Raw genomic sequence first — 197,988 nt, forward strand, 5'->3', positions numbered from 1 at the left:
GGGAGGCCCGTGGCGGCGTCGCCACGGGCCTCCCGTCCGCCACCTGGTCGCGCTGGGCGACGGGGCGCTACGCGCGCGACGGCAGCAGGTGGATGGCCTCCATCGCGAGCTCTGCCGCGATCGGGTCCTTCGCCAGGACGGCAGCCTTGAGGTTCTCGAGTTCGGGCAGGATCACCGCGGCCGGGATCAGCTCGGCGAGTTCGGGGACCCGGAGCTTGAAGGACAGCCCGTCGGTGGTCGACCGGCAGAGCTGCACGAGCGACGGGTTGCCGCAGGCGTCCGCCCACTGCGAGTAGATGTCGGCGCCGTTGCGGGCGACCTGGTCCTGCTCGTCGGCGCCGACCCGCGCGATGACGTCGTCGAGCATCTTCACGATCTTCTTGCGCTGCGGCTCGGTGAAGTTGGGCACCGCGAGGCGCACGACGCCCCCGTAGATGACGCCGAGCGTGCGGTAGGCGTCGAGGAGCTCGTCCTTCGTCGGGGCCGCCACGCGGGTGTAGCGGTTCGGTGCCATCTCGATCAGGCCGGCGCGGGCGAGTTCCGCGAGCGCCTCGCGGATCGGGGTGCGGGAGACGCCGAGCCACGCGATCAGGTCGTCGTCGTTGAGTCGCTCGCCGGGCTCCAGCGTGCCGTCCATGATCGCGTCGCGGATCTTGTCCTGCACGGTGTCACGGAGGAGTTTGCGCTCGGCGGCGGGCTGCGTCGAAGGAACTGGCATGCACCCAGCGTGTCACATGTGATGGTTCGCGCGCGAGAGGCGCGACGGCCACCAGGCGCGCCGACCGAGGTCGTACGCGATCGCCGGCACGAGCAGCGAACGGACGACGATCGTGTCGAGCAGGACGCCGAACGCCACGACGAACGCGATCTGCACGAGGAACAGGATCGGGATGACGCCGAGGGCCGCGAACGTCGCCGCGAGCACCACCCCCGCCGAGGTGATCACCCCGCCGGTGACCCCGAGTCCGCGCAGGACCCCCTCGTGCGGACCGTGCCGCAGCGCCTCTTCCCGCACCCGCGTCATGAGGAAGATGTTGTAGTCCACCCCGAGCGCGACGAGGAACACGAACGAGTACAGCGGCACGCTCGGGTCCGCGCCGGGGAAGTGGAACACGTGGTCGAACACGAGCGCTCCGACGCCGAGTGCGGCGGCGAACGACACGATCACACTGCCGATGAGCACGAGCGGGGCGACGACGCTGCGGAGCAGGAGCATCAGGATGAGCAGGATCACGACCAGCACCACGGGGATGATCAGCGTGCGGTCGCGGATCCCGGTGTCGTTCGTGTCGACGGCCGTCGCGGTGACGCCGCCGACGACCGCGCCGGGATCGACCCGTTCGACGGCCGTGCGGAGGTCGCGGACCGTCTGCTCGGCGGCGTCCGAGTCGGCGGGGTCGGACAGCGTGGCCTCGAGCAGCACGTCCCCGCGCGACACCGTCGGAGCGGCGGCGGCTCCGCCGCTCGAGGTCGGGTCGCCCGTCACGGGCACCGTGCCGGACGGGGCGTCCTTCGCGGCGGCGACGACCCCGTCGACGCCGTCGACCCCTGTGACGGCGTCGACGAGTGCGTCGAGGTCGCGTTCCGACCCGATGACCTGCGCCGGGCTGCCGGAGCCGCCGGGGAAGTGGTCGGCCAGGACGTCCTGCCCGTCGCGTGCCTGTGAGGCCCCGATGACCAGGTCGCTCTGCGGGACCCCGTCGGCCTTGAGCCCCACCAGTCCCGTGCCCATCGCGAGCAGCCCGACCGTGCAGACGATCCACACCACCCGGGAACGCTTGGCGACGAGCCGACCGACGCGGGCCCAGATTCCGCGGGCGTCCGGACCGGTGAGGACCGGATGGGCGCTGCCGTACGCGGGACGGAGCGGCCAGAACGCGGCGCGACGGAACGCGAGCAGCAGGGCGGGCAGCAGCGACAGGGCGGCGAGCAGGCTGAACGCGATGCCGATCGCCGCGACGGGACCGAGCGCCTTGTTCGAGTTGAGGTCGGAGAGCAGCAGGCAGAGCACGCCCACGATGACGGTGCCGCCCGAGGCCAGGATCGGCTCGAGACTCCCCCGCAGGGCCGCCTTCGTCGCACCCCAGCCGGTGCGGTGGTCGCGCAGCGCCTCGCGGAAGCGCGCCGTGTAGAGCAGGGCGTAGTCCGTCGCGGCGCCGATCACCAGGATCGACAGGATCCCCTGCACCTGGCCGTTGACGGTGACGATGTCGGCCTTGGCGAGCCACCACACCACGAGGATCGAGGCGCACAGGGCGAACGTCGCGTTGCCGAGCACGAGGATCGGCAGCAGCGGTGACCGGTAGACGATGATCAGGATCACGAAGACCGCGGCGAGCGCCACCCCGAGCAGCAGGCCGTCGATGCCGGCGAACGCCTCGGTCAGGTCGGCGGTGAACCCGGCGGGCCCGGTGACGTACCCGCTGACGCCGCTGGGCAGGGCGTCGTCGACGTCGGCGCGGATCGCCTCGACCGCGTCACCGGTGTCGGCTGCCGTGGTGAGGGTCGCGACGATCTCGACCGCGTCGCCGTCCTCGCTCGGGATCACCGGGCTGACGGCTTCGACGTCGTCGCGGTCACCGAGCTGGGTCGCGAGGTCCTTCGCCGCGCTCAGGTCGGAGGACGACATGCCGCCGTCGCGCTCGAGCACGATGATCGCGGGTGCGCCCGACTCCTGCCGGAACTCCGACGAGCGCTCCTGCACCTTCGTGGCGTCGGCCGACGCCGGCAGGAACGAGGTCTGGTCGTTCGTCGACACCTCGGAGATCTTGCCGAAGTACGGACCGCCGACGGCGGCGATCGCGAGCCAGACCACGATGACGAGCGCGGGGAGGACGATGCGGAGGAAGCGGGACACGACGGTGAGCGTACACCGGTCGTCAGCATGCTGATTACTAGACGGATGCGACGCCGGTCGCGATGCCGACTGCGACGCCGACTGCGACGCCGACCGCGACAGCTGGCGACCGTAGACTGCGCCCATGGACGACACGACCGAGCAGTGGCCCCTCGGCCGGCTGTTGTCGGCCGCGGCACGCTCGGTCGAGCGGGACTGGGATGAACGCCTCCGCGCCATCGGGCTGCCGCACGCAGCCCTCATCGCGGTCGACATCCTGATCCGCACGGGCCCCACCGGTGCCGACACGATCGCCCGCACGGCACGGGTGCAACCGCAGACGATGTCACGGACCCTCGAGCGCATGGAGCGGGACGGCCTGGTCGAGCGCACCCCGCACCCCGACGACCGACGCCGGCGCCTCGTGACCGTGACCGATCACGGACGCCGAGCGTGGGAGACCGCTCGACACATCGAGCGCGAGGTCCTGCCGGACGACCCGGCACTGCGGACGGCACTCACGGAACTGCTCGGGAAGTCACGGCAACCGAACAACTGACACGCTGTACCTGAAATACCAGATGCGGTACGATGGGTCGGTCGGTGGCACGCCGACGCGAACCCGTTGGAGTCCCGCATGTCCGAACGACGGGCGGCCCGCCTGGCCGCCGACACCGCCACCCGAAGCGGACGCCACCCGCGGCGCCGACGCCCGCTCCTCGTCGCACTGCTCGCGACGGTCGGCTCGCTGGTCGGCATCGCCACCGTGATCGCCGTCGTCGCGAGCATCTTCGTCGGCGGCCTGGCGCGCAGCTTCGACGCCCGCCACGACACGATCGCGAACCCGTTCCCGAGCGGGACCCGACCCGCTGCGTCCGGCGGCGAGAACATCCTGCTCATCGGGTCCGACTCACGAGCTGCACGCGGACCGGACGGCAAGCCATCCGAGGCCGGTGGCCGTTCGGACACCCTGATGCTCGCGCACGTCCCGGCCGACCGGCAGGCCGTGTACCTGATGTCGATCATGCGTGACTCGTGGGTCGACGTGCCGGGTCACGGGAGCGCCAAGATCAACGCCGCGTACGCGTGGGGCGGCGTCCCGCTCACCGTGCAGACCGTCGAGCAGCTGCTCGACGTCCGCATCGACCACGTCGCCGAGATCGACTTCACCGGGTTCAAGGACATGACCGACGCCCTCGGCGGTGTCACGGTCGACTCCGGGCAGGCGTTCGCCGCAGGCAAGCACGAGTTCGTCGCCGGCGCGAACCGGCTCGACGGCGACGCCGCACTCGCGTTCGTGCGCGAGCGGTACTCGTTCGCCGACGCGGACCACACCCGCGTGCTGAACCAGCAGGCGTTCATGCGCGGGGTCGTCGGCGGGCTGCTCTCCCGCGGCACGATCACGGACCCCGGACGCATCCAGGACTTCGTGACCGCGACGAGCGAGCACCTCGCCGTGGACGCCGGACTCTCGTTCCCCGCCCTGGTCGGCCTCGGGTGGTCGCTGCGCGACGTCCGGACCGACGACCTCAAGACGTTCACGGTGCCGACTGCGGGCTCCGGAACCTCGCCGGACGGGCAGTCCATCGTCATGCTCAACGACCTGGCGGTCGGCTCGCTGTCGCAGGCGTTGCGCTCCGACGACGTCGCGGCCTGGTTGGCCGACAACCAGCAGTAGCGCTCCCGTCCCTCCCGACACGCACCACGCACGGCGACGCCCCGCGACCGAGGTCGCGGGGCGTCGTCGTGTTCGTCCGGTGGAACGATCAGGCGGGGAGCTGCAGCTCCTGGCCCGAGTAGATGAGGTTCGCGTCGTCGATGGTCGACGTGTTCGCAGCCCACAGCTTGTTCCAGCCACCGTCGATCTTGAGCTTGGTGGCGATGGTGTCGAGCGTGTCGCCCGAGGCGATCGTGTACGTCTTGCCGCTCGTCTTCACGGCGGCGGGCTTGCTCGGCGTGGTGGCTGCCGGGGCGGCCTCCTGCGCGGGTGCCGGAGCAGGAGCCGGGGTGCTCGGCGCGGCCTGCTCCGGGGCAGCGGGGGCCGGTGCGGCCTGCTGCGTCGGGGCCGGAGCAGCGGGGGCTGCCGGAGCCGGAGCAGCGGCGGCCGGTGCGGCACCGCTCGTGCCGCTCAGTCCGAGCTGGGCCGAGCAGGCGGGCCAGGCGCCCCAGCCCTGCGTGGCGAGGACACGCTCGGCGACGGCGATCTGGGCCTCGCGGCTCGCGCCGGCGGGGCTGCCGACGCCACCGTTCGCCTGCCAGGTGCCGAGGTTGAACTGCAGGCCGCCGTAGTAGCCGTTGCCGGTGTTGATGGCCCAGTTGCCGCCGGACTCGCACTGCGCGAGGGCGTCCCAGGTCGAGCCGGACGCAGCGTTCGCGGGGGTTGCCGCGAGGCCGACACCGGTCGCGGCGATGCCGGCGAACGCGAGGCCGCCGACGATGGTGCGGGTACGGGAAAGCTTCTTCATGTGATTGCTCCACCGGGGTCACGAGCCGCTTCGAACGCGGAATCCACTGCCCACCCCGACCGATCGCGGTCAGTTGTGGGGTGCGCCACCGGGGGCAGTGGTCATCGGGCCGGCGGCACCTCGGTCGGCAACCATAGGAAACTCTTCACCGTTATCAAACCGAGACAAACGGTTCTACCCGTTGGTGCTATGTACCCCGCACTCGAACCTGTACGCCTCGATGCCCATGGCCATGGTCATCGACCCGTACCCGGGTACGTCACCTTGGCAATTCCCTGGCAATGCCGGCCAGGAGGCCCGGATCACGCCCGCGACAGCAGCGTGACGGCCTCGAGATGGCCGGTCTGGGGGAACATGTCGAGCACACGAGCGCGGCGCAGCCGGAACGAGGGCATGCGCGCGAGGTCCTTCGCCAGGGTCACCGGGTTGCAGCTCGAGTAGACGACGTGCTGCACGTCGGACTCCTCGAGCCAGGTCGACAGCGCCTCGCCGATCCCGCGTCGCGGCGGGTTCACCAGGACGAGCTCGGGCACCGTGTCGGGTCGGGCGCGGAGTGCGTGCTCGGTGGCGTCGTCGGCGGCGAACCGGAGCCCCTCGAGCCCGGCCTCGCGCGCGGACTGCTTCGCCGAACGGATCGCCTCGGCACTCGTCTCGATGCCGGTCACCGCTCGTCCCGGTCGCGCAGCGTGCAGGGCGAACCCGCCCACGCCGCAGTACAGGTCCCACATCGACGCCGGGTCGAGCTCGTCGATCCACGCCGAGGCCTGCGCGTACAGCTCGGTGGCGACGGCGGTGTTGGTCTGGAAGAAGCTCTGCGGCCGCAGGTGCATCGTGATCCCGCCGAGGCGCATCGGCAGCGTCTCCTGCTCGGTGAGCACGATCTCCCGGTCGCCCTCGGTCACGGCCTTGTGCTCGGGAAGCAGGTTCACCGTGACGACCACCACGTTCGGCAGCGCGTCGCGCAGCACATCGAGGTACTGCCGGATCCGAGCCACCTGCCCCTCGGACCGCAGGACGAACCGCACCATCAGTTCGCCGTCGGGCGACTCGGTGACCAGGACGTACTTCAGCTCGCCGCGTCGGGCAGCGACGTCGTACGGGATCAACCCCGCGGTCTGGACGAAGTCGGCGAGCAGGGGCAGCGCGTGTCGGATGCCGGGCGTGCAGATCCCGCAGTGCCGCAGGTCGACGCCGCGCTGCCGGTGGTCGAGGATGCCGACGGTCGGGTGCTCGGTCGAGCCGCCGACCACCATCTTCGCCTTGTTCCGGTACCCGGACTCGGGGCTCGTGATCGCCGGTGCCCACGTGACGGCTCCGGGGCCGCCAGCCGCCTCGACGGCGTCGTGCAGGAGTTCGCGGGTGCGGAGCTCCTTGTCGAGGACCTGGTCGGCGTAGGGCTGCCCCATGAGCGTGCAGGACCGGCACACCCCGCGGTCGAAGTAGTCGCACTGCATGGCCGAGTCAGGATACGGCAGCGTCCCGCGTCGTCGTGGCGATCCGGTACACCGACGTCGTCGCCGTCAGGAACAGCGTCGTGCCGTCGCCGCCGCCGAAGCACAGGTTCGACGTCACCTCGGGGACGGCCACCTCGCCGATCCGCTCGCCGGAGGGGTCGAACACCACGACGCCGCGGTGCGACGACGACCACACGTTGCCGTGCTCGTCGACCCGGATGCCGTCCGGTGCGCCCTCGCCCGGCTCGAGTCGCGCGAACACCCGGCCGTTCTTGAGCAGGTCGCCGCTGTCACCGACGCGGTCGTAGGCGCGGATGACCGGTTCGTCCCCCGACGAGCTCGCGATGTAGAGGACCTGCTCGGACGGGTCGAAGGCGAGTCCGTTCGGCTCGTCGACGTCGGTCGCGACGGGGCGCAGGTCCTCACCGGACGGTCCGCAGCGGAACGTCCAGTGGTCGCCGTACTCGCGCACGCCGGGGTGACCCTCGCGCGGCTGGGTGATGCCGTAGGCCGGGTCGGTGAACCACACACTGCCGTCCCGGGCGACGACGACGTCGTTCGGCGAGTTGAACCGCACGCCGGCCCAGGCGTCGACGATCGGCGTGACGACGCCGTCGCGGTCGCGCTCCACCCGCCGGAGTCCGTGCGAGCACTGGACGACACTGCCGTCGCGGTCGAGCGTCCGGCCGTTGGTGAACTCGACGCCCTCGGCGTACGTGGAGGTCTCGCCGGAGTCGGCGTGCCACTGCAGGACCCGGTCGCCGGGGATGTCCGACCAGCGCAGGGTGCGGGACGCCGGGATCCAGCAGGGTCCTTCGGCCCACGTGCTGCCGGTGGCGATGCGCTCGAGCGCGTCAGGGTCCGGTACGAGGTCGTCGAGCAGCACGGGTTCTCCTTCGAACGGTGTCCCCACCCTACGTTCGTCAGGCCGCAGCCGCCGCCTCGCTGCGTCGTCGCACGGCCTTCTCGATCGCCGAGATCGCGAGGCCGAGCAGGATCGACGCCACGACCGCGAGGGTCGTGACGAGGAAGGGCTGCTCGCGGCTCCAGCGCCCGGTGGCCGCCGCGATGCCGACGCAGTACGCGGCCCACACGACGTCGGCGAGCACGCAGCTGACCAGGAACCGCCGAACGTCGAGCCCGCTGTCCGCGCCGACCAGGTTCGTCGTCAGCCGGCCCATCGGGATGAAGCGTCCGAGGACCGCGATGCGCCCGGGAGCGGCACGGTAGCGGCCGTCGATGGCGTCACGGGCCTTGCGGACCTTCGGACGCGCGAACCACGACCTCGAGCCGAGGTCGACCGAGCGCGCCAGGTGGTACAGCCCGAGGTCGCCGAGGACCATGCCGATCGAGGCCGCGACGACGAGGACGAGGACCGGCAGGAGGCCGCCGTCACCGCCCACCAGGAGCGTGCCGACCGCGACGACGAGCGCCTGGCTGGGGAGGAAGACCGCGACACTGCCGACGGCGAGCACGAGGCCGACCACGACGAACGTCCACGGGGTGCCGATGAGCTGGACGACCAGGTCCTGTGCTGCGTCCACGCTCACCCTCCACGGGCGCCGGAGGAGCGCACCGGACTCCATCTTCCCAGGTCGGCGGGGCACCGCTCACGTGCGCTCGACGATCGCCCGCATCGCCGCGGCCGCGTCGTCCGGGTGGCCGTCGACGACGGCACCGGCGAGCGCGAGGTGGAGGCCGACGTCGTGCCGGTCCGGGCGGATGCTCCCGCGTTCGCGCAGCACCTGGCCCACGACGCGGTGCAGGCGTCGGTACAGCGTGTTGTCGGACAGGTCGAGCACGAGCGCGTGGAGCCGCACGTCCGCGGCCACGAAGTCGAGGCGGTCGTCCCGGGCCGCCGCGGCGGCGAGCTCGTCCGCGGTGGTGCGGAGCGCCTCCCGTCGGTCCGCGCACTCGTCGAGGGGCGCCCGCCGGGCTGCTGCGGCGGCTGCGGCGGGTTCGACCGCCGCGCGGAGTTCGCGGAGCTCGACCGCCACGCGGTCACCGTCCGGGCCCCGGAGCCGCCACCGCACGACCCGCGGATCCAGGACGTCCCACTCCAGCACGCCGAGGACGGTCACGCCGACCCGGCGCCGCGCGGTGACCAGGCCGAGGGCGACGAGGACGCGGACGGCCTCGCGGACGATGCTGCGACTGGCCCCGGTCGACGCCACCAGGTCGTCGATGCTCCGGCGGCTGCCCACGGCGATGGCGCCGGAGACGACGTCGGCACCGATCTGGTCGAGGACGCGGTCGAACGTGCTGGTCACCGCTGGGACACCGGGCTGACCACGAGTTCGTCGACGCGCATGTACGACGGCGCCTCGAGCACGAACGACACCGCGCGGGCGATGTCCTCCGGCTGCAGCATCGCCGATCGTGCGGCGGCGTCGGGCACCGACGGCCGCTGGTCGAGGAAGTCGGTCGCGACGTCACCGGGGCACAGGTGCGTCGCCCGGACCCCGTGGTCTGCCTCCTGCTGGTTGAGGCTCCGGACGACCGAACCGAGCGCGGTCTTCGAGGCGGAGTACGCGACGCCGGCGCCGGGCTGGAAGGACCACCCGGCGTAGGACGACACCACGACGACCACGCCGCCGGACTCGCGGAGCGCAGGCAGTGCGGCGTCGACGACCGCGACCACCGCGGTGAGGTTCGTGTCCACGATCGCGCGGAAGTCCGGCAACGACTGGTCGTCCCACCGGCGCCGCGGCGCGTTCAGCCCGGCGGCGAGCACGACCGCGTCGAGTCGTCCGAACCGCTCGAGCACGGTGTCCCGCGCAGACGCGACGGCAGCGGGATCGGCAGCGTCGAGGGGCAGGACCGCCGCCGTGCCGCCGGAGGCCGTGATCGTCGCCGCGACCTGCTCAAGCCGGTCCACGCGCCGCCCGCTCAGGACCACCGTCCACCCGTCGCGCGCAGCGGCCTCGGCACTCGCGGCGCCCATGCCGCTGCCGCCGCCGGTGACCCAGAGCACCCGTTGCTTCGCCATGCTGCAATAGTATGCCTATTGCAGTGACCAACGACAGGAGCAACGATGCACCTCGACCTGACCGACCGTGTGGTGGTCGTGACCGGCGCAGCACGCGGGATCGGACGCACGCTCGCCGACCGCTTCGTCGCCGAGGGGTGTCGCGTCGTCGCCCTCGACCTGGCCTTCGAGCCCGACTTCCCGCTCGACCACGTCGTGTGCAACGTCGCCGACCCCGAGTCGGTCCGGGCCGCCGTCGACGAGGTCGTCACCCGGCACGGCACGATCGACGTGCTCGTGAACAACGCCGGCATCAACGTCGAGGGCACCGTCGCCGAGCTGCAGTGGGATGCCTGGCGCCGGTGCATGGACGTCAACCTCGGCGGCACCTTCCTGATGAGCCAGGCCGTCGCGCCGGTGATGCAGGCCGCGGGACGGGGGCGGATCATCAACGCCGCCTCGTTCGCCGCGATCGTCCCGAGTGTCGGCAGCGCTGCCTACGCGGCGTCCAAGGCCGCGGTCGTCTCGTTCACCCGGGTGCTGGCGTCGGAGCTCGGCCCGTGGGGCATCACCGTCAACGCGTACGCGCCGGGCATGGTCCCGACGGCGATGAACGGGTTCGCGACCATGCCGGCCGAGGCCCAGGACCGCCTGCTCGACACCCTGTCGCTGCGCCGGTGGGAGACCGCGGACGACGTCGCCGACCTGCTCGTCTTCGTGGCGAGCGACGCCTCGGGCTACGTCACCGGCACCCTGCTCGACGTCTCCGGCGGCAAGCTCGCGACACAGATCCCGGCACGCGCGCACGGCCGCTGAGGGTTCAGCGCAGCATCCGCTCCAGGAGTGCGCGCAGCTGCCGCCGGTCCCGCTCCGGCAACCGGGCGGTGAGCGGCAGCAGTGCATCGCGGATCGCGCCCTCGAGCGAGCGCGCCACCTCGAGACCGGCGTCGGTGATCACGACGTCCACCGCGCGGGCGTCGTCCGCGTTCGGCTGCCGCGCGAGCAACCCCTTCTTCTCCGCGCGCGCCACCAACCCGGTCATCGTCGACTTCTCGAGCCCCAGGTACTGCGCCAGGTCACCGATCCGCAGACGACGGTCACGCAGGATCGCGAGGACCCGCAGCTGCGTCAGCGACAGCCCGGCATCGGCCGCGAGCCCGGTCAGCGGCCCCATCGTCCGGAACGCGGCCTCGCCCAGGGCATCGACGAGCTGCTCGTCCTCGGTCATCTCCTGCACCATTCCAGCCTAGTTGACGAACTTCGTGATGCGAACTACTTTGTTCGTAACACGAAGCAAGTGGAGGACACCATGCACGCAGCAGTCGTCACCGAGTTCGGCCACACCCCGACCTGGCAGGAGTTCGACGAACCGACTCCCGGACCCGGCGAGGTCGTCGTCGACGTCGTCGCGGCCGGTCTCCACCCGCGGGTCCGCTCGCAGGCCGACGGTTCGCACTACACCAGCGAGGGCGCGCTCCCCCTGGTCCCCGGCGTCGACGGCGTCGCCCGGTTCCCCGACGGCACGCTCCGCTACGTCGCCGTCGCGAGCGACACCCGCGGCACCATGGCCGAGCGCGTCGCGGTCGACCCGCGGGCGAGCGTCGTCCTGCCCGACGGTGCCGACCCGGTCACCGTGGCCGCCGGCGTGAACCCGGTGCTGTCGTCGTGGGTGGCCCTGCGCCGGCGGATCGACTTCGCCCCGGGCAGCCGCGTCCTCGTGCTCGGCGCGACCGGGGCCTCGGGCACCGCAGCGGTGCAGGTGGCGAAGCACCTCGGTGCCGCACACGTCGTCGCGAGCGGGCGCAACCCGGAGCGGCTGGCGGCGCTCACCGCCCTCGGCGCAGACGTCGTGCTGCCGCTGACCGACGTCGACGCCCTCGGCGCAGCGGCAGCCGACGTCGACGTGGTCATCGACTACGTCTGGGGCCAGCCCGCGGCCGACGTGATGCGCGCCGTCGTCACCGCCCGCACCGAACCGGGCCGCCGACTCGACTGGATCGCGATCGGTTCCACCGCGGGCCACGAGGCGACGATCCCGTCCGCGGCACTGCGCGCCTCGGGCCTGACGATCGTCGGCAGCGGGCAGGGGTCGGTCGGGCGTGCCGGTTTCGTCGCCGAGCTCCCGGGCATCGTCAGTGCGATCGCGGACGGCACCGTCCGGGTGGACGCGACGGCCGTGCGGTTGGCGGACGTCGAGGCGACGTGGGCCGGACAGCCCGCCGGGAGCACGGGCAGAGTGGTGTTCACAGTGTGAACCGAGCGCGAGCAGGCTGTCCGGTCGCACAGGTTCTCCACATCCCACTCTTCGTAGGCTGTGAGGGCCCAGTGAGCCGGACTGCAGCCCGACCCCGAGGAGGTGCCCGATGGTCCTCGTCCTCGTCGCGTTCGCGATCGTCGCCCTGATCGTCCCCGCCCTGACCCCCGTCCTCGGCCGCCGCGTGTTCACCGTGGCCGCCCTCGCGCCCGCAGCCGCCGCCGTGCTGACGGTGCTGCAGACGGACGCAGCGCTGCACGGCAGCGTCGTCGAACGGCACCGGTGGGTCCCGCAGCTCGACCTCGAGATCACGCTGCGGATGGACGCCCTGTCGTGGGTGCTCGCGCTCGTGGTGTCGATCGTCGGGGCCCTCGTGCTCGTCTACTGCGCCTCGTACTTCGGGCGCGACGAACCGGGGATCGGCCGGTTCGCGGGCGTGCTGACCGCGTTCGCCGGGTCGATGTTCGGGCTCGTCCTCGCCGACGACGTCATCGTGCTCTTCGTCCTGTGGGAAGCCACCACGGTCTTCTCCTACCTGCTCATCGGACACGACGCCGACAAGCGTGCGAGCCGTGCGGCCGCGATGCAGGCCCTCGTCGTCACCACCGCCGGTGGTCTGGCGATGCTCGCCGGTCTGGTCATGCTGTCGGTCACGGCCGGCACGACCTCGCTCTCCGGCATCATCGCCGCCCCGCCGACCGGACCGATCGTCACCGTCTCGGTGGTCCTCGTCCTGCTCGGCGCGCTGACGAAGTCGGCGATCGTGCCGTTCCACTTCTGGTTGCCCGCGGCCATGGCAGCTCCGACCCCGGTCAGCGCGTACCTGCACGCCGCAGCGATGGTGAAGGCCGGCATCTACCTCGTGGCCCGGCTCGCTCCGGCGTTCGCACTGCTCGACGGCTGGCGCGAGACGATCACCGTGCTCGGTGTCCTCGGCATGCTCATCGGTGGCTACCGGGCGCTCCGCCAGACCGACCTCAAGCTCCTGCTCGCCTACGGCACCGTCGCGCAGCTCGGGTTCCTCGTGCTCGCCGCCGGGTGGGGCGCGCCCGCGGTGGCACTCGGCGGGGTCGCCCTGCTCGTGGCGCACGCCGCGTTCAAGTCCACGCTCTTCCTGGTGGTCGGTGCGATCGACCACACCACCGGCACCCGCGACCTCGGGCGCCTGAGCGGCCTCGGCCGGAAGGCACCGTGGCTGGCCGTCGTGGCCGCCCTCGCGCTCGTGTCCATGGCCGGCATCCCGCCGACGATCGGCTTCGTCGCCAAGGAAGCCGTGCTGACCGGCTTCACCGAATCGCTGCACGGACCCGACGCCGGCTGGGCCTGGTTCGCCCTCGTCGGCGTGACGCTCGGCTCGGTGCTCACCGTGGCGTACTCGCTCCGCTTCTTCTGGGGAGCGTTCGCCCGCAAGCCCGACGTCGCCCAGACGGCACCGCACGCCCTGCACGGTCTGGGTGTGGTGCCGTCGATCCTGGCGCTGACCGGTCTCGCCCTCGGCCTGCTGACCCCGGTCGTCGCGCACGGCATCGAGCCCGCGGCGACGGCGGCCTCGCTCCCCGGCGAGGAAGTCCCCCACCTCGCGCTCTGGCACGGCCTCGAACCGGCGCTCGGCATCTCGGCCGTCACCCTGGTCGGCGGTCTCGCACTGTTCGCCCTCCGACGTCCGGTCGAGGCGCTGCAGCACCAGCTCGCCGGGTTCCCGAGCGCCTCGGGCACCTACCGGCACCTCATGCGCGGCCTCGACCGGTTCGCGACGGGCCTGACCGCCGGTGTCCAGCGGGGTTCGCTCCCCTACTACCTGACGGTGATCCTGTCGGTGTTCGTGGCGGGTGCGCTCGCGAACCTCGTGCTCGGCGGGCCGTGGGAGTTCCACGTCCGGTTCTCGGACTCGTGGGGGCAGATCCCGGTCGTCATCGTGATGTCCGTCGGCGCGATCGCCGTCCTCACCGCGAAGACCCGGTTCGCCGCCGCCGTGTTGGTGGGCGTGACCGGCTACGGCATGTCCGTCCTGTTCGTCCTGCACGGTGCGGTCGACCTCGCGCTCACGCAGCTCGTGGTCGAGACCGTCACCCTCATCGCGTTCGTCCTGGTGCTCCGGCGGCTCCCCCCGCGCATCGCGACGACGAACCCGAGCCGGTTCCGCATCGTCCGTGCGCTCTTCGCAGGGCTGGCCGGCCTCACGCTGGCGATCGTCGTCATCGTCGCCGCCTCGGCACGCACCGCCGACCCGATCTGGCCGGACCTGCCGGCGCTCACGAGCTCGTTCGGGCACGGCCTCAACGTCGTGAACGTCGCCCTCGTCGACCTGCGCGGCTGGGACACCCTCGGTGAGCTCACCGTCGTCGTCGCCGCGGCCACGGGCGTCGCGAGCCTCATCTTCGTGAACTCCCGCGAGGACACGCTGCCCCGGCTCCGTGACCTGCCGGAGAAGCTGACGGCGGACGGCCAGCGCACCGACGGGGAGCCGCGCGCCTGGCTGCCGACGAGCGCCGCCATCCCGACCGGCCGCTCGGCACTCCTCGACGTGGTGGTCCGACTGCTGTTCCACGGGCTCATCGTCCTGTCGGTCTACCTGCTGTTCGCCGGGCACAACGCGGCCGGCGGCGGCTTCGCCGGTGGCCTCGTCGCCGGCATCGCCCTGGCGGCCCGGTACCTGGCGGGCGGCCCGGCCGAACTCGGCGCCGCCGCCCCGGTCCGTGCCGGTCGACTGCTCGGGCTCGGTGTCGCGACGGCGGCGATCACCGCGATCGTGCCGCTGTTCTTCGGCCGCGAAGCGCTGTACTCCGAGTTCTTCGAGGCGACCGTCCCGATCCTCGGTCACGTCGAGTTCGTCACGGCCACGTTCTTCGACATCGGCGTGTACCTGGTCGTCGTCGGCCTGGTGCTCGACGTCCTCCGCAGCCTCGGCGCCGAGGTGGACCGGCAACGCCTCGAGGATGCCGGGGCACCCACCCGCGACACCACCGAGGGGTCGGTCCGCGACACCCTCGAGGCCCCCACCCCGGAAGGGAGCGCCACATGACCGTCACCCTCGTCCTCGTGATCGCGATGGCCGTGCTGTTCTCCTGCGGCGTCTACCTGCTGCTCGAACGGTCCCTGACCCGGATGCTGCTCGGCTTCCTGCTGCTCGGCAACGCCCTGAACCTGCTCCTGCTGGTGATGTCGGGCGCCGCCGGCAACCCGCCGATCGGCAAGTCCTCCGAGGGCATCACCGACCCGCTCCCCCAGGCCTTCGCCCTGACCGCGATCGTCATCACCTTCGCCGTCAGCGCGTTCCTGCTTGCCCTCATCCACCGCTCGTGGCAGCTGTCCCGTGCCGATGAGGTCGAGGTCGACGAAGCGGACGTCGCCATCGGCCGCACGCGCGACGACCCCGACGACGACCCGGAAGCCGACTTCGACCCGAAGTCCCCCGAAGACGCTGACGATCCGCACGAACACCAACCGCACCAGGACGGAGTGAACCGATGACCTGGCTCGTCCCGCTCCTCGTCCTCGTCCCGCTGCTCGGCGCCGCCGTCGCACTCGGCCTCCTGCGGCACCAGAAGCTGCAGCGAGCGATCACCGTCGTGGTGCTCGTCGTCGCACTCGCCGTCGCCGCGACCCTCATGGTGCTCGTCGACCACCACGGCACCATCGTCGTGCAGGTCGGCGGGTGGGACGCCCCGTACGGCATCTCGCTGGTGGTCGACCGCCTGAGCGCCCTGCTCCTCACGGTGAGCGCCAGCGTGCTGCTCATCGTCCTGCTGTTCTCGATCGGCCAGGGGCTCGCAGCCGACGACGGTGAAGCTCCGGTCACGATCTTCTACCCGACCTACCTCGTGCTGGCCGCGGGCGTGCTCGACTCGTTCATCGCCGGCGACCTGTTCAACCTGTACGTGGCGTTCGAGATGCTGCTCGTGGCGAGCTACGTGCTCATCACCCTGGGCGGCAGCGAGCAGCGGGTCCGGGCCGGCACCACGTACATCGTCACGAGCCTGATCGCGTCGGCGATCTTCCTCGCCGCGATCGGCCTGGTGTACGGCGCGACCGGCACGGTCAACATCGCCCAGATCAGCGAGCGCGTCGCCGATCTGCCCGAGCACGTGCAGCTGCTCCTGCACACGATGCTGCTCATCGGCTTCGGCATCAAGGCGGCGGTCTTCCCGCTGGCGTTCTGGCTGCCGGACTCGTACCCGACCGCCCCGGCCCCGGTCACGGCCGTCTTCGCCGGTCTGCTGACGAAGGTCGGCATCTACGCGATCATCCGCCTCGAGACGGTCATCTTCCCCGGGCCGCAGTTGAACAACGTGCTGCTCGTGGTGGCGGTGTTGACGATGGTCGTCGGGGTGCTCGGTGCGGTGTCCCAGACCGACGTCAAGCGCCTGCTGTCCTTCACGCTCATCAGCCACATCGGCTTCATGGTGATGGGTGTCGGGCTCGGGACGGTCGCGGGGACGGCGGCCGCGGTGTTCTACACGGTGCACCACATCGTCGTGCAGACCACGTTGTTCCTGGTGTCCGGCCTGATGGAGCGCGTCGGGGGGACCACGTCGACCCGGTCGCTCGGCGGGTTGTTGAAGGCCGCGCCGCTGCTGGCCGCGCTGTACCTGATCCCGGCGTTCAACCTGGGCGGCATCCCGCCGTTCTCCGGCTTCATCGGCAAGCTCGGGCTCTTCCGCGCCGCAGCCGAGGACGGCTCCCCGTTGGCGTACGTCACGATCGCCGCCGGCGTGGTCACGTCGCTCCTCACGCTGTACGCGCTGATGCGCGTGTGGGACGCCGCCTTCTGGCGGCCGAAGCCCGCGGCCGAGGCCGCGGCGCCGCACGCGACGACCGCCGAACCGCACGCAGCCCTGCGGTCGCCGGAACCCGCCCCTTTGACCGTCTCCGAGGAGACGGGTGAGGCCTTCCACCCAGGAGGCTCGGTGACGGTCACCGACGCACCCCACGCGAGCAGTGCCTCCCGTCCGACCACCGGGTCGACCGAGACGGTCGGCGAAGCGCCGACCAAGGTCCGGCTGCCGCGCATGCTCGTCGGTGTGACGACGGTCGCGGTCCTCGGATCCGTCGCCCTCACCGTGGTCGCGGGCCCGCTCTACGGGTACGCGAGCCGCGCAGCGGAGTCGCTCGAATCGCCGGACCGGTACGTGCAGGCCGTCCTCGGGGGTGACCGGTGAACACCGACACCCGACACGTCGCGAACGCCCGCCGCATCGCGGTGGCGTGGCGGTACGACGTCCCGCTCGTCGCCGGACTGACCGTCCTGTGGGCCCTGCTCTGGGGCTCGTGGACGCCACTGACCCTGCTCTGCGGCATCGTGGTGGCGCTCCTGGTCACCCAGGCGCTGCCGCTCCCGCCGGTCCCGCTGTCGGCCCGGTTCTCGATCGTGCACGCCGTCCGGTTCCTCGTGGTGTGGTCCGGACTCGTCATCACGGCGTCGTTCCGGGTCGCCTGGGTCGCGTTCCGCCCGCGAGGTGTCCGCCGCAGCTCCATCACGCTCGTGCAGCTGCACTCCACCGCCGAGATGACCTTCACGCTGGCGACCCTCGCGATCTCGCTGGTGCCCGGCTCGTACGTCGCCGACGTCGACCTCCGCCGCCGGCGCCTGCTGCTGCACGTGCTCGACACCGAGCGGGTCGAACAGGTCGAGGCCGCCCGTCGCGAGGCCCTCGGCATCGAGGCCATGGTCATCCGTGCCCTCGGTTCGAAGCAGGACGTCTCCGAACTGTCCGAACCGCTGCCGGAGGTCACCCGATGAGCGCCGCCGTCGTCGTCATGGGGATCGGCATCGCCCTGGTCCTGGCCCTGCTCGGCGCCACCCTCGCGCTCGCGGTGTTCCGGATCGTGCGCGGCCCGACGATCCTCGACCGGATGATCGGATCGGACATGGTCCTGACGACCGTGCTCGTGGTGATCGCGGCGTCGATGGTGGTCCGGCGCGACCTGACCGGGATCCCCGTGCTCGTGGTGATCGCGGCGACGAGCGTGTTCGCGACCGTCGCGGTGGCCCGAGCGGTCACGCCGTCGTCGGACCCGTCGGACGAGGGCCTGAGCGTCACCACCCCCGAGCACGCCGCCGAAGCAGAGGAGCAGTCGTGACCGAGATGATCCAGGCGTTCCTCGACGGCGCCGGTGTGCGGGCGTGGATCGCGCTCGCCCTGCTGCTCATCGGCTCGCTGCTGTCCCTCGGCGCCGGGGTCGGCATCGTGCGCTTCCCGGACCCGCTCGTCCGCCTGCACGCCATGGCGAAGCCGCAGGTGCTCGGGCTGGCGTTCGCCCTGGCCGCGATCGTCGTCGCGGTGGGGACCTGGACGGCGTTCTGGGTCGTCCTGCCCATCATGGTGTTCCAGCTGTTCCTGGTGCCCGTCTCGACGCACATGATCGCGCGCGCCGGGCTGCGTGCCGACGACTACCGGCACGAGGACCTGTTGGTCGACGACACCGAGTCCTGATCGTCAGGCGGGGGTACGGCGCCGCAGCAGCAGGTTGACGACGGCCGCGAGCACGACGACCGCTGCCGAGGCCGCGGGGAGCACCATCGCGACGGACGTGCCGTGCTGCTCGGCCAGGTCGCCGGTGATGGCGGAGGCGATCGACTGCCCGACGATCACGGCGGATCCGAGGATCGTCATCGTGGTCGCGGACCGGCCGACCGGTGAACGGTCCGAACCGAGGCTGTACTGGGCGACGAGGGTCGGGCCGATGCCGACGCCCATGATCGCCAGGACGATGCCGACCGCCATGACGGAGTCGGCCTGCGAGAACGCGATCGCGCCGCCGAGCAGGACGACACCGAACACGAGCCAGCGCCAGCCGAGGCCGAACGACCGCGGGAACGCTGCGGACCCGAGCGCGAGTCCGGCCGAACCGATGCCCATCAGGCCGTAGAGCAGGCCGGCCTGGGACGCCTCGCCGTGGGGCTCCATGAACGCCGTCAGCGACGTCAGGGTCGAGCCGAAGAACAGGCCGATGCCGAGGATCCCGACGACCACGACGACGAGCCGCGGACGCAGGAGCTGGCGGGCCGGGGCCTGGGTCAGTTCCTCGTGCTGCCCGAGCACGAGCTTGCCGGTGGGGTGCAGCGCGAAGGCGGTCACGAACACGAAGGTCAGGGCCGAGGCGCCCGCCACGGCGACCCAGGGGGCGATCGCGCTGGCGAGGATGCCGACCAGGAACGGGCCGATGATGAAGACGGTCTCGTCGGCGGCCGACTCGTACGCCATCGTGCCGCTGAGGGTCTTCTCGCGGCGGGCCGGTCTCATGCGCTGCGCGATGATGGCGACGAGCCGGGTCCGGGACATCGGCGCGACCTGGGGCGCGGACGCCCCGATGCAGAACGCCATCGCGAGCACGGCGAGGTCCGGCGCGCTGCCGCTGACGACGAAGGGGAACGCGCCGAGCAGCGCCGCGTTGACGAGGCCGACGGGGACGAGCACGGCACGCTGGCCGAACCGGTCCGCGGCGGCACCGACCATCGGTCCGAACACCGCGGCACCGATGCCGACCGAGGCGGAGTTGACGCCGCCGAGGGCGACGGAGTCACGCGCGGCCACGACGAGGGTGAGGACCCCGACGACCATCATGGCGAACGGCAGGCGGGCGATGAACGCCACCGGGAAGTACCAGCGTCCGGCGAGGGAGACGAGCGAGGCGTCTCCGGCGGTCGCGGTGTCCGTGCGCTCCGGGGCGGGCGCGGACGGGGTGGGACTGGTGTGGAGCATGGGGGTGTGCCTTCTCGGCCCGGCCCGGTTCGGTGGGGGCGGACCCATCGGGTGCCGCCGTTGTCCGCCGGGGAGCCGGCGGCCGGTAGATACACACTGCGTGTTTCAGAACTGCGCCCATCGTACCAACCGTTCCGGTCGGGGCCAGGGGTAACGCTTCGTCACCGGACCGTCCTGCGGCCCGCACGGCCCATATCGTGGCGCGCATGGAACAGCGACGCATGGGGCGCACGGGGGCGCCCGTCAGCTCGCTGACGCTGGGGACGCGTGCCGTCGCCGGCGTCGCGGCCCACGACCCGTCGGCCGGTGTGCCCCTCGTGCTCGAGGCGCTCACCCGCGGCGTGACGTCGGTCGACGTCTCGGACGCTGACGGCGCGGGCCTGGCCGAGACCGCGGTGGGTGCGGCGATCGCCGGACGGCGCGAGGACGTGTTCCTGTCGGTGCGGTTCGGCGCCCCGGTCGACCAGGACCCGGCGCACCGCGGCAACGGGCGGCGGTGGATGTTCCGTGCCGTGGAGCGGAGCCTGCAGCGACTCGGCACCGACGTCATCGACCTGTACCAGCCGGCGCTGCCGGACCCGGCGACGTCGCTCGACGAGACGCTCGACGCCCTCGCCGACCTGGTCGCACAGGGCAAGATCCGCGCGTTCGGCCTCCCCGGGTTCCCGGCCGAGGAGCTCGTCGAGGCGCAGTGGCTGCGGTCCGGGTCGAAGAGCGCCACCGCGACGCACGTGCCCTACTCGATCCTCACCCGCACGGCGGAGCGCACGGTGTTGCCGGTCGCCCGTCGCTTCGGTCTCGGGGTCCTGGCCGGAGCACCCCTCGCCGGCGGCTGGCTCGCGGGCACCTACCGCAACGGCACCGTCCAACCACGCTCACCGCACGTCGACGAGCACCCGGACGCGTACGACATCGGCGCCCCGCGGAACCGTCGGAAGCTCGAGGTCGCCGACCGGCTCGGACGCCTGGCCGACGACTCCGGCTTCACGGTGTCGGAGCTCGCGGTCGCCTTCGCCCTGACCCACCCGGACGTGTCCTCGGTGGTGATCGGGCCGCGCACCGTCTCGCACGTCGACGCCTACGTGCAGGCGTCCGAGATCGTCCTCGACGACGGGCTGCTCGACGCGATCGACGCGATCGTCGCGCCGGGCACCCACGTGCTCGAACGGGACACCGGGTTCGCGCTGCCGGCGCTCAGCCGCGAGCGACTCCGCGGTCGCACCCCGGTGGGCGCCGGACCGAACCGCTCGTAGGTCCGCGGTCAGGAGACCTCGCCGGCACGCGCTCCCGCCCACAGGTCGACGTCGGTGATGCCGACCGAGTGCTCGTCGATGGTGCGGAGCTCCTCGTCGGTGAACGACGTGTTCGCCAGCGCCGCGACGTTGTCCTCGAGCTGCGACACCTTCGACGCCCCGATCACGAGCGAGGTCACCCGCTCGTCACGGAGCGCCCAGGCCAGGGCGAGCTGCGCCAGGGACTGTCCACGAGCCGCGGCGACGTCGTTCAGCGCCCGGAGGTGCCCGACGACCTCCGAGGTGATGCTCGACGCGTCGAGCGACTTGCCGGCGGCGGCTCGGGAATCAGACGGCACCCCGTCCAGGTACTTGCCGGTGAGCAGGCCCTGCGCGAGCGCAGTGAACCCGATCACGCCGAAGCCGAGCTCGCCGGCGGCGTCGAGCAGCCCCTCGGTCTCGATCCAGCGGTTGAGCATCGAGTACGACGGCTGGTGGATGAGGAGCGGGGTACCGAGGTCGCGCAGGATCGCGGCGGCCTGTCGGCTGCGTTCCGCGTCGTACGACGAGATGCCGACGTACAGCGCCTTGCCCTGCTGGACCGCGGTGTGCAGCGCGCCCATCGTCTCCTCGAGCGGGGTCGAGGCGTCGAGTCGGTGCGAGTAGAAGACGTCGACGTAGTCGAGACCCGTCCGCTGCAGGGACTGGTCGAGCGAGGCGAGCACGTACTTCCGCGAACCGCCGCCCTGGCCGTACGGACCCGGCCACATGTCCCACCCGGCCTTGGTCGACACGACCATCTCGTCGCGGTACGGCCGGAAGTCCTCACGCATCAGGCGCCCGAAGTTCACCTCGGCGGCTCCGTACGGCGGGCCGTAGTTGTTCGCGAGGTCGTGGTGCGTGATGCCGAGGTCGAAGGCCCGACGGCTGATCGCGCGCTGCGTCTCGAACGGCACGTCGTCACCGAAGTTGTGCCAGTACCCCAGGGAGAGCAGCGGCAGGTCGAGCCCGGAGCGGCCGGTGCGGCGGTACGTCATCGAGTCGTAGCGGTCGTCGCTGGCGATGTAGGTCATGGTCCGAGCCTGCCACCAGCGCCATCGGACGAGCGCAACGAGCGTGATCGGACGAGCGCCACGAGCGTGATCGGGTGCATGATCGACGCACCGACACGGAAGGGCACCACCATGGCACGGACGACGAAGACCGAGGGCACCTTCACCGACGAGGAACGCGCGGCGATGCAGGAGCACGCCGCCGAGGTCAAACGCACCCGAGGCACGAAGGGCACCAAGGCGGAGAAGGCGGCAGCGGACGCCGCCGCGGTCGAGGCGAAGATCACCGAGATGCCCCAGCCGGACCGCGGTCTCGCGGAACGCATCCACCGGATCGCGCTCGAGGTCGCGCCCGACCTCGCGCCGAAGCTCTGGTACGGCATGCCCGCGTACTACCAGGACGGCAAGGCGGCGTTCTTCTTCCAGGACGCCGCGAAGTTCAAGGCCCGGTACGCGACGCTCGGGTTCCAGGACTCTGCCGCACTCGACGACGGGACGTTCTGGCCGACGTCGTGGGCGATCACGCCGGAGTTCTCCGAGGCGGACGAGGCGACCGTCGCCGACCTGATCCGCCGCGCGGTCGCCTGACCCCGCGGCCGGTACCGTGAGCGCATGACCGCGCTCCGTTCGGCCGACCGATGACCTCCGTGGGGGTGCCGGCCTGCTTCGCGCTGGTCTTCCTGCTGCTGTACGTCGCGAGCAGGCGGCGTGACCCGCGGATGCTCCGGAACGGGGTGTTCCTGACGGCGGCCGCGTTCTTCGCGCTCGCGACGGCCGTGACCGCGCTGACGCTCGTGGTCCCCGGGTTCAGCCTGGTCGTCGGCACCGTGCTGCTGCTCGTCCCGCTCGCGGTGGTCGTCCTCGGTGTGGCCCTCATCGCGAACGGGTTCCGGATGCTCCGCTCCGAGGGGCGCAGTCTCGGCAACACCCTGTCGTTGGTCGCGGGGGTGCTGGTGTTCGTGCTGCCGGCGGTGGCGATCGCGCTGTTCGTATCCGCGAGCGGCGAGGGGTTCACGCTCTGGGACGGCGCCCGGATCGCGGTCGCCGTGCTGATGGTGTTCGTCTGCGGGTACTTCGCCGCGTCCCTCGTCGCGTTCGCCGTGTACTCCGTCGTCTACGGCCGGATGCGTCACGGCACCGTGCCGGACACGATCGTCGTCCTCGGTTCCGGGCTGATCCGCGGTGAGGTGCCGCCCCTGCTCCGCAGCCGCCTCGACCGCGCACTCGTCGTGTACCGCGCCGAACGAGCCGCCGGGCGTCGGCCGCTGCTGATCCCCTCCGGCGGGCAGGGCGACGACGAACCGCGCGCCGAGGGCACCGCGATGGCGGAGTACCTCCTGGCGAACGGGGCGGACCCCGACGACGTCCGGCCCGAGACCGAGTCCCGCAACACCCGCGAGAACCTGCGGCTCTCGCGCGCCGTGCAGGCCGAGGCCGGGCGCGACGGTCAGGTCGTCGTGGTCACGAACGACTACCACGTGCTCCGCGCCGCCACCCTGGCCCGCCGGCTCGGCCTGCCGGCGCAGGTGGTCGGCTCGCCGACGGCGCCGTACTACGTGCCGAGTGCGTTCCTGCGCGAGTTCGTCGCGGTGGTCGTCGAGCACCGCTGGCTCAACGTGGTGGCGTGCACGCCGTTCGTCCTGTTCACCGCGTTCCTGCTCTGGGAGTCGTTCCAGCAGCGGTAGACGCGACCGACGGACGGACGGGAGGCCCGTGGCGGGCCCGCCACGGGCCTCCCGTCCGCCCGTTCGTCGCGTCGAGATCCACCGTAGGATCTCGACCATGGTCGAGATCCAGCCGCCCCGCCCGACCGACCTGCTCCCGATCGGCGAGATCGTCCGACGCACCGGCGTCGCCGCGTCGGCCCTGCACTTCTACGAGCGCAAGGGCCTGATCCGGCCCGAGCGCACCGACGGCGGCACCCGGATGTACCCGCGGCACGTCGAACGGCGGATCGCGATCATCCAGGTGGCGAAGCGCCTCGGCATCCCGCTCAGCGAGGTCGCCGAGCAGTTCGGCACGCTGCCGGCCGACCGGATGCCGTCCTTGCGCGACTGGAACCGGCTGAACGAGCGGTGGCGTGCACGACTCCGGGCCCGCCAGCTGGAACTCGAGCGGCTGCAGCAGGAGATGACGCAGTGCATCGGGTGCGGCTGCGTCTCGCTCGGGGCGTGCTCGGTCGTGAACCCGGGCGACACGCTCGGCGACGAAGGCCACGGCGCTCGGCGGCTGCTGCCGATCGAGGACGACGCCCCGCAGGACTAGACCCCGCGCAGCCCCTCGTCGATCCGGTCGAGCAGCGCGAGCGCCCCGGGCAACCCGGCGTCGTCGTCGCCGAGCGCGTCGCGGAGCTTGCCGGCCCAGTGCGCGCGGAGGCGTCCGATGCTCTCCCGCGCCACGTCGGTCGAGTGCAGCTGCACGGTCCGCGCATCGTCCGGGTCCTGCCGACGTTCGACCATCCCCTTCTCCACCAGGGACCGCAGCGCGACGCTGAGGTTGCTGCGCTTGAGTGCCGTCGCCTCGGCCGTCGCGCTCGGCGAGGTGCCGGGGTTGCGGTCGACCCAGCGCATCACGAGCGCCTCGGTCCCGGTGAGCGGCACGATGTCGAGCGCCCCGGCACCGTGCGGGTCGATCTCCCGCGAGATCCGCAGCACGACGTCGGCGAGGTCGGCGAGGACGTGGTCGGACACGGCGGAGTGCATGTCCGTACTGTACCGAGGATCGGCAATGAGTTATGCTTTCATAACAATGACCACGGACACCGGAACCATCCGCGCGCACGCCGCGACACCCACGACCAGGCAGCAGGGCATCACGACACCGCTGCTGCTGGTGCTCGGCCTGCTCAGCGCCGTCGCCCCCTTCGCCACCGACCTGTACCTGCCGGCGTTCCCGCAGATGACCACCGAGCTCGGTGCGAGCGCCACCACCGTGCAGCTCACCCTGACCGCGTTCCTGGTCGGCGTCACGGCCGGCCAGCTCGTCTTCGGCCCGCTGTCCGACCGGTTCGGCCGCGTGCCGCCGCTCATCGCCGGCGCGGCACTGTGCGTCCTCGCGAGCGTCGCCGCCGTGTTCGCACCGAACATCGGCGTGCTCATCGCGGCCCGACTCCTGCAGGGCCTGGGCGGTGCAGCCGGCATGGTGATCAGCCGTGCGGTCATCTCCGACCTGGCGACCGGCAAGCCCGCAGCCCGCGCGTTCTCGCTCATGATGATCGTCGGCGGGGTCGCCCCCGTCGTCGCTCCGCTGCTCGGTGGCCTGCTCACCGGTCCGATCGGCTGGCGCGGCCTGCTGTCGATCGTCCTCGGCCTGTCCGTGGTCATGCTCGTCGCGGTGCTCGCCGTCATCCGTGAGACCCACCTGAAGGCGCACCGCGACGTGCTGCGCGAGGAGCGGAAGAGCTCCGGTTCGCCGCTCCGTGCGCTGCGCTCCCGCACCTTCCTCGGGTACATCGCCGTGTTCGGCTTCGCGTTCGCCGTGATGATGGCGTACATCTCGGCCTCGCCGTTCCTGTACCAGGACATGATCGGGCTCGGCACCGTCGGCTACGGTCTGGCGTTCGGGCTGAACGCGCTGGCCCTGATGGGCGTGAGCATCGTGTCCGCCAAGCTCACCGAGACGCGCTCGGTCACCGGCGTGCTGTCGCTCGGCATCGCCCTGGTGTTCGCCTCGACGGTCGCGTTCGCGCTGCTCGTCGTCTTCGCGGCGCCCGTGTTCTGGCTCGCGGTCCCGCTGTTCACCGCGGTCGGCTCGCTCGGCCTGGTGCTCGGCAACGCCACGGCGCTGGCGCTCGGTGCGGTCCCCGCCGCTGCCGGCAGCGCGTCGGCCGTGCTCGGTGCGCTGCAGTTCGGGCTCGCGGCGCTGGTGTCCCCGCTCGTCAGCATCGGCGGCTCGGTGACGGCGGCACCGCTGGCGATCGTGATGCTCGCGTCCGCCGTGGTGGCCGTCGTGGCACTGCTCGTCGCCCGCGGTCGCACCCGCCTGGCCTGACCCGGTCGGTCACCGACCCCGCAGGAACGGGATCCGCGGCATGAGCCAGTCGACCCACACCACCCGCACCCCCGGGGCCACGGCGAGCGCCCACAGGATCGAGGCCACCGCGTCGGTCGGGTAGTGCACCGCGTCGATCGACACCGAGAAGAACACCACCACGATCGCGACGACCCCGAGCGTCAGTGCGAGTCGGTGCCACCGGGTCTCGCGCAGCAGCCAGATCAGCGCGATCACGAACGCCGTGATGTAGACGGTGTGCCCGCTCGGGTACCCGGGGTCGGGCTGCACCGGGAACGGGTGCGGCAGCACGGCGACGTCGGGCCTGGCGCGGTGGACGATCTCCTTCACGACCGCGGACGGCACCCACGTGATGGCGATCGTGCCGCCGAAGGCCAGGGCCGGACGGAGACTCCGGGTGCGCCACCAGATCACGGCCACGACGACGACGGTGATCCCGATCGCCGGCCCAGGACTGATGACGTGGTAGACCGCCGTGGTGAACGCCCCGATCGCGCCGGTGTGCAGGGCGTTCAGGGCCTTCGACAGTCCGAGGTCAACCGTGCCGAGGGCGAACCCGACGAGCGTGATGACGACCACGGCGATGACCGCGATCGCGACGGAGACGAGCGGGTAGGGCGACGGCTCGAGGATCCCGGTGCCGTCGGACTCCGGTCGGCGGGGGCGGAGCAGCGGCGCGTCGGTCATCCGACCATCGTCCCAGCCCGGACTCCGACCACGGGTCCGGCGAGCCTCTGAAAGCACTCAGCGCAGCCGCCCGCGAGTAGACAGGAGGCATGCCAACCGTTGCCGAGAACATCGTCGCCACCCTCCGCAAGAACGACGTCGCCCGCGTCTACGGCCTGCCGGGGGACTCCCTCAACGGCTTCACCGACGCCCTGCGAAAGGACGGCACGATCCGGTGGGAGCACGTCCGCCACGAGGAGGCCGCTGCGTTCGCCGCGAGCGCCGAGGCCGAACTGACCGGCGAGCTCGCGGTCTGCGCCGGCAGCTGCGGCCCGGGCAACCTGCACCTCATCAACGGCCTGTTCGACGCCAACCGGTCGCGCGTCCCGGTCCTCGCGATCGCCGCGCACATCCCCACCGCCGAGATCGGCTCCGGCTACTTCCAGGAGACCCACCCGCAGGAGCTGTTCCGCGAGTGCTCGGTCTACGTCGAGTACGTCGCCGACCCGACGCAGATGCCCCGCCTGCTCGAGATCGCGATGCGCGAGGCCGTCGAGAAGCGCGGGGTCGCGGTGCTCGTGATCCCCGGCGACGTCCTGCTCGCCGAGGCGAAGGACGACCGCACCACCCGCATCGAGCGCACGACGCCGCGCATCGTGCCGAGCGAGGCCGAGCTGCTCCGCACCGCCGAGCTGCTGAACGGTGCCGACAAGGTCACGATCCTGGCCGGTGCCGGTGTCGCCGGGGCGCACGACGAGGTCATCGCGCTGGCCGAGCGGCTGCAGGCCCCGATCGTGCACGCCCTGCGGGGCAAGGAGCACATCGAGTGGGACAACCCCTACGACGTCGGCATGACGGGCCTGCTCGGCTTCGCGTCCGGGTACCGGGCGATGGAGGACGCCGACGTCGTGCTCATGCTCGGCACCGACTTCCCGTACCAGCAGTTCTTCCCCGCCAAGGCGAAGCACGTGCAGGTCGACATCCGCGGGTCGCAGCTCGGCCGGCGGCACCCCGTCGACATCGGCCTGGTCGGCACCGTCAAGGACACCGCGCTCGCCCTCATCCCGCTGCTCACCGGTTCGCACCCGACGAAGCACCTCGAGGAATCGCTGAAGCGCTACCGGAAGACCCGCGAGAAGCTCGACGACCTGGCCGTCCCCGCAGGCCGGAAGAAGCCGCTGCACCCGCAGTACGTCGCCCGGGTGCTCGACCGGATCGCCGCGCAGGACGCCGTGTTCATCCCGGACGTCGGCTCCCCCGTCGTGTGGGCGTCGCGCTACCTCACGATGAACGGCAAGCGTCGCCTGATCGGCTCGTTCGTGCACGGCACCATGGCGAACGCTGTCCCGCAGGCGATCGGTGCGCAGACGGCGTTCCCGGACCGCCAGGTGATCGCGCTCGCGGGTGACGGCGGCCTGACGATGCTGCTCGGCGAGCTCATCACGATCGTGCAGAACAAGCTGCCCGTGAAGATCGTCGTGTTCGACAACTCGTCGCTGAACTTCGTCGAGCTCGAGATGAAGGCCGCCGGGTTCGTGAACTACGGCACCGAGCTGCAGAACCCGGACTTCGCCGCGGTCGCCGAGGCGATCGGCATCAAGGGCTTCAAGGTCGACGTGTCCGACGACTTCGAGGACGCGATGGCTGCCGCGCTCGCGCACGACGGCCCCGCGCTCGTCTCGGTGCGCGCGAACCGGCAGGAGCTGTCGATGCCCCCGGCGGTCACGCTCGAGCAGGCGAAGGGCTTCACGCTCTACGCCATCCGCACGGTGCTGTCCGGTCGCGGCGACGAGCTGCTGGACCTCGCGTCGACCAACGCGCGCCAGCTGCTGTAGACGCGACCGCACGGCGGACGGGAGGCCCGTGGCTGCGCAGCCCCTCCCTCGCAGGCTCGGTCGGCGCGCCCCGCACAACGCTTCGCGTCGCCGCTGAGCAGGGCGCGCCCGTCCGCTCTGTCGTCACCACCCGAGCGGCTGGCCGTCCTCAAGGAACACGCCGGTCGGGCCCTCCGGGCCCACGCTCGCGGCGGCCGCGACGGTCGCCGCGCTCACCTCGACGGGGCGACCGTGCGGGTTCGGCACCCCACCGAGCTCGGTCGCCGTGTAGCCGGGCTCGAGGACCACGAAGCGCACCTCGGGTGCGATGCGGGCGTACTGCACCGTGAGCATCGAGACGGCCGACTTGCTCGCGCCGTAGACCGCGGCCTGCACGGTCGACGCCGCACTGTCCGGGTCGTGGACCGCCGTGAACGAGCCGAGTGCGCTCCCGACGTTGACGACGAGGGGGCTGGCCGATCGGCGCAGGATCGGCAACGCGGCCTCGGTCGTGCGGACGATCCCGACGGCGTTCGTGTCGAAGACGGCGAGCGCGTCCGGACCGTTCAGACCCCACATCGCGATGCCGGCGTTGTTGACCAGGACGTCCAGGCCGCCGTTCGCGTCGATGTGCGCGAAGGCTGCGGCGACCGAGTCATCGTCGCGGACGTCGAGCTGGACGGAGCGTGCGCCGATCTCGGCGGCGACGGCCGCTCCCTGGTGGGCGTCGCGAGCGCCGATCCAGACGGCGTGGCCGGCTGCGACGAGTTGGCGGGCGGTTTCCTTGCCGAGGCCACGGGTGGCGCCGGTGATGAGTGTCGTTGTCATGGGTCCAGCGTCACGCTCGACGAGGTCGGCAGGGAGTCGCCCGGTTGTCGTAGGACTGGTGGGGCCAGGACGGGGCCGCGACGTGCGCGCAGACTGGTGGCATGGCGGACACGGACTTCGGGCACACCCTGCGACGGCTCCGCGACCACGTGACCCCGGCTGCCGCCGGCATGACCGTCGGGCCGCGGCGTCGCGCGGCGGGACTGCGGCGTGAGGAACTCGCGGGCCTCGCGGGGATCTCCGCCGACTACCTGACGCGCTTGGAACAGGGTCGCGCGACGTCGCCGTCCGCCCAGGTGGTCGAGGCGCTGACGCGTGCCCTCCGGGTCTCGGACGCCGAACGCGAGCTGCTGTACCGGCTCGCCGGGCACGCGGCCCCGGGCGCGGACGTCGTGCCGTCGCGGATCCCGCCGAGTGTGCAGCGGCTGCTCGACCGGCTGGCGGACACCCCGGTCGCGGTGCTCGACGCCGCCGGGAACCTGCTCGTGACCAACGCTCCGCACGAAGCCCTGATGGGACCGATCGGCGGGATGCGCGGGAACGAACGCAACACCGCCTGGCGGCACCTGGTCGGTGCCGGCAGCCGCGCCGTGCACACGCCCGCGGAACAGGCGGCGTTCGAGGAGAACCTGGTCGCCGGACTCCGGATGACCGCGGCCCGCTACCCGCTCGATCGGCAGTTGCAGCAGCTCGTGCGGGACCTGCGGGCGGCGAGCCAACGGTTCGTCGAGCTCTGGGACTCGGGTGCGACGGCCCTGGGCGAGACGGCCCGCCGCAAGGTGATCGACCACCCCGACGTCGGGCTCATCACACTCGATTGCGACACCCTGGTCGTCGGGCCGGAGGACCTGCGGATCCTGGCGTACACGGCGGTGCCGGGGTCGGTGGACGCCGAGCGGTTGGCGCTGGCGATCGTGCTGGGGACGCAGTCGTTGGTGGAGTGAGCACTCGCCCCCAATTCGTGGGGGATGCTCGCGACGAGGTCCACAGCGCGCTCCAAGGTTGGCTACGATCCGAGAGCGCCGGCTTCCGGCGATCTCAGACGTCCGGTCTCCTGCCGGACTGCACACCCGAGGGGACCACCCTTGCAGCACAGCACTGCAACACTTCGACGCGCCTGCGCGATCGGCGCGACCATCGCCGTCATCGGCCTGAGCACCGGCTTCGGCGCGTTGACGGCCACGACCGCCTTCGCCGACGAGCAGCCCGTCGCGCCGACGAGCACCGCGACCGCGTCCCCGGCGCAGGGCACTGACAGCACGGCTGACGGCGCTGACGAGTCGGCTCCGCCGGTTCCCGGGTCGACGTCCGCGCCGACGGCCGAGGCGACAGCTCATCCCACCGCGGAACCGTCCCTGCCGGTCAGCACGCCGGCCGCGACTGCGACTCCCGATCCCACCGCGCCCGTCGCAGCCGAACCGGCAGCGTCGCCGACCGTGACGATCACCGGGGACGCGACCGTCGGCAGCACCCTGACGGCGACCGGGCACGACTTCACCGGCGACCTGGCCTACGCGTGGACCAGCGGTGACACGTCGTTGCCGGTCACCGCCGACTCGTACGTCGTCGCTGCATCGGACGCCGGCAAGACCATCAGCGTCACGATCACCAGCGACACCGACGAGTCCGCGACGACCACGACGGCCGTCGTCACGCAGGAGGCGGCCTTCCCGGAGGCCTCGACCGAAGACGACCCGATCACGTTCTCCGCGGTCGCCGGTGAGCGTTTCACCCACACGTTCGCCGCCGAGGGCTTCCCCGCACCGACGTACTCGGCCGCCTACTACTCGCTCGACGATCCGTACGCGAGCGAGGACGACGGTGACGAGTCCGGGTACCTGCCGTACGGCCTGTCCCTGGACCACGCCACCGGCGCGCTCTCCGGGAAGCCCCGCTACTCCGGCACCTACGCGTTCCGCATCGTGGCGACGAGCGGCACCACGACCGCCTCGCAGTACGTCAACATCACGATCGACGCCGCCGCACCGCTCGGCGTGGAGGTCACCGCCGAGGACAAGGACACCTTCCTCACCGCGCACTCCACCAGCTGGGTCATCGAACGCGACGGCACCGTCTGGACGTTCGAGAACGAGACCACCCGTCAGCCCGACGGTGGGTACATCGGGTTCGGGGTCGGGTTCGAGGGCGGCCAGCCCACCATCGACCAGGGCGGGACCCTGCTCGTCAGCGGCCACCTGGTCGACCGCTTCGGCAACGAGGTCGACGACGCCGACGGCTACCCGGTGTCGTTCACGGTGACCTCGGATCACGCTTCCGACGTCATCACGCCGAGCCGCGATCCGTGGGTCGCGACCGACGTCACGTTCCCCGAGGCGTCGACGCACTCCCTCGAGGTCGCCTCGAGCGGGTTCGCGACCGCCTTCACGGTCGATGTCCAGCCCACCGCGGCTCTGGCCGTCTCCCCCACGGGCACGGTCGCCACTCCGACCGTGACCACGGGCGAGCTCGCCTACACGGGGTCGGACGCGATGCACCTGCTCCCCTGGGCCGGCGGCCTCGCCGTCACCGGTGCCGCGGTCATCGCACTGCAGGCCTCCCGCCGTCGGAAGCAGCACTGACGTGGCGACGAAGAAGCTCATCCCCGAAACCGCGCTCGTCGCCTACCTGGTCGGCGTGCCCCTGGCCGCGATGGGTGCGATCGCGGCGCTGAGCCTCGGCGGTGTCGAAGGTGCCGTCGCCGGAGCATCGGCGTTCATCGGCGGCGTCCTGTTCGTGTGCACCGGCATGGTCGTCAGCGCGGTCGACCGGCGCTGATCCGTCGTCAGACACTGCGGGCGAGATGGCCCGCGAGGTGATCGAAAACCACGACGTCGGGCGCGACTGCGAGGAACACGGCGCGATATCCACAGGAGGATCGCGAGTCGTCGCAGCCGTGCCACGCTTGGGAAGTGCTGATCGCGTACGTCGACGAGTCGTACGACCGCGACTTCTACTTCATCGGTGCCGCCGTCGCGAGCATCGAGCAGTGGGAGCATCTCTCCGATGCCTACGGCTCAATTCGACGCCGAACTGCCGCAGAACACGGCACCGATCCCCGCATCGAGTTCCACGCGCACGAGCTGATGGGCGGCAACGGCGCGTGGGCCCGGTTTCGTGGGCGACACCGAGAAGCAGCTGGTGTGTACATCGCCGCTCTGCGGGCATCGAGGGAATGTGGCGTCCGCTACCTCTTCCGCGGGGTCGACGTCGCGCGTCTGAACGCTCGGTACCGCTATCCGCCGCAGCCTCACGCTGTCGTGTTCGAACACCTCCTCGAACAGATCGACGCCTACACGGTCGCATCCGGAGGAGACGAACAGACCATCATCGTGGCGGACCAGATCGCAACCCAGAACGATCATCAGCGCGCGTTCGCGGGGTACCAATCGGCGGGACGCGACGACGCCCGGTCGTCTCGACTTCGACACATCTCCGCGCCGATCAACTTTGCGTCCTCTGCCGGTTCGGACGGGCTCCAGGCGATCGATCTCGCTGTCTACGTCCACTTCCGGCGGGAGCGGATCGACAATGCGCACCCCGCCGCACAGAGGACTCTCGCTCGACAGTGGCGCCAGGTCGAAGCGGTGCTCACGCACGATCACACGTGGCGTCCCTGACGCAGAGCTGGTGGAAGAACGAAGGCCCCGCGAGCGGGGCCTTCGGCTGGCGACGTTCCGGTAGCCGGCCCGTCGTGCTTCCATCGTACCGGTCAGCGCAAGGCGTCGGCACCCCCGATCCAGTCCGGACGAAGGCGCTGCCGGCTACGCCGCGTCCTCGACGTCGAACACCACGACCCGGGCACTCGCCCCGCCGATGAACTCCGCCACCGGCTGGTGCTCCGGGTGCGGCAGGTACCCGGCGAGCGCCGCCCGATCGCGGAACCGGACCACGAGCATCCACTGGAACCCGCCCTCCAGCCCCTCGGTGCTCACGCTCGTCCCCGACTGCACGGACTCGACACCGTCGATCAGCGGCAGGTGCTCGCGCGACAGGGCGTCGGCCTCGGACGACCGGTCCGCTCCGTCCCACTCGACCAGCACGGTGTGCGTCACTCCTGACACGTGGTCTCCTTCGTCTGTCACGACGCCGATCAGAACGCGGGCGTTCCGCCGGCGATCGTGATCGTCGACCCTGACTGGTAGCTCGACTCCGGGCTCACCAGGTGCACGTACGCGGCACCGAGCTCGGCCGGCTGTCCGGGGCGGCCGAACGGCGAGGTCTCGCCGAAGTGCGACACGGTCTCGGCGTCGTCGGATCCCGGCTGCAGCGGCGTCCAGACCGGTCCGGGGGCGACGGAGTTCACACGGATGCCCTTCGGTGCGAGCTGCTGGGCGACGGCCTCGGTGAAGAGCTTGATCGCGCCCTTCGACACGGCGTAGTCGATCTTGTCGGCCGAGGGCGTCGATGCCTGGATCGAACCGGTCGTCACGATGGTGGAGCCCGGCTCGAGGTGCGGCACCGCTGCCTTGGTCAGCCAGAACAGCGAGTAGATGTTGGTCTTGAACGTCGAGTCGAACATCGACGTGTCGAGGGTCAGGATGTCCTCGTTGCTGTCCATGCGGCCGGCGACCATGACCAGGGTGTCGAGACCGCCGAACTCGTCGACGCCCTTCTGCACCAGGTCCGTGCAGTACTGCTCGTCGGAGATGTCCCCCGGGAACAGGACGGCGCGACGCCCCTCGGACTCGAGCAGGTCGCGGACCTGTTCGGCGTCCTGCTGCTCGTCCGGCAGGTAGGACAGCACCAGGTCGGCACCCTCACGCGAGAGGGCGATGGCGGCGGCGCGACCGATGCCGGAGTCGGCGCCGGTGATGATGCCCCGGTAGCCGGTGAGGCGTTCCCGGCCGACGTAGCTCTCTTCGCCGTGGTCGGGCTTCGGGTCCATCTTCCACGCGGCACCCGGCAGCGACTGCTCCTGCTTCGGGTACGGCGGGGCCGGGTAGAGGGTGTTCGGGTCGCGCTTGTCGTACTGGCTCATGCGTTCCACTGTCGTCGTCGCGCGTGGACGCGCGTTCAGCCGCTGCGGTCCTGGGACACGGCTGATGACGGACGGGAGGCCCGTGGCGGCGTCGCCACGGGCCTCCCGTCCGCCACGTGGTTCAGACGCCGGCCGTGGTCCGGATCCAGGACGAGGCCTGCGACAGCAGGGCGTAGTTCGAGCCGGCCTTGGTGTCGGCGCCGGGGTCGGCGCTGTCACCGGTGGAGCAGACGGCGACGACCTTGCCGTTCACGAGCAGCGGGCCGCCGGAGTCGCCGTGGTTCGAGGCACCGGTCACGCCGGTGAGGTGCTGCGCACGACCGCTGTACGCGTCGGTGCTCGCACCGGTGAGCGAGACGGTGGCCTGGTAGAGCCCGTCGGACTGGGTCGCGTTCGCGCGCAGGCCGTAGCCCTGGATGGTGCCGGTGCCGCTCGACTTGGCGGTCGCGGTGAGGTCGAGCGGGGCGTAGGTGGACAGCGAGTAGGCGCTCTTCAGGTGCACGAGCGCGATGTCGCCGGCCGGTGCGGCGGAGACCCGGTCGACGGCGACGGCGGTGCCCCGGTTGGTCGTGGAGTTCGAGTGGTAGACGTTCATCGCACCGATGCCGTCGATGCAGTGACGGGCGGTGAGGATCCACGAGGCGTTGATCTGCTCGCCCGTGCAGTTGCTGACGTAGCCCGACGGGATGGAGCCGCCCGACGCTTCGAGCTGGACGGCCCACGAGGTGGTGGGGGCCTTCTCGCCGCCGACGACCTTGGTGCTGGCCGGTAGGGCCGAGGCGGGTGACGCGGCGAACACGCCTGCGGTGATGACGGCTGCCGCGGCGAACGCGGCTGCGATGGACTTCTTCATGACGACTCCTCTGTCGGGGGAAGCACCTGACCCGTTGCGCTGTGCAACTAGGCAGCATCCTGACCCTCGTTCGGGGGCCGCGCCAGTCCGCACTTCGGCGGACGGGGCCGCCCTAGGATCGTGTCGACCGGGAAACCGAAGGAGCGACATGAGCACGAACACCGCTCGGAGGACGCGCCCGACCGTCGTCACCATCGCGTCCGGCATCTGGTGCGCTGTGGTGCTCGTCCGCCTCGGGTTCCTGGTCGTCGCGGTGGTGAACACCGACGGTGGGCTCGCCGTCGCACTGGTCGGCGCGATCATCGGCCTCGCCTTCGCGGCCCTGTTCGTCTGGCTGGCGATCCGGATGGCCCGCGGATCGGAGTCCGCACGGCTCTGGCTCGCCATCGTGGCCGGCTTCGCCGTGGTGAACACCGTGGTCGGGCTCGCGCTCGGCGCGGGGGCCGTGGGCTTCCTCTACCCGATCGCCCTCGTCGCCGCGACGGTCCTGAGCTACCTGCCGTCCACGCGAGGGTTCTTCCCGAAGACCGAGCGCCGCGTTCGGCCTGCCGAACCCCGCACCGTCGGCTGGGACCCGACGACCGGTGAACGGATCACCGAGCCGGCACCCACCGACGGACGCGCCGGCTGACGCATCAGCGGCCCCCGTCAGCGGGTGCTCCAGAACGAGATCGAGCGGCTCTCGTCGCGGATGACGATCGTGTGCGACGCCGCACGGTCCGCGACGGGCCGGTTGCCCTCGCCGCCGTACCAGTACGAGACGTACCGGCGCTGGGTCGGCGACCAGCCGACGACCTCGACCTTGTAGCGTCCGGGGCTCAGGACTGCGCCGAAGGTCCCGCCCCGACCGGGCGACCAGTAGCTCAGGTGCGTGTCGAAGGTGCTGCCGATCGACTCGCCGTACACGTGGACCGTGGCCCCGGTGAAGTCGGTGTCGAGCTGCGGGTTGAGGATCCCGGTCAGGGTGACGCCCCGGGTCGAGCTCGCATCGATGCCGTCCACGACCGTCTCGGTGCGGCCCCCGGCCTGGTGCGCGACCCGGACGTACGAGCGCTCCGCAGTGGAGCCGGGATCGCGGTGGAAGCCCCACGACTCGTTGCGCAACGCCGGCCACGAGTCGAGCGTCTCGTCGTGCGCGTTGACCTGCACGCTGTAGTCGTCGCTCGGCAGCCCGTGCACCCAGTAGTGGCCGTCGGGCGAGGTGACGGTCCGCCGCACAGTGCCGGTGTTCCAGCCACGGACGACGACCGCTGCGCCGGACAGGTCCGCGCCGTACGGGTTGTGGGCGGTGCCGCCGATCGAGGCACCCCGCCGCACCACCAGCACGACGGTCTCGTGCCCACCGGCGCTGACCACGACGCCGGTCCGCTCCGCCGGGACCACGTCATCGAAGCCGTACGAGCCCTCGCGCTCACCGTGCAGCGTCCACGTGCCGGCCGGGACGGCGTCGAACGTCATCCGGCCGCGGCGGTCGCTCGTCGCCGAGTCGGCGGTCCCGCCGTCCGGGGTGCGGAGGTCGACGACCACGCCCTCCATCGCGAGCGGCCGCTTCTCCGGGTCGGTGAGCATGACGGTGAGCGCGCCGTCGTCCGGAGCGGCCACCGCCGCGGTGACCGGCGTGACGAGCACGCCGATCAGTGTGAGTGCGATCGTGATCCCGACCGTTGCGCGTCGTCGTGCCGTCATGGTGTGCCCCTGGTCCCCTGGTGGGGCCGCCCCTGGCCCCGGTGGAGTGGAGCGTAGCCGCGACCCGCGCGGAGCGCGCGGTCGCTCTCCGCTCAGCTCACCAACCGCGACGCGTCGCGTTCCGTGCCACAGCGTCGGCGAGCTCTCGACCGAATGACTCCTCCACCGTTGCCGCCGCCTGCGCGAACGCTGCGGCGACGCCGGAGGTGATGTTTCGGTAGCGATCGGTTGCCTCGTCCGGAGCGATGTCCAGGGACCTGCCGATGTCACGGAACTGCTCCTCACCGATCCCGTCGAAGCGGTACTCGTCGCCGACGGACATCGCGCCGCGCAGCGTCGAACCGTCAGCTGACGGGTACGCAGCGTGTGAGCCGAGGTCGTACAGAGGCGCCAGGCGGACAGAGGGGCCGTCGAGGAGGAGCGAGTAGTTCTTCGCGTGGGCATCCGTTCCGAGCATCGCGACGTTCAGCACCAGCGCCTCGAAGAACCGTCGCTGCGCATCACGGCGTTCGTCGGGCTGCGCGATGGCTCCGCGGAGGAGCACCGCGATCTGCTTCGCCGATGGTCCGCCCTCTTCCTGGTACTTCCTGGACGGGTAGACGGACAGCGCTTGGCAGAGGTCCTCCTGGTGGAGCCGACGCCATGACCCGTCATCGTCACGGACTCGGTCGTACCGCTTGCTGACGAACACCCGGGCGCCGGTTGAGGTCCGCAGCAACTCGTGGTCCGCGACCTGCAGTCCGAGGAGCCGAGCGGCCTCCATCGACACGTACTCGTTCACGTCGTGGTCCGGCATCGTCGCGATGGCGGGCTTGATGATGTGGGTCGTCGGGGTCGAGTCCTGCGGCACACCCCAGGTCCCGTCGTCGAAGCGGAACAGGGCGGCTTTGCTCTGCGCGCCCGCGAGCGACCACCGTCCGGCGTTCATCGTGCCGCCCCACGATCCCGGGTTGCGCGCGAGCGCGTCGACCAAGCCGTCGAAGTCGTCGTCCGTCAGGCGGTGCACGGCACCACGCCGGACCGCCGCGTCCGAGGAGTCCGTCGCCGGAGGGAGCAGCTGCACGGCACCAGCGGCATCACGGCCGAGGCGCTCAAGCAGCCGGAACGGGTTCTCGGTGACGTGGTGCTCCGAAGCGAGTTCGCGCAGCCGCTCCGGGCTGTCGGGAAGCAGTCCCGCGAGGAACGGTCCGGCCGCCTTTGCCTTCCATCTGGCGCGGCCGGTTCGCATCGACAACGACACCGGGGTCGCGTCGGGCAGGTTCCGATACGCCTCGTCGTAGGTGAAGGTGGTGTTCCCACCGGTGCTCATCTCGAAGGTGCCGACCGGCACACCGTCGAGGAACGCGCGCAGCTCGCTCATCGGTCACGCTCGTTCGCCTCGAGGACCAGGCCGAGGACGGTCAGCGCGTCGAAGGCCAGACGGAGCTGCGCGGTGCCCTTTCCGCCCTCGAACTCGTTGACCCATCTGCGGCTGACACCCATCCGCTCGGCGAGTTCAGCCTGGGACCAACCGAGACGCGTGCGGCGTTCGTGCACGAGATCGCCCAGTGCAAGGGCAGTGTCGACTCGCATGTGCGCCTCCGCTGTAATCGTCCGGTTACAGCGTAACCCTGTCACCGATCGCTTACAAGTACCATCAGTAACCCATCGCTTACACAACGTGTTCGGAACCGATCGATCCCACGGAGCCTTGTGGTCGTGGTGGTCGCCGTGGTCGGCATGCCCGTGGCGATCGTCGTCCTCGCTTCACGATCGCGCAGTCCTGAACGACGCACGAGGGCCCCGCGACCGGAGTCGCGGGGCCCTCGCTGGTGCGTTGGTACTACTTGATGACGATCGACTGCACCGGGCTGGTGCTCGTCGTCAGGGTGTCGGTGCCGGCGAAGACGGCGTGCAGCTTGTGCGTGCCCTTCTTCAGCGCGAGCGCCGAGGTGACCTTGCCGTTCTTGACGGTGACGGTCGCCAGGCGCTTCGTGCCCTGGTAGATCCGCGCGGTGCCGTTCACGGTGAAGCCCGTGGCCTTGACCTGCACGGTCGCCTTGCCGCCGCTGTACTTGAGCGCCGTCCGGGACGGGGCCTTCGTGACGGTGACGGTGGTGGCCTTCGCGGTCGCCGAGTCGGTGCCCGAGAAGGTCGAGTCCGCGTTGACGAACTTGGCGGTGAGGGAGTGCGTGCCGATGGCCAGGGCGCTCGGGAGCGTCATGGTCGCGGTGCTGTTCTTGACGGGGACGGTGCCGAGAACCTTCTTGCCGTCCGAGACCGTCAGCGTGCCCTGCTGCTTGCCGATGCCACCGGCGATGGTCGCGGTGACCGTGGCCGGCTTCGCCGCGTTGACGGTCTGCGACGCGGCGGAGACGGCGAGCGTCGTGGTCGTCGCGGGCAGCGTGGCGTGCAGGTCGAACTGGTCGACGGTCGATCCGATCGCGGCCGGGTCGGCGTTGGCGGTCGGCTGGAGCGTCACGCCGCAGCTGTCGACGTTGCCGTGCTGGACCGCCGAGTTGAGCGTGGTGCAGTCGCCGGCGCGGATGTCCTGCACGGAGAGCTTCTCGTCGGTGACCGAGACCTTGACGAAGGAGCGGACGTGCTCCTGGTTCTCGACCGAGTTGGCCCAGTGGCGCTTGCCGGTCGGGTCGAGCGGGTCTGCGCCGTAGCCGCTCTGGGTGGCGTCCGGAGCGGTCAGGTCGTAGTACTTCGAGCCGGAGGCCGAGTTCGCCGTCATGTAGATGACGCCGCCGGGGCCGGAGAAGACCTCGGGAGCAGCGGGCTGCTCGTTGACGTTGGCCTTCTTGCCGTTCTTGATCGCGTAGCTGCGCGAGTAGGAGTGGTCGTGGCCCTGCAGGACGAGGTCGACGCCCATGTCGGAGAACGCACGCGTGAAGTCGAACCGGCGCTGCTGGTTGTCCTTGTCGTTCGCGTGGTCGGCCGGCGAGTAGATCGAGTGGTGGTAGACCAGCGTGGTCCACTTCGCGTCGTCGCCGTAGCGGTTGATGACGTCGCGCACGTAGTTCACGTGGGCAGCGTCCGATCCGGCCGCGTACGCGTTCGAGTTGATGTCGATGAACAGGACGCCCTTGTACATGTACCAGTAGTCACCACCCGAGTTCGCGGTGGTGTTGCCGCCCGGGTAGAAGTCCGGCACCTTGAGCGAGTTCGGCACCTGGTTGTGCTGCTCGTACGCCTTGCCGCCGACGTCGTGGTTGCCGATGGTCGAGGCCCACGGGTAGCGCTTGAGGACGTCGCTGCTGTCGGCGAACGCACCCCACTCGTACTCGTTGTTGGCGTGCTCGATCTGGTCGCCACCGGAGACCAGGAGCTCGGCGTCCGGCTCGGTCGTCGTGGCGTACCGCAGCGTGTCCGCCCAGCCGGCGCCGTCGTCGTCGACGTAGCCCGACGAACCGATCTGCGGGTCACCGAAGAACAGGAAGTCGAAGTCGCCGGAGAAGCTCTTCGTGGTGAACGTGTACGACGCCGACCAGGCCGACCCGTCCGCCGCACCGACGTGGTACGTGTACGAGGTGTTCGGCTCGAGGTCCGAGATCGTGGCGTGGGCGTTGATGTAGCCCGACTCGGCGGCGATGCCGTCGATGCTCTTCGTGTTCGAGTCCGTCGTGCTCGTGTCGACTGCGGTGTTCGCGGCCTTCGACGCGGCGATCGTCGACTTGGCGTCGGTGAAGACCCCGTCGGTCATCGACGCGGTCTTCTGGATCTCGAGCGACTGCGCGACGTTCGTCGGGAAGTACCACGAGGCGATGCGCTGGCTCTCGGTGGCACCGACGCCCAGCAGGATGTGGAGCGGGCCGCCGGTGGAGATGTTGGTGGTGGGGGTGTTCGTCGCGGCGGATGCGACGTTCGTGCCGACCATCGAGGCACCGGCGATGAGCGCGGCCCCGAGGACGGCTCCGCACACGCGGAGGGTGGTGGTTCTGCGCCGTGTGGTGGCGCCGGACAGGAGACTCATGGCGGTCCGTTTCTCAGACGTGGGATGGTGCAGCACGGAAGACTCTGCATGCACTGCGAAACGTCTTGGTAAACGCTGAGTGACAAGTCGTCGCTGTTCAGGAGCGGACCACCGTCATCCCGCCGCGAGTCGCTCGACGAACCAGATCATCCCCATGACGAACACCCCGGCGGTCACGAGTCCGGTGACCCAGAGCGAGACCCGGTGGGCCTTCCGACGCAGGAGGGACAGCGGTGGGAAGACGATGACGATGATCGCGAGCTGCACCGCCTCGATGCCGACGTTGAAGATGAGGAGCGACACGAGCAGCTGCCACGAGAACGCCTCGTGGATGCCCAGCGCCCCGGCGAACCCGAGCCCGTGGATGAGCCCGAACGCGAACACGACGGCCAGGCGTGTCCAGCCGGCCCGGTCGAGCGAGAAGTGCCCGTGTTCACCGACCACGAGTTCGTCGGCCCGCGACCGGCGCCGCCAGAGCCGCCACAGGTACCAGCCGGCCACGGCGGCGATGGACAGGGCGATGAGCGGCTCGACGACGATCGCGGGCGGGCTCACCACCCCGAGCGCGGCGAGGATGAACGTGATCGAGTGCGCGATGGTGAACGCCGACGCGGTGTAGACCACCTCGCGCAGGCGCCGTGACCCGGCGATGAGCGCGACGAGGAACAGGATGTGGTCGATGCCGGTCAGCAGGTGCTCGGCACCGAGGCGGAAGAACTCCCAGAAGCGCTGCCCGGCCGACTGCTCGGTCGAGAACGACGGCTGCGAAGCGTCGAGCGTCGCTGATCCCTGCTTCGCGTCGACGTCGTAGGTGACGATCGTCTTGGTGTCGCGCACGAAGGTCTCACTGTCCGGGAACAACGTCGACGTCACGACGTGTCCGGTCTGCGTCTCCGACGGCTCCGGGCAGGTGAAGTCCGCCGTCACGTGGGCGTACGGCACCTCGTCCTGCAGGTCGACCGTCACGGTCTTCCCGAGCACGGCCGTGCAGCGCTGCCCGCCGGCCCCCGTCACCGTGAACCGGTCGGACACGTACTTCCCGAGCGCGTCAGTGTGCGCCTCGGCCGCCGACACCATCCCCGGGAAGTCGCCGTCGTCCCAGGCCGCCTGCCCCTGCGTGTGGAATGCGTCGTCGTGCTCGCTCGTGGCGACCGACACGAGCATCAGGTCGTACTCGAGCCCGAGCTCCGCGTGCACGACGGTCGGTTCCGTCGACGTCACCTTCGCGTAGACGACCGAGCTGAAGCCGTGCGCCGACGCCGGTGACGCCCCGGCCAGCACGCCGACGACGACCACCCCGAGCAGCAGGAGCGCGGCGACGACCCGTGCGATCAGCGCGGACGGGTGGGACGGACGGGCAGGGCGGGCGCGCAGCAGCGCGACGGGGGTTCCGGAAGGCACGCGCAGACGATCCGGCCCTCGGACGACCGGCAGGTGAACAGGTGGTGACCAGCAGTGGGACAGGTGCCGGACAGCCGCCGGAGCCGGCCCGGTGCGGCACACCGACGTGTTTCGATGATGCAGTGACCCGCCTCGCTGCCCGGACGACCGTCCTGCTGACCACCGTCGCCCTCGTCGGCACCGGCGTCGCCCTGCTGGCCGGGTGCTCGGCGACACCCGGCGGGACCGACGCAGGAGCCGGAACCGACGCCGGCACCGGCACCGGCACGTCGGCGACGGCGCGAGCCACGGCCGGTGCCCTCGGCGCGGGCTTCTCCGACCCGACGCAGCCGCCGGCACCCGAGGCCACCATCCACCCGGAGCCGGGTTCGTGGTCCGGGGTCCACGCCCCCGACGACTACGACGTCGTGCTGCTGTCGGACGCCGGTGACGCCCACGACGCCCCGACCCGGACCCTGCTCGACGCCGTCGCGTCGTGGGCGGCGGACGAGGACGTCACCGTCACGAGGGTGTCGGCGACGGACGCCGACGACCGGATCGCGGCGGTCACCCGGGCGATCGACGAGCGGTCCGACCTGGTGATCAGTGTCGGCAACCACATGGTCGACCCGCTCGCCGCGGTGTCGCCGACGGCGCTCCACCAGCAGTTCCTGGTCGTGGGTGCCGAGATCGCCGAGCCGACGTCGAACGTGACGGCCGCGGACTGGACCGGCGGCGGCTTCCGTGGCGAAGGACTCGGACCGTCGAGCCACTACGACCCGTCCACCTTCACGGAGGAGCGCGCCGCCCGCGCGCTGCGCGCGGGTCTGGCGGCCGTGCTGCACGACCTGCGCGGCATCGTCGTCTGGGTGCGCTGACCCGACCCGCCCCGGGTCCGTCGCTACGCCGGCTCGGCCTCGAGCACGAGCGCGCGCACCTGCGACGCGGCACCGAGCGCCACGGCGTCCGACCCGAGGGTCGACTGCGCCAGCCGGATCGTCGCGCCGCTCACCGGGGGCTCGGCCGCGATCGCCGCGGTGATGGCCGGTTCGAGCAGGTCCCACGACCGCGCGATGCCGCCGCCGATCACGATCGTCGTGACGTCGAGGATCCCCGCGGTGAGCAGGGCGGCGCGCGCCAGGCCCCACCCCGCGGCCTGGAAGACGGCAGCGGCGTCCGTGTCACCGGCGCGTGCGGCGACGGCGACGTCACGCGCCGACAGCCGCCGGCCGGATCGTTCGGCGTACCGGTCGGCGATGCCACGCGCGCCCGCGATCGTCTCGAGGTGTCCGATCTGTCCGCAGGTGCACAGCGCGTCACCGAAGCCCGGCACGTGGCCGATCTCACCGGCGGCGCCGCGCGGCCCCGCGAACAGCCGTCCGCCGAGCACGAACGCACCGCCGACCCCGGTGCCGAGGGTCATCCCGAGCACGTCGGACTCCCCCGCGACGGCACCCGTGGCGATCTCGCCGAGCAGGAACGCGTTCACGTCGTTGTCGAGCGTCGCCGGCACGCCGAGGGCGTCGTTGACCGCGCGGGTCACGCCGTAACCGGCCCAGCCGGTGAACGAGTTGCCCGTCACCAGGACGGTGCCCGTGGCCGCGTCGACCACGCCGGCCGCGCCCACCCCGACACCCGTCAAGGAGGCCCGGTGCCGGACGAGCAGGCCCGTCACCGCCCCGACGGCGGCCGTCACGATCGCCGCCCCACCCGCGTGGGCGGGCGTCGGCAGATCGACGCGGTCGATGACCTCGAGGTCGGGGGTCGTCAGCACGACCTTGGTGTTCGTGCCGCCGACGTCGACGCCGGCGATCACCCGGGTCACGCGGTCACCGCCGCGAGCGAGGCGAGACGCTCCGTCCGGCGCTGCCGTTGCAGGACGGGGTCCGGCACGGGTACGGCGGCGAGCAGGCGCCTGGTGTAGTCGGTGGTGGGGTGGAGCAGGGTCGTGCCGGTGGTGCCCTGCTCCTCGACGACGCCCTGGCGCATCACCACGACGCGTTCGGCGAAGTGTTGCACGACGGCCAGGTCGTGCGAGACGAACAGGCACGCGAACCCCAGGTCGTCCTGCAGTTCACCGAGGACCTCGAGCACGGTCTCCTGCACGCTGACGTCGAGCGCCGAGGTCGGTTCGTCGGCGACGAGCAACCGCGGCTCGAGCACCAGGGCACGGGCGAGCGAGACCCGCTGGCGCTGCCCGCCGGAGAGTTCGCGCGGGGCACGGGACGCCAGGGTCCGCGGCAGCCGGACGGCGTCGAGCACCTCGTCGATCCGCCGACGACGGTCCGCCGACGACATCCCACGGCGGTGCACGGCGAGCGGTTCGGCGATGCACTCCGCCACGGACATCCGGGCGTCGAGCGAGGCCACCGGGTCCTGCAGCACGACGCCGATGCCGGACCGGAGCGCCCGGCGATCACGACCACGGGCGCTGCGCAGGTCCTGCCCGAACAGCGACACCGTGCCGGACGTCGGCGTGATGAGCCCGAGCGCCACCCGGGCCGCGGTGGACTTGCCGGAGCCGGACTCGCCGACCAGGCCGACCGTCTCGCCCGCGTGCACGGCGATGTCGATCCCCTGCAACGCGTGGACGGCGCGCGCCCCGCGCCCGAACGTCACCGTGACGTCCCGCAGGTCGACCACCGGGGCCGCACCGGGCCTCCCGGCCGCCGCGTCAGCGGACCCCGTGTCGACCGGAGCGGCGGGACGGTCGCCCGCCACGTCGAGCCGCGGCACCGCGGCGAGCAGCCGCTTCGTGTACTCGTGCTCCGGACGGAGCAGGACGTCCTCGACGCTGCCGGTCTCGACGATCTCGCCCTGCAGCATGACCGCGACGCGGTCTGCGAAGTCCGCGACGACGCCCATGTTGTGCGTCACGAGCAGCACGCCCGTGCCGGTGTCGACGGCGAGCTTCCGGAGCAGTTCGAGGATCTCGGCCTGCACGGTCACGTCGAGGGCGGTCGTCGGCTCGTCCGCGATGAGCAGCTTCGGCGAGTTCGCGATCGCCATCGCGATCACCACGCGCTGGCGTTGCCCACCCGACAGCTGGAACGGGAACGACCGCGTGCGCGACTCGGGGTCGGGGATGCCGACGCGGCGGAGCAGGTCGACGGCCTCGGCCGCGGCCTGCGCGGCGGTGACCGTTCGGTGGTTCCGGATCACCTCGGCGATCTGCGCGCCGACCCGGGTGAGCGGGTCGAGGGCCGTCGCGGGCTCCTGGAAGACCATCGAAACCGTCGAGCCCCGCAGGGCACGGAGCGACGGTTCGGGAGCACCGACGACCTCGTGACCGGCGACGAGCGCGCTGCCCGTCGCCGTCGCGTTGCCGGAGAGCAGCCCCATCGCGGCGAGCGCCACCGTGGACTTGCCGGAGCCGGACTCGCCGACCAGGGCGAGCGTCTCGCCCGGCGCGACCGTCAGGGACACGCCCCGCACGGCCGACACGGTACCGGACTCGGTGCTGAACGAGACGCCGAGGTCGGTCGTCCGCAGGATCGGTTCGGTGGTCATCAGCGGCCCCTCACGTCGAAGGCGTCCCGGAGTCCGTCGCCCACGGCGTTGAACGCGCAGACGATCAGGATCACGGCCAGACCCGGGGGCACGATGAGCCACCAGCGTCCGGAGTACGCGGCGGTGAGTCCCGCCGAGAGCATGCCGCCCCAGTCCGTCGCGGGCGGCTGCACGCCGAGCCCGAGGTACGAGACGTAGGCGACGAGCAGGATCGCGTCGGCGACCTGGAAGGTCGCGGCGACGACGATCGTGGACACCGAGTTCGGCAGCAGGTGCTTGCCGATGGCGCGGGCGTGCGAGCCGCCGATCGCACGCAGGGTGAGCACGTAGTCGCGGTTCTTCAGCGTCAGGGTCTCGGCGCGGATCAGGCGGGACGGCACCAGCCACGACACCAGCCCGAGGATCAGGATGAGCCCGGCGACACCGGGGGTCGTGATGGCCGAGATGACGAGCAGGATGAACAGCGCCGGGATCGCGATGCCCGCGTCGACGACGCGCATCATCAGCGCGTCGACCCAGCCGCCGACGTAGCCGGCGACCGAACCCCACAGGGTGCCGACGACCGTGGCCAGGACCCCGGCGGCGATGCCGACCATGAGCGAGACCTTGCCGCCGTACATCAGCCGGCCGAGCACGTCGTGGCCGACGGCGTCGGTGCCGAGCCAGTGCGCCGCGCTCGGACCCTGGTTCGCCTGCTCGAGCAGGGTGTGGGTCTGGTCGGTCGGGTACAGGAACGGCCCGACGAAGCAGAACAGGACGATGACGACGATCACGGCCAGGCCGATCACGGCGAGCGTGTTGCCGCGGAACCGACGGGCGGCGAGCCGGAACCCGGTGGCCGCGACGGTGACGGGAGCGCCCGGTGCTTCGGGTGCCAGTTGTACGGCGCTCATGCGCGGCTCGCCTTCACTCGCGGATCGATGAGGGACTGCGCGACGTCGGCGAGCAGGGTGCCGATGACGGTCGCGATGGAGATGACGAGGACGCAGCCGAGCAGCGTCGGGTAGTCCGACGACTGCGCCGCGTTCCAGAACAGGAGCCCCATACCGGGGTAGTTGAACAGCTGCTCCGTGACCAGGGCACCGCCGAACAGCACGGGCAGGTAGTAGCCGAGCATCGCGACGACGGGCGTCAGCGAGTTCCGGAACACGTGCCGGCGCAGGATCGTCATCGTCGACGCACCACCGGCGCGGGCGGTGCGGACGTAGTCCTCCTGCAGGTTCTCGAGGGTCGAGGCCCGCATGTACCGGCTGAACACGGCGATCATCGCGAGCGCTCCGGTGACGACGGGCAGGACGAGCCCGGCGGGGTCCTGGAACACCTCGGCGAGCGTGGTGCCGCTCGGCGCCTGCGACGGCAGCCACGGCAGCTGCTGGCTGAACACGATGATCAGGATGAGGCCGAGGAAGAAGGCCGGCGTCGAGTAGAAGACGAAGGCCAGCGCGGTGGCGGCGTAGTCGACCGCGCCGTTGCGGCGGGCGGCCTGGAGCATGCCGACCGGGATCGCGATGACGAGGCCGAGGACGGCGGAGATGCCGGTGAGGACGAGGGTCTTCGGCAGGCGTTCGGCGATGAGCTGCGACACCGGTTCGTTGAGCGTGTACGAGGTGCCGAGGTCACCGGTGAGCAGGCGGCCGAGGAACCGCAGGTACTGCACCGGCAGGGCCTGGTCGAGTCCCTGCGCCTGGTTGAACGCGGTGATCTGCGCGGGCGTCGCGGAGACGCCGAGGACACCGCGGGCGGGTCCGCCGGGCAGCGCGTGCAGCAGGCAGAACACCACGATCGTGACGATGAGGATCACCGCGAGCGCCTGCAGGACGCGCCTGGTGAGGTAGAGGACTGTGGTCATGCGGCTTCCGTCGTCTGGGTTGTTGCGTCGGAGCGGACGGGAGGCGCGGTGCGCGTCGGGCGCACACCGCGCCTTCCGTCCGTGGTCACGTTCCTACTTGGTCCACTTCCACTGGGCCGGGTGGAAGTTGGCGAGCGAGTCCTGGTCGAACCCGGACAGGCCCTTCTTGACGACCGAGATCTGGTAGTCGGGGCTCGGCAGCCAGATCACCGGCAGGTCCTTCGCGACCGCGGCGCTGTAGTCCTGCACGGCGGTGGCGTCGGTCGAGGTGGTGGTCGCGTCGATGAGGTCGTCGACCTGCTTGTTCGAGTAGCTGCCGAAGTTCGCCGAACCCCCGGTCGAGAAGAGCGACTCACCGGTCGGGTAGGCCGGGAAGTACCAGCTGCCCGCGGTGCCGAAGAACGACAGGTCCCAGTCGCAGCTGGCCTCGTCGCTCGTGCAGGTCGGGGTCTGCGAGAGCACGCTCGACACCGGCGCGGTCTTGATGGTGAAGCCGATGCCGGTCTTCGCGAGCGAGGACTGGATCGCGCTCATCATGTTGTCGGTCACGGTCGAGCCGGACTGCGACAGGACACCCATGGTGAACTTCGTGCCGTTCTTCACGCCCTCACCGCACTGGCTGTCGGACGTGCCGGGGTCGGTGCAGACCATCGTGCCGCCCTGCTCCTCCCAGCCGTGGCTGGTCAGCAGGTCCTTGGCCTTCGACGTGCTGAACGGGTACGGGTTGTCCTTCTGCACGTCGGAGACGTAGTCGGACTCCTGCGCCTGCGGGATCGGGCCGTAGGTCGAGGTGGCGGTGCCGTTGAAGACGACCTTCGACAGGGACTTCTGGTCGATCGACATCTGCACGGCCTGGCGGGCGTACAGCTGCTTGAAGACGGCGCCCATGTCCGGGTTGTTGAAGTTGTACGGCATGTACGTGATGGCCCAGCCGGTCCACGGCTCGACCTCGTAGCCCTTCGCCGTGAACGAGGACTCCTGGTCCATGTCCGTGGCGTTGATGTAGCCGTAGTCGACCTCGCCGGAGCGGACCGCGTTCACCTCGGCGTCGGCCGTCGTGAACGGCAGCAGGTTGACGGTCGTGATCGAGGGCTTCTCGCCGCCGTCGTACTTCGTGTTCGCGGTGAGGGTGACCTTGCCGGCGGTGGTGAACGCCTTCACGCCGTAGGGACCGGAGATGGTCTTCCACAGGTCGTCGGTGGCGTAGTCGGAGATCTTGCCGGCCGCGGTGTTCAGGTACTTCCAGACCTGCTTCGCGCCGGCGGTGGTCTCGTCGGCGTCGGTGACCTTGGCGCTCGCGCTCGTCTTGTCCCAGGCGTGCTGCGGCAGCGGGATGATGTGGCTCAGCTGGTTGGCGAGCATCCAGTCCGAGTTGTACGCCTTGTCGAACGTGATCGTGAAGTGGGTGTCGTCGACGGTCTTGAACGAGGTCCAGTTGTCCGGCGCCTTGCCCTTCGAGTACGAGCCCCACTGGTCCTTGTTCGCCTTGATCAGGTTGAACCAGAACTCGACGTCGCGGCTCGTGATCGCCTCGCCGTCGGACCAGTGCCGGTCACCGAGGGTGATCTCGACGCTCTTGCCGTCGTCGGCGAACTCCGCGTCCGTGGCGACGGACCCGTCCTTGTTCCACGCGATCTTGCCGGTGGAGCCGTCGTACGCGACGAGCGGCTCGTACAGCGACTGCGCGATGGAGCCGTTGTTCGTGTTGAGGTGCGCGGCGGTGCCGATCGGCAGGATCCAGTTGGGCGTGAAGTTCGCGGGAAGGGCGTAGTTGATCTCGTCCGGATTCGCGTTCGAGGTGGCGGAACCGCCCCCGGAACATCCGGCGAGCAGGGCGCTCACGGCGATCGCTGCTCCGGTGAGGAGCGCCCAGCGGCGGGGCTTGGTCATGTGTGTCTCCTGGTGCGTGGGAGTTCTGGGGAGGTGGAGCACGCGTGCCGAGCGGCACGGACACAGTCAATGGCCAAAGCCGTTGGAAAAACAAACATCTTCGTGTAAAAACTGCGTTTCTGCCGTTTGGACGAAAGGGTGAACGGGCCGTTCCGCCGGTTAGGCTCCGGGTGTTCGGTCGGTTCGACCGTCGTTTCCCCCGGATTGGAGAAAGTCGTGACGGACCTCTCTGCTCGCGTCCTCGAACTCGTCGCGTCGGGTCAGGCCGCGAGTCGCACCGAGATCGCCACACTGCTCGGCGCCGCTCCGTCGACGGTGTCGCACGTCGTCACCCAGCTGCTGTCGCACGGGCTGCTCGCAGAAGAGGGCACCGACGTCTCGACCGGCGGGCGTCCCCGCAAGGTCCTCCGCATCGGCGGCGTCGACGAGTACGCGGTCGCCGCGGACGTCGGCGGCGGGCACGCGCGGGTCGGGATCGTGCTGCCGGGAGGCGCGCTCGAGTCGGTCGCGAACGTCCCGTTCGCACTCTCCGACGGTCCGACCGCCGGCCTGCAGCGACTGGCCGGCCTGCTCGAGCGGCTCGCCGACGACCGTGGCCGCGCCGGTCTACGCGGGGTCGGGCTCAGCCTGCCCGGTCCCGTCGACGTCGAGGCCGGTGTCGTCGACCTGCCGAGCCGGATGCCGGGCTGGAACGGGTTCCCGGTGGCCGCCTGGCTGTCCGACCGCTTCGGCCTGCCGGCGATCGTCGACAACGACGCGAACTGCATGGCCGCCGGCGAGCAGAGCGTGCAGCCTCCGGGACGCCGGCAGACCATCACGATCAAGGCCGGATCGGCGATCGGCGCGGGCATCGTCATCGACGGCCGCCTGTACCGCGGGTCCACGGGTTCGGCCGGGGACATCACCCACGTGCGGATCGACGCCGCCGGTGACACCCCCTGCTCGTGCGGGAACACCGGGTGCCTCGAGACCGTCGCGTCCGGAGCTGCCCTGGTGCGGATCCTGTCGGGCGCCGGGGTCGACGTCTCCTCGACCGCCGACGTCGTCCGACTCGCCTCGGACGCCCACCCCGAGGCCACCCGTGCCGTGCGCCTGGCCGGTCGGTACCTCGGCGAGGTGCTCGCGGCCAACGTGAACTTCTTCAACCCGGACGCCGTCTACCTGGGCGGCATCCTCTCCACCCTCGACCCGTTCATCGCGGCCGTGCGCAGTCAGCTCTACGAGAGCTGCCACCCGCTCATGACGCAGCACCTGGCGATCGAGCCGGTGTCGCTCGGTGCCGATGCCGGGCTCGTCGGTGCCGGGCAGTTCGCACTGCAGCGGGGCCTCGCCGCGTCGCTCGAGGAGCTGTCCACCCCCATCCCGCAGTCCACCACCAGGAACAGGAGCGTCCGTGTCTGAGACCGTGCCCGCCACCCCCGCCGTCCCCGCCGTCCCCGCCGGTGCCCGTCGTCCGGTCGTCGCCATCGCCGGACTGGCCATCGAGACGTCGACCTTCACCCCCACCCGCACCCACGCACCGGCGTTCCACCCAGACCGTGGCGACGAGGTCGTGGCGCGGTACCCGTTCCTGTCCGCGATGTCGGACGCGGCGGACTTCCGCGGGGCGCTCATCGGGCACGCGCTGCCCGGCGGCATCGTGGACCGGGCGTCGTACGAGGAGCTCGCGGCCGAGATCGTCACGCGACTGCGCGCGATCGTCGACGCCGAGCACGTGGACGGCCTCTGGTACGACATCCACGGCGCGATGGTCGTCGAGGGCCTCGACGACGCCGAGGCGGACCTGCTCGGCCGGATCCGTGCGGTGATCGGCCCGGACGTCATCGTGTCGGCGTCGATGGACCTGCACGGCAACGTCACGCGCGAGCTCGCCCACCAGGTCGACCTCGTCACCTGCTACCGGATGGCCCCGCACGAGGACGCCATGGAGACCAAGGAACGTGCCGTCCGGAACCTGGTCGACGTGCTCACCGCGCGTCCTGCCGGAGCGCAGCGCCCCGTGAAGGCCTGGATCCCGATCCCCGTCCTGCTGCCCGGCGAGCAGACCTCGACCCGCCTCGAACCCGCCGCCTCGCTGTACGCCCAGGTGCCGCTCGTCGAGCAGACCGACGGCGTGCTCGACGCCGCGATCTGGGTCGGCTACGCCTGGGCGGACCAGCCCCGCGACCAGGCCGTCACCGTCGTCACCGGGTGGGACGAGGCCGCCGTCGCCGCCGGGGCCGAGCGCCTCGCCCGTGCCTTCTGGGACGTCCGCGAGGACTTCGTCTTCGTCGCACCCACCGGCACGTTCGACGAGTGCCTGGCCGCCGCGCTCGCGCCCGGCGCCGCACACCCCTACTTCGTGTCCGACTCCGGCGACAACCCCACCGCGGGCGGCTCCGGCGACATGACCTGGGGTCTGACACAGGTGCTCGCGAACCCGGCCTTCGCGAGCGCCGACGGCCCCACCCTGATCTACGCGAGCGTCCCCGGCGCCGCCGCCGTGGCGACCGCGGTCGAGGCCGGTGTGGGTGCGACCGTCACGGTGACCGCCGGTGCGTCGGTCGATGCCGTGCACGCCGGACCGATCACCATGACCGGGCGGGTCCACGCGGTCAAGCACGGCGACCGCGACGCCGAGACCGAGGTCGTGCTGCAGGTCGGCAGCGTCTTCGCGATCCTGACGAAGCTCCGGAAGCCGTACCACCACGAGCACGACTTCACCGACCTCGACCTGGCACCGCGGCAGGCCGACGTCGTCGTGGTGAAGATCGGGTACCTCGAGCCGGAGCTGTTCGACATGGCCGCCGACTGGATGCTCGCGCTCACCCCGGGTGGTGTCGACCAGGACCTGCTCCGCCTCGGGCACCACAGGATCGAGCGGCCGATGTTCCCCTACGATCGAGTGTTCCCCGAGGCCCCGGACCTGACCGCCAGGATCATCCCGGCCTCGGACCAGCCACTCGGAGCCTCTGCATGACCCCTTCGCCCGTTGCACTCGAGATCGCGGTCACCTCGCCGCAGGGTGCGGTCGTCGCACGGGACGGCGGGGCCGACCGGGTCGAGCTCTGCGTCGGGCTCGAGCTCGGCGGGCTGACCCCGTCCCAGGCCCTGGTCGAGACGACCCACGAGACCGGGATCCCGGCGCACGCGCTGGTCCGGTGCCGCCCCGGCGGGTTCGTGCACACCCCCGACGAGGTCGAGCTCATGGTGCGCGAGGTCCGGACGGTCCTGCGCTCCGGTGCCGCCGGTGTCGTCGTCGGTGCGCTGCGCCCGGACCGGACCCTCGACGAGGACGCCCTGCGCCGCTTCGTCGACGCCGCCCGCTCGGTCAGCACGACCGCCGAGATCACCCTGCACCGGGCGATCGACCACGCGGTGGACCCCGTCGCCGCAGCAGCCACGCTCGCCGCCCTCGGGTTCACCCGCGTGCTGACCTCCGGCGGCGCTCCCACCGCCGGAGCCGGCGCTGCCACGATCGCGCGAATGGTCGACGCCGCCGGGCCGGTGCAGGTCATGGCCGGTGCCGGTGTCACCCCGGCCGACATCCCGGCGCTCGTCGCGACCGGTGCCGCCGCCGTGCACCTGTCGGCCAAGCGTGCCGCGCCGGACAGCGCCCACGCCGGGGTCCCGATGGGCGGCGCCGACGACGGTTCCGCGCACTTCGTCACCGATGCCGAGGTCGTGACGGCCGCGCGACGCGCCCTCGACGCCTGACACTGGTCCGATCACGACAGGTCGCGGGAGGACGTCGGCATCCTGAGGATCGGCCGATCGGCCTGCTCGATCGCGACGGCGATCGTGTAAGCCCGCTGCGCCGTCACCTCACCGAACGCGACGAGTTCCTCGAGGACAGCACGCGTGTCTCGAGTGACGATGCCCCTGCGCCCGGCCACTCTGAGCGACCCGCCGTCCTCACTCATCCAGACGCTTCCCGCGAACTCCGCGCGGGTCCGGAGCAGGTGGAGCGTCTGACTCTCACCGAGGTGTTCGAGGGGCTTCTCGTCGCCACCGCCGAAGCGAGCCGTGCGCACCGCTTCGATCTGCAGCTGATCGACTACATCGCGGAACTCGATCGCCGGACCGAACCAGTCGTGGAGGTCCAGCCGGGCGAGGTTCGGAACATGGGCTGTGGAACGCTCGATCTCGAACGCAACGGCTTCCACAACCCTCCCTGCACCGTGGAGGCTGGCACGCAAGAGGTCGAGTTCGTCGACGGCAGCGAAGTTGCAGATCAGCGAGTTGTCCGGAAACCAGTGGAGCGCCACGATCAGTTCTCGGTCATGCCGGCTTCTGGGACCGGTGTCGATCCGTCGTCCAGCGCGAAGAACTCCTCGGCATCCTGCGGTGCCCACCCAAGGAGCGTCGCGACGGGCTTCACCGTCGTGTCGCCGTCGCGGTAGGCATCGAGGGCAGCGTTGACGAGCAGCCAACTCGGACGTGGCTCCCCCGCAGCGTGCGACAGGTCGACGTACTCGGCCGCTTTCCCGAGCCGCATGTAGATCGAGCGAGCGCGCAGGCCGATCAGACCTGCTCGGTCGGTCTCGCCGATGTGCTTCTCGTTGAAGAGCCGCCATGCCATCGACTCGGGCGAGAGCTGGAAGTGCCCGACCAGCTCCGGGAACGCCGCTGCCGTCGAGCGCCCGCCGATCGCCGCGCTGAGTTCGTCCGCGGGGGCGAGGAATGCCGCGGCGAAGCTGTTCGCGCGCCGCTCGACGTTCGAGCGCGCCGTCCCCATTCGTTCCTGGAGCATGCCCTGACGAGCATCACCGAAGGCGATGTGCGCGAGTTCGTGCGCGAGCGTGAACCGCTGACGCAGGGGCCGGTCGGTGGTCGCGAGGAGGATCACCCGGCAGTGCGCGTCCTCGTACGAGAGACCGTCGATCCCCTCCGGCAGGTCGGTGACGACGACCATCACGCCGAAGACGCGTTCGATGGCCGAGATGAGATCGTGCGTCGACAGGCCGCCGAGCGGTCGACCGATCGCCGCGACGAAGCGACGCGCGAGCTCAGCCGCCTCGACCGTGTACCAGCTCGACCGTTGGGCGAGCTGCGGGAGCTCAGGCAGGACCAACGGGCGGTCGACCGCTGCGAGGCCACGAACGCCAGTGGCGAGGAGTTCGACCGTCCTCGCCCCCGCTTCGTCATCGACACCAGCGAGCCGGGCGCGCTGGGCGAACACCGGTCGGAACGGCTCACGTCCAGTGATCAGCCAATCGACGCTGCGACGGCCCACGTCGGCGATCCTGGCCAGTTCAAGGGAGGAGAACCGTCGCCGACCCGAGAGCGACTTCGAGAGTTTGCTCGCGTCGATGCCGATGGAGGCTGCGAAGTCCGCTCGCCCGAGGTCGACCGATGTGATGACGGCTTCGACACGTTGTTCCAGGGATCCGGCCATGTCGCTAGCGTACTTGCGATTATCGCAAACGGCAGCACATCACATGCCGCGCTTGCCAGCGTGACCGAGCAACGGACGGGAGGCACGGTGCCAGCTGGCACCGTGCCTCCCGTCCGCCGTCAGCGCGTCAGCGCTGTCAGCCCTTGACCGGGATCGACTGCGCCTTGAGCGCCGCCACCGTCTTGGACTGCCCGGACTCGAGTGCCTCGAGCAGCGTGCCGTCACCGGACGCCGCCGAGCCGAAACCGTCGGAGACGTCCGAGTAGGTCTGCGTCATCGTCGGACCCCAGGTGAAGGGCTGGATGTCCTTCGCCGCGGTCGCGAACTCCTCGTAGATCTTCTGGTTGCCGTAGAACGGGAGTCCCTCGGTCAGCGCGGGGAGCTCGGCACCGGTGGAGGACGCCGGGTAGAGGTTGGCCTCCTTGTTCAGTGCGGACAGCGCCTCGGTCGATGTGTTCAGCCAGACCAGGAACTTCGACGCCTCGGCGGGGTGCTCGCTGCCGGCGAAGACGACGTTCGACGAACCGCCCCAGGCGGCCGACTTCGACTCGCCCTCGCTCCACTGCGGCATCGGCGCGACGGCCCACTTGCCGGAGGTCGACGGCGCACCGCTCGAGATGGTGTTCGCACCCCAGACGGCGGAGACCCAGGTCCAGTCCTGGCCGCTGTCGTACGCGGCGTTCCACTGGTCGGTGAAGCTCGGCAGGGTGTTGACGAGCTTCTTGTCGATCAGGTCCTGCCAGTAGTCAGCGACCTTCTTCGACTTCGCGTCGGTCAGGTCGACCTTCCACGAGTCACCCGAGTTCGCGAACCACTGGCCGCCGGCCTGTGACACGAGCCCGGCGAACTGGTTGACGTCACCCTTGGCGAAGTTCGTGATGTTGCCGCCGAGCGCCTTGATCTTGACGGCGTCCTCGGCGTACTCCTCCCACGTCTTCGGGGCGTCGAGCCCGGCCTTCTCGAACAGGTCCTTGCGGTAGTACAGCGCCATCGGACCGGAGTCCTGCGGCACGGCGTAGACGGACTTCGACTCGCCGAAGGTGACCTGGTTCCAGAGGCCGTCGGAGAAGTCCTTCTTCGCCGCCGAGATGCCGGAGCACGCACCGATGTCCTCGAGGCCGCCCTGCACCCGGAAGGCCGGCAGGGTGTCGTACTCGACCTGGCCGATGTCCGGCGCCTGCTTTGCCTTGAGCTGGTTGAAGAAGTTCTGGTACGTCCCGCTGTTGCCGTTCGCGACGATCGAGGTCTTCACCTGGATGTCCGGGTTCGCCTTGTTCCAGATGGCGACGACCTTGTCCATGTTCGGCACCCAGGTCGTGAAGTCGAGCGTGACCTTGCCGCTCGAGGGCTTGCAGCTCGCGGCTGCGGTGTCGGAGGAACCGCCGCCGCTGCCGCTGCCGCCGGCGCTGCAGCCGGCGAGGGCGACGGTCGCGGCGACCGCCAGGGCGGCGACGCTGAGGAACTTCGTTGTCTTCATGCTGTTTCCGTTCGGGATGTGGTGTGGCGAGGGCTGGTGTGCGGAGGGAGTGCTGGTCGGGTGGCTACTTCAGACCGCCGGACCCGAGGCCGGAGCGCCAGAAGCGCTGCAGGCTCAGGAACGCGATGAGCAGCGGGATGATCGAGACGAACGACCCGATGAGCACGAGAGTGCGCAGGTCGGGGTACTGGTTCACGCTCGAGTTCCACGTGTAGAGGCCGAGCGTGACGGGGAACAGCGACGAGTCGCGGAGCATCACGAGCGGCAGGAAGAAGTTGTTCCAGACGGCGACGAACTGGAACAGGAAGATCGTCACGAGCGCCGGCGACATGAGCCGGACGGCGACGGTGAAGAACGTGCGGACCTCGCCGGAGCCGTCGATGCGCGCGGCCTCGATGATCTCGTCGGGCACGCTCGACGCCGCGAACAACCGCGACAGGTAGACGCCGAACGGGCTGACGATGCTCGGCAGGAACACCGACCAGAACGTGTCGGTCAGGTCGACCTGGCTGAAGATGAGGAACAGCGGCAGGGCGAGCGCCGTGGCCGGCACGAGGACGCCGCCGAGGAACGTGTTGAACAGCGCCTCACGCCCACGGAACCGGTACTTGGCCAGGGCGTACCCGCACATCGCCGACAGCACGGTGCCGAGCAGCCCGGCGACACCGGCGTAGGCGATGCTGTTGAGCAGCCAGCGCAGGTAGATGCCGTCCTGCCGGGTGAACAGCTCGGCGAGGTTCGCGAAGAAGTCCTGCACCGAGGTCGCGCTGAACCACAGCGAGAACGTGGTGTTGAAGTTCGCGGCCGTCTTGGTCGACGAGACCAGCAGCCAGAAGATCGGCAGCAGGAAGTACAGGGTGAAGACACCCATCACGATCATCGCGGCGCTGCGCGAGATGACGCTCTCCCGCGGCCCGCGTGCACCGTGCTGGTGCGGACGGGAGGCCCGGTTCGGCTCGAGCGGTCGGCCCGCGTCGCGCACGGTGTCGCCCGGGGTGGGTGCGTGGACGGTCACTGGGCGGCCTTCCGCTGGGTCAGTCGGAGGAACCCGATCGACAGGATGAACGTGGCGAGGGCGAGGACGACCGAGAACGCGGCCGCCAGGTTGAAGTTCGGCACCGACGAGGTCGAGTAGACGAGCATGTTGGGCGTGAACGTCGACGAGATCGTCGAGGTGAACTGCCGGAAGACGGTCGGCTCGGTCAGCAGCTGCAGCGTCCCGATCACCGAGAACACCGCGGTCAGCACGATCGCCGGCACGACCAGGGGGATCTTGATCGACAGCGCGATCCGGAGCTGCGAGGCCCCGTCGAGCTTGGCGGCCTCGTATATCTCGGCCGGGATCGCCAACAACGACGAGTAGATGATGAGCATGTTGTAGCCGACGAAGACCCAGGTCACGACGTTCGCGACGGCCCAGAGCACGGTGCCGGACCCCAGGAAGTCGACCTTCGAGGTCACGGCGGAGAACGGCGACAGGTCCGGGGCGTAGAGGTAGCCCCACATGATCGCGGCGATGACACCGGGGACCGCGTACGGCGCGAAGAAGGCCAGGCGGAAGAACCGCTTGCCACGCAGCAGCGGGGAGTCGAGCAGCAGCGCGAACAGGAGCGCGAGCCCGAGCATCACGGGGACCTGCACGACACCGAACAGCAGCACGCGGAGCACCGAGTCCCAGAACGCGCTGTTCTGGAACACGAGCGCGTACTGGCTCAGCCCGCCGAACACCTGTGTCGGGGCGCCGAACGTGCCCTGGCGCTCGATCTTCTGCAGCGACTGCCACACGGCGTACAGGATCGGGACGAGGTAGAACGCGGTGAACAGCAGGGCGAACGGGACCACGAAGATCGCGATCGCCAGGCGGTAGCGGGAGCCCCCGCCCCGACGACGGACGGCGCGGGGCCGCTGGGTGGTGGTGGTCATGATCGGTTCCTGTCGGTGCGGATGATCTGGGTGCTGCCGGCGTCGAGGACGGTGACGCCGTCGACGGGTCGGTCGGTGACGAGCTCGTGGCCCGTGACGGTGTGCGAGGCGGGCTGGTCGGAGTGGTTGAGCAGGAACACCCACTCGTGCTGGTCGTCGCGGCGCCGGACGACCTCGACACCCGGTGCGGTCGCGGGATCCGGGGAGACGCCGGCCTCGGCGAGCACGCGGCGGAGCAGGTCGCGCAGCGCGTCGGCCTCGAGCACGGTGGACGTGTACCAGGCGGATCCGGCGCCGTGGTCGTTGCGGGTGACCGCGGCGGAGCCGGCGAGCGGGCCCTCGGCGTACTCGACGACGCTCGTGGCGCCGCGCAGCGCGACGGGCTCCGACCACACGGTGCCGGTGGTGCCGTCGGACAGCGCGATCGCCTGGTCCGCGGCGAGCGGCAGGAACTCGTCGACCCGGATGCCGAGCAGGTCGCGGAAGGCGCCGGGGTAGCCGCCGGTGCGGACCCGGTCGCGTTCGTCGACGATCCCGCTGAAGAAGGTGACGACCGCGTGGCCACCGGCGGCGACGTGGTCGGCGATCACGGCGGCGTGCTCGTCGCGCACCAGGTAGAGCTCGGGGACGACGACCGCGGCGTAGCCGTCGAGCGGGGCGCCCGGCGCGACGACGTCGACCGTGACCCCGAGGTCCCGGAGCGCGGCGTGGAACGCGTGCACCTGCTGCAGGTACCGGAGCGCAGTGGTGGGGTGGGCCTCCAGGTCGGCGGCCCACTGGGTCTCCCAGCTGAAGACGAGCGCGACCTCGGCGACGACCCGGGATCCGCGCAGTTCGCCGAGCCGCTCGACGAGCGACCCGAGGGCGACGACCTCGCGCCAGGTGCGCGAATCGGTGCCGGCGTGCGGCAGCAGTGCGGAGTGGAACTTCTCGGAGCCCTGCACCGACGCGCGCCACTGGAAGAAGCAGACGCCGTCCGCGCCCCGGGCGATGTGCGCGACGGTGTCCTGCAGCATCTGGCCCGGTGCCTTCGCGACGTTGTGCGGCTGCCAGTTCACGGCGCCGGTCGAGTGCTCCATCAGCAGCCACGGGGCTCCGCCGGCGAGTCCGCGGGTGGTGTCCGCGGCGAAGGCGAGCTCGGCGTGCGGGCGGGGCAGGCGGTGGTCGAGGTAGTGGTCGTTCGCGATGACGTCCATGTCGGCCGTCCACGACCAGTAGTCGAGCGCGGTGATGTGCGCGGCGACCATGAAGTTCGTGGTGACGGGCTTGTCGCTCAGTTCGCGCAGCACGGCGGCCTCGGCACGGTGGTGGCCGAGGAGTTCGTCGGACGAGAACCGGTCGAAGTCGATGGTCTGCGCGGGGTTCGTGGACGACAGCGTCGCGCGGGGCGGCAGCACCTGCTCCCACGCCGAGTACCGCTGGCTCCAGAACGAGGTGCCCCACGCGGCGTTCAGTTCGTCGACGGTGCCGTAGCGGGCACGGAGCCAGCCACGGAACGCCTCGGCCGAGACGTCGCAGAAGCAGTGCGCGTTGTGGCAGCCGAGCTCGTTCGACACGTGCCAGAGCTTGACCGCGGGGTGGTCGCCGTAGCGCTCCGCCGTGGCGCGGACCAGGGCGAGGGCGTGCTCGCGGTACACCGGGGAGCTCGGGCAGAACGCCTGGCGACCGCCGGGCCAGCGGGTGGTGCCGTCGGCGACGACCGGCAGCACCTCGGGGTGCAGCGTGGTGAGCCACGGCGGGGTCGAGGCGGTGCCGGTGCCGAGGTCGACGCCGATGCCCGCGCCGTGCAGCAGCTCGATGACGGTGTCGAGTGCGGTGAAGTCGTACTCGCCCTGGCGAGGCTCGACGTGCGACCAGCCGAAGACGTTGATCGCGACCAGGTTCACCCCGGCCTCGCGCATCAGCCGGACGTCCTCGACCCAGACCGCAGGGTCCCACTGCTCGGGGTTGTAGTCGCACCCGAAGGCGAGCCCGGTCGAGCCGAGCCCGAGCGCCCCGGTGGCGGGCGTCGGCAGGGTGGTCGTGGTCACGTCGGGGTCCTCGCTGATCGGGGCGACCGCTGCCGCTCCGGTCGTTGACGACCCCTTCGACGGCGAAGGTCACCCAGGTTCTGGGAGCGCTCCCAGTCCAGTCGGATCGAACGGATTCGGATCGTTCTGGGAGCGCTCCCAGAGTGAACACCAGAAGCGGACCGCTGTCAACAAGACGCGTGCTGGAGCCCGTCGCGGGACGGATATGGTTGCCGCATGTCCGAGGTCCGAACCGCACGCCAGCGCGCCACGATCCAGGACGTCGCCGACGAATCAGGACTCTCCCGGGGCACCGTCTCACGGGTCCTGAACGACGAACCGTACGTGTCGCCCGAAGCCCGCGAAGCCGTGCAGGCAGCCGTCCGGCGCGTCGGCTACGTCCGCAGCGCGGCGGCCCGGAGCCTGGTCACCCGGCGCTCCGGAGCGATCGCCCTGATCGTGCACGAGCCGTCGGTCCAGGTGCTCGACGACCCGAACATCGGCAACATCCTGATCGGCACCAACACGGTGTTGTCGCAGGCCGACCAGCAGCTCGTCACGATCATGGTCGACTCGGCCCGCGACAACGAGCGCGTCGTCGAGTACCTGCGCGGCGGGTTCGTCGACGGTGCCATCGTGCTGTCCGCCCGCGACGGCGACCCGATCACCCGGGCGATCGAGGAGATCGGCATGCCGGCGTGCTTCGTCGGCCACCCGTCCGACGCCGCGAACATCTCGTACATCGGCATCGACAACCGCGCGGCCGCCGAGCAGATCACCCGGCGCCTGGTCGCCACCGGCCGGAAGCGGATCGGCATGCTCGCGTCCGGGCTCGACCGCGACTCGGGGCAGGACCGACTGGCCGGCTTCACCGCGGCCCTCGGCGAACGCTTCGACCCGGAGCTGGTGGCCCGGAACCCGCTGTTCAGCTACACCGCAGGCGCCGAGGGCATGCGTGAGCTCCTCGACCGGGCCCCCGACCTCGACGGGGTGTTCGCCGCCTCGGACGCCGTGGCCGCCGGCGCGATGGACGTCCTGCAGCGCAGCGGCCGGTCGGTCCCCGGTGACGTCGGCGTCGTCGGCTTCGACGACAGCGCCTGGGCACTGCGTTGCGACCCGCCGCTGTCGACGGTCCGACAACCCGCGCACACTCTCGGCGAGAGCGCGGCGCAGCAGGTGCTCGCGCAGATCGCCGGGTCCGACGAGGGGCCCCACGGACTCATCCTGCCGACCGAGGTGGTCTGGCGCGGGTCAGCCTGAGCACCACCCTCCGACCCCGGCTCGGTAGCATGGCCCGGTCCCCGTCACCGTCGACCGGCCCACCCCGCGAAGGAGCCCCGATGCCCCCGACCCCTCCCCGGATCGGCCTCGTCGGCGCCGGCGGCATCGCCCACGCGCACATGCCCGGCCTGCTCCGCCTCGGCCCGGTCGTCGTGTACGCGCAGGACGGTGCGCAAGACCTGGCCGCCGCGTTCGCCCCAGCCGCAGCCGCCGCGGGCGCGTCGATCACCGTCGTCGACTCGCTCGACGATCTGTTCGCGGTCGTCGACGTCGTGGACGTGGTGACGCCGACCTTCGCCCACGCCGAGGTCGTGCGCGCCGCCCTCGCCGCCGGCAAGGACGTCGTGTCGGAGAAGCCGCTCGCCCGGACCGACGCCGACGCTGCCGACCTGGTGGCCCGTGCGCAGGACGCCGGCCGACAGCTCTTCCCGGCCCACGTGGTGCGCTTCTTCCCCGCCTACGTGCGCCTGCACGACGCCGTCACCACGGGCCTCCTGGGCGACTTGGCCGTCCTGCGGTTCGTGCGCTCCGGGGCCTTCCCGACCCGCACCGCGTGGTTCGCCGACCGGGCGCTGTCCGGCGGCATCGTGATGGACCAGATGATCCACGACCTCGACATCGCGCGGTGGGTCGCCGGACCCGTCACCACGGTGTCGGCGGTCGGCGTCCGTGCCGGCACCGAGGCCGAGCCGGTGGAGGCAGCACACGTCCTGCTCACGCACGAGTCCGGGGCGATCAGCCACGTCGCCGGGATCTGGGGACCGCAGCACCTCGCGTTCTCGACCGAGTACTCGGTGACGGGCACGCACGGCAGCCTGGCGCACCGGTCGCTCGACGAACAGGACTACGTCGCCGACCTCGCGGTGCCCGACGCCGCGGACGGCTTCCTGCCCGAGGTCGACCCCGCCGACGACCCGTACGGGCTCGAGCTCGCCGAGTTCCTCGGGGCGTTCGCCGGCGGTTCCGCTCCGCGGGTGACGGCTGCGGACGGCGCCGAGGCGGTCCGGATCGCGAACGCGGCACTCGAGTCGATGGACACCGGGCAGCCGGTGTCCCTGACGACGGGGGCTCGCGCGTGACCGCCCTGAAGATCGCCGTGATGTCGTTCGCCCACACCCACGCGATCGGCTACCTCACCGCCCTCGCCGCGATGCCCGGGGTCGAGGTCCGCGGTGCCGACCCGGGCGGCGTCAGCACGGGCGAGACGGTCGTCGAGCTGCGCGGCCGCGACCTGGCCGACGAGCTCGGGGTCGACTACGCGGAGACGTACGACGAGCTGCTCGCCTGGGGCCCGGACGCCGTCGTCGTCACGAGCGAGAACGCCCGGCACCGCGAGCTCGTCGAGGCCGCCGCCACCGCCGGTGCACACGTCCTGTGCGAGAAGCCGCTCGCGACCACGTGGGAGGACGGCCTCGCGATCCGCGACGCCGTCGAGGCAGCGGGCGTCGTGCTCATGGTGGCGTTCCCGGTGCGGTTCACCTCGGCGTTCGACAAGCTCCGTGCGGCGCACGACTCCGGAGCGCTCGGGCAGCTGTTCTCGGTCCGTGGCGCGAACAACGGCATGCTCCCCCTGACCCGGTCGTGGTTCACCGAGCCGGAGCTGTCCGGCGGCGGCGCGATCGTCGACCACGTCGTGCACATCGCGGACCTGCTCGAGGGCCTGATGGGGTCGGCACCCGTCACCGTGACCGCGGTGGCGAACCGCACGCTGCACGCGGCCCGGGCACAGGCGGAGACCGCCGGACTCGTCACGATCACGTACGCGAACGGCGTCGTCGCCGCGATCGACTGCTCGTGGAGCAAGCCGGACACCTCGGCGGTGTGGGGCGGACTGACGCTCGACGTCGCCGGGACGGGCGGCACGGTGTCGCTCGACTTCTTCGGGGCGGCTGCTCGCGGGATCGTCGCGGAGACCGGGCTGCCGATCGAGTCCCGTTACGGCGCCGACCCCGATGCCGCGATGCTCCGGACGTTCGTCGACGCCGTCCGGGCGGGCGTGCAGCCGCAGCCGGACGTGCACGTCGGGCTGCGGACCCTGTCGATCGTGCTCGCGGCGCAGGAGTCGGTGGTGTCGGGCCGCACCGTGCCGGTACCCGCCGAGTAGCGACACGACACGCGGGAATGGCCCGCGACCGGCACTGCTTGACGAACCCATGACCTCGTCAGCAGAGCGCCGCGGGTGGCTCGGTGTCACGTCCGTCGCACTCGGATCCTTCGTCCTCGTGCTCTCCGAGTTCCTGCCGATCGGACTCCTGCCCGCCATCGCCGCCGACCTCGACGTCGGGATCGGCACGGCCGGGCTCATGGTCGTCGCCACCGGGCTGGTCGGTGCCGTCGCGGCGCCGGTCGTCACGGTCCTGACCTCGCGCGTGGACCGCCGTGTCGTGCTCGTCTCGCTGACCGTGCTGCTCGTCGTGGCCGACGGGCTCGCGGCGATCGCGCCCTCGTTCGGTGTGCTGCTCGTGGCGCGCATGCTTCTGGGCGTCGGCATCGGCGGGTTCTGGGCGATCGGCGCCGGCATCGCTGGTCGACTGGTCCGGCCGGCCGCCACGATCCGGGCGACCTCGCTCATCACCGCGGGCGTCTCGGTCGCGACGGTCGTGAGCCTGCCGCTCGGCGCCCTCGTGTCGTCGCTCGCCACCTGGCGGCTCGCGTTCGTCATCGGCGGTGTGCTCGGTCTGGTCGCGCTCGTCCTGCAGCTCGCGATGCTGCCGCGCATCCCCGCGCAGCAGCAGGTCCGGTTCGCGACGCTCGTCTCGCTGCTCCGCGTCCCCCGTGCCCGTGTCGGTCTGATCGCCGCCGCGTTCCTGTTCGCCGCACAGTTCGCCGCGTACACGTACATCGCGCCGTACCTGCAGGACCTGGTCGGGGTCGGCCCGGACACCGTCACGCTCGCGCTCCTGGTGTTCGGCGTCGCGGGGATCGTCGGGAACTTCGCCGCCGGCTTCACCCTGGGACGGAGCGTGCTCGGGACGATCAGCGTGTCGAAGGTCACCCTCGCGGTCGCCGTGGTCCTGCTCCCCCTGCTCGCGCACTCCGTCGTCGGGGTGTTCGTGCTGCTCGTGGTGTGGGGGCTGGTCTGGGGCGCGTTGCCGCTCGGCATGCAGACGTGGATGTCCACGGCCTCGCCCGCCGGGTCCGAGACCGGGCTCGCGCTGTTCGTCACGACCATCCAGCTCGCGATCGCCGCGGGGTCGGTGCTCGGCGGCGCAGCGGTGTCGTCGTTCGGACTCGCCGCGGACTTCTGGTTGTCCGGAGGGGTCGCCGTCGTGGGCGCGATCGTGCTCGTCTCCCTCGGGCTGCGCCGCTCGAGCGCAGCGCCGGTCGCCGACGAGGCTCCGGCACCCGTTCCGGTGACGACCTCGACGGGTTCCGTCGCCGTCGCCTGCCCCTGACCGCCGCCCGCGCCGTCAGAGCGCGGGGAGGGTGACCACGGCGTCGGCTGCGGCGATCGCCACCGGATCGTGTGCGGCGTGCACGACCACCACGCCGTCGGCAGCCTCGGCGGCGAGCGCCGCCACCACGAGCGCCGCGGACGCCGCGTCGACGCCGGCCGTCGGTTCGTCGACGAGCAGCACCCGCGCCCGCTGCGCCAGCCCGAGTGCCACGAGCGTGCGCTGCCGCTGGCCGCCGGACAACGCGTCGAGCGGGCGGTCGGCCAGGTCCGCGATCGCCATCCGCTCGAGCTGCGCGTCGACGACGACGCGGTCGTCGCGTCCGAGCGGACGCCACCAGGCCCGGTGACGCCACCGCCCCATCGCGACGGTCGCGCGGACCGTGAGCGGGAGCGTGGTCGGCGGGACGGACTGGCTCACGTGGGCGACGCCGTCGGACGGGAGGCCCGTGATGCGCCCGGCGGTCGGCCGCAGCACGCCAGCCACCACGTCGAGCAGCGTCGACTTGCCGGATCCGTTGGGTCCGGTCAGCGCGGTGACCCGGCCGGCCGGGAAGGCCGCGTCGAGGCCGTCGAGGACGGTCCGCTCCCCGCGCAGGGCGGTCACCCGCTCGAGGCGGACGGCTGGTCGCGTGTCGACTGCTGGCACCTGAACACGCTATCAGTATCGATAGTCGTTTTCATGTAGCGTCTCGGATCGTGACCTGGCTGACCGACCCCTTCACCGTCGACTTCATGGTGCGCGCCCTGACCGGCGGCGCCCTGGCCGCGGTCCTGTGCGCCGTCGTCGGCACGTGGGTGCTCGTGCGCGGGATGGCGTTCCTGGGCGAGGCGCTGTCGCACGGCATGCTGCCCGGCGTCGCGATCGCAGCGCTCACCGGAGTCCCCGCAGTGCTCGGCGCCGCCGTGAGTGCCGGGGTGATGGTGTTCGGCGTCGGGGCGCTGCGACGGCGCGGTGGCCTGTCCTACGACACCTCGATCGGGCTGCTCTTCGTCGGGATGCTCGCGCTCGGGGTCATCATCGTCTCGGCGTCACGGTCCTTCGCCACCGACGTCACCGCGATCCTGTTCGGCGACGTGCTGGCCGTCACCCGCGCCGACCTCGGCGGCCTGGCGATCGCGGTCGCCGTCGCCCTGCTCGTTGCGGCCGTGTTCCACCGACCGTTCACGGCGCTGGCCTTCGACGTCAGCAAGGCCGCGACGCTCGGCCTGCACCCCCGCCTCGCCGAGGTGGTCCTCATCGGCCTGGTCACGCTCGCCGTCGTCGCCTCGTACCGCGCGGTCGGCACCCTGCTGGTCGTCGGGCTCCTGCTCGCACCGGCCGCCGCGGCCCGCGCCTGGACGAAGCACGTCGCCTCGACGATGCTCCTCGGCGCGGTGCTCGGCGTCGCCGCCGTCCTGGTCGGCCTGCTCGTCTCGTGGCACGCCGGCACCGCCGCCGGCGCGAGTATCGCGGCCGTCGCCGTCGCCGGGGTCGCCCTGTCCCGCGCCACCGCCGCCGTCGTCCGCGGGGTCGCGCGCACCACCGCACGGAGCGACGCACACCCCGTCGACCACCCCGTCGAACACCCCGTCCGAGCACCAGCACGAGAGGCACCATGAACCACGACCCGACCACCGACCGCCCACGCACACGACTCCCGCGACTCCTGGGAGCCCTGGGCCTGACGACCGGCCTCGCGCTGACGGCCACTGCGTGCTCCACCGCGTCGACACCGCCGGCCGACGACGCCAGCGCGACCACGGCCCCGCACGGCTGGGTGGCGGGCGCGACCGAGTCCCAGGAACCCCAGCTGGGCCTCCTGGCCGTCTCCGCGACCGGCGAGACAGCGTTGCACGACCTGCTCACCGGCGAGACCACCGACCTGGACCGCGTCGGCGCAGCCGAGCACTCCGCGACCGACGGTCGGTTCCTGGTGACGAGCGACGGCGACCGCACCACGGTCGTCGACGGGGGCTCCTGGACCGTCGACCACGGCGACCACACGCACTACTACGCCGCCGAGCCGCGCGTCGTCGGGACGCTCGAGGGCGGCGGTCCGGTCCAGGTGCACTCGTCGGAGACGATGACCACGATCGCCTGGCCGGAGCGCGGCGAGGCGGTGGTGCTCGACCGCGCAGCACTCGGGCAGGGCGAGCTCGACGAGACCGCACGACTCGACGCGACCGTGCTGCTGCCGCTCGGCGAGCACCTGGTGGCTGCCGAGGGCGACACCGTCCGCGTCCTCGATGCCGACGGAGAGCAGACCGGGTCGACCGGGTCGACCAGCGCCGGACAGGCCTGCACCGACCCCGCTGGTGGGATCGTCACCCGCGCCGGCGCCGTGGTGGGCTGCGCTGACGGAGCGGTCGTCGTCGACGATGCCGGTGCGACCTCGTTCGTCGCACTGCCGGACGACGCCGAGCGTCCGACCGCCTTCGCCGCACGGGCCGGCCGCCCCACGGTCGCCGGACTCGCGGGCGACACCGGCTTCTGGTTGCTCGACGTCCGACAGGGCTCCTGGCAGCACGTGCCGACCGAACGGCCGCTGCGTGCGGTGGTCGCCGTCGACGACCAGGACGAGCACGTGGTCGGGGTCGACGACGCCGGTCGGGTGGTCGTGGTGACCGCCTCGACCGGGAAGGTCGCGACGACCGACCCCTTGGTCGCCAGCGACACCGACACCACGCCGCTGCTGCAGCTCGACGCGCAGCGCGCCTACGTGGCCGACCCCACGGCCGCCGTCGTGCACGAGGTCGACTTCGCGGACGGCGCCCGCGTGGCCCGGACCATCGAACTCCCGTTCGCGCCTGTCGCGTTCGCCGAGGTGGGACTGTGAGCGGAATCACGCCTGTGCGGCGCACCGCGCGGGCGGTGGCGGTGGCCCTCGTCGCCACGGCCGTTGCCGTCACGACAGCCGGCTGCACCACGACCGCGTCGGACCGCCCGCTGGTCGCCGTGACGACGAACATCCTGGGCGACGTCGTGACCGAGGTCGTCGGCGACGGCGTCGACGTCATGGTGCTCATGCCCCCTGGCGGCGATCCGCACTCGTTCGAGGTGTCGGCGCAGCAGGCGGCGCGACTCCGGAGCGCAGACCTGGTGGTCGAGAACGGCCTCGGGCTCGAGGAAGGGGTGGCCCACCACGTCCGCGCCGCGGCCGACGACGGCGTGGCCGTCTTCACCGCCGGTGACGCGATCGACGCCCTGGAGTGGACTACCGACGACGACAGCGGCCCGGACCCGCACTTCTGGACGGACCCCGCGCGCATGGTCGACGTGGTCGAGGCCCTCGACGACGAGCTGGACGCCGTCGGCATCGACACTCCCGGCACCGAGGCCTACACCGACCGGCTCGATGCCCTCGACGACGACATGACCGCCGCGTTCGACACCATCCCTGCCGATCGCAAGGCCCTGGTGACGAACCACCACGTGTTCGGCTACCTCGCCGATCGCTACGGGTTCCGCGTGGTGGGCGCAGTGATCCCGAGCGGCACGACCCTGGCGTCCCCGAGCGCCGCCGACCTGCGTGACCTGGCGGACGCGATCGAGCAGGCGGGCGTCCCGACGATCTTCGCCGATGCCTCGCAACCCGCACGCCTGGCCGAGGTCCTGGCGGACGAGGTCGACGTGCAGGTGTCGATCCGCTCGCTGGCGACCGAGTCCCTGACCGAGGACGGCCCTGCGTCGACCTACCTCGGGATGATGCGCTCGAACACCGACTCGATCGTCGACGGCCTGACGCCTCCGATTTCTAGATGAGAATGAGAATCAGTACAGTGTTGTCCATGACCAGAACCAAGACCCTCCGCGCCGCAGCACTGCCGGCCGCGCTGCTCGGCACCGTTGCCCTGGCCCTGACCGGGTGCACCACGAACGCCGCCGACGCCGAGAGCAGCACCTCGGCCCCGAAGGCGGACAGCACCCGCATCACGCTGACCTACGACGGCGGCCTGCTCGTGCTCGACCGGGACCTGCAGGTCGTGGCCGATGACGCCATCGACGGCTTCACCCGCGTGAACCCCGCCGGCGACGGCCGCCACGTGCTCGTCACGGTGCCCGAGGGCTTCCGGGTGCTCGACACCGCAGCGGACCCGGCCCTCACCGACGCGGTCTTCCCGGCCGACACCGGTGGGCACGCCGTCGTGCACGGCGACCGCACCGCCCTGTTCGCCGACGGCACCGGCGACGTGACGACCTTCGACAACACCGACCTCGACGGCGACGCCCTGCCCGACGCCCGGACCACCGAGTCCGAGGCGGCGCACCACGGCGTCGCGATCGAGCTCGAGGACGGCACGCTCCTGACCACCATCGGCACCGAGGAGAGCCGGAGTGGCGTCCGAGCCCTGGACGCCGACGGCGAGGAACTCACCCGCTCCGAATCGTGCCCGGACGTGCACGGCGAAGGTGCGGTCCAGGACGAGGTCGCGGTCTTCGGCTGCACCGACGGCGCGCTCGTCTACGCCGACGGCGCGTTCGAGAAGCTCGACGCCCCGACCGAGTACGGCCGCACCGGCAACCTGTTCACCACGGACACGTCGTCGGTCGCGGTCGGTGACTACAACGACGACCCGGACAGCGAGGGCTACCTGCTCGACCAGATCGCCCTGATCGACGCGGCTTCGGGGAAGTACACCGTCGCGGACCTGCCCGACGGCGTCGGCTTCACGTTCCGCGACCTCGCACGCGGCCCCGGCGACGAAGCGGTGGTCCTCGGTGACGACGGCGCCCTGCACACCTTCGACGAGACCAGCGGGGAGCAGCTCGACTCGTTCCCCGTGATCGACGCGTGGGAGGGCCCGGCAGAGTGGCAGGACGCCCACCCCGCCGTGAAGGTCGCCGACGACATCGCCTACGTCACCGACCCCGCCGAGCGGAAGGTCCACGCCGTCGACCTGACCACCGGGAAGGTCGTCGCCTCCAGCGACGCGCTGCCGGGCGTGCCCAACGAGATCGCGGTCGCGTAACGCTCTCGACGGGACCGTATGACGGACGGGAGGCCCGTGGCGACACCGCCACGGGCCTCCCGTCCGTCCTGGGACCGCGTCAGCCCTGCGGCGGCGCGTAGAACTGCAGGTCGTTGCCCTCGCTGTCCTTGAACGGGACGATCTTGCCCCACGGATGCTCACTGATCTCGCCCTGCACGTCCGCACCACGCTCGCGGATGCTGGCCAGCTCGTCCTCGATCGACCCGTCCGGCTGGAACGTGATGACCGCTCCCCCGCCGCTCGACGAGCTCGCCGGCTCGCGGCCGTTCAGGCCGATCATCAGGCCGTTCGCGTCGATCTCGCTCCAGTCGTCGGACTCGTCCGTGACCGTCAGACCGAGGGTGTCGCGGTAGAACGCGACCGCCCGCTGCATGTCGGTGACCGGTACCCATACCGCTGCGACTCCGCTTGCCATGGTGCTGCCTTCCGTCGGTGTTGCCGTGCTGCGGAGCGTAGGCAGCACGCGATGCGCACCGACTCAGCGGTCCCTCGTGCGTTCGGAAATCGGATGACACCTGCAATCCGACTGCGCATCGGCCTCGAATGCCCTGTGCGTCACATCCGCGACGCGTACGAGATGAGAGGTCCCACCATGACCAGCAACGCAGCAACCGCTCGCAACCGCACCGGCTCGACGTGGACCCAGAAGGGTGCGCTCCTCTTCGGTGTCGTCTTCCTGATCGTCGGCATCGCCGGCTTCATCCCCGGACTCACGATGGACATGGGCTCGATGTCGATGGCCGGTCACGGCTCCATGGCCCTGCTCCTGGGCCTGTTCCAGGTGTCGGTCCTGCACAACATCGTGCACCTGCTCTTCGGCATCGTCGGACTCATCGCAGCCCGTTCGGCGTCGGGCGCGCGCCTCTACCTGGTCGTCGGCGGCATCGTCTACGCGGTCCTGTTCGTCTACGGCCTGTTCACGGCCGGCATGGCGGACCCCGCGAACTTCGTCCCCCTGAACAGCGCGGACAACGTCCTGCACGCGTTCCTGGCCGTCGCGATGATCGTCCTCGGCTTCGTGCTGCCGCGCGTCGGCGCGCGCACGCGCTGACAGTCGTCCGTCGTCTGACGCGTTCGCGCCCCCTGGCGGGCATCGCGCCCATGTGAGTCGGGGCGCGATGCCCGTTCCGGGGCGCGTTGCGCGGCGGCCCAGCGTTGCGTCCCGTGACCGCCCCCGGAACCGAGCGGCGTACTGTCCGCAACATGCCCGCACTCACCGACACGTTCACCCTGTCCAACGGCCTGCACATCCCGAAGATCGGCTTCGGCACCTGGCAGATCCCGTCCGGCGACGACGCCTACGACGCCACGAAGACCGCCCTGGACGCCGGCTACCGCCACATCGACACCGCCCTGGCCTACGGCAACGAGGCGAGCGTCGGCCAGGCCATCCGTGACAGCGCCGTCCCCCGCGACGAGGTCTTCGTCACGACGAAGCTGCCCGCCGAGATCAAGACCGCCGACGGCGCCCGTGAGGCCTTCGAGACCTCGAGCCGCAACCTCGACGTCGGCGTCATCGACCTGTACCTCGTGCACGCACCGTGGCCCTGGGACGCCATCGGCTCCGACCACCGCGACGGCAACGTCGAGGTGTGGAAGGTGCTGGAAGAGGTCTACGACGCCGGGAGGACCCGCTCGATCGGTGTCTCGAACTTCGCCGTCGCCGACCTCGAGGACCTGCTCGGCCGCACCGACGTCGTCCCGCACGCCAACCAGATCCGTTGGTTCATCGGCAACACCCAGGACGAGACCACCGCGTTCGACCGCGAGCACGACATCCTGACCGAGGGCTACTCGCCGCTCGCCACCGGCGGCCTGCTCGAGAACACGCAGATCGCCGAGATCGCGGCGAAGTACGACAAGACCGTCGCCCAGGTCGCGATCCGCTACCTGCTCGAGAAGGACGTCCTGCCGCTGCCGAAGTCCACGACCCCGTCGCGCATCGCCGCGAACGCCGACGTCGACTTCGTGCTCTCCGCCGAGGACGTGGCCGCGCTCGACGCACTCGAGGACACCACGAACTGACGCGGCCCCACATCCGGCGACACGGGAACACCGCAGCCCCGTTGCCGGTTGCACCACACGGTGCCGCAGCCAGCGGCACGACGACCTCAGGAGGCCACCATGACCACCACCGAAACCGCCATCCTCGCCGGCGGCTGCTTCTGGGGAGCGCAGCAGCTCCTCCGCCGCCGACCCGGCATCATCAGCACCCGCGTCGGCTACTCGGGTGGCGACACACCGAACGCGACGTACCGCAACCACGGTGACCACGCCGAGGCGGTCGAGATTGTCTTCGACCCGTCGGTGATCTCGTACCGCGACCTGCTCGAGTTCTTCTTCCAGATCCACGACCCGTCGACGAAGGACCGCCAGGGTAACGACGTCGGCCGCGCCTACCGTTCGGCGATCTTCTTCACCTCGCCCGAGCAGGAGCAGGTCGCGCGCGACACCATCGCCGACGTCGACGCCTCCGGCATCTGGCCCGGCAAGGTCGTCACCGAGGTCGAGCCCGCTGGCGACTTCTGGCAGGCCGAGGAGGAGCACCAGGACTACCTCGAGAAGTACCCCGCCGGGTACACGTGCCACTTCGTGCGTCCGGGGTGGAAGCTCCCGCAGCGCGACGAGGCGACCGCGGCGGTCTAGGGCAACCCACCAAGCGACGGGAGGTGGGCCCCACCCGCCGGTACCGGCGCACCGCGCCAGCGGGGCGACGGCCGTGACGGGAGGGACGGTGCCAGCTGGCACCGCGCCTCCCGTCTGCTCTTGGGTCACGCCCACTGCATCCGGCGCACGTCAGCCGCGTGGCACCAGTGCGTCGATCGCCGCGAGCTCCTCGTCGGTGAGCGGGGCGCCCGCGAGCGAGTCGAGCGTGCCGTCCAGCTGACGGACGCTCGACGCCCCGACCAGCGCCGACGTGACGGCCGGCTGCCGGAGCACCCACGTGATCGCGAGCTGCGCGAGCGTCTGCCCGCGGGCAGCCGCGATGTCGTTGAGTGCCCGCGCCGTGGTCAGGTACTCGTCGTCGATGCGGTCCGCACCGAACCAGCGGCCCTCGGCCGCACGCGACCCGACCGGCACCGAACCGTCCAGGTAGCGGTCCGTCAACAGCCCGCCGGCCAGCGGTGAGAACACGATCGCACCGGTGCCGAGTCGCGTGAGCTCGTCGAAGAGCCCGTCCTCGGGGACGCGGTCGAACATGTTGTAGCGCGGCTGGTGGATGAGCAGGTGCATGTTCTCGGCGGCGAGCGCCTCGGCTGCCGCAGCGGTCTGCGCCGGGTCGTAGTTCGAGATGCCCGCGTAGAGCGCCTTGCCCGAACGGACCGCGGTCACGAGCGCGCTGACCGTCTCCTCGATCGGGGTCTCGGGGTCGGGACGGTGCGAGTAGAACACGTCGACGTAGTCGAGCCCGAGGCGCCCGAGCGACTGGTCGAGCGACGCGAGCATGTACTTGCGGGAGCCCCGGTCACCGTACGGGCCCGGCCACATGTCGTAGCCGGCCTTCGTCGACACCACGATCTCATCGCGGTACGGACGCAGGTCCGAATCGAGGATGCGGCCGAACTGCTCCTCGGCCGACCCGGGAGGCGGACCGTAGTTGTTCGCCAGGTCGAAGTGGGTGATCCCGCGGTCGAAGGCGTGCAGCACGATGTCGCGCTGCGTGGCGAGTGCGCGGTCGGCGCCGAAGTTGTTCCACAGGCCGAGGGAGATGCGCGGCAGCATGAGGCCACTCCTTCCCACGCGCTGGTACGGGAGCTGCTCGTAGCGGTCGGCGGCAGGCAGGTGGACGTCAGGCATCGTTGCTCGATCCGGGGTCGGGGACAGGCCATCGAGAACGCTACCGCTTCGGGTCACGCAGCCGCTTGGTCACCTGAGGGACACGTCCGGTTGGGCAGTTGTCGGGTCACACAGGACAGGATGGGACCAGCCGACCGATCGGCGGGCAGAGGAGACACCGTGGACACAGCGCCGTACTCGCAACCACTCCGGGAGTACATCGAGCAGCTCCGGACCGAGGGCTACAGCGTCGCCGACGGGCACACCGCTGACCCGGACCTCATCGACCCGCACGGCAACCCCGTCCTGACGTGGCGCGACGACTACCCGTACGACGAGCGGCTGCCGCGCGAGGAGTACGAGTACGCGAAGTACCAGCTGCAGATCGAGCTCCTGAAGTGCCAGTACTGGCTCGAGGACACCGGCCAGAAGGTCGTCGTGCTGTTCGAGGGGCGTGACGCCGCGGGCAAGGGCGGCACCATCAAGCGGTTCACGGAGCACCTCAACCCCCGCACCTCGCGCGTGGTGGCGCTCAGCAAGCCGAGCGAGCGGGAACGTGGTGAGTGGTACTTCCAGCGCTACGTGCAGCACCTGCCGTCGGCCGGCGAGATGGTCCTGTTCGACCGCTCCTGGTACAACCGCGCCGGCGTCGAGCGGGTCATGGGGTTCTGCGACGACGCCGAGTACGAGTCGTTCATGACCCAGGTGCCGCAGTTCGAGCGGATGCTCGTCGACTCCGGCATCCACCTGACGAAGTTCTGGTTCTCGGTCACCCGCCGCGAGCAGCGCACCCGCTTCGCGATGCGTCAGCTCGACCCGGTTCGCCGGTGGAAGCTGTCCGACATCGACCTGCTGTCCCTCGACCGCTGGGAGGACTACACCGAGGCGAAGATGGCGATGTTCACGCGCACCGACAAGCGGTACGCGCCGTGGACCATCGTGCGGTCGAACGACAAGAAGCGCGCCCGTCTCAACGCGATGCGGTACTTCCTGACGCAGTTCGACTACCCGGACAAGGCGGTCGACGTGATCGGCAAGCCGGACCCGCTCATCGTGCGGCGCGGCAAGCGGGACGTCGACATCGAGTGAGCGGACCGTCAGGAGTCGGCCCTCGGGCGTAGGGATTCCGTCAGGGCACTTTCCCCCTTGCCCGTCCGCGCGGGAACGTGTCCGGTGTGACACTGACAGCGATCATGCCGACGCTCCGTGCGTCCCTGCCGGATCCGATGGACCCGGTCCTGTGGCCGGCCCACACCGTGGCGACCTCCGACGACCTGGTGGTCGCCGCGATCTCGATGGTCCGGCTCGCCGACCTGACCGGCACCCCGAGCGTCCACACCGCGGAGCAGTCGCCGCCGCGCTACCGCCCGCGCGGCTGGACCCCTCGTGACGTGAGCGTCGCGGTCGCGTCGGTCACCCGTGTCCGACGGCCGCGCACCGGGGTGGTGCTCCTGGAACTGGACGCGGTCCTGCCGACCTGCGCCGTGCTCGACCAGGTGCGTCTGATCGGACGCCGGAGCACCGCTCCCCTCGCCACGATGTACGTCGTGTCCCGATGTGACGGCCAGGCCGACGGTCCGTTCCACCGCCTCCCGGCCCCGCTGCCGGCCGACGTCCGCGATGGCGACCTCGTCTGCTTCCCCTGCCTGACGACCGTCCGGCACCGGGACGTCGTCCCCGTCCGCGCCGAGCTCCTGCCGGTGGAACGGTGACCACGGCGCCGGCCGTCCGTGACCGCCTGATCGACGGGCCGCACCTGTGGGGCCGGTACACGATCCGGCCGGTGGGGCGCACGTTGTGGGCCTCGCGGACGCTCGTCGTGTTCCCGCCCGGGACCAGCAGGAGTGAACGCCTGCTGGTCCGAGCGTGGCACGTCTGGCCCGCCGTCGGGGCGTTCACCGCGCTCGTGGTCGCGGTCGTCGCGGTCTCGGTACCGGCGGCGGGCATGCCCGTCGGACTCGCGCTGTACGCCGCGGGGTTCGCGGTGCTCGCGCGGGCCACCAGACGACTGCGGCCACGGGTGCGCTCGATCACCGTGACCACGTTCCTGGGCAACGGTCGGCCGGAGGTGCACGGCGACGAGCGGCTCCTCGCCGGGTCGCTCGACGCGCTCTCGATCCTGGAGCGGGCGGTGCGGGCGCATCGGCTCGCGCCCGTCGACTTCGAGCTCGTCTGGGCGGATGTGTGGGCCGCACTGCCGGAGCAACCACCGCGGGCAGGGTGACCCATCCCGAGCACGGTGCCCCGCTGGCTCGGACCCGCAGGCTCAGCGCCGCCACGCCGCCCACTCGGGGTCGTGCCCGGGCCAGACCTCGACGCCGGGCTCGGCGGCCAGGTCCGCCAGCCGGTCGATCGAACGCTGCGCCTCGAGCTCGTCCCCGGCCCTCCCCACCCACCCACACGGAGTCCGCTCGGTGAGGTTCCGCTCGAGGTCGGCGGCGTCGCACGCGAGCACCACGGTCCGATCCGGCAGGTCGACGCGGAACGACTGGTGCCCCGGCGTGTGACCGCGGGTGTCGAGTGCGGTCAGGCCGGATGCCAGTCCCGTGTCCCCGTCGAGCAGGAACACCCGGACGTCGGCGTCGAGCACGTCGTCGACGACGACCGTCTCCCGCCGACCGATGCCGCTCTGCAACCAGTCCCACTCCCGTCGCTGCAGCGCGACGGGGGTGCCCGGTGGGACGAGCCGGAGGCCGCCCGTGTGGTCGAGGTGCACGTGCGAGATCGCGCAGAGCGCCAGGTCGTCCCACGCCAGTCCCGCAGCCGCGACCCCCTCGGCGAGCGCGTCGCCGGGCGGCACGACCGCCGTGTAGCTCTCGTACTCGTAGTGCGCGGCCCGCTCCTCGGGGTCGCGCACGCGGTCGACGTTGAACCCGCCGTCGAGGAGCACCCAGCCGTGGTCGAAGACGACGGCCGCGGCGGTGACGGGTTCGAGCAGGAAGCGTGCGGGATCGCCGCCCCGCAGGGAGATCGACTCGGGGATCGGTTCCCACCCGAGCACGAGCGGCACGAGCCCGCGTGGCCGGCCCCCGAGTGCGGCTCCGGTCCACACCGCCCCGTCGAACGTCTTCGCCATGCCCTTGCACCTCCGGCTTGATTGGATACAATTTGTGCCAATCCGAATCCATTGTGCCGGAGTTCCGGGAGGACGCCATGACCGACGCGATCGACATCAACATCCCCATCTCCCCCGAGATGCTGCACTGGGGCCGGCGCCCCACCTTCGAGATGGTCGAGGAGATCGCGGACGGGTACCCGTCGGACGTCTCCCGCTGGCTGATCGGTGCACACACGGGCACGCACGTCGACGCGCCGTCGCACTTCGTGCCCGGTGCGACGACCGTCGACGAGATCGCGCTCGAGAGCGTGGTCGGCCCGGTCCGCGTCCTCGACCTGCGACACGTCGTCGAGGAGATCACCGCCGACGACCTCGAGGAGGCGGGTGCGGCCGGCGCCGAGCGCGTGCTGTTCCGCACGCGCAACTCGACCGACGCGCTGACCCGGAACGAGCGGTCGGAGACGTGGGTCGGCCTCGGCCCGAGCGGCGCGCAGTGGCTGGTCGACCGCGGGGTCCGGTTCGCCGGCATCGACTACATGACGATGGAGGCCCCGGCGCACACCGAGGCGTGGCCGACACACGTCGCCCTGTGCGGCGCCGGCGTCGTGATCCTCGAGAACGCGGACCTGTCCGAGGTCGAGCCCGGCGACTACCTGATGGTCTGCCAGCCGGTGCCGTTCGCGGGGCGCGAGGCCGCTCCCGCTCCGACCGTCCTGCTCCCCCTCGCCGTGGCGACCCACGCATGAGCGTCCACGTGGTCCTGGTCCACGGTGCCGGCGGTTCGCCGTCCACCTGGTCGTCCGTCGCCCCGCTCCTGCGCGACCGCCGCATCCCGTACACGCTCGCCGACAACGCGATGACCTCGCTCCGCGACGACGAGGCCACGGTCCGCGCCCTGGTCGACGGCATCGACGGCCCGGTCCTGCTCGTCGGCCACTCCTACGGCGGCGCCGTCATCACGAACGCGGGCACGCACGACCGCGTCGTCGGACTGGTCTACGTCGCGGCCTTCGCTCCGGACGCGGGCGAGTCGGTCTCCGGGATCGTCGAGACCCGAGAACCCGCTCTCGTCTCGCAGTACATGCACCGCGGCCCGGCCGGCGAGTGGATCGCACAGGTCGACGAGGAGTCGCGGCTGGCGCTCGCCTGGGACGTCCCGGAGGACGTGCTGCTCGCCGCACGTGCCGAGGGGCGGGTCACCGCCGACGCCGCGTTCCAGCAGCCCACCGGCGAGCCCGCGTGGCGGACCCGCCCGAGCTGGTACCTGGTCGCCACGAGCGACCGGCACCTGCTGCCCGCGATCCAGCGCGACTTCGTCGCCCGGATGGGTGCAGTGGTCGACGAGGTCGACACGAGCCACGCGGTCGCGCACGCCGCTCCGGACCGGGTCGTCGCCGTCATCGAGAGCGCGGTGGCCGCGCTGCGCTGACCACCGTCGGCTGCGCGGGTGGTGCCACGGTCAGGAGGCCGTGGTCACCAGTCCGTCCAGGTCCTTGACCACACGACCCGCCTGCAGGACCGCGCGCACGCTGGCAGCGTCGGCCAGCGCGCCGACGTCGGCGAGCGGGTCGACGCCCGAGACGACCAGGTCACCGGCCTTGCCGGGCTCGACGGAGCCGAGCCGGGCCTCCAGACCGAGCAGCCGGGCACCCTGCAGCGTGCCGGCCGTGATCGCGTCGAGCGGCGAGAGCCCGACCTGCTCGAGGCGGGCGAGCTCGGCGAGGTTCCGACCGTGCGGGTGCACACCCGCGTCGGTGCCGAGCGCGACGGGCACGCCGGCGGCGACGGCACGTCGCACGCTGTCGATGCCGCGAGCGTGCAGTGCCGCGCGCTGTGCGAGGCGTTCCGCAGAGGCGGTGGACGGGTCGAGTTCGCGCAGGAGCGTGCTGAGGGTGGGGACGAGCACCGTGCCGCGTTCGACCATGAGCGCGATGGTGTCGTCGTGCAGGTCGTAGCCGTGTTCGATGCTGGCGGCTCCGCCGAGCACGGCGGCACGGACCGCGGCGTCGGTGAGCGCGTGGGCGGTGACCGGGCGGCCGCCGCGTTCGCCGACCAGGTGGACGACGAGCCGCACCTGGTCCTCGGTGATGCCGACATCGTCCGGGTCGTCGGTCGGCGAACCGACCCCTCCGGACGTGGAGACCTTGATCGCGTCGGCGCCGGTGCGGAGCAGCGAGCGGACCGTCCGGACGACGTCCTCGTCGGTGTCGACGACGCCCGGCGCGGGCATGCCCGGCCGGACGGCCCAGGCCGGCAGCGACCCGTTCGGCCGGACCGGGTCGGCGTGGCCACCAGTCGGCGAGAGCATGGCGATCGCGAGGTGCAGGCGCGGACCGACGACGGTGCCCCGGGCGACGGCCTCGCGGTAGCCGGGGGTCAGCCCGTCCAGGTCCCGCGCGGTCGTGACGCCGGCGTGCAGGGTGCTCCGGAGCACCTCGGCGACCTCGAGCACGTGCTCCTCCGGGAACCGTGCCCGCTGTTCCTCGGGCGTCGTCGGCACCATGCTGAGGTGCACGTGCGCGTCGACGAAGCCGGGCAGCAGCCACCGGCCGGTCAGGTCGACCGTCGGCACGTCCGCGGCCGGGGCGCGCCGTGGACCGACGTAGGTGACGTCGCCGTCACGCAGCTCGACCTCGGCGTCGGCGCGGGGCGGCGCACCCGTGCCGTCGACCAGGGTCGCGCCGACCAGTCGGAGCACGCCGTCGGCGTGCGGGGTCGTCGGGAGTCGTGCCGCCACAGCGGGCCTTCCGGGTCGGTCAGCCGGCCAGGCTGAAACGGGCGGAACCGGGGTCCGCGTCGAGGAGACGACGCGTGTACCAGTGCTGCGGATCGGCGTAGATCTGCTCGACCGGACCGGCCTCGACGACCTCACCCTGGTACAGCACGACGACCTCGTCGCTCACACGCTGCACGACCGCCAGGTTGTGCGAGATGAACATCATCGTCAGGCCGAGGGACTCCTTGATGTCGGCGAGCAGCTCCAGGATCTGCGCCTGTACCGAGACGTCGAGCGCCGAGGTGATCTCGTCGGCGATGACCAGGTGCGGGTCGATGACGAGGCCGCGGGCGATGGCGATGCGCTGCCGTTGCCCGCCGGAGAACTCGTGCGGGTAGCGGTGCATCATGTCCCGGGAAAGCCCGACCCGCTCGAGCCAGCCGCCGATGCGGTCCTCGTGGGTGGCGACCCGGGGGCGGACGGGGTCGATCGCCTCGGCCAGGGTCTGCGCGACGGTCCGTCGCGGCGAGAGCGACGAGTACGGGTCCTGCGGGATCATCTGGATCCGGCGGCGGTACCCGCGCAGGGTCGACCGGTCGGCCGCGGTCAGGTCGACGCCGTCCACCGCGGCGCTGCCCGAGGCGGGCTTCACGGTGCCGACCAGGACCTTGGCGAGGGTGGACTTGCCCGAGCCGGACTCGCCGACGACGCCGACGGTGCGACCTCGCTCGAGGCGGAGGTCGACGCCGTGCAGGACGGTCGTCGAGCCGAACGCGACGTCGAGGGCGTGGACGTCGATCATGGGGGCCGTGCCGGTGTCGGTTGCGCGGCGTTCGCGCGTCGTCGTGGTGTCGGTCATGCGTGTGCCTCCGCCTGCTCGGTGCGCGTGGACTCCGTGGGCAGCGTCACGACCGGAGTGGCCGCCAGGAGCTGCTTCGTGTACGGGTGGTCGACGGTGTCCGGGGAGAGCCCGGCGACGTCGTCGATGCGCTCGACGATCTCGCCGTTCCGCATCACCAGGACCCGGTCGCACAGTGCTCGGACGACCCCGAGGTCGTGGGAGATGAACAGCACGGCGGTGCCGGAGTCCTCGTTCATCCGCTTCAGCACCGTCAGCACCTCGCGCTGGACGGTGACGTCGAGGGCGGTGGTCGGTTCGTCCGCGATGAGCAGGTCGGGCTTCGTGCTCATCGCCGACGCGATCATCGCGCGCTGCTTCATGCCGCCGGAGAGCTGGTGCGGGTACTGGCGCAGTCGACCCTCGGGATCGGTCAGCATCACGGCGCGGAAGCCCTGCGTCAGGAGTCGGATCGCGTCCCGTCGGCTGTGTCGCAGCCGCATCCGCAGCACGTCGGACAACTGGATGCCGAGCACCATGGCCGGGTTCAGCGCGGTGCCCGGGTCCTGGTAGACCAGGCCGATGCGGGATGCGAGCACGCGGTCCGGCACACGACCGAGCAGGTCGACGCCGCCGAGTTCGAGCCGCCGCGCGGAGCCCTCGAGCCCCTCGCCCAGCAGCTTGGCGACGAGCGAGGCCGTCAACGACTTGCCCGAACCGGACTCGCCGACGATCCCGAGCACCTCGCCCCGCCGGATGGTGAACGAAACGTCCTTGACCAGGGCGCGTCCACTGGCGGCGTGCTGCACCGAGATGCCGTCCGCGACGAGCACGGCGTCGTCCTCGACCGCGAGCGTCGACGGGCCGGTCGCGCGGGTGGTGCGGGACCGCGTGGTGTTCGACCGCGGGTTCGCGGCAGCGGCCAGTCCGTCCCCGACGAGCAGGGCGGCGAGGGAGGCGAAGGTCAGCGCGACCGCGGGGCCGACGATGACGACGGGGTTCACGACGATCCGGTCCAACCCGTCGTTGAGCAGGGTTCCCCAGTCGAACGCGGGGGTCTGCGCGCCGAGGCCGATGAAGGACAGTCCGGAGATCTCGACGAGCGAGCCGGAGAAGGCACCGGCGATCAGGATCAGCGTCGGCTCGGCCATGTTCGGCAGGACGTGCCGCATGGCGACCCGGTGCGCCGGGACCCCCATCAGGCGTGCGGTGGTGACGTACTCGCTGGTGGAGATCTTCGCCGCCAGGTTGGCGGTCAGACGGGCGAAGCCGGCGATGTTCGCGACGGCGATGGCCACGACGACCTGCACCATGCCCTGCCCGAGGATCGCGGCGACGATGATCGCGACGAGCATCGTCGGGTAGCTGACCGCGAACTCGATCCCGCGCAGCCCGAGCTCGCGCACCCGGCGGGGGGCGAGCCAGACGCCGATACCGAGCGCGATGCCCACGATCGCGGACAGGGCCGTGGCGGCGAGCGCCATCAGGACCGTGGCCCGGGTGGCGACCAGGGTGCGCGCGAGCATGTCGCGGCCGAGGGTGTCGGTACCGAGCGGGTGCTCGGCGGTGGACCCCAGCCCAGAGGTACCGCCGATGCCCGTGGCCTGGGCGCCGAACACGAACGGTGCGACGACCGCCACGATCAGGATCAGCCCGAACATCGCCAAGCCGACGATCAGCCCGCCGTTCCACGCGAAGGTGCGGGGACGCGATGCCGGGTCGGTCGAGGCCGCCTGGACGGCGGTGATGGTGTCAGCCACGCTTCTCCCCGAGGGTGCGCGGGTCGATGAGACCCAGGATGATGTCGATGACCAGGGTGATCACGAGCGAGATGAGCCCGATCACGAAGACCGCGGCGCGGATCACGGGGTAGTCCTTGTCCACCGCGATCGCCTGCACGATGACGCCGCCCAGGCCCGGCCACGCGAAGACCGCCTCGGTGATGAGTGCCGAGCCGAGCAGGGCCGTCAGGATGATCCCGGACAGCGTCAGTGCGGTGGTGAGCAGGTTCGGCAGCATGTGCTTGGCGTAGATCGACAGTGCCGGCAGCCGCCACCCGCGGGCGGTGCGCATGTAGTCCTGCTCGAGGATGACGGCGGTCTCACGGCGGACGATGCGGGCCACCGAGCACGTGCCGCCCACGGTGAGCGAGGCGATCGGCAGGACCGCCGCCGCGCCGAAGTCGTAGGCCGGCGAGTACGCGGGCGGCAGCACGTGCAGCAGGACCGCGAAGACGACGACGAACCCGGTGGCGAGCACGTACGTGGGGATCGACGAGATCAGGCCGGTGACCGCCGAGAACGAGACGTCGAGCCAGCGGTGCCGGTCGCCGCGGGTGAGGACACCGACGGTCATGCCGAGTGCGAGTCCGAGGACGAGCAGCAGCAGGACCGCGGCGATCGTGATCGTCAGCGTGTACGGCACGGCCGTCATGACGATGTCCATCGCCGGTGCGCGGTACTTGTACGAGTCACCGAAGTCGCCCTGCACGACGCCGTCGACGTAGTGCCACAGCTGGACGGGGATCGGCTGGTCGAGACCGAGTTGGTGCCGGACGAGCTCGACCTGGGCGAGCGTCGCGGTGTCGCCGGCGATGGCCGTTGCCGGGTCGCCGGGGATGAGCTGCACGATGAGGAACGTCACGAGGACGAGCAGCGCCAGGTTGATGACGAGTCCGACGGCACGGCGGAGCAGGAAGCGGCGCCATGCGCCACCGAGGCTCGCGGCCCGGAGTGCGGCGGCGGTCGGGGTTCCCGGAGACCCGGGGGTGCCCGGACCGGGCACGGGGAGATGGTCGACGGTGGTGGTGCTCATCGCGGGTCCTCCTGGTGCTCCGGTCCGGGCTGGGTGGTGCGGTGGTGCGGTGGTGCGCGTTGCGCGTTGCGCGTTGCGCGTTGCGCGTTGCGCGTTGCGTGGCGCTCGTTCGGTCAGGCGATCAGGAGACGATCCGCATCGCGGAGACGTCCCAGTAGCCCGAGAACACGTGGGTCTCGAAGCCCTTGCGGGCGACGTACCGGTGCGTGTCCGTGATGAGCGGGGTCATGTCGACGCGCTCGAGGATCGACTTCTGCGCGGTGGCGAAGTCCTCGCACTGCTGGTCGGCGTCCGACGTGGCCATCGCCGCCTGGTAGGCCGCGAGTCCCTCGGGGTTGTCGCTCGAGGACACGTTCGTGCCGCCCTCGGCGTAGGTCGGTCCGACGTAGCGCGCGATCGAGGTGTTGATCAGCCCGGTCTGCGCGTCCTCGGCCGCCACGGCGACGTCCCAGGTCTTGGGCTCGGTGCGCATCTGCTTGGTCCAGTCGGCAGGGTCCGGTGCCGAGACCTTCACGGTCGCACCGGCGTTCCGCAGCGACTCCGCCAGGAAGTCGGCGGCGGGGTCCCAGTTCGACATGATGAGCAGGCGGATCGTCTTGCCCGTGAGCTCCTTCGTCGCGGCCTTCGCGTCGTAGGACTGCACGAGCGACGAGTCGTCCACCGCGCAGCGGTAGCTCGCCGCGTTCACCGTGTTCTGCTCGACCCCGAGTCCGTCGAGACCGGCGTTGTTGAACCCCTTCGTGTCGATCGCCTGGGCGACCGCGGCACGGAGCGGCTGGTCGTCGGCGAACACCGAGCCGGAGCCCTCTGCCTCGTTGAACACGAGGTTGTAGGCCGAGCTGGCGAACTTCACGGTGGAGTAGTCGTCGCCGCTGAAGCGCTCGGCGTTCGAGTCGTAGAAGCGTGCGACGTCGACACCGCCGGACTGCAGCAGGTTGGCGCTCGTGTTCGAATCGCCCTGCACGGTCAGGTTGATCGTCTTGGCCGGCTCACCGGTGACGGTCTTCCACGCCGGCCAGGCGTCGTAGTCGGACCGCAGCGCGTACGAGACGCTCTTGCCGGCCGAGGACTTCGCGAGCGTGTACGGGCCGGACCAGGCGCCGTCGACGGTGCCGGCCGCGAGGCCCTTCGTGTCGGCGAGACCGGCCGGGCAGATGATCCCGGTACCGGGGCGGGTCAGGCCGCCGAGCAGCTGCGAGTACGGCTCGCTGAGCGAGATCGTCAGCGTGCCGGCGGCGTCGTCGGCGGTGAACTTCGGGTCACCCGAGCCGAAGGCCTGGTTCTTCCAGGTCTGCGCACCCGAGTCGTCGAGGCCGACCAGGTACTCGAAGGACTTCTCGACGACCGTCGGCGTGATCTCGGTGCCGTCGGAGCACGTGGCGCCGTCGCGGATCGTGAACTCGTACTTCGACGCCGACTCGGCGTCCCACTTCGTCGCGAGCCCGCCGATGTAGCCGCCGTCGTCGCCCTCGCCCTGCCGGAGCAGGGTGTCGAAGCCGAGTCGTGCGACCTCGACGTCCGAGCTGGCCGAGGCCTTCGCGGGGTCGAAGGTGGCCGGGGCGTACCAGAGCTCTGCGTTGATCGTGTCGGTGCTCGACGAGCTGTCGCCGCCGTCAGCGGAGCCGGACGCGGTGCACGCGCTCAGGGAGAGTCCGACGGCGGTCGCCAACGCGACGCCGACGAGGATGCGCTTCCTCACCATGGTGCTGTCCTCCAGTGGGATTCGGGGTGATGCCAGGGAGTCAGTCCCAGGGTCGGGTCCAACTTGGATCCAATTTAGAACAATCCGCATCCAACTATGTTTCGAGTGGATTACATCTGCCCGGGACGAGCCGCGGCGTCGAAGACCGTCACGCCGCCGACGTCGGTGCGCAGGACCCGCGCCGCGGCGAACTCGTCGACCGTGCACGCGGCCGGGTCCACATCGAGCAGCACCCAGTCCGCCAGGGCGCCGGCGCGCAGCACGCCGCGGCGATCCTCGGCGAAGGACGCGTGTGCCGCACCGCGCGTGTAGGCCTCGACCGCCTCGAGCACCGAGAGTGCCTGTGCCGGGCCGATCGGCTCGTCGAGGCCGCGCATCCGACGGGCTGCGGCGACGGGGACCACCTCGCGCGGGTCGAAGGGGAAGTACGGCGCGTCCGAGCCCATGGCGACCGTGGCACCGGCGTCGGCCCAGGTCCGCATCGGGTTGACCTCGTCGACACGGCTGCCGAGCCGGCGCTGCAGCCCGGCGGCGTTCTTCCAGGCGATCGAGGGCTGCAGCGACGCCACGACACCGAGGCGCGCCGCACGGTCGGCGCTCGCGACGCTCGGCTCGAGGTACGCGTGGATGAGCTGGCAGCGGAGTCCGGCGACCGATCGCCCCGTGTCCCGTTCCGCTGCCTCGAGCCCGTCGAGCACCTCGGCGACCGCACGACTGCCCACCGCGTGGACGCCGAGTCCCCACCCCGCGGCCACGCACGACGCTGCAAGGCGGGCGAAGTCAGCCGCCGAGATCCGCTGCACGCCGTGGTCGTCGCCGGTCCAGGGCCGTTCGAGCAGCGCCTGCCCCTTCATGCCCTCGCCGTCGTAGTAGACCTTGACCGGGCCGAGCCGGAGGCGGTCGTCGCCGTCACCGGTCACGCCGTCGATCGAGTCGAGCACCGCCAGGGCCGCATCGACGTCGGGAACCGCTGCACTGCCGAGCTCGGGGTAGGGCATCGCGACCACGCGCAGGGTCAGGAGTCCCTGCCGGTGCGCCTCCCGGTACCCCTCGAGCTCGGGCAGCGTGACGGCCGGGTCGACGACACCGGTGAACCCCATCGCATGCAGCAGCGGCTGGATGCGGCGGATCGCGGCGAGCCGGTCCCCGAGCGTCGGCGGTGCGTCCCCGATCCAGTCCGGGGCGTCCGGGTCCGCGTCGCCGTCGGCGAGCATCGCGGCCGAGAACGTCGCGGCGTCGGCGTCGCCGTCCACGAGCTGCAGCGCTTTGAGTCCGGCGCGCTGCGCGTGCGCGTGGGCGTCGGTGAACCCCGGCAGGACGGTGCCCTCGACGTGGTCCTCGGCCGTGCCCTCCGGAGCCGCCGCCCGCACGTCGTCGAGCGTCCCGACCGCCGCGATCCGGTCGCCGACGACGAGCAGGGCCTCGGCGGTCGGCACCCCGGGGTCCATCGTCCGGACGTGCCCGACGACGATCCGCGCGGACCGGCCGGCCGCCTCACACACCGACGGCCTCCCGCTCGTCGAGCCAGGTGCGCACGTCCGCAGCGGTCACGAGGGCGTCCCGCTGCAGGTACCCGATCGCCTCCAGTGCCGCGTCGTGCGCGCGTTCGCTCGACCCGGCGACGCAGTCGGTCAGGACCCGGACGGCGTAGTCGTGCTGGTGGGCGTCGGCCGCCGTGTAGTGGATGCAGACGTCGGTGAGTCCGCCGACGAGCAGGACGGTGCCGGCTTTGTACGCCTTGAGCACGATCTCGAGCTCGGTGCCGAAGAACGCCGAGTAGCGCCGCTTGCGGATGACGAACTCCTCGGGCCGAGGGTCGATCCACGAGGCCAGCTCGGTCTGCTCCTCGCCTTCGATGCAGTGCGGGCCCTCGGCGCCGTCGAGCTCACGGCCGATGTCGACGAGGTCCGGCTTGTGGACCTCCTGGATGAAGACGACGGGCACACCCGAGGAGCGGCAGTGCTCGATGAGGTCACGGACGCGCGGTGCGCGCTCGGCACGGCCGCCCATCACGGGGATGCCGGGCGTGGGCATCGTCGAGGCAGCTCCGCCCTGGATGTCGACGACGATCAGGACGGGGTTGCCGGAGACGGCGAGCATGCTGGTGGTTCCTTCCGGGACGGATCGTGCAGCGGGTGGGGACCGGTGCGCGCCGTCGCCGTCATCCTCTGACGGGATCCGGCACCGCAGGGGTCCGGGGTGTTTCCGCGGTGTTAAACCTCAGGTGTCGCCGAACCGGGCGGTGTCGCCGAACCGGGCGGTGTCGCCGAACCGGGCGGTGTCGCCGAACCGGGCGGTGTCCCCGCGGGCGCCGTCACCGCTCCAGCCGCCGCCCGCGCGCTCCGCCGCCGCCGGAAGGGCAGCAGCTCGGCGACCCCGACCGGCCCGAACCCGTTCCCGACCGCGACCCACACCCGGGCGTCGGGCGCGTGGTCACCGAGCAGCTCCGCGCAGACCCCGCACGGCTCGATCAGGTGCATCGTCCCGCCCGGCCTGCGGAGCACCCCCACGACCGACACCACCGGCGACCCGGCGACGACGGCCGCACTCAGCGCAGCGGACTCGGCGCAGACCGACGCGCGGCCGGCCGATGCCTCGACGTGCAGCCCGGTGACCGCACTGCCGTCGGCGAGCCGGAGTGCTGCGGCGACCTCGTGCACCCCCGTGCGGTACCGCCGGTCGAGCACGTCGGTCGCGATCCGGAGCAGCTCCTGGTCCGCGGCGCCCATCCCGGACGGCGGGCCGGCGAGCACCGGTCGGTCAGACGCGGGCGAGCCGCTGCTCACGACCAGCCCAGGATCCGCGCCATGTTGCCACCCTCGACCAGGGCCCGGTCGGCCTCGTCCGGGATCGCCTTCGCGATCTTCATGCGCTCGAGGTCGAAGTCGCTGCCCGGCCACTCCGACCCGAGCAGGATCTTCTCCGCGCCGAGGCGCGCGTACGCCCGCTTGACGTCGGACATCAGGGTGGCCGAGGTCTCGAGGTACACGTGCGGGTTCCGCTCGGCGACGATGATCGCCTCGGGCACGTTCCACACCGCACCCATGTGGGCGATGATCGTCGGCACCGTCGGGAAGTTCTTCGCGATCTCCTCGATGGAGAACGGTGCACAGAACGCGTCGTCGAGTGCGTTGATCAGCACGGGCAGGCCGAGCTCGGCGCAGACCTCGAACAGCGGGTCGAGCAGGCCGTGGTCCGCGACGTGGTAGCCGTGCAGGCTGGGGTGCAGCTTCAGGCCGACCAGCCCGCCCTCGGCGAAGCGACGGATCTCGTCGGTCGCGTTCTCCCACTGCGGCATGACCTGGCCGAAGCCGAACAGCCGGTCCGGGTGCGCGGCGACCAGGTCCATCAGGAAGTCGTTCTCGATCCCCTGCGCGAGCGAGCAGACCATGGCGCGGTCGACCCCCGCGGCGTCCATGCGGTCGAGGATCCGGTTCGCGTCGAACGGCGTGTACGCCGGCGGCTCCTCGCCCGGGCGCACGCCGCTCAGGTAGTCACTGCGGCCGCGGCGGTCCTGGGTGGTGTTGTAGGCGTCGATGATCATCGTGGGCGTCTCCTCGTCGGCGGCTCGTGGGGCGGAACTCCCGCACATGTGATCCGATACTGCCAGAATTGGATCCAATTTGGTAGCGCTGGGGTGCGAGACACCCAGCCTGGAGGCGCGACGCACCCCCGCCGCGCCGGCTCAGTGCACGACGACCATCGCGCCCATGGCCAGCACGCTCACCAGTGACGCCGCCCGGCGCACGGACTCGACCCGCGGCACCCGGCCGCCGACGACGTTCCACAGCACCACACCGGCGTGCACCGCGACCGCCACCCCGACCGGCAGCAGCACCGCACCGTGGGAGTGCCCTGCGCCGGCACCGGCACCAGCACCAGCACCGGCATGGCCACCTGCGAGCAGCACGAACACCGCGCCGAGCAGCATCCCGAGCGCGTGCAGGTGGTCACCACCGGGGCGACTCCGGCGACGCCACCGGTCCACCGCCGCCGTGCCCATCGCGCATCCACCGAGCAGGAGCGCCCAGAACGGCGCCGGCACCACGTGGAGTGCCGGCACGTGGACGTCGAGCATCGCGACGAGCATCACCGCCTCGGCGACGAGGGCGACCGGCCCGGTCCGTCGTCCGCCGGCGATGCCGAGCCCGAGCGCACCGACGGCTGCGACGAGCATGACGACGAGCAGCACGGACATGATTGGATCCAATCACGAGCGAGTCGGATACGGCAACGGGATCCAACACCTGGCAGGATTGGATCCGCAGCGGGGGTTCGCTGTGACGACGTACCGAGGGAGACCACGACGTGACCACCAGCGACGGCAATGCACTCGTCGACGACCTCGCCGCCCGGATCCGCGCGAAGATCATGTCCGGCGAGATCCCCATCGGCGCACCGCTCCGCCAGGCCGACCTCGCCGCGCAGTTCGGCATCAGCCGCACCCCGGTCCGCGAAGCGCTCCGGCAGCTGCAGACCGGCGGCCTCATCGAGGTCGTGCCGAACCGTGGCGCCGTGGTCCGGGTGCCGGTGCCGTGGGAGGTCCGCGAGGCGTACGAGGTCCGCGCCGAGCTCGAGTCGCTCGCAGCCCGTCGCGCCGTCGACCGGCTCGACGACGCCACGATCGCGCAGCTCCGCTCGGTGAACCAGGCGATGTACGAGCGCTCCCTGGCGGCGGCCGAGGGCGAGCAGCCGAAGCAGCGCGAGGGCAGCGACAACGACCAGTTCCACGGGCTCATCTACCAGGCCTCCGGCAACACCCGGTTGACCCGGATGCTCGTCGAGATCAACGACGCCTTCCCCCGGAACGTCTCGGCCCTGGTGCTCCGCGAGAACTCCCGGCACCGCGAGGAGAACTTCCGCGAGCACGAGGAGCTCATCGAGGCGTTCGTCGCCGGGGACCGCGAGCGCGCCGCCGAGCTCATGCGCGACCACGTCCTGCGCGCCGGCGAGCACCTGGCGCACTGGTACGAGCGCCGCTCGTCCACCGTCTTCACCGGCTGACCCGGCGCGACCAGCGGAAGCGGCGCGAGAGACCGGACCGCGCGGTCCTGCACCGACGGGGCGGGGTCGACCCGCGCCTCCCGACCGGACCGCGCCGGCCGTCTACAGGACCGGCGCCCGCCGGATCCAGCCGGTGGCCTCCTCGATCGCGCGCGTCACCGCGAGCAGCTGGGCCTCGCGGCCGTACCGCCCGACGACCTGCACGCCGACCGGCAGCCCCTCGGGCGTGAACCCGGCCGAGGTCACCACGACCGGATGCGCCGTCAACGTCAGCCGGTTCGCGAGCATCTGCCACGTGAAGTAGCGGTCGAAGCGGTGGCCGTCGACCTCGTCGACCCACTCGACCTCGGCCGGCGGCGCGACCACCGGCGTCGCCGGCAGCACGAGCACGTCGTGCCGGTCGAGCACCGCGGCCGTGTCACGGTACATCCGGGTCCGACGCTCGTACGCATCGGCGAGCTGCGCCGCCGTGGTGGCGCGCCCCTGCTCGACGTTCCGGACGTAGTCGGGACGGAACCCGCTGGCACCGGCGTCGACGGCGTGCCGTCCGCCCAGGAAGAACTCGAACGTCTCGATGGTCTCCCACGCCTCGTCCGCACCCGCGAAGTCGGGCTCGTCGGCCTCGACGACCGCGCCGAGCCCGGCGAGCTGCTCGCCGAACGCGCGGTGCACGGCACGCACGGCCGGGTCGATCGGCAGGCCGCCGGCGTCCTCGCTCCACGCGACGCGCAGGCCGTCGAGCGCAACCGGCCGGACCGGGTGCTGCGTCATGGCGGACATCGGCCAGACGGTCTTCTCGACGGCCAGGGCTTCCATGAAGCGTGCCGCATCGGCGGAGTCGCGCGCCATCGGGCCGGTGACGCCGTGCGGCGTCCAGGCGTTGCCGGTCCGGCCGCTCGGCACCCGGCCCGGGCTCGGCCGGACGCCGACGACGTTGCAGAACGCGGCCGGGTAGCGCAGGCTCCCGCCGCTGTCGGAGCCGTCGGCGATCGGCAGGATCCGCCCGGCGAGGGCCGCTGCGGCGCCACCACTGGACCCACCCGCGTGCCGCGAGGTGTCCCACGGGTTCACGGTCGTGCCGAACACCGGGTTGAAGGTCAGCACGCCCTGGCCCATCTCCGGCGTGTTCGTCTTGCCGATGATGATCGCGCCGGCATCGCGGAGCAGCGTCGCGAGGACGCTGTCCTGTTCGGCGGGGCGCGCGTCGGCGAACGCCGCCGACCCGTTCGTGGTCGGCAGGCCGGCGACGTCCATCAGGTCCTTCACCGCGGTGGGCAGGCCGTGCAGGAGCGGGAGCGGTTCGCCCGCGGCGCGTGCCGCGGCGGTGCGGCGGTCCGCCGCTTCTGCCGCGGCCAACGAGACCGAGTCGGGCTGCTGGGAGACGACGGCCTGGAGGCGCGGGTTGCGTTCCTCGATCCGGTCCAGGTGGGCGCGCATCACCTCCACCGCCGACACCTCGCGGTTCGCGACGGCGTCGGCCAGGCGGACGGCGGACCAGTCGGCGAGGTGCTCCGGGGTGTGCTCGGGCGCGGGCATCAGCGGCCGCCCTCGTGGTCGTGCTGCTGCTCGGCGTGGACGTGCCCGTCGTGCGCGGCGTCGGTGTGGTGGTCGTGCGCCGCGTGGTCGTGCGCCGCGTGGTCGTGGTCGTGGCCGGAACCCGGCGCGCAGTGGTCGGTCGCCGACGGCGGGACGTCCAGCGAGGGGTTCCGGTCGAAGAAGCCGTCCGGTTCGAGCCGGAAGCCGATCGTGTCGACGGGCATGATCGGCCACTGTTCGGGACGCGGGAAGTGGTGCACGCCGAGGACGGGCCACAGCACGAGGCGCTCGTTCTCGAGGGACCGGTCCGCCTGCTGCCAGACGTGCACCCCGTCATCGCCGAGCTCGCCCTGGTTCGGGTACTCGCCGGCGATGAAGCGCTCCTCGGGGTCGAAGGCGCTCGCCCAGAGGTGCTTCGCGACGAACGGCGCCTTCCGCTCGACGATGCTGCCCGGGCGGACGTGCAGCTGCGCGGTGTTCTGGACCGCCAGGCGGTAGGCCGTGCTCTCGCCGTAGCGGTTCTGCGCGGACTCGCTCTCGATGCGCCAGTGCAGCGCGCGGGCCGGGTCGGTCATCCGGGCGCCGTCGGCCTCGGAACCGATCGGCGTCTCGACCGCGATGCAGGCGTTGCCGTAGGGGTTCAGGGCCTCGTCGGGCTCGGGCTCGGCGTGCACCTCGACCAACCGGTTCAACGGCCCGTCGACGGCGGTGTCGAGCCGGACGGCGAAGTAGTGCTGGTGCGTCGGGGCCTGCACGTTCGGTGCGACCATCCGGCCGTACCGCGGGGTCTCGCCGTCGGCGATGCCGGACACCGACATCAGGCCGGTGAGCTTCACCTCGAGCTCGACGGAGCCGTCCTGGTACAGCGACCAGTAGAAGCCGTAGTCGTAGTTCGCCACGGTCGCGAAGCTCGAGATCACGAGTCGGCGGCTGCGACGGACCTCGGCGCTGCCGGTGCGGGTGTTGACGTGCTTCCAGAGGATCGAGTCGTCCTCCTCGTGCAGGCAGATGCCGTTGACGATCGTCTGCGGTTCGCCGTGGCCGTCCAGGAAGTCGACGTCGAAGTACCGGATCTCCCCCAGGCAGTCGCAACCGAGCTCGAGGCTCGCGGTCAGCGGGCCGGCGCCGTACTCGCCCCAGTCGAAGAAGTTCTTCCGGTACGCGGTCGGGTCGCTGTCCAGGTACGGCACGTACATCTCGTTGACGGCCGCACGGTGCAGCACCGGGCGCTCGACGTCGCCGTCACGGTAGGACAGGTCGTGCAGCACGAGCCCCTCGCGGTGCGAGAAGCCGACGCGGAACGTCCAGTTCTGCCAGCGGACCTCGTGCCCGTCGATCGTGAAGCCGGGACCGTTCGGCTGGACGATGTCGAGCGCGGAGACCTCGCGGTCGGGACCCCAGGTGCCGGAGGTGTAGACGCCGGTCTCGCTCGCCATCGGGATGACGCCGTGGTCCTCGATCCGGATGACCTCGAGGGTGTCGAGGTCGAGGATCGGGACGAGCCCGGCGACGGGTCGTGCGTAACCGTTGTCCTCGGGGAACTCGCGGTACCAGACCGTGCCCCAGCTCAGGCGGCGGTCGGCGAGGTCCTCGGGCACGAAGCCGGTGATCGACTCCGGGTCGACCCAGACGAGCGACGTGTCGGTGATCCCGCGCTTCGCGAGCGCCTCGATGATGAGCGGCGACTTCCGTGCGGCCTGCGCGATGAGCCGTGCTTCGTCACTCGAGACGCCGGGGCGACGGTGGTCCACGTCGGTCCACAGCTCGACGATCGCGGGCGAGTCCGGGCCGGCGGTCCACCCGCGCACCTCCCACGCGGCGTGGGCGTCCGGGTCCATCACGACGATCCGCACCGGACGGGCGCCACCGGCGGTCGTGCCCCTGGCCTTCTCCTCGTCGAGCGCGATCCCCCAGAAGCGCGGCCGGGCCCCGATGCGCCCGGAGGCACGGACGGCGGTCACGAAGGAGGCGATCTCGACGGAGGTCAGCGGATCGAGGACGTGGGTGCTGCTCATGGGCTTCCTTCTCGGGTGGATCGTGCGGTCAGTGGGCGTCGAGGACGACGGCGCGGCCGTCCGCGCGGGGGTCGCTCGCGGCGTCGAGGTGCCCGTCCGCGTGGAGCCGGACGGTCTGCACGTGCCCGGCCTCGTCGACGGGGCCGTCGGTGCGGGCGACCGGCAGGCCGAGGACGTCGGCCTGGGCGATCGCGTCCTCGGAACCGGGTTCGGCGACGAGCGTCATCACCTCGTGCCCGAGGTCGCGCGCACCGATCACGAACCGCGGTCGGCCGAGGACCTCGTCGGGGTCGCTGCCCGCGGCGACCAGGTCACGGGCGAGCTGGGCGAGGATCCACGGCTGGGCGCTGCCGCCCTGGCAGCCGAGGCCGAGCACCAGGTCGTCCGTCTCGGCGATCACCGGCAACAGGGTGTGCGGCGGTCGCAGGCCCGGTCCGACGTGGGCGGGGTGTGCGGGGTCGGTGCTGAAGGCGGAGCCGCGGTTGTGCAGGACCACGCCCGTCCCCGGGTCGAGGATGCCGGAGCCGAAGAGCTGGTAGACGCTCTGGATGAGCGTGACGACGGTGCCGTCGCTGTCCGCAGCGGTCACCGCGACCGTGTCGCCGAGGGCACGGCCGGCGCGGGGCAGTGCGCCGACCCGACCGGAGTCGCGTGGGTCGAGCATGGCTGCGACGTCGATGGAGCCGCCGCGGGGGTCGCCGAGTTCGGCCTGGCGGACGAGCGCGGCGCGGTGCACGGCGTCGACGAGGTCGGCGGTCGCGGCGGTCGCGGTGCCGTGCTCACTGCCGCCAGCGAGTGCTTCCGGCAGGATCCCGAGCAGCACGACGCCCTGCGTGGGTGGCGGCGCGACCCACCATCGGGCACCGCCGATCGTCGTGCCGCGGGGCTCGACGAGCTCGGCGTCGTGCGCGGCGAAGTCGGCCTCGGTGTGTGCACCACCGACCTCCCGCAGCCGAGCGGTGATCGAGGCGGCGATCCGTCCCCGGTACATCGCGCCCGGGTCGGCAGCGAGTTCGGTCAGGGTCGCGGCGAGTGCCGGCTGCACGAGCGGGTCGCCCTCGGCCAGGAGCGCCCCGGCGTCGTCGGTGAAGACCTCGCGCATCCCGGGGTCGGCGTGGAGCTCGTCGGTCCGGACCGCGATCGCACGGCCGAGTCCGGCGGAGACGGGGACCCCGTCTGCCGCGAGTCGTGCAGCGCGGGTCAACGGGTCGGCGAGCCCGAGTCGGCCGCCCAGCGCGTCGATCGCCTGCCATCCCGCGACGACGCCGGGGACCGTCACGGTCTGGGCGCCCTGCCGGGGCATCCGGTCCTGCTGCGCGAGCGCCGCGACGTCGATGCCGGCCGGTGCGGCGCCGGCGGAGACCACGGCGACGACGGGCTGTCCTGGCCGACGGACGAGGGCGACGAGGTCCCCGCCGATGCTGCACTGGTGCGGGTAGACGACGGTCAGTGCGGTGGCCGCCGCGAGCGCGGCGTCGATGGCGTCCCCGCCGGCCGCGACCGCCTCGGCGGCGGCGGCGAGGGCGGCCGGGTGCGGTGCGGCGACGGCGACGCGTCGGGTGGAGGGTGCTGCTGGGGCGGTCATGCGGTGGTCACCATCCGTGCAGGGCTGAGGAACGCGAGGTCGGGGCGGTCGATGCCCTGCACCAGGTCGGCGACGGCCGCACCGATCGCCGGCCCGAACTTGAAGCCGTGGCCGGAGCAGGCTGCGGCGAGGAGCACCTCGGGCTGCTCGGGCAGGGCGCCGACGACGAACCGCTTGTCCGGGGTCATCGTGTACAGGCACGCGACTGCCTGGGCACCGTCGGTGACGATGCCGGGGACGAACCCTTCGAGGAGCTCGGCCAGGTGCGCGACCTCGGCCTCGGTCGGCGGTGCGACGGGCACGTCCGGGTCCCACACGGGTCCGGCGTCGATGCCGATCTTCGCGCCGGATCCGGCGGTCTCCGGGAGCCCGAAGACGAGCCCCTCCGGCAGGTCGATCGAGAAGCACCCGAGCGCGGGCGGCTGCGCCACGTTCTGCCCCGTCGGCGCGGTGAGCGTGACGATGCGCCAGACCTCGAAGAACGCGGCGGCCTCGGGTACCAGGTGCGACGCCCAGGCGCCGCCGGCGAGCACGAGCCGTCGCGCGCGGACACTGCCGGCGTCGGTCCGGACGGTGACGACGCCGTCGTCGACCTGCCAGTCGAGCACGGTCTCGCCGTACCGCAGGTCGGCGCCGGCCGCCGCGGCGGCGGACTGCGCGAACGCGAGTGCCCGCGCGGCCTCGAGCACACCGGCGTCGGGGTCGTGGACCGCGCCGTACGTCTCGGGCGGACGCAGCGAGGGCGCGAGCGTCGGCCAGGCTGCGCGGTCGACCGGGAGGCTCGCCCCACCCTGCATCGTCGGCTCGCCCCGGTGCGCGTACAGTCCACCGGTCCGGTGCAGGAAGGGCGCGCCGGCTGCGGTCCCCCAGCGGTCCCACCCGCGGTACGCACGGTCGACGAGGTCGTTCCACACCGGGTGTGGGTAGGCGCGGCGGATCATCCGGGTGGCGCCGTGCGACGAGCCGCGCTCGTGCCCCGGTGCGAAGCGCTCCACCGCGACGACGTCGAGTCCGCGGCGCGCGAGCTCGTACGTGGCGGCGGATCCGTGGATGCCGAGTCCGAGGACGACGACGTCGTGCACGGCCGTCACGCGCGGACCTCGGCGACGACGTCCGCGACGCCCTCGAGCAGGACCCGGACGTCCTCGTCGTCGTTGTACACGTGCGGCGAGACGCGGACGACGCTCGGCAGGCCACGGGCGCCCAGGTCCCACTGCGCGTGGCTCGCGGGGACGGAGATGGAGTCGATGCGGCGCTGCCGGAGCCGGGCCGAGACCTCCTTGCCGGCGACGCCGTCGACCGTGAAGGTGACGATCGCGGACGCTGACGCGGACGGGTCCGCCACGGTGACGCCGTCCACGGCGTCGAGCGCGGTGCGCAGGTGGGCGCCGAGGCCGACCAGGTGCGCCTCGGTCGCCGCCGGCCCGCGGTCGAGGGCCTCGCGCAGCGCCACTCCGAGGCCGAGCCGTGCGGCGACGGAGCACTCCCACGTCTCGAGCTGTCGCGCGGTGCCGTCCATCGTCCACTCATCCTCGCCGGTCCAGACGGCTCCGCGGACATCCGGCGCCCACGCACCGACGCCCTCGAGCATCCCGCGGCGCAGGTAGACGATCCCGGTGCCGCGCGGCCCACGCAGGAACTTCCGGCCGGTGGTGACGAGGGCGTCGCAGTCGACGGCGCGCACGTCGATGTCGATCTGGCCGACGGACTGCGTGGCGTCGACGACGGTCAGGGCGCCGTGGCGACGGGCGACGGCGCTGATCTCCGCGATCGGTTCGACGAGGCCGGACGAGGTCGGCACGTGCACCGCGCTCACGACGACACGGCCGCTCGCTCCGGCGACGGCGCGGTCCAGGGCCTCGAGGTCCATGGCACCGGTGGCGTCGCTCGGCACGACCTCGAGCCGCACGTCGTCGTGCCGCTGCATGGCCAACAACCGGAGCGCCTGGCTGACGTAGCTGGAGCGGGGTGCGACCACGGTGTCCCCGGCGCCGAGCCGCAGCGCGTCGAAGACACCGCGCAGGCCGCTCGTGGCGCTGTCGAACAGGGCGATCTCGTCCGGCGCCGACCCGAGCAGGGTGGCGGCTGCGGTGTAGACGCCGGCGACCTCGTCGGCGACCTGGTTGGCGGCTTCGTACCCACCCACCCGCTGTTCCCGGCGCAGGTGCGTGACCACTGCCTCCAGGACGCCGTCGCTGACCAGGCCCGCGCCGGCCGCGTTGAAGTAGTGGCGCCCTGCGGTGCCGGCGGTGCGGGACCGCTCGGCGGCCACGTCGATCGCCGTCACTGCCTGGGCGGCCATCGTGCCGTCCTCGAGACCGATCGTCATGTCGCGGGTCCTCCCTCGTGCGCGTCACCCCGGGACGCTGAATGGATCCCATCATAAACAGGTTGTATCCATTACCGCCACCGCCGGATACTGTTGTCCCATGGAGCACTCCGCTGAAGCCCGCGCGCAGGAACTCGGACTCGTCATCCCGGACTACGCGAACCCGCCCTACGGTGGCCGGTACGGCAGCTCGCTCCGCGCGTTCCACCGCACCGGCGACCTGCTGGAGCTGAGCGGCATGACCCCGGAGTCACGGGACGGCACGATGCTGCACCCGGGATCGGTCGGGGTCGACATCACCCTCGAGCAGGCTCGTGAAGCGGCCCGCTACACCGCGGTCAACGCCCTCGGCATGATCCGCTACGCCCTCGGCTCGCTCGACGAGGTCGCCGCACTGTCCCGCGGGCTGTGCTTCGTCCTCTGCCCGCCCGGGTTCGAGCAGCTCAACCAGGTGTCGAACGCGGCCAGCGACCTGCTGTTCGACGTCTTCGGACCGGACGTCGGTCGGATGGGCCGCGCGTCGATCGGTGCGACCGCCCTGTCACGGAGCGCCTGCTTCGAGCTCTGGCTCAGCCTGGAGTGCCGCCCCCGCCGAGCCGGGGAGTGAGACCGCTCGCCGAGACCGGCACGCGGGGGACCGCGTTCTGGCTCCTCGTCGTGGCGTCGACCGCCGGCTACGTCGTCAACGGTGCGAGCACCCCGGTGGTGCCACGGGTGGCGACGGACCAGCTCGGCGCCGACCCCGCCGTCGGTGGGCTGCTCGTGTCGCTCGCGGGGTTCGTGGCGATCGGCGCGATGCCACTCGCCGGAATCCTGAGCGACCGGCTCGGTCCACGACGTGTCCTCCTCGGTGCCGGGTTGCTGGCGGCGGCCGGACTCGGCATCGTGCTCGTCGCGCTGAGCGTCCCGAGCCTCGCGGTCAGCCGGCTCGTCTTCGGCGCCGGCAACGCGGCCACCGCCACCGCCCTCACTGCCTGGGTCGTCGCCGAGGTCCCGGTGACCCAGCGGAGCCGCGCACTCGGCCTGTTCGGGCTCGCCGTCTGGATCGGTCTCGCCCTGGGGCCCGTGGTCGGCGAGAACCTGTACCATTCGGCCGGACACCGCACCGTGTGGGTCGTCGCGATCGGCATCCAGCTCGCCGGGCTCGGAGTGGCACTGCTCACGCGGGGCGGATCGGCTCCGGTGCACCGCAGCCCGGCGCGACCGGCCGGTGCGGGTCTCGCGGCGGTGCTGCGGGCCGTCGTACGACCGGGCGCGGCGGGACTCGTGGCCTGGGCGGCCGAGGGCTTCATGATCGCGTTCCTCATCCAGCACCTGGTCGGGCAGGGCGTCGGCGCGCAGGGACTGACCGGGGCCGCGAACGTCTTCACGGTCTTCGCAGCGAGCGTCGTCGGGGTGCGACTGCTCCTCGGCGGACTGCCGGACCGGATCGGGCCCGTCCGCACCGCACGAGGAGCCCTGGTCGTCCTCGCCGCAGGGCTGGTCGTCCTCGCGGTCGCACACGACTTCCCGACCGCGGCCGCCGGTGCCGTCCTGGTCGGTGCCGGGTACTCGCCGCTGTTCCCGACGCTCACGATCCTGAGCACCCGGACGCTCGACGACCGCACCCGGGCCACCGGCGTCGGCGTCTTCTCGGCCGTCACCAGCGCGGGCTACGCCGTCGGCTCACTCGTGGGCGGGGTCCTGGTGTCGGCGGTCGGTTCCGGGTGGGCGCTCGTCGTCCTCGCCGCCTTGCAGCTCGCCGCGGTGCCCGCACTCGGCAGGCACGACGGCGGCGGCACCGGTCGCGACCTCAGAGCGCGATGACGACGCTCTTCGACTCGCAGAACGCGCGCAGGGCCTCTTCGCCGAGGTCGCGGCCGAGGCCGGACTCGCCGACCCCGCCGAAGGACAGTGCCGGGTCGAACAGGTTGTAGGTGTTCACCCACACGGTGCCGGCGTGCAGCCGTTGGCCCATCCGGTGGGCGCGGGACAGGTCACGGGTCCACACCCCGGCGGCGAGGCCGTACGTCTGGTCGTTCGCGATGGCGATCGCCTCGTCCTCGTCGTCGAACGGGATGACACCGACGACGGGCCCGAAGATCTCCTCGCGCGCGATGGTCATCGTGTTCGAGACGCCGGTGAAGAGCGTCGGCTCGACGTAGTAGCCCGGGCGCTCGGGCACGCCGCCGCCGACCGCGACCGTCGCCCCCTCGGCCTTGCCCTGCTCGATGTACCCGAGCACCTGCTGCCGCTGCTCCTCGGACACGAGCGGTCCGACGGTGATCCCGCCGTCGAGCCCGTCGCCGACGGGGACCTTCCGGACGGCGGCGACCAGGCGCTCGGTGACCTCGTCGAGGACCGACCGCTGCACGAGCAGGCGGCTGCCCGCGGTGCACATCTGGCCGGAGTGCCCGAACGACGCACGCATGGCGGTGAGGACGACGGCGTCGAGGTCGGCGTCCTCGAACACGATGTTCGGGCTCTTGCCGCCGAGCTCGAGGGTCAGGCGCTTGAAGTCCGCACTCGCGGCGGTCATCACCTTGCGGCCGACCTCGGTGCTGCCGGTGAACGAGACCTTGTCGACACCGGGGTGCGCGGTGAGCGCGGCGCCGACCCGGCCGTCGCCGGTCAGGACGTTGACGACGCCGGCGGGCACACCGGCTTCCTCGCAGATCGCGGCGACCCGGAGCATCGTGAGCGGGGTCTGCTCGGCCGGCTTGACGACCACCGTGCAGCCCGCGGCGAGCGCCGGTGCGAGCTTGAACGCGCCGGTCATGATCGGGAAGTTCCAGGGCAGGATGAGCGCCGCGACGCCGACCGGTTCGAGGGTCGTGTACACGTGGTGCGCTCCGCCGTCGACGGGGACGACCGTGCCGGTCAGGCGCGAGGGAGCGCCGGCGTAGTAGCGGAACACCCGGGCCGAGGTCGCGGTGTCGGCGCGGGAGCGCTCGATCGGCTTGCCGTTGTCGCGGGTCTCGAGCACGGCGAGTTCTTCGAGCCGCTCCTCGATCAGGTCCGCGACGCGGTTCAGGATGCGGCTGCGGTCGTGCGGGCTCATCCCGCTCCACCGGCGGTCCTCGTGTGCCCGGCGCGCGGCGGCCACGGCGGCGTCGACGTCGGCGGGACCGGCCTGCGGCACCCGGGTGAGCAGCACCTCGGTGGCGGGGTCGAGCACGTCGAGGAGTTCGGCGCCGTCGGGTGCGGTCCAGGTGCCGTCGACGAGGAACGGCTCGAGCGGGGCCAGGGGTGCGAGCGTGTCTCTCATGACGGTTCCTCCGTGGGACGTGGGTGCGGTGGGTCGGGGTGCTCGGTCAGGGGCGGTCGAGCAGTCGAGCGGGCTCGTCGACCGTGATCCGGGTGAGGACCTCGTCGGGTACGCCGAGTGCGCCGAGGCCGGGGACGACCCGGGCGGTCAGGTGGTCGAGGCCGTGTCCGCCGTACCGACGGAGCTGGCCCTTCGTCCAGGTGGCGTGACCGAAGACCCAGCGGGTGTCGGGGTCGCTCTCGCGCAGGGCCAGGAAGGCGTCGAGCCGTTGCGGATCGCTGGCGTTGCGGATGCGACCGACGTGTGAGCCCTCGTTGCCGAAGCAGAGTTCGAGCACGGCTCCTGCCTGGCCGAGGTCGCGCAGGTAGGGCAGGTCGAGGAACTCGTCGACGGTCGAGAACACGACCCGGCTCGGGTCGACCCCCTCGGCCACGACGTGCGCGAGCACCTCGAGGCCGTTCCGGGCGTCGGCGGCCAGCCGGACGACGACGGCCGCGCCGGTGGTCGCCGCCGCTCGTGCAGCCGCCGTGAGACTGCGGCGTTCCTCGAGTCCGTCGGCGGTCGCGAACGCCGTCGTCGTCCCCATCAGGCCGAGCAGCCCGGCGCGGTACGTGGTGCCGGGTACCGAGTCCGTCAGTGCCCGTTCGAAGAGCCCCTGTCGCCCGTCGGTGTCCAGGTCGAGGTACCACTCGGGCAGCAGTCGTGGCAGGTAGGCCCCGTATCCGGCGACGATCCCGACGCCGCTCGCCCGTGACAGCTCGGGCAGCCGGGCGTGGTCGGGGCCGAAGCCGAGGGAGCTCAGGTCGACGGCGAGCCCGAGGCCGCTGTTCCGCGCGGTGCGGAGTTCGTCGGCGAGCAGGTCGACGTCGTCGAGGCGCAGGTTGTCCGCGAGTGCGAGCTGGCTCCACCGCAGGGCGGCAGCCAGGTCCGCGGTGACCGCGAGGCCCGGCTCCAGCGCTTCGACACCGGGTCGCTGCAGGGCACTCGCGTCGGTCAGCAGGTGCTCGTGCATCGACACCGCACCGATCCCGGACGACTCGACGGGGCCGAGGACGGTCTGGATCACGACGTGCCTTTCGCGGTGGCGGACTTGACGGATCCAATCTACATCGGTTTGGATCCCTCTTGTCCACACGTGTCGCCGAGCTCCTCGCTCGACTCCGAACGTTTACACGCGGCCCCCTTCCGTCACGTGCCCGAAACAGCCGGGCAACGACGGCGACACGGGTCCGCACGACACTGGTCGCACTACCTGTCGCCCGACAGGTACTCCGCGAAAGGTCTGCAGCCATGCGCTCTCCAGAGTCACCGCTCCACGCACCGCGCGCCACGTCCAGCGTCGACCCCGTCGACACCCAGGGCTCCGCCCGACTCGGCTACGAGCAGGAACTCCACCGCGGGGTCGGCTCGTTCTCGTCGTTCGCGGCCGGGTTCTCGTTCGTCTCGATCCTGACCACCGTCTTCCAGCTGTTCGGCCTCGGGTTCGGACTCGGCGGTGCCGCCTTCTTCTGGGCCTGGCCGCTCGTCTTCGGCGGCCAGCTGCTCGTCGCGCTGAACTTCGCGCAGCTCGCCGCCCGGTGGCCGATCTCGGGCGCGATCTTCCAGTGGTCCAGTCGTCTGGCGGGCGCGCGCTTCGGGTGGTTCACCGGGTGGACGATGATCATCGGGCAGATCCTCACCGTGGCCGTCGCGGCCATCGCGGTGCAGGCCGTGCTCCCCGCGATCTGGAACGGGTTCCAGGTCGTCGGCGGCCCCGGAGCCGACCCCTCCCTCGCCTCGTCGACCGGTGCTGCGAACGCGGTGGTGCTCGGCATCGTGATGCTCGTCGTGACGACCCTGGTGAACATCACGAGCGTCCGGCTGATGGCGCGGGTCACGAGCTTCGGCGTGCTGATCGAGATCATCGGCGTCGTCGTGCTCATCGGCGCGCTCTTCCTGCTGCCGCACCGCAGCCCTGCGGTGGTGTTCACGACCGCCGGCTCGACGAGCACCGAACCGTACGTCTGGGCGTTCCTGGCATCGTCCCTGATGGCTGCCTACGTGATGGTCGGCTTCGACTCCGCCGGTGAGCTCGCCGAGGAGACGCACAACCCCCGCCGGACCACCCCGAAGACCATCGTCCGCGCGCTCACCGTCTCCGGCCTCGGCGGTGGGCTGCTCATCATCGGTGCCCTGGTCGCCGCCCCGAGCCTGACCGACGGCAAGCTGGCGACGCAGGGACTCGCCTGGGTGATCACCTCGACGCTCGGCGACGTCTTCGGCCGGCTGCTGCTCTGCACCGTCGCGGTCGCCGTGTTCGCCTGTACCCTCGCCGTGCAGACCGCCGGTGCGCGCATGGTCTACTCGATGGCCCGCGAGAAGGCCCTGCCCTTCCACCGCACGCTCGCTCGGGTCTCACCCCGGACCGGGACACCGATCGCCGCGTCGATCGTCGTCGGTGTCGGTGCCGGCCTCGCACTCGCCGTGAACTTCGGTCAGTCCGCGATCTTCACCGCCCTGTCCAGCCTGTGCATCGCGATGCTCTACCTGGCCTACCTCGGCGTCACCGGCCCCCTGCTGGTCCAACGCATCCGGCTCCGACGGTCCGGCTTCCCCGCCGGCGTGGACGAGGACGGCAAGCCGCTGTTCACACTCGGCCGGTGGGGCATCCCGCTCAACGCCCTCGCCGTCGCCTTCCAGATCGGCATGGCGGTCAACCTCATCTGGCCGCGCCCGGAGATCTACGACCTGACCGGGAACTCGTGGTGGCTGCAGTACAGCGCACTGCTGTTCATCGGCGCCGTCCTGCTCGTGGGTTGGGTGTGGTCGGCCCGGCGGCACCGTGCGCACGGACCGATCACCCTCGCCGAGGTCCCGTCCACCGCCTCGGTCCCCGCCGTCCAGGCACCCGCCTCCGCGACCGCGACCGTCGAAGCCTGACCGAAGGAACCCCATGCGCGACCTCCACCAGACCGACAGCGTGCTCGCCTCGCGTTCCGATGCGCGCGCCCAGGCCGGGACGCAGTCCGAGTACATGCCGTACCTGCCGGCCTCGACGTCCCCGTTCGCCCCCGACGGCGTCGACCCCGCGCAGCTGGTGTGGGCCGAGACCGTCGCACCGGGCGGGTACACGCACAAGGTCCTGGCCAGGGGCTCGCGGCTGCGGTTCGACGACCCGACGGGGCAGGCCTGCGCCAACCTCCTGGTGTTCAACGCGCTCGAACCGTGGGAGCGGTTGAACGTCGCCGACACGCAGAAGATCCCGTGGCAGGCCTACCTCGGTGTCGGCACGCCGCTGCTCAGCGGGGACGGCCGTGCCCTGGCGACGGTGGTCGAGGACACCTCGGGGCACCACGACGCCTTCTGCGGCACGTCGACCGACGCCTGGAACGAGCGGAAGTACGGCGGTGCGGCACCCGAGGGGCCCAGCCCGAGCGGCCGGTCGCTCTTCGTGAAGGCCGCCGCCAAGCACGGGCTGACGAGGCGTGACCTGCCGCCGAGCGTCTCGTTCTTCCAGGGCGTCCGGATCGACGACGAGGGGGCGATGACCTTCACGGGGTCGGCCGGAGCCGGGCACCACGTCACCCTCGTCGCCGAGCTGCCGCTGCTCGTGCTCGTCGCGAACGTCGCGCACCCCATCGACCCCCGGCCGGAGTACGCCGTCGGCCCGCTCCGGGTGCACGCCTGGCGTGGGGCACCGACGACCGACGCGGACGAGCGGTTCACGGCGACGCCGGAGCTCACCCGCGCCTACCTGAACGCGATCGACTACGCGGAAGCACGAGGCCTCTGATGCCCGACACGACGACGCACACCCACACCTCCACCGTCCCGGTCGGCGCCGTCCACGCCCCCGACGTCGCCCTGGACTGGAGCGAGTCCCTCGTGCCCGGCGACGTCGTCCGTGATGACCGGGTCGAGCCGCTCGCGCCCTGGTCCGCCGTCGTCCGCGCCGGCCAGGTGCTCACGATCGTCGACGTCGGCGGCAACCAGAGCGCCGACTGCCTGGTCTACGACGCGCACGACCCGGACGAGCGCTACAGCGTCCCGGACACCCTCGCGGCCCAGGGGAACGCCTACGTCCGCACCGGCACCGTGCTGATGTCGAACGAGGGGCACCCGCTCATGACGGTCGTCGCCAACGAGATCGACCGGCAGGACACCATCGGCGGCGCGTGCTCGAAGGAGTCCAACACCCTGCGGTACGGCCACCACACCCAGTACCAGCACGGCTGCCGCGAGAACTTCCTGGCCGAGGCCGGCCGGCACGGCCTCGGCGCCCGCGACATCGTCTCGAACCTCAACTGGTTCATGAACGTCCCGGTCGAGGCCGACGGCGCCCTCGGGATCGTCGACGGCATGAGCGCACCGGGCAAGCGCGTCGCCGTCCGGGCCGAACGCGACGTGCTCGTCATCGTGTCGAACTGCCCCCAGATGAACAACCCGTGCAACGACTTCTCCTGCACCCCGCTGCGCATGATCGTGGTCCAGCCGTGATCGCCGCACCCGACACGGAGGACACCGTGCCCCAGCCACCCGCGCTCTCCACCGACACCGTCCTCGTCGCCAACCGCGGCGAGATCGCCCGCCGGGTGATCCGCTCCGCCAAGGCCCTCGGCATGCGCACCGTCGCCGTCTACTCCGACGCCGACCGCGCCGCGCCGCACGTCCGCGAAGCCGACGTCGCCGTCCGCCTCGGCCCGGCGCCCGCCCGCGACTCCTACCTGCGCATCGACGCCGTGGTGCAGGCAGCGAAGGACACCGGCGCCGGCTTGGTCCACCCCGGCTACGGGTTCCTGTCGGAGAACACGGACTTCGCCCGCGCCTGCGAGGACGCCGGCATCCGGTTCGTCGGGCCGACCGCCGACCAGATCGTCCGCTTCGGCGCGAAGCACACCGCTCGCGAGCTCGCCGCCGCAGCCGGGGTCCCGATGCTCGCCGGCACCGGCCTGCTCGAGAGCGTCGACGACGCCGTGGCCGAGGCCGAGCGCATCGGCCTGCCGGTGATGCTCAAGGCCACCGGTGGCGGCGGCGGCATCGGCATGCAGGCGTGCGCGACCCTCGACGAGGTCCGCGAGGCCTACACGAGCGTCACCCGCACGGCCACCGCGGCCTTCGGGTCCGCCGGCATCTTCCTCGAACGCCTGGTGCGACCGGCCCGGCACGTCGAGGTCCAGCTCTTCGGCGACGGCCACGGGCGCGTCGCGGTGATCGGCGACCGGGACTGCTCGTTGCAGCGTCGGAACCAGAAGGTCATCGAGGAGGCCCCGGCGCCCGCGCTGCCCGAGCACGTCCGCAGCGAGCTGCACGAGTCCGCCCGTCGCCTGGCCGCGAGCGTCGGGTACCGCAGCGCCGGCACCGTCGAGTTCGTCTACGACCCGGTCCGCGAAGAGGCGTCGTTCCTCGAGGTGAACACCCGCCTGCAGGTCGAGCACCCGGTGACCGAGGAGGTGTTCGGAGTCGACCTCGTCGACCTCATGCTCCGCCTGGCTCGTGACGGCGCCGACGGCATCGACGACGACGTCTTCGACCGCACCTGGACCCCGAACGGCCACGCCGTCGAGGCACGCGTCTACGCCGAGGACCCGGCGAAGGGTTCGTTGCCCTCCAGCGGCCTCGTCACCCAGGCGGTGTTCCCGAGCGCGACCACCGAGTCCGGCGACCCGAGCGGACTCCGCGTCGACGGCTGGGTCGAGACCGGCTCCGAGGTCTCGGCGTTCTACGATCCGATGCTCGCCAAGGTCATCGCCACCGGCGAGACCCGCGACGACGCCCTCGACCGGCTGCGCGACGGCCTCGCCGCCACGCGGATCGACGGCATCGTGACGAACACCGGGCTGCTCCGTGCACTGACCGACGACCTCGAGCTCCGCACCGCCACGCACTCCACCTCGACGCTCGACGAGACCGACGACCCGGACCCGCGCATCGACGTCATCGCACCGGGCACCATGACGATGATCCAGGACCTGCCCGGCCGGGTCGGGTACTGGCAGGTGGGCGTCCCGCCGAGCGGCCCGTTCGACGCCGCGTCGTTCGCCGAGGCGAACCGCGCCGTGGGCAACCCCGACGGCGCTCCCGCGCTCGAGATCACGGCGACTGGTCCGACGCTGCGCTTCTCGACCGCCGCCGTCGTCGCGCTCACCGGCGCACCGGCGCCCGCGACCCTCGACGGCGATCCCGTCGCGCTCTGGGAGCCGATCGACGTCGGCGCCGGACAGACCCTGGCGGTCGGGACGGCGCCCGGGCCCGGTCTGCGCACGTACCTGGCCGTCCGCGGTGGCTTCGACGTCCCCACCTACCTCGGCTCCACCGCCACGTTCACGCTCGGCGGCTTCGGCGGCCATGCCGGTCGCGCGCTGCTCGCCGGCGACGTCCTGCGGCCGGGCTCCCCGGACTCCGACGCGGCGCACCCCGCCTTCCCCGGGGGCGCCCGCCTGGGCCTGGTCGGCGGTCCGACCCCGGCCGAGCACCGCACGGCGCTCACCGACGCGTGGGAGATCGCCGTGACCGAGGGGCCGCACGCCGCCCCGGACTTCTTCACCCGCGCGGACCTGGACGTCTTCTACGCCACCGACTACTGCGTGCACCACAACTCGGCGCGCACCGGCATCCGGCTCATCGGGCCCCGACCCGAGTGGGCGCGGACGGACGGAGGCGAGGCCGGTCTGCACCCCTCGAACATCCACGACACCCCGTACGCGGTCGGTGCGATCGACTTCACCGGCGACACCCCGATCATCCTGGGTCCGGACGGGCCCTCGCTCGGCGGCTTCGTCTGCCCCGCCGTGGTCGCCAGCGGCGACCTGTGGAAGCTGGGCCAACTCCGACCAGGTGACACGGTCCGGTTCGTCCCCGTCCGCGAAGCCGACGCCGCCGCGCTCGAGGCGAACCGGGCCTCCCGGACCGTCCCCCGCACCGGGGGCGACGGCGACGACGGCGTGATCACCCGCCTGGAGGCGACCGACGTCCGTCCGAGCGTCGCCTACCGACGCGACGGCGACGACAACGTGCTCGTCGAGTACGGCGACATGACGCTCGACATCGCGCTGCGCATGCGCGTGCACGCGCTCATGACGAAGCTGCAGCAGGAGGCGCCGAAGGGCGTCCTCGACATCACCCCGGGCATCCGCTCGCTGCAGGTGCACACCGACGCGTCGGTCCTGAAGGCCCGTGACGTGGCCGGGCTCCTCCGCGAACTCGAGGACGAGATCCCGCCCACCGACCAGCTCGTCGTGCCGTCGCGCACCGTCAAGCTCCCGTTGTCGTGGGACGACCCCGCCACACGCCTCGCCATCGAGCGCTACATGAACGGCGTGCGGAACGACGCACCGTGGACCCCCTGGAACATCGAGTTCATCCGGCGCATCAACGGTCTGGAGAGCGTCGACGACGTCTTCCGCACCGTCTTCGACGCGAGCTACCTCGTGCTCGGCCTGGGCGACGTCTACCTCGGCGCCCCGGTCGCCACACCGCTCGACCCCCGGCACCGTCTCGTCACGACGAAGTACAACCCGGCCCGCACCTGGACCGCCGAGAACTCCGTCGGCATCGGTGGTGCGTACCTCTGCATCTACGGCATGGAGGGGCCGGGCGGCTACCAGTTCGTCGGGCGCACCGTGCAGATCTGGAACCGGTTCCGCCGCGGCGGGCTGTTCCAGGAGGACCCGTGGGCGCTGCGCTTCTTCGATCGCATCGAGTGGTACCCGGTCGGTGCCGACGAGCTGCTCGAGCTGCGGGCCGAGACCGACGCCGGACGGGGCTCGTTCGAGACCGTCGACGGCGAGTTCTCGATCGCCTCGTACAACCGCTTCCTCGAGGCGAACGCGGGCTCGATCGCGGACTTCCGGGCGCAGCAAGCGCGAGCGTTCGGCGAGGAGAAGGAGCGGTGGCGAGCCTCCGGCGAGTTCGACGTGCGCGACGAACCGGCCGCCGTCGTGGCGGACGAGGTCGTCCTGCCCGCCGGGGCGACGGCCGTGACCGCGCCCTTCACCTCGACGGTGTGGCAGGTGGACGTGCGACCGGGCGACCGGGTGGACGAGGGACAGAAGTTGTTGGCAGTGGAGGCGATGAAGATGGAGTCGATGGTGCACGCACCGGTGGAAGGCCACGTGTTGGAGGTCTACATCAAGCCGGGCGACCAGGTCGCACCGGGGCAGGTCCTGGCCGCGATCGGAGTGGGAGCGTGAGCGGGACCAACCGCACGGCGAGCGCCCGCGCAGGCGGGGCGGCGGGTGCCGCCACCGCCGCTGCGGACCGCGTCCGCGACGCCTTCGACCGCATCGACGCCGTCGACCGGCCCGAGGTCTGGATCACCCTGCGCGACCGCGCCGCGGTCCTGCAGGAGGCCGAGGCCGTCGACCCGACGCTCCCCCTCGCCGGCCTCCTGTTCGCCGTCAAGGACAACATCGACGTGGCCGGCTTGCCCACGACCGCAGCCGCCCGCTCCTACGCGTACGAACCCGCCGCCGACGCGACCGCCGTCGCCCGCCTGCGCGCCGCCGGCGCAGTCGTCGTCGGCAAGACGAACCTCGACCAGTTCGCCACCGGCCTGGTCGGCACCCGGTCGCCCTTCGGCGCGGTCCGGAACGCGTGGGACCCGACGCGGATCTCCGGCGGCTCGTCGAGCGGCTCCGCCACAGCCGTCGCGCTCGGCATCGTCGACTTCGCACTCGGCACGGACACCGCGGGCTCCGGCCGCGTGCCGGCGGCGCTCGGCAACCTGGTCGGCGTGAAGCCGACCAAGGGCCTGGTGCCGAACACCGGTGTCGTGCCGGCCTGCCGCTCGCAGGACTGCGTCACGGTCTTCGCCCGATCGCTCGACCTCGCCCGCACGGCGGCGGAGCTGATGGCCGGGCCGGACGACACCGACCCGCTCGCCCGAATCGACGTCGCCCTCGCCGACGTGCCCGCCGTCCCGCGGATCGCGATCCCGCTGCCCTCGCAGCTCGAGGGCCTCGCGCCGGGCTGGGCCGAGGCCTTCGCCGCCGCCGTCGAGCGCTTCCGAGCACTCGGCCACCAGGTGGTCGAGGTCGACATCGCACCCCTGCTCGACGCAGCGTCGCTGCTCTACGACGGCGCGTTCGTCGCCGAGCGGTACGCCGCCGTCGGCGCGCACGTCGAGGCGCACCGCGACCTGGTCGGCGACGACCTGGACCCGTCGGTCGCCACGATCGTCCTGGGTGGCGCCCGACCCACGGCAGCGGAGCTCTTCGCGGACCAGGAACGCCTCGACGTGCTCGGCGCCGCGGGACGCGCCGCCCTCGCCGGCACCACAGCGCTCCTCACTCCCACCACGACGTGGCACCCCACCCTCGACGAGGTCGCGGCCGATCCGATCGGCGCGAACAGCCGGATGGGTCGGTACACGAACTTCGCCAACCTGCTCGACATGGCCTCGCTCGCCGTCCCTGCCGGGTTCGTCGACGGCCTGCCGTTCGGGGTCATGCTGACCGGTCCCGCGTTCACCGACCGACGGCTCGCGGCGCTCGGCGCCGCGTTCCTCGCGCCCACCGTCGACCTGCTGGTCGTCGGAGCGCACCTCCGCGACCAGCCGCTGAACGGCCAGCTGGTCGCGTCCGGCGGATCGTTCGTCCGGGAGGCCCGCACCGCGTCCGACTACCGGCTGTACGCCCTCGACACGGTGCCGCCAAAGCCCGGGCTGGTCCGGGTGGGGCCGGTCGCGTCCGGCGCTGACGCGCCCGGGTCGGGGTCGGGGTCGGGCATAGCCGGTGAGGTCTGGCGGCTGCCCGCCGCCGGGTTCGGCACCTTCGTGGCGTCCCTGCCCGCGCCGATGGCCATCGGCACCGTGGCACTCGAGGACGGCACCGACGTCACCGGGTTCCTGGTCGAACCCTTCGCCGTCGAGGACGCACTCGACATCACGGCGTTCGGCGGCTGGCGGACCTACCGCGAGCAGGAATGAGGCCGCGCTGGGAGGATGACTCCATGTCCTCCGACGACCGACCGGCCAGGCCCGGTCGCCCGAGGGCCGTCCCGAACGCCGACTCGGCGCTCAGTCCCCGCGACCAGATCCTCGACGCCGCCGCCGCACTGTTCGTCGAGAACGGCATCAGCGCCACCTCGACCCGAGCCATCGCGGAGCGGGTCGGCATCCGCCAGGCCTCGCTGTACTACCACTTCGCCGGCAAGGACGACATGCTCGTCGAGCTCCTGACGACCTCGGTCCGGCCGAGCCTCGAGCTCGTCCGCGAGCTCGAACAGCGTGTCCCGGCGTCCGCCACCGCCGCCGGTGCCCTGGCCGCGCTCGTCCTGATCGACGTGGAGACCCTCGCCCACACCCCGCACAACATCGGCACGCTGTACCTGCTGCCCGAGGTGCAGGGCGAGCGCTACGACGGGTTCCGCGCCGAGCGGATCGAGCTGCGAGACGCCTACGGGCGCCTCGGGTCGCTCGCCGCCGACTCCGACGTCACCGTCGCGATCTCGCCGGCACGGCTCGGTGGGATCCTCATCCAGCTCGCCGAGACCGTCATCCAGCTCCGCCGCGTCGGCGGTGTCGAGGAGGCCGACCGCGACGCCATCGTCGCGACCTGCCTGCGGGCGTGCGGGCTCGACACCACTGCCGTGGCGGATGCCCGCCGCGAGGCCGAGTCACTGCTCGCCGCTGTCACCGTCTGACCAGCTCTTCCGTTCGTCTCCGTCGCCCCATCTGGAGGTTCTGCCATGACCGCGCTCTCCCCCGCCGCACACCGTCCACTCGCCGATGCGCTGCTCCCCCGCACCGCGGTCGTGAGCACGGCGCTCGTCCTCGGCGGCGCGCTGCTCACCGCCGGCGCCGCACAGGTGTCCGTCCCGCTCTGGCCCGTCCCGATCACCGGGCAGACGCTCGCCGTCCTGCTGGTCGGCAGCGCCCTCGGTGCTCGCCGGGGTGCCCTGTCGATGCTCGTCTACGCGCTGCTCGGAGTCGTCGGGCTGCCGGTCTTCGCGGGTGGCTCGGCCGGGGTCGGCGTGCTCGTCAGTCCCTCCGGCGGGTACATCGTCGGGTTCATCGCCGCCGCTGCCCTGGTCGGGTGGATCGCCGAACGCTTCGGCGACCGTCCGCTGCGGAACTCGGTGCTGTCCTTCGCGCTCGGCACCGTCGTGACCTTCGCGGTCGGCATGGTCTGGCTCGCGGTGTCGCTCGGGCTCGACCTGCAGCAGACGCTCGAGTTCGGGCTGTACCCGTTCGTCCTCGGCGGTGCGGTGAAGGCGCTGCTCGGTGCCGGTGCCATCTCGCTCGGGTGGACGGCGGCGGTTCGGCGACGCGTGGCTGCGCGGGACGCAGGCCGCTGAGGCGCATTCGGCGGGCCATCGTGTTAGGTTGTGCACAACATGATTGCGCACAGCCGATGATCCGGTCCGCCGGCACGCTCCTCGCCCTGCACGGAGCAGGCACGTCGATGACGCGACCCCTGCCGGTCCGGGCGCACCGGATGCGCGAGCGCGGTTTCGTCCCCGGCCTCCCGCACGCCGTGCTGGTGCCCCTGCTGGAGATCGCCGCCGGCACAGCCCTCGCACGAAGCCAACGACGGTCGACGACAGCGGTCGCTGCCGCTGCCGCAGCGACCGCACTCGGAGCAGTGCGCACCGGCATCGACCTCGAGGACCGCACCGTCACCGCGGGAACCGTCGCCGCCGCAGCACTGGCCGTCTCCGGCGCGACGGCGGTGGCCCGCGCGCATCGCGTCGGCCTCCTCGCGGCGACCGGTGCAGTGACCGTGTTCGAGCTCACCCGCCGGCGTCGCATCCGCAGCGTCGGTCGACGCACCGCTCCACCCTCCCCTGTGAAAGGCACGTGCCCCTGATGACCTCCCGCCGCCGCACTTCCCGCTCGACCAAGCCCCGCACCGTCGTCCGCATCCTGCTGGGTGCGGCCATGTCCTGGGCGGGCATCAGCCACCTCACGGTCGCACGCCAGGAGTTCCGGGCCCAGGTGCCGGAGTTCGTCCCCCTGGACCCGGACGTCACGGTCCTGGCATCGGGCATCGCCGAGATCTCCCTCGGTGCCGCCCTGATGCTGCTGGTCCGCCGGCAGGCCACCGTCGGGTGGGTCGCAGCGGTGTTCTTCACCGCGATCTTCCCCGGCAACATCGCGCAGTGGATGCACCACCGTGACGGCTTCGGCCTGGACACCGACACCAAGCGGTTCGTCCGGCTCCTGTTCCAGCCCGTGCTGATCGCCGTCGCGCTCTGGGCGACGAACGCACTCCGCAAGCGGCGCTGAACCCGGCTGCAGAGCGCCCCGGTCGCTCACGTCCTCGAGGGCGATCGGTGCTGCATCTGGAAATGCAGAAAACCCCCGCGTGAACGGGGGTTTTCTGAGAAGTGGCGGTACCGGTGGGATTTGAACCCACGGTGGAGTTGCCCCCACACATGTTTTCGAGACATGATCCTTCGGCCGCTCGGACACGGTACCGGGAAAGAGTTTACACGATCCGGGAGGCCCGTCACGCCACCCGACGTCGGCTCGCCCTCCACAGGCGGTCACCCTCAGGGCTCTTCCCACACCCACAGGCCGCCCACGTCGTCGACTCGGCCTGCGGGCGTACCGTCCACGGCATGAAGACCCGCACGCTCATCGCACTCCTGACGTCCGTCCTCGGTGGGGCCGGCGTCCTCGGGGCAGCCGCCGTCGGGGCCCGGGCCGGCGTCAAGGGCCAACGGGCGGCTGCGCAACGGGTGGTCGACATGCTGCCGATCCACGCCGACTGGTGGCACGAGCGACAGCAGCACGAGGGGCAGCTCCTGTACGTGGCGATCGGCGACTCGGCGGCGCAGGGCGTCGGCGCGACGGTGCCGTCGCGCGGGTACGTGGGCCTGTTGGCGCGACGGATCCGGCACCGTTCCCACGAGTCGGTGCGGGTCGTGAACCTGAGCGTCTCGGGCTCGACGACCTGGGGTGCCAAGCGCGACCAGTTGCCGAAGCTCCGGCAGTACACACCCGACATCTGCACGGTGTCGATCGGGGCGAACGACATCGCGGACTTCGACCCGGACAAGTTCGAGCGGAACATCCGGGCGATCTACGGCGCGGTGCCGTCGCACGCCGTGGTGGCCGAGCTGCCGTGCATGTTCGTGCCGGATCGTGAGCGCAAGGTGGCGGTGGCGAACGAGATCGTGCACCGTGTGGCCGCCGAGTTCGGGCTGACCGTGGCGCCGCTGCACACGATCACGAAGCGGGTCGGGGTGCGCCGCACGTTCTTCAACAGCTACGGCGACCTGTTCCACCCGAACGACCGGGGGTACGAGGTCTGGGCGAGCGCGTTCGAGCCGGCGGTCGACGCCCGGGTCGACACGGTCGCGACGATCCGGCACTACCTCTCGGCGCGTGAGGCGGAGAACCTCGGGCGTGAGGCCGGGGCCGTCGCGAACGCTCGTGCCGAGCAGGACACCGACGGCGCCGAGGCACTCGACCACGCCAACCGGCCGAGTCCCGTCGAACGGATCCGCAACCGGATGACGGGGTCGATCGCCCTGCCCGACGAGCCGGCGCACCGCTCCGGCGATGTCGGCGGCACGGCCTAGCCTCGACGACATGGCGCGCCCGCAGTCCCTCTACCGATGCACCGAGTGCGGCTGGACCAGTGTCAAGTGGGTCGGCCGGTGCGGCGAATGCCAGACCTGGGGCACGGTCGAGGACTCCTCGGCGGTCTCGGCCAGCACACGTGGCACCGCGGCCGTCGCCGTCACGGGTGCCCGAGCGGCACGGCCCATCACCGAAGCCCGCGGCACGACGGTGCAGCGCTGGCAGACCGGCATCGGCGAGTTCGACCGCGTGCTCGGCGGCGGGGTCGTCCCCGGCGCTGCGGTGCTGCTGTCCGGCGAACCCGGTGTCGGCAAGTCCACCCTCCTGCTCGAGGTCGCTTCGCGCGCGGCGGCGTCCGGCAAGCGCGTCCTCTACGTCAGCGCGGAAGAGTCCGTCGACCAGGTCCGGCTCCGCGCCGAGCGCACCGGGGCGATGCACGACGACCTCTACCTGGCGAGCGAGGTCGACCTCGGCGTCATCATCGGCCAGATCGACCAGGTCAAGCCGGACCTGCTCATCGCCGACTCCGTGCAGACCATCTCGTCGAGCTCGATCGACGGCATCGCAGGTGGGACGTCGCAGGTGCGCGAGGTCGCCTCGACCCTGATCCGGATCGCGAAGGACCGCGCCCTCCCCGTCCTTATCGTCGGCCACGTCACCAAGGACGGCACGATCGCCGGGCCACGCCTGCTCGAGCACCTGGTCGACGTCGTCTGCCACTTCGAGGGCGACCGGCAGACCGCACTCCGCTTCGTCCGTGCGCTGAAGAACCGCTTCGGCCCCACGGACGAGGTCGGGTGCTTCGACATGGGTGGCGACGGCATCCACGAGGTCCCGGACCCCAGCGGCCTCTTCATGTCGAAGAACGCGACCCCGGTGTCCGGCACGTGCGTGACCGTCGCGCTCGAGGGGCGCCGGGCACTCCCGGTCGAGGTCCAGGCGCTCATCGTCCCGAGCTCGGCACCGCAGCCCCGCCGGGTCGTGAACGGCGTCGATGCCTCACGCGTGGCGATGCTGCTCGCGGTGCTCGAACGCCGAGCCGGCCTCAAGCTCTCCGATGCGGACGTCTACGTCTCGACGGTGGGCGGTATGAAGCTGACCGAACCCGGCGCCGACCTGGCGATCGCCCTGGCACTGGCGAGCGCGGCGCGGGACCGCCCGTACCCGCACACCCTCGCGGCCGTGGGCGAGATCAGCCTGGCGGGCGAGATCCGTCCGGCCACCGGGACCAAGCAGCGGGTGAACGAGGCGAGCCGACTCGGCTTCACGACGGTCCTCGGCGCCGACTCCGGGCATCTGCGCGAAGCACTCCGAGTGGCGTTCTCCATGACGCAGTCCGCCCGCGAGCGCGAACTCGACCGCGCGTTCTGATCGCCTAAGCGCGCAATGCGGCCAACAGGTCCTCGGGCGTCGCCTGCATGGTGTTCGGCCCGGCGATGTCGAAGAACACGCCCTCGAGCATGTCGAGGTGGGCGCCCAGGAACTCTTCGAGCCGCGGCCCGTCGTAGACCATGACCTGCCGGATCTTCTCGTCCGGCACCATCGCCGTGTAGGCGTCAGCCGACGAGAACAGCAGCAGGATGCGCTTGTCGGAGCCTTCGCGCCCGAACACCCGCACCTGCATGTCCTTCTTGCCGGTCACGAGCCGGGGGACGATCACGATGTCGTTGCGCAGCGCGAACGCCACCGCAGCGACGTCCTGCTTCGCGAGGGCTTCCTCGAGCTGTTCGCTCCGGAAGCGCTGTTCCTTGTCTGCCATCTGATCAATTCCACCAGATTTTCGTCGTTCAGTGACGCACGGGTAGCCAGTCGGCCCTGAGCACGCTAGCCTGATGGAACCGCTTCGGCGGCGCTCAACGTTCGGGCGAGGTGGTTTGCCCCTCAACTCGGACTACCAGGGTCACTGGCCATCAGGCCTGACCCCGAACCCGTCCCGCCGGCACCTGCCCGCGTGGCGCATCACCCCCGTCGACGTACGTCGGGGCTCCGCAGGTGCGATCGCACCATGGCGGAACGCAAGAAAGCTAAGGAAACGCCATCATGGCATCTACCGGTACCGTCAAGTGGTTCAACAACGAAAAGGGCTTCGGCTTCATCGCCCCGGACGACGGAAGCGCTGACGTCTTCGCGCACTTCTCCGCGATCGCCGGCAACGGCTACAAGTCGCTGGAGGAGAACCAGAAGGTGGAGTTCGACATCACCGAGGGCCGCAAGGGCCCGCAGGCGGAGAACATCACCGTCCTCGGCTGATCACATCAGCTTCGAACGGCCCCGTCGTCCTCTGGACGGCGGGGTCGTTTGCTGTCCCCAGAGTCGCCCGCGCCCTGGGACCGCCAGCCCACGCGACGCCCGGGCTACTGCAGGATGAACTGCACCGAGGCCTTCGACTTCAGGTTCCCGACCGCGACCTGCAGGTGGTAGCTGGCCCCGTCGGCCGAGACCGCCGGGCGGGACGCATCGCACGTCGTGGTGGACGACCGGGTCCGGTCCCAGGCGATCGCCGGCGTGGTCAGGGTCTGCCCGGCCTTGATCGTCACGTCCTGGTTCGTGCCGCCGGTCTGGCAGTCCTTCGACGACCAGTACTGCTCCTCGCCCGAGCTGATCGTCAGCACCTGCTGCGCTGACCCGAGGTCGAGGTGGCACGAGTTCGTGCCGGTGTTCTTGATCGACATGGCGATCTTCGGGTCCTCGGTGGGGCCGTACGCCTCCTTGTCGAGCACGGGCGTGAGGACGACCTGGTCCTTGCTGCACGTCGACCCGTCGGCAGCGCCCGACCCAGACGCCGACGCAGATGCCGACGCCGAACGGGACGGGGCAGCGGACGAAGCACCACCGGCCGAAGCCGGGGCCGAAGCGGACGGCGAGGACGTGGGCGCTGCCGTCGGGGTCGACGCGCTCCCTCGTCCGACGACGATGAGCACGACCACCACGATGATGATCACGAGCGCGCCGAGCACAGCTGCACGACGGCGCCAGTACACGACCGGCTTCTCGGGCCCGACGGGGTGACGCAACGACGACATGCGCACAGGGTAGACAACCGCGGGTGCCCGGTGCGGGACCCCCGCCGGGTGCCGCGCGAAAGCGTCAGAGGATCTTCAGCATGCGGGTGTTGCCGAGGGTGTTCGGTTTGACCCGGGCGAGGTCGAGGAACTCCGCGACCCCTTCGTCCGACGACCGCACCAGCTCGGCGTAGACCGCCGGTTCGACGACCTGCTCGCCGATCTCCAGGTAGCCGTGCTTCGCGAAGAAGTCGACCTCGAACGTCAGGCAGAAGATCCGCGCGACGCCGAGTTCACGGCCGTCGTGTTCGAGCGCCTCGAGCATCCGGTGTCCGACGCGCTTGTGGATCCAGTCGGCGTCGAGGGCGAGCGTGCGCACCTCGGCGATGTCGTCCCAGAAGACGGCGAGGGCACCACAGCCGATCGGGACGCCGTCGGGACCCTCGGCGATCCGGAACTGCTGGATCGAGCCGTACAGCGCGACGTTCTCCTTGCCGAGCAGGATGCGCCGATCGACGTAGGGGGCGATGAGCCGCTGGATGTGCGGGACGTCCGAGGCGAGTGCCGGACGCACCAGGATCCCGTGCTCGTCACGTTCGTGGAACGCGTGCTTCCCGTGCTCTGTCATCCCGACAACCATAGCCGCGCGTGGACGAGCGGCAGCCGACCGCTCCGGGGGACATCCCGCTGTACTGCGCCCAGGCACGGCCGCCTACCGTCCACACCATGCCTCAGATCATCGAAACCGTCGACGTCAACGTCCCCGTCTCCGCAGCGTACGGTCAGTGGACCCGCTTCGAGGAGTTCCCGCACTTCCTCGACGAGGTCGAGAAGATCGTCCAGGTCGACGACAAGACCACCGACTGGACCGTGAAGGTCGCCGGCCAGGAGCGCGAGTTCCGCGCCGTCATCACCGAGCAGCACCCCGACGAGCGTGTCGCCTGGACCGTCAAGGACGGCGAGACCGACCACGCCGGCGTCGTCACCTTCCACAAGCTCTCCGACGACGAGACGCGCGTGACCGCGCAGATCGACTGGGAGCCGTCCGGCTTCCTCGAGAAGCTCGGCGCTGCGGTCGGCGTCGGTGGCCACGCCATCAAGAAGGACCTGCAGAACTACAAGGAGCGCGTCGAGTCGGCTCCGACCGATACGGGCTGGCGCGGCGACGTGCAGGCGTGATCACGGCCTGACACGTCCGCACACGGACAGACGGGAGGCCCGGTGCCAGCTGGCACCGGGCCTCCCGTCTGTCTGGTGTCGGGTCCTAGGACTCGATCTCACCCTGGGGCGCGTCGGTCGCGGTCTCGACCGCGGCTGCGCCGGCGAGGACCTCTTCGCGGCCCGGCTGACGCCCGGTCTCGAAGTGGAACGCACCGTCGACGAAGTCGACCTTGACGTGGTCACCGGCGGTGAGCTCACCCTGCAGGATGTGCTCGGACAGCTGGTCCTCGACCTCGTGCTGCATCGCGCGACGCAGCGGGCGTGCACCGAGGGACGGGTCGAACCCGACCTTGATGAGCTGCTCCTTGGCGGGGAGGGTGAGCTCCACCGTCATGTCGCGGTCGAGCAGACGGTCCGCCAGACGCTTCACGAACAGGTCCACGATCTGCAGCAGCTCGGGCTGCGACAGCTGCGGGAACACGATCGTGTCGTCGACGCGGTTGAGGAACTCCGGCTTGAAGTGCTTCTTGAGCTCTTCGTTGACCTTGCCGCGCATGCGGTCGTAGCCGACGGCCGAGTCACCCTCGACCTGGAAGCCCACCGGGCCACCGGCGATGCCCTGCGAACCGAGGTTCGTGGTCATGATGATGACGGTGTTCTTGAAGTCGACCACGCGGCCCTGGCCGTCGGTGAGACGGCCTTCCTCGAGCACCTGCAGCAGCGAGTTGAAGATGTCCGGGTGGGCCTTCTCGATCTCGTCGAACAGGACCACGGAGAACGGCTTGCGGCGCACCTTCTCGGTGAGCTGGCCGCCCTCTTCGAAGCCGACGAACCCGGGAGGGGCACCGAACAGACGCGAAACGGTGTGCTTCTCACCGAACTCCGACATGTCGAGGGAGATCAGTGCGCCCTCGTCGTCGAACAGGAACTCGGCGAGCGCCTTGGCGAGCTCGGTCTTGCCGACGCCCGTGGGCCCGGCGAAGATGAACGAGCCCGAGGGGCGGTTCGGGTCCTTCAGACCGGCACGGGTCCGGCGGATGGTCTTGGACAGGGCCGAGATGGCTTCTTCCTGACCGATGACCCGCTGGTGCAGTGCCTTCTCCATGAAGACGAGACGCGAGGTCTCCTCTTCGGTGAGCTTGAACACCGGGATGCCCGTGGCCTGCGCCAGGACCTCGGCGATGATGCCCTCGTCGACGGTGCCGGACGCGGCGACGTCACCGGCACGCCACTGCTTCTCGAGGCGGAGTCGCTCGCCCAGGAGCTTCTTCTCCTCGTCACGCAGGCTGGCTGCCTTCTCGAAGTCCTGCTCCTCGATGGCGGCTTCCTTCGACCCACGGACCGTCGAGATCTTCTCGTCGAACTCGCGGAGCTCCGGGGGCGCCGACAGGATCGAGAGGCGCAGGCGTGCGCCGGCCTCGTCGATCAGGTCGATGGCCTTGTCCGGCAGGAAGCGGTCCTGCACGTAGCGGTCCGCCAGGTTGGCGGCCGAGACGATCGCACCGTCGGTGATGGACACCTTGTGGAACGCCTCGTACTTGTCGCGCAGGCCCTTGAGGATGTTGATCGTGTGCGGCAGCGACGGCTCGTTGACCTGCACCGACTGGAAGCGACGCTCGAGTGCGGCGTCCTTCTCGAAGTGCTTGCGGTACTCGTCGAGCGTGGTGGCACCGATGGTCTGGAGCTCACCGCGGGCGAGGAGGGGCTTGAGGATCGAGGCGGCGTCGATCGCACCTTCGGCAGCACCGGCACCGACGAGCGTGTGGATCTCGTCGATGAAGACGATGATGTCGCCGCGGGTGCGGATCTCCTTCGTGACCTTCTTCAGGCGCTCCTCGAAGTCACCGCGGTAGCGGGACCCGGCGATGAGCGATCCGAGGTCGAGCGAGTAGAGCTGCTTGTCCTTCAGCGTCTCGGGCACGTCGCCCTTGACGATCGCCTGGGCGAGGCCCTCGACGACGGCGGTCTTGCCGACGCCGGGCTCACCGATCAGGACGGGGTTGTTCTTGGAGCGGCGGGAGAGGATCTGCATGACCCGCTCCATCTCCTTCTCGCGCCCGATGACGGGGTCGAGCTTGCCGTCGCGCGCGGCCTGGGTGAGGTTGCGACCGAACTGGTCGAGGACCTGCGAACCCTGCTGCGCGTTCTGCTGCTGCTCGCCGCCGACGGCGACCGCTTCCTTGCCCTGGTAGCCGGACAGGAGCTGGATGACCTGCTGGCGGACCCGGTTGAGGTCGGCGCCGAGCTTCACGAGCACCTGGGCTGCGACGCCCTCGCCCTCGCGGATCAGGCCGAGCAGGATGTGCTCGGTACCGATGTAGTTGTGGCCGAGCTGCAGCGCTTCGCGCAGGGACAGCTCGAGCACCTTCTTGGCACGCGGCGTGAACGGGATGTGCCCGGTCGGCTGCTGCTGACCCTGGCCGATGATGTCCTGGACCTGCTCGCGGACGGCGTCGAGCGAGATGCCGAGCGACTCCAGCGCCTTGGCAGCAACGCCCTCGCCCTCGTGGATCAGGCCGAGGAGGATGTGCTCGGTGCCGATGTAGTTGTGGTTGAGCATCTTCGCTTCTTCTTGAGCGAGGACGACAACACGACGGGCTCGGTCGGTGAATCTCTCGAACATGTGCTCTCCCTTGGCCCTTTCTGACGGAGCCGACAGCTGGTCCGGTCTCGTCTGAGTCCGGTCACGTACTCCGAGAGTAACCAGCGCTCCCCGTGCGGGCTGCCCCTGTTCGCCGTGGGCGTGACCTCACTGCGCGATGTGCGCAGTGAGCGAACGGAACAGACGACGGGAGGCCCGTGGCGGCGTCCGCCACGGGCCTCCCGATCGCTCCTGGGTCGCGTGTCAGGCGCGGCGCGCTGCCCGGCGCAGGGCACGCCGGAAGCGGCGCGGCTCGACGCCCAGGGCGTCGAGGACGTCGTGCGCCGACCCCATGAAGGGGTCGTCGACGCCGTCGAGGACGGCCAGCACGACGTGGACCGGGCGGACACGTTCGGCTGGACCAGCGAGGACGGCTGCTCGTGCGAGGACCCGGGCGGCCGCCGGTGTGCAGGCGACCCGATCGTGCTCGTCGGGGCACGCCGCCCGCGCACCGACGAAGACGCTGATCTCGGAGCGGACGGCTTCGGGGCTGACCCCGTGCGCCTCGAGGACCGGGCGGAACCGGGGCATCCCGTTGCAGAGCGTGACGGCGGCGAGCAGGAGGTGCTCCGCGTCGACGAAGCCGAAGCCCGTCTCGTGGGACTCGAGGTCGGCGAGCAGCACGATCTCGCGACCCTGCCGGACGGTGGGGAGGGCGACGGACAGCTGAGCGATCTGCATGTATTCAGAATATCGCATGCGGTGGCAATTGAACAGCCCTCGGTTCAGCGCGGCTCGGTACCATCCGGTCATGGATCAGCCCGTCGTCGGCCTCGTCGTCCACCCGACCAAGAACGTGCAGGAGTCCGTCACGACCCTGCAGCGATGGAACGCGTCCGGCCGGGGCGAGCTCGTCGCCCGCCGAGCCGACGCACAGCGGATCGGCGGGGGCATCACCGCCGTGGAGGACGACGACTTCACCGCACGCGTCGACCTCGTCGTGGCCCTCGGCGGCGACGGCACCATGCTCGGCGCGATGCGACTCGTGGCGAAGCGCCCGGTCCCGGTGCTCGGCGTGAACTACGGCAACGTCGGGTTCCTGGTGGAGATCGAACCGCCCGAACTCGAGGCAGCGCTCGACCGGCTGTCGGCCGGCGAGTACCAGCTCGAGCCGCACCACGCGCTCGAGGCCCGGCTGTCCTGGAGCGGCGCACGCACCGACTACCTGGCGTTCAACGACCTGACGATCGTGCGGCGCCCCGGTTCCGGTCAGGTGTCGGCGGACCTCAGTGTCGGCGGGCTCGGCTACGGCTACTACCGCGCCGACGCCATCGTCGCCGCGACCCCGGCCGGCTCCACCGCGTACAACTACGCCGCGGGTGGCCCGGTGCTCTCCCCCGCACTCTCCGGGTCCGTCGTCACCCCGGTCGCCCCGATGGCGGGCATCGACCGCGCCGTGGTGCTCGCCGCCCGCGAGCGCTACCGGTTCGACATCGCGGAGGGCACCAGGAGCGCCGCACTCGAGGTCGACGGACTCGTCGTCGGCGAGGTCGCCACCGGAGCGCAGATCGACGTCCGCCTCCGCAAGGACGCCGGCAGCGTCGTGCGACTCGACGCCGAGCGGCACGGACGCACCGGTCGGGTGAAGCTGAGCCTGCTCGACCTGCCGGTACGACCCGACCAGCTCATCGAGCTGATCCCGAGCGACCTGCGGCAGAAGCTCGGACGCGAACTCGACCAGTAGCGGTCCGGGCAGGTGCCTACGCCCACGAACGTGAATGGCCCGCTCGAGCGGTGCTCGAGCGGGCCTTCCCATCACCCCACCGGATCGTCTTCCCACAGACCGACCCGGGTTCCCCTGCCGACGCGAGCGCCGGCCGAAGCCTGCTGACCTCAGTCGGTCAGGTACAGCTGCATGTCCTGCGAGACCGCCTTGGCGAACAGACGCAGCTTGGCGCGCGACTCCACCCGGCTGACGGCCTGGCGGGTCGTGTGCACGATCTTCGAGATCTCGTCGAGCGTCATCGGCTTGTCGTCGTCGAGGCCGTAGCGCATGCGGATCACGTTGGCTTCCTCGCTCGGCAGCTCGGCGACGATCGAACGGATGTCGCGGTGCAGGAGCGTGGTCTCGGTGAGCTCGTTCGGGGACGCAGCGTCCTCGTCCTCGATGAAGTCACCGAGCTCGCTGTCGTCCGAGTCGCCGACCACGGTGTGGATCGAGACCGGCTCGTGCGAGCGACCCTTGAGGTCGACGAGCTCTTCCACCGTCATGCTCAGCTCGGCGGCGACCTCGTCGGGCATCGGCGCGCGGCCGAGGTCGACGGTCAGGTCGCGCTCGGTGCGGGAGATCTTGTTGATCAGCTCGACGGTGTGGACCGGGATGCGGATCGTGCGGGCCTTGTCGGCGAGACCACGCGAGATCGCCTGGCGGATCCACCAGGTGGCGTAGGTCGAGAACTTGTAGCCCTGCGTGAAGTCGAACTTCTCGACCGCACGGACCAGGCCGAGGTTGCCCTCCTGGATGACGTCCATGAACGGCAGGCCGCGCTGCGAGTAGCGCTTCGCGATGCTGACGACCAGGCGGAGGTTCGAGGTGATCATGCGCTCCTTGGCGCGCTCACCGTCGCGGACGAGCCAGCGGAGTTCACGCTGCAGGGTCTTCGCGAGGCCCTTCTCGGTCGCGAGCTTCTCTTCCGCGAACAGGCCGACCTCGATGCGACGGGCGATCTGCGCTTCTTCCTCGGCGGTGAGGAGCGAGAGGCGACCGATGTGGCGCAGGTAGTCGCCGACCTGGTCAACGGAGGCACCGCGGACGCCGGCGAGCTGCTCGTCGGCCTCGACCTCGGTGTCGAGGGAGGTCGTCGTGGACTCGGCGGTCTGGGTCTTCGATGCCGCTGCCTTCTTCGTGGTGGCGCGGCGGGTGGTGCTCGGTGCAGCCGGTGCGATCGTCATGGTGTTGCTCCCTGCGTTCGGCGGTGATGGCTTCGTGCGGTGGTGCTGGGGGTGTTGCTTCTGGGTGCTGCTTGGGGTGTTCACGAGTAAAGCGGTCCAGAGGTGTACCCCACAAACCGATCGGAATGATTCTCAGGCATCTCCGTGCTTCGTCATCGAAACCGTCCCCCGTGGGGTACAGCGATGCTGCCAGTGTGGTCCCCCGAACTGCCGCGGATCAAGGGTATGACGTGATGTTTCCGGCGTTGCAGGAGTGTTTCTCACGCGTTTCCGAACCTGTACCCCGCACCGCCGCGCCTTCCGGACATGCAAAAGGGGTACGTCCGGCCGGATCGATGCGATCCGGTGGTCGTACCCCGAAAACCGAGTGGGTGGGGGTCACCAGGAGGGTTCGAGCCACCCGTCCCGGCGCTTGGACGCCTCGAGGTCGGCGTCTCGGTCGAACTCGTCGTACTCGCTCTCGATGTCACCGACGAGGCTGCGACCCGTGAAGGGGTGTGTGGTTGCCATGCGGACGATGGTCACCCCGGCGCGCGACGGCGAGGTGAACGGCGCGTGACCGGTCGAGGGCGCACAGCCGTCCAGGGGGCACCGACGTCGAAGGCCGCCGACCACGATGGGGCGACGGCCTTCGGACAGGACTGGGTCGGGCGGCGCTACTCGGCCGAGGCCGGTGCCGGCGCGGGGACGCCGTGCTCCCGCTCGAACCGGACACGCTCCTCGGCCTCGACCTTGGCGTACGCGGCACGCTCGGTGCGGTCGGCCCGCATGATGGCGCGCATCACGAACCAGAAGATGAGGCCGACGACGATGGTCGGCGTCAGGGCGAAGATGATCCCGGTCACGACTCCATGCGGCACCGGAGCATCGTACCCCGGGGAACCGGGACTTACTTCACCAACGGGAACAGGATCGTCTCGCGGATGCCGAGGCCGGTGATCGCCATGAGCAGGCGGTCGACGCCCATGCCCATGCCACCCGACGGCGGCATCGCGTGCTCGAGGGCCCGCAGGAACTCCTCGTCGACGCGCATCGCCTCGGGGTCGCCGCCGGCTGCGAGCTTCGCCTGCTCGACGAAGCGCTCCCGCTGCACCACCGGGTCGACGAGCTCGGAGTACGCCGTCGCGAGCTCGAAGCCGCGGACGTACAGGTCCCACTTCTCGACGATGCCCGGTCGGGTGCGGTGCTCGCGGGTGAGCGGCGAGGTGTCGACCGGGAAGTTCATCACGAACGTCGGGCGGTCGAGCGAGTCGATGACGAAGTGCTCCCAGAGCTCTTCGACGTACTTGCCGTGCGTGGCGTGCGCGACCTCGACGCCCTCGGCAGCGGCGAGCTCCTGCAGCTCGGACAGCGGGGTCTCCGGGGTGATCTCGCGACCGGCTGCCTCGGACAGCGAGCCGTACATGTCGATGCGCGGCCACTCACCGCCGAGGTCGTACGTGCTGCCGTCGGGCAGGGTGACCTCGAGCGAGCCACCGGTCACGGCCCGCGCAGCGCGCTGCACGAGCTCCTGCGTCAGGTCGGCCATCTGCTCGTAGTTGCCGTACGCCTGGTACGCCTCGACCATCGCGAACTCGGGCGAGTGCGACGAGTCGGCACCCTCGTTGCGGAAGTTCCGGTTGATCTCGAACACCCGGTCGATGCCACCCACGACCGCGCGCTTCAGGAAGAGCTCGGGCGCGATGCGCAGGAAGAGCTCGGTGTCGAAGGCGTTCGAGTGGGTCACGAACGGACGAGCCGAGGCGCCACCGTGCTGGGTCTGCAGCATCGGCGTCTCGACCTCGAGGTACTCGTGCTCGGTGAAGGTCTGGCGGAGCGAGGACATCACGGCGGCGCGGGCGCGGACGGTGGCGCGTGCTTCGTCGCGGACGATGAGGTCGAGGTAGCGCTGGCGGACCCGCGTCTCCTCGTTCAGCTCGTTGTGCAGGTTCGGCAGCGGCAGGATCGCCTTCGCCGCGATCGCCCACTCGTCGACCATGATCGACAGCTCACCGCGGCGCGAGGAGATCACACGGCCGTGCACGAAGACGTGGTCGCCGAGGTCGACGAACTCCTTCCAGCGCGCGAGGGACTCGTCACCGACCTCGGCCAGGGACACCATCGCCTGGATGCGGGACCCGTCGCCGGACTGCAGCGACGCGAAGCAGAGCTTGCCGGTGTTGCGCGAGAACACGATGCGGCCGGCGACACCGACGACGTCCTGCGTCTCCTCGCCGGTCTCGAGGTGCGCGTACTGGTCGCGGACCGCCGGGATCGTCGTCGTGATCGGGAGCTCGGCGGGGTACGCCTCGATGCCCGATTCGAGGAGCTTCGCCCGCTTGTCGAGCCGGACCTGTCGCTGCTCGCTGGTCTCCTGCTCGGCCAGTGCGGCGGCGTCGGCGATCGCGGTGTCGGTGGTGGCGGTCTCGTCGGTCATGCGGGTGCGGCTCCGATGGTCGTGGGGGTCGGGGGAAATGCTACCCGCGCCGCGCGCCCGCCCCCGAACCGTGCCCGGACGGGTCCCCTCGACTGGTCGCGACTCCCCGCCGGCGCGGCGCCGACCGGTCACGTTCCGTCGGCCGGAGCGCCGCGGGCCGACGGCTCGTGACCACTCGGCGGAACTGAGCGGGGCGTCGTGACCGACCGCCATGCCCCTACAGCGTGGACTGCCCGTCGGCGGCCGTCAGTGCGTTGTCGACGGCGGAGCGGACGAGCGCACCGAGCACCCGGCCGGGGTGGTCGACGCCGATGCCGGAGAGCGTGCCCGCCGACTGGTCCACGATCGCCGTCGAGAAGCTCACGGCGGCGCGGACGGCGTCGGCGTAGGCGGGCCGGTCCCCCTCGGCGATGACGAACGGCTCCGCGCCCATCTCGACCACCAGGGCCTGCGCGATGGGCAGCACGGGCGACGGGGCGGTGACCGCGCAGTAGGCGTCACGGAGCCGCGACAGGTCGACGCTGGTGCCGGTGAACGCCATCGCGGGGTGGATGGCGAGCGGGATCGCGCCGGCCGCCATCGCGGGAGCGAGGATGCCGACGCCGTGGTCCGGGCTGGTGTGCACGACGAGCTGTCCGGGCTGCCAGATGCCGGCGTCCGCCAGGCCCTGCACGAGTGAGGCCAGCTGGTCGTCCGGCACGGCGAGCAGCACGAGTTCGCTCCGCTCGACCAGGTCCGGCGTCGCGAGCACGGGAGCGCCGGGCAGCATCGCCTCGGCGCGGTCACGGCTCTCGGCGGACACGGCGGTCACGCCGACGACCGCGTGCTCCGCGTTCGCGAGTGCGGCGCCGAGCACGGGTCCGACCCGTCCGGCACCGACGACGCCGACGCCGAGGCGCCCGGCCCTCATCGGACGGCCCCGGTGGGCGGCACGTCGCTCCACCCCGGTCCGGGAGGCACGGTGCCGGGCCGGTGGTCGCCGTCGGGTCCGGCAGGGGCTCCGGTCCCGGGCCACGGCACGTCCGCAGCGTGCCTGGCGGACGCGGGACGGGCCTCCCGTTCGCGCCACCGGTGGGACGTGTCGACCGCAGCGGCCTCGACGGCGCGCTGGGTCGTCTCGGACCACAGACGCTGCGCGTCCCGTGCGTCGAGCGCACCGACGCGGGCCGAGACCGGCCCGGCGACGGTGTGCACGTGGACGGCGGCGAGCCGCAGGGCACGCTCGAGCGGACCCTGTTCGACCTTGACGCTCTGCACCCGGGGCAGCGGCACGATGACGAGTGACCGCCAGACGGCGCCGAGCCGGAGCAGCACCGCACCCTGCACGAACCGGTACCCGTTGCGTCGGAACGCGAACGGCCGGAGCCAGGCGCCGCGGCGCGGGGAATGCACGAAGCCGCCCTCGTCGCCGCTCGTGGTGAGGCTGTCGTCGACGACGCTGACGGCCTCGGCGGAGCCTTCCCGCAGCGCCTCTTGCGAGGCCTCGGGGCCCGCGACGGCAGTGCCGACCAGGCCGGGCAGGATGATGTCGAGGACCTCGCGGACGTCGGCCGCGGTGCCGACGGGCAGCACGATGGCGGAGGCCTGCTGGTTGCTCGACGCCCCGTTGCCCGCGTTCGTCGCACGGTTGATCCGGACGTCCCACCAACCGAACGGGCGCCAGAGCAGCGGCTGCGCGACGCTGACGGCGTGGATGCGGCCGGGGGGCAGTGTCTCGTTCGAGGTCGAGACGAGCCCGAACCCGATCCGGATGCCGTCGCGGGTCTCGGCGATCGTGTACTGCAGCGACCGCGAGAACTTGCGGACGTAGTAGCTGCCCGCACCGATCACGGCGGGGAACAGGCCGAACAGGATCCCGTACTCGCCGGTGAGCGCGACGCTGACGATCATCGCCGCCACGGCCAGCAGGATGAAGACGGTGGTGCCGGAGAGCAGCATCGACGCGATCAGCCGACCGGGCTTCACCTTGACGATCCGGGTGGCCTGCACCGCGGCAGCGTCGAGTTCGGGCGAGAACATCTCGTCGACGCGGTCCTGCAGCACACCGTTCGACGCGCGCGCCGGACCACTGCCACGGTCGTCGTCCTTCGCACCCGAGGCGAGCACGAGGATGCGCAGCCGCAGGTCGTCGGCGGCCTTCACCCCGAGGTACGCGAGCTGCACGTTGGCGTCGTTGCCGGCCTGGGCGATCTCGAGCTTCGCCGTGCCGAACACCCGCGGGATGAGCGGACGCGAGATGTTGATGCCCTGGATCCGGTCGAGCCGGGCCTTGCGGTGGTTCCGGAACAGCACGCCGGAGCGGACCTCGACGATCTCGCCGGTGACCCGGAACTCGTGCATCCGCCAGGACAGGTAGAAGAGCCCGATCAGCACGAGCAGGAACACCGCGACGCCGAGCAGCACCCAGCCGACGACGCCGTGCTCGTAGACGTAGCGGACGGGGTCGCCGTCCTGCTGCTCGCCGCCGGGGATGAAGAACTCGACGAGCTGGTCGCGCAGGCTGTTCAGCACGTAGCCGAGGATGACGATCAGGAAGATCCCGCCCTTGAGCAGCGGGGTCAGCGGGTGCAGGCGGTGCCACTCGCCGTCGGTCAGGGGCGCGGCGGCAGCGGCGTTCCCGCGCGTGGGCGGGGCGGGCGGCGGCGGGCCGGGTCGGAAGGTCACCGCGACCCCCTACAGCCCGGCGCGGCGGGACTCGGCGAGCTCGACGAGCCGGTCGCGCAGTTCGTCGGCGTCGGTTGCGGGGATGCCGGGGATGCGGACGTTCGTGGCGGCCGCGGCGGTCACGAACTTCAGCTCGCTCATGCCGAGCGCCCGGTCGAGCGGACCGCGCGCCACGTCGACGAGCTGCATGCGCCCGTACGGCACCGCCGTGAAGCGCTGCCACATCAGGCCGCGGCGGACCACCAGGTCGTCGTCGCGCAGGGCGTAGCCGATCGCACGGACCCGGCGGGGCGTCAGCGCCGCGGTGACGAGCGTGATGACGAGCACCACGATGCCGATGAGCAGCCAGACCGTGCCGGCGCCCGAGCCGAAGCCGTCGTTCACGATCCCGATCAGGACCAGGCCGGCGGTCACCACGAGGCCGATCACCAGGGTCGTGATGAGTTCGGTCCACACGAGCTTCGCGGACACCCTGGTCCAGTCGATGCCGGTCAGGCCGAGGCCCGGCTCGTCGAGTCGTTCACGCGCCATCGCGGGCCTCCAGTGGGTGTGCTCGGGTCAGTTCGCCGTCGTGCCGTTCCGGGGGTCGCCCGGCTCGTCGTCGTCGCTCGGAGGAGCGATGCACATGCGCTCTGCCACGAGTGCGCAGACCGTCAGCACGATCCCGCCCCCGACGGCGACCACGTTCGGCAGGGTCGAGCCTAGCGAAGGCGTCACCGAGCGGGTCAGGAGGTACACGACCAGGCCGATCGCGAAGCCGCCGAACAGGACGCCGCAGATGCTCGAGGCCTTCGCCAGCACCACCACTCGCGTGGCGTAGAGCGGGTCGACCGGCCGCTGCCGGCCCGCGCCCTCGCGGGCGTGCCGGCGGACAGGACGCGCCATGAGCACGACGGCGACGCCGATGAAGGCGAGCGTGATGCCGAGCGGCACGGCGAGCAGCAGCGTCGGCGACTGTCGCGACGCGAGCACCGCATCGAACGCGAACCCCGCCACCGCGGTCACGACGGCGATGCTGAACAGGGTGGAGAGACGGGTCGGCTTCACGGCAGGGTCACGTTCCCTTCGGTGGTGGCCCGGGAGGCGCGGGGCACGTCCGCGAACAGGCGCGGCTCGTCGACGCGCTCGGTGTCGTCCCCCACGGCGGCGAGCAGGTCGGCCACCGGTCCGGCGCCGGGCAGGACGGCCGCGGGGTCGGCGTCGAGCCACGGTGCGAGCACGAACGCCCGCTCGGCGGCACGGGGGTGCGGGACGGTGAGCGTGGCGGTGTCGATGTGCAGGTCGTCGACGGCGACGACGTCGAGGTCGAGGGTCCGGTCGCCCCAACGGACGTCGCGGGTGCGGCCGTGCTCGTCCTCGATGCCGTGCAGTGCGTCGAGGAACGCCTGCGGCTCGAGGTCGGTGTCGACGACCACGACGGCGTTGCGGTACCGCGGCTTGGTGTCGTCGCGGCCGTCCAGGGTCACGGCGACCGACTCGACCTCGTGGCTCGACGCCACCGGGTGGACCCCGGGCAGCGCAGCGACCGCGCGGGCAGCGGCGCGGAGGGTGCTCCCCCGGTCGCCGAGGTTGGCGCCGAGCGCGACGACGACGCGGCTCACTCTTCTTCCTCGTCCGGCACGGTCGCCCCGCGGGCACGGCGGATGGTGATCGAGACGTCCGTGAACGGCACGGTGATGGGTGCCTGCGGCTTGTGCACGGTGACCTCGGTCGCCAGGGCCGCACGGTGGGTGAGCACCGCGGCCGCGATGCGCTCCGCGAGGGTCTCGATCAGGTCCACCGGGTCGCGTTCGATCTCGGCGACGACCTGCTCGGCGAGCACGCCGTAGTGCACGGTGGCGTCGAGGTCGTCGCTGCCCGAGGCCGCGCGGGCGTCGAGCTCCACGGCGACGTCGACGACGAAGTCCTGACCGTCGGCTCGTTCGTGGTCGAAGACCCCGTGGTGGCCGCGGGCGCGGACCCCGACGAGGCGGATGGTGTCGTTCACGAGCGAGCTGCCCTCCAGGCGTCCCAGACGTCGAGCACGGCACGGGTCGGTGCCGGGTCGTGCACGCGCACCCCCCACGCGCCGCGTTCGGCGGCGAGCAGGCTGATGGCGGCGGTGGCGAGGTCGCGGTCCTTCGGCGGGGCGCCCTCGGGGCTGCCCACTCCGTCCAGGAACCGCTTGCGTGATGCGGCGACGAGCACCGGCAGGCCGATCGAGGCGAACCGCTCGTAGCCGGCCAGGATCTCCCAGTTCTGCACGCCCTGCTTGGCGAAGCCGAGGCCCGGGTCGATCACGACCTGCTCCTGGCGCACCCCGAGGACGATGAGCTCGGCGACCCGCATCTCGACCTCGCGACGGACCTCGTCGACGGCGTGCACGTACTCGGCGTTGCGGTACATCCGGTCGCTGTGGCCACGCCAGTGCATGACCACGAACCCGGCCCCGGTCGACGCGACCACGCGGGCCATGTCCGGGTCCGCCAGGCCGCCGGACACGTCGTTGACGATCGCGGCGCCGAGTTCGACGGCCCGTTCGGCGGTCGAGGCGTTCATCGTGTCGACGCTCACCGGGATGCCCTCGGCGACGAGCTGCCGGACGACCGGCAGGACGCGCTCCTGCTCGACCGGCACCGGCACGCGCTCCGAGCCCGGCCGCGTCGACTCCCCACCGACGTCGATGATGTCGGCGCCCGCGGCGACGAGGTCACGCGCGTGCTGCACGGCGGCGTCGTAGGCCTGGTGCAGCCCGCCGTCGCTGAACGAGTCGGGCGTCACGTTGAGGATGCCCAACACCCGCGTGCGGTCCGGTGTCGGACCGCCGCGGGTGTCGAGCCGACGAGCACGTCTCGTCGGCAGGTCGGTCATGCCGGCCCCCTACGCCGGGGCGATACCCGGGTTGCCGAAGGGGCGACGACGGGGCTTCGAGGTCGACTCGCTGTCCGACTGGTCCGCTGCGGTGGCGGCGGCCTGCCCGGGCACGTCGATCGCGGGCAGGTTGCTCACCGGACGCTTGTCGCTGGAGAGCCACTGCGGGCGCTCCGGCAGCTTGCGGACGTCCTTGAAGATCTCCACGAGCTCCGGGGCGTCGAGCGTCTCCTTCTCGAGGAGCTCACCGGCCAGGCGGTCGAGGATGTCGCGGTTGTCGTTGAGCACCTGGTAGGCCTCGTTGTGCGCGGCCTCGAGCAGCGCACGGGTCTCGGCGTCGACGGTCTGCGCGATGTTCTCCGAGTAGTCGCGCCCGGTCCCACCGCTCATGTCACGGCCGACGAACGGCTCGCTCGACCCGGAACCGAGCTTGACGGATCCGACGGCCTGGCTCATGCCGTACTCGGTGACCATCTTGCGGGCGGTACCGGTGGCCTTCTCGATGTCGTTCGAGGCGCCGGTGGTGGGGTCCTGGAACACGATCTCCTCGGCGACGCGTCCACCCATGGCGTAGGTGAGCTGGTCGAGCAGCTCGTTGCGGGTGACCGAGTACTTGTCCTCGAGCGGGAGCACCATCGTGTACCCGAGGGCACGGCCTCGCGGCAGGATCGTGATCTTGGTGACCGGGTCGGTGTGCCGCATCGCCGCTGCCGCCAGGGCGTGGCCGCCCTCGTGGTACGCGGTGATCAGGCGTTCCTGGTCGGACATGATCCGGGTCCGACGCTGCGGGCCCGCCATCACGCGGTCGACGGCCTCGTCCAGCGCGCGGTTGTCGATGAGCTGCGCGTTCGACCGGGCGGTGAGCAGCGCGGCCTCGTTCAGGACGTTCGCCAGGTCGGCGCCGGTGAAGCCCGGCGTCTTGCGGGCGAGCAGCTCCAGGTCGACGCTCGCGGCGAGCGGCTTGCCCTTCGCGTGCACCTCGAGGATCTGCTTGCGGCCGGCCATGCCCGGGGCGTCGACACCGATCTGACGGTCGAAGCGGCCCGGACGCAGGAGCGCGGGGTCGAGCACGTCGGGACGGTTCGTCGCGGCGATGAGGATGACGTTCGTCTTGCCGTCGAAGCCGTCCATCTCGACGAGCAGCTGGTTGAGCGTCTGCTCGCGCTCGTCGTTGCCGCCGCCGATGCCGGCACCGCGGTGCCGACCCACGGCGTCGATCTCGTCGATGAAGACGATGGCCGGCGAGTTCGCCTTGGCCTGCTCGAAGAGGTCACGGACACGGCTCGCACCGACACCGACGAACATCTCGACGAAGTCCGAACCGGAGATCGAGTAGAACGGCACGCCTGCCTCGCCGGCGACGGCGCGGGCGAGCAGGGTCTTGCCGGTTCCGGGAGGGCCGTACAGCAGCACGCCCTTCGGGATCTTGGCGCCGACGGCCTGGAACTTCGCCGGCTCCTTCAGGAACTCCTTGATCTCGTGGAGTTCCTCGATCGCCTCGTCGGAGCCCGCGACGTCGGCGAACGACACCTGCGGGTTCTCCTTGTTGTTGATCTTGGCCTTCGACTTGCCGAACTGCATGACCTTCGAGCCGCCGCCCTGGGCGCTCGAGAGCAGGAACCAGAACAGGGCACCGATGATCAGGAAGGGGAGCAGGACGCCGAGGAGCGACAGGAACCAGTTGCCCGTGTTCACGTGGTCGTCGTAGCCCTTGGGCAGGTCGGCGTCGTTGACGGCCTGGATGACCTCTTCGCCACGGGGCGTGGAGTAGTAGAACTGCTCCTGCTTGTCGCCGTCGCGGGTGATCATGTCGACCCGCTGCTCGGTGGAGTTGACGATGACGGACGAGATCTTGCCGTCGGCGAGCTGCTCGAGGCCCTTCTGGGTGCTGACCTCGGTCGTGCTGCCCTGGCTGATGACGCTCCAGCCGATGAAGATGCCCGCCAGCGCGATCAGCACGTAGAGGTACGGGCCGCGGAAGATGCGCTTGAAGTTCATGTGATCCGGGCGCGAGTGCCCGACACCTTTCTCTGCCGAAGTTGCGTGCAGGTCAGCATACGGCCGCGATTCTGTGGCGAGAATGGGTGTCCTCTGCGGGCGAACTCAACCCGAAGCGCGTACCCCCTGGACGGGTTACGAGTACACGTGCGGCGCCAGGACACCGACACCGCGCAGGTTCCGGTAGCGCTCGTCGTAGTCGAGGCCGTAGCCGACCACGAACTCGTCGGGGATGTCGAAGCCCACGTACTTGACGTCGACCTCGACCTTGGCGGCCTCGGGCTTGCGCAGCAGGGCGACGATCTCGACGCTCGCGGCACCGCGGGACTGCAGGTTCTGCTTGAGCCAGGACAGCGTCAGACCGGAGTCGATGATGTCCTCGACGATGAGGACGTCGCGGCCGTGCAGGTCGGTGTCGAGGTCCTTGAGGATCCGCACCACACCGGACGACTTCGTGCCGGAGCCGTACGACGACACCGCCATCCAGTCCATCCGCGCCTGCATCTTGAGGTGCCGCGAGAAGTCGGCCATCACCATGACGGCACCCTTCAGGACACCGACGAGCAGGGGGTCGCGGCCCGCGTAGTCGGCGTCGACGACCGCCGCGAGTTCGGCGAGCTTGTCGTCGATCTGCTCGGGGGTGAAGAGGACTTCGGACAGGTCTGCCTGGACGTCGGAGAGTTCCACCGGTCCAGCCTAACCGGCACTGAACGACAGGCGGTCACCGGATCGCGACGCCCGGACGCCCGGCAGGTCGATCGGCCCCTGTCCGCTCCAGTCCGTGACGAGCCGGCAGACCTCGAGCGTCTGCACGCGCGACAGCGTCACGCCGAACTCGCTCTCCACCGCCAGGCGCACGAGTCGCTGCCGGAGCGCCGGCGGGTTCGCCCCGAGCGCCCGGACGGACAGGGAGATGCCGGCCTCGGAGTGCTCGGCGATGTCCTCCGCCATCTCCTCGGCGAAGTGGTCGAGTGCCGCCGAGTCCTCGCGCAGCTGGTCGGCCGTCCGCGCCAGCGCCTCGGGCACCCCGGCACCGAGTTCGCGCTCGAGCACCGGCATGAGGGTGTTCCGCACGCGGACACGGGCGTAGGCGGGGTCGTCGTTCTGCGGGTCGTGCCACGGCGCCAGCCCGGCGGCGGCGCACGCCTGCCGCGTCGCGTGCCGACGCACGGAGAGCAGCGGGCGGCCGTAGGCCGGCCCCTGGTCGCGCCGTGCGAGCGGCAGCATGCCCGACAGGCTGTCCGGCCCGCTGCCGCGCAGCAGGCCCAGCAGCACCGTCTCGGCCTGGTCGTCCAGAGTGTGTCCCAACAGCACGAGAGGCGACCCGGTGGCGGACGCGACCTCGGCGATCGACGCGTGGCGGGCCTCCCGGGCGGCGCCCTCCGGACCACCGTCGGAGCCGACCGCGACCCTGCGGACCTCGACCGGGTCCAGACCCAGTTCGGATGCCTGCCGGGAGGCGCGGCTCGCGACCGCCTCGGAGCCCGCCTGGAGCGCGTGGTCGACGACCACTGCCCCGGCTCGGAGCCCCTGCTTGCCCGCCTCGAACGCGGTGGCCGCGGCGAGCGCGAGCGAGTCCGGTCCGCCGCTCAGCGCGACCAGCACGAGGTCACCCGCGGTGACGACGCCGTCGTCGAGCGCGGTGGCGAGCAGGTCGCGGACCGCCAGGCGGGTCTCGGCGACGGCAGGGTCCAGCCGGGGACGCGGAGAGTTCACCCGGTAACGTTAGCCGCGCTCTCGGGACCACCGACAGCCCCACCGACACACCAGGAGTACAGACATGGCCGCGTACGACGTCGTCGTCGAGATCCCCAAGGGCAGCCGCAACAAGTACGAGGTGGACCACGAGACCGGTCGTGTCTACCTCGACCGCGTGCTGTTCACGTCGTTCGTCTACCCGACCGACTACGGCTTCTTCGAGAAGACCCTGGCCGACGACGGCGACCCCGTGGACGCGCTGCTGCTCCTCGAGTTCCCGACGTTCCCCGGCGTGGGCGTCAAGGTCCGTCCGGTCGGCGTCTTCAAGATGAGCGACGAGGCCGGCAAGGACGAGAAGGTCCTCGTGGTCCCCGCGAAGGACCCGCGCTGGACGCACATCCAGGACATCTCGGACGTCGACGAGCAGACGAAGGCCGAGATCGCGCACTTCTTCGAGCGCTACAAGGACCTCGAGCCGAACAAGTGGGTCAAGGCCGAGGGCTGGGGCGACGCCGCCGAGGCCGAGGCGATCGTGCAGGCCGGCCAGAAGGCCTACGTGCCCGCTGGTCACTGACGCTTCTTGACGCCGAACGGCGCCTGCTCTCCATCGGAGGGCGGGCGCCGTTCTGTGTCCGGGGTTGCTTTGCCGGGCGGGGTCGGGAGGGGTCGGGGGCGTACCTGGTGGAAACGGGCGTACCTGGTGCTCTGATCCGGGCAGGTATGCCCGATCCCGCTTGCTACCGCAGCCGTTCTGGGAAAGACCGGGCTGCGAGCTACAGGGAGCCGCTCGGGCGGGCGACGTAGGGCAGGAGCTGGCTGGGGGTCCAGACCGCGCGCTCGACCACGCCGACGCCCGGTCGAGCCGCTTCGACCATCATCCCGTTGCCGGTGTAGATCGAGTCGTGGTAACCGCCGGAAGCGGTTCCGTTCGACGAGTAGAAGAGGATGTCGCCGGGCTGGCGCTGCGAGAGCGGCACGAGGCGGCCGATCGAGCCGAAGTAGTTGTACTGCCAGACGACGTTGTGCCCACCGGTCGCGATGCCCTGCGAGCTGTACGCCATCATCACGAGGCCGGAGCAGTCCCAGGTGCTCGGGCCGGCACCGCCGAGGACGTAGGGCTTGCCGAGCTGCCCGCGGGCGTACGAGATCGCACCGGCGGCCTTCGAGGGGCTGCTCGGGGCGGGTGCCGGAGTGCTGGGCGCGGGGGTGCTCGGCTTCGACGGCGTCGGCGTGCTGGGCTTGGCGGGAGCCGGGGCGGGCGCGGGAGCGGGCGCCGCCGGCGTGCTCGGCTTCGACGGGGCGCTCGGGCGCGACGGGGTGGTCGTGCCACTGCCGCTACCGCCGCCGGTGCTCGGGTTGGTGGTCGAGGTGTTGCCGTTGCTGGTGCCGCCGCTGGTGCCGTTGTCGGTGCTGGTGCCGCTGCCGCTGCCGCTGGCCGTGCCGGTGCTCGTCTGGGCCGCCAGGGCGGTCTCGGCCGCCTTGGCCTGCTGCGCACTCCAGTACGCACTCTCCGTCGCGACGCTCGTGCCCTTGAGGTACGCGAGCTGACGGAGGACCTCGTCCTGCTGGTCCTGCTGCTTCTGCACCCGGGCCTGGGCGTCGGCGGAGACGTCGTTGGCGGTGGCGAAGGCGGTCTTCGTCGCCTCGGTCGCCTTGCTCAGTGCCGTCGTGGCCACGGACTGCTGGTCGGCGAGCGAGTCCACGGTCTTCTGGTCGGAGCGGGCCTGGGCCAGGATCGTCGCCGACCGCTCGGACAGGTGCGACATCGTGCCGACGCGGTAGAGCAGGTCGCCGGAGTCGGAGGCGTCCGTGAGCATCGTCGTCGACAGGTCGCCGCCGCCCGAGCGGGACAGCTCGACGACGAGCGCGGCCACCTGGCCCGCGGAGTCGTCCGCCTTGCCCTTGGCCCGCTTCGACTGCGCGGACAGGTCGGCGAGGGTGTCCTTCGCCTCCTGCTGCTGCGAGGCGGCGAGGGCGTACGCCTGCCCGGCCTGCTGCTCGACGATGCCGGCGCGGTCCGCGGCGGCCTGCAGCGAGGTCAGCCGGTCGCTCAGCTCGTCCACCGTCTGCTGCGCGTCGGCGGCATCCGACTTCGCGGCCTTGACGTCGTCCCAGGACGGTGCCGACGGCGCGGCCTGGGCGGGTCCGGCGATGACGACCGACAGTCCGATGCCGAGCACGGCGACGGTGGCGATCCCGCAGGAGAACGAGCGAGCGGACAGGGTCATGGCGGGGTCAACGCATCCCGGCTGCGCTGATGCTCATACCGAGATCCCCCGCGCTGCCATGAAGGGGACCGGGTCGACGGCAGCACCGTTGATCCGGGTCTCGAAGTGGAGGTGGCACCCGGTCGACCAGCCGGTCGAACCGATCTTGGCGATCTGCTGCCCGGCGGTGACGTGCTGGCCGCTGGCGACCATGATCCCGCCGTCGACGATGTGGCCGTAGGCCGTCGAGATGCCGCCGCCGTTGTCGAGGATGACCTCGTTGCCGTAGCCGCCGCCGTTGCCCGCGAAGGTCACGGTGCCGTCGTGGGCCGCGTAGATCGGGGCGTAGCAGGCGGGAGCGAGGTCGACCCCGGCGTGCAGTGCCGTGTAGTGCGTGTACGGGTCGACGCGGATGCCGTAGCCGCTGGTCTGGAAGCCGCCGGCCGGACGGACCCACCCGGCAGAGTTGGCCGTCCCGCCGCCGGTACCGCCCTGGCTCGTCGCCGCGGCCTTCGCGGCTGCCTTGGCGGCAGCAGCGGCGATGCGGGCCTGTCGGGCCTTCTCGGCGGCGACGCCCTTGCGGTAGTCGGCCTCGACACCGCGCTGCTTCGTGGTGAGGGCGGTCAGCTGGGCCTCGAGCCGCGACTCGTTCTCGTTCTGGGCGTCGACGGCGGTCTGCGCCGCGTCGGCAGCACCCTGCGCCTGCTGCATCTTCGACTGGGCCGCGTCGGCGAGGTCACCCAGCGCAGCCTTGGCCTTGTCCGCCTTGTCCGCCTGCGCCTGCGCGGTGCCCCGGTCCTGCGAGGCCTGCGAGTAGATGCCGTCGGCCTGCTCACTGAGCTTCGACATGGCGCCGAGCTCGTAGAGCAGGTCACCGGAGTCCGAGGGGTGCGTGAGGATGTCGGTCGTCACGTCGTTGGCGCTGGCCCGACCGAGCTGCGCGGCGAGCTGACCGGCCTGCTCCTCGGACTGTGCGGCGGTCTGCTCGGCGTCGTCCGCCTGGGACTGGAGCGTCTTCTGCTCGAGGGTCGCCTCGTCGTACTTGTTCTGTGCCGCCTGGTAGGCCTCGCCGGCAGCCTGTGCGGCCTTCTGCTTCGCAGCGGCCTCGGACTTCAGGGTCGAGATGAGCGACTTGATCTCGGTGACCTTCGCCTGCTGGGCACTCGTCGAGGACTTGGCCTTCTGCACCTCGGACCAGCTCGGGTAACTCGCGGCACTGGCCGACGTCGCCGGGGCGAGGACCGCGAGGGTGCTTCCGGCGAGCGCGACGGCGACCGCGGCGGCGACGAGGCGGCTGCGGTTGCGGAGGGAGAGCGAAGGTGAGGTCGACATGTATCTCGATTTCGTAACAGCGCGGCAAGGCTCACGCACGTAACACTGTTAACAGACGCAACAGTAACAACAGGTGTCGCAGCCCCACAGCCCCTCGGACGAGGGGCGTGGAGCCGGTGACGATGCTCGCACCGCAACCTCGACACCCGGTGCCGGGCGGGCGCGACACGCCGGGGATTCCGCGGGAACGCGGCCCGATTTGCGAACCCCCGGGGGCATCCGTATGCTTGTCCATCGGTAGCGCGAAGCACCACTTGCGGCCCTATCGTTTAGTGGCCTAGGACACCGCCCTTTCACGGCGGCAGCACGGGTTCGAATCCCGTTGGGGTCACTCTCCGAGTGAGCGAGCAAGTAGTACTGAGCAACACCACAGCAATTCAACATGGCCCTGTAGCGCAGCTGGTTAGCGTGCCGCCCTGTCACGGCGGAGGTCGCGGGTTCAAGTCCCGTCAGGGTCGCCACGGCTGGATAGCTCAGTTGGTAGAGCGTTCGACTGAAAATCGAAAGGTCCACGGATCGATGCCGTGTCCAGCCACCGGTGAAGGCCCCCTGCTTCGGCAGGGGGCCTTTTCCGTTGTCTGAGCCGTCTGGCCCGGGTCGGTGCTAGGCCTCGCGGGTCTTCGGGCTGCTGTCGTTGGTCTTCGCCGGGTCACGCTCGACCACGGCACCGAGGGCATCGTCGATCCGGCTGAGCAGCTCCGCCGGGATCGTGACACCGGCAGCGCCGGCGTTGTCGTGCACCTGCTCCGGACGCGACGCCCCGATGATGGCGCTCGCGACGTTCTCGTTCTGCAGTACCCAGGCGACGGCGAGCTGTGCCATCGACAGGTCGAGCTCCTTCGCGATCGGCTCGAGCTCCTGCACCGAGGACAGCACCTCGTCGCGCATGAACCGCTTGATCATGTCCGCGCCGCCCTTGTCGTCGGTGGCGCGTGAGCCCTCGGGCAGTGGCTGACCGGGCTTGTACTTGCCGGTCAGGACACCCTGGGCGATCGGGGACCAGACGATCTGCGAGATGCCGAGCTCCTTCGAGGTCGGCACGACCTCTTCTTCGATGACCCGCCACAGCGCCGAGTACTGCGGCTGGTTCGAGATGAGCTGGAACCCGAGGTCCTCGGCCAGCGCGGCGCCGGCACGGAGCTGCTCCGCGGTCCACTCGCTCACGCCGACGTACAGGACCTTGCCCTGGCGCACGATGTCGGCGAAGGCCTGCATCGTCTCCTCGAGCGGCGTCTCGTGGTCGAAGCGGTGCGCCTGGTACAGGTCGACGTAGTCGGTCTGCAGGCGGCCGAGCGAACCGTCGATCGACTCGAGGATGTGCTTGCGGGACAGCCCGGTGTCGTTGTGCCCCTTCGGTCCGGTCGGCCCGAACACCTTCGTGGCGATCTCGAGCGACTGGCGACGCTCCCCCTTGAGGGCTTCGCCGAGGACGGTCTCCGCGCCGGTGTTGGCGTAGACGTCGGCGGTGTCGAACGTCGAGATGCCCACCTCGAGGGCGGCCTTGACGCAGGCGATGGCCGCGTCGTTCTCGACCTGGGATGCGTGGGTGAGCCAGTTGCCGTAGGTGATCTCGGAGACCTTGAGGCCCGAGTTGCCGAGGTAGCGGTACTCCATGTGCGTGTCACTCCTGTCGTGGCCGCGTCGGTGCGGCTCGACCCGTGACGGTAGTCCGCGGGTCGATGCCGGGACACAGCGGCGTTCACAAAGTTCACGCTTCGGACCCACGGGATTTAGCCGTGCCCGCGCGATGACCGAGGTTTCTCGGAATCGATGCACATGCAGGGTATGACCGACCAATGGCTGTACGCAGCAGACGACCTTTTTCGACTCATCCCTCCGACGATCCATCTCATCGGGTTGAGTACTCGCGCGCTCAAGGGCCGTGCGACCCAGGAAACCCAACCGCATCCGCGACGTGGCCAAGCCGCCGAGGTGCAGGATCGGAGGGAAGTGGCGGCACGGAGCGGTGCCGCGGAGAGCGAGGGAGCATCCATGACCGGAGCGAGCGTGTTGTTCATCGGCGGGAGCGGCGTGATCAGCGCCTCCTGTGTGCGGGAGGCAACCGAACAGGGCCACGACGTCACGGTCCTGAACCGGGGGACCACCGGTGGCAGGCCGATCCCGGAGGGTGTGATGCGCCTCCAGGCCGATGTGTCGGACCGCAGCACCCTGGCGGACGCACTCGGCGATCGCCACTTCGACGTGGTCGTGAACTGGGTCGCCTTCACGGCAGACCAGGTGCAGGCCGACATCGACTTCTTCGCGGGACGGACGCGGCAGTACGTCTTCATCAGCTCGGCGTCGGCCTACCAGACGCCGGCGACGCACCTGCCGATCACGGAGTCGACGCCGCTGAAGAACCCGTACTGGCAGTACTCGCGCGACAAGATCGCGTGCGAGGAACTGCTGATGGAGGCGTACCGGGAGCAGGACTTCCCGGTGACGATCGTGCGGCCGTCGCACACCTACGACGAGACGAAGCTGCCGCTCACCGGTGGCTGGACTGCGGTGGCGCGGATGCGCGCCGGCAAGCCGATCATCATCACCGGTGACGGCACGTCGTTGTGGACCTTGACGCACAGCCGTGACTTCGCGGTCGGGTTCACCGGGCTGCTCGACAACGCGTCGGCGATCGGTGAGGCCTTCACGATCACGAGCGACGAGGCGCCGACGTGGAACGCCATCGCGCACGAGATCGCGGCGGCGGCGGGGGTGTCCGACCTGCAGATCGTGCACGTGCCGGCGGACGCCATCAACGCCGTGGACCCGGAGTGGGGTGCGGCGCTGCTCGGCGACAAGGCGAACAGCTCGGTGTTCGACAACAGCAAGGTCCGGTCGCTCGTGCCGTGGTACCGGCCGCGGACGCCCTACCGGCAGGGTGTGCGCGAGGTCATCGCCTGGTTCGAGGCCAACCCCGACGCGCAGGTCGTCGACGAGCGCCTCGACGGTCTGATGGACGAGTTGGCGGCGCGCTGGGCGGTGTGAGCCGCACTTGGCGAGCAGAAATGGTCGGGCGCCGTGTGGCGACCCGACCATTTCTGCTCACGAAGCGAGCGCGTGGCGCCGAGCGCGCGGCGCCGAGCGCGCGGCTCAGGCGCGCGCGGCCAGGACCGACGCGAGCGTGCCGATCGCCGTGCGCAGCTCGTCGTCGGTGACCACGAGCGGCGGGGCGAAGCGGATCGTCGAACCGTGGGTGTCCTTCACGAGCAGCCCGCGGTCGGCGAGGTCCTTCGAGATCTCCTTGCCGGTGCCGAGCGCGGGGTCGATGTCGATCCCTGCCCAGAGTCCGGCGACGCGGTGCGACACGACCCCCTTGTCGAGCAGGTCGTCGAGCAGTCCGCGCAGCAGCGGTTCGCCGTCGAGGGCGCGCTGCTGGAACGTGCCCTCGCCGAGCATCGCCACGACCTCGGCGCCGACGGCCGCAGCGAGCGGGTTGCCGCCGAACGTCGAACCGTGCTCGCCGGGACGCAGGACCCCCAGGACATTGCGCGAGCCCACCACTGCCGACACCGGCACGATGCCGCCGCCGAGTGCCTTGCCGAGCGTGATGAGGTCCGGGCGGACCCCGACGCGCTGCACGGCGAGCGTGTGGCCGGTGCGTCCGAGGCCGGACTGGATCTCGTCGGCGATGAACAGCGCACCGAACTCGTCGCAGACCTCCCGAACTTCCGGGAGGTACGACGCCGGCGGGATGACCACGCCACCCTCGCCCTGGATGGGTTCAAGCAGCACGGCGACGACGGTCTCGTCCATCGCTGCGCGCAGGGCAGCGGCATCGCCGTACGGCACGGTGCGGAAGCCGGGCGTGAACGGCCCGAAGTCGTCGTGGGCCGAGGGGTCGTCGGAGAACGAGATGATCGTGGTGGTGCGGCCGTGGAAGTTCCCGGACGCGACGATGATCGTCGCGCGGTCCGCGGGGACCCCCTTGACGCGGTAGCCCCAGGCGCGGGACACCTTGATCGCGGACTCGACGGCCTCGGCACCGGTGTTCATCGGCAGGACCATCTCGGTCTCCGTCAACGCCGCCAGTGCCGTGGCGAACGGCCCGAGCTGGTCGTTCACGAACGCGCGACTCGTGAGCGTCACCCGATCGAGCTGCGCCCGGGCCGCGTCCAGCAGCCGCGGGTTGCCGTGGCCGAAGTTCACCGCGGAGTACGCGGCGAGGCCGTCCAGGTACTGCTTGCCGTCGACGTCGGTGACGGTCGCTCCGGCACCCGACGCAATGACGACGGGCAGCGGGCTGTAGTTGTGCGCGAGGGCGCGGTCCTCGACGGCGAGCGCCGCCGCGGTGTTGACCCCGAGCGACGCTGCCGCCGACATCAGCTGACCCCGAGCGAACGCGCGACCGAGGTGCCGGTGCCGACCGGGTGCAGGTCGAGCGTGCAGCACTTCACGCCGCCACCGCCGAGCAACAGCTCGGACAGGTCGACGCCGATCGGGTTGTACCCCTTCTCCCTGAGCTGTTCGGCGAACCGCACAGCCCGGGCGGCGATCACGATGTTGTACCCGTCGGAGTACGAGTTCAAGCCGAGGATCGCGGCGTCCTCCTCCGTCGCGATGATCGCGTCGGGGAAGCGCTCGCGCAGGATCGCCAGCGACGGTTCGTCGAAGGCGCTCTCCAGGTACGCGATGTTCGACCGGCCGGAAGCGTCGGGCTCCGGGTCGAGCACGGCGATGGCGGTGTCGAGGTGGTAGAAGCTCGGGTTGATGAGCTTCAGGGTGACGACCTCACGGCCGTAGATCGTCGCGAGCTCGTCGTGCGAGGTGCTGTCCGACCGGAAGCCGGTGCCGGCGAAGATCGTGTTGCCGATGAGCAGGAAGTCACCCTCGCCCTCGTTGGTCTGCTCGGGCTCGGCGACGGTCAGTCCGGCCTGACGGAACCAGTCCATGTACGCGGGGCCCTCGGGCTGGCGCTCCGGGTACTGGAACTTCGCGCCGTACGCGATGCCGTCGAGGACGAACCCGCCGTTGGCCGCGTAGACCATGTCCGGCAGGCCGTCGATGGGGTCGATGTACGAGATGTCGAAGCCGAGCTGCTCGTACACGTCGACGAGCGTCTGCCACTGGGCGACGGCCTTCGACGTGTCGGTCGGCTCCTCCGGGTGCATCCACGGGTTGATCCGGTAGCTCACCGTGTAGAAGTCCGGCTTGCACATCAGGATCGTCCGCTTGGTGGCGGTACGGGCCGGTGCATCGGTGGTCGAGGGTGCGGTGTTCGACATCAGTCCTCCTGAGAAGGGACCGGGGCCCGAGCCTGCCAGGAACCGAAACGGAACGAAGGAGAGGTGCTCCGGCGAGATGCAGGCTCACTCGCCGTAGCGGACCAGGTCGACGCCACGTCGATCCTGACACAGACCGTCCGGCAAGTGCAGCACCGGGAGCGAAGCGCCGTGGCACCCGTTCGGGTGACGCACGTTTCGTGCGTCCGACCCGCCGACCTCGCAAGAAGTCCGCGTACGATGGGTGCAATGGATTCGCTCGACCACCGCATCCTGGATCAACTCCGGGACAACGCCCGCGCCGGCTACGGCGACATCGGGTCGGTGGTCGGACTCTCGGCATCGGCCGTCAAGCGCCGCGTCGACCGACTCGTCGGCGATGGTGTCATCCAGGGCTTCACGATCAAGGTCGACCCCGCCGTCGAGGACCGCGGCACCGAGGCCTGGGTCGAGCTGTACTGCCGCGGCACCGTCTCCCCCGACGAGCTCCGTGCGCTGCTCGACACCGTGCCCGAGGTCATCGACGCCGGCACGGTCACGGGGAGCGCCGACGCCGTCGTGCACATGCGCTCGAAGGACCTGTCCGCGCTCGAGGAGGCGCTCGACAAGGTCCGCCTCGCACCGCAGGTGGACCACACGCGGTCCGCGATCGTGCTCTCCAAGCTGGTCAGTCGCGACACCGCGTAACGTCCCACGCATGGGACGGAAGGCGGTCTGGAGGCGCGGCTCGGCACCCACGGGATCGCGCCCGGCCCGGCAGCTGGTCACCGCTGCGGGCCTCGCCTACGTCGCGAACTGCCTCTGGGGCACGGCCGTCGCCGTCCGGTTGATCCGGACGAAGAAGCTCCGCGTCGTGCACCACGGCCTGTTCGTCGTGACGGCGACGCTCACCGGGGCCGCCGCGACGACGCCCTTGTGGACCCGGGACCGTTCGGCGCTGTTCCTGCTGCCCGCAGTCGTCCCGCTCGCGCTCGCGCCCCGCACGAACCCGCGCTCCGGAGCACACTGGAAGATCGCGGTGGCCGCTGCGCCGTCCTACCTGGGGGCGCTGTTGGTGCGGCGTCGACCGTGACGACGAGACACGAGGGGAAGCAGTGGAGCTCTTCGAGGCCATCCGACGCCGCCGGACCACGAACGGGGCGTTCCTGCCCGACCCGGTGTCCGAGGAGCACCAACGGCTGCTCATGGAGCTCGCCGGCCGGGCCCCGTCCCAGCTGAACAGCCAACCGTGGCGGTTCGTGCTGGTCGAGGAGCGCGACACGATCGACCGGGTCGCCGCGATCAGCGGCAGCTCGATGACCCGCACCATGGCCGAGGGGACGTTCTTCGAGCGGTACAAGCCGTACTTCCGGTTCTCGAAGGCCGAGATGGACGAGCGGCGCGACGGCATGCTGTTCGACAAGCTGCCCGGGCCGCTCCGGCCGTTCACGAAGCAGGTGTTCACGAAGCGCGGGCAGCTGCTCATGAACACCCTCCGCGTGCCGCAGAGCCTGGGTGAGGAGAACCGGAAGCTCGTCGCCGGGTCGCCGCTGCTGCTCGGCGTGATGCTCGACCGCCACGAGTACCGGGAGCAGGAGCTGTCCGGCTTCTACTCGGTGTTCAGCATGGGCGCGGCGATGGAGAACATCTGGCTCGCGACGACCGAGCTCGGGCTGGGGATCCAGTTCGTGTCCTTCCCGATGGAGACGCCAGGCGCCTGGGCGGAGATCGAGGGGCTGCTCCGGGTGCCCGAGTCGCTCGAGCTCATGGCCGTCTACCGGATCGGGTACCTACCGCCCGAACGGCGCCGCCCCGCGATCGACTGGACGTCGAGCGAGCGGAAGCGGCCATCGCAGTACGTGTTCCGCGGCACCTGCGACACCCCGCAGCAGGGGTGGGACGACGTGCCCGTCGCGGGCCACATCGAACCGGAGGCGACCACATCGTGACCGACACCCGACCCACCCAGAGTGCCCCGGGCCTCCCGGGAACCGCCCCCGGCCTGCCGGGCCGCCCCTGGATCTCGCAGGACTGGCTCGACGTCGTCTTCGTGCACTGGCGCGTCGACGTGTCGGCGGTGGCCCCGCTGCTGCCAGCCGGAACGCGACCCGACACGATGGCGCTCGACGGGACGGACGACGGGGTGACCACCTGGGTGGGCCTCATCGGGTTCCGGTTCGAGGACACCCGGTTCCCGCCCCTCGGGGCGCTGGGGCGGACCGGCTCGATCGGCGACTTCGTCGAGGTGAACGTCCGCGTCTACACGGTCGACGAGCAGGGCCAGCACGGTGTCGTGTTCCTGTCGCTCGACGCCGGCAAGCTGCTGCCGACCCTCGGCGCACGCGTGGCCACCGGACTGCCCTACTGGTGGGCGGACGCCGAGTCGCGGAGCGGCGACGGCCGCGTCGGGTACGCGATGCGGCGGCACGGGACGCACCTGCGGTCGATGCTCGACGTCCGCGTGGGCGAGGTACTGGACGAGCCAGGGCTGCTCGAGACGTTCCTGACCGCGCGGTGGGGCATGCACGTGCACCGGGCCGGGCGGACCCGGTTCTGGCCGAACGAGCACGACGCGTGGCCGTTGCACCGGGCCTCGGTGGTGTCGTTGCGGGACGACCTGGTCGGCGCTGCGGGGCTGCCGTTCGGGTTGACGGAGCTCGAGCCGGACTCGGTGCTCTACTCGGCGGGGGTCACGACGCGGTTCGGTCGGGGGCGCTGAGCGGGTCGTCGGCCGGCGGCTCCGGTCCCGGTCGCTGTTCTGGTCCCGGTTCCGGTTCGCCGGCGTCCGCCGCCGCTCCGTTCTGGTCGGGGTCGGCCGTCCCCGAGGCGGCTCGCCACTGCAGGACCGCAGTGACGACAGCGACCGGGACGATGACGATGCTCCACCCGATCCACCGCGATGAGTGTGCTTCGTCGACGCTCGGGACCGTCAACGCCACGACCGCGTACACAGCCGACACGACCGCGACGGCAGCCGACGCCGCCGAACGCCCCCACAGCTCGAACCGCGTCGGCTCGTCCCGCCGCACCGTGTACAGGCCCGTCGCGGCAGCCAGGTAGCCGATCAGGAGCGTCTGCGCGCCCACCGCGAGGGCGAACACCGCCAACGCGACTCCGGCGGCGCTCCAGACGACGACACGCGTGCGGTGCAAGCGCCAAGCCGTCGTGCAACTCGGGTACCAGTACGCCCGTCGTCCGGCGAACGCGAGCACGACCGCGCCGACCAGCCCGACGACACCGACGAGGACCGCGACGGGCAGGGCGGGACGCTGCAGCCAGATGCCGATCGCCACGACCGCCAGCGCCCCGACTGCCTGGGCCATCGGAGGACCCCACCACTGCTCGGGGAGGATCGGCGCCCGGCGGATCCAGCGCGGCTGCGGCTCCGCGTCCGGCGCGGGTTCCACCGGGTCGTCTCGCGTGTCCACGCGACCATCATGCTCGCCACCGTCCGCAGGCACGGGCCGTCGGGGGACACCGGCTGAGTGGTGCATGGTCGGCCGCAGGTACAAGTGAGCCATGACTCGAGTGGCAGTGGTGACCGGTGGATCCGCAGGACTGGGGCGTGCGACCGTCCGGGAGCTCGCCGCGCGGGGGTGGGACGTCGCCGTCCTCGCCCGTGGACGGGACGGCGTCGACGCCGCGGTCGCCGAGGTCGAGGCCGCGGGGCGTCGCGGGCTGGCCCTGGTCGCCGACGTGTCCGACCGCGAGGCCGTCGAGGCCGCGGCCGACCGCGTCGAGCAGGAACTCGGGCCAATCGACCTGTGGGTGAACGGCGTGATGGTCGGGGTGTTCGGAAAGTTCCTGGACACCGCGCCCGAGGACTTCGAGCGAGCGCTGCACGTCACCTACCTCGGCTTCGTCAACGGGACCCGTGCCGCGCTCTCCGGGATGGTGCCCCGCGGCCAGGGGCACGTCGTCCAGGTCGGTTCAGCACTCGGCTTCCGGGGCATCCCGCTGCAGGCCGCGTACTGCGGCGCGAAGCACGCGATCGTCGGGTTCACCGAGTCCGTCGTCTCCGAGCTGCTCGAACAGGGCAGCAAGGTGAAGGTGTCGCGGGTCGACATGCCCGCCCTGAACACGATCCAGTTCGGGTGGGTGAAGTCGAAGCTGCCGCACCACCCGCAACCGGTCGCCCCGATCTTCCAGCCCGAGGTCGGCGCCCGCGCGATCGCTGCCGTGGCCGAGCGGCCGCGCCGTCGCACCTGGGTCGGCGAGTCGACCGTCTACACGATCCTCGGCAACCGGATCAGCGGGCGTTTCGCCGACTGGTACGCCGCCAAGACGCTCGTCTCCGGGCAGCAGGCGCCCGACAAGGACGGGCAAGAGCTGCAGGAAAACCTGTACGAGCCGGTGCCGGGCGACCACGGCGCGCACGGTGTGTTCGACGAGTCCGCACACGCCTGGTCGCCGCAGACCTGGTGGGTGGAACACCGACGGATCGGCAACGGCATCATCGGGGCGGCACTCGGCGCAGTCGGGGCCGTCGCACTCGTCGCCGGGCGACGACGATGAGCCGCCGCGGATCGTCAGCTCGGGGTGCAGCCGTCGTCGAGCTGTGCCGGGCCGGACTCGGCCTGTGGCACCTGGGCCGAGCGGCTCGTGGTCGCGACCAGGCCGTGCTGCACGGCGTGCTCGGCGTCCGGCAGCTCGTGCAGGCCGCCCTCGTCGCACGCACGGGCACCGGGAACGCACACACGCTGAGCGCCGCCGTCGACGCGGTGCACGGCGTGACGATGGTGCCGCTCGCCCTCGACCCACGACGCCGCGGGTTCGCCCTGCAGCAGGTGTGGATCGCCACGGTGCTCACCGTCGCCGAGGTCGCCGTCGTCGGTCGGGGCAGCCGGCGCTGACGTCTGTCGGGGGTGCTCGGTAGCGTCCGGGGCATGGGTACCACCTACTCCGTCGCGTCCTCGCTGGACGGCTTCGTCGCTGCATCGGACGACGACCTCGACTGGCTGCTGCAGTTCGGCTTCGAGCCGTTCCAGGAGCACCACGACCGGTTCTTCGCGGGCATCGGCGCGATCGTCATGGGCTCGACCACGTACGAGTGGCTGCTCGAGCACGACGACACGTGGGCGTACCCGGACCTGGCGACGTGGGTGTTCACCACGCGTGACCTGCCGGTGCCGGACGGCGCCGACGTGCACTTCGTGTCGGGCGAGGTCGCGGACCACCAGGCCGACCTCGAACGGGCCGCCGGCGAGCGCGACGTCTGGGTCGTCGGCGGCGGACTGCTCGCGGCGCAGTACCAGCAAGCAGGGCTGCTCGACGAGCTCCGCGTCACCGTGATGCCGGTGGCGCTCGGCGCCGGTGCGCCGCTGCTACCGGTCGCGGCACCGACCCCGGTGTTCGAGCTGGTCGGGACGACGCCGTTCACCGGCGGTGCCGTCGAGCTGCACTACCGGTCCGCAGCCACCCCGGCGTAGCGTCCGAGCCATGAGCGACAACGAGCAGACCGAGCCCGTCATGGACGGCGCCAACGAGGCCACGAACCACGAGAAGCTGCACGGCCTGATCGAACAGGTCGACCACGACCACCACGGCGAGGGCGCCGGAGCGATGGCCGACCACCTGCGTGACCGGATGGACGAGACCGGCGTCGAGGACGAAGAAGCAGGCGACACCGAGGACTGACCCGAGCCGGGGACGTCAGACGCGCAGGTCAGCGAAGTCCGCGTCGACGTCCCCGAACCGGTGCGCGGTGATCGAGACCGACTGTTCACGGATGAACGGGAGCATCTCGATCAACCCGGCCTCGACCACCGGCGCGTCGTGGATCGCGACGTCGATGCTCGCCCCGAGGGCTTCCTCGAGCGCCAGGGCATCGCCACCGATGAGCCGGATCCGTGCCCCGGGGCCGCCGAACGCCGTGTGCACGGGTCGGTCCTGCCCCTGCGCGAGCATGTCCCCGAGTGCGTCGACGGGTTCGTCGTCCTCACCGCTCGTCCAGTTCGCCTGGAACACGGCGCCGGACGACGCGCGGGCGTGGAAGTCCTGGTCGGACTCGACCAGGTGGTCGACGACGTCCAGCGGCGACCGACTCGAGGCCAGCAGCTGGCTGAGTGGACCGGGCAACGGGCGGGCGGTGCTGAGCAGGACGTGGGCGCGTGCAGCCGTGGCAGCGACGAGCGCGCGGACCAGGTCACCCGCCGAGGCGTCCTCGGCCTGCCGCACGATGACGGACTGCGGTCGGTGGCGCAGCACGTTCCGCTGCACCACGAGCCCCGACAGGTCGTGCGACCCGCCGTACAGCTCCTCGCGTGCACGGACGTCGCTCAGCGCACCGGCCCGCACCTGGTCGAACTCCTCGAACGACAAGCCGCTGCGTGCGGCCTCGATCACCGAGGTCACGCGTGGCGGGAGACCATGCAGCTGGATGCTCTTGTGCACCGTGCGCGGGACCGGTTCCCACCGGCCGAGCGTCGCGACGTACATCGGTCCGCCCGCCTTCGTGCCGGTGCCCACCGACGACCGCTTCCAGCCGCCGAACGGCTGCCGGCCGACGACCGCACCGGTGATGCCGCGGTTCACGTACAGGTTGCCGGCGCGCACGCTGGCGAGCCAGTCCGCCACCTCGTCGGCGTCGAGCGAGTGGATCCCCGCCGTCAGGCCGTAGTCCGTGCCGTTCTGGATCGCGATCGCTTGCTCGAGCGTCTCGGCGCGCATGATGCCGAGCACCGGGCCGAAGTACTCGGTCTGGTGGAAGTCGCTGCCCGGGCGGACGCCGTCGCGGATGCCGGGTGACCAGAGCCGCCCGGAGTCGTCGAGGGCCGTCGGCTGCACGAGCCAGGACTCCCCCGGCCCGAGCTCGGTGAGCCCTTGCCGCAGCTTGCCCTCGGGCTCGGCGATGACCGGGCCGACCTGGGCGGTGGGGTCGTCGGGCCAGGCGACCCGGAGCGTGCGCGTGGCGTCGACGAGCTGCCGACGGAAGCGTTCGCTCTCGCCGACCGTGCCGACCAGGACGACCAGGGACGCCGCCGAGCACTTCTGGCCGGCGTGGCCGAAGGCGGACTGCACGATGTCCTGCACCGCGAGGTCGATGTCGGCGCTCGGCGTGACGACGATCGCGTTCTTGCCGCTCGTCTCGGCGCTCAGTGGCAGACCCGCGCGCCACCAGCGGAAGGATCGCGCGGTGTCGGCCGAGCCGGTCAGGATGATGCGGTCGACGGCGGGGTGCCCGACCAGGTCGCGGCCGAGTTCGTCCTCGGCCAGGTCGACGAGCTGCAGCAACGAGTGCGGCACACCGGCGTCCCAGAGCACGTCGGCCAGCAGCGCACCACTGCGCTTCGCCTCGGGCGCGGGCTTGAGCACGACTCCGCTGCCCGCGGCGAGCGCCGCCAGGACACCGCCGGCGGGGATCGCGACGGGGAAGTTCCACGGCGGCACGACGACGGTCAGGCGTGGCGGGACGTAGCGGGCACCCTCGACGTCGCCGAGGCGGCGGGCGCGCTCGGCGTAGTAGTGGGCGGCGTCGACGGCTTCGGTGACCTCGGTGTCGGCCTCGGAGAACGTCTTCCCGGTCTCCGCCGCCATCACCTCGATCAGGTCGGCGCGGCGGGTCTCGAGCTCGTGCCCGATCAGGTCGAGGAGCTCAGCACGGTCGGAGGGGTCCTGCCGCCCCCAGTTGACGCCGGCCTGCGCGGTGCGCGCCATGATCCGTTCGAGCTTGGAGCGGTCGGCCACCTTGGCCCCGCGGATCGTCTGCGCGCCGAGCTGCGAGCGCGGTACCCGGCGCAGGACGTCGAGCGCCCACGAACGGTTGGCGGGGACGGCGGGGTCGGTGTCCGGGGCGTTCCGGAAGGCGTCGCGCAGGACCGGCTCGCCGAGCGCCCGGTGGCGGTCCTGGGTGCGGTGTGTCGCCTGCACCGGCTCGTCGAGGGCCGCGACCGACGCCAGGTACCGGCCGTGTTCGCGGTCGAACACACTGGCGTCGTGGTCGATGTCGGACGCCGCGGCGATGAAGTTCTCGGGGCTCGAGCTCTCCTGCAGGCGGCGGGCGAGGTACGCGATCGCGGAGTCGAACTCGTCCGGCTGGACGACGGGCGTGTAGAGCAGGATCTGGCCGACGTCGGCGCGGACGGCGTCGGCGTGCGTGGACGCCATGCCGAGCAGCATCTCGACGTCGACCGCGTCGGTCACCCCGCGGCGCTGGGCGAGCACCCACGCGGTCGCCAGGTCGAACAGGTTGTGGCCGGCGACCCCGATGCGCACGGCGTCGGTGCGCTCCGGGGTCAGCGCGGCGTCGAGCAGCCGCAGGTAGGCGGAGTCGGTCTCGCGCTTGCTGCCCCAGGTCGCGAGCGGCCAGTCGTGCACGATCGCGTCGACGTGCTCCATCGCCAGGTTCGCGCCCTTGACGAGCCGCACCTTGATCGGAGCGCCACCCCGGGCCCGGCGTTCCTGCGCCCAGGTCGTCAGGGACTCGAGCGCCCCGGCGGCATCGGGCAGGTAGGCCTGCAGCACGATGCCGGCCTGCAGCCCCGCGAACTCGTCACGGTCGAGCAGGGTCCGGAACACCGCGAGGGTGACGTCGAGGTCGCGGTACTCCTCCATGTCCAGGTTGATGAACTTCGCCTGACCGCCGGAGGCCAGCGGAGCCGCCGCCAGCCGGTACAACGGCACGAGCCGGTCGACGACCCGCTCGACCGTCTGGTCGAACGCCCACATCGACATCTGCGGCACGACCGAGCTGACCTTGATCGACACGTAGTCGACGTCGTCGCGGGCGAGCAGGTCCATCGTCCCCTGCAGCCGACGGTCGCTCTCAGCGCTGCCGAGCACGGCTTCGCCGAGCAGGTTCACGTTGAGCCGGGTGCCCGGCCCACCGACCTTGGCGAGCGCCGGACCGAGCTTCGCCGTGCTCGCGTCGATCACCAGGTGGCCGGTCATCCGGCGCAGGATCCGCCGTGCGGTGGGGATGACCGCCCACGGCGCCATCGTCGCGAACCCGCCGCCGAGGGTCACCGCACCGCGCAGGTACCAGGCGAGGAAGTCGGGGACGTCGCGGCTGACCTGCTCGAGGTTGCGGGCCGCGACCCGGGGGTCTTCGGGGCGGATGACCTTGTCGACGAAGCTGCGCGTGAAGTCGAGGCCACGCTCGTCGCGCAGGGCCTCGGCGAGACGGGCGGCACCGGCGTCCGGCTTCGCCCCGGCGGACGCCGCCAGCCACTTGCGGACCAGCGCAACGGCGTCGTCGGTGCAGTCCTGGAGGCGGGCGCTCGGCATGCTCCGATCGTATGCCGCACCTCCGACCTCACCTTGGAGCGCGCCGCACGTCGGCTCGGAACCGTCCTGGGGGATGACGTCAGCCGAAGACCCGGATCAGTTCCGGCAGCATGAGCAGCAGCGGCAGCACCGTGACGACGGAGATGACCGCGCCGACGACGATGCCCGTGATCGCGAGACCGCGTCCGGCCTCGCCCGTCCGCCGCAGCTGCGGCAGCGCGATGAGCCCCACGACGACCCCGCCGATGGGCACCACGAACCCCAGCACGAGCGCGATGATCGCCAGGGTGTTCGTCGGGCGGACCGGTGTGATCGGCGGCTGTGCGTACGGGTTCGTCATGCGGGTTCCTGTCTCATCGCGCCGAGCGCTGCACGGCCCGGTCATCGTACGGGCCGGACGGATCGCTCCGCAGCGCCCCGTTCGGGTCATCCGGACGGATGAAAGACGCGGCGGCGGGGTCGGTCGGTCCCCACGGTGGATACGCTGGTCGGCATGTCGACGCAGGGCAACGATGGCCACGACTGGGCGACGTGGGACGCCTACCACGACGTCTGGCGACGCCTCGACCGAGCGCTCGACCAGGCCGTCCAGGCGGGCGCCGGCATCTCCATCCCCGAGTTCGAGATCCTGATCGGGCTGCAGCGCGAGCCGGACCACCGGCTGCGCGTCCGCGACATCGCCGCCGGCATCGGTTGGGAGAAGTCGCGCGTCAGCCACCAGGTCACACGGATGGTCTCCCGCGGCTTGGTCGGACGCGCCGACTGCCCGACCGACGGCCGCGGCAGCTGGGTGGAGATGACGACCGACGGCCGCCGCGCGGTGCTCGCCGGCATCCGCGCGCACACCGGTGCGCTGGAAGACCTGTTCTGGAGGCCCGTGGGGACCGACGCGGACACCCTCCGGTCCGTCAGCGCGCGCGTCCAGGACGCGATCGGCCCCGACGTGTCGGACGAGGCCGTCTCGGGCTAGCTGCCCCCGCACCTCCGCCGAGGTTCCACGACTCGCCGCACGGGGAGCGCCGAGGTTCCACGAACGCCCTCTTGCCGCGCCGAGGTTCCGAAATCTCGGAACCTCGGGACCCGGACTCGGTCGTCACGCACCGCCGCTCCGCGCGCGCCGTTCAACACGGTCCCCGGCGATGGCTCTCCCGCGCGCTTCCGCCGAGGTTCCACGACTCGCCGCACGGGGAGCGCCGAGGTTCCATGAACGGCCCTGAGCTGCGCCGAGATGCCGAGATTTCGGAACCTCGGGGGCTCGGGGGCGGGCGGGCGGCGGGGCGGGACGGGAGCTAGAGGTCGACGACGGCGAGGGCGCCCTGTTCGCCGCGGAGCCGCACCTGCACGCTCGCGATGTCGTCGCGCGGGATGTCCGTCGACGCCGACAGTCCCTTCGCGTCCTCGCCCGCAGCCGTCCACGAGCCGACGATCTGCGCGGTGCCGTCGGACCGCACCACGACCAGGTCGTACATGACCGAGCCGTCCGCCGCCCACTCCTTGCCGCCGTACGAGCAACCCCAGTCGAAGCGGGTGCCCCACTGTTCACCGCTGACGGCCAGGTCGACGTCGAATCCCTGGGCGCCGGTCATGTCGTAGCGGTCCGCAGTCGCCGATGCCGAGACGTCACGTCCGGCCTGCACCGAGCCGCGGTCCCCCGCCGTGCCGACGGCGAGTCCGCCCAGGACGGCAGCGACCACCGCGAGCCCCGCGGTGGCGGCGACCCAGACCCGGCGACGGCGGCGACGGTGTCGAACGCGGTGCGCGACCGAGGCGAGGGTGCTCTCGGAACCGGTGTCGGGCCTCCCGTCCGGTTCGGCGATCTCGATCGCCTGGTCGGCCGGCAGCTTGGCGAGCAGACCGGGCAGGCCGACCAGCTCGGCGACGGCGGCCGTGCAGCGGTCGCACGTCTCCAGGTGCTGCTCGTACTCGAGCCGTTCGTCCGGGCTCAGGGACCCGAGCACGTACGCCGCGTCCCACTCTGCGTACCGGTCGTCGCTCATCGGGTCACTCCTCGTTCCTGCAGTGCGAGCCGCAGGGCTCGCAGCCCGTAGTGCAGCCGCGACTTCGCGGTGCCCTCGGGGATGTCGTGTCGTCGTGCGATCTCCGGCACCGTGTGGCCGAGCCAGTAGGCGTCCACGACCACGCGGCGGTGGTCCGGGGAGAGCGATGCGAGCGCGTCGGCCACGACGATGCGGTCGAGCACGGCGTCGGTGCGGTCCGACTCGGCGCGGTCGACGGGGTGTTCGGTGCCGAACTCCCGGCGGTTCCGAGCTGATCGCGCGTCGTCGACGACCAGGTTCCGCGCGACCGTGAACAGCCAGGCGCGCGCGCTGTCCGGCGCGCGTTCCAGCACCGCTGGGCGCTGCCAGGCGCGGACCATGGTCTCCTGCACGACGTCCTCGACCACCGAGCCGTCCCGCGTCAGGTGCCGGACGTACCGGGTGAGCGCGTCACCGTGCTCGCGGTAGAGCGTCGCGAGCAGCTCGTCGGCGGAACGACTCGACACGGTCACTTCTGCAGGTCGAGGGAGAACTCGACGGAGCCCTTCCCGTCCACGGTGACGAAGCCGAGCGAGGGCGACTTCACGCCGTAGTCGGCGAACGTGATCGGCACCGAGCCGGCGACCTGGACGGTGCCGGCCTTGCCGACCGCCACCTGCGCGTCGGCGGTGACGGCCTTCGTGACGCCGTGCAGGTCCATCGTGCCGGTCAGGGTGACGTCCTGCGTGCTGCCGTCGAGCGCCGTCGAGACGTCGACGGGCTTCGTCAGCGTGAACGTCGCCGTCGGGAACTTGTCCGTCTCCAGCGCGGTGTCCCGGAAGTAGGCGTCGCGCGCGGACTCGGGCGTGGAGATCTTCGCGACCTGGACCGTGACCGTCGCCGTCGCGAGGGAGCCGCCGTCGACCTCGGCGGTGCCCTCGACGTCCTTCGTGCGTCCGACCACGTTCACATCATTCCCCTGCAGCACCTCGTGCACCCGGTAGCCGGCGTAGGAGGTCTTCGTGCTGGTCCAGGTGCCGTCGGCGTCCGCCGCGTCGAGGCTGGCGGACGACGTCGCCTGCAGCGAGGGTGCGGCGGCGGCCTGTCCGTTGACGGTGTTCGCGTAGATGGACGGACCGGCGATGACGGCGGCGGCCGCGATGACCACGACGCCGGTGGAGATGCCGATGATGACCTTGGTGCGTGTGCGGAGTCCCATACCCGGTCAACGAGGTGGCAGTCTGGATCGTTCACCGTCGACGTGACGACGATGCCGGAGGAGGTCGATGCGCCGTGGAACTGGTCATGCTGCTGGTGGCCGTCGGCGTCTCGATCGCCACGACGGTCGTCGTGCTCCGGCGCACGCGGGATGCGGGATGGGTCCGGGACGCTCAGCTGTCGATGAACGCGAGTCCGGGCTGGACGGTGGTCTCGCTGGTGTTCCACGGGCTCGGAGCCGCCGCGGGGTTCGTCATCGGTGCGGTCTTCATCAGTGGCGGCCACCCGGCGGCCGGATGGGTGTTCCTGTGCTTCGGCGGGATGCTCGGTGTGCTCGTCGGAGTACAGATCTGGGTCGCACGACGGCCGTTCCCAGCGGACCCACCGGTCGACGGCCCCGGTCACTGAACGCGGGACGCGGTCGCTCGGTGTACGAACGTCCCCGACACTAGAGGGGACAGCACCCGAGCCCGGCCGTGCTCGAGAGCCCGCCCATCACCAGCAAGGAACGCACCAGATGCCCGAACTCCCCGTCGTGTTCGAAGTCGGCTCGCTGATCGCGATCGTCGCGATCCTGCTCGCCGACCTGCTCATCGTCGCGCGCCGGCCACACGTGCCGACGCTGCGCGAGTCGGCGACGTGGGTGGGCGTCTACGTGGGGCTCGCGCTGGTCTTCGCGGTCCTGATGCTCGTGTTCGCGGGCGGCGACTCGGCGGGTGAGTTCCTGGCCGGTTGGCTCACCGAGTACAGCCTGAGCATCGACAACCTGTTCGTCTTCGTCATCATCATGGCGCGGTTCTCGGTGCCGAAGAAGATCCAGCAAGAGGTGCTGATGCTCGGCATCATCATCGCGCTCGTGCTGCGCGGCATCTTCATCCTCGTCGGCGCCCAGCTCATCGAGAACTTCTCGTGGATCTTCTACATCTTCGGCGCCTGGCTGATCTGGACGGCGATCCAGCAGCTCCGCGGCGAGGACGATGCCGACGACCAGAAGGACAGCTTCATCGTCCGGCTGCTCCGCCGTCGAGTGCGCCTCACCGACACGTTCGACGGCATGAAGTTCCGGACCACCCACGACGGCGTGCGGCACTTCACCCCGTTGCTGATCGTGCTGATCGCCATCGGCACCACCGATCTGCTGTTCGCACTCGACTCGATTCCCGCGATCTTCGGCATCACCGAGAGCCCGTTCATCGTGTTCACCGCGAACGTCTTCGCCCTGATGGGTCTGCGGCAGCTGTACTTCCTGCTCGGCGGGCTGCTGGAGCGGCTCGTCTACCTGAAGTACGGCATCGCGGTGATCCTCGCGTTCATCGGTGTGAAGCTCGTCCTGCACGCACTGCACGACAACGAGCTGCCCTTCCTGAACGGTGGCGAGCACATCGAGTGGGCACCGGAGATCAACACCTGGGTCTCCCTGATCGTGATCATCGCCGCGATGGCACTGTCGACCCTGGCCAGCGTCGTGCGGATGCGCCACGACGGCGTCGAGGCGAAGGACGAAGAACCCGCTCGTACCTCGGACTGACGGAAGGTGCTCTGAGCGGCAGCAGGCCGGGCGCGGGAGCGTCCACCAGCTGCCCGTGCCAAGGTCGACGGGTGCAGAACAACGACACCGTCGTGATCGCCGGCTGCGGCGACCTCGGGACCGAAGCTGGCCTCCGCTTCGCGCAGCAGGGACACCACGTGATCGGCCTCCGACGCCGCGCCGAACTGGTCCCGGTGCCGCTCACCGGCCGCAGCGCCGACCTGCGGCACGAGGTCCCCGAGATCCCCGCCGACACCACCGTCGTCGTCGTGGCCTTCGCCGCGGGCAGCCGTGACGTCGACGAGTACCGCGCCACCTACGTCGACGGCCTGCGGAACGTGCTCGACGGCATCGACGCCTCGGACGCCGATCCACGCCTGCTCGTGGTGTCGTCGACCGCGGTGTACGACGTCGACGACGGCAGCGAGGTCACCGAGGACACCCCGGCGCACGGTGCGACCCCGACCGCCGAGGTCCTGGTCGACGCCGAGGCACTGCTGCGCGATCGTGCTCCCGACGCCGTGCTCGTGCGCCTGTCCGGTGTCTACGGTCCGGGTCGTGAGCGTCTGATCGACCAGGTCCGCTCCGGTTCGGCCCGGTTGGCTCCGGGTGCCTCGCCGCACACGAACCGGATCCACCGCGACGACGCCGCCGCCGCGCTCGTGCACCTGGCGACCGTGGAGGACCCGGCGCCGACGTACCTCGGCACCGACGACGAACCGAGCCGACTCGACGACGTGCTGCGGTTCCTGGCCGCGGAGCTCAGCGTGCCCGAGCCGCTCACCGGCGATGGCAGTGCCCGGCAGTCCGGTGGTGACAAGCGCTTGTCGAACGCGCTGCTCCGGTCGACCGGCTGGGCGCCGCAGTACCCGACGTTCCGCGAGGGCTACCGCGCCGTGCTGGCCGGCGAGGGCGTCCGCCACCCCTGACCCGGCGCGACACCGGTTCTCTGACAGGACACCACGTGATCACCTGGTGTCGTGTCGCGAAACAGGTGCGGACGAAAGCGAGCAGCGCGCGACCGCTCAGTGCCCGCGGTGGTCCTGGATCGTGAGCCGCGGCCCGAACGACGGCTTCCGGAACCCCGAGCCGCCGATCAGCCGCACGACCCGCTCCCGGTGCCCCCGCCACGGCTCGAGCAGCTCGAGCATCCCGTCGTCGTCGACCGGTCCCCCGGTCAGCGCCCACCCGACCAGCGCGGGGACGTGGAAGTCCCCGACGCTCGGCGAATCGGGGTCGCCGTGGGAGCGCTGCGCGGTCTCGGCAGCCGTCCACTTCCCGATGCCGGGGATCGACTGGAGCCGCGCCGACACGACCGAACCGCCGCGACCGAGCGTCAGCGTCCGTTCGAGCGCCGGAGCCACACGCACCGCGCGCATCACCGTCGCCGACCGTCCGGGCTCGATGCCGGCCTTGTGCCACTCCCAGCTCGGGATCCGCGCCCACTCGTCGGCCGTCGGCGGCACGATGAGACCGTCCGGCGCGGGACCCGGCGCGGGCGTGCCGTACCGCCGGAGCAGGTACCGCCATGCGCCCCACGCCTGCCGCGAGGTCACCTTCTGCTCCATGATCGCCGGCACGAGCATCGCGACGACGGTGTTCGTCCGGAGCAGCCGGAGTCCGGGCTGCCGGTGTCGGGCGGCAGCGAGGAACGCGTGCCCGGAGACGTCGAACCCGTCCCAGTCGTCGCCGCGACCGAGCAGCTCCGGCGCGTGCTCGACCGCCCACGCGGCACCGTCGCCCCACGCCGAGACCGCGATGGTGTCGCCGGCCGGCCGGATCGCAACGGCAGCGGGGCCGGTGGGCGTCCGCAGGGCGAGCCACACGTCCGAGCCGACCACCTTGTAGGCGGGGTCGCCGGAGCCGCGCTGCAGGGGCCGCAGGGTCGACGTGACGTTCACCGGGCCTCCCGGTCGGTACACGGTGTCGACGCGAGACGCATCGCCGGACGCACCAGGAGCACCGGATGCGTCACCGGACGCACCAGCGGACGCGCCGGACGCGTCACCGGACGACGAGGCGGAGTCGAGCAGGGTCACACCGGGATGGTAATGCGCAACCACCGTCAGTCATGATGGTCGCAGTCCCCCACGACCCCCACCCGCACCACCCGACGACGGAGTTCCCATGCGCATCGGCATCCTCACCTCCGGAGGCGACTGCCCCGGTCTGAACGCGGTCATCCGCGCGATCGTCCTCAAGGGCATCGCCATCCACGGCCACGAGTTCGTCGGGTTCCGGGACGGCTGGCGCGGCGTCGTCGACGGCGACATCGTCCCGCTCGGCCGCAAGGACATCCAGGGCATCGCCAAGCAGGGCGGCACGATCCTCGGCACCAGCCGCACGAACCCCTTCGAGGGCCCGAACGGCGGCGTCGAGAACATCTCGAAGACCCTGGACCGCCACGGCATCGACGCCATCGTCGCGATCGGCGGCGAGGGCACGCTCGCCGCGGCGAAGCGCCTGACCGACGCCGGGCTGAAGATCGTCGGCGTCCCGAAGACGGTCGACAACGACCTGGGCGCCACCGACTACACGTTCGGCTTCGACACCGCCGTCGCGATCGCGACGGAAGCGATGGACCGCCTCCGCACCACCGGCGAGTCGCACTCCCGCTGCATGGTCGCCGAGGTCATGGGCCGGCACGTCGGCTGGATCGCCCTCCACTCCGGCATGGCCGCGGGCGCGCACGCGATCCTGATCCCGGAGCAGAAGACGAGCATGGAGCAGATCGCGAAGTGGGTGCGTGCCGCCTACGACCGCGGGCGTGCACCGCTCGTCGTGGTGGCCGAGGGCTTCGTCCCCGACCACGAGGACAACGCGCACACCGAGCGCGGGCTCGACGCCTTCGGGCGTCCGCGGCTCGGTGGCATCGGCGAGCGCCTCGCGCCGCTCATCGAGGAGATGACGGGTATCGAGACGCGTGCCACGACCCTCGGGCACATCCAGCGCGGCGGAACGCCGACCGCGTACGACCGGGTGCTGTCGACGCGGCTCGGCCTGGCGGCCATCGACTCGGTGGTCGAGGAACGATGGGGCCGGATGGTCGCCCTGAAGGGCACCGACATCGTGCACGTCTCGTTCGACGAGGCGCTCGGCGAGCTGAAGACCGTGCCGCAGGCGCGGTTCGACGAAGCCGCCATCATGTTCGGTTGAGCGCTCGCTGCACGCGTACCTGGCCGTTTCGGGCGTACCTGGTCCTTTTTTCCGGCCCGGTACGCCCGGTTCCGCCAGGGATCGCGCGCGTTCTGGGAAAGAACGGACCGCTGGCCGGGAGGCCCGGGGTAGCGTCCGGCGCATGACCCGCGCCGTAGTCGTGTCCAGTTCAGCCCCGCCCACCGTCGCCGACGTCGACCTGCCCGATCCGACCGAGGGCGAAGCCCTCGTCGACGTCACGTACTCGAGCGTCAACTACAAGGACGGCCTCGCCCTCGCCAGGAACCCTGGCGTCGCGCGGGTCGACCCGCTCGTGCCCGGCATCGACGTCGTCGGGACCGTGTCGGCGCTCGGACCGGGTGTGCACGACGTGTCGATCGGCGACCGCATCGTGCTGAACGGTGCCGGGCTCGGCGAGACCCGGCACGGTGGTTGGGCCCAGCACGCGGTGGTGCCGTCCGGTTCCCTCGTGGTCCTGCCCGAGGCGATCGAGGACTCGTTCGCGGCGGCGATCGGCACGGCGGGGTTCACGGCGATGCTCAGCGTGCTCGCGCTCGAACGGTTCGTCGCGCCCGGTGCCGGGCCGGTGCTCGTCACCGGTGCGTCCGGCGGGGTGGGGACGGTGGCGATCGCCCTGCTCGCCGCGCGCGGGTACGAGGTCACCGCGTCGACCGGCCGGAGCACCAACGAGGCCTCGCTCCGACGCCTCGGCGCGACCGAGGTCGTGGACCGGGGTGCCCTGGCCGAGCCCGGCAAGCCGATGCAGCGTGCCGCGTGGGCCGGCGCCGTGGACAGCGTCGGCGGGGCCACCCTGGCGAACGTGCTGGCCGGCACCCGGTGGGGTGGAGCCGTCACGGCGTGCGGGCTCGCGCAGGACTCCGCGCTGCCCACGACGGTGCTGCCGTTCATCCTGCGTGCGGTGTCGCTGCTCGGCATCAACTCGGTGGACGCCCCGTCCGAGCTGCGGCACCGGGCGTGGGAGCGGTTGGCGACCGACCTCGACCCGGCGCTGCTGGCGGGTGTCACCCGGACCGTCACCCCGGAGCAGGCGATCGAGATCGGCGCCGAGGTGGTCGCCGGTCGGGTGCACGGACGCACCGTGGTCGACGTGCGTGGCTGATGTTCTGGGATGCTGTTATTCCGCAAACGTTTGCATATTGACACGTTAGGGTTTGGATACCAAACGTCCGTGACACGAGGAGTCCGTCATGCCGGTACCCAAGTCGACCGTCGAGAACTCGCCGCGCAAGCTGCTCCGCGACGTGGTCCTCGAGAAGATGTTGGCCGCGATCCAGGACGGCACGCTGCAGGCCGGCGAACGGCTCAACGACGACGAACTGGTCCAGTGGCTCGGGGTCAGTCGCACGCCCATCCGTGAGGCGATCGCCAAGCTCGTCGACTACGGCTTGGTCGAGATGGAGGCGAACCGGTACACCCGGGTCGCGTCGCCCACCGCCAAGCAGTTCGACGACACCATCCAGGTGCTCGCCGGCGTCACGGAGCTCGCCGCCCGCTGGGCCGTCCCGAAGCTCGACGACGCTGCGGCCACACGCCTCGTCGACACGCTGGAAGCCCTGCGCACAGCCGCCGAGCAGGAGCGGGCCGGCGACGTCTCGACACAGGTCGGCGCGGTCGTCACCCAGTTGATCGGTGCAGCGGACAACGACCTGCTGGTCCAGCTGTCGACCTCGCTGCTGCCCCGCGCGAACTTCCTCGCCCTGACCCACCAGAGCGGCATGTTCTGGGACGTCAAGCACTTCGTCGACCCGCTCCGCGCGGCGATCTCGAAGCGCGACGGCGAGGCAGCGGCCGCGGTGATCCGTTCGCTCAGCAGCACCGTCGAGGAGCACACCGTGCAGGCCCGCGCGTTCGTCGCCGAGGGCGGCGCGCTGGCGGACGGCACCGAACGGCGCTGACGTCGGCCACGATGGAGTCGTGACCGACACCGACCAGTCCCGCGCCGCGGGCGCCCAGTTCCGCGCCGACGGCGTCCTGCTCCGTGCCGAGGGCGTCCGTGTGACGCGCTCCGGCCGCGACCTGCTGCACGACGTCGACCTGACCGTCCGCCGCGGTGAGCACTGGGCGCTCCTCGGACCGAACGGCGCCGGCAAGTCGACACTGCTCGCGGTGCTCGGGGCGACGGGCCACCCCACGGCGGGCACGGTCGAGGTGCTCGGCCGACGCCTCGGACGCGTCGACGTCCGCGAACTCCGTGAGCACATCGGCCACGTCGACCCGCGGCACCGGATGCTCTCCCCGCTCACCGTGCTCGAGACGGTGCTGACGGGCCTGACCGGCACCACCGACCTCATGATGCGGTGGGAGCCCACGGCCGCGCAGGTCGCACTGGCCGAGCAGCACATCACCGACGTCGGGCTCGCCGCACGACGCGACGCACGCTGGCCCGTGCTGTCCCAGGGCGAACGCGGACGGACCCTCATCGCACGGGCGCTGATGTCCGAGCCGCAGTTGCTGCTGCTCGACGAACCGGCGACCGGGCTCGACGTCGCCGCGCGCGAGCACCTGCTCGAGACCGTCGACGCGCTGCGGCACCGACACCCCGAGCTCGGCAGCGTCATGGTCACGCACCACCTCGAGGACCTGCCGGTGTCGACCTCGCACGCGATGCTGCTCCGTGACGGTTCCGTGGTGGCACAGGGCACGGCGGACGAGGTCATCACGTCGTCGGCGGTGTCGCACGCGTTCGACTTCCCGCTCGCGATCCTGCGGTCCGAGGGCCGCTGGGCAGCTCGCCGTTCCGCCTGACGCGTCGCTGGGGCCGGACAGGCGCGTTGCGGCGCTCCGGCCTGTGCTTGGATGGTTGCTCAGGTGTCCGCGGCCCGTTTCGGGGAGGGACCCGATGCCGGATGACGGTGTCAGGCCGCGCACCGCTACGAGGGGGAACACCATGACGAACACGCCGCCGCCCTACCCGGGGTCCGAGCCGCAGCCGAACGCCGGCCCACAGCAGCCCGGTCCGCAGCAGCCGGGCCAGCAGCCCTGGGCGCAGCAGCAGCCCGGCCAGCAGCCGTACGCGCAGCCCGCTCCCGCCGGAGCCCCGTACGCCCCGCCGCCCAAGCAGTCCCGTGGCAAGCGCGTCCTCATCTCACTGCTCGGCGTCGTCGTCGCCGTGGTCGTCGCGTTCCTGGTCCGCCAGGCGCTCACCGCCGCGTTCAGCGACTCGACGGAGGAGAAGGTCTCGAAGGCCGTCGTGCAGATCCGCGAACAGAGCGACCTGCCGAAGCAGGTCGACTCGGTGACGTCGTGGACGGGCGTCGAGGCCGAGGGCAACGCGATCCACTACGACTACACGGTGTCGTCCAGCGTCGACCCGGCGTCGATCACCGAGAGCGCCATCCGCGACTCGGTCGGCCCGACGCTCTGCTCGAACAGCGACACGAAGGACCTCCTCGACGAGGGCGTCGACATGCGGTACACCTACGCGTTCGACGGCACCTCGAAGACGCTCGACACGACCTTCACCAAGGCCGACTGCTCCTGACCCGTCGAGGGTGGGGCGGTGCTGTCCCCTGTCCCGCCCTCGTCGGTCCGGTCGGTACGCGGTTGTGCGTGGTGCGGTGTGCACCGTACCTGGTGCGCCGTACTGGGCTGCGATGTGCACGGCTCTCGCCATGGCGCTGCCCACTGCGCCGACAGGTGACCGGGTTGCCCGCCGGTCGTCGGGTCCGTACCCGCCCCGGTCCGTCTACCGACGCACCGCCCGCTGCTCAGTCGACCAGGGTGACCTCCCAGTTGGTGCGCTGGACGACCGCGTCGAGTTCGCGGATCTCCTTCGCCAGGGCGTCGGCACGCGACCGGAGCTCGGCGGTCGGCAGCGCGGCGAACGTGCGGAGTTCGCTGCGGAGCTGTCGGTAGCCGCCGTTCGTGCCGGCCGTGGCGTCCGCCGCTCCGGTGACGAGCGCGTGCCGCAGCCGCAGGGCATCGCGTCGGGCGAGCAGTGCGGTGACGGTCTGCCCGGACGCCACGGTGGTGCTGGCGTTCGTCGCGTTGATGCGGGCGAGCAAGACCTCGAGCGCGTCGATCGACCGTTCGGCCTCGGCGAGGAGTTCGCGGGCGTCCTCGTCGGGCTCCTCGCCCTCTTGGTAGCGGGCGTTCGCGGCGATGCGGCCGCGCAGTTGCTCGATGCGCTTCTGCAGGTCGGCGCGCTCGATGAGTGCCTCGGCGAGTTGCATGTGGCCAGTCAACCAGCCGAGGCCCCGGCACGGAGCACCGCCCCCTACGCCGCCGCGGCGGCTACTGCCTACGCCGTCGCGGCGCCTACCACCTACGCCGTCGCGGCGGCCGCTGCCTTCGCTGCTGCTGGCAGGGCGTCGAGGATCCGTCCGACGGCCCGCTCGTCGTGGGCGGCCGTGACGAACCACGCCTCGAACACGCTCGGCGGCAGGGTCACCCCGGCGTCGAGCATCGCGTGGAAGAACGGCGCGTACCGGAACACGTCCTGTGCCCGCACGTCGTCGTAGTTCCGCGGTGCGGTGTCCGTGAAGGCGAACGAGAACAGGTTGCCGGCGCGCTGCACGGTGTGTGCGACGCCCTCGGCCGACAGCGCGTCCGACGTGGCCGCGGAGATGACCGAGGCCGTGCGGTTCAGTGACTCGTACACCGACGGCGTCGCGGCCCGGAGCGTGGCGATGCCGGCGGCGACCGCGAGCGGGTTGCCGGACAGGGTGCCCGCTTGGTACACGGGGCCGAGCGGGGCGAGGAAGTCCATGACCTCGCGTCGGCCGCCGAGCGCGGCGAGGGGCATGCCGCCACCGATGACCTTGCCGAACGTGATCAGGTCGGGCTTCCACCCGGCGCCGTCGGGGACGACCTTCGACGCCTCGAGGCCCCACCAGCCGGCCGACCCGACGCGGAACCCGGTCAGGACCTCGTCGACGATGAGCAGCGCCCCGTGCGCCTGCACGATCTGCGCGAGCGCGCGGTTGAACCCGCGCTCGGGAGCGAGCACGCCCATGTTCGCCGCGGCGGCCTCGACGATGACGCCGGCGATGCGCTCGGAGTGCTCGTCGAACGCGCGGCGGACGGCGTCGAGGTCGTTGTACGGCAGCACCAGGGTCTGCGCCGCGGTCTCCTCGGTGATGCCCGCGCTGCCCGGCAGGGCCAGGGTGGCGACACCCGAACCGGCCTCGGCGAGCAGGGAGTCGGAGTGCCCGTGGTAGTGCCCGGCGAACTTCACGAGCAGGTCGCGGCCGGTGTAGCCGCGGGCCAACCGGATCGCCGTCATCGTGGCCTCGGTGCCGGTCGACACCATGCGGAGCTTCTCGATGGGGCCGTCGCCGTCGACCGACACCCGCTGCTTCACGAGCTCGGCGAGCTCGGTCTCGCCCGGGGTCGAGGCGCCGAAGGACAGTCCGCGCGCGGCGGCCTGCTGCACGGCCTCGACGGTGCCGGGGTGCGCGTGTCCGAGGATCGCGGGCCCCCACGACGCCACGAGGTCGACGTACTCACGTCCCTCGGCGTCGGTGACGTACGCGCCCTTCGCCGACACCAGGAAGCGCGGGGTGCCGCCCACCGATCCGTAGGCACGGACGGGCGAGTTCACGCCGCCGGGGATCGCGTTCTTGGCGCGGCCGAACAGCTGGTCGTTCGTGGTCATTCGGGGGCCTTCCCGGTCGAGGCGATGCCGGCGACTGCGGCGGTGGTGCCGGAGGTGCGGAGACCGGCCTCCTGGTTGAGCTTCCGCGCGATGTCGACGGCGAAGTAGGTCAGGATCGCGTCGGCGCCGGCACGCTTGATGCCGATGAGCGACTCCATCGCGGCGGCGTCACGGTCGATCCAGCCGTTCTGCGCGGCTGCCGTGATCATCGCGTACTCGCCGGAGATCTGGTAGGCCCAGACCGGCACGGGCGACGTCGCAGCGGTCTCGGCGAGCACGTCGAGGTAGCTCATCGCCGGCTTCACCATGACGACGTCGGCACCCTCGTCGACGTCGAGCGCGACCTCGCGCAGCCCCTGACGACCGTTGGCGGCGTCGATCTGGTAGGTCCGCCGGTCGCCGACGAGCGACGACGACACGGCCTCGCGGAAGGGGCCGTAGAAGGCGGAGGCGTACTTGGCCGCGTAGGCCAGCAGCGCGGTGCCGGTGTGCCCGGCGACGTCGAGCGCGTCACGCGCGGCGGCGATCTGGCCGTCCATCATGCCGCTCAGGCACACCAGTTCGGCGCCAGCCTCGGCCTGCGCGACGGCCATGTCGCGGTACCGCAGCAGGGTCGCGTCGTTGTCGACGGAGCCGTCCGCCGCCAGGACGCCGCAGTGGCCGTGGTCGGTGAACTCGTCGAGGCACAGGTCGGACTGCACGACCAGGTCGTCACCGACCTCTTCCTTCGCCACGCGGATGGCCACGTTGAGGATGCCGTCGGGGTCGGTCGCGCCGGAACCGGTGGCGTCCTTCGTGGTCGGGACGCCGAACAGGTTCACGCCGCCGATCCCGACCTCCGCGGCCTCGACGAGTGCGCGACGGAACGAGTCGAGCGAGTGCTGCTGCACGCCCGGCATGCTCGAGATGTCGACGGCGTCGGTGGCGCCTTCGCGGATGAACATCGGCAACACGAGCTCGGCTGGGTGCAGCCGGGTCTCGGCGACGAGCCGTCGCATCGCGGGGGTGGCGCGGAGCCGACGGGGGCGGACCTGGGGGAAACGGCCGGTCACGGGTGGCCTTCCTGTTCGGGGGCGGTGGGGTTCAGGGCCTCGACGACGGCGTCGAGCAGGGCTTCTGCGGACCGGGTGGGTCCGACGACGTGGACCGGCAGTCCGGCCGCGCGCGCGTCGGCGGCGGTTCCGGGGCCGATGCAGGCCACGAGGGTGCGGGGGTCGAGCGGGGTCATCCGGCGGGCGATCTCACGGGCCACGCTGCCGCTCGTCACGAGCACCGCGTCGGGCACCGCGTCGAGGGTGATCGGCTCGTCGCCGGTCCCCACGGTACGGTACGCGACCACGTCGTCCACGTCGATGCCGCGGGCCCGCAGTCCGTCGACGAGGGTCGGCGCGGCGATCTCGGAGCGCGGGAAGAGCACGGTGCCGTCGGTGTCCGGCAGCGCGGCGACGAGGGCAACGGCCGAGGCCTGCTCCGGCACGAGGTCGACGACCCAGCCCGCAGCACGCGCGGCACGGGCGGTCGGCTCACCGACCGCCGCAACGCGGACACCGGACGGGAGGCCCGCCACGCGTTCTGCGAGCACCGTCACGGCCGTCGCACTGGTCACAACCACCCACGCGTACCCGGCCACGCGGGCGACGGCACGATCGAGCGGGCCGCAGTCGAGCGGCGGCTCGGTCGTGATGAGCGGGACGACCTTCGGGTCGAGCCCGCGCTGCCGAGCCGCCGCCGCGACGCGCTCGCCCCACGCGCCACCCCGGGGGATGACGACGACGGGAGCGGGCGTGTCCGTGACGGGCTCTACTTCACCGAGTCGGCGAGGTCCGCCAGGTCGCCGGCACCGTTCTCGAGCAGCTCGGCGGCCACGCGGCCACCGACCTCGAGTGCTTCGGCGAGACGGTCCTGCGCAGATCCCTCGAGCACGGCAGCGTGCGACGCCGTGCGGTACTCGGCGCCGTCGGGGCTGTAGACGGTGGCGGAGACGAGCAGGAGCTCGGCGTCCACGACCGCGGTCGCACCGATCGGGGCGGAGCAGCCGGCCTCGAGCTTCGCCAGGACCTCGCGCTCGGCCGACACCGTCAGGCGGGTCGGGGCGTGCTCGATCTTGCGCAGCGCGGCGAGCAGGTTCGTGTCGGTCTCACCAGCACGGATCTCGATCGCCAGGGCGCCCTGCCCCGGAGCGCTCGGCCAGAAACCGAGGTCGAGCAGTTCGGTGGCGGCCGACAGCCGGTCGATGCGGGTGAGTCCGGCGGCGGCGAGCACGACGGCGTCGAGGTCGTCGTCGACGCGGCCGAGCCGGGTGTCGATGTTGCCGCGGATGTCGATGACGTCCAGGTCGGGGCGCTTCGCCTTGAGCTGCGCGACGCGACGCGGTGAGCCCGTGCCGACCTTCGCACCCTCGGGCAGGCTCTCGACGGTCGCGCCGTTCCGCGCGACGAGGACGTCGCGGGCATCGGCACGCTTCGGCACGGCAGCGATCGTCAGGCCCGGGTACGGCGCGGTCGGCAGGTCCTTGAGCGAGTGCACCAGGACGTCGACCTCGCCGGCGACCAGGGCTTCACGCAGGGCGCTGGCGAACACACCCGTGCCCCCCAGCGACGCGAGCGAGGCCCGGTTCGTGTCGCCCTCGCTCGTGACCGTGACGAGCTCGACCGGACGACCGGCCGCCGCTGCCAGGCGGTCGGCGACGTCCTGCGACTGCGCGACCGCGAGCCGGCTGGCGCGGGTGCCCAGCCGGATCGGGGTCGGAGCGTCGGTCACGGGGCGACGCCGGCGGCGGCGGGCTTGAAGCCGGCGCGGACGTTCTCGCAGCAGCCCGGGCGGCAGACGTCGTACCAGGGACCGATGTCGGTCAGGTGCGGACGCTCACTGGTGGGGGTGCCGTTGACGCGCTCGAGCACCAGGTCGACGAGACCGGAGACGTAGGCCGGGTCGACACCGGGGGTCTGCGTGCGGACCGACCAGAAGCCGAGTTCCTGCGCGGTCTCGGTGGCTTCCTCGTCGAGGTCCCACATGACCTCCATGTGGTCGCTCACGAAGCCGAGCGGGACGATGAGCACGGCGCGGGTCGAGCCGCCCTTGAGCTCCTCGTTCATGTAGTCGTTGATGTCGGGCTCGAGCCACGGCTGCGTCGGGGGGCCGGAGCGCGACTGGTAGACGAGCTTCCACGCCGGCTTGGACGTGCCCTGCAGGTGCGCGTGCTCGGGCTGCTCGAGCAGCTCCGCCCAGGCCTGGTCGAGGACGACCTGCGCGACGGCGAGGTGCTGGGCCTCGTAGGCGCCGTGCTCGTCGAAGCCGCGGTAGTCGGGGCCGGACTTCGCAGCGTCGGTCGACGGGATCGAGTGGGTCGAGAACAGCACGTGCAGCTCGGTCGCGACGTCGAGGCCGTCGTTCTCGGCGATGGCCTTCGCCATGCCGTCACGGACGCCGTCGACGAACGGGCGGACGAAGCCGGGGTGGTCGAAGAACTGCCGGATCTTGTCGATCTCGATGGTGCCGAGCAGACCGGTCTCGTCGAGCACCCGTGCGTAGTCCTCGCGGTACTGGCGGCAGCTCGAGAACGACGAGTAGGCGCTCGTGGCGATTGCGATGAGCTTGTTGTAGCCCTTGTCGGCGGCCTCGGTGAAGGCCTGCTCGAGGTAGGGCTCCCAGTTGCGGTTGCCCCAGAGCACCGGCATGTCGATGCCGCGCGAGGCCAACTCGGCCTCGAGCGCCGCCTTCAACGCGCGGTTCTGCGCGTTGATCGGGCTCACGCCGCCGAAGTGCCGGTAGTGGTGCGCGACCTCCTCCAGACGCTCGTCGGGGATGCCGCGGCCGCGGGTGACGTTGCGCAGGAAGGGGATGACGTCGTCCTGGCCCTCGGGGCCACCGAAGCCGGCGAGCAGGATCGCGTCGTACGCGGTCGGGACCTCGACGTGCTCCGGGCCGGAAGCGGCCGCGGGGGTGGCGGCGAGGACGGGCTGACCGTTCGTGATCAGGCTGGTGTCGGTCATGACAGCACCTCCGGGAGTTCGGCGGTCGTCACGCGACGACCCGTGAAGAAGGGGACCTCTTCGCGCACGTGCAGACGGGCCTCGGTGGCACGCAGGTCGCGCATGAGGTCGACGAGGTCGACGAGCTCGGGGCTCTCGAGCGGCAGGATCCACTCGTAGTCGCTCAGGGCGAAGGTGGCGATGGTGTTCGTCAGGACGCGGCGGTACTTCGCGCCGGCGATCCCGTGGTCGCGCAGCATCTTCGAGCGCTCGTCCTCGGGCAGCAGGTACCACTCGAAGGAACGGACGAACGGGTAGACCGTGATCCACGCCTCGGGGTCCTTGCCACGCAGGAACGCGGGCGTGTGCCGCTTGTTGAACTCGGCTTCGCGGTGCATCGCCATGACGTGCCACACCGGCTCGGTGTCCTGGAACAGCCCGGTGCGGCGGATCTCGCGCAGCACGGCCTGGATGACCTGCGCGTCGTCGCCGTGCAGCCAGATCATGACGTCGGCGTCGGCACGGAAGCCGGAGACGTCGTAGAAGCCACGGACGGTCACCCCGCGCTCGGCGGCGGACGCGACCACGGCATCGAGCTCGGCCACGGCGTCGTCACCGACGCGGTGGACCGGGCCGAGCGGCCTGCGGAACACGGCCCAGAGGGCGTACGCCGTCATGAGGTTGGGATCGATCCCCGTCGCGGGGTCGGTCTCGTGCGGAGAGGTGTGCGCAGTTGCAGGAGCGGGCGCGTCGGAACTCATGGGTCCTTGTCCTATCGGTTGCCAGGGTCGTGGCCGCCCCGCACCCGGTGGACCGCGCTCGGGCGGTCTACCGCCGTCGGAGCACCATCACGACGATACCCCCGACCACCGCTACTCCGGCTGCGAGGCCGGCCAGGTACGGGACCGGCTTCTCGTCGATGCCGCGCTTGACCTTCGACGCCGCGATGCCGATCTGCTTCGGCACGTTGAGCTTGTCCTCGATCGCGTCGAGGGTGTCGAACAGCTGGGCGCGGGTCGCGGCGACGCGGTCTGCGAGATCGTCGTGCGGATCGGTCACGGTTCCTCCGTCGGTGGTGCGGCTGTCGGGGCTCAGAACCGGCCGCCGACGTCCGGCTTGCGGCTGCCGTACTGGCTCGGCGGAGTGGGCTTCTTGCCCATCCCCTTCACCGCGTTGATGTCGTTCTTGACGCTGTCGATCGTGCGCTTCGGCGTGATCGGGAGGCCCTTCTTCAGGCGCTTCCAGCCGATCCACCCGAGGATGGCGGCGACGATCAGCATCACCACGGCGATCACGATCGCTGCGAGCCAGGCCGGCATCACGGTCGCCAGGCCCATCACGGCGGCGGTCAGGAGCACGCCGATCGCGTAGAGCACGATGACGAGTGCACCGACCAGCAGCCCCGCGGCGAGCCCGAAGATCTTGGCCTTCGTGAGCATCTCGGCCTTGAGCAGGTCGATCTCACCCTTGACCAGGCCCTTGACGAGCTTCGGGACGTCGCCCACCAGACCGAACAGCGAACGCGACTTGCGGTCGCGGGTGTCGGTCATGAGGTGGTGGTGTCCTTCTTCTGGCCGACCTTGCGGACGGCCTTCTTGGTCGTCTCACCGATGAACTCGGCGACGTCCGGGGTCTTGTCGGCGATGAAGTCCTCGGCGACGTGCACGCCCTTCTGGACGCCGTTGCTGTTCCAGACCTTGCCGCTGACGGTCTTGATCTGCTCGTACCGCGCCCGTCCGGCTCGCGATCCCAGGACGTACCCGAGTGCGGCGCCGGCGACGAACAGGAGCTTTCCGCGCATGTGCGATTCCTCCGTTGGTTCAGTGTGCGGTGGTCATGCGCCGAACGGAATACGTCCGACGTTCTCACCAACAGTAGCCCCCGGGCGGTCTGGGGTCCGCTCAGGAATCCAGGATCTGTCCAGCGGCGGTGCGGGCGGCCGCGATGATCCCGGCCAGGCCCCGTCCGGTCGCGACCTCACCGATGCCGATGATCCCTGCTCCGAGGCCGGCAGCGGTCAGGTCCGGACCGTGCCAGCGCACGCGCGCAGCGCCCACGACGTGCGTCGCCGTCAGGGGGACGCCGAGCAGCGTGGCCGCGTCGTGCAGCGCGCGGGTGCCGACGGGTCCGTCCGGGTCGACCGGGAGGCTCGTGGCCGCGTCGTCGGGACCGCTCGCGCCCGGTGCACTGGTCGCGTCGGCGGGCGTCGCGTAGCTCAGGCGCAGCACGTGGCGGCCGGCAGCCGCCTCGGCGAGCCACGGCCACTTCACCGTCGCGTGCGTCAGGGCCTTCGCCGACACGGCCTGCGCGTCCGGGTGCACGAGCATCCCGGTCCCGCGGGGGGCTGCGTCGAGCTCGGGCTGGTCGACGACGAGCGTGACGAGCTCGATCCCGGTCCGGTCCGGCGCCGCGGTGCGCTCGGGATCGGGCACCGACGACAGGGTGTGCTGCGCGGGCAGGCGTTCGACCGTGCCGTCGGCGGAGACGACCTCGACCGCGTGCGCCTCGATCCGGGTCGCCCGGGTGTGCAGCCGGACGTCGACGCGGTAGGTCTCCATGTCGGCGACGAGTTCGTCCACGAGCCGGACGATCCCGCCGCGGATCCCCTGCACCGGGGTACCGGCGGCCGCGCGGGCGCGGAGTGCCAGGACCGCGCGGGCCAGCGAGCCCTCGCGGAGCAGTGCCGCACGGAGGCCGGGAGCCACCCGCTCCGGGTCGAGCTGGTCCGGGTGGGTGGAGTGCACCCCGCCGGCGATCGGGACGACCAGGTCGTCGAGGACCCGCTCCCCCATGCGCCGCCGGACGAGTTCACCCAGGGACTCCGCCTTGGCGCCGACCGGTCCGGGCAGCAGCGAGTCCATCTGTGCACGGAGCCCGCCCTTCTGCCCGACCACGGCGAGCACGTCGGCGGCCATCGGGGTGCTCGGGATGCCGAGGAGCCCCGTCGCGGGGATCGGCGACGTCCGGCCGTCACGGGTCATCAACCAGGCACCGCGCGGGTCCGGGGCGACGACGTCGTTGCCGAGCCCGAGTTCGATCGCCAGGCGGCCGACGGCGTCCGTGCGGGTCGCGAACGAGTCTGCCGCCATGTCGAGGTCGAGGCCGCCGACCGTGTGCCGCCGGATCATGCCGCCCAGCACGCCGGAAGACTCGACGAGCACGACGTCCGCGCCGCCCTTCGCCAGGTCACGGGCCGTGACGAGTCCGGCGATCCCGCCGCCGACCACGACGACGTCGGTCACGCGGCAGACCCGTCACCGAGCGAGTGGACCAGCTCGACGACGCGCGTCAGCACCGTCGGGTCGGTCTCGGGCGGCACACCGTGGCCGAGGTTCACGACGTGGGCGCGGGCGGCGCCACCGCGGCGGACGACCTCGCGCACGTGGGCCTCGAGGACCTCCCACGGGGCCGCGAGCATCGCCGGGTCGATGTTGCCCTGCACGCTGACGCCGGTGCCGACGCGGCGGACGGCCTCGTCGAGCGGGAGCCGCCAGTCGACCCCGACCGCGTCGACGCCGACCGTGTCGGTGCCGAGCGTGGTCATGTCGGCGAGGACCTCGCCGCTGCCGACGCCGAAGTGGATGCGCGGCACGCCCAGGTCGGTCACGTGGGACAGCGCCTGCGCCGAGTGCGGTGCGACGTACCGGACGTAGTCGGCGCGCGACAGGGACCCGACCCACGAGTCGAAGAGCTGCGCGGCCGAGGCCCCGGCGAGCACCTGGGCCCGGAGGAACGCCCCCGACACCTCGGCCGCCCAGGCCAGCAGCCGCGACCAGGTCTCCGGCTCCGCGTGCATGAGGGTGCGTGCGCGGATGTGGTCCTTCGACGGGCCGCCCTCGACCAGGTACGCGGCGAGCGTGAAGGGTGCGCCTGCGAATCCGATCAGCGGGGTGTCGCCGAGCTGCTCGACCGTGCGGGCGACCGCCTGCCGGATCGGCTCGAGGGCCGCCGGGTCCAGCGGCTCGAGGGCGTCGACGTCCGCCGCGGTGCGGATCGGCGAGCCGAGCACGGGGCCGCGACCGGGGACGATCTCGACGTCCACGCCCGCGAGCTTGATCGGCACGACGATGTCGCTGAAGAAGATGCCGGCGTCCACCCCGTGCCGGCGGACGGGCTGCAGCGTGATCTCCGACGCCATCTCGGGGTCGAGGCACGCGTCGAGCATGGCCGTGCCCACCCGGAGCTCGCGGTACTCGGGCAACGACCGACCGGCCTGCCGCATGAACCACACCGGCAGCGTCTCCGGACGGTCACCCCGCAGGGCCCGGACGAGGCGGGACCCGCTCGTCCGCCCTGATGCCAGGGGGTGGGAGTCGGGGAGGGATGTGGTCGTCGCGTCGGTCACCGGATGATTGTCCCATCGAGCGCGTTACCATTGGCTACGTGCTCATCTGTCTCACGGCGTCGCATCGCAACGCCAGCTTCGACCTCTTGGAGCGACTGAGCATCGCTGCCCCGGCCGCAGCAGGCCACCTCGTGACGGATTCCGACGTCCTGGACGGCGCCGTCGTCCTCGCCACCTGCAACCGTTTCGAGGCCTACCTCGACATCGCCGGCGACGACCGCGACTCCGCCGTCGCCGCCACCGTGCAGGCCGTGGCCGCTGCGAGCGACCTGGACGCCACCGAACTGCGTGATTCGGTCAACGTGCTCGGCGGCAAGGACGTCGTGCAGCACCTGTTCGCCGTGTCGAGCGGGCTCGAGTCCGTCGTCGTCGGCGAGACCGAGATCTCCGGCCAGGTCCGCCGCTCGCTCGAGGACGCCCGGAGCAACGGCACCACCACCTCGGACCTCGAGCGGCTGTTCCAGGAAGCCGCCCACACCTCACGCGGCGTCAAGACCCGCACCCGGATCGGTGCCGCCGGTCGTTCGCTCGTGCGCCTCGGCCTGCAGCTCGCGTCGTCGCGCGTCACCGACTGGGCCCACACCCGCGTGCTGCTGATCGGCACCGGGAGCTACGCGGCCACCACCATCGCGGCCCTGCGCGACCGCGGCGCCGTGCACATCCAGGTGTTCTCGCCCTCGGGCCGTGCCGCCTGGTTCGCCGCGAAGCACGACCTCGTCGTCGCCCGTGACCTGCGCCACGCGATCGGCACCAGCGACGTCGTGATCACCTGCACGTCGAGCGAGCTCCCGGTCGTCGCACCGGCCGACCTCGACGACGGCATCCGCCGCATCGTCATCGACCTCGGACTCCCCCGCAACGTCGACCCGGCCGCTGCCGGTGTCGACGGCGTCGAGCTGCTCGACCTCGAGACCATCAGCCTGCACGCCCCGATCTCCGAGCTGAACGCCGAGTCCGAGGCCCGCGCGATGGTCGACGACGCCGTGTCCCGCTTCCGGGCGCAGGCGCTCGAGCAGTCGACCACCCCGGCCCTCGTCGCCTTCCGCAAGCACGTGTTCGACATCCTCGACGACGAGATCGACCGCGCCAAGCGCCGCGGTGACGCCGACGGCGAGTCCGCCGAGCACACCGAGCGGGCGCTCCGGCACCTGGTGGGCGTCCTGCTGCACCGCCCCTCGGTCCGGGCCCGCGAGCTCGGCCGCGCCGGCCGTGGCGAGGAGTTCGTCGGGGCCATCGACGCCCTGTTCGGCGTGCGGCCCGAGCCCGAGGCAGAGCTGCCGGCGCCCGTCGTCCCGCTCGCCGACCGCACCGCACTGGACCCGACCGTCTCGAAGCGCGACGACGAGGCGGACGCGAGCTGAGCCTCCCGGCCGACACGACCCAGCCACCCACGCTGCGGGTCAGCGCGCTCCTGCTGATCCGTGATCGACGCGTCCTGATGGTGCGTGCGCGAGCACGCGACGTGCTCTACCTGCCCGGCGGCAAGGCCGAGCCGCACGAGACCGACGTCGACGCCGTCATCCGCGAAGCCCACGAGGAGACCGGTCTGCGGGTGACCGCCGACGACGTCGACCCGTTCGGCGTCGTCCTCGAGCCGGCCCACGGGCAGGCACCCGGCACCATGGTCGCGATGACCCTGTTCCTGGTCCGACCAGGAGGCCCGTTGGACTCCGCCACGCCCGTCGCCTCGGCCGAGGTGGACGAGGTCGAGTGGGTCACCTCGGCGGACGCCGGTCGCTGCCCGCCAGCGGGCGTGGAGACACTCCGCCGCCTGGTGGCGGCGGAGCACATCGACTAGTCGTCAGGCCTGGTCCTTGTCGACGTAGTGACCGGTCTCGCCGTCCTGCGTCGGTTCGGCCTCGCCGGGGATGTCCGACTCGACGTACTCGCCGTCGGGTCCGCTCGACTCCGGGCGGGCCTCGCCCGGGATGTCGCTCGCGACGAACTCGCCGACGGGCTCCGTCGTCGTGACGCGCTCCTCGCCGGGGATGTCGCTGTCCGTGAAGGCACCTGCGCGGGTCTCGACCCCGTCCGCGCGGCCCTCGTCGCCACGTGCCTGTTCGTGCTTGCCCGTCATGTCCGACCTCCGCTGCTCGGGTTCCTTGCTCCGGAGTGTGCTCGCGGTCCCTGGATGCCGACCGAACCGCGATCTCCCGGTGGTGGTTGCCTGTGCACCATGCAACGCAGCAGTCGATCGAAGTTCCTGCTCGCCGTCACCGGGCTCGTCGCAGTCGGGGCGTTGGCGGGTTGTGCCTCCGGCGGGGAACCCTCCGCCACCGAGACGGTGACCGCACCCGCGCCGTCGCCGTCCGCGTCGTCGTCCTCGTCGGCGTCGTCGTCGTCCGCGACCCCGTCGTCCGGCTCGTCGGCGTCGGCCGGCACCGGTTCCGGGTCTTCCGGATCCGGCTCGTCGGGGTCCGGGTCGGCCGCTGGCAGTCGCTGTGCCGCGTCCTCGCTCGCCGCCAGCATCGAGCCGGGCAGCGGCGGTGCGGCCGGCAGCGTCATCGTGCACCTCGCCCTGCAGAACACCGGGTCGACCACCTGCACCCTGCAGGGCTGGCCGGGCGTCTCGTTCGTCGGCGGCGGCAACGGCACCCAGATCGGTGCTGCAGCGACGCAGGAGAAGAGCTCACCGCACCCGACCGTGACCCTGGCCGCCGGGCAGACCGCCGTGGCGCCGCTCAAGATCGTCCAGGCCGGGAACTACTCGAAGGCCGACTGCTCGCCGAAGACCCCGGACGGCTTCCGCGTGTACCCGCCCGGATCCAAGCAGTCGCTGTTCGTGAAGGACGCCGACTACCAGGCGTGCTCGTCCGCCGATGCGTCGCTGCTGTCCGTGCAGGCGCTCGTGCCGGAGGGGCAGGCGACGTCGTAGCGGGTGGGTGACGGCTGGCTCGTCGGGCAGCCGGATCACCGTGATGCCCACGGAGGGCACCTCCGGCAGTTCACCGCACGCCCGGCGGCGGTGTCGACCTCGGCCTGGCCGCCTCGGGCCTCGTGCACGATGGACCGGTGACCTTCGCCATCAGGGACGAACGACCGGGGACCGACGAACTCCTCACCCTCTACGAGGCCGTCGGGTGGACCGCGTACACGCAGGACCCCGCCGCCCTCGCCAGGGCGATCGCGGGCTCCGACACCGTGCTGACCGCACGCGACGACGACGACCGCTTGCTCGGGCTCGTCCGCACGGTGTCCGACGGCGTGACGATCGTCTACGTCCAGGACCTGCTCGTGGTGCCGGAAGCGCACCGGTCCGGCGTCGGCGGCGCGTTGCTCGACGCCGTCCTCGAGCGGTACGCGGGTGTCCGCCAGACGGTCCTGCTCACCGATGCGGAGCCAGGTCAGCGCGCGTTCTACGAGTCACGTGGCTTCGTCGAGGTCCACGACGTCGCCCCGCAGCCGTTGCGGTCGTTCGTGGTCCTCCGCTGAGCACCGATGGGTCTCGCGACCGATACCGCACTGCGACGGCCCGTTCCTAGACTCACGGCATGGGGGCTCGAAGACGAACACGGTCCGCGGCAGCGATCGCGACCACACTCGGGGCCCTGCTGGCACTCGCAGCGTGCACGATGCCACCGCCGCCGCACGGGTCGGAGTCGGCGCTCGCGGACCTGATCGCGGACGTCGATCGGCTGCCCGGCGTGGGCTCGACCGAGGGCGAGATCCGCCAGTTCGACGCCAAGGACGACCCGGACCACTGGCTCACGTCGCTCCAGGTCACCGCGGACACCGCCGACCTCGCCGTCGCCGAGCGGGTCCGGCGGACGGCCGAGCGCGGTGTCACCGGCACGACGCTGCAGGTGACACTCGACGTGCCGTCTGCGCGGAAGGCCGCTCCGGTCAGCCTCGATCCGATGGACCGCAGGGTCGTCGGCCTGGCCGGTCGGCTGCGCACGCGGACCTTCGTGCGACAGCTGTGGATGACCCCGACCGGTTCGAGGATCGGGCTCGTGCGGGACGTCAGCTTCAGCGATGCAGCGAAACGTGTGCGGACGATCACCGGTCCAGAGCCGACGAACACGAGTACGACGAGGACGACGACCTTGAGCCGCGGCGACGTGTCCGTCGGCGTCACGGCCACGCACCCCGGCCGGGCCCTGATGCGCATGATCGACACACTCGCCGACGACCACCACGTGGAGCGCCTCTACTACTCGCCCGGGACGACGTACGCAGACGCGGCGCGGGCCCCCGACGACGCTTCCGGCCTCCCGGCAGTGGCCGATCGGCCGTCCCTGTCGATCGGCGTGCGTCCGCTCGGCGACGTCGCCGAGACCCTCGCCGCGACGACGGACGAGGCAGCCGATGCACACCGCGCACCGCGCACCGCCTTCGACCTGGGCAGCGGCGCGGTCAGTGGGTGGCTCGGGCTCCCCCTCGACGCACCCAAGCCGCGGGATGCCGGCCCGGACGGCGACGCACCGACGAGTCCCACGCCGACCCCGTGGGTCCCTGCAGACGTCGACGACCGCGCCACCGTGCTCCGCGCGTTCCTCGAGCGGTCAGCAGCCGCCGCCGGGGTCCCGGCGACCGTGACGACGGGCACCGAACAGTGCGCGACGTCCGGGTCGTCCGACCCGACGGGCACCCGGGCGACGGCGCTCAGCGTGGTGCCCGTGTTCGACGTGGTCGACGACGCCCAGGAGCCGTTCGACGCCGTGACCGCGCTCTGGACGTCCGAGGGCCTCGGGGTCAGTGACCGCGCGATGGGCCGCGACTCCTGGTCGTCTTCCTCCGGCGCAGACCCGGCCACCGCCAGCATCCGCGGCACCGTCGACGGGTTGAGCCTCAGCGCCGAGTCGGCCTGCGTGCCGCCACCCGACGCAACGTCCGAGGGGAACTGAGCGACCCGGTCAGCGGCGCGCCGGGGCGTGCACGGCCTCGAGCAGTTCGGTGCCCATGGTCCGCAGTGCCTCGATGACCGCGAGGCGCCGCTGCAACGAGGCGTCGTCGAACGTCACCGTCACGGCGTAGCTGACCGACGACCCCGGACCCCGGAGGATCCCGGCCTCGGCACGGACGCCCGTACTCGACCCGGTGACCGCGACGACCTGCAACCCGTGGTCGAGCGCACGGTGTGCCAGGGGGTCGAGGCCGAACGAGCCGGCGACCAGGTTCAGGTCACTCGCCAGCGACAGCCAGCCGAGCACCCGGTTCGAGACCGCTTCGTCCACGACCTCGCCGAGTGCCAGTCCGCGCATCACCCACGCGAGCTCACCCGTCGGGGCCACCGAGGCGTCCGGGGCGTCATCGGGACCACGACGGTCGCGCACCCGGTCGATCAGCGCGGTCCGCTCGATGCCGAGCGATTCGGCACGCTCGCGGACGGCATCGATGCCGACCGTCGACAAGAGTGCGTTCATCGCCCAGGTGTCGCCGGTGGCACCGACCAGGGTCGCCAGGTCGGGCACCTGCATCGTCGGTTCCTGCAGGAACTGCCACAGGCCGGCGCCGGTCGCGGTGTCCCGCGCCATGCGCTGCAGGCGGTCACCGTGCAGGCGGCCGTCCTCGAGCTGCGCCGCGACCTCGATCAGCAGCAGCACCCTGCCGAGGCTCGCGACGGGCTGCACGACGGTGTCGTCGATCGCGAGCAGGGCCTTGCCGGTCGAGGTGTCGATCACCGAGGCACTGACCCCGGCGCCGTCGAGGGCGAGCGCGCCGAGGGCCTCGGTCGTGGCGCCGAACCGGTCGTCCGGCCGACCGCTGTGCCGACCGCGTGCCCGACCGCCACCACCCGAGCGGTCCTCCGGCCGCCGACGGCGTGACGACCGAGCCGCGTCCGGCTCCACCATCACCAGATCGCGACGCGCTCGGCGGGGTCGAGGTACATCGCGTCCTTCTCGGTCACGCCGAACGTGTCGTAGTAGCCGTCGATGTTGCGGACGACCTGGTTGCACCGGAACTCGTTCGGCGAGTGCGGGTCGATCGACAGCAGGCGCGCGGCTTCCTCCGGACGGATCGCCATCTGCCACGCCTGCGCCCAGCTCAGGAAGAACCGCTCGGCACCGGTCAGGCCGTCGACGACCGGGGGCTCCTGACCGTCGAGCGACAGCAGGTACGCCTTCCACGCGATCGACAGGCCACCGAGGTCGCCGATGTTCTCGCCGATCGTCAGGGCACCGTTGACGTGGCCGTCCGGCACCTCGGTCGGGACGAGCGCGTCGTACTGGGCGATGAGGGCCTTCGTGCGCTCCTCGAACGCCGTGCGGTCGGCCTCGGTCCACCAGTTCTCGAGCTTGCCGTCGCCGTCGTACTGCGAGCCCTGGTCGTCGAAGCCGTGCCCGATCTCGTGGCCGATGACGGCACCGATCGCACCGTAGTTGGCGGCGGCGTCGCGGTCGGCGTCGAAGAACGGGAACTGCAGGATCGCCGCGGGGAACACGATCTCGTTGAAACCGGGGTTGTAGTACGCGTTGATCGTCTGCGGGGTCATGAACCACTCGTCGCGGTCGATCGGCTTGCCGATCTTGCCGAGCTCGCGGTCGACCTGGAACGACGCGACGGCGCGGACGTTCGCGACGAGGTCGTCGGGCACGACCGGCAGCGCCGAGTAGTCGCGCCACTTGACCGGGTACCCGATCTTCGGCGTGAACTTGTCGAGCTTGTCGAGGGCACGCGCACGGGTCTCGTCGGTCATCCAGTCGAGCGCCGTGATGCTCTGCCGGTACGCCTCGACCAGGTTGGCGACGAGGTCGTCCATCCTTGCCTTCGAGGTCTCGTCGAAGTGCTCCTGCACGTAGATCCGGCCGACGGCCTCGCCCATCGCGCCCTCGACCAGGGAGACGCCGCGCTTCCAGCGCTCGCGCTGCTTCGGCGCCCCGGTGAGGGCGGTGCCGTAGAACGAGAAGTTCGTGGCCGAGAACGCGCTCGTCAGGTACGCGGCCGAGCCACGGATGACCTGCCAGCGCAGCCAGTCCTTCCAGACCTCGAGCGGCTGGTCGCGCAGGAGCTCGGCAAGGCCCGTGATGAACGACGGCTCGCGGACCACGACCGTCTCGAACGCGCCGGCCGGTGCGTCGATGGCCTGCCACCACGTCTGCAGGTCGATGCCCTCGGCGAGCGCCGCGACCTCGGCCCAGGGCAGCTTGTTGTAGGTCTTCTGGCTGTCGCGGGTGGTGACGTTGTCCCAGTGCTTCGACGCCAGGGCCGTCTCGAGCGCGATGACGTGCTCGGTGCGGTCGCCGCCGTCCTCGAACCCGGCGAGCGGGAACATCGCCGCGACGAACTCGCGGTACTTCGTCCGGATGTCGGCGAAGCGCTCTTCACGGTAGTAGGACTCGTCGGGCAGGCCGAGACCGGACTGCTCGAGGAACACGACGTAGGACTCGGGGTCGCCCGGGTCGTTGTCGACGAAGAGCTGCAGGAAGCTCGGCAGCCCCAGGCGCTCGAAGCGTCCGACGGTGGCGATGAGCTCGGGCACGGACTCGATGGCCGTGATCTCGGCGAGCAGCGGCTCGATCGGTGCGGTGGCGAGCTCTTCGAGCCGTGCCTCGTCGGTGAAGGAGGAGAAGAGGTCACCGACCTTGCGTTCCTCGGTGCCGGGGGCGGCCCGCTGCGAGCGCTCGATGATCTCGCGGACGGCGAGTTCGGCGGCCTCGGCCAGCACCGTGAAGGAGCCGTAGCGGGCCTTGTCGTCGGGGATCGGCGTCTCGGCGATCCAGGTGCCGTTCACGTGGCGGTACAGGTCGTCCTGGGGGCGCACCGCGGGGTCGAGTTCGTCAGTGTGGATGCCGGAGGCACGTGCGACGTCGGTCATGCGGTCCACGATAGCCACCGACGCCATGCAGCAGGTCGGTGTCCGTCGTCACCTGCGCACGGCTGCCGGTACGGTCATCGCATGGGACTTCCGTGGAAGCTGCACGGCGACGGCAAGACCGTCTCCGCGACGACGATCGTGGCACCGGACGAGCGACTGACCTGGGCCCGGACGATCGGTCTCGGCGTGCAGCACGTCGTCGCGATGTTCGGCGCCACCTTCCTGGTGCCGCTGCTGACGGGGTTCCCGCCGTCGACGACCCTGCTGTTCAGCGGCATCGGCACGATCCTGTTCCTGCTCATCACCGGCAACCGCCTGCCGAGCTACCTCGGGTCGTCGTTCGCCTTCATCGCACCGATCGGTGCTGCCACCAAGATCGGCGGCATCCCCCTCGCCCTGTCGGGCATCATCGTCGTCGGCGCCCTGCTCGCGATCGTCGGGCTCGTCGTGCACCTGGCCGGCGCCGGGTGGATCGACCGCCTGATGCCGCCGGTGGTGTCCGGCGCGATCGTCGCCCTGATCGGGTTCAACCTGGCACCTGCGGCGAAGGACAACTTCACGGCCGCCCCGGTCGTCGCGGTCATCACCCTCGCCGCGATCATCCTGGTCACCGTCCTGTTCAAGGGGCTGATCGGTCGCCTGTCCATCGTCATCGGCGTGCTCATCGGCTACGTGGCGGCGCTCATCGGCGGTCAGGTCGACTACTCGAAGGTCGGCGACGCGAAGTGGATCGGCTTGCCGACGTTCACCGCTCCCGCGTTCGACCCGTCGCAGCTCGCGATCTACCTGGCGTTCGTGCCGGTCGTGCTGGCGCTCGTCGCCGAGAACGTCGGCCACGTGAAGGGTGTCGGACAGCTCACCGGCCGCGACCTCACGCCCCTCACCGGCCGGGCGCTCTTCGCCGACGGCATCTCCACCGTGCTCGCCGGTGCCGGCGGCGGCTCCGCCACCACCACCTACGGCGAGAACATCGGCGTCATGGCCGCCACCCGTGTCTTCTCCACCGCCGCGTACTGGGTCGCCGCGATCGCCGCCGTCCTGCTCGGCCTCTCCCCGAAGATCGGTGCGGTCATCTCCTCCGTCCCCGCCGGCGTGCTCGGCGGCGCGACCACCGCCCTGTACGGTCTGATCGGTGTCATCGGCATCCGGATCTGGGTCGAGAACCGGGTCGACTTCTCGAAGCCGAAGAACCAGCTGACCGCTGGCATCGCGCTCATCATCGGCATCGCGGACTTCACGTTCGCGTTCGGCCAGGCGAGCTTCGGCGGCATCATCCTCGGCACCATCGCCGCGATCGTCGTCTACCACCTGATGGACCTGATCGGGCGGGCGCGCGGCACCGACGAGGCGACGCCCGTCACCTCCGAAGAGGCACACGCCGCCACCGGCGGTGTCCCCGCCGAACCACGCGCCGACTGACGCGAGTGGTCGGCCGGAACGCGCGTCCGGCCTGACGACGTGGGACCACCGGACGGGAGGCCCGTGGCGGCGCCGCCACGGGCCTCCCGTCCGTCATGACGCACGTCGACGACGTGGGCCGGCCTTGACACCCACGTCCAGTCATGCGGTCACGACCGCGACGGCGCTAGCGTCGGACCGTGACCGACTTCGTCCGCTACCAGAGCGCGGTGCCCAACCGACGTGGTCGTTTCCCCGGGATCTTCGCGCTGACCAACGGTCTGCGCGCGGCCGGAGCCCTCTCCGACACCGACGACCGCTGGCTGGTCGCCGCGAACCAGCGAGCAGAGGGGCTGTACGTGGACCCCTCGACCGTGGAGACGCGGCTCTTCGACGAGGCACGCAATCCAGGGGCGCGATCCTGGTTCCGGACGAGTGCCACGGCCCTGCTCACGATGAGCGCGGACTACCTCGACCTGCTCGACCGGTACGGAGTCGCGTGGGTGGAACTGCGGACCAACAGCCCTGGACGGATCGCCTACCAAGACGACGTGCAGATCGTGGCAGTGCCGCTGACCCACCCGTCGGACTGGCCGTTCTGAGCCGGTGTGCTGAGATTGCACGATGAGCACGCACCTCGAGCGCACGCGCACCTTCACCGCGATGCACGTCCCCGGCGCACCCGTTGTCCTGCCGAACGTGTGGGACGTCGCGTCCGCACGCATCGTCCTCTCGGCCGGGGCGGATGCGATCGCGACGACGAGCGCCGGCGTCGCGTGGTCACGCGGCCACCGCGACGGCAACGATCTGACCCGGGACGGCGCGCTGGACGCCGTGCGGCCGATCGCAGCGGCAGTCGACGTCCCGTTCACCGCCGACATCGAGCGCGGGTACGGCGAGACACCGGGCGACGTCGCCTCGACCGTGTCCGCGTTCCTCGAGCTCGGCGTCTCCGGCGTGAACATCGAGGACTCCCTCCGGCCGGTGGCGGAACAGGAGGACCGCATCCGCGCAGCCCGCCAGGCTGCGGATGACGCCGGCATCCCACTCTTCGTCAACGCTCGGATCGACACCCACCTGCTGGGCGTGCCCGGGAGCGACGCCTGGGCGGAGGAGACGCTCACCCGTGCGAACGCCTACGCCAGGGCCGGCGCCAGTGGCGTCTTCGTGCTCGGAGCGCTGTCGGCCGCCACGATCTCGATGCTCGTGGACGCGATCGAGCTGCCCCTCAACGTCGCGTTCGGGCCCGGGACCCTGTCGGTCGGTGACCTCGCCCAGGCGGGGGCGAGCCGGGTCAGCGCTGGATCGGCGATCGCCGAAGCCGCGTACAGCGTCGCCGGCGACTGGGCTGCACAGATGATCGGCACGCCGGGTGCTGTCGTCTCGGCACCACCGACGCTCGGCTGGGCCGCGATCAACGAGGTCGTCCGCGACTGATCCCCGGAGCCGGCGCCGAGGGTGTAAAACTCGCAGGTTCCGTCCGCCGGGTCCTTCTCAAGGAGGAGGTTCGCCGACCCCACATCTCGTGTCCGGGGAGGACGCGGTGGTGTGGTCACGCTCCCTACCGTGGTCTCGTCGGGATGTACCCGACGTGGTGGAGGGTGATGATGACGATGACGAACACGCCGGCAACTGTGGATCGCCGTGGGGTGGTGTGCTTCACGTTGGCGGGAGCGCTCACGATCGCAGTGGTCGTGTGGCCGGCAGCGATCGCCGGTTGGGCCTCGGGGACGCACCTGTCCGTCGCGGCGCTTCCCGGAGCCGTGGCCTCGGGGTTCGCGCAGTGGGTGGGGTCCGGGCGGACGTCGAGTTCGCCGTTGGCCGCCGCGGTGTCGTACTGGACCGTGTTCCACGTCGTGAAGGCGATCGTCGCGGTCGCCCTGCTGGTCGTCTTGGTCCCGGTCGGGCAACGTGTCTGGACCGCGTTCGCACGGGCGCGATCGCGGGGGCGTCGCGTCGGGCTGTTCCTGGTCGGCGTCCTGGGTGCTCCGATCGCCCCGGTCGTGCTGCTGGTCGTGATGGCGAACGTGCAGGGTGCGGTGGCGCCGCTGTCATCGGTGCTGAACTTCCTCCCGATGGACGGCACCTCGGTGCTGCAGGTCCGCGGTGAGCTCGCGTCCGGGACGATGACCCCGCCGTTGGCCGCACTCATCGATGACTTCCGCCGCTACCACGCAGCGCTCGTCGTGACCGCGGTCGCTGCGATCATCGTGGTCGTCGCCGGGACGGTGGCGATCTGGGTGCAGCGTGCCCGCACTCGGAAGTCCGATCGGCATCTCCGCCGGGTGCTCGCCGGCGGCGGGATACTGCTCCCCGGGATGCTGCTGTTCCTCGGGATCGTGCTCCTGGCGAACCTGTCGACCGTCTCGGACACGGCACCCGCCCTGGCCGCGTTCTTCGACGGCAGCGGGATGTGAGGGTCCTGGGTCACGACAGCACGGTGCGGCAGCGGTGGCGGGCGCACCCGATCGTGGCGGATGCCGTCATCGCCGGTGCTCTCGCCGTCGCGGTGGCACCGCAGCTGGTCTTCCACGCCCGGGCCGGTGACCCGCTGCTCGTGGCGTACGTCACGCTGTCGCTGACGATGATCGCGCCGCTGACTGTGCGTCGACGATGGCCAGTGGCCATCTTCTTCGGCATCAGCGTCGTCGCTGCCGTGCAGTGGTCGATCGGGGTGCAGCTCGCTGCGGACGTGAGCGTGCTGGTGGCGCTGGCGACGGTCGCCGCCCACCGCCCGGTGCGGGACACCGCGGTCGCGGTCGGGATCGCCGAGGTGGGCGCGGTGGCCGCGTCCGTCACGTGGCCGCACGGGCTCCACGTCACCGAGATGCTGACCGTCCTCACCGTGTTCGTCCTCGCGGCGACCGCGTGCGGTGCGTCGGTCCGCAACCACCGCCGCGTGGTCGCGGTCCTGCAGGAGCAGAGCGCTCGGGCACAGCGTGAACGTGAGCAGCAGACTCTGCTCGCGGTCGCCGACGAGCGCACCCGGATCGCGCGGGACATGCACGACGTCATCGCCCACGGCCTCGCCGTGATCGTCACCCTCGCGGCAGCCAGTACCGGCAGGGCGGCTCGGCAACCGGAGCGCGTGGACGAGGCCGTCGGGTTGATCGAACGCACCGCCCGCACGGCTCTTGCCGACACCCGTCACGCGGTCGGGACGATCCGAGCGAGCGATGGACTGCTGCCCACGCCGAGCATCGACGGGGTACCCGCGCTGCTCGACCTCGTCACCGCAGCCGGCCTGCGCGCCACACTGCAGACCGACGGCGCCGTCGACCGAGTTCCGGCAGCGATCGGGGTCGCCGTGTACCGGGTGACCCAGGAGGCCATCACGAACACCCTCAAGCACGCGAGCGCGACCACGTTCACCGTGAACATCACGGCCTCGCGAGACGAGCTCGTCCTCGGCATCGAGGACGACGGCACCGGAGGCGCGCACGAGACCCGAGCCGGCGGCTCCGGGCTGGTCGGGATGGAAGAACGCGTCACCCAGCTCGGCGGCATCCTCGAGGCGGGACCCGATGGCACCCGTGGATGGCGGATCGCTGCTTCGATCCCCCTCGCCATCCGGCCCGGAGGAGCACGAGCATGACCATCCGCGTGCTCCTCGTCGACGACCAGGCCCTCATCCGGATGGGGTTCCGGCTCATCCTCGACGACACAGAGGACATCACGGTCGTCGGCGAGGCCCCGGACGGTCGGAGCGCCATCCGTCAGGCGAACGCACTTCGCCCGGACGTGATCCTCCTCGACATCCGGATGCCCGGCATGGACGGTCTCGAAGCCACCGGACGACTCCTCGCCGACGACCCCGACGCGAAGATCCTGATCCTGACCACCTTCGACCTCGACGAGTACGCCTACCGGGCGCTCCGTGCCGGTGCCAGCGGATTCCTGTTGAAGGACGCGCCGGTCGCCGAGCTCCTCGCGGGCGTCCGCGCCGTCGCTGCCGGCCATGCCGTGACCGCGCCCCGCATCACACGGCTCCTGCTCGATCGCTTCGCACCGCAACTCCCCACCGGGCCGCTGCAGGCACCGGACGGGCGCGCACTCCCGAACCTCACCCAGCGGGAGAACGAGGTGCTCCTCCTCGTCGCGAAGGGCCAGTCGAACGCCGAGATCGCCGCAGCGCTCGGCATCGGCGAGGTCACCGTCAAGACCCACGTCGCCGGAGTCCTCACCAAGCTCGGCCTCCGCAACCGCATCGCCGCAGCGATCTACGCCCACGAACACCACCTCACCTGATCGACAGCGAGGCGGGCACCGTCTGACACACTCAGTCGGGTGATCGCGCTCGTCTCTGCCCCGACGAATCTCGGCCTGCGGCCACCAGAGCCAGGCGCGGTGCCCGGCACGGCGAAAGCACCCGAGGCGCTCCGCGAAGCCGGCCTCCACCGCCGGTTCGCGGAGCAGGGAGCTGCTGATGCCGGCGTGGTCGTTCCCGGCCGTTACGTCGACGATGACGCAACCCGTGCTCCCGGTGTCGTTCGCAACGAACGCGCCATGATCGACCACGCGCGGCGGCTCGCCGACCGCATCGACACGGTGCTCGCCTCCGGAGCCGCACCGTTGGTCATCGGCGGAGACTGCAGCGTACTGCTCGGCGCTGGCCTCGCGATGAAACGACGGGACGGCGTCGGATTGGTGCACGTCGATGGCCACACCGACTTCCGGAACCCGGGCAACAGCGACGTGTGCGCGAGCGTGGCCGGGGAGGACCTCGCCGCCGCCGTCGGGCACCACTGGCCGGCGCTGGCCGACATCGACGGTGCCGGCCCGTACTTCGATGCTGCACGAACTGCTCACGTCGGCTGTCGTGACGACGACGCCGAGCTCGCGGAGGTCCGCTCTGTGCTCGGCGCAGTCGTCCCGACCTCGGAGTGGCGCGCCCGTGGCACTGCCACAGTCGTCAAGGCCCTGCGGACGACGGCGGGTGCGGCGGGCTACTGGTTGCAGGTCGACGTCGACGTGCTCGACGCAGCGGTGATGCCCGCCGTCGACAGTCCCGACCCGGGCGGCTGCACGCCACACGAGCTGATCGAGCTGCTCCGCGCGCTCGCTCCCCGTGCCGTCGGCGCATCGATCACCGTCTACGATCCGGATCTCGACCCGGACGGCACGCATGCCCGACTCCTGACAAAGGTCCTCACAGCCAGCCTCGGCGGCCTCGGCGGTGAGCTGCAGGAGCCGCGACCTGCAGCGGATCGGTGATCAGGACGCCTGCTCAGCCGAGGCCGAGGCAGAACGCCATGACGGCTTGCTGTACCGGGAGGAGTCCGGCCTTGAAGTCGTGTCCGACGAATGCGGCGTGTTCGACAGCGTCGACACTGACCTCACGGCCGCGCAGGAACGGCGGACACGGGTTGAAGCGGACTCCCGGCGGCGCGAGGTCGAGGAGGGCCGCCGTGATCCGATACTGCTCGAGCGCGTCAGCGTGCGCACCGGGACCGTCAGTGAGGACCACGTCCGCAGACCGAACAGCTGCCTCGAGGTCGTCGGTCCACGCAGCCCCCGGGGTTGCGAGTTCGGCCGGGCAGCACTGGATGAGGTCGAGGTGCAAGACGCGAGCGGCTTCCTGCCACGCCCTGGCGATGTTGCCGTCCGCGCCCACGAAGAGGAAGCGCATCGCGGTGATGTCGCCCCGCTGCTGCAAGGCGTGAAGGTCGGACAGCACCTCGCACGGATGGTTGTCGTCCGTCATCGCGTTCACGACCGGCAACGCGTGAGCCGCAGCCAAGGCCTGGACCACGGCGAGGTCGTGGTGGCGCACCACGACGATGTCGACCCAGTTCTCGAGGTAGCGAACGACATCTGACAGCGCCTCCGGCTTGTCGAGTGTCGTGTCCGGGAACACGATCGGTTCGAGCCCCATGAGCGAAGCGCCCCGCTCGAACGTCGCCCTGGTGCGCAGACTCGTCGGCGGGAAGAACATGACCGCCGCGCCATCCGTCACGGGCCCCCGGCCCGCACGGTATTCGTCAGCCAGGTCGAAGACTGCGTCGACGTCAGATGCAGACCAGTCATCGAGCTTGACGAGAGAACGCATCCGAGCAGCGTAGGGGCCGGGACACCGAGCCATCCAGCAGGACCGGCCAAGTCGACGATGGCGACCATCACCGGGTGTGCGAACGATGCCCGTGCCCCATCCCCGCCAGAATGGCCCGGTGCCCCGAACGATGACAGCCGCAATCACTGCCGAACGGCGTGCGGTCGATCGCGACATCGTGCGGCTGGCCGTGCCCGCGCTCGGCGCGCTCGTGGTCGAGCCGCTCTTCCTGCTCACCGACACCGCACTCGTCGGGCACCTCGGTGCGACACCCTTGGCGGCCGTCGGACTCGCGAGTGCCGTGCTGTCGACCGTGACCGGGCTGCTGGTGTTCCTGGCGTACTCGACGACGCCGGCCGTGGCCCGCGCGCTCGGCGGGGGCGACCGACGAGGCGCAGTGCACGCCGGCATCGACGGGATGTGGCTCGCGCTCGTGCTGGGAGTGGTCCTCGCGCTCGTCGGGTGGCCGCTCGCCGGGCCGCTCGTCGACCTGTTCGGTGCGTCGCCCGACGTCTCGGCGGCGGCGACCGCGTACCTGACGGTGTCGCTCATCGGGCTGCCCGGGATCCTGGTCGTCACCGCCTCGACCGGGCTGCTGCGCGGGCTGCAGGACACGAAGACCCCGCTCGTCGTCGCGACCATCGGGTTCGTCGCGAACGGGCTGTTGAACGCCGTCCTGATCTACGGCGCGGGGTGGGGCGTCGAGGGGTCCGCCGCCGGCACCGTCATCGTGCAGTGGGCGATGGCGATCGTCTACGTCCGGATCGCGGTGCGCGCCGCGCGATCGTCGGGAGCGCCGCTGCGGCCCGGCGCCTCGGGCGTCGTCCGGGCGCTGCGGTCCGGGGCCTGGCTGTTCCTGCGGACCGCGTCGTTGCGGATCGCGATGCTCGCGACCGTCGGGGCCGCTGCCGGGCTCGGGACCGCGGGACTCGCGACCACGCAGGTCGGGCTGACGGTGTTCTCGACCCTGGCGTTCGCGCTCGACGCCCTCGCCATCGCCGGGCAGGCGCTCGTGGGGCACGGACTCGGCGGAGGTGACCCGGAGCGGGTGCGACTGGTGACGCGGCGGCTCGTGCTGCTCGGGATCGCCGGTGGGGCGCTGCTCGGCGTGGTGACCCTGGCTGTCAGTGGTGTGCTCGGGCCGGTGTTCTCGGACTCCCAGGCGGTGCGGGACGCGCTGCCGCTCGTGCTGGTGCTCATCGCCGTCGGGATGCCCGTCGCCGGGTACGTCTTCGTGCTCGACGGGGTGCTGATCGGCGCAGGGGATGCGCGGTACCTGGCGATCGCGGGAGGCGTGAACCTGGTCGTGTACCTGCCGCTGCTGTGGTGGGCGGGAGGGACGCTCGCCGGGTTGTGGGCGGCGTTCGCCCTCGGGTACATCGGGGTCCGGGCGGTGACGCTCGGGGTGCGCGCGCATCGGCGTGGATGGGTGGAACAGGCGTTGGCGCGGTGAGCGGGTCTGGTTCTTCCAGCGGGGCTTCTGTGCCTGTGGCTCCGTCGTCTTCTGTGGCGTCGTCGGCCGTGCTCGCTACGGTCGGGATCGGGGTGCAGGGCGTCGCGAAGCTGCTCGTGACCGTCGTCGTCGGGCGGGTGTTCGGCACCGAGACCCTCGGGCAGACCACGGCGCTGTTGTCCCTGTCGGTGTTCGTCGCGCTGCTCTGGCCGAACGCCGCGGGCAACACCGCCTCGCGGTACCTGGCGATCGCGTTGCGGGGTCGGCGGTCGGACGCCGCGGTGAACCAGTTGCTCGGGATGTCGATGCTGGTGTCGACCGTGGTGCTCGCCGCGGTCACCGTGCCGATCGCGGTCGCCTGGGGCAACGGCCCCGGCATGGTGCTCAGTGGTGTCGGGGTCGTCATCGGCTACGGCCTGTACTGCTACGCCCGCGGAGCGCAGCTCGGCTACGGCCGGGTACCGCGGGTAGCGCTCTGGGACTCGGTGACGAGCGTGCTCGCGCTCGGGATGCTCGTGGTGGCGTGCGTCGCTCGGCTTGAGCCCTTCGTGCTGCTGCCCCTGGCCATCGGGTACACGGTGTTCGCGATCGCGTGCTGGCCGCGGGGGAACGACTTCGGCCCTGCCGCTCGCGAACCCGCCGCCGGGGTGCTCGGGTTCGCGGCGTGGAACGTGCTGGCGGTGGTGACCTCGAACGGGTTGCTGCAGTTGACGATGATCTCGGCGCAGGTGACCTCGTCGGCGCACGAAGCCGGGGTCTACGCGGCGGCGTTCACCCTGGCGACGCCGGCGTCGATGCTCGGGCAGGCGTTGGGGCAGGTGCTCGTACCGGCGTTTGCGCACCGGACGGATGGTGGGTCCTTGCGGTCTCGCGGAGCGCTGATGCTCGTCGTCGGGTTCGCCGCTGCTTCTGCCGTCGTGTTCGGTCTGGTGGCGCTGCTCGCCGGGTGGTTCCTGCCGATCGTCTACCCCGCCGAGGGCGCTGCCGCCGTGGCGGACCTGCGGTACTTGATGGTCGCGGTGTGGGTGTTCACCGTCGGGCTCGTGCCTGCGGCGCTGCTGCTCGCATCGGGGCGGTCACGGCAGGTGGCGTTGGCCTCGGTCGCCGGGTTCGTCGTCGGTGCTGGGCTCATGGCGGTGCTCGGGCCGGTGGCCGGCGTCGCGGGTGGGACGACGGGGTTCTTGGTGGGGAGTGCTGTCAACCTCGTGGCGGTGGTGGGGCTCGGGGTGCGGCGGCGCTGATTCCTCCGCACATGGTGGGCGTCCGTGGGGCGCCTCTTTGACGTCCCGTCGTTCGGAATCGTTTCGGACCACCTATCCGAGAACGCCGCCCTCAGGAAGCACGGGGTTCGAGGGGGAGCTGGACCGCTGCGCACGCGGTCGCGGTAGTCGACCGGCTATCGAGACGCGACGTTCTGCTGTTGGCCGCGTCCCGGGGCATGAGCGTCGTTGCAGGTCTGTACGCTTTCGATCATGGGTAGCCCGGGGGTGAGGTGATGGCGGTGCAACGTCATCTCGCGGTCGAGCCGAACGTATTGGTTTGGGCGCGTGAGTCTGCTCGGCTTGGCGTCGATGAGGCTGCGGCTCGCATCGGAGTAAGTGCTTCGCGAATCGATCAGTGGGAGCGGGGGACTCACCAGCCCACGATCATCCAGCTGCGGAAGGCGGCTGCCGCGTACAACCGGCCGCTCGCTGCACTGTTCATGCCGGTCCCGGTGCAGGACGAGACGGTCTTCGATGTACCCGACTTCCGTCGTCCTGAAAGCGAAGGGGACGAGTCCGCGATCCTGCGAAGGGCGATTCTTCGTGCTCGGCGTCAACAGGATGCGTTGCATGAAGCGCACGACGACCTTGGGGAGTTGCCGTTCCCTGTGCTGCAGTCAGTCGAGGTTGACTCCGACGACGCTGAGCGCTCCGGCGCGCTCGTGCGTCAACAGCTTGCCCTTGACGAGCTGCCCGCTCGGCTGTGGTCGAAGCCCGCCGAGTTGCTGCGCGAGCTGGTCAGTCGTGTCGAGTCCCGCGGCTACCTCATCATCCAGGTGCAGCGCGTCCCGATTGCCGAGATGCGCGGCTTTTCGATCGCTGATGATCTCGCGCCGGTCATAGCGTTGAACGGCAGCGACTGGCCGCGCGGCAAGGTCTTCACGCTGCTGCACGAGCTCGCGCACTTGGGGCTTCGTAGCGGCGCGCTGTGTGACCTCAGCCGGGTGGGCGCCTCACCCGAGGAGCGGTTCTGCGACCAGGTGGCGGCCGCGACGCTGATGCCGGCGCGGCAATTCCGGGCGGAAACCCGTCGACGGGACGTGTCATCCCGCTCCTATGACGACCTTCGCGGACTCGGCGATCGCTTCGGGTCCAGCGCGGAAGCGGCCTTGCTCCGAATGGTGAACCTCCGGCTGGCGAGCTGGGATGACTACACGCTGATGCGCGCGGAGTTCCGTTCCGCGTACGAGCTGTTCAAGCGCGACGAGAAGGACGCGCGCGCGGGGAAGGACTCACCAATCTACTACCAGCTCAAGGTCCGTGATCTCGGTCGGCCGTTCATCGCGTCGATGCTGCGTGCACACAACGAGGGTGTGCTCAGCTCCCGCGATACCGCGCACCTTCTCGACGTGTCGTACGACAAAATTCCGAAGCTGCTCGAACGGATCAGGACCGATGAGGTGTTGGTGTGAGCGGCGGGCAGGTGTACTCCGTCGACACGAGCGCGCTCATCGATGGAATGGAGCGGTTCTACCCGCGACGCAATTTCCCGGCATTGTGGGAGCGCATCGACCTGCTCATCGACGATGGCCGCATGCACATCTCCGAAGAGGCATGGTCGGAAGCAACCTCGGTGGATGCGCCCGTGCGGGAGTGGTGCGAGGAAGGGCGCCGGGCGAGAGCGCAGCGTCTACGCAACCACGGCAGCAGTTGCGGCGGTCGCTGGACAGATCGGCGCGCAGTTCCCGAATTGGGTCAAGCAGGGCCGGAAGAACGGTGCTGACCCGTTCGTCATCGCCGTCGCAGAGGTCGAGGGCGGCATGGTCATCTCGGGCGAGACGAATGGCGGCCCCGGCCGGCCGAAGATCCCGTATGTGTGTGGGCAGCGGCAAGTGGGCCATGGTCGGCTGGTGGACTTGATCACTTCCGAGGACTGGGTAATCGGCTGACGATCATGCCCTGGGACGTGAGCAACGGGGAGAGGCGAAGTCGCCTCTCCCCGTTGAACTGTCGCTGAGCGGTCTTTGGCCCGCCCGTCGCTCGAGCGGCTCCGGACCGTCTCGGACACCGATCTGCTCCCGGACAGCAAGGCCCCCCAAACGGCGTCGAAGGCAGCAACGTCGAATAGCTTCTTGGCATGACACTGACCCTCACAACGCCGGCCACTGCCACGGGCAGCGCGGGAATCGACTGGTGGTCAGTGCTGACTGACGCGGGCATCCCTGCGCTCGCACTCTTGCTCTCCGCCGCCGTAGCGATTGGCCTGGCACGCCGAGAGCGTCGAGCTGCCGACCGCTCTCGGCTCCTAGAACGACGAGATCGCATGCTCGAAGGCATCCTCTCCGAACTGGCGTTCTTCGCCACTGTCAACCCGGAAGCCGAACCCTGGGCGGATCACTTCCGCGTTCTTCGCGCCCAGGTCGTGCTTCTGCAGACCCTCCCGGGAGCATCCAATCTAGCTGCAGGTCGATGGCTTGCCGCGGAGTGCCAACTCGGCACCAGTCAGATGGCGATCGCCATGCAAACTGCCGACCAGCTGCCCGCATCAATGCGCGACCCCTTGGTCTATATGGAAGACACGCACCGGTGGGCGCAGCGAACCACTTTGGATCTTGCGAAGTGGATGCGGAACGACCTGCGGGACGAAGACCTGCGGGCTCGCGAGAAGACCCTCACGAAGTTGTCTCGATAGCCGATCAGCCACCGGACAGCGGCCAACTACGCCTCACTGCCATCAAGTGACCTGGTTGGGTGGTATCCATGTGGATCCCCGGACTCATCGCTGGGCCAGCAATCGTTGCGGTGGCGGTCACTGCGTTCGTGCGTCCGGCGCCGATCGCGCAGTACTTCGTTGACGCCCAGTGGAGCAGCCGCGGTCCGCAGAGTGCGATGACGCCGGGACTCGTCCGTGTGCTCGCTGTAGGGCTGGCAATGATCGGCATCGTCTGGACACTCCTATCCATCTTCGGTCACCCCGAGTGACCGGAGAGTCGCAGGCGCGACCAAATCGAGTCCGGTAGGCGATCGGCTACCGGACGCCCGTAGCGTCGTGATCATCAACTGCCGCTGAAGAGTTCGATAAGCAGGAGGGTGATGCCCGTCACCGCCACAGCAGCATTGCGCGCGCACAGCGCCTTCCGGGGGCGATGGCTCGGCTGCCTTCGCTGACGAGTTTGCTGCAACTCCGATCCGCGACCTCCGAAAGGGGTACAAGCTAGTGGGGCGAAACACCCGCTCGAGACATCGCGGCTCGTCTGTACGGTTATTCAGGTACGCCGACAGCAACGAGAATGGCTTCAACGATGAAGTTCAGAACCGCCGCCTTCAGCGCAGCGACCCTTGTCCTCCTCAGCACTCTCGGGCTTGCTGGCCCCGCCAGCGCGGCCACGTCAGCGACCGACGACAACGGCGCAGCTGGTCAAGCCTGCGTCCAAGCGGCAACCGACCTCACCAGCAGCGGTGGAACAGGCGACTTCGCCTGCCTCATCACCATGTCCTCCGAAGAGGCGGCGAACCTCGCGCCACAGTCGAACGCCCGTGCCGACAGCGTCGGCTGCTATAACAGCACCCCCGTGCGCACGATCTGGGCTCCATCGTCGAGCGACATCGTCTACGGCGTGATCTACGGACAGGCGAACGACCCGACCAACGGCTCCTGGAGCAACTGCATCGACCTCACGTTCACCATCGGACTGCAGACCGACAAGCACATCTTCGGCCTGTCCGCTTTCTCCGTCCTCCGCAACTACAACGTGGACCTCAGCGGTGGCATCACTCTTGAGCAGATGGAAGGACTCCTGCCCAGCCGGACGGTGGACTCCACGGGCTACTCGAACCTCTCCGGCGACGGCTTCAACTTCACCGGCTCGATGGGCGGAACACACAACGGCACCTACATCTTCAAGCTCGGCAACATGAAGATCCAGGACTACGAGCGTGCGCACACGTTCAACCTCAACCTCGACCTCTCCACGTACCGTTTCCTGTGCACCCCGGGAGACAGCTGCCGGTACCCGGACGGCAAGGAAGCGCCGGTCTTCGGCTGAAACACCTAAGAGGAGGAGCGCACGTGAACAACCGCATCGAGGCAATTCGTGAAGCCATCAGAGCAGACACCGACCGTAGCGTCACCGCGACAGTCCTCATGCAGGACTTCAACGGTGTCGACGAGTGGAGTGTGAAGACCGACCTCCGGGACGCCAGCTGGACCGCCATCCACGTTGCAACGCAACGCACCATCGTCTCCGACGGCTACAACGAGCGCATCGGTGAGGGGCACAGCAAGCGCCCCCATCCGGCCGCGAGCCTCATCTATCCCGACAGCATGTTCATCTGGGGTGGTGATCAGTCCGACTGGCATCCGACCGACGCAGAAGACGGGGACGGCTTCACCGTGCTCGTCCTTCGACACCGATTGGACCGTTCTCTCCTTGCTTCCATCACCTACGACCAAGAGCTGAATCTCTTTAGCAGGTTCGACTCGCCAACCCGCCTCATCCACCTTCGAGACGCCGCAGTCAGCCGGTGACAGGTACGTACGCCGTCACCCTTTCGTTGGGCGATGACGAGGGCATGAGGTCGTCCTTCTTCCCACGGATGAGGAAGATCGCCAGGAGCGATGCGATGACCATGGCGATGCCGGAGGCGAGGAACGCGGCTGAGTATTCGTCGGTGAACGCAGTCAGCTGGTCACCACCGGCGGCGAGGGTGTGCTCGACGGCGCTGGCGTAGAAGACGGTAAACACGGCCAGGCCGATCGATCCGCCGATGTGGAAGGTCGAGTTGACGGTCGCGGAAGCGACGCCGGCATCCTCGGGCTGCACACCGGTGAGGGCGAGGTTTTGCAGCGGCACGAAGAGCATCGCCAGTCCAATCCCGAGGAGCACGAGCGCAGGGAGGCTGAACTAGGACCAGCCAGTAAATAGCCGGCAGGCCAACGAATCGAGGGGTGCGATGGACCTGTCTCGGTAGACAATCCTCAATCGAGACGGGCTCCGACACAATACACGACCCTCGAACAGGTTACATTTCCCACAACAAATATTACGATGCGGTAACGGGGTACGGGGTTCCAATCTCCTC

At 71.1% G+C, this 197,988-nt stretch carries 199 protein-coding genes and 4 tRNA genes; 100 read left to right on the top strand and 103 right to left on the bottom strand.

Annotation, left to right across the window (positions count from 1 at the left end; all coding sequences use genetic code 11):
* Window positions 1-67: 67 nt before the first annotated feature.
* Complete coding sequence (locus ITJ69_RS11610; protein ID WP_111085873.1) at window positions 68-718, bottom strand: GntR family transcriptional regulator; 651 nt, start codon at window positions 716-718, stop codon at window positions 68-70.
* 12 nt (window positions 719-730) lie between these two features.
* Window positions 731-2,857, bottom strand: a complete 2,127-nt coding sequence (locus ITJ69_RS11615; protein ID WP_194672823.1) for an MMPL family transporter — start codon at window positions 2,855-2,857, stop codon at window positions 731-733.
* Between the two features lie 124 nt (window positions 2,858-2,981).
* Between ITJ69_RS11615 and ITJ69_RS11620 the strand changes: the two genes are divergently transcribed.
* A complete protein-coding gene (locus ITJ69_RS11620; protein ID WP_131844840.1) occupies window positions 2,982-3,395 on the top strand; it encodes a MarR family winged helix-turn-helix transcriptional regulator in 414 nt (137 codons plus the stop codon).
* A 78-nt stretch (window positions 3,396-3,473) separates the two neighbouring features.
* On the top strand, window positions 3,474-4,514 hold the full coding sequence (locus tag ITJ69_RS11625) for an LCP family protein (protein ID WP_194672824.1): 1,041 nt from the start codon (window positions 3,474-3,476) through the stop codon (window positions 4,512-4,514).
* 88 nt (window positions 4,515-4,602) lie between these two features.
* Here the strand turns inward: ITJ69_RS11625 and ITJ69_RS20985 are convergent, their stop codons facing one another.
* From ITJ69_RS20985 to ITJ69_RS11655, 6 genes are all read right to left on the bottom strand, one after another.
* The gene (locus tag ITJ69_RS20985; RefSeq protein WP_123294616.1) at window positions 4,603-5,301 is read right to left on the bottom strand and encodes a transglycosylase family protein; all 699 of its coding nucleotides are present in this window, start codon (window positions 5,299-5,301) and stop codon (window positions 4,603-4,605) included.
* 302 nt (window positions 5,302-5,603) lie between these two features.
* Window positions 5,604-6,755 (bottom strand): 23S rRNA (uracil(747)-C(5))-methyltransferase RlmC, encoded by a 1,152-nt coding sequence (gene rlmC, locus ITJ69_RS11635; RefSeq protein ID WP_194672825.1) that lies wholly within the window; start codon window positions 6,753-6,755, stop codon window positions 5,604-5,606.
* Between the two features lie 7 nt (window positions 6,756-6,762).
* Window positions 6,763-7,641: an SMP-30/gluconolactonase/LRE family protein gene (locus ITJ69_RS11640; RefSeq protein ID WP_323743087.1), complete on the bottom strand. Its 879-nt coding sequence runs from the start codon at window positions 7,639-7,641 to the stop codon at window positions 6,763-6,765.
* A gap of 37 nt (window positions 7,642-7,678) precedes the next feature.
* On the bottom strand, window positions 7,679-8,299 hold the full coding sequence (locus ITJ69_RS11645; RefSeq protein ID WP_165901140.1) for a DedA family protein: 621 nt from the start codon (window positions 8,297-8,299) through the stop codon (window positions 7,679-7,681).
* Window positions 8,300-8,365: 66 nt separating this feature from the next.
* Entirely contained in the window at window positions 8,366-9,025 is a 660-nt protein-coding gene (locus ITJ69_RS11650) for a FadR/GntR family transcriptional regulator (protein ID WP_131881069.1), read from the bottom strand.
* On the bottom strand, window positions 9,022-9,744 hold the full coding sequence (locus tag ITJ69_RS11655; RefSeq protein ID WP_131881067.1) for an SDR family oxidoreductase: 723 nt from the start codon (window positions 9,742-9,744) through the stop codon (window positions 9,022-9,024). Before ITJ69_RS11655 ends, ITJ69_RS11650 begins: the two co-directional genes overlap by 4 nt.
* Window positions 9,745-9,789: 45 nt before the next feature.
* Between ITJ69_RS11655 and ITJ69_RS11660 the strand changes: the two genes are divergently transcribed.
* Window positions 9,790-10,539: an SDR family NAD(P)-dependent oxidoreductase gene (locus tag ITJ69_RS11660; protein WP_194672827.1), complete on the top strand. Its 750-nt coding sequence runs from the start codon at window positions 9,790-9,792 to the stop codon at window positions 10,537-10,539.
* A gap of 4 nt (window positions 10,540-10,543) precedes the next feature.
* On the opposite strand, the gene ITJ69_RS11665 is transcribed toward ITJ69_RS11660, so the two are convergent.
* Window positions 10,544-10,951, bottom strand: coding sequence for a MarR family winged helix-turn-helix transcriptional regulator (locus tag ITJ69_RS11665; protein ID WP_111085883.1), 408 nt, complete (start codon window positions 10,949-10,951; stop codon window positions 10,544-10,546).
* Window positions 10,952-11,032: 81 nt separating this feature from the next.
* On the opposite strand from ITJ69_RS11665, the gene ITJ69_RS11670 reads away from it, so the two are divergent.
* From ITJ69_RS11670 to ITJ69_RS11700, 7 genes are all read left to right on the top strand, one after another.
* A complete protein-coding gene (locus ITJ69_RS11670) occupies window positions 11,033-11,977 on the top strand; it encodes a quinone oxidoreductase family protein (RefSeq protein WP_194672828.1) in 945 nt (314 codons plus the stop codon).
* 109 nt (window positions 11,978-12,086) lie between these two features.
* Window positions 12,087-14,999, top strand: coding sequence for a Na+/H+ antiporter subunit A (locus ITJ69_RS11675; RefSeq protein ID WP_194672829.1), 2,913 nt, complete (start codon window positions 12,087-12,089; stop codon window positions 14,997-14,999).
* On the top strand, window positions 14,996-15,448 hold the full coding sequence (locus tag ITJ69_RS11680) for a Na(+)/H(+) antiporter subunit C (RefSeq protein ID WP_111085885.1): 453 nt from the start codon (window positions 14,996-14,998) through the stop codon (window positions 15,446-15,448). Before ITJ69_RS11675 ends, ITJ69_RS11680 begins: the two co-directional genes overlap by 4 nt.
* Window positions 15,445-17,136 carry a Na+/H+ antiporter subunit D gene (locus tag ITJ69_RS11685; protein WP_123339137.1) on the top strand — a complete coding sequence of 564 codons (1,692 nt, stop codon included), beginning with the start codon at window positions 15,445-15,447 and terminating at the stop codon, window positions 17,134-17,136. Before ITJ69_RS11680 ends, ITJ69_RS11685 begins: the two co-directional genes overlap by 4 nt.
* On the top strand, window positions 17,133-17,717 hold the full coding sequence (locus ITJ69_RS11690) for a Na+/H+ antiporter subunit E (protein WP_123294606.1): 585 nt from the start codon (window positions 17,133-17,135) through the stop codon (window positions 17,715-17,717). The genes ITJ69_RS11685 and ITJ69_RS11690 overlap by 4 nt, the downstream gene beginning before the upstream one ends.
* Window positions 17,714-18,058 (top strand): sodium:proton antiporter, encoded by a 345-nt coding sequence (locus tag ITJ69_RS11695; protein ID WP_123294605.1) that lies wholly within the window; start codon window positions 17,714-17,716, stop codon window positions 18,056-18,058. The genes ITJ69_RS11690 and ITJ69_RS11695 overlap by 4 nt, the downstream gene beginning before the upstream one ends.
* Before the next feature lie 5 nt (window positions 18,059-18,063).
* Window positions 18,064-18,411, top strand: a complete 348-nt coding sequence (locus tag ITJ69_RS11700; protein ID WP_228505532.1) for a cation:proton antiporter — start codon at window positions 18,064-18,066, stop codon at window positions 18,409-18,411.
* Between the two features lie 3 nt (window positions 18,412-18,414).
* Here the strand turns inward: ITJ69_RS11700 and ITJ69_RS11705 are convergent, their stop codons facing one another.
* The gene (locus ITJ69_RS11705; RefSeq protein WP_194672830.1) at window positions 18,415-19,680 is read right to left on the bottom strand and encodes an MFS transporter; all 1,266 of its coding nucleotides are present in this window, start codon (window positions 19,678-19,680) and stop codon (window positions 18,415-18,417) included.
* Between the two features lie 206 nt (window positions 19,681-19,886).
* Here ITJ69_RS11705 and ITJ69_RS11710 point away from each other — a divergent pair, with 206 nt between their 5' ends.
* Window positions 19,887-20,933 (top strand): aldo/keto reductase, encoded by a 1,047-nt coding sequence (locus ITJ69_RS11710; RefSeq protein ID WP_194672831.1) that lies wholly within the window; start codon window positions 19,887-19,889, stop codon window positions 20,931-20,933.
* Window positions 20,934-20,941: 8 nt separating this feature from the next.
* Here the strand turns inward: ITJ69_RS11710 and mgrA are convergent, their stop codons facing one another.
* Window positions 20,942-21,985: an L-glyceraldehyde 3-phosphate reductase gene (gene mgrA / locus ITJ69_RS11715; RefSeq protein ID WP_173170206.1), complete on the bottom strand. Its 1,044-nt coding sequence runs from the start codon at window positions 21,983-21,985 to the stop codon at window positions 20,942-20,944.
* Window positions 21,986-22,063: 78 nt separating this feature from the next.
* On the opposite strand from mgrA, the gene ITJ69_RS11720 reads away from it, so the two are divergent.
* The 3 genes from ITJ69_RS11720 (at window position 22,064) to soxR (ending at window position 24,229) form a co-directional block, all read left to right on the top strand.
* Window positions 22,064-22,552, top strand: a complete 489-nt coding sequence (locus ITJ69_RS11720) for an iron chaperone (protein ID WP_228505509.1) — start codon at window positions 22,064-22,066, stop codon at window positions 22,550-22,552.
* A 50-nt stretch (window positions 22,553-22,602) separates the two neighbouring features.
* Window positions 22,603-23,649, top strand: a complete 1,047-nt coding sequence (locus ITJ69_RS11725) for a YdcF family protein (protein WP_194672833.1) — start codon at window positions 22,603-22,605, stop codon at window positions 23,647-23,649.
* Between the two features lie 97 nt (window positions 23,650-23,746).
* Window positions 23,747-24,229, top strand: a complete 483-nt coding sequence (gene soxR / locus ITJ69_RS11730; protein ID WP_111085894.1) for a redox-sensitive transcriptional activator SoxR — start codon at window positions 23,747-23,749, stop codon at window positions 24,227-24,229.
* Here the strand turns inward: soxR and ITJ69_RS11735 are convergent.
* Window positions 24,226-24,666 carry a MarR family winged helix-turn-helix transcriptional regulator gene (locus ITJ69_RS11735; RefSeq protein WP_228505511.1) on the bottom strand — a complete coding sequence of 147 codons (441 nt, stop codon included), beginning with the start codon at window positions 24,664-24,666 and terminating at the stop codon, window positions 24,226-24,228. The two genes, soxR and ITJ69_RS11735, sit on opposite strands and share 4 nt — an antisense overlap.
* A gap of 46 nt (window positions 24,667-24,712) precedes the next feature.
* Between ITJ69_RS11735 and ITJ69_RS11740 the strand changes: the two genes are divergently transcribed.
* Complete coding sequence (locus tag ITJ69_RS11740; protein WP_159570634.1) at window positions 24,713-25,954, top strand: multidrug effflux MFS transporter; 1,242 nt, start codon at window positions 24,713-24,715, stop codon at window positions 25,952-25,954.
* A gap of 9 nt (window positions 25,955-25,963) precedes the next feature.
* On the opposite strand, the gene ITJ69_RS11745 is transcribed toward ITJ69_RS11740, so the two are convergent.
* Entirely contained in the window at window positions 25,964-26,662 is a 699-nt protein-coding gene (locus tag ITJ69_RS11745; protein ID WP_131844859.1) for a phosphatase PAP2 family protein, read from the bottom strand.
* Between the two features lie 89 nt (window positions 26,663-26,751).
* Here ITJ69_RS11745 and poxB point away from each other — a divergent pair, with 89 nt between their 5' ends.
* Complete coding sequence (gene poxB / locus ITJ69_RS11750; protein WP_194672834.1) at window positions 26,752-28,476, top strand: ubiquinone-dependent pyruvate dehydrogenase; 1,725 nt, start codon at window positions 26,752-26,754, stop codon at window positions 28,474-28,476.
* Between the two features lie 123 nt (window positions 28,477-28,599).
* Here poxB and ITJ69_RS11755 read toward each other — a convergent pair whose 3' ends face one another.
* Window positions 28,600-29,283, bottom strand: a complete 684-nt coding sequence (locus tag ITJ69_RS11755; RefSeq protein WP_131844861.1) for an SDR family NAD(P)-dependent oxidoreductase — start codon at window positions 29,281-29,283, stop codon at window positions 28,600-28,602.
* Between the two features lie 101 nt (window positions 29,284-29,384).
* Between ITJ69_RS11755 and ITJ69_RS11760 the strand changes: the two genes are divergently transcribed.
* From ITJ69_RS11760 to ITJ69_RS11775, 4 genes are all read left to right on the top strand, one after another.
* Window positions 29,385-30,227, top strand: a complete 843-nt coding sequence (locus tag ITJ69_RS11760) for a helix-turn-helix transcriptional regulator (RefSeq protein WP_194672835.1) — start codon at window positions 29,385-29,387, stop codon at window positions 30,225-30,227.
* A gap of 141 nt (window positions 30,228-30,368) precedes the next feature.
* Window positions 30,369-31,862 (top strand): putative Ig domain-containing protein, encoded by a 1,494-nt coding sequence (locus ITJ69_RS11765; RefSeq protein WP_194672836.1) that lies wholly within the window; start codon window positions 30,369-30,371, stop codon window positions 31,860-31,862.
* 1 nt (window position 31,863) lies between these two features.
* Window positions 31,864-32,058, top strand: a complete 195-nt coding sequence (locus ITJ69_RS11770) for a hypothetical protein (RefSeq protein ID WP_194672837.1) — start codon at window positions 31,864-31,866, stop codon at window positions 32,056-32,058.
* Window positions 32,059-32,192: 134 nt separating this feature from the next.
* Window positions 32,193-32,900, top strand: coding sequence for a DUF3800 domain-containing protein (locus ITJ69_RS11775; protein ID WP_194672838.1), 708 nt, complete (start codon window positions 32,193-32,195; stop codon window positions 32,898-32,900).
* A gap of 144 nt (window positions 32,901-33,044) precedes the next feature.
* Here the strand turns inward: ITJ69_RS11775 and ITJ69_RS11780 are convergent, their stop codons facing one another.
* From ITJ69_RS11780 to ITJ69_RS11790, 3 genes are all read right to left on the bottom strand, one after another.
* Window positions 33,045-33,344, bottom strand: coding sequence for a Dabb family protein (locus tag ITJ69_RS11780; protein WP_194672839.1), 300 nt, complete (start codon window positions 33,342-33,344; stop codon window positions 33,045-33,047).
* A gap of 29 nt (window positions 33,345-33,373) precedes the next feature.
* A complete protein-coding gene (locus ITJ69_RS11785; RefSeq protein WP_194672840.1) occupies window positions 33,374-34,261 on the bottom strand; it encodes an SDR family oxidoreductase in 888 nt (295 codons plus the stop codon).
* A 121-nt stretch (window positions 34,262-34,382) separates the two neighbouring features.
* Window positions 34,383-35,114: a S1 family peptidase gene (locus tag ITJ69_RS11790; protein WP_123294589.1), complete on the bottom strand. Its 732-nt coding sequence runs from the start codon at window positions 35,112-35,114 to the stop codon at window positions 34,383-34,385.
* A gap of 148 nt (window positions 35,115-35,262) precedes the next feature.
* Between ITJ69_RS11790 and ITJ69_RS11795 the strand changes: the two genes are divergently transcribed.
* Entirely contained in the window at window positions 35,263-35,745 is a 483-nt protein-coding gene (locus tag ITJ69_RS11795) for a hypothetical protein (protein WP_194672841.1), read from the top strand.
* Between the two features lie 17 nt (window positions 35,746-35,762).
* Here the strand turns inward: ITJ69_RS11795 and ITJ69_RS11800 are convergent, their stop codons facing one another.
* The 5 genes from ITJ69_RS11800 to ITJ69_RS11820 form a co-directional block, all read right to left on the bottom strand.
* On the bottom strand, window positions 35,763-36,800 hold the full coding sequence (locus ITJ69_RS11800; protein WP_194672842.1) for a carboxypeptidase-like regulatory domain-containing protein: 1,038 nt from the start codon (window positions 36,798-36,800) through the stop codon (window positions 35,763-35,765).
* Window positions 36,801-36,897: 97 nt separating this feature from the next.
* Window positions 36,898-38,160, bottom strand: coding sequence for a type II toxin-antitoxin system HipA family toxin (locus ITJ69_RS11805; RefSeq protein ID WP_194672843.1), 1,263 nt, complete (start codon window positions 38,158-38,160; stop codon window positions 36,898-36,900).
* Window positions 38,157-38,372, bottom strand: coding sequence for a helix-turn-helix domain-containing protein (locus tag ITJ69_RS11810; protein WP_123937260.1), 216 nt, complete (start codon window positions 38,370-38,372; stop codon window positions 38,157-38,159). The genes ITJ69_RS11805 and ITJ69_RS11810 overlap by 4 nt, the downstream gene beginning before the upstream one ends.
* A 250-nt stretch (window positions 38,373-38,622) precedes the next feature.
* Entirely contained in the window at window positions 38,623-40,758 is a 2,136-nt protein-coding gene (locus ITJ69_RS11815) for an Ig-like domain repeat protein (RefSeq protein WP_194672844.1), read from the bottom strand.
* Between the two features lie 114 nt (window positions 40,759-40,872).
* Window positions 40,873-42,159, bottom strand: a complete 1,287-nt coding sequence (locus ITJ69_RS11820; protein WP_194672845.1) for a HupE/UreJ family protein — start codon at window positions 42,157-42,159, stop codon at window positions 40,873-40,875.
* 122 nt (window positions 42,160-42,281) lie between these two features.
* Here ITJ69_RS11820 and ITJ69_RS11825 point away from each other — a divergent pair, with 122 nt between their 5' ends.
* Window positions 42,282-43,016, top strand: coding sequence for a hypothetical protein (locus ITJ69_RS11825; protein ID WP_194672846.1), 735 nt, complete (start codon window positions 42,282-42,284; stop codon window positions 43,014-43,016).
* A gap of 23 nt (window positions 43,017-43,039) precedes the next feature.
* Here the strand turns inward: ITJ69_RS11825 and ITJ69_RS11830 are convergent, their stop codons facing one another.
* From ITJ69_RS11830 to ITJ69_RS11850, 5 genes are all read right to left on the bottom strand, one after another.
* A complete protein-coding gene (locus ITJ69_RS11830; protein WP_207895507.1) occupies window positions 43,040-43,963 on the bottom strand; it encodes an ROK family protein in 924 nt (307 codons plus the stop codon).
* On the bottom strand, window positions 43,960-45,648 hold the full coding sequence (locus ITJ69_RS11835; RefSeq protein WP_194672847.1) for a dipeptide ABC transporter ATP-binding protein: 1,689 nt from the start codon (window positions 45,646-45,648) through the stop codon (window positions 43,960-43,962). The genes ITJ69_RS11830 and ITJ69_RS11835 overlap by 4 nt, the downstream gene beginning before the upstream one ends.
* Window positions 45,648-46,541 (bottom strand): ABC transporter permease, encoded by an 894-nt coding sequence (locus tag ITJ69_RS11840; RefSeq protein WP_111085912.1) that lies wholly within the window; start codon window positions 46,539-46,541, stop codon window positions 45,648-45,650. Before ITJ69_RS11840 ends, ITJ69_RS11835 begins: the two co-directional genes overlap by 1 nt.
* Complete coding sequence (locus ITJ69_RS11845; RefSeq protein WP_194672848.1) at window positions 46,538-47,497, bottom strand: ABC transporter permease; 960 nt, start codon at window positions 47,495-47,497, stop codon at window positions 46,538-46,540. The genes ITJ69_RS11840 and ITJ69_RS11845 overlap by 4 nt, the downstream gene beginning before the upstream one ends.
* A 93-nt stretch (window positions 47,498-47,590) precedes the next feature.
* Window positions 47,591-49,387: a peptide ABC transporter substrate-binding protein gene (locus ITJ69_RS11850; protein WP_194672849.1), complete on the bottom strand. Its 1,797-nt coding sequence runs from the start codon at window positions 49,385-49,387 to the stop codon at window positions 47,591-47,593.
* A gap of 216 nt (window positions 49,388-49,603) precedes the next feature.
* On the opposite strand from ITJ69_RS11850, the gene ITJ69_RS11855 reads away from it, so the two are divergent.
* From ITJ69_RS11855 to ITJ69_RS11865, 3 genes are read left to right on the top strand one after another with little or no spacing between them, the layout of a single operon-like run.
* Entirely contained in the window at window positions 49,604-50,788 is a 1,185-nt protein-coding gene (locus tag ITJ69_RS11855; RefSeq protein WP_111085915.1) for an ROK family protein, read from the top strand.
* Window positions 50,781-52,346 carry a M81 family metallopeptidase gene (locus ITJ69_RS11860; protein ID WP_207895506.1) on the top strand — a complete coding sequence of 522 codons (1,566 nt, stop codon included), beginning with the start codon at window positions 50,781-50,783 and terminating at the stop codon, window positions 52,344-52,346. Before ITJ69_RS11855 ends, ITJ69_RS11860 begins: the two co-directional genes overlap by 8 nt.
* Window positions 52,343-53,083 carry a copper homeostasis protein CutC gene (locus tag ITJ69_RS11865; protein ID WP_131844874.1) on the top strand — a complete coding sequence of 247 codons (741 nt, stop codon included), beginning with the start codon at window positions 52,343-52,345 and terminating at the stop codon, window positions 53,081-53,083. The genes ITJ69_RS11860 and ITJ69_RS11865 overlap by 4 nt, the downstream gene beginning before the upstream one ends.
* A gap of 11 nt (window positions 53,084-53,094) precedes the next feature.
* Here the strand turns inward: ITJ69_RS11865 and ITJ69_RS11870 are convergent, their stop codons facing one another.
* The 6 genes from ITJ69_RS11870 to ITJ69_RS11895 form a co-directional block, all read right to left on the bottom strand.
* Window positions 53,095-53,634: a hypothetical protein gene (locus ITJ69_RS11870; RefSeq protein WP_194672850.1), complete on the bottom strand. Its 540-nt coding sequence runs from the start codon at window positions 53,632-53,634 to the stop codon at window positions 53,095-53,097.
* Between the two features lie 2 nt (window positions 53,635-53,636).
* Window positions 53,637-54,764: an XRE family transcriptional regulator gene (locus ITJ69_RS11875; RefSeq protein WP_194672851.1), complete on the bottom strand. Its 1,128-nt coding sequence runs from the start codon at window positions 54,762-54,764 to the stop codon at window positions 53,637-53,639.
* A 136-nt stretch (window positions 54,765-54,900) separates the two neighbouring features.
* On the bottom strand, window positions 54,901-56,241 hold the full coding sequence (locus ITJ69_RS11880) for an ABC transporter substrate-binding protein (protein WP_131844876.1): 1,341 nt from the start codon (window positions 56,239-56,241) through the stop codon (window positions 54,901-54,903).
* Window positions 56,242-56,305: 64 nt separating this feature from the next.
* A complete protein-coding gene (locus ITJ69_RS11885; protein ID WP_243648935.1) occupies window positions 56,306-57,256 on the bottom strand; it encodes a carbohydrate ABC transporter permease in 951 nt (316 codons plus the stop codon).
* Window positions 57,253-58,164 (bottom strand): carbohydrate ABC transporter permease, encoded by a 912-nt coding sequence (locus ITJ69_RS11890; RefSeq protein WP_123294575.1) that lies wholly within the window; start codon window positions 58,162-58,164, stop codon window positions 57,253-57,255. The genes ITJ69_RS11885 and ITJ69_RS11890 overlap by 4 nt, the downstream gene beginning before the upstream one ends.
* Window positions 58,161-60,194, bottom strand: coding sequence for a beta-galactosidase (locus ITJ69_RS11895; protein ID WP_123294574.1), 2,034 nt, complete (start codon window positions 60,192-60,194; stop codon window positions 58,161-58,163). The genes ITJ69_RS11890 and ITJ69_RS11895 overlap by 4 nt, the downstream gene beginning before the upstream one ends.
* 216 nt (window positions 60,195-60,410) lie before the next feature.
* Between ITJ69_RS11895 and ITJ69_RS11900 the strand changes: the two genes are divergently transcribed.
* The 4 genes from ITJ69_RS11900 to ITJ69_RS11915 all read left to right on the top strand — a co-directional run bounded on the left by ITJ69_RS11900 (window position 60,411) and on the right by ITJ69_RS11915 (window position 64,849).
* The gene (locus ITJ69_RS11900; RefSeq protein WP_194648979.1) at window positions 60,411-61,433 is read left to right on the top strand and encodes a LacI family DNA-binding transcriptional regulator; all 1,023 of its coding nucleotides are present in this window, start codon (window positions 60,411-60,413) and stop codon (window positions 61,431-61,433) included.
* An 80-nt stretch (window positions 61,434-61,513) separates the two neighbouring features.
* On the top strand, window positions 61,514-62,533 hold the full coding sequence (locus ITJ69_RS11905; protein ID WP_194672852.1) for a Gfo/Idh/MocA family protein: 1,020 nt from the start codon (window positions 61,514-61,516) through the stop codon (window positions 62,531-62,533).
* Window positions 62,530-63,558, top strand: a complete 1,029-nt coding sequence (locus ITJ69_RS11910) for a Gfo/Idh/MocA family oxidoreductase (protein WP_323743088.1) — start codon at window positions 62,530-62,532, stop codon at window positions 63,556-63,558. Before ITJ69_RS11905 ends, ITJ69_RS11910 begins: the two co-directional genes overlap by 4 nt.
* A gap of 49 nt (window positions 63,559-63,607) precedes the next feature.
* Complete coding sequence (locus ITJ69_RS11915) at window positions 63,608-64,849, top strand: MFS transporter (RefSeq protein ID WP_194672853.1); 1,242 nt, start codon at window positions 63,608-63,610, stop codon at window positions 64,847-64,849.
* 15 nt (window positions 64,850-64,864) lie between these two features.
* On the opposite strand, the gene aztA is transcribed toward ITJ69_RS11915, so the two are convergent.
* On the bottom strand, window positions 64,865-65,497 hold the full coding sequence (gene aztA / locus ITJ69_RS11920; RefSeq protein WP_323743089.1) for a zinc ABC transporter ATP-binding protein AztA: 633 nt from the start codon (window positions 65,495-65,497) through the stop codon (window positions 64,865-64,867).
* Between the two features lie 50 nt (window positions 65,498-65,547).
* Between aztA and aztB the strand changes: the two genes are divergently transcribed.
* From aztB to ITJ69_RS11940, 4 genes are read left to right on the top strand one after another with little or no spacing between them, the layout of a single operon-like run.
* Window positions 65,548-66,450: a zinc ABC transporter permease AztB gene (gene aztB / locus ITJ69_RS11925; RefSeq protein WP_323743090.1), complete on the top strand. Its 903-nt coding sequence runs from the start codon at window positions 65,548-65,550 to the stop codon at window positions 66,448-66,450.
* Window positions 66,447-67,667: an ABC transporter gene (locus tag ITJ69_RS11930; protein WP_194672854.1), complete on the top strand. Its 1,221-nt coding sequence runs from the start codon at window positions 66,447-66,449 to the stop codon at window positions 67,665-67,667. Before aztB ends, ITJ69_RS11930 begins: the two co-directional genes overlap by 4 nt.
* Window positions 67,664-68,593 carry a metal ABC transporter substrate-binding protein gene (locus ITJ69_RS11935; RefSeq protein ID WP_323743091.1) on the top strand — a complete coding sequence of 310 codons (930 nt, stop codon included), beginning with the start codon at window positions 67,664-67,666 and terminating at the stop codon, window positions 68,591-68,593. Before ITJ69_RS11930 ends, ITJ69_RS11935 begins: the two co-directional genes overlap by 4 nt.
* Window positions 68,594-68,619: 26 nt before the next feature.
* Entirely contained in the window at window positions 68,620-69,801 is a 1,182-nt protein-coding gene (locus tag ITJ69_RS11940; RefSeq protein ID WP_194672855.1) for a hypothetical protein, read from the top strand.
* Between the two features lie 79 nt (window positions 69,802-69,880).
* Here the strand turns inward: ITJ69_RS11940 and ITJ69_RS11945 are convergent, their stop codons facing one another.
* Complete coding sequence (locus ITJ69_RS11945) at window positions 69,881-70,237, bottom strand: VOC family protein (protein WP_194672856.1); 357 nt, start codon at window positions 70,235-70,237, stop codon at window positions 69,881-69,883.
* 177 nt (window positions 70,238-70,414) lie between these two features.
* Between ITJ69_RS11945 and ITJ69_RS11950 the strand changes: the two genes are divergently transcribed.
* From ITJ69_RS11950 to msrA, 3 genes are all read left to right on the top strand, one after another.
* Window positions 70,415-70,873, top strand: a complete 459-nt coding sequence (locus ITJ69_RS11950; protein WP_131880995.1) for a DUF4383 domain-containing protein — start codon at window positions 70,415-70,417, stop codon at window positions 70,871-70,873.
* 152 nt (window positions 70,874-71,025) lie between these two features.
* On the top strand, window positions 71,026-71,847 hold the full coding sequence (locus ITJ69_RS11955) for an aldo/keto reductase (RefSeq protein ID WP_194672857.1): 822 nt from the start codon (window positions 71,026-71,028) through the stop codon (window positions 71,845-71,847).
* Between the two features lie 99 nt (window positions 71,848-71,946).
* Window positions 71,947-72,468 carry a peptide-methionine (S)-S-oxide reductase MsrA gene (gene msrA, locus ITJ69_RS11960; RefSeq protein ID WP_194672858.1) on the top strand — a complete coding sequence of 174 codons (522 nt, stop codon included), beginning with the start codon at window positions 71,947-71,949 and terminating at the stop codon, window positions 72,466-72,468.
* 150 nt (window positions 72,469-72,618) lie between these two features.
* Here the strand turns inward: msrA and ITJ69_RS11965 are convergent, their stop codons facing one another.
* Window positions 72,619-73,620: an aldo/keto reductase gene (locus tag ITJ69_RS11965; protein ID WP_194672859.1), complete on the bottom strand. Its 1,002-nt coding sequence runs from the start codon at window positions 73,618-73,620 to the stop codon at window positions 72,619-72,621.
* Between the two features lie 120 nt (window positions 73,621-73,740).
* On the opposite strand from ITJ69_RS11965, the gene ppk2 reads away from it, so the two are divergent.
* The 3 genes from ppk2 (at window position 73,741) to ITJ69_RS11980 (ending at window position 75,823) form a co-directional block, all read left to right on the top strand.
* Entirely contained in the window at window positions 73,741-74,688 is a 948-nt protein-coding gene (gene ppk2 / locus ITJ69_RS11970; protein ID WP_131880988.1) for a polyphosphate kinase 2, read from the top strand.
* An 86-nt stretch (window positions 74,689-74,774) separates the two neighbouring features.
* Window positions 74,775-75,311: a hypothetical protein gene (locus ITJ69_RS11975; RefSeq protein ID WP_194672860.1), complete on the top strand. Its 537-nt coding sequence runs from the start codon at window positions 74,775-74,777 to the stop codon at window positions 75,309-75,311.
* Entirely contained in the window at window positions 75,308-75,823 is a 516-nt protein-coding gene (locus ITJ69_RS11980; protein WP_194672861.1) for a DUF6611 family protein, read from the top strand. Before ITJ69_RS11975 ends, ITJ69_RS11980 begins: the two co-directional genes overlap by 4 nt.
* A gap of 42 nt (window positions 75,824-75,865) precedes the next feature.
* On the opposite strand, the gene ITJ69_RS11985 is transcribed toward ITJ69_RS11980, so the two are convergent.
* Window positions 75,866-76,675, bottom strand: a complete 810-nt coding sequence (locus ITJ69_RS11985; protein ID WP_131922038.1) for an N-acyl homoserine lactonase family protein — start codon at window positions 76,673-76,675, stop codon at window positions 75,866-75,868.
* A 77-nt stretch (window positions 76,676-76,752) separates the two neighbouring features.
* Here ITJ69_RS11985 and ITJ69_RS11990 point away from each other — a divergent pair, with 77 nt between their 5' ends.
* Both ITJ69_RS11990 and ITJ69_RS11995 read left to right on the top strand, forming a co-directional pair.
* Window positions 76,753-77,403 carry a cyclase family protein gene (locus tag ITJ69_RS11990; protein ID WP_131844886.1) on the top strand — a complete coding sequence of 217 codons (651 nt, stop codon included), beginning with the start codon at window positions 76,753-76,755 and terminating at the stop codon, window positions 77,401-77,403.
* Window positions 77,400-78,086, top strand: a complete 687-nt coding sequence (locus ITJ69_RS11995; protein WP_194672862.1) for an alpha/beta hydrolase — start codon at window positions 77,400-77,402, stop codon at window positions 78,084-78,086. The genes ITJ69_RS11990 and ITJ69_RS11995 overlap by 4 nt, the downstream gene beginning before the upstream one ends.
* A gap of 30 nt (window positions 78,087-78,116) precedes the next feature.
* On the opposite strand, the gene ITJ69_RS12000 is transcribed toward ITJ69_RS11995, so the two are convergent.
* The 10 genes from ITJ69_RS12000 to ITJ69_RS12045 form a co-directional block, all read right to left on the bottom strand.
* Window positions 78,117-79,394: a metal-dependent hydrolase family protein gene (locus ITJ69_RS12000; protein WP_194672863.1), complete on the bottom strand. Its 1,278-nt coding sequence runs from the start codon at window positions 79,392-79,394 to the stop codon at window positions 78,117-78,119.
* A gap of 19 nt (window positions 79,395-79,413) precedes the next feature.
* Complete coding sequence (locus ITJ69_RS12005) at window positions 79,414-80,232, bottom strand: ABC transporter ATP-binding protein (protein WP_194672864.1); 819 nt, start codon at window positions 80,230-80,232, stop codon at window positions 79,414-79,416.
* On the bottom strand, window positions 80,229-81,971 hold the full coding sequence (locus tag ITJ69_RS12010; protein WP_323743092.1) for a dipeptide/oligopeptide/nickel ABC transporter permease/ATP-binding protein: 1,743 nt from the start codon (window positions 81,969-81,971) through the stop codon (window positions 80,229-80,231). The genes ITJ69_RS12005 and ITJ69_RS12010 overlap by 4 nt, the downstream gene beginning before the upstream one ends.
* Window positions 81,964-83,025: an ABC transporter permease gene (locus tag ITJ69_RS12015; protein WP_194672865.1), complete on the bottom strand. Its 1,062-nt coding sequence runs from the start codon at window positions 83,023-83,025 to the stop codon at window positions 81,964-81,966. The genes ITJ69_RS12010 and ITJ69_RS12015 overlap by 8 nt, the downstream gene beginning before the upstream one ends.
* A 121-nt stretch (window positions 83,026-83,146) precedes the next feature.
* Window positions 83,147-84,727 carry an ABC transporter substrate-binding protein gene (locus ITJ69_RS12020; protein WP_166673572.1) on the bottom strand — a complete coding sequence of 527 codons (1,581 nt, stop codon included), beginning with the start codon at window positions 84,725-84,727 and terminating at the stop codon, window positions 83,147-83,149.
* Window positions 84,728-84,837: 110 nt separating this feature from the next.
* Window positions 84,838-86,229, bottom strand: coding sequence for an amidohydrolase (locus ITJ69_RS12025; protein ID WP_194672866.1), 1,392 nt, complete (start codon window positions 86,227-86,229; stop codon window positions 84,838-84,840).
* Window positions 86,222-86,827, bottom strand: coding sequence for a cysteine hydrolase family protein (locus tag ITJ69_RS12030; RefSeq protein WP_194672867.1), 606 nt, complete (start codon window positions 86,825-86,827; stop codon window positions 86,222-86,224). Before ITJ69_RS12030 ends, ITJ69_RS12025 begins: the two co-directional genes overlap by 8 nt.
* A gap of 113 nt (window positions 86,828-86,940) precedes the next feature.
* Window positions 86,941-87,513, bottom strand: a complete 573-nt coding sequence (locus ITJ69_RS12035; RefSeq protein WP_194672868.1) for a cytidine deaminase — start codon at window positions 87,511-87,513, stop codon at window positions 86,941-86,943.
* The gene (locus ITJ69_RS12040) at window positions 87,510-88,319 is read right to left on the bottom strand and encodes an amidohydrolase family protein (protein ID WP_207901098.1); all 810 of its coding nucleotides are present in this window, start codon (window positions 88,317-88,319) and stop codon (window positions 87,510-87,512) included. The genes ITJ69_RS12035 and ITJ69_RS12040 overlap by 4 nt, the downstream gene beginning before the upstream one ends.
* Window positions 88,320-88,412: 93 nt before the next feature.
* Window positions 88,413-88,925, bottom strand: a complete 513-nt coding sequence (locus tag ITJ69_RS12045) for a hypothetical protein (RefSeq protein ID WP_194672869.1) — start codon at window positions 88,923-88,925, stop codon at window positions 88,413-88,415.
* Window positions 88,926-89,035: 110 nt separating this feature from the next.
* On the opposite strand from ITJ69_RS12045, the gene ITJ69_RS12050 reads away from it, so the two are divergent.
* Window positions 89,036-89,731, top strand: coding sequence for a GntR family transcriptional regulator (locus ITJ69_RS12050; RefSeq protein ID WP_200849186.1), 696 nt, complete (start codon window positions 89,036-89,038; stop codon window positions 89,729-89,731).
* A 102-nt stretch (window positions 89,732-89,833) separates the two neighbouring features.
* On the opposite strand, the gene ITJ69_RS12055 is transcribed toward ITJ69_RS12050, so the two are convergent.
* Genes ITJ69_RS12055 through ITJ69_RS12075 form a run of 5 tightly spaced genes read right to left on the bottom strand, consistent with a single transcriptional unit; the run spans window position 89,834 to window position 97,196 of the window.
* Window positions 89,834-91,267: an amidase gene (locus ITJ69_RS12055; RefSeq protein WP_194672870.1), complete on the bottom strand. Its 1,434-nt coding sequence runs from the start codon at window positions 91,265-91,267 to the stop codon at window positions 89,834-89,836.
* On the bottom strand, window positions 91,267-93,282 hold the full coding sequence (locus ITJ69_RS12060) for a primary-amine oxidase (protein WP_194672871.1): 2,016 nt from the start codon (window positions 93,280-93,282) through the stop codon (window positions 91,267-91,269). The genes ITJ69_RS12055 and ITJ69_RS12060 overlap by 1 nt, the downstream gene beginning before the upstream one ends.
* 28 nt (window positions 93,283-93,310) lie before the next feature.
* Window positions 93,311-94,867 (bottom strand): gamma-glutamyltransferase, encoded by a 1,557-nt coding sequence (locus tag ITJ69_RS12065; protein ID WP_194672872.1) that lies wholly within the window; start codon window positions 94,865-94,867, stop codon window positions 93,311-93,313.
* Window positions 94,864-95,958: an FAD-dependent oxidoreductase gene (locus ITJ69_RS12070; RefSeq protein WP_194672873.1), complete on the bottom strand. Its 1,095-nt coding sequence runs from the start codon at window positions 95,956-95,958 to the stop codon at window positions 94,864-94,866. The genes ITJ69_RS12065 and ITJ69_RS12070 overlap by 4 nt, the downstream gene beginning before the upstream one ends.
* Window positions 95,955-97,196, bottom strand: coding sequence for an aminotransferase class V-fold PLP-dependent enzyme (locus tag ITJ69_RS12075; protein ID WP_194672874.1), 1,242 nt, complete (start codon window positions 97,194-97,196; stop codon window positions 95,955-95,957). The genes ITJ69_RS12070 and ITJ69_RS12075 overlap by 4 nt, the downstream gene beginning before the upstream one ends.
* Window positions 97,197-97,296: 100 nt before the next feature.
* Between ITJ69_RS12075 and ITJ69_RS12080 the strand changes: the two genes are divergently transcribed.
* Together ITJ69_RS12080 and ITJ69_RS12085 are read left to right on the top strand one after the other, a co-directional pair.
* Entirely contained in the window at window positions 97,297-97,803 is a 507-nt protein-coding gene (locus ITJ69_RS12080) for a RidA family protein (RefSeq protein ID WP_165932414.1), read from the top strand.
* Window positions 97,800-99,002 (top strand): MFS transporter, encoded by a 1,203-nt coding sequence (locus tag ITJ69_RS12085; protein ID WP_194672875.1) that lies wholly within the window; start codon window positions 97,800-97,802, stop codon window positions 99,000-99,002. Before ITJ69_RS12080 ends, ITJ69_RS12085 begins: the two co-directional genes overlap by 4 nt.
* On the opposite strand, the gene ITJ69_RS12090 is transcribed toward ITJ69_RS12085, so the two are convergent.
* A complete protein-coding gene (locus ITJ69_RS12090; protein ID WP_111086482.1) occupies window positions 98,989-100,443 on the bottom strand; it encodes an aldehyde dehydrogenase family protein in 1,455 nt (484 codons plus the stop codon). The two genes, ITJ69_RS12085 and ITJ69_RS12090, sit on opposite strands and share 14 nt — an antisense overlap.
* A gap of 46 nt (window positions 100,444-100,489) precedes the next feature.
* Window positions 100,490-101,509 (bottom strand): phosphotriesterase, encoded by a 1,020-nt coding sequence (locus ITJ69_RS12095; protein WP_194672876.1) that lies wholly within the window; start codon window positions 101,507-101,509, stop codon window positions 100,490-100,492.
* A 224-nt stretch (window positions 101,510-101,733) separates the two neighbouring features.
* Here ITJ69_RS12095 and ITJ69_RS12100 point away from each other — a divergent pair, with 224 nt between their 5' ends.
* From ITJ69_RS12100 to ITJ69_RS12140, 9 genes are all read left to right on the top strand, one after another.
* Window positions 101,734-103,362 (top strand): APC family permease, encoded by a 1,629-nt coding sequence (locus ITJ69_RS12100; protein WP_194672877.1) that lies wholly within the window; start codon window positions 101,734-101,736, stop codon window positions 103,360-103,362.
* Between the two features lie 13 nt (window positions 103,363-103,375).
* A complete protein-coding gene (locus tag ITJ69_RS12105) occupies window positions 103,376-104,215 on the top strand; it encodes an urea amidolyase associated protein UAAP1 (protein ID WP_132099324.1) in 840 nt (279 codons plus the stop codon).
* A complete protein-coding gene (locus tag ITJ69_RS12110; protein ID WP_132099323.1) occupies window positions 104,215-104,919 on the top strand; it encodes an urea amidolyase associated protein UAAP2 in 705 nt (234 codons plus the stop codon). Before ITJ69_RS12105 ends, ITJ69_RS12110 begins: the two co-directional genes overlap by 1 nt.
* A 26-nt stretch (window positions 104,920-104,945) precedes the next feature.
* A complete protein-coding gene (gene uca / locus ITJ69_RS12115; RefSeq protein WP_194672878.1) occupies window positions 104,946-108,611 on the top strand; it encodes an urea carboxylase in 3,666 nt (1,221 codons plus the stop codon).
* Entirely contained in the window at window positions 108,608-110,347 is a 1,740-nt protein-coding gene (gene atzF / locus ITJ69_RS12120; protein ID WP_194672879.1) for an allophanate hydrolase, read from the top strand. The genes uca and atzF overlap by 4 nt, the downstream gene beginning before the upstream one ends.
* A 23-nt stretch (window positions 110,348-110,370) precedes the next feature.
* Window positions 110,371-111,063 (top strand): TetR/AcrR family transcriptional regulator, encoded by a 693-nt coding sequence (locus tag ITJ69_RS12125; protein WP_194672880.1) that lies wholly within the window; start codon window positions 110,371-110,373, stop codon window positions 111,061-111,063.
* 45 nt (window positions 111,064-111,108) lie between these two features.
* A complete protein-coding gene (locus ITJ69_RS12130) occupies window positions 111,109-111,717 on the top strand; it encodes a biotin transporter BioY (protein ID WP_194672881.1) in 609 nt (202 codons plus the stop codon).
* Window positions 111,718-111,824: 107 nt separating this feature from the next.
* Window positions 111,825-112,229 carry a hypothetical protein gene (locus ITJ69_RS12135; RefSeq protein ID WP_194672882.1) on the top strand — a complete coding sequence of 135 codons (405 nt, stop codon included), beginning with the start codon at window positions 111,825-111,827 and terminating at the stop codon, window positions 112,227-112,229.
* Window positions 112,229-112,648, top strand: coding sequence for a hypothetical protein (locus ITJ69_RS12140; RefSeq protein WP_131880936.1), 420 nt, complete (start codon window positions 112,229-112,231; stop codon window positions 112,646-112,648). Before ITJ69_RS12135 ends, ITJ69_RS12140 begins: the two co-directional genes overlap by 1 nt.
* A gap of 102 nt (window positions 112,649-112,750) precedes the next feature.
* Here ITJ69_RS12140 and ITJ69_RS12145 read toward each other — a convergent pair.
* Window positions 112,751-112,840 (bottom strand) — tRNA-Ser (locus ITJ69_RS12145).
* Window positions 112,841-112,983: 143 nt separating this feature from the next.
* Here ITJ69_RS12145 and ITJ69_RS12150 point away from each other — a divergent pair.
* Together ITJ69_RS12150 and radA are read left to right on the top strand one after the other, a co-directional pair.
* Window positions 112,984-113,949, top strand: coding sequence for an SGNH/GDSL hydrolase family protein (locus tag ITJ69_RS12150; RefSeq protein WP_194672883.1), 966 nt, complete (start codon window positions 112,984-112,986; stop codon window positions 113,947-113,949).
* 10 nt (window positions 113,950-113,959) lie between these two features.
* Window positions 113,960-115,321 (top strand): DNA repair protein RadA, encoded by a 1,362-nt coding sequence (radA, locus tag ITJ69_RS12155; RefSeq protein WP_185021261.1) that lies wholly within the window; start codon window positions 113,960-113,962, stop codon window positions 115,319-115,321.
* A gap of 4 nt (window positions 115,322-115,325) precedes the next feature.
* Here the strand turns inward: radA and ITJ69_RS12160 are convergent, their stop codons facing one another.
* Complete coding sequence (locus ITJ69_RS12160) at window positions 115,326-115,709, bottom strand: SseB family protein (protein ID WP_194672884.1); 384 nt, start codon at window positions 115,707-115,709, stop codon at window positions 115,326-115,328.
* Between the two features lie 281 nt (window positions 115,710-115,990).
* Between ITJ69_RS12160 and ITJ69_RS12165 the strand changes: the two genes are divergently transcribed.
* Complete coding sequence (locus ITJ69_RS12165) at window positions 115,991-116,200, top strand: cold-shock protein (RefSeq protein WP_017887662.1); 210 nt, start codon at window positions 115,991-115,993, stop codon at window positions 116,198-116,200.
* A gap of 104 nt (window positions 116,201-116,304) precedes the next feature.
* Here the strand turns inward: ITJ69_RS12165 and ITJ69_RS12170 are convergent, their stop codons facing one another.
* Both ITJ69_RS12170 and ITJ69_RS12175 read right to left on the bottom strand, forming a co-directional pair.
* Window positions 116,305-116,973: a hypothetical protein gene (locus ITJ69_RS12170; protein ID WP_194672885.1), complete on the bottom strand. Its 669-nt coding sequence runs from the start codon at window positions 116,971-116,973 to the stop codon at window positions 116,305-116,307.
* A 64-nt stretch (window positions 116,974-117,037) separates the two neighbouring features.
* Window positions 117,038-117,580 carry an amino-acid N-acetyltransferase gene (locus ITJ69_RS12175; RefSeq protein ID WP_173170102.1) on the bottom strand — a complete coding sequence of 181 codons (543 nt, stop codon included), beginning with the start codon at window positions 117,578-117,580 and terminating at the stop codon, window positions 117,038-117,040.
* Between the two features lie 98 nt (window positions 117,581-117,678).
* Here ITJ69_RS12175 and ITJ69_RS12180 point away from each other — a divergent pair, with 98 nt between their 5' ends.
* On the top strand, window positions 117,679-118,131 hold the full coding sequence (locus ITJ69_RS12180; RefSeq protein ID WP_123294553.1) for an SRPBCC family protein: 453 nt from the start codon (window positions 117,679-117,681) through the stop codon (window positions 118,129-118,131).
* A gap of 85 nt (window positions 118,132-118,216) precedes the next feature.
* On the opposite strand, the gene ITJ69_RS12185 is transcribed toward ITJ69_RS12180, so the two are convergent.
* Both ITJ69_RS12185 and ITJ69_RS12190 read right to left on the bottom strand, forming a co-directional pair.
* Window positions 118,217-120,736, bottom strand: coding sequence for an ATP-dependent Clp protease ATP-binding subunit (locus tag ITJ69_RS12185; protein WP_123294552.1), 2,520 nt, complete (start codon window positions 120,734-120,736; stop codon window positions 118,217-118,219).
* 222 nt (window positions 120,737-120,958) lie between these two features.
* Entirely contained in the window at window positions 120,959-121,435 is a 477-nt protein-coding gene (locus tag ITJ69_RS12190) for a Clp protease N-terminal domain-containing protein (RefSeq protein ID WP_165932413.1), read from the bottom strand.
* A gap of 70 nt (window positions 121,436-121,505) precedes the next feature.
* Here ITJ69_RS12190 and ITJ69_RS12195 point away from each other — a divergent pair, with 70 nt between their 5' ends.
* On the top strand, window positions 121,506-122,438 hold the full coding sequence (locus tag ITJ69_RS12195; RefSeq protein WP_111086944.1) for an NAD(+)/NADH kinase: 933 nt from the start codon (window positions 121,506-121,508) through the stop codon (window positions 122,436-122,438).
* 149 nt (window positions 122,439-122,587) lie between these two features.
* Here the strand turns inward: ITJ69_RS12195 and ITJ69_RS12200 are convergent, their stop codons facing one another.
* The 14 genes from ITJ69_RS12200 to tilS form a co-directional block, all read right to left on the bottom strand.
* Window positions 122,588-123,646, bottom strand: a complete 1,059-nt coding sequence (locus ITJ69_RS12200) for a sigma-70 family RNA polymerase sigma factor (protein ID WP_194647135.1) — start codon at window positions 123,644-123,646, stop codon at window positions 122,588-122,590.
* A gap of 378 nt (window positions 123,647-124,024) precedes the next feature.
* Window positions 124,025-124,156 carry a hypothetical protein gene (locus tag ITJ69_RS20745; protein ID WP_258373406.1) on the bottom strand — a complete coding sequence of 44 codons (132 nt, stop codon included), beginning with the start codon at window positions 124,154-124,156 and terminating at the stop codon, window positions 124,025-124,027.
* A gap of 146 nt (window positions 124,157-124,302) precedes the next feature.
* A complete protein-coding gene (locus tag ITJ69_RS12205; RefSeq protein WP_131880928.1) occupies window positions 124,303-124,506 on the bottom strand; it encodes a hypothetical protein in 204 nt (67 codons plus the stop codon).
* A 29-nt stretch (window positions 124,507-124,535) separates the two neighbouring features.
* A complete protein-coding gene (gene lysS, locus ITJ69_RS12210) occupies window positions 124,536-126,062 on the bottom strand; it encodes a lysine--tRNA ligase (protein WP_131922009.1) in 1,527 nt (508 codons plus the stop codon).
* Window positions 126,063-126,279: 217 nt separating this feature from the next.
* Window positions 126,280-126,972 carry a Rossmann-like and DUF2520 domain-containing protein gene (locus ITJ69_RS12215; RefSeq protein ID WP_165901135.1) on the bottom strand — a complete coding sequence of 231 codons (693 nt, stop codon included), beginning with the start codon at window positions 126,970-126,972 and terminating at the stop codon, window positions 126,280-126,282.
* Window positions 126,969-128,726: a PH domain-containing protein gene (locus tag ITJ69_RS12220; protein WP_194672886.1), complete on the bottom strand. Its 1,758-nt coding sequence runs from the start codon at window positions 128,724-128,726 to the stop codon at window positions 126,969-126,971. Before ITJ69_RS12220 ends, ITJ69_RS12215 begins: the two co-directional genes overlap by 4 nt.
* A 9-nt stretch (window positions 128,727-128,735) precedes the next feature.
* Window positions 128,736-129,257 (bottom strand): PH domain-containing protein, encoded by a 522-nt coding sequence (locus ITJ69_RS12225; protein WP_111086938.1) that lies wholly within the window; start codon window positions 129,255-129,257, stop codon window positions 128,736-128,738.
* A gap of 27 nt (window positions 129,258-129,284) precedes the next feature.
* Window positions 129,285-129,773 carry a DUF3180 domain-containing protein gene (locus ITJ69_RS12230; RefSeq protein WP_131880917.1) on the bottom strand — a complete coding sequence of 163 codons (489 nt, stop codon included), beginning with the start codon at window positions 129,771-129,773 and terminating at the stop codon, window positions 129,285-129,287.
* Window positions 129,770-130,327 carry a 2-amino-4-hydroxy-6-hydroxymethyldihydropteridine diphosphokinase gene (gene folK, locus ITJ69_RS12235; protein WP_194672887.1) on the bottom strand — a complete coding sequence of 186 codons (558 nt, stop codon included), beginning with the start codon at window positions 130,325-130,327 and terminating at the stop codon, window positions 129,770-129,772. The genes ITJ69_RS12230 and folK overlap by 4 nt, the downstream gene beginning before the upstream one ends.
* Window positions 130,324-130,713 (bottom strand): dihydroneopterin aldolase, encoded by a 390-nt coding sequence (gene folB / locus ITJ69_RS12240; protein ID WP_123294543.1) that lies wholly within the window; start codon window positions 130,711-130,713, stop codon window positions 130,324-130,326. Before folB ends, folK begins: the two co-directional genes overlap by 4 nt.
* Window positions 130,710-131,576, bottom strand: coding sequence for a dihydropteroate synthase (gene folP / locus ITJ69_RS12245; RefSeq protein ID WP_185021087.1), 867 nt, complete (start codon window positions 131,574-131,576; stop codon window positions 130,710-130,712). The genes folB and folP overlap by 4 nt, the downstream gene beginning before the upstream one ends.
* A 9-nt stretch (window positions 131,577-131,585) precedes the next feature.
* Window positions 131,586-133,574, bottom strand: coding sequence for an ATP-dependent zinc metalloprotease FtsH (gene ftsH, locus ITJ69_RS12250; protein ID WP_194672888.1), 1,989 nt, complete (start codon window positions 133,572-133,574; stop codon window positions 131,586-131,588).
* Between the two features lie 135 nt (window positions 133,575-133,709).
* Window positions 133,710-134,261, bottom strand: coding sequence for a hypoxanthine phosphoribosyltransferase (gene hpt / locus ITJ69_RS12255; RefSeq protein WP_111086933.1), 552 nt, complete (start codon window positions 134,259-134,261; stop codon window positions 133,710-133,712).
* A 9-nt stretch (window positions 134,262-134,270) separates the two neighbouring features.
* Window positions 134,271-135,290, bottom strand: a complete 1,020-nt coding sequence (gene tilS / locus ITJ69_RS12260) for a tRNA lysidine(34) synthetase TilS (protein ID WP_194672889.1) — start codon at window positions 135,288-135,290, stop codon at window positions 134,271-134,273.
* Between the two features lie 64 nt (window positions 135,291-135,354).
* Between tilS and ITJ69_RS12265 the strand changes: the two genes are divergently transcribed.
* Entirely contained in the window at window positions 135,355-135,846 is a 492-nt protein-coding gene (locus ITJ69_RS12265; protein WP_123294540.1) for an inorganic diphosphatase, read from the top strand.
* A gap of 199 nt (window positions 135,847-136,045) precedes the next feature.
* Here the strand turns inward: ITJ69_RS12265 and ITJ69_RS12270 are convergent, their stop codons facing one another.
* Both ITJ69_RS12270 and ITJ69_RS12275 read right to left on the bottom strand, forming a co-directional pair.
* A complete protein-coding gene (locus tag ITJ69_RS12270) occupies window positions 136,046-137,500 on the bottom strand; it encodes an NlpC/P60 family protein (protein WP_194672890.1) in 1,455 nt (484 codons plus the stop codon).
* A 33-nt stretch (window positions 137,501-137,533) separates the two neighbouring features.
* The gene (locus tag ITJ69_RS12275; protein WP_194672891.1) at window positions 137,534-138,811 is read right to left on the bottom strand and encodes a M23 family metallopeptidase; all 1,278 of its coding nucleotides are present in this window, start codon (window positions 138,809-138,811) and stop codon (window positions 137,534-137,536) included.
* 258 nt (window positions 138,812-139,069) lie between these two features.
* Between ITJ69_RS12275 and ITJ69_RS12280 the strand changes: the two genes are divergently transcribed.
* From ITJ69_RS12280 to ITJ69_RS12290, 3 genes are all read left to right on the top strand, one after another.
* A tRNA-Glu gene (locus ITJ69_RS12280) sits at window positions 139,070-139,142 on the top strand.
* 53 nt (window positions 139,143-139,195) lie between these two features.
* Window positions 139,196-139,272 (top strand) — tRNA-Asp (locus ITJ69_RS12285).
* A 1-nt stretch (window position 139,273) separates the two neighbouring features.
* Window positions 139,274-139,346 (top strand) — tRNA-Phe (locus ITJ69_RS12290).
* Between the two features lie 68 nt (window positions 139,347-139,414).
* Here the strand turns inward: ITJ69_RS12290 and ITJ69_RS12295 are convergent.
* Complete coding sequence (locus tag ITJ69_RS12295; RefSeq protein WP_194672892.1) at window positions 139,415-140,425, bottom strand: aldo/keto reductase family protein; 1,011 nt, start codon at window positions 140,423-140,425, stop codon at window positions 139,415-139,417.
* Between the two features lie 378 nt (window positions 140,426-140,803).
* On the opposite strand from ITJ69_RS12295, the gene ITJ69_RS12300 reads away from it, so the two are divergent.
* A complete protein-coding gene (locus ITJ69_RS12300; protein ID WP_194672893.1) occupies window positions 140,804-141,796 on the top strand; it encodes an NAD-dependent epimerase/dehydratase family protein in 993 nt (330 codons plus the stop codon).
* A 105-nt stretch (window positions 141,797-141,901) separates the two neighbouring features.
* Here ITJ69_RS12300 and rocD read toward each other — a convergent pair whose 3' ends face one another.
* Both rocD and ddaH read right to left on the bottom strand, forming a co-directional pair.
* Window positions 141,902-143,131: an ornithine--oxo-acid transaminase gene (rocD, locus tag ITJ69_RS12305; protein ID WP_194672894.1), complete on the bottom strand. Its 1,230-nt coding sequence runs from the start codon at window positions 143,129-143,131 to the stop codon at window positions 141,902-141,904.
* Window positions 143,131-144,033: a dimethylargininase gene (ddaH, locus tag ITJ69_RS12310; protein WP_194672895.1), complete on the bottom strand. Its 903-nt coding sequence runs from the start codon at window positions 144,031-144,033 to the stop codon at window positions 143,131-143,133. Before ddaH ends, rocD begins: the two co-directional genes overlap by 1 nt.
* Before the next feature lie 246 nt (window positions 144,034-144,279).
* On the opposite strand from ddaH, the gene ITJ69_RS12315 reads away from it, so the two are divergent.
* The 4 genes from ITJ69_RS12315 to ITJ69_RS12330 are packed head-to-tail and all read left to right on the top strand — an operon-like array spanning window position 144,280 to window position 146,728.
* Window positions 144,280-144,717: an Lrp/AsnC family transcriptional regulator gene (locus ITJ69_RS12315; protein WP_111083794.1), complete on the top strand. Its 438-nt coding sequence runs from the start codon at window positions 144,280-144,282 to the stop codon at window positions 144,715-144,717.
* Window positions 144,718-144,727: 10 nt separating this feature from the next.
* Entirely contained in the window at window positions 144,728-145,102 is a 375-nt protein-coding gene (locus tag ITJ69_RS12320) for a hypothetical protein (RefSeq protein ID WP_194672896.1), read from the top strand.
* A 22-nt stretch (window positions 145,103-145,124) separates the two neighbouring features.
* Window positions 145,125-145,958, top strand: coding sequence for a nitroreductase family protein (locus tag ITJ69_RS12325; RefSeq protein WP_194672897.1), 834 nt, complete (start codon window positions 145,125-145,127; stop codon window positions 145,956-145,958).
* Window positions 145,955-146,728 (top strand): YqjF family protein, encoded by a 774-nt coding sequence (locus tag ITJ69_RS12330; protein ID WP_207895503.1) that lies wholly within the window; start codon window positions 145,955-145,957, stop codon window positions 146,726-146,728. Before ITJ69_RS12325 ends, ITJ69_RS12330 begins: the two co-directional genes overlap by 4 nt.
* Here ITJ69_RS12330 and ITJ69_RS12335 read toward each other — a convergent pair.
* Window positions 146,700-147,437: a hypothetical protein gene (locus tag ITJ69_RS12335; protein WP_194672898.1), complete on the bottom strand. Its 738-nt coding sequence runs from the start codon at window positions 147,435-147,437 to the stop codon at window positions 146,700-146,702. The two genes, ITJ69_RS12330 and ITJ69_RS12335, sit on opposite strands and share 29 nt — an antisense overlap.
* A 91-nt stretch (window positions 147,438-147,528) precedes the next feature.
* On the opposite strand from ITJ69_RS12335, the gene ITJ69_RS12340 reads away from it, so the two are divergent.
* From ITJ69_RS12340 to ITJ69_RS12355, 4 genes are read left to right on the top strand one after another with little or no spacing between them, the layout of a single operon-like run.
* Window positions 147,529-148,524, top strand: a complete 996-nt coding sequence (locus ITJ69_RS12340; protein ID WP_194672899.1) for an SDR family oxidoreductase — start codon at window positions 147,529-147,531, stop codon at window positions 148,522-148,524.
* A complete protein-coding gene (locus ITJ69_RS12345; protein WP_194672900.1) occupies window positions 148,521-148,862 on the top strand; it encodes a hypothetical protein in 342 nt (113 codons plus the stop codon). Before ITJ69_RS12340 ends, ITJ69_RS12345 begins: the two co-directional genes overlap by 4 nt.
* A gap of 33 nt (window positions 148,863-148,895) precedes the next feature.
* Window positions 148,896-149,438 carry a dihydrofolate reductase family protein gene (locus tag ITJ69_RS12350; RefSeq protein WP_194672901.1) on the top strand — a complete coding sequence of 181 codons (543 nt, stop codon included), beginning with the start codon at window positions 148,896-148,898 and terminating at the stop codon, window positions 149,436-149,438.
* Window positions 149,439-149,448: 10 nt separating this feature from the next.
* A complete protein-coding gene (locus ITJ69_RS12355; protein WP_123339214.1) occupies window positions 149,449-149,646 on the top strand; it encodes a hypothetical protein in 198 nt (65 codons plus the stop codon).
* A 15-nt stretch (window positions 149,647-149,661) separates the two neighbouring features.
* Here ITJ69_RS12355 and ITJ69_RS12360 read toward each other — a convergent pair whose 3' ends face one another.
* Both ITJ69_RS12360 and ITJ69_RS12365 read right to left on the bottom strand, forming a co-directional pair.
* On the bottom strand, window positions 149,662-153,234 hold the full coding sequence (locus tag ITJ69_RS12360; RefSeq protein WP_194672902.1) for a proline dehydrogenase family protein: 3,573 nt from the start codon (window positions 153,232-153,234) through the stop codon (window positions 149,662-149,664).
* A 79-nt stretch (window positions 153,235-153,313) separates the two neighbouring features.
* The gene (locus tag ITJ69_RS12365; protein WP_159572816.1) at window positions 153,314-153,574 is read right to left on the bottom strand and encodes a DUF4190 domain-containing protein; all 261 of its coding nucleotides are present in this window, start codon (window positions 153,572-153,574) and stop codon (window positions 153,314-153,316) included.
* A gap of 153 nt (window positions 153,575-153,727) precedes the next feature.
* Here ITJ69_RS12365 and ITJ69_RS12370 point away from each other — a divergent pair, with 153 nt between their 5' ends.
* Window positions 153,728-154,204: a MarR family winged helix-turn-helix transcriptional regulator gene (locus tag ITJ69_RS12370; RefSeq protein WP_131844964.1), complete on the top strand. Its 477-nt coding sequence runs from the start codon at window positions 153,728-153,730 to the stop codon at window positions 154,202-154,204.
* 319 nt (window positions 154,205-154,523) lie between these two features.
* On the opposite strand, the gene ITJ69_RS12375 is transcribed toward ITJ69_RS12370, so the two are convergent.
* The 3 genes from ITJ69_RS12375 to ITJ69_RS12385 are packed head-to-tail and all read right to left on the bottom strand — an operon-like array spanning window position 154,524 to window position 156,429.
* Window positions 154,524-155,231: a zf-HC2 domain-containing protein gene (locus ITJ69_RS12375; protein WP_159573720.1), complete on the bottom strand. Its 708-nt coding sequence runs from the start codon at window positions 155,229-155,231 to the stop codon at window positions 154,524-154,526.
* A complete protein-coding gene (locus ITJ69_RS12380; protein WP_194672903.1) occupies window positions 155,228-155,743 on the bottom strand; it encodes a sigma-70 family RNA polymerase sigma factor in 516 nt (171 codons plus the stop codon). The genes ITJ69_RS12375 and ITJ69_RS12380 overlap by 4 nt, the downstream gene beginning before the upstream one ends.
* Entirely contained in the window at window positions 155,740-156,429 is a 690-nt protein-coding gene (locus ITJ69_RS12385) for a YceI family protein (RefSeq protein ID WP_194672904.1), read from the bottom strand. Before ITJ69_RS12385 ends, ITJ69_RS12380 begins: the two co-directional genes overlap by 4 nt.
* Before the next feature lie 74 nt (window positions 156,430-156,503).
* Here ITJ69_RS12385 and ITJ69_RS12390 point away from each other — a divergent pair, with 74 nt between their 5' ends.
* The 3 genes from ITJ69_RS12390 (at window position 156,504) to ITJ69_RS12400 (ending at window position 158,885) form a co-directional block, all read left to right on the top strand.
* Window positions 156,504-156,836 carry a hypothetical protein gene (locus ITJ69_RS12390; protein WP_194672905.1) on the top strand — a complete coding sequence of 111 codons (333 nt, stop codon included), beginning with the start codon at window positions 156,504-156,506 and terminating at the stop codon, window positions 156,834-156,836.
* A gap of 109 nt (window positions 156,837-156,945) precedes the next feature.
* Window positions 156,946-157,956: a TerC family protein gene (locus tag ITJ69_RS12395; RefSeq protein ID WP_123294520.1), complete on the top strand. Its 1,011-nt coding sequence runs from the start codon at window positions 156,946-156,948 to the stop codon at window positions 157,954-157,956.
* A gap of 71 nt (window positions 157,957-158,027) precedes the next feature.
* On the top strand, window positions 158,028-158,885 hold the full coding sequence (locus ITJ69_RS12400; RefSeq protein WP_194672906.1) for an NAD-dependent epimerase/dehydratase family protein: 858 nt from the start codon (window positions 158,028-158,030) through the stop codon (window positions 158,883-158,885).
* A gap of 96 nt (window positions 158,886-158,981) precedes the next feature.
* On the opposite strand, the gene ITJ69_RS12405 is transcribed toward ITJ69_RS12400, so the two are convergent.
* The gene (locus tag ITJ69_RS12405) at window positions 158,982-159,989 is read right to left on the bottom strand and encodes a DNA-3-methyladenine glycosylase 2 family protein (protein ID WP_228505577.1); all 1,008 of its coding nucleotides are present in this window, start codon (window positions 159,987-159,989) and stop codon (window positions 158,982-158,984) included.
* A 94-nt stretch (window positions 159,990-160,083) separates the two neighbouring features.
* Between ITJ69_RS12405 and ITJ69_RS12410 the strand changes: the two genes are divergently transcribed.
* The 5 genes from ITJ69_RS12410 to ITJ69_RS12430 all read left to right on the top strand — a co-directional run bounded on the left by ITJ69_RS12410 (window position 160,084) and on the right by ITJ69_RS12430 (window position 164,614).
* Window positions 160,084-161,112: a 6-phosphofructokinase gene (locus ITJ69_RS12410; RefSeq protein ID WP_111083779.1), complete on the top strand. Its 1,029-nt coding sequence runs from the start codon at window positions 160,084-160,086 to the stop codon at window positions 161,110-161,112.
* Window positions 161,113-161,254: 142 nt separating this feature from the next.
* Window positions 161,255-162,232 carry an acryloyl-CoA reductase gene (locus ITJ69_RS12415; RefSeq protein ID WP_194672907.1) on the top strand — a complete coding sequence of 326 codons (978 nt, stop codon included), beginning with the start codon at window positions 161,255-161,257 and terminating at the stop codon, window positions 162,230-162,232.
* A gap of 88 nt (window positions 162,233-162,320) precedes the next feature.
* The gene (locus tag ITJ69_RS12420) at window positions 162,321-163,028 is read left to right on the top strand and encodes a GntR family transcriptional regulator (RefSeq protein ID WP_123294516.1); all 708 of its coding nucleotides are present in this window, start codon (window positions 162,321-162,323) and stop codon (window positions 163,026-163,028) included.
* Between the two features lie 19 nt (window positions 163,029-163,047).
* Window positions 163,048-163,878 (top strand): ABC transporter ATP-binding protein, encoded by an 831-nt coding sequence (locus ITJ69_RS12425; RefSeq protein ID WP_323743093.1) that lies wholly within the window; start codon window positions 163,048-163,050, stop codon window positions 163,876-163,878.
* Window positions 163,879-164,020: 142 nt separating this feature from the next.
* Complete coding sequence (locus ITJ69_RS12430) at window positions 164,021-164,614, top strand: hypothetical protein (RefSeq protein ID WP_111083775.1); 594 nt, start codon at window positions 164,021-164,023, stop codon at window positions 164,612-164,614.
* A 226-nt stretch (window positions 164,615-164,840) separates the two neighbouring features.
* On the opposite strand, the gene ITJ69_RS12435 is transcribed toward ITJ69_RS12430, so the two are convergent.
* The 12 genes from ITJ69_RS12435 to hemE form a co-directional block, all read right to left on the bottom strand.
* Window positions 164,841-165,305 carry a DIP1984 family protein gene (locus tag ITJ69_RS12435; RefSeq protein WP_123339224.1) on the bottom strand — a complete coding sequence of 155 codons (465 nt, stop codon included), beginning with the start codon at window positions 165,303-165,305 and terminating at the stop codon, window positions 164,841-164,843.
* A 92-nt stretch (window positions 165,306-165,397) separates the two neighbouring features.
* Window positions 165,398-166,729, bottom strand: coding sequence for a glutamate-1-semialdehyde 2,1-aminomutase (hemL, locus tag ITJ69_RS12440; RefSeq protein WP_123294513.1), 1,332 nt, complete (start codon window positions 166,727-166,729; stop codon window positions 165,398-165,400).
* Window positions 166,726-167,781: a porphobilinogen synthase gene (gene hemB, locus ITJ69_RS12445; RefSeq protein WP_279388204.1), complete on the bottom strand. Its 1,056-nt coding sequence runs from the start codon at window positions 167,779-167,781 to the stop codon at window positions 166,726-166,728. Before hemB ends, hemL begins: the two co-directional genes overlap by 4 nt.
* A complete protein-coding gene (locus ITJ69_RS12450; protein ID WP_323743096.1) occupies window positions 167,778-168,641 on the bottom strand; it encodes a uroporphyrinogen-III synthase in 864 nt (287 codons plus the stop codon). Before ITJ69_RS12450 ends, hemB begins: the two co-directional genes overlap by 4 nt.
* Complete coding sequence (gene hemC, locus ITJ69_RS12455) at window positions 168,530-169,489, bottom strand: hydroxymethylbilane synthase (protein WP_194672908.1); 960 nt, start codon at window positions 169,487-169,489, stop codon at window positions 168,530-168,532. The genes ITJ69_RS12450 and hemC overlap by 112 nt, the downstream gene beginning before the upstream one ends.
* Window positions 169,486-170,721, bottom strand: a complete 1,236-nt coding sequence (locus ITJ69_RS12460) for a ferrochelatase (RefSeq protein WP_194672909.1) — start codon at window positions 170,719-170,721, stop codon at window positions 169,486-169,488. Before ITJ69_RS12460 ends, hemC begins: the two co-directional genes overlap by 4 nt.
* On the bottom strand, window positions 170,718-171,461 hold the full coding sequence (hemQ, locus tag ITJ69_RS12465) for a hydrogen peroxide-dependent heme synthase (protein ID WP_228505515.1): 744 nt from the start codon (window positions 171,459-171,461) through the stop codon (window positions 170,718-170,720). Before hemQ ends, ITJ69_RS12460 begins: the two co-directional genes overlap by 4 nt.
* A 67-nt stretch (window positions 171,462-171,528) precedes the next feature.
* Window positions 171,529-171,759 carry a DUF3618 domain-containing protein gene (locus ITJ69_RS12470; RefSeq protein WP_111083767.1) on the bottom strand — a complete coding sequence of 77 codons (231 nt, stop codon included), beginning with the start codon at window positions 171,757-171,759 and terminating at the stop codon, window positions 171,529-171,531.
* 32 nt (window positions 171,760-171,791) lie between these two features.
* Window positions 171,792-172,250, bottom strand: a complete 459-nt coding sequence (locus ITJ69_RS12475) for a phage holin family protein (RefSeq protein WP_111083766.1) — start codon at window positions 172,248-172,250, stop codon at window positions 171,792-171,794.
* Window positions 172,247-172,501, bottom strand: a complete 255-nt coding sequence (locus tag ITJ69_RS12480; RefSeq protein WP_017887727.1) for a hypothetical protein — start codon at window positions 172,499-172,501, stop codon at window positions 172,247-172,249. The genes ITJ69_RS12475 and ITJ69_RS12480 overlap by 4 nt, the downstream gene beginning before the upstream one ends.
* Window positions 172,502-172,601: 100 nt before the next feature.
* Window positions 172,602-173,942 (bottom strand): protoporphyrinogen/coproporphyrinogen oxidase, encoded by a 1,341-nt coding sequence (locus ITJ69_RS12485; RefSeq protein ID WP_194672910.1) that lies wholly within the window; start codon window positions 173,940-173,942, stop codon window positions 172,602-172,604.
* Window positions 173,939-175,045, bottom strand: coding sequence for a uroporphyrinogen decarboxylase (gene hemE / locus ITJ69_RS12490; RefSeq protein ID WP_131844975.1), 1,107 nt, complete (start codon window positions 175,043-175,045; stop codon window positions 173,939-173,941). The genes ITJ69_RS12485 and hemE overlap by 4 nt, the downstream gene beginning before the upstream one ends.
* Window positions 175,046-175,083: 38 nt before the next feature.
* On the opposite strand from hemE, the gene ITJ69_RS12495 reads away from it, so the two are divergent.
* Together ITJ69_RS12495 and ITJ69_RS12500 are read left to right on the top strand one after the other, a co-directional pair.
* Complete coding sequence (locus tag ITJ69_RS12495; protein WP_194672911.1) at window positions 175,084-176,406, top strand: glutamyl-tRNA reductase; 1,323 nt, start codon at window positions 175,084-175,086, stop codon at window positions 176,404-176,406.
* Between the two features lie 32 nt (window positions 176,407-176,438).
* On the top strand, window positions 176,439-176,843 hold the full coding sequence (locus ITJ69_RS12500; RefSeq protein ID WP_267239466.1) for an NUDIX hydrolase: 405 nt from the start codon (window positions 176,439-176,441) through the stop codon (window positions 176,841-176,843).
* Between the two features lie 3 nt (window positions 176,844-176,846).
* Here the strand turns inward: ITJ69_RS12500 and ITJ69_RS12505 are convergent, their stop codons facing one another.
* Complete coding sequence (locus ITJ69_RS12505; RefSeq protein ID WP_123294504.1) at window positions 176,847-177,122, bottom strand: hypothetical protein; 276 nt, start codon at window positions 177,120-177,122, stop codon at window positions 176,847-176,849.
* Window positions 177,123-177,221: 99 nt separating this feature from the next.
* Between ITJ69_RS12505 and ITJ69_RS12510 the strand changes: the two genes are divergently transcribed.
* The 3 genes from ITJ69_RS12510 (at window position 177,222) to ITJ69_RS12520 (ending at window position 179,892) form a co-directional block, all read left to right on the top strand.
* Window positions 177,222-177,920: a DUF4232 domain-containing protein gene (locus ITJ69_RS12510; protein ID WP_194672913.1), complete on the top strand. Its 699-nt coding sequence runs from the start codon at window positions 177,222-177,224 to the stop codon at window positions 177,918-177,920.
* A gap of 137 nt (window positions 177,921-178,057) precedes the next feature.
* A complete protein-coding gene (locus ITJ69_RS12515; protein WP_123937197.1) occupies window positions 178,058-178,477 on the top strand; it encodes a GNAT family N-acetyltransferase in 420 nt (139 codons plus the stop codon).
* 59 nt (window positions 178,478-178,536) lie between these two features.
* Entirely contained in the window at window positions 178,537-179,892 is a 1,356-nt protein-coding gene (locus ITJ69_RS12520; RefSeq protein ID WP_194672914.1) for a hypothetical protein, read from the top strand.
* 9 nt (window positions 179,893-179,901) lie between these two features.
* Here the strand turns inward: ITJ69_RS12520 and ITJ69_RS12525 are convergent, their stop codons facing one another.
* A complete protein-coding gene (locus ITJ69_RS12525; RefSeq protein WP_131844979.1) occupies window positions 179,902-180,840 on the bottom strand; it encodes a serine hydrolase in 939 nt (312 codons plus the stop codon).
* The gene (locus ITJ69_RS12530) at window positions 180,840-182,804 is read right to left on the bottom strand and encodes a M13 family metallopeptidase (protein WP_194672915.1); all 1,965 of its coding nucleotides are present in this window, start codon (window positions 182,802-182,804) and stop codon (window positions 180,840-180,842) included. Before ITJ69_RS12530 ends, ITJ69_RS12525 begins: the two co-directional genes overlap by 1 nt.
* 81 nt (window positions 182,805-182,885) lie before the next feature.
* Between ITJ69_RS12530 and ITJ69_RS12535 the strand changes: the two genes are divergently transcribed.
* The 7 genes from ITJ69_RS12535 to ITJ69_RS12565 all read left to right on the top strand — a co-directional run bounded on the left by ITJ69_RS12535 (window position 182,886) and on the right by ITJ69_RS12565 (window position 189,416).
* Window positions 182,886-184,223: a uracil-xanthine permease family protein gene (locus tag ITJ69_RS12535; RefSeq protein WP_132099282.1), complete on the top strand. Its 1,338-nt coding sequence runs from the start codon at window positions 182,886-182,888 to the stop codon at window positions 184,221-184,223.
* 179 nt (window positions 184,224-184,402) lie between these two features.
* Complete coding sequence (locus tag ITJ69_RS12540) at window positions 184,403-184,804, top strand: hypothetical protein (protein WP_132099281.1); 402 nt, start codon at window positions 184,403-184,405, stop codon at window positions 184,802-184,804.
* 22 nt (window positions 184,805-184,826) lie between these two features.
* Window positions 184,827-185,639 carry an isocitrate lyase/PEP mutase family protein gene (locus tag ITJ69_RS12545; RefSeq protein ID WP_131880852.1) on the top strand — a complete coding sequence of 271 codons (813 nt, stop codon included), beginning with the start codon at window positions 184,827-184,829 and terminating at the stop codon, window positions 185,637-185,639.
* Window positions 185,640-185,815: 176 nt separating this feature from the next.
* The gene (locus tag ITJ69_RS12550) at window positions 185,816-186,619 is read left to right on the top strand and encodes a hypothetical protein (protein WP_194672916.1); all 804 of its coding nucleotides are present in this window, start codon (window positions 185,816-185,818) and stop codon (window positions 186,617-186,619) included.
* Window positions 186,616-187,797, top strand: coding sequence for a sensor histidine kinase (locus ITJ69_RS12555; protein ID WP_323743094.1), 1,182 nt, complete (start codon window positions 186,616-186,618; stop codon window positions 187,795-187,797). The genes ITJ69_RS12550 and ITJ69_RS12555 overlap by 4 nt, the downstream gene beginning before the upstream one ends.
* Window positions 187,794-188,450, top strand: a complete 657-nt coding sequence (locus tag ITJ69_RS12560; RefSeq protein WP_131880846.1) for a response regulator — start codon at window positions 187,794-187,796, stop codon at window positions 188,448-188,450. Before ITJ69_RS12555 ends, ITJ69_RS12560 begins: the two co-directional genes overlap by 4 nt.
* 99 nt (window positions 188,451-188,549) lie before the next feature.
* The gene (locus tag ITJ69_RS12565; RefSeq protein ID WP_323743097.1) at window positions 188,550-189,416 is read left to right on the top strand and encodes an arginase family protein; all 867 of its coding nucleotides are present in this window, start codon (window positions 188,550-188,552) and stop codon (window positions 189,414-189,416) included.
* Between the two features lie 13 nt (window positions 189,417-189,429).
* On the opposite strand, the gene ITJ69_RS12570 is transcribed toward ITJ69_RS12565, so the two are convergent.
* A complete protein-coding gene (locus ITJ69_RS12570; RefSeq protein ID WP_194672919.1) occupies window positions 189,430-190,251 on the bottom strand; it encodes an ornithine carbamoyltransferase in 822 nt (273 codons plus the stop codon).
* A gap of 130 nt (window positions 190,252-190,381) precedes the next feature.
* On the opposite strand from ITJ69_RS12570, the gene ITJ69_RS12575 reads away from it, so the two are divergent.
* From ITJ69_RS12575 to ITJ69_RS12605, 8 genes are all read left to right on the top strand, one after another.
* Window positions 190,382-191,704: an MATE family efflux transporter gene (locus ITJ69_RS12575; RefSeq protein WP_194672929.1), complete on the top strand. Its 1,323-nt coding sequence runs from the start codon at window positions 190,382-190,384 to the stop codon at window positions 191,702-191,704.
* 68 nt (window positions 191,705-191,772) lie between these two features.
* On the top strand, window positions 191,773-192,945 hold the full coding sequence (locus ITJ69_RS12580; protein WP_194672920.1) for a lipopolysaccharide biosynthesis protein: 1,173 nt from the start codon (window positions 191,773-191,775) through the stop codon (window positions 192,943-192,945).
* A gap of 254 nt (window positions 192,946-193,199) precedes the next feature.
* Window positions 193,200-194,378 (top strand): XRE family transcriptional regulator, encoded by a 1,179-nt coding sequence (locus tag ITJ69_RS12585; protein WP_228505519.1) that lies wholly within the window; start codon window positions 193,200-193,202, stop codon window positions 194,376-194,378.
* Complete coding sequence (locus tag ITJ69_RS20750; RefSeq protein WP_323743095.1) at window positions 194,375-194,689, top strand: DUF4411 family protein; 315 nt, start codon at window positions 194,375-194,377, stop codon at window positions 194,687-194,689. The genes ITJ69_RS12585 and ITJ69_RS20750 overlap by 4 nt, the downstream gene beginning before the upstream one ends.
* On the top strand, window positions 194,637-194,855 hold the full coding sequence (locus ITJ69_RS21095; protein ID WP_416354934.1) for a DUF4411 family protein: 219 nt from the start codon (window positions 194,637-194,639) through the stop codon (window positions 194,853-194,855). The genes ITJ69_RS20750 and ITJ69_RS21095 overlap by 53 nt, the downstream gene beginning before the upstream one ends.
* Window positions 194,856-195,043: 188 nt before the next feature.
* Window positions 195,044-195,598: a hypothetical protein gene (locus ITJ69_RS12595; RefSeq protein ID WP_194672923.1), complete on the top strand. Its 555-nt coding sequence runs from the start codon at window positions 195,044-195,046 to the stop codon at window positions 195,596-195,598.
* 799 nt (window positions 195,599-196,397) lie between these two features.
* Entirely contained in the window at window positions 196,398-196,952 is a 555-nt protein-coding gene (locus ITJ69_RS12600; RefSeq protein ID WP_123291680.1) for a hypothetical protein, read from the top strand.
* Between the two features lie 23 nt (window positions 196,953-196,975).
* Window positions 196,976-197,434, top strand: coding sequence for a hypothetical protein (locus ITJ69_RS12605; protein WP_131921972.1), 459 nt, complete (start codon window positions 196,976-196,978; stop codon window positions 197,432-197,434).
* On the opposite strand, the gene ITJ69_RS12610 is transcribed toward ITJ69_RS12605, so the two are convergent.
* Window positions 197,424-197,792, bottom strand: a complete 369-nt coding sequence (locus ITJ69_RS12610; protein ID WP_131921973.1) for a hypothetical protein — start codon at window positions 197,790-197,792, stop codon at window positions 197,424-197,426. The two genes, ITJ69_RS12605 and ITJ69_RS12610, sit on opposite strands and share 11 nt — an antisense overlap.
* Window positions 197,793-197,988: the final 196 nt, after the last annotated feature.

Origin of the sequence: Curtobacterium sp. VKM Ac-2887 (assembly GCF_015350935.1) — a bacterium.
In the GTDB taxonomy this organism is placed as follows: domain Bacteria; phylum Actinomycetota; class Actinomycetes; order Actinomycetales; family Microbacteriaceae; genus Curtobacterium.

Excerpts from the sequence above, each read along its gene's own strand:
- ITJ69_RS11610 (WP_111085873.1), bottom strand. The coding sequence starts at position 718 with ATGCCAGTTCCTTCGACGCAGCCCGCCGCCGAGCGCAAACTCCTCCGT.
- ITJ69_RS11620 (WP_131844840.1), top strand. The coding sequence starts at position 2,982 with ATGGACGACACGACCGAGCAGTGGCCCCTCGGCCGGCTGTTGTCGGCC.
- ITJ69_RS11625 (WP_194672824.1), top strand. The coding sequence starts at position 3,474 with ATGTCCGAACGACGGGCGGCCCGCCTGGCCGCCGACACCGCCACCCGA.
- ITJ69_RS20985 (WP_123294616.1), bottom strand. The coding sequence starts at position 5,301 with ATGAAGAAGCTTTCCCGTACCCGCACCATCGTCGGCGGCCTCGCGTTC.
- rlmC (WP_194672825.1), bottom strand. The coding sequence starts at position 6,755 with ATGCAGTGCGACTACTTCGACCGCGGGGTGTGCCGGTCCTGCACGCTC.
- ITJ69_RS11655 (WP_131881067.1), bottom strand. The coding sequence starts at position 9,744 with ATGGCGAAGCAACGGGTGCTCTGGGTCACCGGCGGCGGCAGCGGCATG.
- ITJ69_RS11660 (WP_194672827.1), top strand. The coding sequence starts at position 9,790 with ATGCACCTCGACCTGACCGACCGTGTGGTGGTCGTGACCGGCGCAGCA.
- ITJ69_RS11665 (WP_111085883.1), bottom strand. The coding sequence starts at position 10,951 with ATGACCGAGGACGAGCAGCTCGTCGATGCCCTGGGCGAGGCCGCGTTC.
- ITJ69_RS11670 (WP_194672828.1), top strand. The coding sequence starts at position 11,033 with ATGCACGCAGCAGTCGTCACCGAGTTCGGCCACACCCCGACCTGGCAG.
- ITJ69_RS11675 (WP_194672829.1), top strand. The coding sequence starts at position 12,087 with ATGGTCCTCGTCCTCGTCGCGTTCGCGATCGTCGCCCTGATCGTCCCC.
- ITJ69_RS11680 (WP_111085885.1), top strand. The coding sequence starts at position 14,996 with ATGACCGTCACCCTCGTCCTCGTGATCGCGATGGCCGTGCTGTTCTCC.
- ITJ69_RS11685 (WP_123339137.1), top strand. The coding sequence starts at position 15,445 with ATGACCTGGCTCGTCCCGCTCCTCGTCCTCGTCCCGCTGCTCGGCGCC.
- ITJ69_RS11695 (WP_123294605.1), top strand. The coding sequence starts at position 17,714 with ATGAGCGCCGCCGTCGTCGTCATGGGGATCGGCATCGCCCTGGTCCTG.
- ITJ69_RS11700 (WP_228505532.1), top strand. The coding sequence starts at position 18,064 with ATGATCCAGGCGTTCCTCGACGGCGCCGGTGTGCGGGCGTGGATCGCG.
- ITJ69_RS11705 (WP_194672830.1), bottom strand. The coding sequence starts at position 19,680 with ATGCTCCACACCAGTCCCACCCCGTCCGCGCCCGCCCCGGAGCGCACG.
- ITJ69_RS11710 (WP_194672831.1), top strand. The coding sequence starts at position 19,887 with ATGGAACAGCGACGCATGGGGCGCACGGGGGCGCCCGTCAGCTCGCTG.
- mgrA (WP_173170206.1), bottom strand. The coding sequence starts at position 21,985 with ATGACCTACATCGCCAGCGACGACCGCTACGACTCGATGACGTACCGC.
- ITJ69_RS11720 (WP_228505509.1), top strand. The coding sequence starts at position 22,064 with ATGATCGACGCACCGACACGGAAGGGCACCACCATGGCACGGACGACG.
- ITJ69_RS11725 (WP_194672833.1), top strand. The coding sequence starts at position 22,603 with ATGACCTCCGTGGGGGTGCCGGCCTGCTTCGCGCTGGTCTTCCTGCTG.
- soxR (WP_111085894.1), top strand. The coding sequence starts at position 23,747 with ATGGTCGAGATCCAGCCGCCCCGCCCGACCGACCTGCTCCCGATCGGC.
- ITJ69_RS11735 (WP_228505511.1), bottom strand. The coding sequence starts at position 24,666 with ATGCACTCCGCCGTGTCCGACCACGTCCTCGCCGACCTCGCCGACGTC.
- ITJ69_RS11740 (WP_159570634.1), top strand. The coding sequence starts at position 24,713 with ATGACCACGGACACCGGAACCATCCGCGCGCACGCCGCGACACCCACG.
- ITJ69_RS11745 (WP_131844859.1), bottom strand. The coding sequence starts at position 26,662 with ATGACCGACGCGCCGCTGCTCCGCCCCCGCCGACCGGAGTCCGACGGC.
- poxB (WP_194672834.1), top strand. The coding sequence starts at position 26,752 with ATGCCAACCGTTGCCGAGAACATCGTCGCCACCCTCCGCAAGAACGAC.
- ITJ69_RS11755 (WP_131844861.1), bottom strand. The coding sequence starts at position 29,283 with ATGACAACGACACTCATCACCGGCGCCACCCGTGGCCTCGGCAAGGAA.
- ITJ69_RS11760 (WP_194672835.1), top strand. The coding sequence starts at position 29,385 with ATGGCGGACACGGACTTCGGGCACACCCTGCGACGGCTCCGCGACCAC.
- ITJ69_RS11785 (WP_194672840.1), bottom strand. The coding sequence starts at position 34,261 with ATGAGCCAGTACGACAAGCGCGACCCGAACACCCTCTACCCGGCCCCG.
- ITJ69_RS11790 (WP_123294589.1), bottom strand. The coding sequence starts at position 35,114 with ATGAAGAAGTCCATCGCAGCCGCGTTCGCCGCGGCAGCCGTCATCACC.
- ITJ69_RS11795 (WP_194672841.1), top strand. The coding sequence starts at position 35,263 with ATGAGCACGAACACCGCTCGGAGGACGCGCCCGACCGTCGTCACCATC.
- ITJ69_RS11800 (WP_194672842.1), bottom strand. The coding sequence starts at position 36,800 with ATGACGGCACGACGACGCGCAACGGTCGGGATCACGATCGCACTCACA.
- ITJ69_RS11805 (WP_194672843.1), bottom strand. The coding sequence starts at position 38,160 with ATGAGCGAGCTGCGCGCGTTCCTCGACGGTGTGCCGGTCGGCACCTTC.
- ITJ69_RS11810 (WP_123937260.1), bottom strand. The coding sequence starts at position 38,372 with ATGCGAGTCGACACTGCCCTTGCACTGGGCGATCTCGTGCACGAACGC.
- ITJ69_RS11815 (WP_194672844.1), bottom strand. The coding sequence starts at position 40,758 with ATGAGTCTCCTGTCCGGCGCCACCACACGGCGCAGAACCACCACCCTC.
- ITJ69_RS11835 (WP_194672847.1), bottom strand. The coding sequence starts at position 45,648 with ATGACCACCGAACCGATCCTGCGGACGACCGACCTCGGCGTCTCGTTC.
- ITJ69_RS11840 (WP_111085912.1), bottom strand. The coding sequence starts at position 46,541 with ATGAGCGCCGTACAACTGGCACCCGAAGCACCGGGCGCTCCCGTCACC.
- ITJ69_RS11845 (WP_194672848.1), bottom strand. The coding sequence starts at position 47,497 with ATGACCACAGTCCTCTACCTCACCAGGCGCGTCCTGCAGGCGCTCGCG.
- ITJ69_RS11850 (WP_194672849.1), bottom strand. The coding sequence starts at position 49,387 with ATGACCAAGCCCCGCCGCTGGGCGCTCCTCACCGGAGCAGCGATCGCC.
- ITJ69_RS11865 (WP_131844874.1), top strand. The coding sequence starts at position 52,343 with ATGACCCCTTCGCCCGTTGCACTCGAGATCGCGGTCACCTCGCCGCAG.
- ITJ69_RS11875 (WP_194672851.1), bottom strand. The coding sequence starts at position 54,764 with ATGGCCGGATCCCTGGAACAACGTGTCGAAGCCGTCATCACATCGGTC.
- ITJ69_RS11880 (WP_131844876.1), bottom strand. The coding sequence starts at position 56,241 with ATGAAGACAACGAAGTTCCTCAGCGTCGCCGCCCTGGCGGTCGCCGCG.
- ITJ69_RS11890 (WP_123294575.1), bottom strand. The coding sequence starts at position 58,164 with ATGACCACCACCACCCAGCGGCCCCGCGCCGTCCGTCGTCGGGGCGGG.
- ITJ69_RS11900 (WP_194648979.1), top strand. The coding sequence starts at position 60,411 with ATGTCCGAGGTCCGAACCGCACGCCAGCGCGCCACGATCCAGGACGTC.
- ITJ69_RS11905 (WP_194672852.1), top strand. The coding sequence starts at position 61,514 with ATGCCCCCGACCCCTCCCCGGATCGGCCTCGTCGGCGCCGGCGGCATC.
- ITJ69_RS11915 (WP_194672853.1), top strand. The coding sequence starts at position 63,608 with ATGACCTCGTCAGCAGAGCGCCGCGGGTGGCTCGGTGTCACGTCCGTC.
- ITJ69_RS11930 (WP_194672854.1), top strand. The coding sequence starts at position 66,447 with ATGAACCACGACCCGACCACCGACCGCCCACGCACACGACTCCCGCGA.
- ITJ69_RS11940 (WP_194672855.1), top strand. The coding sequence starts at position 68,620 with ATGACCAGAACCAAGACCCTCCGCGCCGCAGCACTGCCGGCCGCGCTG.
- ITJ69_RS11945 (WP_194672856.1), bottom strand. The coding sequence starts at position 70,237 with ATGGCAAGCGGAGTCGCAGCGGTATGGGTACCGGTCACCGACATGCAG.
- ITJ69_RS11950 (WP_131880995.1), top strand. The coding sequence starts at position 70,415 with ATGACCAGCAACGCAGCAACCGCTCGCAACCGCACCGGCTCGACGTGG.
- ITJ69_RS11955 (WP_194672857.1), top strand. The coding sequence starts at position 71,026 with ATGCCCGCACTCACCGACACGTTCACCCTGTCCAACGGCCTGCACATC.
- msrA (WP_194672858.1), top strand. The coding sequence starts at position 71,947 with ATGACCACCACCGAAACCGCCATCCTCGCCGGCGGCTGCTTCTGGGGA.
- ITJ69_RS11965 (WP_194672859.1), bottom strand. The coding sequence starts at position 73,620 with ATGCCTGACGTCCACCTGCCTGCCGCCGACCGCTACGAGCAGCTCCCG.
- ppk2 (WP_131880988.1), top strand. The coding sequence starts at position 73,741 with ATGGGACCAGCCGACCGATCGGCGGGCAGAGGAGACACCGTGGACACA.
- ITJ69_RS11985 (WP_131922038.1), bottom strand. The coding sequence starts at position 76,675 with ATGGCGAAGACGTTCGACGGGGCGGTGTGGACCGGAGCCGCACTCGGG.
- ITJ69_RS11990 (WP_131844886.1), top strand. The coding sequence starts at position 76,753 with ATGACCGACGCGATCGACATCAACATCCCCATCTCCCCCGAGATGCTG.
- ITJ69_RS11995 (WP_194672862.1), top strand. The coding sequence starts at position 77,400 with ATGAGCGTCCACGTGGTCCTGGTCCACGGTGCCGGCGGTTCGCCGTCC.
- ITJ69_RS12005 (WP_194672864.1), bottom strand. The coding sequence starts at position 80,232 with ATGACCGACACCACGACGACGCGCGAACGCCGCGCAACCGACACCGGC.
- ITJ69_RS12015 (WP_194672865.1), bottom strand. The coding sequence starts at position 83,025 with ATGAGCACCACCACCGTCGACCATCTCCCCGTGCCCGGTCCGGGCACC.
- ITJ69_RS12020 (WP_166673572.1), bottom strand. The coding sequence starts at position 84,727 with ATGGTGAGGAAGCGCATCCTCGTCGGCGTCGCGTTGGCGACCGCCGTC.
- ITJ69_RS12030 (WP_194672867.1), bottom strand. The coding sequence starts at position 86,827 with ATGCTCGCCGTCTCCGGCAACCCCGTCCTGATCGTCGTCGACATCCAG.
- ITJ69_RS12040 (WP_207901098.1), bottom strand. The coding sequence starts at position 88,319 with ATGTGCGGGAGTTCCGCCCCACGAGCCGCCGACGAGGAGACGCCCACG.
- ITJ69_RS12045 (WP_194672869.1), bottom strand. The coding sequence starts at position 88,925 with ATGTCCGTGCTGCTCGTCGTCATGCTCGTCGCAGCCGTCGGTGCGCTC.
- ITJ69_RS12055 (WP_194672870.1), bottom strand. The coding sequence starts at position 91,267 with ATGCCCGCGCCCGAGCACACCCCGGAGCACCTCGCCGACTGGTCCGCC.
- ITJ69_RS12060 (WP_194672871.1), bottom strand. The coding sequence starts at position 93,282 with ATGAGCAGCACCCACGTCCTCGATCCGCTGACCTCCGTCGAGATCGCC.
- ITJ69_RS12065 (WP_194672872.1), bottom strand. The coding sequence starts at position 94,867 with ATGACCGCCCCAGCAGCACCCTCCACCCGACGCGTCGCCGTCGCCGCA.
- ITJ69_RS12075 (WP_194672874.1), bottom strand. The coding sequence starts at position 97,196 with ATGACGATCGGTCTCGAGGACGGCACGATGGCCGCCCAGGCAGTGACG.
- ITJ69_RS12080 (WP_165932414.1), top strand. The coding sequence starts at position 97,297 with ATGGAGCACTCCGCTGAAGCCCGCGCGCAGGAACTCGGACTCGTCATC.
- ITJ69_RS12090 (WP_111086482.1), bottom strand. The coding sequence starts at position 100,443 with ATGAGAGACACGCTCGCACCCCTGGCCCCGCTCGAGCCGTTCCTCGTC.
- ITJ69_RS12100 (WP_194672877.1), top strand. The coding sequence starts at position 101,734 with ATGCGCTCTCCAGAGTCACCGCTCCACGCACCGCGCGCCACGTCCAGC.
- ITJ69_RS12105 (WP_132099324.1), top strand. The coding sequence starts at position 103,376 with ATGCGCGACCTCCACCAGACCGACAGCGTGCTCGCCTCGCGTTCCGAT.
- ITJ69_RS12110 (WP_132099323.1), top strand. The coding sequence starts at position 104,215 with ATGCCCGACACGACGACGCACACCCACACCTCCACCGTCCCGGTCGGC.
- ITJ69_RS12125 (WP_194672880.1), top strand. The coding sequence starts at position 110,371 with ATGTCCTCCGACGACCGACCGGCCAGGCCCGGTCGCCCGAGGGCCGTC.
- ITJ69_RS12130 (WP_194672881.1), top strand. The coding sequence starts at position 111,109 with ATGACCGCGCTCTCCCCCGCCGCACACCGTCCACTCGCCGATGCGCTG.
- ITJ69_RS12135 (WP_194672882.1), top strand. The coding sequence starts at position 111,825 with ATGACGCGACCCCTGCCGGTCCGGGCGCACCGGATGCGCGAGCGCGGT.
- ITJ69_RS12140 (WP_131880936.1), top strand. The coding sequence starts at position 112,229 with ATGACCTCCCGCCGCCGCACTTCCCGCTCGACCAAGCCCCGCACCGTC.
- ITJ69_RS12150 (WP_194672883.1), top strand. The coding sequence starts at position 112,984 with ATGAAGACCCGCACGCTCATCGCACTCCTGACGTCCGTCCTCGGTGGG.
- radA (WP_185021261.1), top strand. The coding sequence starts at position 113,960 with ATGGCGCGCCCGCAGTCCCTCTACCGATGCACCGAGTGCGGCTGGACC.
- ITJ69_RS12160 (WP_194672884.1), bottom strand. The coding sequence starts at position 115,709 with ATGGCAGACAAGGAACAGCGCTTCCGGAGCGAACAGCTCGAGGAAGCC.
- ITJ69_RS12165 (WP_017887662.1), top strand. The coding sequence starts at position 115,991 with ATGGCATCTACCGGTACCGTCAAGTGGTTCAACAACGAAAAGGGCTTC.
- ITJ69_RS12170 (WP_194672885.1), bottom strand. The coding sequence starts at position 116,973 with ATGTCGTCGTTGCGTCACCCCGTCGGGCCCGAGAAGCCGGTCGTGTAC.
- ITJ69_RS12175 (WP_173170102.1), bottom strand. The coding sequence starts at position 117,580 with ATGACAGAGCACGGGAAGCACGCGTTCCACGAACGTGACGAGCACGGG.
- ITJ69_RS12180 (WP_123294553.1), top strand. The coding sequence starts at position 117,679 with ATGCCTCAGATCATCGAAACCGTCGACGTCAACGTCCCCGTCTCCGCA.
- ITJ69_RS12185 (WP_123294552.1), bottom strand. The coding sequence starts at position 120,736 with ATGTTCGAGAGATTCACCGACCGAGCCCGTCGTGTTGTCGTCCTCGCT.
- ITJ69_RS12190 (WP_165932413.1), bottom strand. The coding sequence starts at position 121,435 with ATGCAGATCGCTCAGCTGTCCGTCGCCCTCCCCACCGTCCGGCAGGGT.
- ITJ69_RS12195 (WP_111086944.1), top strand. The coding sequence starts at position 121,506 with ATGGATCAGCCCGTCGTCGGCCTCGTCGTCCACCCGACCAAGAACGTG.
- ITJ69_RS12200 (WP_194647135.1), bottom strand. The coding sequence starts at position 123,646 with ATGACGATCGCACCGGCTGCACCGAGCACCACCCGCCGCGCCACCACG.
- ITJ69_RS20745 (WP_258373406.1), bottom strand. The coding sequence starts at position 124,156 with ATGGCAACCACACACCCCTTCACGGGTCGCAGCCTCGTCGGTGACATC.
- lysS (WP_131922009.1), bottom strand. The coding sequence starts at position 126,062 with ATGACCGACGAGACCGCCACCACCGACACCGCGATCGCCGACGCCGCC.
- ITJ69_RS12215 (WP_165901135.1), bottom strand. The coding sequence starts at position 126,972 with ATGAGGGCCGGGCGCCTCGGCGTCGGCGTCGTCGGTGCCGGACGGGTC.
- ITJ69_RS12225 (WP_111086938.1), bottom strand. The coding sequence starts at position 129,257 with ATGGCGCGTGAACGACTCGACGAGCCGGGCCTCGGCCTGACCGGCATC.
- folP (WP_185021087.1), bottom strand. The coding sequence starts at position 131,576 with ATGACCGACCTGCCGACGAGACGTGCTCGTCGGCTCGACACCCGCGGC.
- ftsH (WP_194672888.1), bottom strand. The coding sequence starts at position 133,574 with ATGAACTTCAAGCGCATCTTCCGCGGCCCGTACCTCTACGTGCTGATC.
- ITJ69_RS12265 (WP_123294540.1), top strand. The coding sequence starts at position 135,355 with ATGGCCGCGTACGACGTCGTCGTCGAGATCCCCAAGGGCAGCCGCAAC.
- ITJ69_RS12270 (WP_194672890.1), bottom strand. The coding sequence starts at position 137,500 with ATGACCCTGTCCGCTCGCTCGTTCTCCTGCGGGATCGCCACCGTCGCC.
- ITJ69_RS12275 (WP_194672891.1), bottom strand. The coding sequence starts at position 138,811 with ATGTCGACCTCACCTTCGCTCTCCCTCCGCAACCGCAGCCGCCTCGTC.
- ITJ69_RS12295 (WP_194672892.1), bottom strand. The coding sequence starts at position 140,425 with ATGGAGTACCGCTACCTCGGCAACTCGGGCCTCAAGGTCTCCGAGATC.
- ITJ69_RS12300 (WP_194672893.1), top strand. The coding sequence starts at position 140,804 with ATGACCGGAGCGAGCGTGTTGTTCATCGGCGGGAGCGGCGTGATCAGC.
- rocD (WP_194672894.1), bottom strand. The coding sequence starts at position 143,131 with ATGTCGGCGGCAGCGTCGCTCGGGGTCAACACCGCGGCGGCGCTCGCC.
- ddaH (WP_194672895.1), bottom strand. The coding sequence starts at position 144,033 with ATGTCGAACACCGCACCCTCGACCACCGATGCACCGGCCCGTACCGCC.
- ITJ69_RS12315 (WP_111083794.1), top strand. The coding sequence starts at position 144,280 with ATGGATTCGCTCGACCACCGCATCCTGGATCAACTCCGGGACAACGCC.
- ITJ69_RS12320 (WP_194672896.1), top strand. The coding sequence starts at position 144,728 with ATGGGACGGAAGGCGGTCTGGAGGCGCGGCTCGGCACCCACGGGATCG.
- ITJ69_RS12340 (WP_194672899.1), top strand. The coding sequence starts at position 147,529 with ATGACTCGAGTGGCAGTGGTGACCGGTGGATCCGCAGGACTGGGGCGT.
- ITJ69_RS12345 (WP_194672900.1), top strand. The coding sequence starts at position 148,521 with ATGAGCCGCCGCGGATCGTCAGCTCGGGGTGCAGCCGTCGTCGAGCTG.
- ITJ69_RS12350 (WP_194672901.1), top strand. The coding sequence starts at position 148,896 with ATGGGTACCACCTACTCCGTCGCGTCCTCGCTGGACGGCTTCGTCGCT.
- ITJ69_RS12355 (WP_123339214.1), top strand. The coding sequence starts at position 149,449 with ATGAGCGACAACGAGCAGACCGAGCCCGTCATGGACGGCGCCAACGAG.
- ITJ69_RS12360 (WP_194672902.1), bottom strand. The coding sequence starts at position 153,234 with ATGCCGAGCGCCCGCCTCCAGGACTGCACCGACGACGCCGTTGCGCTG.
- ITJ69_RS12365 (WP_159572816.1), bottom strand. The coding sequence starts at position 153,574 with ATGACGAACCCGTACGCACAGCCGCCGATCACACCGGTCCGCCCGACG.
- ITJ69_RS12370 (WP_131844964.1), top strand. The coding sequence starts at position 153,728 with ATGTCGACGCAGGGCAACGATGGCCACGACTGGGCGACGTGGGACGCC.
- ITJ69_RS12375 (WP_159573720.1), bottom strand. The coding sequence starts at position 155,231 with ATGAGCGACGACCGGTACGCAGAGTGGGACGCGGCGTACGTGCTCGGG.
- ITJ69_RS12385 (WP_194672904.1), bottom strand. The coding sequence starts at position 156,429 with ATGGGACTCCGCACACGCACCAAGGTCATCATCGGCATCTCCACCGGC.
- ITJ69_RS12395 (WP_123294520.1), top strand. The coding sequence starts at position 156,946 with ATGCCCGAACTCCCCGTCGTGTTCGAAGTCGGCTCGCTGATCGCGATC.
- ITJ69_RS12410 (WP_111083779.1), top strand. The coding sequence starts at position 160,084 with ATGCGCATCGGCATCCTCACCTCCGGAGGCGACTGCCCCGGTCTGAAC.
- ITJ69_RS12415 (WP_194672907.1), top strand. The coding sequence starts at position 161,255 with ATGACCCGCGCCGTAGTCGTGTCCAGTTCAGCCCCGCCCACCGTCGCC.
- ITJ69_RS12420 (WP_123294516.1), top strand. The coding sequence starts at position 162,321 with ATGCCGGTACCCAAGTCGACCGTCGAGAACTCGCCGCGCAAGCTGCTC.
- ITJ69_RS12430 (WP_111083775.1), top strand. The coding sequence starts at position 164,021 with ATGACGAACACGCCGCCGCCCTACCCGGGGTCCGAGCCGCAGCCGAAC.
- ITJ69_RS12435 (WP_123339224.1), bottom strand. The coding sequence starts at position 165,305 with ATGCAACTCGCCGAGGCACTCATCGAGCGCGCCGACCTGCAGAAGCGC.
- hemL (WP_123294513.1), bottom strand. The coding sequence starts at position 166,729 with ATGACCACGAACGACCAGCTGTTCGGCCGCGCCAAGAACGCGATCCCC.
- ITJ69_RS12460 (WP_194672909.1), bottom strand. The coding sequence starts at position 170,721 with ATGACCGACACCAGCCTGATCACGAACGGTCAGCCCGTCCTCGCCGCC.
- hemQ (WP_228505515.1), bottom strand. The coding sequence starts at position 171,461 with ATGAGTTCCGACGCGCCCGCTCCTGCAACTGCGCACACCTCTCCGCAC.
- ITJ69_RS12475 (WP_111083766.1), bottom strand. The coding sequence starts at position 172,250 with ATGACCGACACCCGCGACCGCAAGTCGCGTTCGCTGTTCGGTCTGGTG.
- ITJ69_RS12480 (WP_017887727.1), bottom strand. The coding sequence starts at position 172,501 with ATGCGCGGAAAGCTCCTGTTCGTCGCCGGCGCCGCACTCGGGTACGTC.
- ITJ69_RS12505 (WP_123294504.1), bottom strand. The coding sequence starts at position 177,122 with ATGACGGGCAAGCACGAACAGGCACGTGGCGACGAGGGCCGCGCGGAC.
- ITJ69_RS12510 (WP_194672913.1), top strand. The coding sequence starts at position 177,222 with ATGCAACGCAGCAGTCGATCGAAGTTCCTGCTCGCCGTCACCGGGCTC.
- ITJ69_RS12520 (WP_194672914.1), top strand. The coding sequence starts at position 178,537 with ATGGGGGCTCGAAGACGAACACGGTCCGCGGCAGCGATCGCGACCACA.
- ITJ69_RS12525 (WP_131844979.1), bottom strand. The coding sequence starts at position 180,840 with ATGGTGGAGCCGGACGCGGCTCGGTCGTCACGCCGTCGGCGGCCGGAG.
- ITJ69_RS12530 (WP_194672915.1), bottom strand. The coding sequence starts at position 182,804 with ATGACCGACGTCGCACGTGCCTCCGGCATCCACACTGACGAACTCGAC.
- ITJ69_RS12535 (WP_132099282.1), top strand. The coding sequence starts at position 182,886 with ATGGGACTTCCGTGGAAGCTGCACGGCGACGGCAAGACCGTCTCCGCG.
- ITJ69_RS12545 (WP_131880852.1), top strand. The coding sequence starts at position 184,827 with ATGAGCACGCACCTCGAGCGCACGCGCACCTTCACCGCGATGCACGTC.
- ITJ69_RS12550 (WP_194672916.1), top strand. The coding sequence starts at position 185,816 with ATGACGAACACGCCGGCAACTGTGGATCGCCGTGGGGTGGTGTGCTTC.
- ITJ69_RS12560 (WP_131880846.1), top strand. The coding sequence starts at position 187,794 with ATGACCATCCGCGTGCTCCTCGTCGACGACCAGGCCCTCATCCGGATG.
- ITJ69_RS12570 (WP_194672919.1), bottom strand. The coding sequence starts at position 190,251 with ATGCGTTCTCTCGTCAAGCTCGATGACTGGTCTGCATCTGACGTCGAC.
- ITJ69_RS12575 (WP_194672929.1), top strand. The coding sequence starts at position 190,382 with ATGACAGCCGCAATCACTGCCGAACGGCGTGCGGTCGATCGCGACATC.
- ITJ69_RS12585 (WP_228505519.1), top strand. The coding sequence starts at position 193,200 with ATGGCGGTGCAACGTCATCTCGCGGTCGAGCCGAACGTATTGGTTTGG.
- ITJ69_RS12595 (WP_194672923.1), top strand. The coding sequence starts at position 195,044 with ATGACACTGACCCTCACAACGCCGGCCACTGCCACGGGCAGCGCGGGA.
- ITJ69_RS12600 (WP_123291680.1), top strand. The coding sequence starts at position 196,398 with ATGTCCTCCGAAGAGGCGGCGAACCTCGCGCCACAGTCGAACGCCCGT.